214 protein-coding genes, 1 tRNA gene, 1 other RNA gene, 1 pseudogene, 2 riboswitches and 4 other annotated features (2 of these 223 running past the window's edge) are annotated in these 230686 nt (G+C 35.0%); of the genes and pseudogenes, 19 read left to right on the top strand and 198 right to left on the bottom strand.

Features of this window, described 5'->3' with window-relative positions:
- The 22 genes from yihA to BKP56_RS08685 all read right to left on the bottom strand — a co-directional run.
- Positions 1-537, bottom strand: partial view of a ribosome biogenesis GTP-binding protein YihA/YsxC gene (gene yihA, locus BKP56_RS08790; RefSeq protein WP_072694721.1) — the 5' portion only. 69 nt of this gene lie to the left of the window's left edge; only the first 537 of its 606 coding nucleotides appear in the window; the start codon lies at positions 535-537; its stop codon lies off the left edge, out of view.
- Positions 538-768: 231 nt separating this feature from the next.
- A complete protein-coding gene (gene clpX / locus BKP56_RS08785) occupies positions 769-2022 on the bottom strand; it encodes an ATP-dependent Clp protease ATP-binding subunit ClpX (RefSeq protein WP_072694720.1) in 1254 nt (417 codons plus the stop codon).
- 164 nt (positions 2023-2186) lie between these two features.
- Positions 2187-3500, bottom strand: a complete 1314-nt coding sequence (gene tig, locus BKP56_RS08780; protein ID WP_072694719.1) for a trigger factor — start codon at positions 3498-3500, stop codon at positions 2187-2189.
- 204 nt (positions 3501-3704) lie between these two features.
- Positions 3705-4652: a hypothetical protein gene (locus BKP56_RS08775; RefSeq protein ID WP_072694718.1), complete on the bottom strand. Its 948-nt coding sequence runs from the start codon at positions 4650-4652 to the stop codon at positions 3705-3707.
- 117 nt (positions 4653-4769) lie between these two features.
- A complete protein-coding gene (locus BKP56_RS08770) occupies positions 4770-5540 on the bottom strand; it encodes an acetyl-CoA carboxylase carboxyltransferase subunit alpha (RefSeq protein WP_442914832.1) in 771 nt (256 codons plus the stop codon).
- Between the two features lie 70 nt (positions 5541-5610).
- Positions 5611-6471, bottom strand: coding sequence for an acetyl-CoA carboxylase, carboxyltransferase subunit beta (gene accD / locus BKP56_RS08765; protein ID WP_072694716.1), 861 nt, complete (start codon positions 6469-6471; stop codon positions 5611-5613).
- 3 nt (positions 6472-6474) lie between these two features.
- Positions 6475-7848 (bottom strand): acetyl-CoA carboxylase biotin carboxylase subunit, encoded by a 1374-nt coding sequence (locus tag BKP56_RS08760; protein ID WP_072694715.1) that lies wholly within the window; start codon positions 7846-7848, stop codon positions 6475-6477.
- Positions 7849-7925: 77 nt separating this feature from the next.
- Positions 7926-8348 (bottom strand): 3-hydroxyacyl-ACP dehydratase FabZ, encoded by a 423-nt coding sequence (gene fabZ, locus BKP56_RS08755; RefSeq protein ID WP_198034034.1) that lies wholly within the window; start codon positions 8346-8348, stop codon positions 7926-7928.
- Between the two features lie 64 nt (positions 8349-8412).
- Positions 8413-8904 carry an acetyl-CoA carboxylase biotin carboxyl carrier protein gene (accB, locus tag BKP56_RS08750; protein WP_072694713.1) on the bottom strand — a complete coding sequence of 164 codons (492 nt, stop codon included), beginning with the start codon at positions 8902-8904 and terminating at the stop codon, positions 8413-8415.
- 3 nt (positions 8905-8907) lie between these two features.
- Complete coding sequence (gene fabF, locus BKP56_RS08745) at positions 8908-10149, bottom strand: beta-ketoacyl-ACP synthase II (protein ID WP_072694712.1); 1242 nt, start codon at positions 10147-10149, stop codon at positions 8908-8910.
- A gap of 15 nt (positions 10150-10164) precedes the next feature.
- The gene (gene fabG, locus BKP56_RS08740) at positions 10165-10902 is read right to left on the bottom strand and encodes a 3-oxoacyl-[acyl-carrier-protein] reductase (RefSeq protein ID WP_072694711.1); all 738 of its coding nucleotides are present in this window, start codon (positions 10900-10902) and stop codon (positions 10165-10167) included.
- Between the two features lie 18 nt (positions 10903-10920).
- Positions 10921-11856 (bottom strand): ACP S-malonyltransferase, encoded by a 936-nt coding sequence (gene fabD / locus BKP56_RS08735; protein WP_072694710.1) that lies wholly within the window; start codon positions 11854-11856, stop codon positions 10921-10923.
- 173 nt (positions 11857-12029) lie between these two features.
- The gene (gene fabK, locus BKP56_RS08730; RefSeq protein ID WP_072694709.1) at positions 12030-12980 is read right to left on the bottom strand and encodes an enoyl-[acyl-carrier-protein] reductase FabK; all 951 of its coding nucleotides are present in this window, start codon (positions 12978-12980) and stop codon (positions 12030-12032) included.
- 28 nt (positions 12981-13008) lie between these two features.
- Positions 13009-13236: an acyl carrier protein gene (locus BKP56_RS08725; RefSeq protein WP_072694708.1), complete on the bottom strand. Its 228-nt coding sequence runs from the start codon at positions 13234-13236 to the stop codon at positions 13009-13011.
- A gap of 21 nt (positions 13237-13257) precedes the next feature.
- Positions 13258-14244, bottom strand: a complete 987-nt coding sequence (locus tag BKP56_RS08720) for a beta-ketoacyl-ACP synthase III (RefSeq protein ID WP_072694707.1) — start codon at positions 14242-14244, stop codon at positions 13258-13260.
- Positions 14241-14636, bottom strand: a complete 396-nt coding sequence (locus BKP56_RS08715) for a MarR family winged helix-turn-helix transcriptional regulator (RefSeq protein ID WP_425434156.1) — start codon at positions 14634-14636, stop codon at positions 14241-14243. The genes BKP56_RS08720 and BKP56_RS08715 overlap by 4 nt, the downstream gene beginning before the upstream one ends.
- A gap of 349 nt (positions 14637-14985) precedes the next feature.
- Complete coding sequence (locus tag BKP56_RS08710; RefSeq protein ID WP_072694705.1) at positions 14986-15351, bottom strand: DUF2187 family protein; 366 nt, start codon at positions 15349-15351, stop codon at positions 14986-14988.
- Between the two features lie 125 nt (positions 15352-15476).
- Positions 15477-16094 (bottom strand): alpha/beta hydrolase, encoded by a 618-nt coding sequence (locus tag BKP56_RS08705; protein ID WP_232226869.1) that lies wholly within the window; start codon positions 16092-16094, stop codon positions 15477-15479.
- Between the two features lie 16 nt (positions 16095-16110).
- Entirely contained in the window at positions 16111-16551 is a 441-nt protein-coding gene (locus BKP56_RS08700) for a MarR family winged helix-turn-helix transcriptional regulator (RefSeq protein ID WP_072694704.1), read from the bottom strand.
- 115 nt (positions 16552-16666) lie between these two features.
- On the bottom strand, positions 16667-17251 hold the full coding sequence (locus BKP56_RS08695; protein ID WP_072694703.1) for an NADPH-dependent FMN reductase: 585 nt from the start codon (positions 17249-17251) through the stop codon (positions 16667-16669).
- Positions 17252-17335: 84 nt separating this feature from the next.
- Positions 17336-17908 (bottom strand): CDP-alcohol phosphatidyltransferase family protein, encoded by a 573-nt coding sequence (locus tag BKP56_RS08690; RefSeq protein ID WP_072694702.1) that lies wholly within the window; start codon positions 17906-17908, stop codon positions 17336-17338.
- Positions 17909-18081: 173 nt separating this feature from the next.
- Positions 18082-18570: a hypothetical protein gene (locus BKP56_RS08685; RefSeq protein WP_072694701.1), complete on the bottom strand. Its 489-nt coding sequence runs from the start codon at positions 18568-18570 to the stop codon at positions 18082-18084.
- A 206-nt stretch (positions 18571-18776) separates the two neighbouring features.
- Here BKP56_RS08685 and BKP56_RS08680 point away from each other — a divergent pair, with 206 nt between their 5' ends.
- Positions 18777-20174 carry an ISLre2 family transposase gene (locus tag BKP56_RS08680; RefSeq protein ID WP_072694700.1) on the top strand — a complete coding sequence of 466 codons (1398 nt, stop codon included), beginning with the start codon at positions 18777-18779 and terminating at the stop codon, positions 20172-20174.
- A gap of 189 nt (positions 20175-20363) precedes the next feature.
- Positions 20364-20437 (top strand) — tRNA-Arg (locus tag BKP56_RS08675).
- A gap of 235 nt (positions 20438-20672) precedes the next feature.
- Here BKP56_RS08675 and glnA (BKP56_RS08670) read toward each other — a convergent pair.
- From glnA (BKP56_RS08670) to BKP56_RS08530, 29 genes are all read right to left on the bottom strand, one after another.
- Positions 20673-22022 (bottom strand): type I glutamate--ammonia ligase, encoded by a 1350-nt coding sequence (glnA, locus tag BKP56_RS08670; protein WP_232226962.1) that lies wholly within the window; start codon positions 22020-22022, stop codon positions 20673-20675.
- Positions 22023-22331: 309 nt separating this feature from the next.
- Complete coding sequence (gene glnA, locus BKP56_RS08665) at positions 22332-23672, bottom strand: type I glutamate--ammonia ligase (protein WP_072694698.1); 1341 nt, start codon at positions 23670-23672, stop codon at positions 22332-22334.
- A gap of 113 nt (positions 23673-23785) precedes the next feature.
- Positions 23786-24943, bottom strand: a complete 1158-nt coding sequence (locus BKP56_RS08660; protein ID WP_232226868.1) for an NAD(P)-dependent malic enzyme — start codon at positions 24941-24943, stop codon at positions 23786-23788.
- A 142-nt stretch (positions 24944-25085) separates the two neighbouring features.
- Entirely contained in the window at positions 25086-25361 is a 276-nt protein-coding gene (locus tag BKP56_RS08655) for an HU family DNA-binding protein (protein WP_072694697.1), read from the bottom strand.
- 321 nt (positions 25362-25682) lie between these two features.
- Positions 25683-26996, bottom strand: coding sequence for a ribosome biogenesis GTPase Der (gene der / locus BKP56_RS08650; RefSeq protein WP_072694696.1), 1314 nt, complete (start codon positions 26994-26996; stop codon positions 25683-25685).
- 140 nt (positions 26997-27136) lie between these two features.
- A complete protein-coding gene (gene rpsA, locus BKP56_RS08645) occupies positions 27137-28528 on the bottom strand; it encodes a 30S ribosomal protein S1 (RefSeq protein WP_232226867.1) in 1392 nt (463 codons plus the stop codon).
- A gap of 88 nt (positions 28529-28616) precedes the next feature.
- On the bottom strand, positions 28617-29306 hold the full coding sequence (gene cmk / locus BKP56_RS08640; RefSeq protein WP_072694695.1) for a (d)CMP kinase: 690 nt from the start codon (positions 29304-29306) through the stop codon (positions 28617-28619).
- A 38-nt stretch (positions 29307-29344) separates the two neighbouring features.
- Positions 29345-30028 (bottom strand): LysM peptidoglycan-binding domain-containing protein, encoded by a 684-nt coding sequence (locus tag BKP56_RS08635; protein WP_072694694.1) that lies wholly within the window; start codon positions 30026-30028, stop codon positions 29345-29347.
- Between the two features lie 36 nt (positions 30029-30064).
- The gene (locus tag BKP56_RS08630) at positions 30065-31531 is read right to left on the bottom strand and encodes a RecQ family ATP-dependent DNA helicase (protein WP_072694693.1); all 1467 of its coding nucleotides are present in this window, start codon (positions 31529-31531) and stop codon (positions 30065-30067) included.
- Positions 31512-32585 (bottom strand): helix-turn-helix domain-containing protein, encoded by a 1074-nt coding sequence (locus BKP56_RS08625; protein WP_072694692.1) that lies wholly within the window; start codon positions 32583-32585, stop codon positions 31512-31514. The genes BKP56_RS08630 and BKP56_RS08625 overlap by 20 nt, the downstream gene beginning before the upstream one ends.
- Before the next feature lie 98 nt (positions 32586-32683).
- Positions 32684-33301, bottom strand: a complete 618-nt coding sequence (locus BKP56_RS08620) for an ECF transporter S component (RefSeq protein WP_072694691.1) — start codon at positions 33299-33301, stop codon at positions 32684-32686.
- 184 nt (positions 33302-33485) lie between these two features.
- Positions 33486-33608, bottom strand: a riboswitch (FMN riboswitch).
- A 63-nt stretch (positions 33609-33671) separates the two neighbouring features.
- Positions 33672-35498, bottom strand: coding sequence for a sensor histidine kinase (locus BKP56_RS08615; protein ID WP_072694690.1), 1827 nt, complete (start codon positions 35496-35498; stop codon positions 33672-33674).
- A gap of 9 nt (positions 35499-35507) precedes the next feature.
- A complete protein-coding gene (locus BKP56_RS08610) occupies positions 35508-36266 on the bottom strand; it encodes a response regulator transcription factor (protein ID WP_335628748.1) in 759 nt (252 codons plus the stop codon).
- Positions 36267-36427: 161 nt separating this feature from the next.
- Positions 36428-37150, bottom strand: a complete 723-nt coding sequence (locus BKP56_RS08605) for a pseudouridine synthase (RefSeq protein ID WP_072694689.1) — start codon at positions 37148-37150, stop codon at positions 36428-36430.
- A gap of 73 nt (positions 37151-37223) precedes the next feature.
- Positions 37224-37787, bottom strand: a complete 564-nt coding sequence (gene scpB, locus BKP56_RS08600) for an SMC-Scp complex subunit ScpB (RefSeq protein WP_072694688.1) — start codon at positions 37785-37787, stop codon at positions 37224-37226.
- A 34-nt stretch (positions 37788-37821) separates the two neighbouring features.
- On the bottom strand, positions 37822-38565 hold the full coding sequence (locus BKP56_RS08595) for a segregation and condensation protein A (protein WP_072694687.1): 744 nt from the start codon (positions 38563-38565) through the stop codon (positions 37822-37824).
- Positions 38566-38596: 31 nt separating this feature from the next.
- Complete coding sequence (locus tag BKP56_RS08590; RefSeq protein WP_072694686.1) at positions 38597-38953, bottom strand: GNAT family N-acetyltransferase; 357 nt, start codon at positions 38951-38953, stop codon at positions 38597-38599.
- A 22-nt stretch (positions 38954-38975) separates the two neighbouring features.
- A complete protein-coding gene (gene lysA / locus BKP56_RS08585) occupies positions 38976-40316 on the bottom strand; it encodes a diaminopimelate decarboxylase (RefSeq protein ID WP_072694685.1) in 1341 nt (446 codons plus the stop codon).
- 236 nt (positions 40317-40552) lie between these two features.
- Positions 40553-41374, bottom strand: a complete 822-nt coding sequence (locus BKP56_RS08580; RefSeq protein ID WP_072694684.1) for a purine-nucleoside phosphorylase — start codon at positions 41372-41374, stop codon at positions 40553-40555.
- Between the two features lie 34 nt (positions 41375-41408).
- On the bottom strand, positions 41409-42578 hold the full coding sequence (gene deoB, locus BKP56_RS08575) for a phosphopentomutase (protein ID WP_072694683.1): 1170 nt from the start codon (positions 42576-42578) through the stop codon (positions 41409-41411).
- Positions 42579-42634: 56 nt separating this feature from the next.
- Positions 42635-43543 (bottom strand): site-specific tyrosine recombinase XerD, encoded by a 909-nt coding sequence (xerD, locus tag BKP56_RS08570; RefSeq protein ID WP_072694682.1) that lies wholly within the window; start codon positions 43541-43543, stop codon positions 42635-42637.
- Between the two features lie 6 nt (positions 43544-43549).
- Positions 43550-44014 carry a Fur family transcriptional regulator gene (locus BKP56_RS08565; RefSeq protein ID WP_072694681.1) on the bottom strand — a complete coding sequence of 155 codons (465 nt, stop codon included), beginning with the start codon at positions 44012-44014 and terminating at the stop codon, positions 43550-43552.
- 107 nt (positions 44015-44121) lie between these two features.
- Entirely contained in the window at positions 44122-44994 is an 873-nt protein-coding gene (locus BKP56_RS08560; RefSeq protein WP_072694680.1) for a CvfB family protein, read from the bottom strand.
- A 198-nt stretch (positions 44995-45192) separates the two neighbouring features.
- Positions 45193-46950, bottom strand: coding sequence for a pyruvate kinase (gene pyk / locus BKP56_RS08555; RefSeq protein ID WP_072694679.1), 1758 nt, complete (start codon positions 46948-46950; stop codon positions 45193-45195).
- Positions 46951-47051: 101 nt separating this feature from the next.
- On the bottom strand, positions 47052-48014 hold the full coding sequence (gene pfkA, locus BKP56_RS08550; RefSeq protein ID WP_072694678.1) for a 6-phosphofructokinase: 963 nt from the start codon (positions 48012-48014) through the stop codon (positions 47052-47054).
- Positions 48015-48254: 240 nt separating this feature from the next.
- Positions 48255-51566, bottom strand: coding sequence for a DNA polymerase III subunit alpha (gene dnaE / locus BKP56_RS08545; protein WP_232226866.1), 3312 nt, complete (start codon positions 51564-51566; stop codon positions 48255-48257).
- Between the two features lie 25 nt (positions 51567-51591).
- The gene (gene clpB / locus BKP56_RS08540; protein ID WP_072694677.1) at positions 51592-54213 is read right to left on the bottom strand and encodes an ATP-dependent chaperone ClpB; all 2622 of its coding nucleotides are present in this window, start codon (positions 54211-54213) and stop codon (positions 51592-51594) included.
- Between the two features lie 85 nt (positions 54214-54298).
- Positions 54299-54637 carry a metal-sulfur cluster assembly factor gene (locus BKP56_RS08535; protein ID WP_072694676.1) on the bottom strand — a complete coding sequence of 113 codons (339 nt, stop codon included), beginning with the start codon at positions 54635-54637 and terminating at the stop codon, positions 54299-54301.
- A gap of 66 nt (positions 54638-54703) precedes the next feature.
- Complete coding sequence (locus BKP56_RS08530) at positions 54704-55468, bottom strand: dienelactone hydrolase family protein (RefSeq protein WP_072694675.1); 765 nt, start codon at positions 55466-55468, stop codon at positions 54704-54706.
- A gap of 138 nt (positions 55469-55606) precedes the next feature.
- Between BKP56_RS08530 and BKP56_RS08525 the strand changes: the two genes are divergently transcribed.
- Entirely contained in the window at positions 55607-56419 is an 813-nt protein-coding gene (locus BKP56_RS08525) for a Cof-type HAD-IIB family hydrolase (protein ID WP_072694674.1), read from the top strand.
- Between the two features lie 63 nt (positions 56420-56482).
- Here BKP56_RS08525 and BKP56_RS08520 read toward each other — a convergent pair whose 3' ends face one another.
- The 13 genes from BKP56_RS08520 to BKP56_RS08460 form a co-directional block, all read right to left on the bottom strand.
- Positions 56483-57973, bottom strand: coding sequence for a phytoene desaturase family protein (locus BKP56_RS08520; protein WP_072694673.1), 1491 nt, complete (start codon positions 57971-57973; stop codon positions 56483-56485).
- A complete protein-coding gene (locus BKP56_RS08515) occupies positions 57970-58665 on the bottom strand; it encodes an ABC transporter ATP-binding protein (RefSeq protein WP_072694672.1) in 696 nt (231 codons plus the stop codon). The genes BKP56_RS08520 and BKP56_RS08515 overlap by 4 nt, the downstream gene beginning before the upstream one ends.
- Before the next feature lie 9 nt (positions 58666-58674).
- On the bottom strand, positions 58675-59763 hold the full coding sequence (locus BKP56_RS08510) for an ABC transporter permease (protein ID WP_072694671.1): 1089 nt from the start codon (positions 59761-59763) through the stop codon (positions 58675-58677).
- A 208-nt stretch (positions 59764-59971) separates the two neighbouring features.
- Positions 59972-61834 (bottom strand): oligopeptide ABC transporter substrate-binding protein, encoded by a 1863-nt coding sequence (locus tag BKP56_RS08505; RefSeq protein WP_072694670.1) that lies wholly within the window; start codon positions 61832-61834, stop codon positions 59972-59974.
- An 18-nt stretch (positions 61835-61852) separates the two neighbouring features.
- Positions 61853-62800: an ABC transporter permease gene (locus BKP56_RS08500; RefSeq protein WP_177206273.1), complete on the bottom strand. Its 948-nt coding sequence runs from the start codon at positions 62798-62800 to the stop codon at positions 61853-61855.
- Between the two features lie 32 nt (positions 62801-62832).
- Entirely contained in the window at positions 62833-63792 is a 960-nt protein-coding gene (locus BKP56_RS08495; protein ID WP_072694669.1) for an ABC transporter permease, read from the bottom strand.
- Between the two features lie 3 nt (positions 63793-63795).
- The gene (locus BKP56_RS08490) at positions 63796-64779 is read right to left on the bottom strand and encodes an ATP-binding cassette domain-containing protein (protein WP_072694668.1); all 984 of its coding nucleotides are present in this window, start codon (positions 64777-64779) and stop codon (positions 63796-63798) included.
- Positions 64780-64781: 2 nt separating this feature from the next.
- Positions 64782-65783 (bottom strand): ABC transporter ATP-binding protein, encoded by a 1002-nt coding sequence (locus tag BKP56_RS08485; protein WP_072694667.1) that lies wholly within the window; start codon positions 65781-65783, stop codon positions 64782-64784.
- A 234-nt stretch (positions 65784-66017) separates the two neighbouring features.
- Complete coding sequence (gene acpP / locus BKP56_RS08480; protein ID WP_072694666.1) at positions 66018-66257, bottom strand: acyl carrier protein; 240 nt, start codon at positions 66255-66257, stop codon at positions 66018-66020.
- A 198-nt stretch (positions 66258-66455) separates the two neighbouring features.
- Positions 66456-67472 (bottom strand): phosphate acyltransferase PlsX, encoded by a 1017-nt coding sequence (gene plsX / locus BKP56_RS08475; protein ID WP_072694665.1) that lies wholly within the window; start codon positions 67470-67472, stop codon positions 66456-66458.
- A 31-nt stretch (positions 67473-67503) separates the two neighbouring features.
- Positions 67504-69558: an ATP-dependent DNA helicase RecG gene (gene recG / locus BKP56_RS08470; protein ID WP_072694664.1), complete on the bottom strand. Its 2055-nt coding sequence runs from the start codon at positions 69556-69558 to the stop codon at positions 67504-67506.
- Positions 69559-69676: 118 nt separating this feature from the next.
- Positions 69677-71320: a DAK2 domain-containing protein gene (locus tag BKP56_RS08465; protein WP_072694663.1), complete on the bottom strand. Its 1644-nt coding sequence runs from the start codon at positions 71318-71320 to the stop codon at positions 69677-69679.
- Between the two features lie 53 nt (positions 71321-71373).
- Complete coding sequence (locus BKP56_RS08460; RefSeq protein WP_072694662.1) at positions 71374-71727, bottom strand: Asp23/Gls24 family envelope stress response protein; 354 nt, start codon at positions 71725-71727, stop codon at positions 71374-71376.
- Between the two features lie 298 nt (positions 71728-72025).
- On the opposite strand from BKP56_RS08460, the gene rpmB reads away from it, so the two are divergent.
- Positions 72026-72214, top strand: coding sequence for a 50S ribosomal protein L28 (gene rpmB / locus BKP56_RS08455; RefSeq protein ID WP_072694661.1), 189 nt, complete (start codon positions 72026-72028; stop codon positions 72212-72214).
- Between the two features lie 121 nt (positions 72215-72335).
- Here the strand turns inward: rpmB and BKP56_RS08450 are convergent, their stop codons facing one another.
- The 8 genes from BKP56_RS08450 to fmt all read right to left on the bottom strand — a co-directional run bounded on the left by BKP56_RS08450 (position 72336) and on the right by fmt (position 80212).
- Positions 72336-72701 carry a hypothetical protein gene (locus BKP56_RS08450; RefSeq protein WP_072694660.1) on the bottom strand — a complete coding sequence of 122 codons (366 nt, stop codon included), beginning with the start codon at positions 72699-72701 and terminating at the stop codon, positions 72336-72338.
- Positions 72702-72796: 95 nt separating this feature from the next.
- Positions 72797-73444, bottom strand: a complete 648-nt coding sequence (locus BKP56_RS08445; RefSeq protein WP_072694659.1) for a thiamine diphosphokinase — start codon at positions 73442-73444, stop codon at positions 72797-72799.
- Between the two features lies 1 nt (position 73445).
- Positions 73446-74096, bottom strand: a complete 651-nt coding sequence (gene rpe, locus BKP56_RS08440; protein WP_072694658.1) for a ribulose-phosphate 3-epimerase — start codon at positions 74094-74096, stop codon at positions 73446-73448.
- On the bottom strand, positions 74096-75010 hold the full coding sequence (gene rsgA / locus BKP56_RS08435) for a ribosome small subunit-dependent GTPase A (RefSeq protein ID WP_072694657.1): 915 nt from the start codon (positions 75008-75010) through the stop codon (positions 74096-74098). The genes rpe and rsgA overlap by 1 nt, the downstream gene beginning before the upstream one ends.
- A gap of 28 nt (positions 75011-75038) precedes the next feature.
- Complete coding sequence (pknB, locus tag BKP56_RS08430; RefSeq protein WP_072694656.1) at positions 75039-77018, bottom strand: Stk1 family PASTA domain-containing Ser/Thr kinase; 1980 nt, start codon at positions 77016-77018, stop codon at positions 75039-75041.
- Positions 77005-77727: a Stp1/IreP family PP2C-type Ser/Thr phosphatase gene (locus BKP56_RS08425; RefSeq protein WP_072694655.1), complete on the bottom strand. Its 723-nt coding sequence runs from the start codon at positions 77725-77727 to the stop codon at positions 77005-77007. Before BKP56_RS08425 ends, pknB begins: the two co-directional genes overlap by 14 nt.
- 192 nt (positions 77728-77919) lie before the next feature.
- Positions 77920-79233: a 16S rRNA (cytosine(967)-C(5))-methyltransferase RsmB gene (rsmB, locus tag BKP56_RS08420; protein ID WP_156849271.1), complete on the bottom strand. Its 1314-nt coding sequence runs from the start codon at positions 79231-79233 to the stop codon at positions 77920-77922.
- Positions 79234-79264: 31 nt separating this feature from the next.
- A complete protein-coding gene (fmt, locus tag BKP56_RS08415; RefSeq protein ID WP_072694653.1) occupies positions 79265-80212 on the bottom strand; it encodes a methionyl-tRNA formyltransferase in 948 nt (315 codons plus the stop codon).
- A 352-nt stretch (positions 80213-80564) separates the two neighbouring features.
- On the opposite strand from fmt, the gene BKP56_RS08410 reads away from it, so the two are divergent.
- The gene (locus tag BKP56_RS08410; protein ID WP_072694652.1) at positions 80565-81818 is read left to right on the top strand and encodes an IS110 family transposase; all 1254 of its coding nucleotides are present in this window, start codon (positions 80565-80567) and stop codon (positions 81816-81818) included.
- A 157-nt stretch (positions 81819-81975) separates the two neighbouring features.
- Here BKP56_RS08410 and priA read toward each other — a convergent pair whose 3' ends face one another.
- The 15 genes and pseudogenes from priA to BKP56_RS08335 all read right to left on the bottom strand — a co-directional run bounded on the left by priA (position 81976) and on the right by BKP56_RS08335 (position 98058).
- Positions 81976-84393 carry a primosomal protein N' gene (priA, locus tag BKP56_RS08405; protein WP_072694651.1) on the bottom strand — a complete coding sequence of 806 codons (2418 nt, stop codon included), beginning with the start codon at positions 84391-84393 and terminating at the stop codon, positions 81976-81978.
- Positions 84394-84406: 13 nt separating this feature from the next.
- Complete coding sequence (coaBC, locus tag BKP56_RS08400) at positions 84407-85642, bottom strand: bifunctional phosphopantothenoylcysteine decarboxylase/phosphopantothenate--cysteine ligase CoaBC (protein ID WP_335628726.1); 1236 nt, start codon at positions 85640-85642, stop codon at positions 84407-84409.
- A 162-nt stretch (positions 85643-85804) separates the two neighbouring features.
- Positions 85805-86017, bottom strand: coding sequence for a DNA-directed RNA polymerase subunit omega (gene rpoZ / locus BKP56_RS08395; RefSeq protein ID WP_072694649.1), 213 nt, complete (start codon positions 86015-86017; stop codon positions 85805-85807).
- 1 nt (position 86018) lies between these two features.
- Positions 86019-86636, bottom strand: coding sequence for a guanylate kinase (gene gmk / locus BKP56_RS08390; RefSeq protein ID WP_072694648.1), 618 nt, complete (start codon positions 86634-86636; stop codon positions 86019-86021).
- A gap of 79 nt (positions 86637-86715) precedes the next feature.
- Positions 86716-88086 carry a patatin-like phospholipase family protein gene (locus BKP56_RS08385; protein ID WP_072694647.1) on the bottom strand — a complete coding sequence of 457 codons (1371 nt, stop codon included), beginning with the start codon at positions 88084-88086 and terminating at the stop codon, positions 86716-86718.
- A gap of 144 nt (positions 88087-88230) precedes the next feature.
- Positions 88231-88860: a V-type ATP synthase subunit D gene (locus BKP56_RS08380; RefSeq protein ID WP_072694646.1), complete on the bottom strand. Its 630-nt coding sequence runs from the start codon at positions 88858-88860 to the stop codon at positions 88231-88233.
- A 5-nt stretch (positions 88861-88865) separates the two neighbouring features.
- Complete coding sequence (locus BKP56_RS08375) at positions 88866-90242, bottom strand: V-type ATP synthase subunit B (RefSeq protein WP_072694645.1); 1377 nt, start codon at positions 90240-90242, stop codon at positions 88866-88868.
- The gene (locus tag BKP56_RS08370; protein WP_072694644.1) at positions 90235-92019 is read right to left on the bottom strand and encodes a V-type ATP synthase subunit A; all 1785 of its coding nucleotides are present in this window, start codon (positions 92017-92019) and stop codon (positions 90235-90237) included. Before BKP56_RS08370 ends, BKP56_RS08375 begins: the two co-directional genes overlap by 8 nt.
- A 12-nt stretch (positions 92020-92031) precedes the next feature.
- Positions 92032-92343 carry a V-type ATP synthase subunit F gene (locus BKP56_RS08365; RefSeq protein WP_072694643.1) on the bottom strand — a complete coding sequence of 104 codons (312 nt, stop codon included), beginning with the start codon at positions 92341-92343 and terminating at the stop codon, positions 92032-92034.
- Positions 92336-93337 (bottom strand): V-type ATP synthase subunit C, encoded by a 1002-nt coding sequence (locus BKP56_RS08360; protein ID WP_072694642.1) that lies wholly within the window; start codon positions 93335-93337, stop codon positions 92336-92338. Before BKP56_RS08360 ends, BKP56_RS08365 begins: the two co-directional genes overlap by 8 nt.
- Positions 93338-93350: 13 nt before the next feature.
- Positions 93351-93932 (bottom strand): V-type ATP synthase subunit E family protein, encoded by a 582-nt coding sequence (locus BKP56_RS08355; protein WP_072694641.1) that lies wholly within the window; start codon positions 93930-93932, stop codon positions 93351-93353.
- Positions 93933-94028: 96 nt separating this feature from the next.
- Positions 94029-94502, bottom strand: coding sequence for a V-type ATP synthase subunit K (locus BKP56_RS08350; protein WP_072694640.1), 474 nt, complete (start codon positions 94500-94502; stop codon positions 94029-94031).
- A 23-nt stretch (positions 94503-94525) separates the two neighbouring features.
- On the bottom strand, positions 94526-96481 hold the full coding sequence (locus BKP56_RS08345; RefSeq protein WP_072694639.1) for a V-type ATP synthase subunit I: 1956 nt from the start codon (positions 96479-96481) through the stop codon (positions 94526-94528).
- Positions 96468-96794: a hypothetical protein gene (locus BKP56_RS08340; RefSeq protein WP_072694638.1), complete on the bottom strand. Its 327-nt coding sequence runs from the start codon at positions 96792-96794 to the stop codon at positions 96468-96470. Before BKP56_RS08340 ends, BKP56_RS08345 begins: the two co-directional genes overlap by 14 nt.
- Positions 96795-96834: 40 nt before the next feature.
- Positions 96835-96881, bottom strand: a sequence feature (sodium ion sensor (DUF1646 type); this cis-regulatory element may regulate processes involved in with the transportation of sodium ions).
- A 310-nt stretch (positions 96882-97191) separates the two neighbouring features.
- Positions 97192-98058, bottom strand: a pseudogene (locus tag BKP56_RS08335) (DegV family protein).
- A 346-nt stretch (positions 98059-98404) separates the two neighbouring features.
- On the opposite strand from BKP56_RS08335, the gene BKP56_RS08330 reads away from it, so the two are divergent.
- Positions 98405-98737: a hypothetical protein gene (locus tag BKP56_RS08330; protein ID WP_072694637.1), complete on the top strand. Its 333-nt coding sequence runs from the start codon at positions 98405-98407 to the stop codon at positions 98735-98737.
- Between the two features lie 56 nt (positions 98738-98793).
- Here the strand turns inward: BKP56_RS08330 and cls are convergent, their stop codons facing one another.
- The 3 genes from cls to BKP56_RS08315 all read right to left on the bottom strand — a co-directional run bounded on the left by cls (position 98794) and on the right by BKP56_RS08315 (position 102948).
- Positions 98794-100248 carry a cardiolipin synthase gene (cls, locus tag BKP56_RS08325; protein WP_072694636.1) on the bottom strand — a complete coding sequence of 485 codons (1455 nt, stop codon included), beginning with the start codon at positions 100246-100248 and terminating at the stop codon, positions 98794-98796.
- 228 nt (positions 100249-100476) lie between these two features.
- On the bottom strand, positions 100477-101046 hold the full coding sequence (gene thiT / locus BKP56_RS08320; protein WP_072694635.1) for an energy-coupled thiamine transporter ThiT: 570 nt from the start codon (positions 101044-101046) through the stop codon (positions 100477-100479).
- A gap of 87 nt (positions 101047-101133) precedes the next feature.
- A riboswitch (TPP riboswitch) is annotated at positions 101134-101240 on the bottom strand.
- 28 nt (positions 101241-101268) lie between these two features.
- A complete protein-coding gene (locus BKP56_RS08315; protein WP_072694634.1) occupies positions 101269-102948 on the bottom strand; it encodes a ribonuclease J in 1680 nt (559 codons plus the stop codon).
- A gap of 206 nt (positions 102949-103154) precedes the next feature.
- Between BKP56_RS08315 and BKP56_RS08310 the strand changes: the two genes are divergently transcribed.
- A complete protein-coding gene (locus tag BKP56_RS08310) occupies positions 103155-104159 on the top strand; it encodes a biotin--[acetyl-CoA-carboxylase] ligase (RefSeq protein WP_072694633.1) in 1005 nt (334 codons plus the stop codon).
- A 62-nt stretch (positions 104160-104221) separates the two neighbouring features.
- On the opposite strand, the gene pnp is transcribed toward BKP56_RS08310, so the two are convergent.
- From pnp to pdhA, 27 genes are all read right to left on the bottom strand, one after another.
- Positions 104222-106351, bottom strand: coding sequence for a polyribonucleotide nucleotidyltransferase (gene pnp / locus BKP56_RS08305; RefSeq protein WP_072694632.1), 2130 nt, complete (start codon positions 106349-106351; stop codon positions 104222-104224).
- A 562-nt stretch (positions 106352-106913) separates the two neighbouring features.
- The gene (rpsO, locus tag BKP56_RS08300; RefSeq protein ID WP_072694631.1) at positions 106914-107183 is read right to left on the bottom strand and encodes a 30S ribosomal protein S15; all 270 of its coding nucleotides are present in this window, start codon (positions 107181-107183) and stop codon (positions 106914-106916) included.
- A gap of 168 nt (positions 107184-107351) precedes the next feature.
- Positions 107352-107978 carry an orotate phosphoribosyltransferase gene (gene pyrE / locus BKP56_RS08295; protein ID WP_072694630.1) on the bottom strand — a complete coding sequence of 209 codons (627 nt, stop codon included), beginning with the start codon at positions 107976-107978 and terminating at the stop codon, positions 107352-107354.
- Position 107979: 1 nt separating this feature from the next.
- Positions 107980-108690, bottom strand: coding sequence for an orotidine-5'-phosphate decarboxylase (gene pyrF / locus BKP56_RS08290; RefSeq protein WP_072694629.1), 711 nt, complete (start codon positions 108688-108690; stop codon positions 107980-107982).
- Positions 108683-109609, bottom strand: coding sequence for a dihydroorotate dehydrogenase (locus BKP56_RS08285; RefSeq protein ID WP_072694628.1), 927 nt, complete (start codon positions 109607-109609; stop codon positions 108683-108685). Before BKP56_RS08285 ends, pyrF begins: the two co-directional genes overlap by 8 nt.
- 27 nt (positions 109610-109636) lie before the next feature.
- On the bottom strand, positions 109637-112819 hold the full coding sequence (gene carB / locus BKP56_RS08280) for a carbamoyl-phosphate synthase large subunit (protein ID WP_072694627.1): 3183 nt from the start codon (positions 112817-112819) through the stop codon (positions 109637-109639).
- Complete coding sequence (locus BKP56_RS08275; RefSeq protein ID WP_072694626.1) at positions 112812-113903, bottom strand: carbamoyl phosphate synthase small subunit; 1092 nt, start codon at positions 113901-113903, stop codon at positions 112812-112814. The genes carB and BKP56_RS08275 overlap by 8 nt, the downstream gene beginning before the upstream one ends.
- Entirely contained in the window at positions 113904-115181 is a 1278-nt protein-coding gene (locus tag BKP56_RS08270) for a dihydroorotase (protein WP_072694625.1), read from the bottom strand. It abuts the gene before it with no gap.
- Between the two features lie 17 nt (positions 115182-115198).
- A complete protein-coding gene (locus BKP56_RS08265; protein WP_072694624.1) occupies positions 115199-116113 on the bottom strand; it encodes an aspartate carbamoyltransferase catalytic subunit in 915 nt (304 codons plus the stop codon).
- Between the two features lie 210 nt (positions 116114-116323).
- Positions 116324-116869, bottom strand: coding sequence for a bifunctional pyr operon transcriptional regulator/uracil phosphoribosyltransferase PyrR (pyrR, locus tag BKP56_RS08260; protein WP_072694623.1), 546 nt, complete (start codon positions 116867-116869; stop codon positions 116324-116326).
- Positions 116870-117192: 323 nt separating this feature from the next.
- A complete protein-coding gene (uvrB, locus tag BKP56_RS08255) occupies positions 117193-119178 on the bottom strand; it encodes an excinuclease ABC subunit UvrB (protein ID WP_072694622.1) in 1986 nt (661 codons plus the stop codon).
- A 125-nt stretch (positions 119179-119303) separates the two neighbouring features.
- Positions 119304-119555, bottom strand: coding sequence for a 30S ribosomal protein S20 (rpsT, locus tag BKP56_RS08250; RefSeq protein ID WP_072694621.1), 252 nt, complete (start codon positions 119553-119555; stop codon positions 119304-119306).
- 167 nt (positions 119556-119722) lie between these two features.
- The gene (gene holA / locus BKP56_RS08245) at positions 119723-120772 is read right to left on the bottom strand and encodes a DNA polymerase III subunit delta (protein WP_072694620.1); all 1050 of its coding nucleotides are present in this window, start codon (positions 120770-120772) and stop codon (positions 119723-119725) included.
- 19 nt (positions 120773-120791) lie between these two features.
- Positions 120792-123161 (bottom strand): DNA internalization-related competence protein ComEC/Rec2, encoded by a 2370-nt coding sequence (locus BKP56_RS08240; RefSeq protein WP_072694619.1) that lies wholly within the window; start codon positions 123159-123161, stop codon positions 120792-120794.
- 8 nt (positions 123162-123169) lie between these two features.
- The gene (locus BKP56_RS08235) at positions 123170-123667 is read right to left on the bottom strand and encodes a ComE operon protein 2 (RefSeq protein WP_072694618.1); all 498 of its coding nucleotides are present in this window, start codon (positions 123665-123667) and stop codon (positions 123170-123172) included.
- Between the two features lie 92 nt (positions 123668-123759).
- On the bottom strand, positions 123760-124419 hold the full coding sequence (locus tag BKP56_RS08230; RefSeq protein WP_072694617.1) for a helix-hairpin-helix domain-containing protein: 660 nt from the start codon (positions 124417-124419) through the stop codon (positions 123760-123762).
- 129 nt (positions 124420-124548) lie between these two features.
- Positions 124549-125637 (bottom strand): SepM family pheromone-processing serine protease, encoded by a 1089-nt coding sequence (locus tag BKP56_RS08225; RefSeq protein ID WP_232226865.1) that lies wholly within the window; start codon positions 125635-125637, stop codon positions 124549-124551.
- 16 nt (positions 125638-125653) lie between these two features.
- Complete coding sequence (gene coaD / locus BKP56_RS08220; RefSeq protein WP_072694616.1) at positions 125654-126145, bottom strand: pantetheine-phosphate adenylyltransferase; 492 nt, start codon at positions 126143-126145, stop codon at positions 125654-125656.
- Positions 126142-126702, bottom strand: a complete 561-nt coding sequence (rsmD, locus tag BKP56_RS08215) for a 16S rRNA (guanine(966)-N(2))-methyltransferase RsmD (protein WP_072694615.1) — start codon at positions 126700-126702, stop codon at positions 126142-126144. The genes coaD and rsmD overlap by 4 nt, the downstream gene beginning before the upstream one ends.
- Before the next feature lie 8 nt (positions 126703-126710).
- Positions 126711-127046, bottom strand: coding sequence for a YlbG family protein (locus BKP56_RS08210; protein ID WP_072694614.1), 336 nt, complete (start codon positions 127044-127046; stop codon positions 126711-126713).
- Between the two features lie 92 nt (positions 127047-127138).
- Positions 127139-127408, bottom strand: coding sequence for a DUF1507 family protein (locus tag BKP56_RS08205; RefSeq protein WP_072694613.1), 270 nt, complete (start codon positions 127406-127408; stop codon positions 127139-127141).
- Positions 127409-127581: 173 nt separating this feature from the next.
- Positions 127582-129411, bottom strand: coding sequence for a translational GTPase TypA (gene typA / locus BKP56_RS08200; RefSeq protein ID WP_072694612.1), 1830 nt, complete (start codon positions 129409-129411; stop codon positions 127582-127584).
- A gap of 247 nt (positions 129412-129658) precedes the next feature.
- The gene (locus tag BKP56_RS08195) at positions 129659-130438 is read right to left on the bottom strand and encodes an inositol monophosphatase family protein (protein WP_072694611.1); all 780 of its coding nucleotides are present in this window, start codon (positions 130436-130438) and stop codon (positions 129659-129661) included.
- A 145-nt stretch (positions 130439-130583) separates the two neighbouring features.
- Entirely contained in the window at positions 130584-131990 is a 1407-nt protein-coding gene (lpdA, locus tag BKP56_RS08190) for a dihydrolipoyl dehydrogenase (RefSeq protein ID WP_072694610.1), read from the bottom strand.
- A gap of 12 nt (positions 131991-132002) precedes the next feature.
- A complete protein-coding gene (locus BKP56_RS08185) occupies positions 132003-133646 on the bottom strand; it encodes a 2-oxo acid dehydrogenase subunit E2 (protein WP_072694609.1) in 1644 nt (547 codons plus the stop codon).
- 175 nt (positions 133647-133821) lie between these two features.
- Positions 133822-134799, bottom strand: a complete 978-nt coding sequence (locus BKP56_RS08180; RefSeq protein ID WP_072694608.1) for an alpha-ketoacid dehydrogenase subunit beta — start codon at positions 134797-134799, stop codon at positions 133822-133824.
- A gap of 2 nt (positions 134800-134801) precedes the next feature.
- Positions 134802-135908: a pyruvate dehydrogenase (acetyl-transferring) E1 component subunit alpha gene (gene pdhA / locus BKP56_RS08175; RefSeq protein WP_072694607.1), complete on the bottom strand. Its 1107-nt coding sequence runs from the start codon at positions 135906-135908 to the stop codon at positions 134802-134804.
- A 491-nt stretch (positions 135909-136399) separates the two neighbouring features.
- On the opposite strand from pdhA, the gene def reads away from it, so the two are divergent.
- A complete protein-coding gene (def, locus tag BKP56_RS08170; RefSeq protein ID WP_072694606.1) occupies positions 136400-136966 on the top strand; it encodes a peptide deformylase in 567 nt (188 codons plus the stop codon).
- 76 nt (positions 136967-137042) lie between these two features.
- On the opposite strand, the gene BKP56_RS08165 is transcribed toward def, so the two are convergent.
- The 3 genes from BKP56_RS08165 to BKP56_RS08155 all read right to left on the bottom strand — a co-directional run bounded on the left by BKP56_RS08165 (position 137043) and on the right by BKP56_RS08155 (position 139808).
- On the bottom strand, positions 137043-138386 hold the full coding sequence (locus BKP56_RS08165) for a DUF1576 domain-containing protein (RefSeq protein WP_083540521.1): 1344 nt from the start codon (positions 138384-138386) through the stop codon (positions 137043-137045).
- Positions 138387-138735: 349 nt separating this feature from the next.
- Positions 138736-138876, bottom strand: a complete 141-nt coding sequence (locus tag BKP56_RS13905) for a hypothetical protein (protein WP_198033936.1) — start codon at positions 138874-138876, stop codon at positions 138736-138738.
- Between the two features lie 152 nt (positions 138877-139028).
- Positions 139029-139808, bottom strand: a complete 780-nt coding sequence (locus BKP56_RS08155; protein WP_072694604.1) for a Cof-type HAD-IIB family hydrolase — start codon at positions 139806-139808, stop codon at positions 139029-139031.
- 421 nt (positions 139809-140229) lie between these two features.
- Between BKP56_RS08155 and rnjA the strand changes: the two genes are divergently transcribed.
- The gene (gene rnjA, locus BKP56_RS08150; RefSeq protein WP_072694603.1) at positions 140230-141900 is read left to right on the top strand and encodes a ribonuclease J1; all 1671 of its coding nucleotides are present in this window, start codon (positions 140230-140232) and stop codon (positions 141898-141900) included.
- 1244 nt (positions 141901-143144) lie between these two features.
- Here the strand turns inward: rnjA and BKP56_RS08140 are convergent.
- The 13 genes from BKP56_RS08140 to BKP56_RS08075 form a co-directional block, all read right to left on the bottom strand.
- Complete coding sequence (locus BKP56_RS08140) at positions 143145-143564, bottom strand: hypothetical protein (protein ID WP_072694601.1); 420 nt, start codon at positions 143562-143564, stop codon at positions 143145-143147.
- A 402-nt stretch (positions 143565-143966) separates the two neighbouring features.
- Complete coding sequence (locus BKP56_RS08130) at positions 143967-147338, bottom strand: RHS repeat-associated core domain-containing protein (RefSeq protein WP_072694599.1); 3372 nt, start codon at positions 147336-147338, stop codon at positions 143967-143969.
- Positions 147339-147745: 407 nt separating this feature from the next.
- A complete protein-coding gene (locus BKP56_RS08125) occupies positions 147746-148378 on the bottom strand; it encodes a response regulator transcription factor (protein ID WP_072694598.1) in 633 nt (210 codons plus the stop codon).
- Complete coding sequence (locus BKP56_RS08120) at positions 148375-149244, bottom strand: sensor histidine kinase (RefSeq protein ID WP_232226864.1); 870 nt, start codon at positions 149242-149244, stop codon at positions 148375-148377. The genes BKP56_RS08125 and BKP56_RS08120 overlap by 4 nt, the downstream gene beginning before the upstream one ends.
- A gap of 185 nt (positions 149245-149429) precedes the next feature.
- Positions 149430-150167, bottom strand: coding sequence for a cell wall-active antibiotics response protein LiaF (gene liaF, locus BKP56_RS08115; protein WP_072694596.1), 738 nt, complete (start codon positions 150165-150167; stop codon positions 149430-149432).
- A gap of 162 nt (positions 150168-150329) precedes the next feature.
- Complete coding sequence (greA, locus tag BKP56_RS08110; protein ID WP_072694595.1) at positions 150330-150803, bottom strand: transcription elongation factor GreA; 474 nt, start codon at positions 150801-150803, stop codon at positions 150330-150332.
- 180 nt (positions 150804-150983) lie between these two features.
- Positions 150984-151622: a uridine kinase gene (gene udk / locus BKP56_RS08105; protein ID WP_072694594.1), complete on the bottom strand. Its 639-nt coding sequence runs from the start codon at positions 151620-151622 to the stop codon at positions 150984-150986.
- Between the two features lie 90 nt (positions 151623-151712).
- Positions 151713-152795 carry an endolytic transglycosylase MltG gene (gene mltG / locus BKP56_RS08100; RefSeq protein ID WP_072694593.1) on the bottom strand — a complete coding sequence of 361 codons (1083 nt, stop codon included), beginning with the start codon at positions 152793-152795 and terminating at the stop codon, positions 151713-151715.
- A 226-nt stretch (positions 152796-153021) separates the two neighbouring features.
- Complete coding sequence (locus BKP56_RS08095) at positions 153022-153327, bottom strand: DUF1292 domain-containing protein (protein ID WP_072694592.1); 306 nt, start codon at positions 153325-153327, stop codon at positions 153022-153024.
- Between the two features lie 11 nt (positions 153328-153338).
- Entirely contained in the window at positions 153339-153767 is a 429-nt protein-coding gene (gene ruvX / locus BKP56_RS08090) for a Holliday junction resolvase RuvX (protein WP_072694591.1), read from the bottom strand.
- Between the two features lie 4 nt (positions 153768-153771).
- Positions 153772-154029 (bottom strand): IreB family regulatory phosphoprotein, encoded by a 258-nt coding sequence (locus BKP56_RS08085; protein ID WP_072694590.1) that lies wholly within the window; start codon positions 154027-154029, stop codon positions 153772-153774.
- 221 nt (positions 154030-154250) lie between these two features.
- Positions 154251-156896, bottom strand: coding sequence for an alanine--tRNA ligase (gene alaS, locus BKP56_RS08080; RefSeq protein WP_072694589.1), 2646 nt, complete (start codon positions 156894-156896; stop codon positions 154251-154253).
- A 344-nt stretch (positions 156897-157240) separates the two neighbouring features.
- Positions 157241-158122 carry a YitT family protein gene (locus BKP56_RS08075; protein ID WP_072694588.1) on the bottom strand — a complete coding sequence of 294 codons (882 nt, stop codon included), beginning with the start codon at positions 158120-158122 and terminating at the stop codon, positions 157241-157243.
- Positions 158123-158296: 174 nt separating this feature from the next.
- On the opposite strand from BKP56_RS08075, the gene BKP56_RS08070 reads away from it, so the two are divergent.
- The gene (locus tag BKP56_RS08070) at positions 158297-159205 is read left to right on the top strand and encodes a diacylglycerol/lipid kinase family protein (protein WP_072694587.1); all 909 of its coding nucleotides are present in this window, start codon (positions 158297-158299) and stop codon (positions 159203-159205) included.
- Positions 159206-159260: 55 nt separating this feature from the next.
- On the opposite strand, the gene recD2 is transcribed toward BKP56_RS08070, so the two are convergent.
- The 5 genes from recD2 to gshAB form a co-directional block, all read right to left on the bottom strand.
- Positions 159261-161723: an SF1B family DNA helicase RecD2 gene (gene recD2, locus BKP56_RS08065; protein WP_072694586.1), complete on the bottom strand. Its 2463-nt coding sequence runs from the start codon at positions 161721-161723 to the stop codon at positions 159261-159263.
- Positions 161724-161867: 144 nt separating this feature from the next.
- Entirely contained in the window at positions 161868-162992 is a 1125-nt protein-coding gene (mnmA, locus tag BKP56_RS08060) for a tRNA 2-thiouridine(34) synthase MnmA (RefSeq protein WP_072694585.1), read from the bottom strand.
- 146 nt (positions 162993-163138) lie between these two features.
- The gene (locus tag BKP56_RS08055; protein ID WP_072694584.1) at positions 163139-163480 is read right to left on the bottom strand and encodes a hypothetical protein; all 342 of its coding nucleotides are present in this window, start codon (positions 163478-163480) and stop codon (positions 163139-163141) included.
- A gap of 43 nt (positions 163481-163523) precedes the next feature.
- The gene (locus BKP56_RS08050) at positions 163524-164672 is read right to left on the bottom strand and encodes a cysteine desulfurase family protein (protein ID WP_072694583.1); all 1149 of its coding nucleotides are present in this window, start codon (positions 164670-164672) and stop codon (positions 163524-163526) included.
- 37 nt (positions 164673-164709) lie between these two features.
- Positions 164710-166989: a bifunctional glutamate--cysteine ligase GshA/glutathione synthetase GshB gene (gene gshAB, locus BKP56_RS08045; protein ID WP_072694582.1), complete on the bottom strand. Its 2280-nt coding sequence runs from the start codon at positions 166987-166989 to the stop codon at positions 164710-164712.
- Between the two features lie 187 nt (positions 166990-167176).
- On the opposite strand from gshAB, the gene BKP56_RS08040 reads away from it, so the two are divergent.
- From BKP56_RS08040 to BKP56_RS08030, 3 genes are all read left to right on the top strand, one after another.
- Positions 167177-168439, top strand: a complete 1263-nt coding sequence (locus BKP56_RS08040) for a replication-associated recombination protein A (RefSeq protein ID WP_072694581.1) — start codon at positions 167177-167179, stop codon at positions 168437-168439.
- A 99-nt stretch (positions 168440-168538) separates the two neighbouring features.
- Positions 168539-168729, top strand: a non-coding RNA gene (gene ssrS / locus BKP56_RS08035) — 6S RNA.
- A 139-nt stretch (positions 168730-168868) separates the two neighbouring features.
- Positions 168869-169330 (top strand): universal stress protein, encoded by a 462-nt coding sequence (locus tag BKP56_RS08030; protein WP_072694580.1) that lies wholly within the window; start codon positions 168869-168871, stop codon positions 169328-169330.
- Between the two features lie 54 nt (positions 169331-169384).
- Here the strand turns inward: BKP56_RS08030 and BKP56_RS08025 are convergent, their stop codons facing one another.
- From BKP56_RS08025 to BKP56_RS07940, 18 genes are all read right to left on the bottom strand, one after another.
- A complete protein-coding gene (locus BKP56_RS08025; RefSeq protein ID WP_072694579.1) occupies positions 169385-170572 on the bottom strand; it encodes an acetate/propionate family kinase in 1188 nt (395 codons plus the stop codon).
- A gap of 21 nt (positions 170573-170593) precedes the next feature.
- Positions 170594-171613 (bottom strand): class I SAM-dependent methyltransferase, encoded by a 1020-nt coding sequence (locus tag BKP56_RS08020; RefSeq protein ID WP_072694578.1) that lies wholly within the window; start codon positions 171611-171613, stop codon positions 170594-170596.
- 316 nt (positions 171614-171929) lie between these two features.
- Positions 171930-172205, bottom strand: coding sequence for a 50S ribosomal protein L27 (gene rpmA / locus BKP56_RS08015; protein ID WP_269466211.1), 276 nt, complete (start codon positions 172203-172205; stop codon positions 171930-171932).
- Positions 172206-172213: 8 nt separating this feature from the next.
- On the bottom strand, positions 172214-172573 hold the full coding sequence (locus BKP56_RS08010; RefSeq protein WP_072694576.1) for a ribosomal-processing cysteine protease Prp: 360 nt from the start codon (positions 172571-172573) through the stop codon (positions 172214-172216).
- A 17-nt stretch (positions 172574-172590) separates the two neighbouring features.
- Positions 172591-172902 carry a 50S ribosomal protein L21 gene (rplU, locus tag BKP56_RS08005; protein WP_072694575.1) on the bottom strand — a complete coding sequence of 104 codons (312 nt, stop codon included), beginning with the start codon at positions 172900-172902 and terminating at the stop codon, positions 172591-172593.
- Positions 172903-172947: 45 nt separating this feature from the next.
- Positions 172948-173023, bottom strand: a sequence feature (ribosomal protein L21 leader region).
- Between the two features lie 55 nt (positions 173024-173078).
- Positions 173079-173867, bottom strand: a complete 789-nt coding sequence (minD, locus tag BKP56_RS08000) for a septum site-determining protein MinD (protein WP_072694574.1) — start codon at positions 173865-173867, stop codon at positions 173079-173081.
- Entirely contained in the window at positions 173860-174549 is a 690-nt protein-coding gene (locus BKP56_RS07995; protein ID WP_072694573.1) for a septum site-determining protein MinC, read from the bottom strand. The genes minD and BKP56_RS07995 overlap by 8 nt, the downstream gene beginning before the upstream one ends.
- Positions 174550-174621: 72 nt before the next feature.
- On the bottom strand, positions 174622-175161 hold the full coding sequence (gene mreD / locus BKP56_RS07990; RefSeq protein WP_072694572.1) for a rod shape-determining protein MreD: 540 nt from the start codon (positions 175159-175161) through the stop codon (positions 174622-174624).
- Entirely contained in the window at positions 175161-176012 is an 852-nt protein-coding gene (gene mreC, locus BKP56_RS07985) for a rod shape-determining protein MreC (RefSeq protein ID WP_072694571.1), read from the bottom strand. The genes mreD and mreC overlap by 1 nt, the downstream gene beginning before the upstream one ends.
- Before the next feature lie 170 nt (positions 176013-176182).
- A complete protein-coding gene (locus BKP56_RS07980) occupies positions 176183-177193 on the bottom strand; it encodes a rod shape-determining protein (RefSeq protein ID WP_072694570.1) in 1011 nt (336 codons plus the stop codon).
- Between the two features lie 340 nt (positions 177194-177533).
- Entirely contained in the window at positions 177534-177734 is a 201-nt protein-coding gene (locus BKP56_RS07975; protein WP_034302391.1) for a cold-shock protein, read from the bottom strand.
- Positions 177735-178001: 267 nt separating this feature from the next.
- Positions 178002-178691: a RadC family protein gene (radC, locus tag BKP56_RS07970; protein WP_072694569.1), complete on the bottom strand. Its 690-nt coding sequence runs from the start codon at positions 178689-178691 to the stop codon at positions 178002-178004.
- Between the two features lie 94 nt (positions 178692-178785).
- The gene (locus BKP56_RS07965) at positions 178786-179439 is read right to left on the bottom strand and encodes an HAD family hydrolase (protein ID WP_072694568.1); all 654 of its coding nucleotides are present in this window, start codon (positions 179437-179439) and stop codon (positions 178786-178788) included.
- Between the two features lies 1 nt (position 179440).
- Positions 179441-182092: a valine--tRNA ligase gene (locus tag BKP56_RS07960; RefSeq protein WP_072694567.1), complete on the bottom strand. Its 2652-nt coding sequence runs from the start codon at positions 182090-182092 to the stop codon at positions 179441-179443.
- A gap of 338 nt (positions 182093-182430) precedes the next feature.
- Positions 182431-182666: a binding site (T-box leader), on the bottom strand.
- 47 nt (positions 182667-182713) lie between these two features.
- Positions 182714-183217, bottom strand: a complete 504-nt coding sequence (gene tpx, locus BKP56_RS07955; RefSeq protein WP_072694566.1) for a thiol peroxidase — start codon at positions 183215-183217, stop codon at positions 182714-182716.
- 69 nt (positions 183218-183286) lie between these two features.
- Positions 183287-184501: a tRNA uracil 4-sulfurtransferase ThiI gene (thiI, locus tag BKP56_RS07950; protein WP_072694565.1), complete on the bottom strand. Its 1215-nt coding sequence runs from the start codon at positions 184499-184501 to the stop codon at positions 183287-183289.
- Positions 184502-184515: 14 nt separating this feature from the next.
- Positions 184516-185646 (bottom strand): cysteine desulfurase family protein, encoded by a 1131-nt coding sequence (locus BKP56_RS07945; protein WP_072694564.1) that lies wholly within the window; start codon positions 185644-185646, stop codon positions 184516-184518.
- A 155-nt stretch (positions 185647-185801) separates the two neighbouring features.
- A complete protein-coding gene (locus BKP56_RS07940) occupies positions 185802-187514 on the bottom strand; it encodes a septation ring formation regulator EzrA (protein ID WP_072694563.1) in 1713 nt (570 codons plus the stop codon).
- Between the two features lie 193 nt (positions 187515-187707).
- Between BKP56_RS07940 and BKP56_RS07935 the strand changes: the two genes are divergently transcribed.
- The gene (locus tag BKP56_RS07935; protein WP_072694562.1) at positions 187708-188169 is read left to right on the top strand and encodes a GAF domain-containing protein; all 462 of its coding nucleotides are present in this window, start codon (positions 187708-187710) and stop codon (positions 188167-188169) included.
- 492 nt (positions 188170-188661) lie between these two features.
- Here BKP56_RS07935 and BKP56_RS07930 read toward each other — a convergent pair whose 3' ends face one another.
- The 3 genes from BKP56_RS07930 to rpsD form a co-directional block, all read right to left on the bottom strand.
- On the bottom strand, positions 188662-189243 hold the full coding sequence (locus tag BKP56_RS07930) for a class I SAM-dependent methyltransferase (RefSeq protein WP_072694561.1): 582 nt from the start codon (positions 189241-189243) through the stop codon (positions 188662-188664).
- A 13-nt stretch (positions 189244-189256) separates the two neighbouring features.
- Positions 189257-189787 (bottom strand): HD domain-containing protein, encoded by a 531-nt coding sequence (locus tag BKP56_RS07925; protein ID WP_232226863.1) that lies wholly within the window; start codon positions 189785-189787, stop codon positions 189257-189259.
- 288 nt (positions 189788-190075) lie between these two features.
- A complete protein-coding gene (gene rpsD, locus BKP56_RS07920) occupies positions 190076-190681 on the bottom strand; it encodes a 30S ribosomal protein S4 (RefSeq protein ID WP_072694560.1) in 606 nt (201 codons plus the stop codon).
- Between the two features lie 318 nt (positions 190682-190999).
- Between rpsD and BKP56_RS07915 the strand changes: the two genes are divergently transcribed.
- Complete coding sequence (locus tag BKP56_RS07915) at positions 191000-192385, top strand: ISNCY family transposase (protein WP_072694024.1); 1386 nt, start codon at positions 191000-191002, stop codon at positions 192383-192385.
- Positions 192386-192576: 191 nt separating this feature from the next.
- Here BKP56_RS07915 and BKP56_RS07910 read toward each other — a convergent pair whose 3' ends face one another.
- The 7 genes from BKP56_RS07910 to BKP56_RS07880 all read right to left on the bottom strand — a co-directional run bounded on the left by BKP56_RS07910 (position 192577) and on the right by BKP56_RS07880 (position 197236).
- The gene (locus tag BKP56_RS07910) at positions 192577-193704 is read right to left on the bottom strand and encodes a baeRF6 domain-containing protein (RefSeq protein ID WP_156849236.1); all 1128 of its coding nucleotides are present in this window, start codon (positions 193702-193704) and stop codon (positions 192577-192579) included.
- Positions 193705-193855: 151 nt separating this feature from the next.
- Positions 193856-194410 (bottom strand): GNAT family N-acetyltransferase, encoded by a 555-nt coding sequence (locus BKP56_RS07905; RefSeq protein ID WP_072694558.1) that lies wholly within the window; start codon positions 194408-194410, stop codon positions 193856-193858.
- 18 nt (positions 194411-194428) lie between these two features.
- Positions 194429-195070, bottom strand: a complete 642-nt coding sequence (locus BKP56_RS07900) for a YktB family protein (RefSeq protein WP_072694557.1) — start codon at positions 195068-195070, stop codon at positions 194429-194431.
- Between the two features lie 70 nt (positions 195071-195140).
- Positions 195141-195458, bottom strand: a complete 318-nt coding sequence (locus BKP56_RS07895) for an ABC transporter substrate-binding protein (RefSeq protein ID WP_072694556.1) — start codon at positions 195456-195458, stop codon at positions 195141-195143.
- Positions 195459-195709: 251 nt separating this feature from the next.
- Positions 195710-196399, bottom strand: coding sequence for a 5'-methylthioadenosine/adenosylhomocysteine nucleosidase (locus tag BKP56_RS07890; RefSeq protein ID WP_072694555.1), 690 nt, complete (start codon positions 196397-196399; stop codon positions 195710-195712).
- 20 nt (positions 196400-196419) lie between these two features.
- Positions 196420-196668 carry a hypothetical protein gene (locus tag BKP56_RS07885; RefSeq protein WP_072694554.1) on the bottom strand — a complete coding sequence of 83 codons (249 nt, stop codon included), beginning with the start codon at positions 196666-196668 and terminating at the stop codon, positions 196420-196422.
- Positions 196669-196681: 13 nt separating this feature from the next.
- Positions 196682-197236, bottom strand: coding sequence for an NUDIX hydrolase (locus tag BKP56_RS07880; protein WP_072694553.1), 555 nt, complete (start codon positions 197234-197236; stop codon positions 196682-196684).
- Between the two features lie 218 nt (positions 197237-197454).
- On the opposite strand from BKP56_RS07880, the gene BKP56_RS07875 reads away from it, so the two are divergent.
- From BKP56_RS07875 to BKP56_RS07865, 3 genes are all read left to right on the top strand, one after another.
- The gene (locus BKP56_RS07875) at positions 197455-198156 is read left to right on the top strand and encodes a 5-bromo-4-chloroindolyl phosphate hydrolysis family protein (protein ID WP_072694552.1); all 702 of its coding nucleotides are present in this window, start codon (positions 197455-197457) and stop codon (positions 198154-198156) included.
- A gap of 89 nt (positions 198157-198245) precedes the next feature.
- Positions 198246-199433, top strand: coding sequence for a toxic anion resistance protein (locus BKP56_RS07870; protein WP_198034033.1), 1188 nt, complete (start codon positions 198246-198248; stop codon positions 199431-199433).
- A gap of 122 nt (positions 199434-199555) precedes the next feature.
- Positions 199556-199801, top strand: coding sequence for a GlsB/YeaQ/YmgE family stress response membrane protein (locus BKP56_RS07865; RefSeq protein WP_072694550.1), 246 nt, complete (start codon positions 199556-199558; stop codon positions 199799-199801).
- A gap of 76 nt (positions 199802-199877) precedes the next feature.
- Here BKP56_RS07865 and BKP56_RS07860 read toward each other — a convergent pair whose 3' ends face one another.
- The 30 genes from BKP56_RS07860 to BKP56_RS07710 form a co-directional block, all read right to left on the bottom strand.
- Entirely contained in the window at positions 199878-200078 is a 201-nt protein-coding gene (locus tag BKP56_RS07860) for a cold-shock protein (RefSeq protein ID WP_072694549.1), read from the bottom strand.
- A 256-nt stretch (positions 200079-200334) separates the two neighbouring features.
- Positions 200335-203112, bottom strand: coding sequence for an isoleucine--tRNA ligase (ileS, locus tag BKP56_RS07855; protein WP_072694548.1), 2778 nt, complete (start codon positions 203110-203112; stop codon positions 200335-200337).
- 49 nt (positions 203113-203161) lie between these two features.
- Positions 203162-203418: a binding site (T-box leader), on the bottom strand.
- A 10-nt stretch (positions 203419-203428) separates the two neighbouring features.
- Positions 203429-204085: a DivIVA domain-containing protein gene (locus BKP56_RS07850; protein WP_072694547.1), complete on the bottom strand. Its 657-nt coding sequence runs from the start codon at positions 204083-204085 to the stop codon at positions 203429-203431.
- An 87-nt stretch (positions 204086-204172) separates the two neighbouring features.
- Positions 204173-204958 (bottom strand): YlmH family RNA-binding protein, encoded by a 786-nt coding sequence (locus BKP56_RS07845; RefSeq protein WP_072694546.1) that lies wholly within the window; start codon positions 204956-204958, stop codon positions 204173-204175.
- Between the two features lie 8 nt (positions 204959-204966).
- Positions 204967-205185, bottom strand: coding sequence for a YggT family protein (locus BKP56_RS07840; protein ID WP_232226960.1), 219 nt, complete (start codon positions 205183-205185; stop codon positions 204967-204969).
- Between the two features lie 108 nt (positions 205186-205293).
- The gene (locus BKP56_RS07835; RefSeq protein WP_072694544.1) at positions 205294-205776 is read right to left on the bottom strand and encodes a cell division protein SepF; all 483 of its coding nucleotides are present in this window, start codon (positions 205774-205776) and stop codon (positions 205294-205296) included.
- A gap of 31 nt (positions 205777-205807) precedes the next feature.
- Complete coding sequence (ftsZ, locus tag BKP56_RS07830; RefSeq protein ID WP_072694543.1) at positions 205808-207037, bottom strand: cell division protein FtsZ; 1230 nt, start codon at positions 207035-207037, stop codon at positions 205808-205810.
- Positions 207038-207061: 24 nt separating this feature from the next.
- Entirely contained in the window at positions 207062-208381 is a 1320-nt protein-coding gene (gene ftsA / locus BKP56_RS07825) for a cell division protein FtsA (protein ID WP_072694542.1), read from the bottom strand.
- A 255-nt stretch (positions 208382-208636) separates the two neighbouring features.
- Positions 208637-209479: a cell division protein FtsQ/DivIB gene (locus BKP56_RS07820; RefSeq protein WP_083540517.1), complete on the bottom strand. Its 843-nt coding sequence runs from the start codon at positions 209477-209479 to the stop codon at positions 208637-208639.
- 25 nt (positions 209480-209504) lie between these two features.
- Positions 209505-210623 (bottom strand): undecaprenyldiphospho-muramoylpentapeptide beta-N-acetylglucosaminyltransferase, encoded by a 1119-nt coding sequence (murG, locus tag BKP56_RS07815; RefSeq protein ID WP_072694541.1) that lies wholly within the window; start codon positions 210621-210623, stop codon positions 209505-209507.
- 26 nt (positions 210624-210649) lie between these two features.
- A complete protein-coding gene (gene murD, locus BKP56_RS07810; protein WP_072694540.1) occupies positions 210650-212035 on the bottom strand; it encodes a UDP-N-acetylmuramoyl-L-alanine--D-glutamate ligase in 1386 nt (461 codons plus the stop codon).
- Positions 212036-212130: 95 nt separating this feature from the next.
- Complete coding sequence (gene mraY / locus BKP56_RS07805) at positions 212131-213099, bottom strand: phospho-N-acetylmuramoyl-pentapeptide-transferase (protein WP_072694539.1); 969 nt, start codon at positions 213097-213099, stop codon at positions 212131-212133.
- A 32-nt stretch (positions 213100-213131) separates the two neighbouring features.
- Complete coding sequence (locus BKP56_RS07800) at positions 213132-215330, bottom strand: penicillin-binding transpeptidase domain-containing protein (RefSeq protein ID WP_072694538.1); 2199 nt, start codon at positions 215328-215330, stop codon at positions 213132-213134.
- Positions 215327-215710 carry a cell division protein FtsL gene (ftsL, locus tag BKP56_RS07795; RefSeq protein ID WP_072694537.1) on the bottom strand — a complete coding sequence of 128 codons (384 nt, stop codon included), beginning with the start codon at positions 215708-215710 and terminating at the stop codon, positions 215327-215329. The genes BKP56_RS07800 and ftsL overlap by 4 nt, the downstream gene beginning before the upstream one ends.
- A 25-nt stretch (positions 215711-215735) precedes the next feature.
- Entirely contained in the window at positions 215736-216680 is a 945-nt protein-coding gene (rsmH, locus tag BKP56_RS07790) for a 16S rRNA (cytosine(1402)-N(4))-methyltransferase RsmH (protein ID WP_072694536.1), read from the bottom strand.
- Between the two features lie 43 nt (positions 216681-216723).
- A complete protein-coding gene (gene mraZ, locus BKP56_RS07785; RefSeq protein ID WP_072694535.1) occupies positions 216724-217155 on the bottom strand; it encodes a division/cell wall cluster transcriptional repressor MraZ in 432 nt (143 codons plus the stop codon).
- A 247-nt stretch (positions 217156-217402) separates the two neighbouring features.
- The gene (tnpC, locus tag BKP56_RS07780) at positions 217403-218953 is read right to left on the bottom strand and encodes an IS66 family transposase (protein ID WP_083540463.1); all 1551 of its coding nucleotides are present in this window, start codon (positions 218951-218953) and stop codon (positions 217403-217405) included.
- Positions 218954-219052: 99 nt separating this feature from the next.
- Positions 219053-219412 carry an IS66 family insertion sequence element accessory protein TnpB gene (gene tnpB, locus BKP56_RS07775; RefSeq protein WP_072693819.1) on the bottom strand — a complete coding sequence of 120 codons (360 nt, stop codon included), beginning with the start codon at positions 219410-219412 and terminating at the stop codon, positions 219053-219055.
- A gap of 409 nt (positions 219413-219821) precedes the next feature.
- On the bottom strand, positions 219822-220184 hold the full coding sequence (locus tag BKP56_RS07765) for a DUF3397 family protein (protein ID WP_072694534.1): 363 nt from the start codon (positions 220182-220184) through the stop codon (positions 219822-219824).
- Positions 220185-220328: 144 nt separating this feature from the next.
- The gene (gene rpmF, locus BKP56_RS07760) at positions 220329-220499 is read right to left on the bottom strand and encodes a 50S ribosomal protein L32 (RefSeq protein ID WP_072694533.1); all 171 of its coding nucleotides are present in this window, start codon (positions 220497-220499) and stop codon (positions 220329-220331) included.
- A 99-nt stretch (positions 220500-220598) separates the two neighbouring features.
- Entirely contained in the window at positions 220599-221162 is a 564-nt protein-coding gene (locus BKP56_RS07755) for a DUF177 domain-containing protein (protein ID WP_083540515.1), read from the bottom strand.
- A 143-nt stretch (positions 221163-221305) separates the two neighbouring features.
- Entirely contained in the window at positions 221306-222574 is a 1269-nt protein-coding gene (locus BKP56_RS07750) for a nucleotidyltransferase (RefSeq protein ID WP_232226862.1), read from the bottom strand.
- Positions 222519-223253 (bottom strand): class I SAM-dependent DNA methyltransferase, encoded by a 735-nt coding sequence (locus BKP56_RS07745; protein WP_072694531.1) that lies wholly within the window; start codon positions 223251-223253, stop codon positions 222519-222521. The genes BKP56_RS07750 and BKP56_RS07745 overlap by 56 nt, the downstream gene beginning before the upstream one ends.
- Positions 223238-223600: a ribosome silencing factor gene (rsfS, locus tag BKP56_RS07740; RefSeq protein WP_072694530.1), complete on the bottom strand. Its 363-nt coding sequence runs from the start codon at positions 223598-223600 to the stop codon at positions 223238-223240. The genes BKP56_RS07745 and rsfS overlap by 16 nt, the downstream gene beginning before the upstream one ends.
- Positions 223601-223610: 10 nt before the next feature.
- A complete protein-coding gene (yqeK, locus tag BKP56_RS07735) occupies positions 223611-224213 on the bottom strand; it encodes a bis(5'-nucleosyl)-tetraphosphatase (symmetrical) YqeK (protein ID WP_072696080.1) in 603 nt (200 codons plus the stop codon).
- Entirely contained in the window at positions 224203-224844 is a 642-nt protein-coding gene (locus tag BKP56_RS07730; protein ID WP_072694529.1) for a nicotinate-nucleotide adenylyltransferase, read from the bottom strand. The genes yqeK and BKP56_RS07730 overlap by 11 nt, the downstream gene beginning before the upstream one ends.
- A 52-nt stretch (positions 224845-224896) precedes the next feature.
- Positions 224897-225214 carry a ribosome assembly RNA-binding protein YhbY gene (yhbY, locus tag BKP56_RS07725; RefSeq protein ID WP_072694528.1) on the bottom strand — a complete coding sequence of 106 codons (318 nt, stop codon included), beginning with the start codon at positions 225212-225214 and terminating at the stop codon, positions 224897-224899.
- A gap of 38 nt (positions 225215-225252) precedes the next feature.
- Entirely contained in the window at positions 225253-226383 is a 1131-nt protein-coding gene (yqeH, locus tag BKP56_RS07720) for a ribosome biogenesis GTPase YqeH (protein WP_072694527.1), read from the bottom strand.
- Entirely contained in the window at positions 226364-226906 is a 543-nt protein-coding gene (locus BKP56_RS07715; RefSeq protein WP_072694526.1) for a YqeG family HAD IIIA-type phosphatase, read from the bottom strand. Before BKP56_RS07715 ends, yqeH begins: the two co-directional genes overlap by 20 nt.
- A 160-nt stretch (positions 226907-227066) precedes the next feature.
- Positions 227067-227318, bottom strand: coding sequence for a YkuJ family protein (locus BKP56_RS07710; RefSeq protein ID WP_072694525.1), 252 nt, complete (start codon positions 227316-227318; stop codon positions 227067-227069).
- A gap of 190 nt (positions 227319-227508) precedes the next feature.
- Here BKP56_RS07710 and BKP56_RS07705 point away from each other — a divergent pair, with 190 nt between their 5' ends.
- A complete protein-coding gene (locus tag BKP56_RS07705) occupies positions 227509-228699 on the top strand; it encodes a pyridoxal phosphate-dependent aminotransferase (protein ID WP_072694524.1) in 1191 nt (396 codons plus the stop codon).
- Between the two features lie 52 nt (positions 228700-228751).
- Here BKP56_RS07705 and BKP56_RS07700 read toward each other — a convergent pair whose 3' ends face one another.
- Together BKP56_RS07700 and ptsP are read right to left on the bottom strand one after the other, a co-directional pair.
- The gene (locus tag BKP56_RS07700; protein WP_072694523.1) at positions 228752-229618 is read right to left on the bottom strand and encodes an NAD(P)-dependent oxidoreductase; all 867 of its coding nucleotides are present in this window, start codon (positions 229616-229618) and stop codon (positions 228752-228754) included.
- A 126-nt stretch (positions 229619-229744) separates the two neighbouring features.
- Positions 229745-230686, bottom strand: partial view of a phosphoenolpyruvate--protein phosphotransferase gene (gene ptsP / locus BKP56_RS07695; protein WP_072694522.1) — the 3' portion only. It continues 783 nt past the right edge of the window; only the last 942 of its 1725 coding nucleotides appear in the window; its start codon lies off the right edge, out of view; the stop codon is at positions 229745-229747.

The following is a 230686-nucleotide window of genomic DNA, read 5'->3' as shown; positions in this document are numbered from 1 at the left end:
AGCAGAAAAAACAACAACTTTATCTCCTGTTGCTAGTTCAAGTGTCTGAATGACTTGGTTGATGTGTTTATTACGCTTAGATTTCTTTATTTTATCAGCTTTTGTTGCCACAACTAATACTGGAAGATTATAATACTTTAAAAAATCATACATCTGAACATCAAGATCAGTCGGATGATGTCTTAGATCTACCAATAGAATACTTAAAGAAAGTTCTTCCCGACTGGAAAAATAGATGTTCATCATCTTTCCCCATTTTTCTTGTTCAGCGTTTGATACTTTAGCATATCCGTATCCTGGTACATCGACAAAAAATAACTCATTTTCGATATTAAAATAATTCAATGTCCTAGTTTTGCCTGGTTTTCCAGAAGTTCTTGCAAGTTTCTTTCTATTTACCATTGTATTGATAAAGGAAGATTTACCGACATTAGAACGTCCAGCTAAGGCAACCTCTGGTAGTCCATCATTAGGGTACTGTTTTGGAGAAACTGCACTGATCGTAATTTCTGCATAATGAATTTTATTGATATCCATATTATTTTCTCCTAACGTTAAATTTACATACTATAAATATAATCCTGTATAAGTATATCATAATTTGGATGATTTAAAAGAATTTCTTTATTTTTTATGACGTACAGCTTCCAAACTTTACAATTATATGACAAAAGATAGAGTTCAGAAAACACATAAAACTTTTTATTTATACAAAAACAGTATCTCTCATGATAGAGAGATACTGTTTTTCCAGTCTATATTATTAAATCAGCTGATCAATTCCCCATCATTATTATAATAAATTGGACCGCCTGATCCTTCAACAGCATCTTCAGTAATGATGACTTTCTTAATATCTTCACGACTAGGAACTTCAAACATGATTTCCATCATTATACTTTCAATAATAGATCGAAGTCCACGTGCACCAGTGTCACGTTCGATTGCTTTTTTGCCAATCCCTCTTAATGCTTCTTCTTCAAATTCAAGTTCTACGTTATCAATCTGTAGAAGTTTTTTATATTGTTTGACGAGAGCACTCTTAGGTTTTGTAAGAATTTGAACTAAATCATCTTCAGTTAATTTTTCTAAAACAGCAGTTATTGGTAAGCGACCAATAAATTCTGGAATTAATCCATATTTTAATAGATCTTCAGGAATAATCTGCTGCATCATACTTGCACTTTCAGCAAAACCTTTACGCGTATTAGAAGCTCCAAAACCAATGACCTTATCACCAAGGCGATTTTTAACCATTGTTTCGATACCATCAAAAGCTCCACCAACAATAAACAATATATTAGTTGTATCAATTTGAATCAATTCCTGATGAGGATGCTTGCGCCCGCCTTGTGGGGGAACACTAGCAGTAGTTCCTTCAAGGATCTTGAGTAATGCTTGCTGGACTCCTTCACCACTAACGTCTCTAGTGATAGATACATTTTCTGATTTTCTAGCAATTTTATCAATCTCATCAACATAAATAATACCATGCTGAGCACGTTCAACATCATAATCAGCAGATTGAAGAAGTTTAAGTAGAATATTTTCAACATCTTCTCCTACATAGCCTGCTTCAGTTAAATTAGTTGCATCAGCAATTGCAAATGGCACATTCAATATTCTAGCTAAAGTCTGAGCTAGATACGTCTTACCAGAACCAGTCGGCCCAATTAAACAGATATTACTTTTCTGCAATTCAACATCATCTTCCTGGTTAGACAGATTATTCACACGTTTATAGTGATTATATACCGCTACAGATAATGCTTTTTTGGCTGCATCTTGTCCAATAATATATTCATTCAATATGGAACGAATTTCTTGAGGTTTTGGAACTTCAGTATCCTCTGCGTAAACTTGCTTATTAAATTCTTCATCCATAATTTCTTTACATAAATCTATACATTCATTACAAATATAAACTCCTGGACCTGCGACAATTTTTTTTACTTGATCTTGTGATTTACCACAAAATGAACAAGAGATATTGCCTGATTGCTCTTCATCATTGTCAAACATAGGCAGGTTCACCTCAATTCCTAAAATCTTTTAACATTTCATATAGTAACATAGAACATTTGTGCTTGCCAATAGGTTGGCTCTAGCAGCTAAACATTTACAAAAAACGGGAATGCTATTACAGCATCCCCCTTTTTCATTTATAACATTTCAATCCATTAAAATTATTCTGCTGCATCTTCTGAATCAGCTGGTTCTAATGTTTCTTTAGCAGTTGATGTAATCACGTCAATTGCTTTTTTAAGAGAAATATCTTTCACTAATAAGTCTGGAGAGAGTACGCTGCGTACTTGTTCTTCAGGCATATTGTATTGAGCTGCTAAATCTTTGATTTCTTTCTCGATATCTTCATCATCAGCTGCTAGGTTTTCTGCTTCAACGATTGCTTCTAACACAAGGTTAGTACGAACGTTGAATTCTGCTTCGCCTTCAAATTGTTTATGAAGATCTGATTCAGAAGAATTTGTCATTTGATAATACATTTCTGGTGAAATACCTTGTTGTTGAAGGTTATTCAAGAACATATCCATTTGACGGTGAACTTCGTCATGTGCCATTTCATGAGGAATCTCTTCAATCTTAGCATTCATTACTGCTTTACGGATAGCTTCGTCATCACGAGCATCATTAGCAGAGTTTTCACGACCTTCTTCAAGGTTTTTACGGATCTTAGCTTTTAATTCATCTAACGTTTCAACATCTTCATCTGCATCTTTAGCAAATTCATCATCAAGTTCTGGGAGTTCTTTTGACTTAACTTCGTGAACTTTAACATTAAACACTGCTTCTTTTCCAGCAAGATCTTCAGCTTGATACTCTTCTGGGAAAGTAACTGTTACTTCTTTTTCTTCTCCAGCTTTAACACCGATTAATTGCTCTTCAAATCCAGGAATGAAAGAATTAGAGCCTAGCTCAAGAGAATGATTTTCACCTTTTCCACCTTCGAATGCTACACCATCATTGAATCCTTCGAAATCGATAACAACTGTATCGCCTTCTTCTGCTGCATCTTCTTTAACTGTTAATTCAGCTAAATTTTCACGACGTGTTTCAAGATTTTTTTCTACAGCTTCATCAGTAACTTCACGGTCTTGCTTTGTTACTTCAAGTCCTTTATATTCTCCAAGCTCAACTTCTGGTTTTAAAGTAACTTCTGCTATTAATTTCCAGTCTTGTCCTTTTTCAACAGACTCAATGTCAATATTTGGTTGAGCTACAGGTTCAATTCCAGCTTCTTCCACTGCTTTAGAATAAGCTTCAGGAAGTAAGTCATTTAACGTATCTTCATATAATGCTGCTTCACCATACATTTGGTTAAACATTTTACGAGGTACTCTACCTTTACGGAAACCTGGCACATTAAGTGTTTTTTGAACTTTTTTAAATGTTGTATCTAGTCCCTGTTTAACTGTTTCTTGATCGATCGAAAAAGTCAATCGACCAGAAGTAGCTCCTGTTTTTTCAAAATTAGTTGTCATAATTATTTACCCTCCGAATTTCTTTTTTATCTGTAATAAGTGAAGAACGACTGCTAAACAAATACAATCAGTTCCAGTTGAATCTCGTAATACATTTATCTTATTAAATAAGAGTGCATACGGGCATTAAAATCACTTAGCACGTTGCGCATACTATCTTATCATACAATAGTTATATGAAAAAGTAAACAATAACTATATAAGTTAGCCCTCCATTTTACTTATTTTTTTTATCCATTCCATCATCTTTTTTTCCCTAGCAGAAAACCTTGAATCAAATTCAAGATTTTCTGTCTCAAACGAATAAAGATGTATATATAGTTTTACCCATTCAACGGGATTTTCTATAATCTGTTTAGCAAAAGGATAAATTTTCAATAAATGGAAATTAAGTTCCGGTTTAATTGACATCAACATACTAGGATTTTTTTCTAATTGCATATTCAGTTGTTCATTTACTTGGACTACAATAGATTCTTCATTAAAAGAATCCAATTTAGAAGGGTTTATAATTTTTGTAATTCCTAAAGTTTCAAATTCGAATTCAACATCTGCATTAATGTCAACCAAATTTTGTAAATAAAAAGATTTAGCTAGTGGATCAACAAAAGGGTTGCTCATAAGAAAAGGAATTACGTTAATTAATTCATCTGGAGTTAACAGACTTACTTCATCAACAATTTTTAATTGTTCTTCTCTACTTAAATCAGCTAGAGCAAATAATTTCTTTTTCAGCTCATTTTTTGCTTGATGACGTTCCTTCTCATCTATTAATATCTCTTCTTCTAAAAGTTTTTTCATCTGTGATAATTCATCGATTGATAACTGATCGCCACCAGTTAATCGAGTCAAATAAGTTTCAGCTTGGACAAATCGTTTATTTTTGATGAGCAAAAACAAATATAGTGATACATATTCCGTTTTCATTATATTTTTACCTTTGATATTTTCAACAATTTCTAAAGCTTCGCTGTATCTCTCTAATTGTACTAAAACAGATACATAAAGCGTACTGATATTGGGTTCTTGTTTAATATCATAAGCTAATTCTATATAGTGCAATGCTTTAATCGGCTCATTAAGATTTAAATATTGTTCTGCCTTTTTAAGATACATTGAATAATTATTTGGAAATTCTATTTTTTCTCCCATTATCCCCCTTCTTTCTTATACTATTATAAGTACAAAGAATAAATCGTCAAATTCTGATTGGAATAGTATGGGAAAAAATTAAAAACCGATATGAGAAAAACTCAAATCGGTTTATCGTTAAAACTTCCTGAATCTTTCATACCTTTTTTGAATTAAATGATCTTTTGACTGGGACATTAACTGCTCAATCTCATTTATCATATCTTCCTTTAATGAATTGAGTAATTGAGAGTAATTAATTTTTTTCCCCTCTTTTTCTTCGTAGATAATGCGATCAATAACGCCTAATTTCAACAAATCATATGACGTCAGTTTCATAATTTCTGCTGCTTCTGCAGCTCGTTTGGAATCTTTCCAGAGTATCGAAGCAAATCCTTCTGGCGAAAGAATAGAATAAATAGCAAATTCCATCATCCATACTTTATTGCCTGCAGCAAGAGCGAGGGCTCCACCGCTCCCTCCTTCGCCAATTATAATGGAAAGAATCGGGACCGAGAGATTACTCATTTCAAGCAGATTTTTAGCTAATGCTTCTCCTTGACCACGTTCTTCAGCCTCTACACCACAGTATGCGCCCGAAGTGTTTACAAAAGTAATGATCGGTCGATTGAATTTTTCAGCTTGCTTCATCAATCGTAAAGATTTCCGATATCCTTCTGGATGTGGTGATCCAAAGTTTCTTTTTAAATTTTCTTCTAAATCATGCCCTTTTTGGTTACCGATAATCGTTACAGGTTGACCATTTAGCATACCGATACCGCCAACGACTGCAGCATCATCTTTATATGAACGATCTCCATGAAGCTCAATAAAGTCATCAAAGATTACTTCAATTAATTCCGTTGTTGTGATGCGGTCTGTTTGTCTAGCAATTGAAACGATGTCCATTGCTTCCGCCATTTGACCACCTCTTTTTCTATTATTATTTATTATCTCCATACTAGATTTCTGATTATCTTTAAAAATTAGAATTAGAGACTACATGCATCAGCAAAAGCTTGTTAATGACTTGCTTTAATTCTGTACGCGGTACAATTTTATCAATAAACCCATGTTCCATAACTTTTTCAGCAGATTGAAAATCATCCGGTACTGATTCTTTAATGGTTTGTTCAATTACTCTCCTACCAGCAAATCCAATCAACGCACCTGGTTCAGCAAGAATAACATCTCCTTGCATAGCAAAGCTGGCAGTAACACCACCAGTTGTTGGATCTGTCAAAATGGTTAGATAAAATAAACCTTTGTCAGAGTGTTTTTTAACTGCTGCACTTGTTTTTGCCATCTGCATTAAGGACAAAATTCCCTCCTGCATTCGAGCTCCTCCCGAGGCAGTAAATAAAACAACAGGCAAACCTTTATCAGCAGCTTTTTCGAATAAACGCGTAACTTTTTCGCCAACAGCTTGTCCCATGCTACCCATTATAAAGTTAGAATCCATAATTCCAATCGCTAGATCAACTCCATTTAGTTTAGCACTCCCAGTTAATACAGCTTCTCTTAACCCAGAATTTATTTGAGCTTTTTTTAGCTTTTCATCGTAACCCGGAAAGTTTAAAGGATCTAATGAAACAATATCCTCATCCCACTCTTGAAATGTCCCTTCATCGATTGTTAAATGCAGCCTTTCTTGGGCGCTGATTCTAAAAGCATATTGACAATTTGGACAAATTCTTTCATTCCCTAAATCTTTAGAATAAATTGATTGTTTACAGTTTGGGCATTTGACAAACATACCGTCTGGTACAAAAGGAGCTCGTTCTGAATCATTTGTGACCTTCTGTAAAGAAATATAAGGACGCTTTTTAAATAGTCGCAACGATTACTCCTCCTCTAAACGATTTTGCCATTTTGGTATGAATGTATTCTCCAAATACTCAGTATCATATTTTCCATTAATAAATTCTTCATCATCTAGCAAGTCTAATTGGAAAGCTAGATTTGTCTGAATACCCTCCACAACCATCTCTTTAAGTGCACGTTTCATTTTCGCTATTGCAATCTCTCTAGTATTTCCATGAGTTATTACTTTAGCAATCATCGCATCATAATATGGAGGAATCTCTCCACCAGCAAACAATGCTGTATCTACTCTTAAACCATTTCCTCCAGAAGGAAGATTCAAATATTTTATAACTCCTGGTGAAGGAGCAAAATTGAAAGCAGGGTTTTCTGCATTAATACGACATTCGATCGAATGGCCTTTTAATTGCAATGAATCTTGATCAAGCGAAAGAGGTTCATTGTTTGCAATTTTGATTTGCTCTTGAACAATATCAAAATCTGAAATCATTTCAGTGATTGGATGCTCTACCTGGATTCTAGTATTCATTTCCATGAAATAAAATTCCCCGCTTGCATCAAGTAAAAACTCAACAGTTCCAGCATTCTTGTATCCAACATACTCTGCTGCTCTTACAGCAGCAGCTCCAATATGTTTTCTTTGATCTTCTGATAATATGTGAGAAGGGGCTTCTTCAAGAATTTTTTGATGGTTTCGCTGCATAGAGCAGTCTCGTTCACCTAAATGAATAACATTGCCGAAATGGTCCCCTAATAATTGAATTTCAATATGCTTAGCAGGTGAAATGATTTTCTCCATATACATACGGTCATCTCCAAATGCTGCTTTTGCTTCGGATTTTGCAGAATTAAAGGCCTGCAATAATTGATCGGATGAGTTTACCACCCGCATTCCTTTACCGCCACCACCAGCTACCGCTTTAACGATAACTGGAAACCCGATTGCTTCAGCTGTTTCAAGCACTTCTTCATCACTTTCTAAAAAACCGTCGCTACCAGGCACAATAGGAACATTAGCTTTACGCATCATTTCTCTAGCGTTCGCTTTATTTCCCATCTGGTCAATAGTCTCTTTGTCGGGTCCGATGAATACAATATTCACTTCTTTACACATTGCGGCAAACGTACTATTTTCAGAAAGGAATCCAAATCCTGGATGAATCGCTTGTGCTCCAGTGATGACTGCTGCGCTTAATATGTTCTGCATATTCAAATAAGAGTCGCTAGCTTTTGATGGTCCAATGCAGACCGCTTCATCAGCTAGTTGCATGTGCAAAGCATCTTCATCCGCTTCAGAATAAACAGCAACCGTTTGAATACCCATCTCTTGGCAAGCACGAATGATCCGTACTGCTATCTCTCCTCGATTGGCTACTAATATTTTTTGAAACATGTTATTACCTTCCTTAAATCAGATTGTATGACTATTTTGAATAGATCATAACGTATACTTTTAAAAGTTAAAGTACATTAACGGCCGATAATAAATGTCATTTCTACTTCACAAACTTTTTTACCATCAACATATGCAACGCCTTTACCAATTCCAGCGTACTCTTTCAATTTAACGATATTTACTTTAAGTTCTAAAACATCACCAGGGACAACTTTTTTTCTGAATTTAACTTTATTCAGTCCGCCTAAGTAAGCTGTCTGACCTTTAAATTGATCCATTTTCAGCAATGGAATTGATCCAGCTTGTGCTAAACTTTCTACAATTAATACACCTGGCATTACCGGTTCTCCTGGAAAATGTCCTTGGAAGAATTCTTCATTGATTGTTACATTTTTAATAGCTGTAACATGTTCTCCTGGAATCATTTCAGTTACTTTATCAATAAAGTAGATTGGGTAACGATTGGGAATCAATTCTTGGATTTCTTGAATATTCATAGTAGTCATTTTAATTGCTCCTTAAATTAAAAATATTTTTTATTTATAGTTGTTTAACACAACTTTATTCTGTATCAGTGATTTGAACCAGCGGTTGTCCGAATTCTATTGGCTGACCATCTTCAACCACCACTTTATGGACAGTTCCACTTACATCACTTTTTATTTCGTTCATAACTTTCATTGCTTCAATGATCACTAAAGGTTGACCTTTTTCGATTTTATCTCCAGCTTTTACAAAAGGAGGCTTGTCTGGTGAAGAAGCAAGATATGAAGTTCCAACGATTGGAGCAGTAATCTCATGAACATTCTCCAATGTTTCTGTTTCCTCGGCTTGCTTACCATTTTCTGAAACAACGACACTACGTTCAATCGAAGATGTACTTTCGACTCTCTGAGGTTCAATTGCTTGTCTGGCTGCTTCAGGTTGTGTTGGTACTGGAGCTAAATCATTCTTGCTCATTTTTATAGAAACTAGATCGTTGTTCAGTTCAAATACTTTTAAGCTTGAAGCATCAATTTTTTCTATTAATTCTTTTATCTGGTCAAAATTCATTACTTATGCATCCTCCCATTTTTTGAACAGGGTGACTGCATTGTGCCCTCCGAAACCTAATGAGTTATTCATAGCATACTGAATCCCTTTTTCTCTTGCTTCATTAGGAATGTAATCTAAATCACATTTTTCATCTGGAGTTTCTAACCCAATTGTTGGAGGCAAAATACCTTCTTGTAAAGCTTTGATACACGCTACTGCTTCAATTGCACCTGCTCCACCAAGTAAGTGTCCAGTACTACCTTTTGTACTTGAGATAGCAACTGAGTGAGCACCTTCTTCTCCAAGCGCTCTCTTGATCGCAGCTGTCTCAGATGAATCATTTGCTGGTGTTGCAGTACCATGAGCATTGATATAGCCAACTTGGTTCGGTTCAATACTTGCTTCAGCCATTGCTTGAATCATCGCGTTAGCAGCGCCTTCACCATCTGGAGTAGGTGCTGTCATGTGGTAGCTGTCTCCAGTCGCCCCATATCCAACGATTTCTGCATAGATTTTAGCACCACGTTCTTGAGCACTTTCAAGACTTTCAAGTAAAATTACCGCTCCACCTTCACCCATTACAAATCCTTGACGGTTTTTGTCAAATGGAGTTGAGGCTTTATCTGGATCTTCACTGTTTGATAATGCTGTTAATGCAGCAAATCCTGACATTCCAATCTCATTAATACTCGCTTCTGATCCACCCGCTAGCATATAGTCAGCATATCCATGTTTGATGTTTCTGTATGCTTCACCTATTGAATTATTACCTGAAGCACAAGCAGTAACGATAGACAAGTTCGGTCCTTTAGCACCTGTAGCGATAGAGATATTTCCCGCTACCATGTTTCCAATTGCCATTGGTACAAAGAAAGGTGCTACACGATCTAATCCTTTTTCATGCATTTTTATGATTTGACTTTGCATAGCGTTTAATCCGCCAATACCTGATCCTACCATTACACCTAAACGAGTTGCGTCGATTTCATCCGCATCAAGTTTAGCATCTTCCATTGCTTCAAGAGCAGCAGCGACGCCATACTGAGAGAAAACGTCCATTCTTTTTGCTAGTTTACGGTCCATACGTTCTTTAGCTACGAAATCTTTAACTTCTCCAGCTACATGAACATTAATAGGTGTTCCATCAAATTTCGTCAATTGTCCAATGCCATTTTTCCCTGTTTTTAGTCCATTCCAAAAATCTTCTACGTTATTTCCAAGAGGAGTGACTGCTCCTAATCCTGTTATTACGACTCTACGCATTTTTATTCCTCCTAATTATCCATTCATGACCATACCACCGTCGACATTAATAACCTGTCCAGTGATATACTTTTGATTGCTTAAAAATAATGCTGCTTCTGCTACTTCTTCTGGTTGACCTAAACGTTTTAATGGAATCTGAGTTAAAATGGTCTCTTTAACTTTATCACTCAAAACATCTGTCATATCAGAGTCAACGAATCCAGGTGCAATTGCATTAACAGTGATCCCTCTAGGGGCTAATTCTCTAGCAACTGATTTAGTAAATCCGATTATCCCTGCTTTACTAGCAGCATAGTTTGCTTGACCAGCGTTACCCACTTGACCGACAACACTAGCAAGATTAATGATACAACCGCTCTTTTGCTTCAACATATATTTTGAAGCAACTTTCGTTGTATAGAATGTACCTTTCAAGTTAATATCGATCGTTTGGTCAAATTCTTCTTCAGTCATTCTAAGCAAAAGATTATCTCTTGTAATTCCTGCATTATTAATTAATACATCCACACTACCAAATTTATCTTTAGTCTCTTTAATTAAACGACTAGCAAAATCTGGATCGCTTATGTCTCCTATACAAGTGAAAATTTCTCCGCCAAAATGGCTCAATTCTGATAACTGTTCTTCTGAAATTTCTTTACGTCCATTTAATACAACATTATGGCCCGCATTTGCAAATGCATAGGCAATTGCTCTACCAATCCCTCTAGAGCTGCCTGTAACAATAACAGTTTTTATACTTTCTACCACATTTTCACCTCTAATATTTTAGTTGTTAAACGCAACCTTATCGATTGCCTTATGCAACTGCTTAATATTCTCAACATTCATGACAGTTACACTACGATCAATTTTTTTAACGAATGTCTTTAATGTCTTACCCGGTCCAAGTTCTATAAAAGTATCTGCTCCATCTGTTATCATTTGCTGAATCATCTGCTCAAATCTAACAGGAGACATAACTTGCTTAACTAATGTTGGTGCAACTTGTTCTTTAGTCTCATAAACAGCTGCTGTAGTATTACTATAAACTGGATAAGTAAAATCATTTATATTAACTGATTTTAGCTCTTCTCCCAGTTTATCAGCTGCTGGTTCAAGTAACTTAGTATGGAAAGGTCCACTTACATTTAGTGGAATAACCTTTTTAGCTTCTGCTTTTTCTAATTCAGTGATTGCGGCTGATACGCCTTCTTGTACACCTGCAATAACGATTTGGCCAGGCATATTATAATTAGCAATCTGTACAAAATGTTTTTCACTGATCTCGTCACATATTTTTTCAACGACTTCAGATTTCAACCCCATGACTGCAGCCATAGCGCCTACACCCTTGGGAACAGCTTGATCCATATACGTTCCACGTTTATGAACAAGCTTTACTGCATCTTCAAATGTAAAAACCTCTGAGGAAACCAGTGCGGTATATTCTCCTAAACTAAGCCCCGCTACCATATCCGGTTTAATTCCAGCATCTTTCATTAAATGTTCTATAGCATGACTGAGCGTTAATATTGCCGGCTGAGTTAATGGTGTCCAGTTCAGCTTTTCATCATCATTGAATGTTAAAGCAGCTAAATCAATATCCAAGGCTCTGCTCGCTTGATCAAAAATTTTCCTGACACTTTCATGCTCTTCATACAATTCTTTTCCCATTCCATTATATTGAGCGCCTTGCCCGCTAAACAAGAATGCTGTAGACATATTAAATATCCTTTCTTTACTTAACTCTTTTAAAAGATCAATCAAGGGAATGAAACAAGTTTATTAGGTGATTAAGAATCATATATATTGCTTACTAGCTTGCTTCAATCCCCAATTTCAATCTTATTATAATAATCTGCATACTTTGAATATCAAAGTATCACTGAAAAAAATTAGAATACAACAGGATTTGAAGTTAGTTCTTTGTATTCACTCATTAATTCTTCAACAATTTCCTTACAGCTTTGTTCTTTTTTCACTAGTCCTGCACTCTGTCCGGACATAAATGAGCCAGTATCTTTGTCTCCATCGACAACTGCTCGTTTCAGAGCCCCTTTTCCCAATGCTTCTAAGCGAGAGAAATCCGGGTTTTCATCACTTGTGATTTCTTTTTCTACTTTTAAGTACTCATTTGTTAATTTATTTCTTAAGACACGAACTGGATGACCGGTAATCATCCCCGTTACTACAGTATCAATATCTCGGGCTTTAATGACTCTCTTTTTAAAGTTATCATGAGCAATACTTTCTATAGCTACAACGAATCTGGTCCCAAGTTGAACTGCTGAAGCTCCCAGCATGATCGCAGCTGCCATTCCTCTTCCGTCAGCAATACCACCTGCTGCAATAACAGGAATATTCACTGCGTCAACCACTTGAGGAACTAGTGTCATCGTTGTTGATTTACCTATATGTCCACCAGCTTCCATTCCTTCACAGATAATTGCATCTGCCCCGTCTTTTTCCATACGTTTGGCTAAAGCAACTGAAGCGACAACAGGAATCACTACGATACCAGCTTCTTTAAATTTTTTCATGTATCTTCCTGGACTACCGGCACCAGTTGAAATTACACTAACCTTTTCTTCACAGACTACGTTAACAACTTCATCAACATATGGTGATAGTAAAAGGACATTTACCCCAAAAGGCTTATCAGTCATTTCTTTTGTTTCGCGGATCAATTTGCGTACATATTCTCCCGGCTCATGCCCAGCTCCAATCATACCCAATCCGCCAGCATTTGAAACTCCAGCAGCTAAGCTAGGAGTTCCAACCCATGACATTGCTCCTTGAATAATAGGATATTGAATCCCAATTTTCTCCATAAGTGCTTGATCCATATAGGAGCTCCCTTCCAATAAAATTTAATTAAGCTAGTTGTTCATTGACATACTTAACGATGTCTCCAACAGTGTTTAAACCTTCTTCAGTTTCAATTTTAATATCAAATTCATCTTCAATATCGTTGATGATTTGGAATAAGTCTAAGCTGTCTGCTTCTAATTCTTCACGGAAGTTAGTTTCCATTTGTACTTCTTCTGTTTCTTTATCTAATTGGTCCACAATAATTTCTTGAATTTTTTCGAAAGTTGACATTTTTGGTTCCTCCAAATTTTTTTATAGTTTTATTAATAATGATCCCCATGTTAAGCCGCCGCCAAAGCCAGTCAAAACTATGGTTTGATTACTGTTGAGCTGAATATCACCATGTTCAATTAATTCATCCAATAGTATTGGAATGCTAGCCGCTGATGTGTTTCCATATTGATCAATATTTTGAGGAAACTTCTCAATAGGCTGCTTCAACTTTTTAGATACTGCTTTGATTAATCTTGCATTAGCTTGATGTAATAAAAAGTAATCGATTTCTTCAAGTTGCAGCTGATTAGCTTCGACAACTTCAATGATACTTTTAGGAACAGACCTAATAACAAAATCAAATATATCTCTACCGTTCATTTGTAAGTGTGGATTTGCCTTATTGCCTGAAGTAAGCAAATTGTTGACCGCAACTTCTCCAGAAGTTAATGAACTACCCCTTGAACCGTCTGCATGTAAATTTTCACCTATAAAACTGTGTGTGTTTTCATTTTTTTCAAGTAAAACACATCCAGCTCCATCTCCGAATAATACAGCAGTTGAACGGTCTTTCCAGTCCACTACTTTAGACATAACTTCTCCACCGATAACAAGTGCATATTGATAAGGACTGACAGATAGCATTTTTTCTGCAACAGAGCAAGCATAGACAAATCCTGAACAAGCAGCATTAATATCAAATGCCATTGCATTTTTTGCATGGATATTTGACTGAACGGTGCAAGCAACAGACGGTGAATGAGCATCTGGTGACATTGTTGCTACAATAAGCAAACCAATCTCTTCAGCTTTTACCTTAACCTTACCCAATGCTTTCAATGCAGCTTCAGTACATAGATCAGAAGTATTTTCTGTCGTACTGATATGTCTTTGTTTAATTCCCGTACGTGACGTAATCCATTCATCGGAAGTATCTAACCATTCTGTTAAATCATCATTCGTAAGAATTTTTTCAGGAATATATTTTCCCACTGAATGGATCCTAACTTTTACTCGATTACTCACTCTGGTAACTGCTCCTTTGTACGCTCTAAAAAGTCATGAAGATTTCTTAGACCTATCATTAGTATTTCTGACTGTTCTTTATCCATTTCTGCAATTGTTTCTTTAACCATATCTCTATGAAACTTATCATGTAAACGATATAGCAACCGACCATTCGGAGTTAAAGCAAGTTTAACCACACGCCTATCTGAATCTGTACGTATTCTTTCTACATAACCTTTACGTACAAGATTATTTACTGAAACAGTTAGCGTTCCTACGGTAACACCTAACTTTTTAGCCACTTCGCTAGTCGTATGCTGATGATACATTCCTACCGCTTCGATCGTATGCATTTCTTTTATTGAAACATCTTTAAAACGACTAGACTGCAGAGTTTTTTCTTCGATCATCAATACGTCGTTAAAGATCGTAACCAAGTAACTATTGATTTCGTTAACTAATGGATCCACATCAACTCCCCCATTTCTATTACTTCGTCAATATAGTTTGATTATCAAAGTATTTGACTATCAAAATATTATCTTACATTTCTTTTCCTGTCAAGAATAAATTTCAATTCATAGTATTATTCCAATTAAATAGTATTTAAAAGCTTTGACAACAATCATATTGCTTATTTTTATTGGCACATATTTTCAATTATTATAAAAATAAAAGACTGCCTTTAAGTAATTACCCTAAAGAGAAATTTTATTCTCTCATTTCGAGGTATCTACTTAAGACAGTCTATTTTAATACTTATTCAACTTCTTCTGTTTCGTCATTAACTTGTTTTTTAAATCCTTCAATATCCTTAAAATTAACGACCGTTTTTTCTTCCATCAAGTCATGCATTCTTTCTGCTGACTGATCCCAGTTAATCTTAACAATCGCACTATTTGTAAGCAATTTTTCGATAATACCTTCCATCGGCTCATCTCTAAAAAAGAAAATGATTTCATCTCCGATATCCGGTCTTAAATCTTCCTTGATCGTCTCTATAATTTCGACAGCTTCTTTATAAGGCAAATCCAGTAAATTAGCAATTCGGGAGTTGCTGGCACCTTTTCGAAGTTCTGTTTCCACTAAAACTTGAACTTCCTCGGTAATTTTTTCTTTAGCCATAAAAATCTCCTTAGTCTTAAATTTCAGATCTTTATTAAATGTTTCTAATCTATTATATCACAAATTAGCTATAAAATCGATAAGTCAATGTGACTATCTATAGAAATTTAAGATTAATATACTATTTATAGATTTTCGTACCACATAGAGGCTGCATTCAATTCATTTTGAGACAAGCTATGTCCATTATTTCCCCAATACGTTGTTATACTCGCTCCAGCTTCAATAAAAATTTGCTCCAATTCTTTTGTTTCTTCCGGCAAACAAAGTGGATCGTTTTCTCCTGCTCCAATAAACAAACGCTGATTTGATAAATCAGGAAGCTCTGTATTTCTGGTAGGAACCATCGGATGTAAAAGCATTCCTTGGTATAAAACATCATTGTAGTGGAAAAGCAAACTAGATGCTATGTTTGCACCATTCGAGTATCCTAAAACGACAAGCTGTTTCGTTTTAAACCCATAATGTGCTGCTGCTGCATTTAAAAATTCAAATAATTTATCTGTTTCTTTTTTCAAGCTTACTTCGTCTAAAATGCCCATCGCTTTTCTTTCAAAAAAGCGATTCATCCCATTTTCATTAATGTTTCCTCTCAGACTTAAAATACCCGCTTGTGGATCAATCATTTTTGCTAACTGGATCATGTCATGCTCATCTCCTCCAGTTCCGTGCAATAATAAAAAGACAGTGGTGTTTCCCATTAAAGGTTCATTATAAACATGGATAAATGATTCAAGTGACAATATAAGCGTCCTCTCTTTATTTAATTAGTTTAGCTGATTCATATCCAACTTCTTTCAATAATGTTCGTAATTTATTTAAATCATCATCAGAAAGATTCTTAAATATTTTTTCAATTGTTTGGGCATGCTTAGGAAAAATATCTTCCATTTTAAGATAACCTTCTGCAGTCAGTTCTGCAAAAGTAACTCTTCTATCTTTAACATCTGCAATTCTTTGAACCAGTCCTTTTTCTTCTAAACGATCAATTACATAAGTTATACTGCTTGAAGCTAGTAATATTTTTTTCCCAATCATTTGAATCGGTTGCTTTCCTTTATTATATAGATATTCCATCACTGTAAATTCGGTAGCATTCAACCCATAAGAAATCATATCTTCTTTTACAACTCTTTCTACACTAGAGGCCGCTCTCAAAATTGTTGTTAATGCTTTTAATGAGTCTTCATTTCTTGTCATAATTTCACCTACTTATTTATCTTTAATAATATACGAATTCGTACTAAAAAACAATAGGTAACAAAGCTAATATAGACTATTAGCTTTGTTACAGTTCCTATTTATAGTTAACTTTCTAACTGTTCGCGGATTTCTTATTGCGTACTTCTATCATTGCTTCAGTCCAAGGTATCAATTGATCAATCATTATCTCAACAGCCTCTTTTTGAGCACTAGAAGGATTAAGATTCGGGTAATCAAAATCATAAAAAATGGATAGTGCTGGGTTTGTTCTAACATGTGCAACTTGAAACTCTGACAACACTGATCTTAGCTGTTCAGCTGAACGAACCCCACCAGAAGAACCATAGCTTACGATTCCTGCTGCCTTATCATTTAATTCATGATATAAAAAGTCTAAAGCATTTTTCAAAGCACTTGGTATACCATGATTATATTCTGGTGCAATAAAGATATAGCCATCTTGATCCGTCATTTTTTGAGACCATGGAAGTTGTTTCTCTTTTTCAATTAATTCATCTGTATATGCAGGAGAAGTTGGTTCAGCAAAAACAGGTAAATTAAACTGTTTGATATCTATAATTTCATATTCTACATCATCATTATCTTGTCTGTTTATCGCTAGTTTTTTAACCCATTCTGCAACATCTAGATTGACACGATTCTCTCTAATTGAACCAGTAATAATCCCAATTTTCATTCTGTTTCCTCCTTCTTTAAGTTATTTTAATTATAACACTCAAAAAAACAGAATTAAAAAAAGTTAGCCCTTCTTTATTCGACTTTAGTTTAGAACATTCGAATCATTGTACATTTCTATAAATACTTTCATATACCTGATGAAAGCAAATATTTGAAAAAGAGCAGTAATAATTATAAGAGACCAAAGGAATCCCCGACTAATCTCCGGTAATAAAACCAGTATAAACATACATAGATAAAAGACAATTGTACCAATTTTCCCGAACCATTTAGCTCCATCTACCATTTTTCCTTTTTTTAGCAATATATAACTAAAAATAAACATACTAGTCTCTTTTACGATAAATATACCTAGTAAGTACCCCATAACAGGCCATTTAACAAGCAGTACCGATGCAACTGCCAACTGTGTTAATTTATCGGCAATAGGATCAAATATTTTCCCTAAATTTGTAATTTGATTAAATTTCCGCGCGATAATACCATCCATCGCATCAGTAAGCCCCGAAACAAATAATATACCTGCAGCAATCAAGTAACCATTTATGTCTGTCGCTATAAGATATGAATAGATAAACAGAGGAATTAATAGTATTCTGAAATATGATAATATATTTGGTACTTTAAACCATTCATTACGATATATATTTTTCATTATCGCCTCACCTTTACTTTACAAATAAAAAAGAGGAGCCTAGAATGTTTCCTCCTTTTCTGCGATACTTCTTTCATTTTTTAAAAAAAGCACATGCTAATTGTCTATTTTTATACTTATTAAAAGTTTGTTTCTTTTAACTAACTTTAGTATATTCCATTAAAGTACTAGATTCAATTTGTTTCTGGATTTTCACTATGGTTATCAGGATTAAAATTATCTTCATGTGTCTGATCATCTGTACCAGGGTCTTTAAAATCGACGCCAAATCCCGGCGCTGACAGATGATCATCTAATGAACTTTCAAAATCCCCTTTTTCTTTTTCGTCTTCTCTAGAAGGAGTTTTTTGATCATTTAATTTTTGCTTAGTGATATGCTTTGGCATCTCTTGAAGCATAACATATCCCCCTCTTTTTAACTTATCCATAAATAGTTCTGTATCTTTTTCAGATAATTTATACTTTTCAGCAATATCATTATCTCTAAGTTCTAATTTACTCACACCATCGACCTGCAAATTGATTAGCGCAGCTATCGAATCTCTTTGTTCTTCTTTGGTAACTATAGTAAGTTTATTTTCAGGAATATGCTTTTCTTTTGTCGCTTGTTCAATATTAGATGTTACCTCTTCTTCTAATTGAAACATTGACAGCAACTTCATACTATTGTCCTCCTTGTATCATTTTCAATAAGCTTATGATATCAAAGTAAATCATTCCCACCAAACAAGAAGCCTTGTTTTGATTTATATTTTTAATCTATGTGTAAAGTTTATGTAGGAAGCAGAAAAATATAGGGTAGACAAAAAGAAAGAAGACCCTTAATCTAGAATTTGCAGAAACTAGAGAGAAAGAGGTCTTCTTTACGATGAAAATTATAGCACAAATGATGGAAATATTGGAAGAATCAGCGACATTTTTAGAGGCAGAAATCTTATTTGAGGAGCTTTTCAGGCAAAAAGCTGAGGAATGCTTTCAAGAATGCATGGAGCGCTTAGACAAAAAGTGTATTCAATCGTACAAAGATCAAGGGTACGAGATGGATAGTGTAAGAAAGCGCACGATGCAATTTACCTTTGGGACGGTTGAGTTTTCACGTAGACGTGTGCGTAAAAAAGGAGAAAAAAGTCTTATCCCGCTGGATAAGTTTTTACAGTTGTCTCCTCGTTCAAGAAATTCTCCATTGGTAGAAATGAAGGCAGCGCAAATGGCTTCAGATGGCGTTTATCGTAAAGCTGCCGATGCGATTAACTTATTAACCAACTTTTCTTTAAGTCATTCAGCTATTCACTCCATTACCCAACGTGTCGGTCAAAAAGTTCAAGAGTGGACAGAGCAGAAACCCTCGTCTAATGTAACAATGATGAAAGAAAAGAGAAAAGTACCTGTTCTGTTTATTGAAGGGGATGGTCTGCTTTTGACTAGGCGTAAAGGAAAAGAACGTGCGGAGCTTCATCGTGTACAGATTCATGAAGGTGTGGCGAAAAAAGGAAAACGCCCTGTTTTAGTGAATTCCATGATGTTTGAAAGTGCAGAATCAAGCCAGAAGGCTTTTAAACGAGCGAGTGGGTGGATTGAAGCGACCTATGATCTTCGGAATACAGTCATCATTTCAAATAGTGATGGAGGTAGTGGCTACGAGAAGGACAAATTTGATTTGATTATTGGGAAATGCGCACGACACGAACACTTCCGAGATGCTTATCATGTGAATCAAAAAATCAAACAGCGGTTGTCTTTCGATAAGGAAATGTCTTACCAGATGATTTCAGCCGTTAGAGAATGGGATTATACCAAGGTTTGTACAGTGATTTCTCAAGCGAATGATCGCATTCAAGACGATTACCGTAGAGCTGAATATGAGCTTGAACTGACAAAATTACTCAGCTACTTGGATCGAAATTGGGACAGTTTGAAGGGACTTCACTTACGTTATCTTCCTCTTCGAAAAGGAACCGGGGTTTGCGAGAGTAACCACCGTCCTTATAGTTATCGCATGAAACGACAAGGTCGTGGATTCGGACAGAAAGGTGCAGGTAACCTAGCAGCTATTATTTCTGCACGTAAGAATGGGTTGTTTTTGCAAGCATTAACCGAAATGATTCCTGCCTTTAAACAGGAATTTATACCTGAGTTCAAAGGAATACTCCGTACATTACTAAAGAAACCCAAAACTAGAAAATCAGTCGGTGTGATTGAAGGCAGGATTGGAAAGCGCTGTGCGTCGTCTCACGCTCTTGGACAATTGGCTAAAGTACTAAAATAAAGTGATTTTAAGGCTGTTTACTGAGGGAGAAAGGCTCGCAGAGCCCATCTCCCTCAGTAAACAGCGAAAAACAATAAAAGGAAAAAGCGATTCTAGAGATTTCCTACAACAACTTGACACACACATTTTTAATAGAAGTATTGACTTTTCCTGGAGAACCTTATATAATATGTTCTGTTGCTGTTAATTGTTCTGATAGCTCAGCTGGATAGAGCATTCGCCTTCTAAGCGAACGGTCGGGGGTTCGAATCCCTCTCAGAACGTAATTAAGGTTTCATAATATGTTTTCAAGCCCGCAAAATGTTTTTTTAATATTCAAAGTATTTGTTAACTTTGAATATTATTGACTTTTATATAATTTTGCGATTTTTTTACAATAAGACTCAAGAACCACTTCTTTAAATAGAGGTGGTTCTTTTTTGCATCTTCTTAATTATAGAACCTACCAAAAAAGGATGCTATTCAGCATCCTTTCTCCCATCAGAGTATTAGTCTAGATTAATATAAGTGTAGATATTGTTCTTTTTCCCATTGGCTTACTGTCGCTTTATATTGATCCCATTCCAGTGTTTTTGTTGCTACAAAATTCTTAAAGATATGTTCGCCAAGTGCTTCGATGATTGTATCATCTTTTTTCAAGCTCTCTACTGCTTCTAACAAGTTCCCTGGTAAGGAATTGATACCTAGTGAATCCAGTTCAGCAGCATCCATTTCATAAATATTATCAGTTGTTGGTTCAGTTGCTTTTAAATCCCGTTTAATACCATCTAATCCAGCTTTTAACATAACAGCTAATGCTAGATAAGGATTTGTCATAGGATCAACTGAGCGTACCTCTAAACGAGTTGACATGCCTCTAGATTCTGGCACTCGGATCATTGGTGTTCTGTTTCTTCCTGACCATGCGATATAAACAGGTGCTTCATATCCAGGTACTAGTCGTTTGTATGAGTTAACAGTTGGGTTTGTAATTGCTGTAAATGCAGGTGCGTGATCCATAAGACCAGCTAAGAATTTATAAGCTGTTTCACTTAATTGTAAAGGTCCCTTTTCGTCAAAGAATGCATTGCCGTTTTCGTTGAATAAAGACATATTACAATGCATACCTGAACCATTGATACCAAAGATCGGTTTAGCCATGAATGTAGCGTGCAACCCATATTTTCTAGCTACTGTTTTAACAATTAGTTTGAACGTTTGAATGTTATCACAAGCTTCTACAGCATTGGCGTATTTCCAGTCAATTTCATGTTGTCCAGGTGCTACTTCGTGATGACTTGCTTCGATTTCAAATCCTAAGTCTTCTAGCTCAAGAACAATATCGCGACGGCAATTTTCTGCTAAGTCGTTAGGTGCAAGGTCAAAGTACCCACCATTATCATTTAAGTTTTCAGTTACTTCGTCATTTTCATTCAATTTGAATAAGAAGAATTCTGGTTCAGGTCCTAGGTTGAAATCAGTAAATCCTAATTCTTCTGCTTCTTTTAAAACACGTTTAAGATTTGTACGAGGATCTCCAGTAAATGGAGTTCCATCAGGATTCACGATATCACAAATCAAGCGAGCCACTTTTCCCTTTTTAGAAGAATCTGTTTCCCATGAGAAAACTAACCAAGTGTTGAAATCAGGTTTTAGATACATATCAGATTCTTGAATACGTACAAATCCTTCAATAGATGATCCATCAAACATCATTTCTCCATCTAGTACTTTATCTAATTGCGTGATAGGTACTTCAACGTTTTTAATAATTCCCAGAATATCTGTAAACATTAGTCGTAAAAATCGTACATTTTTTTCCTTCACTTGCTCTTTTATGTATTCTTTAGTGATTGCTGTCAATTTTATTTCCTCCTAGAATTTTCATACTGTTTTTTTAATTAATATTTCTTGCTTAATACTTATGAAGAATAGCATTGATGTTTTTATGAATCAACAGTTACTGAATATCTAAAAGTGTTTTGCTTATTTACTTTTATTAGTTAGGTAAAATTAATATTTAGGCTATATATATTAAGTAAAAACGAACTATACCACTTTTTTGAATATAAAAAAAGAGCTAGTTTGTAGAATCAGAAGTGATTATTTTAAAAGTAACCACTTTTTCTAATTCTCTAAACTACTCTTTTAATTTGTTACTAAAATATTCCTTTCTTACTAGTACGTTTCAAAGTATCTAGTTGTTTCCCATTCTGAAACGGATAAAGAATACTCAAACCAATCTTGCTCTTTGGCAGAAACAAATCTTTCATAAATATGTTCTCCAAGAGCATCTTTGATTGTTTCATCTTGTTTCAAATATTGGACAGCTTCATAAAGACTTCTTGGGAGTGATTCAATATTATTTGCACTGCGTTCAATTTGATCCATATTATAAATATTCTGATTCACAGGATTCGGCGCCGTTTTAGCTTCGCTAATCCCCTTCATACCTGCTTTTATTAGTACAGAGAGCGCTAAATAAGGATTAGCACTAGGATCAACACTTCGTAATTCTACCCTTGTAGACATACCTCTTGAAGCTGGTACACGAACTAGCGGTGTACGGTTTGTTCCAGACCAGGCTACATATACTGGAGCTTCAAATCCAGGAGTCAATCGTTTGTATGAGTTTATGGTCGGGTTACAGATAGCCGTATAGGCTTGGGCATGATCCAATATTCCCGCAATAAACTGATAGGCTGAACGACTCAACTGCTGATCATCGTTTGCATCATAAAAAGCATTTCCTTCTTCGGTAAAAAGAGACATATTGAAATGCATTCCAGACCCATTAATGTCAGCGGCTGGCTTAGGCATGAAAGTCGCGTGTAATCCATGCTTACGAGCTACTGTCTTAACTATCAGCTTAAATGTCTGAATATTGTCACAGGCTTCTACTGCATCCGCATATTTCCAATCAATTTCATGCTGGCCTGGCGCTACCTCGTGATGACTTGCTTCGATCTCAAAACCTAGTGCTTCTAATTCTAAAACAATATCTCTACGGCAGTTTTCAGCAAGATCAGTAGGTGCTAAATCGAAATAGCCACCATTGTCATTTAATGTTTTACTTGGTTTCCCATTTTCATCTAATTTGAATAAAAAGAATTCTGGTTCAGGACCTAAGTTGAACTCTGTAAATCCAGCTGTTCTCATTTCTTCCAGTACACGTCTTAAGTTACTTCTTGGATCACCGGCAAATGGGGTTCCATCCGGATTATAAACATCACAGATAAATCGAGCGATACGTCCATTCACACTATCTAATTCCCAAGGAAAAATAAGCCATGTATCTAAGTCAGGATGAAGTTTCATATCACTTTGATCAATATCTACAAAGCCATCTATTGAAGACCCGTCAAAGGCAATTTCATTCTCCATCACTTTTTCTAATTGACTTACCGGAACTTCCACATTTTTGATGATTCCATCAATATCTGTAAACATCAGACGAAGAAAGCGAACCTCTTTTTCTTTAGCTTGATTTAATATTTCCTCTTTCGTTAAGGAGGACATTGTTCAACACACTTCCCTTTCGGTTTCTATATTTTAATCATCTATTAGGGTAAAGGTCATATAGGATTGTGTCAACAAATACGCTTATTCTCTAATCCAATTAACAGATTCAACTATTTTACAGCTTCCTTTACGCTTCTAGCAACAATTTCAGCAACTGAAGGGTTAAATACATCAGGAATAATGTTTTCTGTTGTCAATTCTTCTACCGGTATGACACTGGCAATTCCTTTAGCTGCAGCGAGCTGCATATCATCTGTAATATTTTTAGCTCGTGCATCCAAAGCACCTCTAAATATTCCAGGAAAAGCAAGTACATTATTGATCTGGTTCGGAAAATCGCTTCTTCCAGTTCCAACTATGAATGCTCCTCCTTCCTTAGCTTCTTTAGGATTGATTTCAGGTTCAGGATTTGCCATAGCAAAAATAATTGGTCGTTCATTCATAGTACTAATCCATCCTTTTTTTAGGACATTCGGCGCCGAAACACCTATAAAGATATCTGCAGATTCGACTGCTTTCTCTAAGTTTCCTTTTATTAATTTCTGATTTGTCTGTTCAGCTATCTCTTTATGTCGTTCAGCTAACGCTCTATCATCTTTAGAAATAATTCCCGCTTGATCAACTAATAATAAATTTTCAGCACCAGCTAGTATTAGTTTTTTAGTGATGGCTATTCCAGCTGCTCCTGCTCCATTTACAACAATTTTTACTTCATTGATCTTTTTCTCGGTCAGCTTCAAAGCATTATATATAGCCGCAAGAACAACTATGGCTGTTCCATGTTGATCATCATGAAAAACAGGAATGTCTAGAATGCTTTTTAATCTACTTTCGATTTCAAAACACCTTGGAGCACTAATGTCTTCTAGATTTATACCTCCAAAAGATGGAGAGATCGCTTTAACATGAGAGATAAACTCATCTACATCTTGTGTATCCAGAGAAATCGGGACAGCATCAACATCTGCAAATCTTTTAAATAAGGCTGCTTTTCCTTCCATAACTGGTATTGCTGCTTCAGGACCAATATTCCCCAACCCAAGGACAGCTGAACCATCAGTAATTACTGCCACCATGTTTCTTTTAGATGTATATGTATAAACGTCTTCTTTGTTGTCAGCGATAGCTGAACTGACTGCCGCTACTCCTGGAGTATAAGCTATAGCCAGATCTTTCATAGAATCTATTTTGACCTTAGAGCTAATTTCAATCTTGCCACCTAATTTTTCACTTATAGCAAGTGCTTCTTTTTTTATATCCATTATCATTTCTCCTATCTTATAGATAAAGTAATCCTTCTGAGCTCAGTATACGACAATAGAGAGATGAATTAAATAAAGTATAAAAAATAAAAGAGCCCTGTCCCATTTACGGAACAGCGACTCTAAAAAGTATATACTTTTCGACGTACTATTTCACTGCATCTTTAAGTGCTTTACCCGCTTTGAATGCAGGTACTTTGCTTGCAGGAATTTGGATTTCTTCCCCAGTTTGAGGATTGCGTCCTTTACGTGCAGCGCGATCACGAACTTCAAAGTTACCAAAGCCAATTACTTGAACTTTTTCTCCGTTAGCTAGTGAATCTTTAATTGTTTCGAAAACTGCTTCAACTGCAGCAGTTGCATCCTTTTTAGAAAGGTCAGTTGCTGTTGATACTTTTTCGATTAATTCTGCTTTATTAGCCATCGTACATTTTCACCTCCTCATAAGAAGATCAATGCAAGTTATTTTTGAGTAACTTACGATCTTTCAAAACATCCCTTTTTCATTAAATGAATGCATTGGGTGAAATAGTCTTCTTACGACATTTCAATTAAAAAGATACCATAGAAACGTTGATACTGCAATGATTTTGTTAAAAAGAATGTTTAATTTATTTTCCAAAAACAAGGGTTTTTGACTTGACTTATAAGAAATTGTCCTATTTGCTTTAATATCGATTCTTTATTAATTTATCTACAAACCAGCATAACAGATGAAAACTTGTTAAAACGCTTCTATCGAGTCCTACGTGCGTCTTCTTGCAATAATATGGATAGGCGTTCCTTCAAAATTAAAGGTTGATCTAAATCGGTTCTCCAAAAATCTTTTATAAGAAAAATGTAATAACTCTGGATCATTTACGAAAATTATAAAGGTTGGAGGACTGACACTAACTTGAGTGGTATAAAATATCTTAAGCCTTTTACCCTTATCTGTTGGTGTAGGGTTTGTGGCTACTGCATCCATCACTACATCATTTAAAATAGAAGATTGAATACGAATATTTTGGTTATTATGCACTTGTTCTATAATATCTGGTAATTTATCTAAACGTTTTTTTGTAGTTGCAGATACAAATACAATCGGAGCATAACTTAAATATCTAAATTCTTCTCTTACTTCAAGTTCAAAATCTCTCAAAGTATTCGTTTCTTTTTCAATAGTATCCCATTTATTAACAACAATGATAATCCCTTTGCCCGCTTCATGAGCGTAACCAAATACTTTCTTATCTTGCTCTCTTATGCCTTCTTCTGCATTGATAACACATAAGACAACATTGGATCTTTCAATTGCTCTTAAAGCTCTCAAAACACTGTATTTTTCAGTATTTTCATATACTTTACCCTTTTTCCTGATCCCGGCTGTATCTATGATTGCAAACTCTCGTCCATCATCGGTAACAAAACGTGTATCTACAGCTTCACGTGTTGTTCCTTCGATATCTGAAACAATCACACGGTCTTCTCCAACGATAGCATTTACAATACTAGATTTTCCTACGTTTGGTCTACCAATTACACTAAATCGAATGGTATCTTCATCATAGTCAACTTCTAAATCAGCTGGAAAATTAGCGATTACTGCGTCTAATAAATCCCCTAGACCTAACCCATGGGATCCAGATATCGGATAAGGATCTCCTAGACCTAGTGAATAAAATTCATAGCTATATGCTCTTGATTCTGGATTATCTGCTTTATTAACAGCAAGCACGACAGGCTTGCCAGAGCGATATAGCATAGGAGCTACTACTTCATCAGCATCCGTAACACCCTCACGTATACTAGTAAGCATAATAATTACATCTGCTTCATCAATAGCGATCTGGGCTTGATTTCTGATCTGCTGATTCAATGGTTCATCTTCCATTGTTATTCCACCCGTATCGATAAGTGAGAATTCTTTTCCTAACCATTCTGCTTCAGCATAAATTCTGTCACGTGTTACTCCTGAAACGTCTTCTACAATGGAAATTCTCTCACCTACAATTCGATTGAAAATAGTCGATTTCCCAACATTGGGACGACCTACAATTGCTACTACTGGTTTAGTCATGTACGTTCACCTTCTTTCTTATTTTTCAAATATTTAAATCTAGATTTTCAAAAACATACACCCAACCTTCTAAAAACGGAATCCCGCAATTAAAAGTTTGGGTGCTCTCATTTTAATCCATTAAAGATAAGTGTATCTCTTTATTCTTCGTCATCATTGTTCATAAAACTAGATAACTGATCACCAATTTGATCACCTAACGTGAAAGAACCATCTTCGTCTTCGTCTCTAAGTGAAGGTTGTTTAATTTCTGCTTTAGGTGCAGATTTTTTAGATGTTTCTTTTGGTTGAGGTTCTGGAGCATCTTCTAAAGCTTTGATACTTAGAGATATTCTTTCTTCTGCTGGGCTGACACTTAGAACTTTAACATCAATTTCTTCATCTTTAGCAACAACTTCATGTGGTGTTTCTACATGTTTGTGTGCCATTTCAGAGATGTGTACTAACCCTTCTACTCCAGGTTTCACTTCTACAAACGCACCAAAGTCTGTAACACGTTTAACTTTCCCTTTTACTACAGACCCTACATGAATCTCTTCTTCCAGGTTATCCCAAGGTCCAGGTAAGTTATCTTTGATAGAAAGTGAGATACGTTCTTGTTCTTTATCTACACTTAACACTTTAACCTCGACTTCGTCACCTGTAGAAAGTTTTTCTTTAGGATGTCCTATACGTTCATGTGATATTTCAGAGATATGAACTAATCCATCCACGCCACCAACATTAACAAAAGCACCAAAGTTTGTTAATCTAACAACAGTTCCTTTGACAGTAGAACCTACTTCAAGAGATTCAAGAGCAGCTTCTCTTTCTTTTGACTGTTCTGCTTCAAGCAGAACTTTTCTTGAAAGAATCAACTGACGCTCATTGGGATCAATTTCAAGTATTTTAAAAGTATAAGTGTTACCTTCAAACTGATTCAGATCACTGATATACTGAACGTCCATCTGAGAAGCAGGAACGAATCCTCTAACGCCAGCATCTACTGTTAATCCGCCTTTTACAACTCGTGTAACAGGTGCATCAATCGTTTCTCCGTTATCAAAGATTTTTTGAAGATCTTCCCATACTTTTCTCTGATCAACGCGTTTTTTAGAAAGTACAAAGCTACCCTGTTCTTTATCTTTAACATCACGTAATACTACTACATCAATAACGTCTCCAACTTTAACAATTTCAGATGGATGATCAAATCGTTCAGTAGATAATTCACGTGGAGGAATAATACCCTCTTGTCCGCCTCCTAAACCTACAATAACTTGTTTGTCATTGTCGATTACAAGAACCTCACCTTGAACTAAATCTCCTGGAGCGATATCTACGACATCTCTTAATACGTCTGACATAGATTCCGCATCAGAGTCAGAATCTATTGCAGGCTGAACTTGCGCATTTTCGTTTTCAGCCTTTACATCTTCAGGATCTGTATTAGCAGGAGTATTAACCACTACTTGGTTTTCTGCTACTTCTTGAGCTTCCTGTTCTGTTGTATTGTTTTCTACTTCTTCGTTCATATTTTCTTTGTCTGTCATCTTATATGTGCCTCCCAATGCCAATATTTCTACTCATCTAATTGTACATAAAATCAGATTATTTTTCCACTAAAACATTTCAAGCTCACTATTTACGCAAGTTTGGATACTTTTCAAAAATAATTTCTTTAATTTTTTTAACGACTTCATCAATCGATAATGCTGTTGTATCTATTTCAATTGCATCGTCAGCTTTTTTTAATGGAGATACTTTTCGTGTCGAATCTTTATAATCTCTATCGGTGATTTCTTGTTTTAATTTTGTTAAGTCAGACTCAATACCTTTTTGTTTGTTTTCTTTATGTCTTCGCTCAGCTCTTTCATCCACACTCGCAACTAAAAAGATTTTTACGCTAGCATCGGGTAAGACTACTGTTCCAATATCTCGACCATCCATTATAACATTTTGTTTCAAAGCGATTTTACGTTGCCTTTCTACTAATACTTCCCGTACCAACGGATGAGCTGCTACAATAGATACCGCGTTTGTTACATCATTTTGCCTAATCTTATCTGTTACGTCTATTTTATTGCAAAAAACTGATTGCCCCTCTACAGTTCTTTCAAATTCAATTGAAACGCTATTCAACGCATTTACAATTGCCTTCTGATCTGTAAGGTCAATACGCTCTTTTATCACAACATAAGTGATTGTCCGGTACATTGCTCCACTATCTACATAAATCAAGTTTAGCTGATCCGCGATTCTTTTTGCTACAGTACTTTTACCCGATGATGCCGGACCATCTATCGCAACTGTCAATTGTTTATCTTCCAATCATTTCACACTTTCATAAATTAATTATGACCCATAAATTATTCTACGATCAACTCTTGGCCTATATATACTGATTCATCACTCAGACCATTCAGCTGCATTAATTCTTCTGTAGTCATACCATGATTCAATGCAATTCGGTACATATTATCACCGGCTTTTACTACATAAGTTTCAGTACTAGGTGCAGGAGTCTGGCTCGCTTCACTAGAAGCTGAATTGTTATTAGTATCTGTACTTGAAGATTCATTAGCATTATTTGAACTGCTATCGCTGTCAGATGAAGCAGAATCTGAAGGTTGATCAGTTTCGGTAACAGTTTCTGTTTCCTCTGTCTGCTGTTCCGGTTCAGATTGTTCTTTCTCAGTGGTATCATCTGATGTTTCTTCCGTATTTTCAGGTTCGTCAACTGGTTCTTCTTCAACTGATTCTTCTTCTTCCACATTCTCATCAGTATCTGTATTTTCAGTTGTTTCTTCAACAGTAGGTGCTTCAGGGGCATTATAATTAGCTTCACGATTACTATACCAAGCATATGTACCCAGTGTTACGACAATAACTAAAACTAAAAAGATAACCGTTACAGTCAATATTGGAGAGATACTTTTCTCACGTTCTCTTTTAGCTTTTCGAGACATGGTTTGTTCTTCATCATAGTCAACCTCTTCATCAAAACGTTTTGACCACAGTTCCTCCATCGACTCGCGATCTTTCTTACTCATCGTACTTCCTCCTTAAATTCTATCATTATTATTGTATCATATTTTTCTGGTTTTAATAGATTCATCGTCTATTTTGTACAATTCTTTTAGTCTCTTTCTCCAATTCATGTCCACCTTATTCCTTACTATTGAACCCTCTTCATATTTATAAAAACACTCTTCTAAACTTGGATTACAAGAGCTGCAACATTTATCTGGCTTAACATCTATGACTTCATCAAAGTATTTTAATATAAAATTTCTTTTACATCCTTTATGCTTAATATATTGCATCATGAAGTCTAATTGTTCACTTTTCAATCGTTCTCTTATTTCAACCTGCCTCACAGCAATGCTAAGTGGAATTCCAGATTCCTGATAATATTGAGCAATTTGCACTCTTGGATCTTCTTGATTAGATTTTATCTTATGATAGTTTTTGTATACGTAACTAAGCAGCGATTTATCTGGTAAAGCATCTTCTTGGAGTCTCTTTTGAATAAATTGATCTCCATATTCAAAAAGTAAAATTGCGATCCCATCTTTACCATCTCTACTACACCTACCTATTTCCTGAAGGTACATTTCCGGATTTGATGGGACATGATAGTGAATAATAAATCGAACATCTGATTTATCAATGCCCATCCCAAATGCACTTGTAGCACAAATAATCTGTACAGAATTCTCAATGAATTGCTGTTGTATTTTAATTTTGTCGTCTGTAAGTATATCTGAATGATAACTTTCAACTGACAGTCCAAGTTCACTTCTTAACTCTTGAGCAAGTTCATCTGCCAATTTTTTGCTTGAAAAATAAATAATACCTGGTTTTTGTAAATTCCTTACAAATTCTTTTAATTTTTCTTTTTTATTCCCTTCACATATTTCTACTTTTAACTTTATCGCATCTCTATTAACAGAATAGATAACTTCTTTTGTTTGCTCTTCATCCATTTTCAAAGAATCTTTGATTTCATCTCTCACTCTATTAGTTGCAGTAGCAGTCAGAGCCATTGTTACTGGATTATTCAACTTTTCTTTCACTTCTCCTATTTTAAGATAATCCGGTCGGAAATCCATTCCCCATTGGGATATACAATGTGCTTCGTCAACAACAAAAAGTGCTATTTTCACCTTTATTAATCTATTAATTACAAAATCATACTGGATCATTTCTGGAGAAATAAAAAGAAATTTTAACTTATTTAAATTATTAAAAATTCTTTTCTTTTCGTTACTTGAAGATAAACTATTTAACGCTGCCACTTGTCGTTCGCCAGACTTTTTAAGCCTTTCGACCTGATCTTGCATCAAAGATAATAAAGGAGAGACAATTAATACTAATCCCTCTTTTAGATAGCCAGGCAGTTGATAACAAATTGATTTTCCACTTCCGGTCGGAAGCATAACCAGCGTATCAAACTTCTGGAGTGCAGCCTCTATCGCTTCTATTTGACCTGGTCTAAATTCTTTGAAACCGAATTTTTCATTTAGAGTTTGTTCAATTACTGATAGATTCATTTCTAATCCTCTCAATCTCCACTAGACGGTACCACATGAATTGTATATTACTATTTTCTTGTTTTGCTTTCTGAAAACTAAAATAAGGATTTGTTTCAAAAGATTGATGAAGTTGTATATAGATTTTTTCTGGAATAAATGGCCTGAAATTAAAAGATTGTTTTACCAGAGTTATTTCTAAAATATGTTCCTGAATAGTACTTAGTTTTAAATTTCGTTTAAAGGCAATATCTGCAAGATTATTCCCCTTTCTAATGTAACTTGCTGTTAAATAAGTACTTCTTGATAAACCATAATAATAATTCTTTTTAGTCTGATGTAAAAATGATTTTAACAGTGTGTACTCTGATTTTTCTATTAAATCTATTAACTGTTCAACAGCTTGGTTTAATAGAATATATAATTCAACCGTATCTAAAGAAAAACTTTCAGCTAATTGTCGATTAGTTTTTCCAACTAGTTCATGACCAGTTAATTTCCATACTAGAATCAATGCCTCTTCCTCAGTAAGGTTTTCTAACACCAAACTTAATTCATTTGACCAGCATTTACTTAGATTATGTAAAGATTCATCTAAAGTTGCCAGCCATTCTTTTACAGCTGTCTGATGAATAGGATCTTTTATAGTAGGCCTATATTGTTTATTATTATAGATCGCTTCAGAAAAAATTTGAGATACTAATTGGAATTGATAAAAAAAAGGCGTACGAATCGTTGCGTTCTCTAATGATACAATTTTAGCAGGATAATCCTTATCTGAAAAGTACTTTTCAAGCGCTAATGATCCGTTATCTGATAAAATATAGCCATTATTTTCATTTATATCAAGCCATTTCAATTTAATAAGCTCATTAAGGTACTGATCAAGTTTGTCTTTAGTTAATGTCTTGAATAAACCAAACGGAGTATATAATTTTTCTCTTTCAACTTTAAATAACATTGAAGGGGTTCTTCTTCCATGAAAAATATGAATCAATTGCGCTGAACTTAAAGGAGAATCTTTATTAAACAAAGATAAAATAAAATAAGTGATATATTCATGATTTGAATTCATTAGCTACTCCTTTCACTCCATTAGAATACAGGTTCATTAGTTTTTTTTCAATAAAAAAAGGACGACCCTAATGATCGTCCCTTGTCAAAATAGTAAAATTAAATTAATTTATCATTATTTAAAACAGCAGTCCTTGAGTGATTTTTATATAATCTTTTTCTGGATTTTTCCAACCATGGATATAGTTTTTGGAAAGCTACAAAAAAGATGACGGAAACAATCGTGCCTTTTATTAAATTGAATGGAACAATTGCTAAAAGTAGATACTCAGATAAAGGTCCTACCTCAAATCCCATTACAGCCATGTAGGCCGGTACTAAGAAAAACCAGTTCAATAGTGCCATCACAATACTTAATGTAATAGTACCCAATGTTGATGCAACAATTTTTTCTTTCAACTTCAATCCGAATTTAGTAATAATTAAATAAATCGGAAGAGTAAACGAAAGTGAGGCAACGAATTGCGCTGTATCACCAATTGGTAGTCCCGCTTCTCCGCCTTTTTGAACAAAAGATAATAAAGAGCGGATAAACGCAATAATGACACCACCTGCTGGACCATACACATACATACCAAAAAGGATAGGTAAATCACTGAAATCTATTTTTAAAAATGATGAAGCAGGGAGTATAGGAAATGCAAACATAGAAATAATCCATGCTAGTGAAGCTAATATAGCAATCCCTACAGTTTTATGTGTTTTGATATTTGACATTGAAAATCCTCCTAGAAGGATTCATCACTCTGGGAATGAACTTATTGATTCTTTGTCTATTCATCGTTCTTTGTCATGAAATGAGATTGAACCTGTTTTGTACTCTAGAAATACAAAAGCTCTGTTCAATTCCACTTCAGGAAAATGAACAGAGCTAAATAGACATGTTTAATCAGTCAAAAAGCTCCATCTTCTTTATACCAGACTATACTGTCGGTACTGGAATCACACCAGTTCAGCAAAATAAAAATTTCGCTCGTGGACTTTACCACCGGTCGGGATTTACGCCCTGCCCCTGAAGATGAATCATATTTTTATACTATCAAGTAGTACAATACTATTATACAAAATATTTAATAAATGTCAAGTTCTAGTCATTATTTAGTTGATCAAGATTTTCTTCTTGATCAATCGGTAAATGGATAATGAAAGTAGACCCACTGCCTAAATTAGATTCAACGCTTAATCGTCCACCATGTGCTTCTACAATACTTTGAACCACTGATAAACCAATTCCTGTTCCAGAAGCATTGTCCGAATAATTTTTACGGGATTTATCTGCTTTAAAGAAGCGGTCAAAAATGTAAGGAATATCTTCTTTGGGAATGCCTGTGCCGGTATCTCTAACTTGCATGATAATCTCCTCTAAATTACTGTCTTCAAAAAGACTTAGAGTAACTTTTTTAGATTCTTTTTCAGTCATGCCAGTATGTCTAATAGCATTATTAATTAAATTGACAAAAACCTGATCCATTTTATCCTTATCGATCGGCAGTACAATATCATCTTCTGGAAGGTCAAGTTCCAAATTCACACTTACTTCTGAGGCCATTTTTTTAAATCGAGCAATTAATGTATTTAGATAATGATTCAAATTGATTGGATCTTTCTCAATCTCAATAAACCCGGCTTCCATTCTTGATAGATCCAGCATTTCATTAACCATTCTATTCATTCGCTGTGACTCATCGCTAATAATCTGAGCCATTTCTTTTTTCTCATCGATTGTTTCTGCTATATCATCTATGATAGCTTCGCTATATCCTTGAACCATTACAAGTGGTGTACGCAATTCATGAGAAATGTTACTGATAAAGTCAACTCTCATTTTGTCTAATCTATGCTCATGAGTCAAATCTTTAGTAGAAACTAATATACCTCGTATATCCAGGGTGTCCTCTTCGATCAAGGGCATAATGGTTACTTCATAATAAAACTCGACCATCTCGATATGAAATTGAGAATATTTCTTAGTTTCCACCGCTTCTTTCAAGTTGTTCTCAATATCTACATAGTTATCTTTTTCAGAAAAATTCCCTTTTTCTACTTGATAATGTGTCAGAAACAGATCTCCAGCAGGGTTTGATAAAATTAATGTCTGGTCAGAATCATAGTAAAGAATTCCTGTATCTATACTTGTCATAATATGAGAGAGCAATTCCTTTTCTTGTCTTACTACAGTTCGATTCGTTTCCAACGAGTGCCCCATCTTATTCATCGCCATAGCAAGTTCTGATAAATCATCCCGGCCTGATACTGGTAATTGATGACTAAAATCATCTCGTGCATAATCAAATGCAATATTAGTCATCGCATTAATAGGTTCTGATAAATTTCGGCGAAGGTATAAATAATAAATATAACTCAAAAAAATATTAAACAATATAAGTACAATTATGGCGATCGATACCATTTTTTCAATATTTGAAATAAAAGATAGATCTACATAAGCATATAGCGCATAGTTCTCGCCATTAAAATTAATATGTTCAATATGAAAAATATAAGGTATTTTACTCTGATGTCCTGGAGACAAGTCAGATCGTATATGAATTTCATCACTTGCTTTTAAATCAGTTCTAAGATCGGGATTATCCATTATTTTCTGGTAAACACTTTCAGAAAATTCTACATCCCATTCCCCTTGATCATCAGTGTACTGATCTTCTGTACGAAGAGCAAAATTTATTTTTGAATGGATAACATTAGCTTCTTTCAGGTAATTGAAAATAAATGCGGGATCGCTGTCTGATAATCCTCCTACATTAAGAATAAATGTTTCATAATCATTTAGGTAATTATCTTTGACCTGTTCTGAATAAAAGTGAGTGTAGAACAAAGAAGTGGCAACTAGGGATAAAAGAATCAGTCCAGAAGTAGTCAGCCAAATTCTAATCGCAACGATATTTAGCTTCATACTCTAGACCTACTCCTCTTCCTCATGAGGGTAAGAATTCAATTTATAGCCAAGCCCCCATACAGTTTCTATCATTTTAGCTGCAGTCTTTGATTCTTTTTTCAATTTCTCACGCAGCCTTTTCACATGTGTATCTACTGTACGTAAATCTCCGAAGAATTCATACTTCCAGACTTCTCTAAGCAACTGTTCCCTGCCGAAAATCTGATCAGGAGAAGACATTAAATAATGAAGTAAATCATACTCTTTTGGAGTAAGATTCACAGTTTTTCCATCAGCTGTGACTCTTCTAGAATCGTTATCAATTTCTAGATGAGGCAGCGTGAGTGTATCTGATACACTTGCTGCTTTACTTGGATTTCCTCCGCTAGCCTGACTTCTTTTTAAAATTGCAGAAACTCTCAAAACAATTTCGCGAGGACTGAATGGCTTAACGATATAGTCATCAGCTCCTACTTCAAACCCTTGGATACGGTTTAGTTCTTCACCTTTAGCTGTCAGCATCATAATCGGTGTTTCTTTCTCTTTTCGTAATTCCTCAGCTACTTCTATTCCATCCATTTCAGGCATCATAAGGTCTAAAAGAATCAAGTCATAATCATTTTCTAATGCTAGTTTTAAAGCTATTTCACCATTTTCAGCTTCATCAATTTCATAATGAGCTTTTTCAAGGTACATTTTAAGCAATCTACGTATTCGATTTTCATCATCTACAACCAAGAGTCTTTTTGGTTGTTCTACATTTTCCTGCATTATTTCATCCGTCACGATTCGACACTCCTTAGAACGTGATACTATTGAATAAATTCAAGTATAGTTATTTTCTTTCCTGTTGCTGCTTAACTTCAATTATAACTAAGATGAAAAGAATGTGCCACTAATTCAATTCGACAAATTCTATACCCTCTATATAAACAAGTTGCGAACTTCTATTCATCTTCTACTAATTGATATAGTTTATTGATTTCAAACTGTTTCAGTTCTCTAAAAACCCCAGACTGCATACCTTCTACTGATAAAAATCCATATTGGGTTCTAGTTAATTTTTCAACAGGATGATTGATAGCTTTCATCATTTTTTTTACTTGATGGTTCTTACCTTCATGAATAATCAATTCTACTGTTGAATAATCTTTCTTTCGGTCATAGTTAATGATTCTTGCTTTTGCTGGAACAGATTTAACTTTATCGAAAACTACTCCTTTTTCAAGCTGCCTTATATCCTCTCTTGTTACTCGTCCTTTAACTTTAGCAAGATATGTTTTTTCTACAGAATATTTAGGGTGCATTAATTTATTAGCAAGCTCTCCGTCATTAGTCAAGAGTAAAACACCTGTAGTATCATAGTCTAACCTACCTACTGGATAGATTCTTTCTTCTACTTCATGTAACAAATCAACTACAGTTTCTCTATTCTTTGGATCACTGGCTGTTGACACTACTCCTCTTGGTTTATTCAACAAAAAGTAAACTAATTTTTCTTTCTGGATTGGCACACTATCGACTTCTATTGAATCTGATTTTTTCACTTGAAAACCTAATTCAGTAATCACTTTTCCATTAACCTTAACTCGGCCTGCTTCTATCATACTTTCTGACTTTCTTCTTGAAGCAATTCCTGCATGAGCCATGACTTTTTGTAAACGATCCATCTGACCCCTCCTTTAATCTATTTTATGTAACTTAATGAATTCGCAGAATTTTTAGTTTTAAAAACGTTTATTTTCAATCTAATGATTGTTGAAAGTTTTCAAAAAATAGTGAGGTTTCTTCAACCTCGTCCTCTATCGTAAGTTCAGGTAATTCTGATAAGCCATTTAACCCAAAATAATCTAAAAAATAGTCTGTTGTTCCATATAAAACTGGTCTGCCAGGTGCTTCTAAGCGTCCGACTTCTTTAATAAGGTCCCTCAATTTCAACTTTTGCAGAGCAGTTGCTAACTGTACTCCTCTAATTTCCTCTATTTCCATTCTGGTTATAGGTTGTTTATATGCAATAATAGCCAACGTCTCTAATAATGCCTTGCTTAACTTTTGCATTAAAGGAGACTGAGCATAACCGCTAACGATAGTTGAATACATTTCTTTAGTTACAATTTTGTATTTATTTGCTGTTTCAATGATCGTAAGTGCGCTAGAGTTTCTAGTATTATATTCATTGAGCAATTTATCCAGTGAAACAAGTACATGATCAGTCGTAGCGTTTGTCAATTTAGCCATTTCCTTCAAAGACAACCCCTCATCTCCTGCAACAAATAGTAAAGATTCATATACAGCTAATTCATTCATTCAATCTCCTCCTTTTTTTTTGACTTAAAAATCTTTACGTTAAAAAGGCTAGTTTAATATCTGAAAAAGTTTTATCTTGTTTGAAATCAACTTTATTTTCTTTAATCAATTCTAACAGTGCTAGAAAAGTTACCACAACTTCCTTACTTGAATAATATTCAAAAAGATGTTGGAACGTTATTGAAGCGTCAGGACTATTCCTTATCTTTGATTCTATCCATTTCATTTTATCATTAACGGTAACTTCTTCTGGTTCTATTATAGTAGCCTCTGGTTCTTTTAATTCATTTCTTCTAATTAACGATTGAAATGCATCTATTAAATCCAATAAGTCAATCTCGCCTTTTTTCAAAGGGATATGTTCTTGATACTTAGAGACATCTGTTGGCTCTTTTGTGAAAAATTCTGCCCTTTCGGACTGTTTATGATCCAATTGTGATGCAGCATTTTTAAACTTCCTGTACTCTAGCAGCATTTCCATTAATTCTTCTCTTGGATCCTCTTCCTCTATAGTGAATTCTTTCTCTTCATCCCATCCATCGTTTCTGGGAACCAGCATTTGACTTTTGATGGACATTAGTGTTGCTGCCATTACTAAATAATCACCAGCAACATCAAGCTGCAGGATTTGCATCGCATGAAGATAGTCCATATATTGAGTTGTGATTTTTGCTATCGGAATATCATAAATATCTATTTCATATTTGTTAATCAAATGAAGCAGAAGATCTAACGGTCCTTCAAAGACTTCCAAATTTACTTGCCAATGTTCTGTCATAGTGTTTTCCTCTTAAGCTCTACTTTATCTGCTAACTTTCAGTGTGCCACTTAGCAATCAGTGGGCCCGTTTCTATTGTTCCTACTAACTGCCTAGGAGCATATTTAGCCGCTAATACATCTAAAAGACGATGAGCAAGTCCTTCTTCTCGGAAAGATGGATTTATCGAGATATGTCTAACTAAAATAAACTCTTCTTCAACTTCAATTCCCAGCACCCCAACAAAATCGTTCGTTTCTTGGCTTTTCCACAAAAATAACTGGCGATTGTCTTCTTGGGCATACCAAGTCAATTCTTTCATTAATCGATTTGTTTCTTTCAAATCTGGTACATAAGATAATAGACCCATTGTAATTTTCTGATAGTCAGCTTTGTATTCTACAAGCATCCATTTCCCTCCATATTTTAACTCAAATTGAATCAGCGATAGGATTTTCTAACCTCATAAAGTCGTCATACGATTCTCTTTTAATCGCTAAAAAATCTTGTCTATTTTCAACGAAGACAACAGCCGGACGGGGCAATCTATTATAATTGCTCGCCATAGAATATCCATACGCTCCAGTACTCAATACTGCAAGATAGTCTCCTTGTTCGACTTCAGGCAAAGCTAAATCCCAAATCAGCATATCTCCGCTTTCACATGCTTTACCGGCTATGGAAACGGTTGTATCATATTGGGCATAGACTTTGTTAGCTAAAACACCAGTATATTCTGCTTCATAAAGTGCCGGTCTAATATTATCCGCCATACCTCCATCTACTGAAATATAACGTCTAATTTCCGGTATATTTTTTTCTGTTCCGATAGTATAAAGTGTTGTCCCAGCTTCTCCAACAATACTTCGCCCTGGTTCTACCCATATTTCCGGCAACTCTAAATGTAGATCTGCTGAATTTTTTTCGACACTTTCAACAATACTTAACGCATAGTCTTTAATCGAAAGAGGTTCATCTGCTTTTGTATATCTTATACCAAAACCACCCCCGACATTTAGAACTTTCAAATCAAAGTCAGTTTGTTCTTTCCACTGTTTAGCATGCTGCATTAACCTTTCTATAACAGCCTTATAACCATCAGTCTCAAAAATCTGAGAACCTATATGTGCATGAAGTCCGATTACATTGATATAAGCACAATCCAAAGCTGTTTTTATAGCTTTTTCAGCTTGTCCAGAAGCTAGATCAAAACCAAATTTAGAATCTTCTTGTCCTGTAGTAATATACTCATGTGTATGGGCTTCAATGCCAGGGGTGATTCGAATTAGAACATTAATATTTTTCTGATGCAAAGTTGTCAATTGATTGATCATATCTAATTCAGTAAAGTTATCAATAACTATACATCCTATATTATAGTTTAATGCTTCTACTAATTCCTGATGGGACTTATTATTCCCATGAAAATGAATCTTTGCCGCTGGAAAACCAGCTTTAATTGCCAGATGAAGCTCTCCTCCTGAAACCACATCCAGCGAGACTCCTTCTTTTGCCAGAATCTGATATAAGGCTAAGGACGAAAAAGCTTTACTAGCATAAGCAACCTGAGTAGGTTTACTATAAATAGAAAAAGCCTTTTTAAACTCAGATAAACGAGACTTAATCAAATTCATATCGTAAACATATAAAGGAGTTGAATATTTCTCTGCTAAATAGACAGTATCTACTCCTCCAATTTCAAGATGATTTTTTTCATTTATTTTCATAGTTCCCGGAAAATATGGAATATTCTGATTTTCAGATTGGCTCATTTGTCACTACCTACATTTCTTTAGTCATAGTCTTGAATAAATGATAGCATTAGCTATCCAATTGTTTTTAATTACCTGTAAATGAATTTATTACTCATGACAATAATACAGATATCTATTGTAAAAATCAAATTGCCTTGATGTTTCTATATTTAATATACTTTCTGAAAAAAAGATAAAGATGAAAAGTGTTCATCTTTATCTTTTTACATTATTAAATTTTAGCGAATACTCGATTAGACTTTTGAAACAAAGTCTTTAACTAAAGATTTGAATGACTCTTTTACTCTTGTAGTTACTTCAACTACTTCAGCATGATCAAGGTTGCTTTGCATTCCTGCAGCATAATTCGTGATACAAGAGATTCCGGCAACTCTTAATCCAGCATGATTGGCTACTATAACTTCAGGAACTGTAGACATCCCTACAGCATCTCCACCTAGTGTGCGGATCATCTGAATTTCTGCTGGCGTTTCATAAGTAGGACCTGTCAATCCAAAGTAAACCCCTTCTTTAATAGCTAAATCACTTTCTTTAGCACATTCTTTGATCAATTTCTGGTATTCATTATCATAAGCTGCCGTCATATCAGTGAATCTTGGTCCTAGAGTAGATTCATTTTTTCCTATTAATGGATTTGCCCCAGTGAAGTTAATATGGTCTGTAATAATCATAAGATCTCCTGGATTAAAGGAAATATTGACTCCGCCAGCAGCATTTGTTACGACTAATGTTTCTACACCTAAAGCTTTCATGACTCTAACAGGGAAAGTAACCGCCTGAAGTGAATATCCTTCATAAAAATGGAATCTTCCTTGCATTGCTAAAACCATTTTCCCACCTAGTTCTCCGTAAACAAGTTGGCCTGCATGACCTTCCACTGTGGAAACTGGAAATCCGGGAATTTCTTCATAAGGAATTGCAATTTGATTTGCCGCTTCGTCAGCCAGTTCTCCAAGACCTGATCCTAAAATCAGACCAACAGTTGGCTTATCAATTCCTTTACTCTTAAGATAAACAGCAGCTTTTCCAATACTATCTAAATACTCTCTATTCATATCTATATTCTCCTTTAATTGATACTTTATACCATTACTTTAAATCTGATAAGATACTTGTACCAAATCCGGTACTTTTAACATTAAAATTATCTGCGATTGTAGCACTGATATCGGCAAAGTATCCTTGTGGTAAAGCTCCATTGCTTTTCATACTAGGTGAATAAAACAATACTGGTACAAATTCTCTTGTATGATCGGTACCAGGATGAGTTGGATCATTTCCGTGGTCTGCTGTTATGATCAATAAGTCATCTTCTTCAAGCATACTTAGTATCTCCGGAATTCTTGCATCGAATTCTTCTAAAGCTTTAGCATATCCATTAACATCTCTTCGGTGACCATATAGTGCATCAAAATCTACAAGGTTAGTAAAGCTCAATCCATTAAAATTTTTTTTCATGACTTCAAGCAGCTGATCTACTCCATCCATGTTAGATTTCGTACGAACCATTTCAGTGATTCCTTGGCTATTAAAGATATCATCAATTTTCCCAACCGCTATGACATCTTTTCCGTCTTCTTTAAGAGAATCTAAGACTGTATGTCCAAAAGGGCTAAGAGCATAGTCATGTCGATTACTTGTTCTAGTGAAATTCCCTGGCTCTCCAATATAAGGTCGTGCGATGATTCGACCAATCATATACGGATCATCTTTTGTTATTTCTCTTACGTATTCACAAATCTCATATAATTCTTCTAGAGGAATTATATCTTCATGTGCTGCAATCTGAAGAACAGGATCAGCAGACGTATAAACGATTAAATCACCTGTTTTCATCTGATGTTCGCCATATTCATCAATGATAGCTGTCCCAGAAGCTGGTTTATTCGCAACAATTTTTCTCCCTGTATGCTTTTCAATTTGCTGAATCAGTTCTTCAGGAAACCCATTTGGAAATACTCTGAAAGGTGTTTTTATATGAAGACCCATTAGTTCCCAATGACCAGTCATTGTGTCTTTACCGACTGATTTTTCTTCCAGCTTAGTATGGTATCCAATACTCGTAGGAGTTGCTTCAACACCTTTAATCTTATCAATATTTCCTAATCCTAAAGTTTTGAGATTAGGCAGATCCAATTCAGTATTTTCAGCAATGTGACCTAATGTGTGGGCACCCTCATCGTTAAATTCCTTTGCATCTGGCGCTTCTCCGATACCTACTGAATCCATAACGATTAAATGAATACGTTCATAACTCATGTTAATTCCTCCAATGATAATTTTTGTTTTTAGCTGATTAATTAAATGAAAATATGTTACGCTCTAGGATGATAAGTATCATAAACTTCCTTTAAGCGGTGTTTAGTAATGTGTGTGTATATCTGTGTAGTTGAGATATCTGAATGTCCTAATAGTTCCTGTACTACTCTAAGATCCGCTCCATTCTCTAACAAATGAGTAGCGAAGGAGTGTCTTAAAGTATGTGGGGTAACATTTTGCTTTATACCTGCTTGTTGGACCATCTTTTTAATTTTCTTCCAGACACCTTGCCTGCTGAGTTGTGTTCCTCTTAAATTCAAAAAAACAAAAGGAGAAGTCTGTGCTGATTTCATTTCTAATTTCGGTCTGCTATACTCTAAGTAATATTCTACCCATCTGATTCCTTGTTCCCCGATCGGCAAGATTCTTTCTTTGTCTCCTTTACCAATCGTTTGAATCAACTTCATTGAAAGATGTAGTTCCTCTAGCTTCAAATTTACTAACTCTGAAATTCTTATTCCCGTAGCGTACATAACCTCCAATATTGCCCGATCTCTTATCCCAATCTTATTAGATGTATCAGGTATTGATAATAAGATATCAATTTGATTTGTAGAGATTACTTTTGGAAGCGTCTGAGCTTTTTTAGGTGTCTCAATATAGAGCATAGGATCTTCTTTAGATAAATTCTCCTGTTTTAAAAACTGATGAAATCTTCTTAAGCTTGATATCATTCGAATAAGAGAATTATCAGACTTGAGTCCGTTTTTCTGATTTTCCAAAAAATTCAAAATAATATATCGATTAATTTCATCCCATGAATTAATTTTTTCTTGATCCAAATAGGTAATATACTGATTCAGGTCTCGTTGATAACTTTCAATAGAATTTTTAGATAGTCCTCTTTCGATCTTTAAAAAAATCAGATATTCTTCTAATGCTTCTTTTTTTAATTCTACTGACACAGTACATTACCCCTTGTTTTGATCATCAGCCTCTTCAATACATTTCTTGCACAGACCATGAAAAGTCAGTCGGTGATCTTTTATTTTAAAGTGATAGCTTTTTTCTACTTCTTTTTCCACATCTATAAGCATATCTTTTTCAACTTCATCAATTTTCCCGCAATTCAAACACAACAGATAATGATGCTGATGCTGACGATCATTATCATTTACATCATACCGAGAAATGCCATCTTGAAAGGCAATTTTATTTATAATGTTTAATTCACTTAACAATTCGAGAGTGCGATAAACAGTTGCTAATCCTATACCTGAATTTTCACTTTTAACTTTCAAATATATTTCTTCTGCACTTAAGTGTTCATTATCAAGTAAAACCCTTAAAATATCTTCTCTTTGAGAGGTTAACTTATAACCTGCTTTATAAATTTTCTGTTTAACTTTTTGGATAGTAGTATCTGTTTTTTCCATAGCTGTCCCCTTAGAATAAAAACGATTATAATCTATTTTCAAAACGTCCAATTAATTATAATCAGTATAATCTAGAAAAGCTTAAGATACAACCTTCCGCTATAAAACTAAGCATTATCTGTTTGACTTTCTTTTATTAACTTAGTTCCTGTAGCATCTTGTTCAATCAGGTTCTGTTTCAGTAACCGACCTAGCGCACGCTTGAACTGTCCTTTACTGATGCCAAAATGATTTTTGATGGATTGTGGATCACTTTTATCATTATACTCAAACTTCTGATCTGGAGATCGTCTTAATACTTCAAGTAACATTGCTGCATCATCATCTAATACTTCATGAGCTCTTGGCATCATCGATACATAATATACGCCATCTTCTCTCAACCCTATTATACGTCCATTGACTAACTCACCCAATCTTGGTTCTCTTTCCCGTTCTGATGGATGAATAAAGCCAACATAATTATCTTCCGTATAAAAATAGGTTCCACTTTTTTTCATTCTAAATGTATGTCCACTTACATTCAGATTATGCGATTCTTTTAATCCAGGCTTAGAAACCGCATAAAAATCTTCTTCTTCAGCTAGTTTACCCCACATACGATCTTTTTCATCAACCACTACAGTAACATATAGTCTATCACCTTTTTTCGGCCACAAATGTCCTTCATTTGGAAGATCATCTAATGAAATAACCAAGTCTTTATTTTTCCAGTTTACATTTACAAAAACACCCAAACTACGTTTAACATCTATAACATCTCCCCAACCAAAATTTCCAACTCTGACTTCAGGAATTTCCAAAGAAAATAATTGATTGCCCTCTTTGTCAGTATAGGCAAAGCCTTCGATCGTTTGTCCTAATGTTAAATCGATTGAATTTTCTGATACTACTTGGTAAGTTATTCCATTATTTTGAACAAATGTCACTTTATTATTCTTATCCGTCACCATACCCGTTATTACTTTACCCGTATTCATTTATTCTCACTCCTTTTTTTATAGTAATTATGAACTTTAAAAGAAAAACGATGAGATATAATCTTAGAGAAAGTTATTGTTACTATCTCAGATAAATCATGACTATCTGAAATTCAACTTATTCCAAGATTTATATTATCTCATCGTCAAATTCATTACTACAAAACTTAACCCACTCAAATTATGGTTTAAGTTAAATTAAATTGCTGTAGTTGCTCCACGGTAAATAATACCTCGACGAGCATCTACTGTAATTAATTCGTCTTGTACGATTAGTTCAGTTGCGTTTTCTGCTGACACAACTACTGGAATACCCATTGCTATTCCAATCACTGCAGCATGGGAAGTTAATCCACCTTGCTCTACGACAATAGCAGCAGATTTTTCAATTGCTGGCAAATAATCCTTGTCTGTATTTTGAACAACTAAAATGCCACCTTCAACCGCTTTATCATTTGCTTCATCGGCTGAAGAAGCTACAATTGCTTTACCAATAACAGATTCTGAACCAACGCCTTGTCCACTGACTAATTTAGAACCGATTAATTGAATTTTCATTACATTAGTTGTTCCACGTTCTCCGACAGGAACTCCAGCAGTAATAATAATCAAGTCGCCTTCTTTAGCATAGCCTTTTTCCATAGTAGTTTGAGTTGCTAAATTAAACATGTCATCTGTTGATGTAGGTTTTTCAGCGATTGTTGGAATAACGCCCCATTGAAGAGATAATCCACGTGCTGTCTCTTCTGAGAAAGTTACTGCTAGAATATCAGCTTTTGGACGGAATTTAGAAATCATACGAGCAGTATGTCCAGATTCAGTTGCTGCTACTATTGTATTGATTTTCAAGTTACGAGCAGTATGTCCAACTGCTTGTCCAATCGCTTCAGTCATATCTCCCTGATCATAAGATTTAAGTGCATATGCATCTTGTCCTACTAAAGCAGCTTCAGTGCGCATCGCTATATTATACATTGTTTGAACAGCTTCTACAGGATAGTCTCCGGCAGCTGTTTCTCCTGATAACATAATTGCATCAGTTCCATCAAAAATTGCATTTGCAACATCGGAAGCTTCTGCACGTGTTGGACGCGGATTAACTTGCATCGAATCTAACATCTGAGTAGCTGTAATAACTGGTTTTCCAGCGGCATTACATATACGAATCATTTGTTTTTGAACAATTGGTACTTCTTCAGCTGGAATTTCCACCCCTAAATCTCCACGAGCAACCATTAAACCATCAGCTATTTTAATGATTTCCTCAAGGTTATCTACACCTTCTTGGTTTTCAATTTTAGGAATAATTTGTACGTGAGTTTTTCCAGCTTTTTCTAAAACTTCTGTAATTTCAAGAACATCAGATGGACGACGTACAAAAGAAGCAGCAATATAATCTATATTATTTTCTAATCCAAAATTAATATCATTTCTGTCTTTTTCAGTCAAACCAGGAAGATTTACAGAAACACCAGGTACGTTAACCCCTTTTTTATTTTTAAGGTCACCAGTATTAAGTGCTGTAGTAATAATTTCCCCTTTATCATGATCGATATCTGTCACTTGCAAGTTGATTAAACCATCGTCTAGTAAAATACTTGATCCGGGATTTACATCATTAATCAAATCTGCATAAGTCACTGAAAATTTCTCAGTAGTTCCTTCAACTTCAGTCATTGAGATACGAATGGTGCTACCTTTTACGATTTCAATTTTACCGTCTACCATGTTATGTGTTCTGATTTCAGGACCTTTAGTATCTAACATGATCGCAATTAGTTTATTTGTTTTTTCGGCTGCTTCGCGAATGTTTTTAATACGTTGTAAGTGTTCAGCATGATCTCCATGTGAAAAGTTCAAACGTGCAACGTTCATTCCAGCTTCCATTAATTTCGTTAAGGTTTCTACCGATTCACTTGCAGGTCCGATGGTACAAACAATTTTTGTCTTTTTCATAAAAAATAACTCCCACTTTCGTTTATGTTTTTAGATAGTATAAAGAACTTTCCTGTTCACCTTATCAAGTTAAGATTCAGCTTTAAAAATAAAAGATATTCTTAACTTGATATTTCTTTATTAAGTTTGTACAAATCTAAATTCGGCTTGTGCTTCATATTATCTAATGTATCTACAATATCATGCGCTACGATTTTTTCATTTCGAAGTCCCAAACATAATCCACCCTTATCAGCTTTAAGATACTCTACAGCCCCTGCACCAAACTGACTTGCTAACACACGATCTCTTGCTGTAGGAGATCCTCCACGTTGTACGTGACCAAGAACAGTTACACGGACGTGGAAATTATCGATTGCATCTAATTTTTCTGCAAACTCTTTTCCATCCATTACACCTTCAGCTAGCACAATAATCGTATGTTTTTTACCTTTTTCTCTACCTTCACGAATATTATCTGCTACTCCAGTGATATCAAATCCTTTTTCTGGAATAATAATCTGTTCAGCACCGCTTGCTACACCTGCCCATAAAGCAATATCTCCAGCATCTCTACCCATAACTTCAATAACAAATGTTCTGACATGAGAAGTAGCTGTGTCTCTAATTCTATCTAATGCATCTAGCACTGTATTAATTGCTGTATCAAATCCGATAGTATAATCTGTTCCAGGAATATCATTATCAATCGTTCCAGGAAGACCAATACATGGATAGCCGCGCTTAGTTAAAGCATATGCTCCACGGTAAGAACCATCTCCACCGACAACTACTAAACCTTCAATACCGAAACGGTTCAATTGCTCGATTCCTTTCAACTGCCCCTCTTCAGTTGCGAATTGAGGATATCTTGCTGAATATAAGAAAGTTCCCCCTCTTTGAATGATATCTCCTACGTCTCTACGAGTCAATTTTCGAATGTCTCCAGCTACTAAGCCTGCAAATCCATAATTGATTCCATAAACTTCCATACCTTCATATAACGCTTTTCTTACTACAGCACGAACAGCAGCGTTCATACCCGGAGAATCTCCACCACTTGTTAGAACTCCAATACGTTTCATATCAATCTTTCACCTCTAATACATATTTTAAAAACTATAATATTATGACTATAATATACTTCTGATGAATCAATTGCCTCAGAAAAGTTTTGAAAGCTCACAAGTGAACACATTACATCCACTTATAATTGCCAAAACCTATCCTTGCATATTCATCTAGTTTCCATACAAATATTATTCTATCACTTTTTACTATTTATGTCTCTTAAAAATGGTAACTAACTCAGTTTTTCTAACATTTTATTGCAAAACAACCTGTTTTTCACCTAAAATCTCCTTTAATTCTTCTACTAGTTCTTTAGAGCCGTCAATAGAGTAGGCTTTTTTTAACAAATGCTTTTGATCTGTGCTTGCATCAAAGATAACAACGGAGACTTCCCCGGGATGCTGTCGAAGAATAGACTGAACATTTTGGAACACTTCTTCATTATCTTTAATCGATTCAAATTTCAGATATAATATTTCTTTTTGCTTTATCTCTTTTAATTCTTTTGTATTCTCAATTTTTCTTACTAAGATTTTAACTCCTTTTTGATCACTTTCTACTTTACCTTCAACCAAAACAGCATCACCTTTAGAAAGATATTTTATATACTTTCGATGTTGTTCTGGAAAAAGGGTTAAAGAGCATGACCCAGTTTGATCCGTCAATTCGACAAAGGACATTGGTTCTCCTTTTTTGGTCTGAATAGTTTTAATTCCTTTAATTGTACCAATAAACTTCATCGTTCGATTTGTTTTTGCATCTGCTATAAAATCAGCCTTAAACGCTTCTCTGTATTTATTATATTGTTCACTGGGATGGTTAGATAGATAAAATCCTGTTACTTCATATTCCTGATCCAATTTTTCTTCAATAGAAAGATCCTCAACCAATTCTATTTTGGGTGCTAATGATTCAAAAAGTTCCATATTGCCATTACTCATATTGACACTATTTATTATTCCCTCAAGCGAATGTAGAATTGTTCCTCGATTATGAATCAATCGATCAAAAGCTCCAGCAAAAACGAGGGGTTTTATATAAATTTCTTTACGCCATTTATTCTCTAACTTCCCAATAAAATCAATAATATCTTTATATGGTCCAACTTCTTTTCTGATTTTATAAATAGAATAAACTAAATCTCTTCTTAGACCTTTAATAACATCCAATCCAAACAGAATCGTTCCATTATACAAAGAAAAGGTATAATTACTCATATTAATATCTGGTCCAATCATTTCAACGCCACGCTTTTTAGCCTCTATTACATACTCTTGGAGCTTGGTTTTATTGTTAGAAGAAGCTTTCATTAGTGCTGCATAGAAGGCAGCTGGATAGTGTACCTTAAAGTACGCCAACTGATAAGCTACCATTGAATATGCTACTGCATGAGATCGATTGAATCCATAATTTGCAAATTGTTCTATATAATGATAAACATTTTTTGCTGTTTCTTCTGTATATCCTTTTTGTGTAGCTCCCCTTATAAACTGTTTGCGACCTGTATCAATCTCATTTCGGATTTTCTTTGAGATTGCCCGGCGCAGCATATCAGCTTCAGCTAAAGAATAACCGGCTAATTTAGAAGCTACTTTCATAACTTGTTCCTGATAGACCATAATGCCATACGTAACATCTAAAATCTCTTCAAGATCATCATGCGGGTACACAATAGGTTCATTCCCTTTTTTTCTGGCAATAAAGGTATCAATCTGTTCCATTGGACCTGGTCTATACAATGCATTAACTGCTACAACATCCTCTATATCTGTAGGCCCCAGTTTGCGCAGGACTCGTTTAATACCAGGCGATTCGAATTGAAAAACACCATTAGTGTCCCCATTTCTGAAAAGTTGAAGTGTTTCATAATCATTTAACGGTATATTCGAAAGAGAAAGTGACCGATTTGTCTGAGTACTAGCAAACTGAATACAATCAGATAATATAGTTAAATTCTTCAGTCCAAGAAAATCCATTTTCAGCAATCCCACTTTTTCTACATATGACATAGTAAATTGTGTTAGAGAAAGCTCTCCACTTCCTAATTGTAGCGGGACAGAATGTATTAATGGTTCATCAGATATAACTACCCCTGCAGCGTGAGTGGAAACATGCCTTGGCAATCCTTCCAGTTTTTTTGCTGTTTCATAAATTTTTTGGTTCTGATCTGATTCTTTTATCAGACTTTGTAGTTTAGAAGACTCTTTAAATGCTTTTGTCAATGTCATACCAAGACTTGTCGGAATTGCATCTGACCATCTTTTTAAATCCTTAGTCGTCAATCCGAAAACTCTTCCTGAATCTCTGACAGCCATTTTAGCTGCGAAGGTTCCAAAAGTAGCGATTTGTGCTACATGTTGGTTTCCATACTTCTTATTAACATAAGCTAGAATTTGTTCTCTTTTACTGTCTGGAAAATCTAAATCAATATCAGGCATTGAAAATCGTTCTTCATTCAAAAACCTTTCAAATAACAGACCGTATTTTATAGGATCTACATCCGTAATATCTAGAACGTAAGAGACTAAAGATCCAACAGCTGAACCTCTTCCCGATCCAGTAATTATTTTCTGACTATGAGCATACCTCATCAGATCCCAGACAATTAAAAAATAATCAGAAAAGCCCATTTTTGAGATAATTGCTAATTCTTTTTCAAGTCGATTTTTATATTCTAAAGTAACCTCACCGATTTTCTTACCTACTGCTTGTCGGCAGAGTTCGGATAAATATTCATCTGTTTTTCTACCTTTAGGAATCGGAAATTTAGGTAAGACTGGTTTTCCTAGCGTTATATTAATTGATATTTTTTCGGCAATCTGGTCAGCTGTTTCAGCTAATTTTATCAATCCCGCGTTTTCATATTGCTTTGTTCTCTCCCTAGCGCTTAAAAGACTCTTTTCTTGTTCCAGATCTTTATTAATGTCTATCATTTCATTTGCTCCAATGGTTCTTAAAACATCTGTCGCAAAAGCATCTTCTCTATCTAAATATTCAACTGCATCAAAGGCCACAAGCTCAATGTTAGTGTGTTTAGAAAGTTCAATTAACTGCTCTTGAATACTTGAAAGTGGTGTTTGAAATGCATAACCTAAATATAATTCTTCAAAAACTTCACTATATTTATACAGTATTTTTTCAGCATTTTCAAAGTCACCTGCTAATAAAAGTTGTTCTACTTCGCCTTTGGCTCCAGGAGTGATTGCAATAAGCTGACTGCATTCGTTTTTTAAGAAATCCAAAGCAATTTCTTTTTCTTCCGTCATCACTTTAGATGATAGTTTTATCAGTTCTTTAAAGCCTTTTTCATTTTTCGCCAATAATACAATGCGGGCTTCTTTAATTTCCTCATTTAGTGCCTCGATATCTAGTGTTAATCCTAAAATAGGATTCAGACCAGCTTTTAAAGATTTTTCATAAAACTCAATTGCTCCATAAAGAACATTGTGATCAGTAAGAGCAATCGATTTGTAGCCACGTTCTTTGGCTGCTTTAACAAGTTTGTCGATAGTGATTGTACTTTTTAACAAAGTATAAGTACTCATAATCTGAAGTTGTGTCTGCACTGATGCTCTCCTTCCTTCTTTCCAACTAAAAAGGCAAATATCCAGTATCTGTTGTTTTGAAAGTCAAATGATCATCTTTTACGTCGACTTCGATCGTTTGTCCTTTTTTGATAGTATTGCCAATTATCATTTTAGCGATCGGAGTTTCAATCTCATTAGTTAGATATCGCTTAATTGGGCGAGCTCCAAATGCTGGATCATAAGCTTTCTCAGCTATCCAGCTCTTAGCTGCTTCAGTCAGAGAGAGTGCATATGAATTTGCAGTTAATCTGATCTCTAGATCCCCAACTAATTTATCGACAATTTTTATCATGCTTTGTTTAGTAATCGGTGAGAACAAAACAATATCGTCTAATCGATTTAAAAATTCTGGTCTAAAGGAGTCAAATAATAACTCTTTTACTTTTGCTTCCGTTTTAGAATTGATTTCACCTTCTGAAGATGTCTCTTGTAATAGTAACTCAGAGCCAATATTGCTTGTTAAAATCAGGACTGTATTTTTAAAATCTATCAACTGTCCTTTCGAATCTGTCAATCGTCCTTCGTCTAGTACTTGCAGAAGAATATTAAAAATATCGGAATGTGCTTTTTCGATTTCATCAAGTAAAATGATCGTGTAGGGATTATTACGAACAGCTTCTGTCAATTGCCCGCCTTCATCGTATCCAACATATCCTGGTGGCGAACCAATCAATCGGGATACACTATGCTTTTCCATATATTCACTCATATCTAACCGAATCATCTGATCTTGTGTATCAAAAAGGTTTTGAGCTAATGTTCTAGCTAATTCAGTCTTCCCTACACCAGTCGGTCCTAAGAATAAGAATGATCCTAGTGGACGGTTTGGATCCTGTATACCTGCTCTGGCACGAAGAATAGCATCTGTTACAGCATCAACAGCTTTATCTTGACCGATAACTTGTTTTTTCATAGATTCATTTAAATTAAGCAGTTTTTCTCTTTCGGATTCAACTAATTTATTTACAGGAATACCTGTTATTCGAGCAACAACTTCGGCCATTTCATCTTCAGTAACGGTTTCTTGAACCAGCTTATCCTCCGAAGCTCTATTTGTTTGATGTATTTGCTCAAGCTCTACTAGTTCCTTTTCAAGTAACGGAACAGTACCATGCTTCAATTTAGCTGCTTCCTCTAAGTTATACTCTGATTCTGCTTCTTCAAGTTTGCGTTTTGCTTGATCAATTTCAGCTTTTTTATCCTGAATATCTTGCATTGATATTTTTTCTTTATTCCATCTCAGTGACATAATTTCTACTTCTTCACGAATTGAAGCAAGTTCGTGCTGGATGGTAGCTAATCGATCTTTACTTTTTTCATCTGTTTCTTCTTTTAATGCTTGTTCTTCAATCTCCAGCTGCATTTTTCTGCGCGTTAGAAGATCTAATTCATTAGGCATTGAATTCATCTCTACTCTTATTGTTGCACATGCCTCATCTACTAGGTCAATAGCCTTATCTGGCAAAAATCGATCTGTCATATATCGACTAGACAGTTGTACTGCTGCAACCAATGCATTGTCTTGGATATTCACTCCATGATGAATTTCAAACCTTTCTTTCAAACCTCTTAAAATGCTGATAGCTTCGTCAATGGACGGCTCATTTACTATTACCTTCTGAAATCTTCTTTCTAGCGCTTTGTCTTTTTCCATATAGTTCCGATATTCATTAATAGTCGTTGCGCCGATGCAATGGAGTTCACCTCTAGCAAGCATGGGCTTAAGTAAATTTCCGGCATCCATACTACCTTCAGTTTTACCAGCACCTACAATTGTATGAATTTCATCTATAAATAACAAAATATTCCCTTCACTATTTTTAATTTCTTTCAGTACTGCTTTTAAGCGTTCTTCAAATTCACCTCTATATTTAGCACCTGCAATCAGTGCACCCATATCTAGCGAAAAAATTTTTTTGTTTTTCAAATTTTCTGGTACATCATTTCTAACGATTCTTTGAGCTAATCCTTCGATTATGGCCGTTTTACCAACGCCAGGTTCACCAATTAAAATGGGATTGTTTTTCGTTTTACGAGAAAGGATTCTAATAACATCTCTTATCTCATCATCTCTACCAATGATAGGATCTTGATTTCCTTCCTTAACTTGTTTAACCAAATCAATAGCATATAATTCCAACGATTGATAAGTAGATTCCTGGCTAGCGCTCTTCACTGATTCTCCACCTCTCCATTCAGATACTACTTCTCGCAATTTTGCTTCAGACATTCCCAGCTTTTGCAAATACTTTTTAAGTGGATGATTTGGCTGTTTCATTAAAGAAATCAATACAACATCTACTGAAATATATAAATCTTCAAAGTCAGAGGCAATCTTTTCTGCATCTTGTAGTAACTGGAATAATTCACGTGACATTTGTGTCCCATATTGAATAGACGTTCCTTGAACTACTGGTATCTTATCAATTTCATTTTCGACATTCTTCAAAAACAAATTAAGATCTATACCCGTCTGTTCGTATAGTTTATATGCCAAATGATCTGGCTGCAAAAAAATTCTCCATAAATGAGGAATATCTATTGATTGATGAAATCGAACTTTAGCAATATCCTGAGCTTCAGAAATTGCTTCCTGCATTGCAATCGTGTATTCTGTCATAATAATCTCCTTTTAACACATAGACACTTGCACTTTATCTAATAAAAAAGAATCGAGTAAGTAAATACAAACTCAACCCTTTCCAGAATTTTTAACGAATACCTAGAGCAATTCGAGCATAGCGGCTCATTCTTGATGTATCCCACGCTGGATACCAGACAAGCTTAACATCTGTTTCAGTAATCTCCGGTACAAATTTCATGGCATTTAAAATATCTTCTGTAATGACATCCGCCAGAGGACATCCCATAGTAGTCAATGTAATCTTTACTTCACAGTATCCCCCATTAAATACATTTACTTCATATACAAGACCAAGATTTACGATGTCAATTCCTAGTTCCGGATCAATCACTTGTTCCAAATTTTCCATTATTCGGTTTTTAATATCTTCAATTTCCTCTTCAGACCAAACTTTTTTTTCTGACATAGTTTTTCCTCCTTAGGTGAACGGCTTCATAATTATCATAGCAAATACCTGAAAGTTTTCTAAAAACTATTTTTCAAAGCTTTCTTTAAAAAATTCAGCCATAGATACTGCGATTTCATATGGTACTTTATGTCCATGACCCGAACCAATTGTAAATGAAATGTTTTTTGCATACGGTTCATCTTTGATTTGCTCAATGAATTGCTTAGTCTGTTCAAAAGGAACCAGCTCGTCTTTTGTACCATGCCAGAAATAAACTGGCTTTCCAGCAATTTTTTCCGGCTGTTCACTCAAAGAAATTGCATTCAACTGATGTTTGATTTTTTCCGTTAATAATCCATCCGTGTTTTCATACCCGTCTGTCCATTTAGAACTGAGTAACCATTTAGAGAAGTGAAATGGAGAAGTATTTCCCATAAGTATAGCTGCAGAATGGATCCAGTCAAACTGTGTCAGCATAGCACTTGTTGTAATTCCTCCCATAGAAAGACCACTAATTCCAAATTTCTCAGCATCAGATAAATTCTTTGAAACATATTCGTCTCTGATCATATTGACTTCATTCAGATTATGCGTCACAACTTCCCAGAATACAGTGTTATCTTGAGTCGACTGTGCAGCCTGGCTTCTTTCACCATGCATATATGCTTCCGGTAGTATCGCTCTTATTCCCCTTTTAGCTAATTCATATCCTTGAACTAAAACTGATTCTTTATGACTAGTCCATCCATGATAAAAAATAACGGTCGGTAACTTTTCTTCTTTCAGTTCTTCTTTTACGACTTCAAGTAATGGAACTTCTCCGATTGTTTTCTGAATGATCTGAAACATCCTGCTCACTCCTATGACGTATACTTTTTATTTACAGTTTGTTATACTTAGATAAATATCCTTATTTATTTTATCACATATGACATCTTTTTTATATTAGCGAAGCTAATATTTAAATGTTTAAAAGGAGCTTTTTTAATGAATCAAAAACTGATTGCACTTGATTTAGACGGTACAACTTTAAATAACACCCAACAAATCACTTTAGAAACTCAAGAAGTGCTAAACAAACTTCGTAAAGAAGGTCACATTGTTTCCATTGTCACCGGTCGTCCATACAGAAATAGTTATTACTATTACAATCAATTAAAAATGGATACACCAATCGTCAACTTTAATGGTGCTTGGTGTCATAATCCGTCAGACAAAAGCTGGGAGCATGGATACCATAAAACATTGGGTAAAGATCTTGCTATTTCTATGCTGGCCTTGAAAGATGATCCCGAAGTTCAACTTATCGCAGCGGAATCTAGAGATGGTATTTATGTACATGGTGATTTTATCCCTTATCCAGATTACTTTCCTGAGGGGATTGAAGTCAGTAGACAATTAACTTCTGAAACCTTACTTGTTGATCCTACTTCTGTAGAAGTTTTTACAAATACACAATTAAATCAACCGATCATTGAAGAAAGAATTATTGAAAATTATGGAAATGCAGTTGAAGTCAGAACTTGGGGTGGTCTATCTCCTTGTCTAGAAGTCGTCGCTGCCGGGGTACAAAAAGCAATGGGTGTTGAAAGAATTGCATCTTATTATAATATCAAACAAAAAGATATTATTGCTTTCGGCGATGAAGAAAATGATTATGAAATGATTCAATATGCTGGAGAAGGCATCGTAATGAAAAACGGAAATGAGCGATTAAAAGCTATTGCTAATGATTTGACCGCAGTCACTAACCATGAAAATGGTTTAGCAGAATATCTAACACGATACTTTAAATTATAAAAGAAAATCCTGAAAAGACTAAGCGTCGTTTCAGGATTTTCTTTTATTTATTTGTATCGTCTATCATTGATCATCTAGCAATAACTCTTCTACAGCAATTTTTGCAGAAGTTAAAACGATGGGTACCCCGGCACCAGGGTGTGTACTACTTCCAGTAAAATACAGATTCTCACAATTCTTAGCTTTCGCCTGTGGTCTAAAGTGATTACTCTGAGTCAACGTTGGCTGCAGTCCGAAACAAGCTCCGTTGTAAGCGTTAAATTTATCACGCCAATCAATTGGAGTCATATAGGATTCAGACACTACTTCTTCTTCAATATTTTCAAACCCTTTAATATTTTTTAATTTCATAAAGACACGGTCTCTATAATATTGAATCGTTTCTTCATTCCATTCATACTTAGAAGTAGACAGATCAGACACAGGGATCAAAATATATAGACCTTCCTTACCTTCGGGAGCAAGCTTTGGATCCATTTTAGAACCCATATAAACATAAAAAGAAGGATCAGTCAGTACATCTCCTGAAAAGATATCTTCAAGATTTTCGTCTAAATCTTTTGCAAATACAAAATTATGCATATTTTTTACTTGACTATATTTCTTATCCATACCTAAATACATAATGAAACAAGAACAAGAATACTTCATTTGATCAACTTTTTTATCCGTATATTTCCCTTTAGATTTTACATCTTTAACAAGATTTTTGATTGCATATGGAAAATCAGCGTTACACATCACAAAATCTGACAAAATAGTTTCATCATCGATTTTAATGCCCTTAGCATCCTGATTTTCAATGAGGATCTCATCAACCGGTGAGTTATAATTTACTTTTCCACCTAGTTCTAGAAATAACTTTTCCATTCCACTAGCCATCGTATGCATTCCACCTTCGATAAACCAGATACCATATAGATATTCAATCATAGGTATTATGGTATAAAGAGAAGGTCCGTTGTTAGGCGAAACACCAATGTACAAAGTCTGGAAACTTAGTATCTGCTGTAGTCTTTTATCTTTGATATACTTTCCAATAGAATGGTTTGCGCTATCAAATGTTTTTAATTTCAAAGCCTGATAAATCATTTTAGGATTATAAAAATCTGATGCATTTCGAAATGGTCTTTGAATAAAATGATTTTTTGCAACAATAAAACGTTCATAAATATCCTTTAGATAGGATAAAAATCCTGCCATATCCTTATCACTGATATTTTCCATTTCTTCTGTAATTTTAGTCAAATCGGAAGAAACACTAATTTCTTCATCACCAAAGAAAGCAGAATACATCGGATCGACTCTCTGCATCGGTATGTAATCATCAGGATTTTTTCCTGCTAATTCAAAAATTTCTTTATAAATACTAGGCATCATTACAAGACTGGGACCCATATCAAATGTGTACCCATCTTTTTTCAACTGATTCATTTTGCCACCAGGAACAGCTTCTTTTTCGTATAATGTTACATCATAACCAGCATGCTGCAAGCGAATCGCACTTGCTAAACCTGCTACACCAGCTCCGATTACACTAACAGTTTTTTTCATATTGATCCTACTTTATCATTCATTGATTGCTTTTCAAGAATACCATCTTCCATTACATAAACGGAATCACAATATTTTGTTAGTCGTTCATCGTGCGTAACCATAATTGTAGCTTTATTCTTATCTTTTGTTTCTCTAGCTAAAATCTTAACTACTTCAATTGCTCGGGATGTATCTAAACTTGCAGTTGGTTCGTCCGCTAAAATAACAGCCGGATCATGGTAAAGCGCTCTTGCAATAGCTGCTCTCTGTCTTTCTCCTCCAGATAATTCCCCTGGATATTTATCAGCAAGGTCATAAATATCCAATTCTTGAAGCAAATCCTGTATTCTTTTTTTGTCGATTTTAGATTTTTCAACTTTATTGACTAACTTCAACTGTTCTTGGACCGTTAAAAAAGGTACTAGATTGGAAGCTTGCAAGATAAATCCAATATCTTTAAACCTGCGTTGCGCTCGTTTCTTTTCTTTCAACTCGCTAAATTTATTATCATTAATAAAAACATTTCCTTCACTTGGTTGTTGCAGTCCACCGATAATTGTAAGAAATGTACTTTTCCCAGAACCACTTGGACCAATTACTGCGACAAATTCACCAGGATCTACTGAAAAATCTGTTGATTTTAATGCTTCGATTGTCTTGCTACCATCTTTAAACCTTTTACTGACTTGTTTTAATTCAATTGACTTCATCTATTTCACCTACTCTATCGCTTCTAGTGGATCGATTTTCGCTACAGTTCTAACAGAAAAAATGGCACCTAATAAGGCAAATATAATTAATGCTGCACTTGTTGCCACCAAGAAAAGATAATTATTCTGATAAGGTACGGCTGCCGGCAAGAATGCTCCTGTTAATATCGTTAATCCAAATCCTGCCATTACTCCTATTACAGCTAATAAAAATGTTTGAGCCAAAACTGATTTGGCAATATAACTCGTAGAGATTCCTTGAGCTTTCATCACACCCAGCATTGAAGTTTTCTGCAAGGTCAATACATAAATAAATATTCCAACCACCAACGCGGCTATAACAACTAAAAATCCAATCATCAACCCAAATGTCAACACTTGTGCATTATAACCTGGTAGACTACTTATAAAATCATTGATGGGGTAAGCTTCCAATTCATCGTTGTCGATATTAAGACTTTCAACGGATTGACTACCTCTAACGACTATTGCATTGACAGGGAAATCTTCAATACTTTCATCAGAATCAAAGCGTATCTGCTGATATGTCTCTAAATCAGCATACAATACAGGGGCTACACTAAACCTGGCATTATCCGTGAATCCACTGACTTCAACTGTTCGATCTTGCCCAGATAATTGGAGTACATCTCCTATCTCAATTCCCTCTTCTTCTTTCAATGTTATATCTGCAACAACTTCATTTTCTGCTGAAAACAACTCGCCCTCTATAATATTTGGTGTTAAGAACTCAGTGGGATCAATACCAAATAAACTAACATCAATATTGACGTCGCTATCTTCAGATCCTTCTGGTCGTACAATATTTGAGGCGACGCCTATTCTAGCTGTTTCGTCAGCTGAAATGTTACTTTGTTCACTAGGATCAATCATTGACATATTTAAATTCTGATTTGATTCGGATGTAAGCACTATACTGTCTGCATCCCATTTATCAATAGCCATTCTATATTCCTGAGAAAGACCATAAGCTAGACCCGTTAAAAATGAAACTAAGTATGAAACCAGTAAAACAATTCCAATAATCAATGCAAATCGAGTTTTAGAAAATTTAATTTCTTTCCATGCTAAAAACATATTTTAATTCCTTTCGCTGCATTATGTAGTTCGCTAAGATAACAATCGTTCGCGTACTTTCTATTAATAATATCATATTTTTTATTATAAATGTTAATAAAGAGAATTACTATAATATTAATATTATTCAAAATTTAAATAATGTAAACCCCCCACCTGATCATAACGATCTGATGGGGGGTTACTTTATCTTTAGTGTCAATATAAATTATTCAGTTACACGTTCTTCAGAAGTCAAATACCAAGTGTGATATCCAGTTTCAGCACCGGCTGTCTCTGGGTCTACTCCTACAGTAATGTCAAAAGCTCCTACACGATCATTAACTGGGAATACTTCTGTACGGAATAAAGTTGGAATAATTGGTAATTCTTCCATGAAGTATTCTTGCCATTCGTTAAATACTTCTGCACGCCATTCAGTATCAAACCCTTCGCTACTTAGCATTTGTTCCATATATTCATTATTTTCTTCTGTTACCCAACGAGTATAGTTGAATGGTGCAGTTTCCCCATAAAGACCTTCGGGAGTAGGATCAGTACCAGTACCCCATGCTCCTTGATAAACATCGATTGCCGGATCATCTGCTTCAACACGGTCATAGAAAGAGTTGAACTCATGTAGACGTCCTTCAAGTAATTGAACGTTTAGGCCAATACGTGCCCAAGATTGGATATAGTACTCAGCAATAGGTTCAGCTACATCTCCTCCAGACATTGAAGCAAAGTTGATTACTAACTCTTCGCCTTCAGGTGTTGTACGGAAGTCTTCACCTTCAGCCCATTCATAACCCGCTTCATCTAGAATACGATTTGCTTCATCTTCATCATATGGATAACCAACAACATCTTCATTATAGTAATCGGAAAAGTTAGGGATAATTGGAGAATTTGCACGACGACGTAATCCTTGGTAGAAGCGTTCTCCTACTGCGTCATTGTCGATTGCATAAGCCATAGCTTGACGTAAGTTTTTATCCGCCATTTTTGCATCTGGATTATAAACATTCTTAGCTGGTTCAGTAATGTTCCCTTCGTCATCTTCTTGCGCTTCTTGCCATTCGCCTAACTTGAAACCAATATAAGTATATGAGTTTTCATCTCGCCCTACAATGGAGTATCCTGGTAAGTCAGCAAAAGTATCGTATTGATCTGTTGGCATATCGATAAATAAATCAAACTGAGCATTTTCCATTGCGGCAACTGCAGTTGCTGTAGGTACAGTTTGCAATTCAATTCCATCTAAAATTGGAGTCCCACGCCAGTAATCATCAAAACGTGAATAAGAAACAGATTCACCTGGAACAATATTATCCACTTTAAAGGGACCATATCCAAGCGGTTTTTCACGAACTTCTGGAGCAGATTCAAGATCAGCTACCGGGATATCTCCTAAGTAGTGACGTGGCTCTGCATATGTCCATACTCCACCACCAGCTTGAAGCATTTGAACACCGACTGATTTGTATTGGATAGTTAATGTCATCTCATCATCTGATAAAGTCATACCACTAATTGAGTCAGCTTCACCATTTTTGTATTCTTCCATCCCTACAATGTTTTGCAAATCTGCTGTATAACGAACTCCAGTATATTCTGGATCACCAATAATTTCATGAGCAAATAATACGTCATCAGCAGTTAGTGGTTCTCCATCATGCCATTTAATACCATCTTTCACTGTTATTGTAACAGTGTTTGCTTCTTGATCTAATTCAAGAGTAGCTGCACCCGAATCATCAATTTGATAGTTTTCATCAGATCCTACTAATTCTCCCATTGTATAGGCCATTACTTGTGCATCGGGATTTCCATCATATAGCTCCCAGTTAAAAATACCTGTAAATGGAGAGTCTGATACGTAACCAATATTCATTGTTCCGCCTTCAATTGCTTCTCCTTCATTTTCGACACGTGTTTCAAAAGTTAATGGACCTTCTGAACCACTCTCAGATCCACCATTGTCTGACGAACCGTTGTCAGAATCTGCATTATCTGATCCCCCACATGCAGCAAGTACAAATGCAACAGCTGCTGAACTTGCTAATAAACTATACTTTTTCTTGTTTGACATGTTTTTCTCCCCTTTTCTTTACCCTAGTCTTTGTTTTGCGTCTGCCGAGCGTTGTAATGCACGACCGACATAGTTTATACACAACACCAACACTAATATAAGTGTTGACGCTGGTAACCAAACCCATGCTTTATTTTCCAGAATATCTGGATTAGTTGCTGCTGAAACTAGCGTTCCTAAACTTGGCACGTTAGAAGGTAGTCCAAATCCAAGGAATGATAACCCAGTTTCCAGCCCTATATTAGCCGCAAAGTTCAATGTCAAGTTAACAATAATCAATGAACTGATATTCGGCATCATTTCGCGAAGTATAATCAATATTGTCGGTGTTCCCATTGTTTTGGAAGCACTGATGAAATCAAGCCTTCCTACTGTTAATGCCCGCCCGCGAATAAAGCGAGCTTGTCCTACCCAGTAAAAGGCACTCATAATCAAAATAAAAGAAACAACGTTATAATTTGGAACAATCGTTACAAAAATGATGATGATCATTAGTTGAGGCAAGATCATAATAAAATCAATTATCCGCATAATTATATTGTCTATTACGCCCGCATAATAAGCTGCCATAATCCCCACTACAACACCTAATAGACTAGTGATTACAGTAACAGATAATCCAATAAGTAAAGAATTTCTAGCTCCAATAATCAACTGACCAAAAATATCGCGGCCAGCAGAATCTGTACCTAATATATACTGAGTTCCTTCGTAAAGTGGATCAGTACTCATAGAGAACGGCGGTAAATAGGAATCAAATAAACTTACAGTAGTAACTGTGTCTTGATCTAAAATAAAAGATAGGATAAACACAGTCACAAGTATAACAGTCATTAATATAAGTGATCCGAGTGCAAGTTTATCTTTAGCAAATTCTTTAATGATGACTTTAAACCCCATAGGCGGAGTAGAAGCAGACATGTCATCTGACATGATTACAGCTTCTGAATCTTGGTTAGATGCCATTAAATGAACTCATTCCTTTCTAAAGTTATTATTTAATCAATACGTATTCGAGGGTCTACAGCCATTAAAATAAGATCTGATAATAAAGTCCCAATCAAACCAAGGATTCCATAGAAAAGTACTAATACGAAAATCACACTATAATCTCGTGTATTGATTGACTCTAGGAATAAATTCCCCATACCACTATAGTTAAATATTCTCTCAATAAAGATTGAACCTGTTAATAAATTAACGATAGTGTATCCAAAACCTGAAGCTATTGGTAAAGATGCATTACGAAAGATATGTTTTGAATAAACTTTTTCGATTGGTACACCTTTTGAGCGAGCTGTTTTAACATAATCAGACACTTTTGCATCAATAATCTCAGTACGTAGATATTGAATAATACTTACTGTACCTAGCACGGCAGTTGTAATGGAAGGAAGGATCAAGTGATATAATCGGCTCCAGAACTGTTCCCAGAAAGTATTGGCTTGGATATCGATTGATCCTCTTGAAGGGAACCATCCTAAATTAAATCCAAAAATGTAAACCATAAGCAAAGCTAGTACAAATGTAGGTACCGCAAAACTGACAAAGTTATAAATAATAACTGATTTATCTAAAATCGAATCATTATATCGACCAGATAGTATTCCTAACGGAAGACCAATCATATAAGTCAATATAGTAGATAAAAGTGATAATCTTACAGTATTTCCCAGTCTTTCTCCTATTACATTCAATACACTAGTTTTGTAATTGAAACTTCTTCCAAAATCACCTTGAAGTGCGTTTCCAACCCAGCGTACATATTTAACAGGTAGAGGATCATTTAAGCCATATCGTTCACGCAATACATCCAGTTGTGCAGGGTCAACATTAGGATCAATCATTCCGGTAAACGGATCTCCAGGCATAAATTCTGCAATGATGAAGATTAAAATACTTAATATGATAATTTGGGGAATCATTAAAAGCAATCTTCTAAATATTGTCTTCCACATGAATTAAACTTCCCCCTTTGTGTTAATTGACTCATTTTGAAGTGAGCTATTAGGTTTAGTTGCTACAAAATGAGCATCTTTATAAGGCAACAAGTCGTAAACTCTTCCGTCTTGATCATAGTATTCTGCTTCTTGAGCATCATATTCAGCTTCAACTCGCTGACGTTCAATTTTATTTGACTCACGAGTTGTAGGATCCATATCGGGAATTGCTGATAATAGACGTTTTGTATAAATATGCTGTGGATTATTATAAATTTCTTTTTTAGGTCCTTTTTCCACAAAGCGACCTCTATGCATGATAGCAATATCATCAGACATATGTTGAACGACGCCCAAATCATGAGAGATAAATAAGTAACTTAATCCATATTCTTTTTGTATTCTTCGCATAAAGTTCAATACTTGAGCTTGAACCGATAAGTCTAATGCGGAAGTTGGTTCATCAGCAATAATCAATTTAGGATCACTTGCAACTGCTCTAGCCACACCAATACGTTGACGTTGTCCCCCGGAGAACTCGTGGGGATATTTATACATCGCTTCGGCATTCATTCCAACGATATCTAATAGTTCAGCTACTCTACGCTTGATTTCTGCAGGAGTATAGTCAAAATAGTTACGCATTGGTTCAGCCATAACATCAATAATCCTTTTCTTCGGATTCATTGATGAGGTAGAATCCTGAAAAATCATTTGTACATCTTTATTATAATTTGCATATTTTTTATTACGACTACGTGCCTTATTAGTCACGTTTTCGCCTTCATATAAAATTTTACCAGCAGAAGCTTTTTCTAGCCCGATAATGGTTTTTCCAATTGTGGTCTTCCCTGAGCCGGACTCTCCTACTAAGCCATAGGTTTTTCCAGATTCTATCGTCAAGTTTACACCATCAACAGCTCGAACATAATCTTGAACTGTGTTTAAAATACCACCGCGAATAGGGTAGTGAACTTTCAGTTCTTGTACTTCCAAAAATCCCATCGTTATTTTTCCTCCCCTTCAAAGTGGAAATGTTTCCAGCTATTTCCTCTTACTTTATGGTTAGGAGCGATTTCGGTTAACTCTGGGTTTTCATCAAATGCTTCATCAGGTATCCAAGGAATTCTTGGTCTGAAGCGATCACCTTTGCGGGGTAACTTCTGTAATGATGGCACCGTACCGTGGATAACGTGTAATTCTTCGCCTTCTTCAAGTTCGTGAGGAATTGAGTTTAACAATGAACGTGTATAAGGATGCTTAGGATCTCTGAACAAAACATCTACAGGCGCTTCTTCAACAATCTGGCCAGCATACATTACAGCCACTCGATCAGCAGTTTCTGCTACAACTCCTAAATCATGTGTAATCAGAATAATTCCAGATCCTGTTTCATCTTGGATATCAATCATCAAATCAAGGATTTGAGCTTGAATTGTAACATCTAATGCAGTGGTTGGTTCATCTGCAATGATAATTGGCGGTTTATTAGCCAATGCAATCGCAATAACGACTCTCTGTCTCATCCCACCAGATAATTCATGAGGATATGCTTTCATGATTTGTTCCGGTCTCGGAATTCCAACTTGATTCAATAGTTCAAGAACTCTTTCTTTAATTTGTTTCTCATTCATATCTGAGTGATAGACTAAAGCTTCAGCGATTTGTCTATAAATCGTCATCAAAGGATTAAGAGAGCCTAAGGGATCTTGAAAAATCATTCCAATATCATTTCCTCTAATACGATTGTATAACTTTTCGTTTAAGTCAATCAGATTTAAATCTTTATAGATAATTTCTCCACTTACTTGAGTATTTTTAGGATCATGTAGTCCCATGATGGAAGTGGCTAATGTTGATTTACCACAACCGGATTCTCCGACAATTGCTAAAATTTCATTTTTCTTAAGTGTTAACGAAACTCCATCAACAGCGTTATGATATTCTTCGCCAAAGCGAAATCCGGTTTTTAAATTATTAATTTCCAACAAGTTGCGTTCGACGGCCACTGTCTAACCTCCTATGTTTTTCTCCTTAAGAATTAAATGAGAATAACATTAAACATTTTGTGTTTTTTTAACCAAATACTTAATAATATAAATCGAATTATACACGTTATAACTTTTAATATCAACACCGTAATTATTATTTTATAACAAAAAATTAATTTTTTGAATTAATCATTCATTATATCTTAATAAAACCAACAAATAGCATACAGTATTCAGATCTAGGATAGTATTTTACTGATTGTTATTGATATAATCTACAGCTTTACCTACAGTAGTAATATTTTCAGCGTCTTCATCGGATATTTCATTGCCGAAAGTATCTTCAAGTTCCATTACTAACTCAACAATATCAAGAGAATCTGCTCCTAAATCTTCTTTAAAAGTTGTATCTCTATTTATTTTATCTTCATCAACGCCTAATCTTTCCACAATAATGCCTCTAACTTTTTCAAAAATTTCTTGTTCATTCATTTTATAATCCTCCATTTAAGTGTATTGAGTATAATATAACTATTCTTGTTATAAGCCCATTTTTCTCATTTTTTGTTATTCATATAAGTTATTGTAGCGTATTCTTTTGTCTATTTCCATAACTAATCAAAAGTAATATAATATTACCTGTTGATTTATCAGACATTTATATTCCATTTTCTAATAATATTCAGAAATTTACTCTTTTTCTTCGATATTTTCTCCTTCATAATACTTAACCAGATCTTCTACAACATGTGAAGACAGCATTTCTCTAATTTGTTTTAGTGTCTGATAAACCGGCTCTGAAGTTGCTGATCCATGTGTTTTGACTACCGGAGCTTTTAAACCTAATAAAACAGCTCCTCCGTGCTTAGAATAATCTAATACATCTTTTAGATTGGATAAACTATCTTTAAGCAATAGTCCTCCCATTTTAGCTTTTAGACCGTTATTCATAATAGATTCTTTGATGAGTTTTACCATAGACAGTGCAGTTCCTTCAATTGTTTTCAATACAGCATTTCCGGTAAAACCATCCGTTACTACAACATCTGCTATTCCATTCAGTAATTCTCTGGCTTCAACATTCCCTATAAAGTTGACTGCATCATTTTCTTTTAACAGTTTATAAGCTTCTTTTGTTACCTCGTTTCCTTTATTTTCTTCTGTACCGTTATTTAATAATCCAACACGAGGATTATCTATCCCTCTAACAAACTTGGCATAATAAGTCCCAAGGGTTGCATACTGATTAATATTATTTGGTTTGCTGTCCGCATTTGCCCCAACATCCAGCAAATTAAAAGCATCTTGTTTGTCTGCCATAACAGGCATAGTAGCTAGTAATCCTGGTCTATCAATCCCTTTGACTCTTCCAATTATCAAAGTTCCAGAGGCCAATAGAGCTCCTGTATTTCCAGCTGAAAATAAAGCATCATTTTCTTGTTCTTTAACTGATCTTGCAGCCATGACCATAGAAGCTTGTTTTTTTCGTCTAATGGAACGTACTGGATCATCTTCGCTTTCTATTTTTTCATCTGTATGAACTATTTCAATGTTTTCCAATTCTTCATTGATATATTTTTGGATCATGTGCTGCTTACCATACAAGACAATTGTAATATCTTTAAACTCTTTTGCTGCTCTTATGCTGCCTTCCACAATTGCTTGGGGAGCATTATCTCCACCCATAGCGTCTACTGCTATTCTCATTCTTCTTCCTCCTGAAATCATATTTTATAGATCAATCTAAAAATGAATGTCTGGCTTGTTCGTCAATTCCTACTTTTGTTCTTATTAAAGCATATTCTTCTGATTCAAAAAAATCAGTAGTCGCTAAAATTTGTGCAGCTTCATTTCGAGCACTTTCTAAAATTTGAAAATCTTCCACTATATCAGCAACTTTAAAATCCGGAAGACCGGACTGTTTCTTTCCAAATATTTCTCCAGGACCTCTCATTTCAAGATCCTTTTCACTCAATTCAAATCCATCATTAGTCTGTGTTAGTATTTCCATGCGTTGAGCTCCTGTTTCACCCTTTGGATCAGCGATAAGAACACAATATGATTCTTTTTTTCCTCTTCCAACTCGTCCTCTTAACTGATGGAGTTGAGCTAGTCCAAATCGATCGGCATCATGAATAATCATTAAAGTTGCATTTGGCACATTAACGCCTACTTCAATTACTGTAGTAGAGACCAGAACTTGTAGTTCGTTATGTTTGAATTGTTCCATTATGGACTCTTTTTCCATATTTGACATTTTACCATGTAATAATCCAACTTTGTATTGAGGTTCAAACTTAGCAGCATAAGTTCTAAATAGATCAGTAGCATTCTGTAAATCCATCAACTCAGATTCTTCTATCAACGGACTGATGACATAAACTTGAGAGCCATTAGACAGTTCTCGTTTAATAAAAGGAAGCATCTGAGTAAACTGTTTAGGTCTTATCCAGTGAGTTGCTACCGGTTCTCTTCCTGGGGGCAACTCATCTATAATAGAAACATCCATTTCACCGAACGCGCTAATTGCTAATGTTCTTGGAATAGGAGTTGCTGTCATGAATAAAACATCAGGATGAGATCCTTTTTCTCTCAGCGTCTTTCTTTGGTTTACTCCAAATCGATGCTGTTCATCTGTTATAACGAGTCCCAATTTATTGAACTCTACATCTTCTTGTATCAAGGCGTGTGTTCCAATTAAAGCATGAATCTCACCATTTGCTAATTGTTCGAGTATTTCTCTTCTTTTAGCAACTTTAGTTGACCCTGTCAGCAATTCCACTTTCAAACCCTGTGATCTGAACATTTCTGAAAGACTTTCCATATGTTGAGTAGCCAATATCTCAGTTGGTGCCATCAATGTAGACTGAAGACCGGCCGTCCATGCTGCGAATATGGCTGAGGCTGCTACCACTGTTTTACCACTCCCAACATCTCCTTGGAGTAAACGATACATTTGAATAGGTAGCTTTAAATCCTTACAGATTTCATTAACCACCTTTTTTTGGGATTTAGTTAATTCATAGGGAAGAGACTTAAAAAAGGCTCTCAACAAATCAACATCATAGTTCACAGGATTTCCACGGTCTACCATTTTGTGCTGCTTCCTTAGCCACTGCATCTGAAGTTGATAGATAAAAAACTCAAGAAAAATAATGGCTGTTCTAGCTTGTTCCATATCATTCTCTTTATTTGGGAAATGCATCATTCTTATAGACTCTTTATGTGTAACTAAATTATATTTTTCTCTTATAACAGCAGGAACCATCTCAGGAATAAGCTCATTGTATCCATCCCAACACTGTTTGATCAGCTTTATTAATGTAGCTTGCTTTATATGTTTTGAAGTATGGTATACTGGCTCCTGATTTTCTTCTTTGTCACTCAATGCACTACTCAATATTTTTATCCCGCTTAGTTGCATCTTAAGCGCATCCCATTTCCCAAAGATAACTGCTTCTTCTCCAGCATGTAACTGATTTTTCAAATAAGGCTGGTTGAAGAAAGTAACTGGTACAATGACATGTTCTACATTCATTCTAAATGCTAAACGATTCTTCCCTCTTCCGAAGTGATTCACAACTGGATCAGATATCAATGGTCCTCTTAACACAACTTTTTCTTTATCTTCAATTTCTTCGATTGATTTTACCGTTAAATCTTCATATCTGAATGGAAAGTAGGTTAATAGATCGTAAACTGTTTCAATCCCAAGTTCTTTTAAAGCTATAACTCTTTTGGGTCCAACTCCTGAAAGAATGGTAATTGGGTCAAAAATATTCTTTCCAGTCATGCCGAGCTTCCTCCTTTCCATATTAAAATGAATAATCAGAAAGGAATAGATAAAACAACAAAGATTTCTTCGTTATTTCATCTATTCCCCCTTTTAGATAAAAATTAATTCAATTATATTATTCCACAGAGACAAGGTACGGATAGACTGGTTGACCACCTTCATGTATTTCAACTTCAATGTCATCATATTTTTCTTCTATCGCTTTTCCAATTTCTTCAGCACCTGATTTTGATCCATCTTCACCATAAAGAAGTGTAAGAATTTCACTATCTTCATCAATCATTTGATCAATCATATCTAAGGTTACTTTTTTGATATCACTATCAGAAACCTTAATATCTCCATCAATGATTCCCATAAAATCATCTTTTTTAATTGATATACCGTTAATTTCAGTGTCTCTGACCGCAAAAGTAACTTGCCCAGAAGTTACTGCTTCTATTTCGGCAGTCATACTTTCTTTATTAGTATTCAAATCATGAGCAGCATTGAATCCTAACATAGAAGTTAGTCCTTGTTGGATTGTTTTAGTTTCAACAACTACTGTATCCGCTTTAGACACTTTTGCCGCTTGTTCTGCTGCCATAAATATATTTTTATTATTTGGAAGAAGTATATAGTGTTTAGCCGGAATTTTTTCCATAGCTTTAACAATATCTTCTGTACTAGGGTTCATTGTCTGTCCGCCTTGAAGAACATAATCAACACCTAAGCTTTCAAATAACTGTTTAATTCCTTCTCCAGCCGCTACAGCAATCACAGCGATCTCTTTTGTTTCAGTTTTTTTATCTGCTGATAAAGCCGAATGTTGCTCTCGCATGTTATCAACTTTGATTTTCATTAAAGAACCAAATTTCTGACCATAATTCATAACTTCACCTGGACGTTCTGTATGAACGTGAACTTTGATCACTTCATCATCAGCAACTACTAATAAAGAATCACCTAATTTGTCCAGGTAATTTCTAAACTCTTCATAGTCAAATGTATCTTCAACCGTTTCGCCTTCACCAATACGTACCATGATTTCAGTACAATATCCGTAAGTAATGTCTTCCGTATGTACATGTTCATGTACTCCTCCACGGTGATGTTCTGCACGTACTAATTCATCAAGTTCCGGTGCTTCTTCAACAGGCGCTTCTCCTGTAAGAGACGACAAAAAACCTTCATATACGTATACTAAGCCTTGACCACCACTATCTACAACTCCAACTTCTTTAAGAACTGGTAACAGATCAGGCGTTTTTTTCAAGGATTTTTTGGCTGCTGCTAAAATCGTTTCCATGACTTCTATAACATCGTTTGTTTCTTTTGCCTTTTTCGTACCCGCTTTAGCAGATTCTCTTGCAACCGTTAGAATCGTTCCTTCAACAGGCTTCATTACAGCATTGTAAGCAGAATCTACTCCGCTTTTAAAGGCAGCAGCAAATTGCTCGGCATCTACAGATTCTTGTTCTTTAACAGACTTGCCGAATCCGCGAAATAATTGAGATAATATTACTCCCGAATTACCTCTGGCACCCATCAATAATCCTTTAGCTAAAGCTTGAGCAATTTCTCCCAGATGATTGCTATCTGTCTCTTTTACTGCTTTTGCTCCACTAGTAAAAGACAGATTCATATTAGTACCTGTGTCTCCATCTGGAACTGGAAACACGTTCAGTGAGTTTACATATTCAGTATTTTCGTCTAATCGCATGCGACCAGCCGAAATCATACCCTTGAATTCTTCAGATGTTAAATTTAATACTTCCACTTTAATGAGTTCCTCCCTTGCCACAAACAGACTGCGGCTTTGGTATAATAATATTACACGCGTACGCCTTGTACAAATACATTGACAGATTTAGCTTTCAAGCCTAAATTTGCTTCTAGCTGGTACATGACTCGTTCTTGAACATTTTTAGATACTTCTGAAATTTTAGTACCATAGCTCACGATGATATAGACATCGATTATGATTTCTTCGTCTTCTTGTCTGACAACGATTCCTCGAGAATAATTATCTCGGTTCAAAATCTCAATCAGTCCATCACGTACTTGTTTCCGACTTGCCATTCCTACTATCCCGAAATTCTCTGTTGCCGCTCCGCCAACTACAGTAGCAATTACCTCATTAGAGATTTCAACATTACCGAATTCATTTTTAAGATTTACTGTCATTAATGGATTTCCCCTCTCTATTCAAATTCTCATGATTTCAACTTATCTTTTGATTAATTTTCATGATTAACATATTACATACTCAAACATATTTTAGCATATCGTGTTTTATAATGAAAGACAATACCTATTTTGTAAGTTTACAGTCCACTTTAACTATCAATATGACTGTCAAGGTTCATTACTTGAAAGATTGCAAATATTTTCTTGCGTGTTTATCTTGTATGTGGTATCTTATATAAGTATGAGTTAGCTTCTTTTAACGTAGAAGCTATTGCGTAAAGGAGGAGAGTTAATTATGGCTAAAGAATGTTTTGTAACTGGACGTAAAGCTAGAAGCGGAAATAACCGCTCACACGCTAACAATAAATCTAAACGTCGTTTTGCTGCGAACTTGCAAAAAGTACGTATTATGGTTGATGGACAACCTAAAAAAGTATGGGTATCTGCACGTGCTTTAAAATCAGGTAAAGTGGAACGCGTATAATATAAAAATTTCATAGAGCCTACAAATGTCTTTCATAAGCATTTGTAGGCTTTTTGTTATCTTGTTTTTTTCAGAACAAATCCAAAAGAAGAGCCCACCTGTTTGAGTGAGCTCTGATTTGCTATTTTGATAGAGACTCCAATTTTGAGATCAGTTTCCTTTGATACTCTTTAATTCCTATCACACGGGGCTTAATAATTAATTTAATCGTTTTATTCTTAGTTATGATACTGACTCTTCTTATATTTCGACCTGTTACTTTTATACTTTTGATATTCTTTAAAGAGATTACTTCCACTGATTTTTCATCCAACTTAATATCTAGTTGCGATAAGGTCAAGTTATTTCTATCAACAACAACTATATAATATTTAGGAAGAGGCAAGAAAAATTTTTTATCTTCTTCTACATAACCAGAAACAGCTTGAAAATTTCCATATTTCTCTTTGGCTTCTTCAAGGGCAGATTTGGTAATGGCGATTTTCATTTATTTAGACTCCTTTTATACTATTCTTTAGCTCGACTATATTCCATACATGTACACTTATAATATGAAATATCAGGTACCTTTGGTTTTTTCACCTAATCTTTGCTTTGGATAAAGGCTGCTAATCCACTATCAAACGAAAATCTTCCCTCTTCCATAACAAATTCATTGCTAATCAACGCGATAGGATAATCAAAATTTTTGTTATCTAAAGTGTACTTAAACCCCTTGTCTAATGTTAAGTTGCTTAAAGGAGTCATTCCGATGAAAGAGCAGTATTTTTTATCCGGCTCTTTGAAGAGCAAATAGCTTCCAGGTAGATAAAATTTAAGTGTGTTTGTTTGGTTTATAAATATTAACCTAGTTACGATTGATTTGAATCTTGGCTGCATTACAATCATTAATATACTCATTAAATGATCAAGTCTTCCTCCAGACCACCCATATAAAATAATTTGCTCAGTATCAAAAAACTGCATAGCATATACTAAACTTAATTCTGCATCTGTATCGTCTTTTTCAGGTTCAAAACTGATTACTTTTTTAGAATTTTTTTCTATTATCAGTTTTTCTGCATCTGTTATAGAATCAAAATCCCCTAAAGATAAATCGATATAGTACCCATTTTCAGCAAGCAGCAAAGCCCCTTTATCTACTCCAATATAATAATCCTGTTCTTTCAATGGAGGCATGGTATGTTGTCGACTGTCCGGACTTCCTAACATGATATGCAAACTATTCATTTTAATTCACCGCATGCTTCAAGTTAGTAATTTGTTCATGAGGATTTTCTGATCCATATATATATGATCCAGCAACAAAAACTTCAGCCCCTGCTTCTTTACAGATTTTTGCTGTTTCAGGTACAATTCCACCATCTACTTCAATAATATACTCATAATGATGTTTTTGTATTAATTGGTATAATTCACTGATTTTTGCAACAGTTTCGTTTAGAAAACTTTGTCCACCAAACCCTGGGTTAACCGTCATAACTAATACCAGATCTACCATGTGCAGCACAGGTTTGATCATCTCGATTGATGTTCCGGGATTAATTACAATTCCTGCTTTTACTCCATTTTTACGAATAAGCTGCAGTGCTCCATGAATATGATTTGTACTTTCAAAATGTATAGAGATGTAGTCCGCCCCTGCTTTAGCGAAGTCTTCAATAAAATTTTCAGGATTTTCAATCATGAGATGGCAGTCTAGCGGCAATGAGGTATGTGGTCTGATTGCCTCTACAACATTATACCCAAAAGTTAAATTAGGAACGAAATGACCATCCATAACATCTATGTGAATCCAGTCTGCTCCTCCTTGTTCCACTAATGAGACTTGTTCTTTTAGTCTTGCAAAATCAGCACTTAATATTGACGGAGCTATTTTCATTAAGATTCTCCTTTTTTTCTATAACGTGGTTTTCTTTTTTTGATTTCTTCTAAAAATAATTGATAATTATTGTATCTATATTCCGGTATTTCACCTTCCAATACAGCTTTTTTCACTGCGCATCCCGGTTCATTCAAATGAAGACATCCGCTAAATCTACAGTCAGATCTTAAACTCCACATTTCCGGAAAGTATTCAGACAGTGATTCCTGCTCTATTTCATCAAAGGCTAATAGGCTAAAACCGGGAGTATCAGCAATTAAACTATCCAGTAAAGGAACTAATTCGACATGCCTGGTTGTATGTTTGCCTCTACCTAATGATTGAGACGTTTCTCCGGTTTTCAGTTCAAGTTCAGGGTTCAATACATTTAACAAGGTAGATTTACCAGCACCGGACTGTCCCATGAATACAATCAGATTATTTTTGAATTGTTCGCTGAATAGGGTTTCTAGCTGTTCCTTTTTATCCTTATCAGTCTTTTCTATGAGAATCATTTGATAACCGATCGCATTATAATCCTTTTGATATTTTTTGATTTCCATTGATTCGTCAGTGCTTAAAAGATCCATTTTAGTAATGAATATGACCGGTTTGATATGTTTAGACTCTAACATTACTAGAAATCTATCTAATAATTGATTAGAAAATTTGGGATCCGCTGCAGACATAATAATGATTCCTATATCAACATTCGCTACTTGAGGTCTGACAAGTTCATTTTTTCTTTCTAGAAGATTTTGTATGACTCCTTCTTCTTTACTTCCACTTTCAAATTCTACATAATCTCCTACTAGAGGAGTAATTTTCTGTTTCCGGAAGACACCTCTTGCTCTGGTCTGATAAATCATATTAGAGTCATCTGTTACGTAATAAAATCCACTTAGTGCTTTAGTTATCTGACCCTTTTGCAACTATCTCCATCCTTTCTAACATTTGGTATTATTCAGTGAGGCTGGATTCTTCTAAGATTACTTCTCCATCTCTTTCAACTCTGTAGCTTGCTGACTCTCCTTCTTCAACAACAAAAGTAAGAATTTCAGGAGTATCTTCTGTAATTTCATATTCTTTATACACAGAATCCAAATTATTTTCTGCATCTCCTATAAATATCTGTATCAGATTCGGTACTGGCTCTTGCCCTTCTCCATCAGGGTTACTTTCATCATTTTCTGAAGATTCAGGTGCTGCATAAGGAATGATAATCCCTTCATCAAATGTATTCAACTCAACTTCTTCAGGTCCTGTTGAAAAAACAACTGAAATTCTACTGCCAGCATATACCGTCGTTCCCGGTTCTGGAGATTGACTGCTTACTTGACCAGCGGGGACTTCTGCATTCGGTTCACTTGTACTAGAGACAGATAAGCCGATATCATTTGCATAATCTGTTACTCCTGCTTCAGAATATCCGCTAAGATCTCTTAATGTAAATCCTTCCTGTCCAGTACTTACAGTAAAGGTGATTGTAGTTTCATCAGGAACAACTTCTTCTCCTGCTTCAATATCTTGGGATATAATATTTCCTGCTGCTATTGTATCACTACTCTGTTCTTCACTCTCAACAGTAAAGCCCAGTGTCGTTAATTCAGCTCGAATATCTTCGTAAACTTCATTTTCATAATTTTCAATTTCAAAAGGCTCACTTCCGCTACTGATAAAAAGATCAACAGACGCTTCTTCTCTTAATGTTGAACCAGGTGATGGATCGGATCGGATAACTAAACCTTCTTCAACTTCTTCGTCGTTTTCTTCAGTCACTTCTCCCAGCACAAGATTAAGGCTGGACAATTCTTCTTCAGCTTCATCTTGAGTTAACCCTTCAAGATCTGGTACTTCAACTTCTTTTGGTCTGTTAAACAAAAGAAGTCCACCCACAAACAGAATAAGTAAGAATATTCCCAGAAGTACCCACAACCATCTTCTTTTTTTCTTTTTTGGTTTTGATTTATCCTTTTTATTTTTAGTTTGATCCCCTGCTTCGCCCGATTCTTCTGGCTTATCTTTAGAATATAGGGAACCAGATGTTACTGCAATTGGCTCTATTACTCTTGTTTCTTCCTTAGTAGTATCTATCGGAACAAACTTTGCTTCTCCTGCTCGTTCAGGTGACAAAGCCGTTTTTAGGTCTTCTTCCATTTCTGCTATTGTTTGGTATCGTTGACTTGATTCCTTAGCGGTAGCTTTTAAAACAACATTTTCAAGTGGTTGAGGAATACGATTATCAATATTTCTAATGGACGGCAACTCCTGTTGAAAATGTTTTAAAGCAATTGAGACTGCTGACTCTCCATCAAAAGGCACATCTCCCGTTAGCAATTCATAAAGTAATATCCCAAGTGAATAAATGTCAGATTGTTTCGTAGCCATACTGCCTCTTGCTTGTTCAGGAGACAAATAATGGACAGAACCTAACAGAGAATTTGTTTGGGTTATAGAATTTTGAGAAAGAGCGACTGCAATACCAAAATCCGTAATCTTAACATTATCATGAGCATCAATCAGTATATTTTGAGGCTTGATATCTCTATGAATAATATGATGTTGATGAGCGTAACCAACTGCTGCAAGGATTTGCTTCATAATTTCAATGGACTTTTTGTATGGGATCGGATGATAATCATGAATATACTGTTTCAAGTCTGTTCCTTCTACATATTCCATAACGATATACGGATTCTCGTTTTCTCCAACATCATAGATGTTTACAATATTTGGATGAACGAGTTCTGTAGTAGCGAGCGCTTCTCTTTTAAAACGTCTAATACTATTTTCATCATTATGGAAATTATAGGCCATTAATTTTACAGCAACATTTCGTTCCAATATTAAATCTCGTGCTAAATAAACTTTTGCCATTCCGCCTGAACCAATACATTTTATAATTTTATATCTTCCATTGATTCTCTCACCTGTTTCCATTTGAAGACCCGCCTTCCCCAGTCTTACTTTCTAGATCAATATTTTTTAACGAATCGTATTCAATCAAACAGACTGTTACATTATCTGATGCTCCTTGGCTAAGTGCTCTTTTTACCAATCGCTCTACTTTATCCAGATCATTAAGATTTTGAGACAAAAGTTTCTGAATTTCAGTATCACTTAATGCATTCGTCAATCCATCAGAACACAAGAGTAAATTCTGTATTTTTACATTAGACAAATAAAAGAAATCAATAGATACATTTGTTTCTATACCTAGAGATCTAGTTAAAGTATTTCTTTTTTCATGAATCAATGCTTCTTCTTCTGTTATCTGACCATTTAATTTTAATTCATTTGCAAATGAATGATCTTCAGTTATTTTATTTAAAGTTGATGCTTCAAAAACATAAGCTCGGCTATCTCCTACATTAGCAATCAAAGTCGCATCATCAAAAATAACGGCCGCTACTAAAGTTGTTCCCATTCCCTTCAAATCTTGAAAAACTGTTGCAGCATCATAAATTCGTTTATTTTCTTTGTTGATATGTTCTCTAAGCCACTGCTCTACTGAATTTATATTCTGATCTTTAAATTCAGACTTTCTCCAACTATTTCCTAACTGCAGTACTGCCATTTCACTTGCAATATCTCCAGCATTATGACCTCCCATTCCGTCACAAAGAATGGCTAAAACCTGATTACTCAAATTTGTAAAAGTAGCAACATAATCTTGATTTGTCTCCCGTTTACCAATATGAGATTTAATGGTAGCTTTCAGTTTTCCTCACTCCTGATATACAAATAATCATACACTCTTATTGTTCAATTTCTATGTACCTGTCTTAATGACAGGCGCTATAATTAATAGTATGTCTTATTTTTTCTTGATGTACAAGTATCATTTTGCTTTTGTCAATGAACAGATAAAGAATCCGTCTGTGCCATATTGATGTGGATAAAGTCTTAACATATCATCTTCATCTAAATTAATGTACTTATTTTCTAGATAAACAGGTTCAATAGTATACGCTGGATGATCACGTAAAAAGGTTTCGATTACTTCTTCATTTTCTTCATGAGTAATTGTACAAGTACTATAAATCAAGCGACCACCTTTTTTCAGAAGAGGTGCTAAGCTAACCAAAATATCTAATTGGATTTTTTTTAGTGATATTAAATCCTCAGGTGTTTTAGAGTAACGAATTTCAGGTTTTCTTCTCATTAATCCTAGTCCAGAACAAGGAGCGTCTATTAATATTTTATCGAATGTTTCGTCAGACACTAATTCTTTTATCTTCCTAGCATCAATATTCTGCGTTTTTACGACTGCATCCACATGTTGTCTTTTCGCATTCTGCTCGATTAGTCTGATTTTGTGTGCATGCAGATCTAAAGCTAAAACTTCTCCATTCTGCCTCTGATCGAGATAAGTGGCAATATGAGTTGTCTTTCCACCTGGGGCAGCACAAGCATCCAAGACTTTATCGCCAGGTTCAATTTTAAGTGCTGGAGCTACAAGCATTGAACTTTCATCTTGGATAGTAATCATTCCAGTTTTAAAAAGGCTGGATCTAGCGGGCAATCCGCTTTTACTAACCAGACCATAAGGAGAAACTCTACTTTTCTCTACACTATATCCTTCATCCATTAGCTGTTCTATAGCCTTATCAACAGAGATCTGCTTTGAATTAACTCTTAAGCTGACTTTCGATTTTTCAAGTAAAGATTGTGCGTAATTCTCTGTCTCTTCTATACCTATATTTTTTATACTCTGGTCAATGATCCAATCAGGCAGACTATACATCGTTCCTAACCTAACAACCGGATCTTTTATTTTAGAATAGTCTGGTATTCCATTACGCAGTACATTTCTCAATACTCCATTGGTCAATCCTGCTATTCCTTTGTGGCCTCTAACTTTTGCAATATTCACCGCTTCGTTCAAGACAGCGTGGTCTGGTACTCTTTCTAGATAGTACAATTGGTAGACTGATAAACGTAAAAGCTGTAGTACCCAATTCTGTAATTTCTTCTTATTATCTAAATAAGGCTCAAGTATATAATCTAATGTGCGCTTTCTTTGGATAACACCATAGACAAGCTCTGTTAATAAATTGCTATCTTCTTTTGACAATGCTTCCTTTTCAATTGTCTGATTTAAAACGATATTACTGAAAGCACCTTTTGAATTCACTTTTTCAAGTATCATCATCGCTAAATAACGACTACTTTTTCTAATGGATTTATTCTCCAAATCGTGTTCCTTTCTTTAAATGACTGCCCGCTCCAGTCAGATAATTTATACTTTTCATGCGTTGTTTTCCAGATGGTTGAATTTCATATAAAGCTAACAGTGTTTGTTCTCCGCAAGCTACGACAATTGCATCTTTTCTGATTTCTTCAATTTCTCCCGGTTGTTGTGTCGCCTTTTGTTCGACAGGTTCAACAGACCAGATTTTAAATCGCTTGCCTTCAAGAATTGTATGAGAACCCGGGAAAGGTCTTAATCCTCTTACCATATTATCAATTTCAACAGCTGTTTTTGTCCAATCTATCTTTTCTTGTTCTGCATGAATCATTGGAGCATAAGTTACTTCTTCAGTATTTTGAGGTATAGATTCATTTGATTGATCAAATATAGAAGGAAGTGTATCAATTAGACAATCTTTTCCTAATAAACTAAGCTTTTCAAACATTGTACCGACATCATCTTGTTTGGTGATTGGTATAGAATATTGCGCAATAATATTTCCGGCATCCATCTCTTTTTCCATATACATAATTGTAATACCTGTTTTCTTATCCCCATTGATGATTGCTGAATGGATTGGAGCTGCCCCACGGTATTTAGGAAGCAAAGATGCATGAACATTGATTGCTCTAAAGGGTGGTGCTTGTAGTAGTTTTGTTGGAACATACTGGCCATATGCTGCTGTGACAATAAGGTCAGGTTTTAAAGCTAAAAGCTGTTCCATCTCTTCTGAACCTGATAGTTTTTCGGGTTGCCAAACTGGTAATTTTAATTCTATAGCTGCTTGTTTGACTGGGGGCGGAGTTACAATTTTTTTACGTCCAACTTTACGATCTGGCTGAGTTACAACGGCAACAACTTCTGCTTGTTCAAATGCTGCAAGTGCTTCTAATATTGGTACTGAAAATTTTGGGGTTCCCATAAAAATTATTTTATACACATTACTTCTCCTCGTATTATAAGTTTATAGTTAAAAATTTAAGTTAATTTTGCTTGGATATTCTGGGATAATCCCTAATAATGGACCCATGGAATAGGTCCACCGGGAATCTGCTTTTTCTCCTTGTAGACAATCTACATTTTAAAGTCTGTATCCCAACAAATCGCTGTACTTTAAACGCATAAGCTGTACGTGACTGACTTTGACGACTAGCGTCGTAGCGCTAGAGGTGTGGCTGTCAAAAGTCTTTCTATACTGTACTCATTCGCGAGGTTGAGGCATACGATTTGTTTTTAGGGGTATCCCAGAGTATCTAAGCATATTCCAAATTCAAAGAAAGGAGGTCCTCTCCATGAAATTGTTTATTGGTTTAGATGTGAGCTCTACTAATTTAGACGCGTGCTTTCTAACAAGTGAATCCACTATTTTATTAGAGACTTCTGTCTCAAATGATCTAACAGGTGCCTGTGAAATCAGAGAGCTTACGCTTGATTATATCAAGCAGTTTGCGTTTACCCGTGTTGTCATTGGTATGGAAGCTACAGGACAATATAGTTCTCTGCCTGCTTTATTTTTTCATGAAGATGAGGCATTACGTTCTCATGGCGTAGAAACAACCGTTGAAAACCCACGTAATATCCACCGTTTCATGAAGGTTTTTACAGAAGATAAAAACGATCGACTTGATGCTTTTCATATCGCTGATTATTTACGACTTGAACGCTTCAATACCTCTCCAATCAAGGAAGAGCAATATATCGCTCTTCAATCTTTGACTCGTACACGTTTTAACCTTATCCAAGATATGACACGTACGAAACAACATTTCTTAAATATCTTATACATGAAATGTAATGTTTTACAGCGTGAATTAAAGTCGGACAACGGCTCAACTTCTGTTTTTAGTGCTACAATCATTGAGCTTTTTACAACGGATTACACGCTTGATGAAATTGGTTATATGCCTCTAGAACAGTTAATAGGTATTTTACAAGAAAAAGGGCGTGGGCGTTTCAGAGAACCTAAAAACCTGGCTGAACGGCTTCAAAAGGCCGTCAGAAGCTCTTACCGTTTAAGCAAGACGGTTCAGGACTCGATTGACAGCGTATTAGCCTCTCAAGTTCGTATTATCAGGACTTACCAGGAAGAAATAAAGGCCTTAGATAAAGCAGTAGTAGATATTCTAGAAGTCATTCCAGAGTCAAAGAGTTTACTCAGCATTCCTGGAATCGGCCCTGTATACACCGCCGGTATACTCGCTGAAGTTGGTCAAATTGGTCGATTTGCCTCTCAAGCTAAGTTAGCTAAATACGCTGGTTTATATTGGCCGAAAAATCAGTCTGGTCATTTTGAAAAAGAATCAACGCCACTCTCTAAACAAGGGAATCGATACCTACGATATTACTTAATTGAAGCCACCAATTCAGTAAAACGTCGTCTCCCTGAGTATTCTGAGTACTATGAGAAAAAATTCCAGGAAGTACCAAAACATCAACACAAACGAGCCCTCGCCTTGACCGCTAGAAAATTTGTGCGTTTGGTGGATAAATTACTACGAGACCACCAACTCTATACGCCCCCAAGGAGGTCGATAGAGCATTCTTAAAAATGAATGTCGCAAATCTTTTGGCACCTCTCTATAAGGAACTGAAGTTCCCTATATATAGTAGGTTTATTTGCCATACTCTTTTTCCTGAAAAGCTGCCCTCGCTATTAATCTCTTTATCTTGACTTATTACCATAAGACTTTTAGAAATCTTAGATTATATAAAGTTCATTGGTTGTGAATCAATGGAAATGAATAATCCTTTCGCTTGATCTTTTTGAGTATTGGCTAACAATTCATGCAATCGATTCGATAAAGCTTCTTCTTTTTTATACTTGATAATTACTTGAAAGTGATAACGATTATGAGTTCTTGCAATTGATTTTGGCGTGGGTCCTAAAATAATTGCTTTATCGCTTAAAGCAGGCTGTATGAAATGAATAAATTCACCGATTTTTTTGGCTGCGGTCATCTCATTCTCATGACTGACAGAGATTCGAACTAAAAAATAATAGGGACTGTAATCACTTAAATGCCGTAAATGCATTTCTTTTTTATAAAAAGAATTATAATCATGATTTTTTGCATATTGAATGGCATAATGCTCAGGATTAAATGACTGAACATACACTTTTCCGATTTTTTCAGCTCTACCAGCACGTCCGCTCACTTGCGTTAGCAATTGAAATGTTCTTTCTGCAGATCTGAAATCCGGTAGTCCTAGTGATGTATCCGCATTGATCACACCGACTAAAGTAACATCTGGAAAATCTAGCCCTTTTGCAATCATTTGAGTTCCTAACAAAATATCAGCTTTTTTATCTCCAAAATCTTTCAGAAGACGTTCATGGGCTCCTTTACGCCTTGTCGTATCAACATCCATGCGGATAATTCTTGCCTCTGGAAACAATCCTTGCAGCTCTTCTTGTACTTTTTGGGTCCCAGTACCAAAATATCTTATATTTTTACTATGACATTTGGGGCAAATTGTTGGAATATTTTCTTCATGTCCACAATAATGACATTTCATTGTTTTAGTATCCATATGCAAAGTCTGAGAAATATCACAATTTGGACATCCTAACACAAACCCACAATCTCTACACATGACAAAAGAAGAATATCCTCTTCTATTCAACATTAAGACAGACTGTTCCTTTTTTTTTAAACGATCCTGGATCGCAGCTTGCAGACTTAAAGAAAAATTACTGCGATTCCCTTTTTTAGCTTCTTCTCTCATATCGATAACTGAAACTTCAGGCAAAGCTTTTTTATTAGCTCTCTCTTTTAATTCCAGTAAAGTATAGACTCCTTTGCTGGCACGAGCACTAGATTCTAAAGAAGGTGTAGCACTTCCTAAGATAACGGGACAGTGATGATATGCGCCTCTCCATATCGCAATATCTCGAGCATGATATTTTGGGTTTTCCTCTTGTTTATAGCTTGTCTCATGTTCTTCATCAATAATGATCAATCCGATTTTTTTTAAAGGAGCAAATACACTAGATCTTGCACCTACAACAACTGATGCTTCCCCATTATTGATTTTTCTCCATTCATCATATTTTTCCCCTTCAGATAATCCACTGTGTAAAACAGCAACTTTTTCTCCAAACCGACTTTTAAAACGATAAACCATCTGAGGCGTTAACGCAATTTCCGGTACTAGCATCAATGCTCCCAGATTTTCATCAAGTACTTTAGAGATAGTTTGTAGATAAACTTCTGTCTTCCCACTACCAGTGATTCCTTTTAACAAAAAAACATCATGTACATTTTCATCCATTTTATTTGAAATTTTATTATAAGCTATTTGCTGATCCGGATTGAGTTTTAGAGCAGTTGTTGCCTTAATTTGCGTATTTTCATACGGATCGCGATAGATTTCAATATCTTTTAGCTGGCACCATCCCTTATTTTCAGCTACATTGATAGTAGCTAAAGTGATACCATATTCTTCGTTCAACCATTTGACATCAAGCCATTCTCCAGAATCTATTGACTGTAAGACATTAATCAAAGCAATTTGACGTTTAGCATTCGCTCTTAATCCTTCTCTAATTTCTTCCAATTGTTCAAAACTAAGTGCTGAAGTAACTCTTTTTATTGTTTTTTTTGTACGCTTGTCTTTTACCTCATAATTGACTTCGACTTTCCCTTGTGCTTTAAGTTCTAACATTAACTTCACAAGGTCGCGATCGATAACTTCTTCCCAAGGTAACTCCTGTTTCCCTTTGAACACTTCAAAAAATGTCTCTTCTTCTAAGTCATCTATTATAGTAATTTTCTTTTCATATTTCGCTCTTAAAACTGCCGGCAGCATCGTTTGGTAACAACTGATTCGAAAACTATATGTCTCCTTAGCCATATATTCCCCGAGGTCAATCAACTCCGTATTTAAAACAGGCATTAAGTCCATTAATTGATCAATTTTTTTTAATTCACCTTTGTAATCTGATGCTGCAAATCGATTTGTAACAAAACCTTGTACTAATCTAGAACCATTTCCAAAAGGAACTACGACACGCATGCCTGACACTAATCGTTGTTCAAATTCTTGAGGAATTTCATAGTGAAATGGTTTATTTGTTTGTAGTACTGGAACATCTACAATTACTTCTGCTATATGAGGCATGAATGTCCTCCTTTCATCCTAATTGTTCAATTACCAATTCAATTATGCGTTCAGCAATTCTAGATTTATCAGATAGTGAAATCAATACCGGGTCATCTTGTTTTGAATAAATAATTACTTCGTTCTCATTAGAATTAAATCCTCTATCTCTTCTGCTTACATCATTTGCTATAATAAAATCTACATTTTTATCTTTTAATTTTTTCAATGCGTATTCTTCTATATTATCTGTCTCAGCTGCAAAACCTACTAATAACTGATGTGTTTTCTTTTGACCCATTTCTTTCAAAATATCTTTTGTCTTCTTTAATTCAATTGATAACTCATCTTTTTTCTTCATTTTATGATTTTCTTGTTTCACTGGTGTGTAATCCGAAACTGCTGCTGCCATAATTAGTACATTTGAATTTTCAAAATTTGCATCAACTGCTTCATACATTTCTTGAGCAGATTCTACTTTTATTTGCTTGATTTGACTGTGGACTGCTAATTCACTTGCTGTAATCAGAATAACTTCTGCTCCTTTTTTCATTGCTGCTTCTGCTATAGCATGTCCCATTTTTCCTGATGAATCATTTGATATATATCTGACTGGATCGATTCTTTCTTTCGTACCCCCAGCTGTAACAAGTATTTTTTTACCTTGCAGAGGAAGGCTATCGCTTTGATTTATTATAAGTCCTTCTATTTCATCAAGAATAGCTGCACTATCAGGAAAACGTCCCTTACCGCTATAACCTTCCGCTAAAAAACCGGTAGCAGGCTCCATAATATATACCCCACGGTCTTTAAGTATCTGTATATTGGTTTGAGTCGCTGGATGTTCATACATATGTTCATTCATTGCAGGAACAATAAAAACAGGTGTTGTTGTCGCTAAAAGTGCTGATGTCACAAAATTATCCGCAATTCCATTCGCCAATTTAGCTAATGTGTTTGCAGTCGCTGGTGCAACTATAGAAAAATCAGCCCAATCTGCAAAATGAATATGTTGTACGAATTTTGGATCATTTTCAGAAAATGTGTCAACATGTACAGTTTCTTTACTCAAAACTTGAAAAGTCAATGGAGAAACAAATCTAGTCGCAGAAGGCGTCATTGCAACTTTTACTTCTGCGCCTGCTTTAATCAGTTCTCTCATCAGGCTGACAGATTTATAAGAGGCAATACCTCCAGTTACGTAAAAAGCTATTTTCATTTGATTGAACATGTTTATCCCTCGATTCATTACTTTCTTGTATTTTACCAAGAAAATCGGCTTCTGTCTTTAACTCGTTAAATTTCATTGTTAATAATCGAAATTAAAGAATTCATTTCATAAAAAAACCTCTGCTAATTACTTTTGCTAAAGGAGTGTAGACTTAAGCAATCAATAATTACCTGCAGAGGTTTATTTTAAATTGTACTCAATTTATTTCTGGATACTGTCAGGATCTAACACAATATCTCCAGATTCGATTTCTTCTAATGCTTTTCCAACATTTTTAGTCGATACGTATTCATCTAATAATTCAACATTTTTACTATGTTGCATTTCTTTAGCTCGTTTAGCCGCTAAAATAACTAATGAATATTTTGAATCTATTTTGTCCAATAATTTATCTTGTGAAGGGTATAATAACATATTACTCCATCTCCTCTATAATTTCTGCAAATTCTTTCAAGTTACGTGTAACTTTCAAGTGTTCACTCTCAATGATATTTCTTATTTTTCTCGCTGCATTATTAACCGTATCATTTTCTACTACGTAATCATAGTATTGAATCAGCTTTAATTCTTCTACGGCTTTTGTCATACGTTTTTCAATCATTTCGTGAGTGTCTGTTCCACGATTAACAATACGAGAGTTTAGTTCTTCTAAATCAGGCGGAGACAAGAAAACAAAAATTCCTTCAGGCATTTTTTCTCTTACTTTTAATGCACCTTGAACTTCAATCTCTAAAAATACATCTCGTCCTTCATCTAGAGTTTTATTAACGTACTCTAAAGGAGTCCCATAATAATTACCAACATATTCAGCATATTCGAGCAGACCATCTTCTCGAATTAAATGCTCAAACTGTTCTTTTGTGCGAAAATAATAATCCACACCATCAACTTCGCCTTCTCGTTGTTTTCTTGTAGTCATAGAAACAGAGTAATCAAAATCGTTATTATAATTATCAAAAATGGCTTTTCTAACTGTTCCTTTCCCTACACCTGAAGGCCCAGATAAAACAATCAGTAATCCTCGCTCAGTCATTATTACTTCCTTCCCAAAACAATTCTTTCGGTTGAAACCTTATCCTCAATTTTAACACATAATCGGGTTGTTTGGGGAATTATTTAAAGTTATTCTCAAATTTTTTCTTTAAATATAAAATATACAAAGCTAAAACAAAAGGAAATGGTCTGATCAATATAATTGTTTTGAATAATTTATCTGTTAATTCTCCTTTGGACTGTTCTAAAGTATTCAATATAAAAAGTGTCATATGTCGATTCGAAACAAATGGAATCTTTTCTTTAAATCTTTCCACCCATTCTCTTCCACTTAAATGAAATTCAGGTACTAAATCTCCATATAAATTAAAGGTTTCTTCTTCTTGTAGCCTATTTACCCTTTCAAGTATTTCCAGCTGAAAACTTTCAACTGTGTAGATTTTTTCTGGTAATAATCGAAAAATTTTACCTGCAAGCTCCATGATTGCTAAAGGCAGTGTATCTTTACTGACTTGCTTATTCCACTTTCCTGACAACTCTTTAATTAAAGTCAATTGATAATCTTCCTCAAAAAATGGATCTATCATACTCTCGGTACTATCTGATGCTAATAGTTCGTTTAAAGCGAGATAAAAGGAACAATATTCCTTTCTTAAAAGATCTTTTTCAAAAGTATACCAGTATCCTTGGAATCGTTCTGCTAACTTCATCGTTTCCAGATATCCTAACTGTATATTTAGCGATGTTCTTTTTTTATGGAAAAATAAGTAATCACCTAAAGACCATTCTGTTCTGATCCATAGAGTTGGTATACTTTTAATATGGCGATTAACTCTTAAAAAGCCTGGGCCTTCCATATCGACTATAATCAGTTTGTCAGGATCTTTTTTCAATACCATTTCATAAGGAATATGGTTTAAATAACCTCCATCCATATACGGTATTCCTTCAATATAAATTTTTTCCATTGCAGGATAAAGCGAGGCACTAGCAAGTAAATACTTGTTTAACATATTCTTGGGAATATCTTTTAAATAAAAAAATTCAATTTTATTTTTAACACCATTTGTTACTGACAAACCAAAATCAATCTTAGACTTTCTAATTGCTTTTTCATTTGGGATATAATAATTAATCAATCTATACAACGGTTCTGAGCTGAAACCTCTTTTTCTGATAGCTTTTATGAGGAAACCACCCAGTGTTCGCTGATAATCTTTAAAACTATTGATACTTAATGGAAAATCATAATCAAGTACCTTTCTCCCTTCAATATCACGCCACATTTTTTCAGCATCTGAAACATTTCCTTGCAGCATTAAAGCACCATTTAATGCACCAACTGATGTTCCAACGACAATATCCGGCTTATAACCAAGCTCATCTAAGGCTTTCCATACACCAATTTCAAACGCTCCTCTAGCTCCACCTCCACCAAGAACTAATGCCTTTTTTTCCCCCTCTTTTATATCAAAAAATTCTTTAGACACTCTCACTACCTCCCTAGCAGTATCCGTCTACAATAAGGGATTTGTATATATAGTACCGACATTCTTATATAACTATAAATAAATTTATTCAATAAGTATTATAAAAAAGGTATCGATAAATAATATCGATACCTTTTTTTGGAATTATCCCATATCTTTTACTTTCATCAATCGAGTAATAGAAGCACGTTCTGCCTCATCAAGTTTCATTTGAATAAAGTAAATGGTTTCTTCTAGTTGTGGAATCGTCATGAATTCCAGTGCGTTTACACGACGTCTAGTTTTTTCGATTTCATCTGCCATTAACTGACAAGTTTTTTCAATTTCTGCTAATTGAAGCATGTCTGGCATTACTTCAATCAAATATTGAAATGTCAAATCTAATTCACCATTTGAATTTAAATATCCGTAACTTAAGTCTTCAAGGTCATCGGCATTCTCATTATATTGAAAATGCATTTGCGGCACGCGAACACTCATAATATTTTTCTGATCGATATTTAAATTGACGCTTTGGCTTGGAACAGCCATCAGTTCTTCAATAAAGTTTTCGTGAAGAAGTGATTTGGCCATTGCGAAAGACTGCATTGCTTTTTCTAATTTATCTTCCACTTCGATACGCAATTCGTTATTTTGACGAATCAACGTAATGAAACGTCTCATCAGTTCATCTTGCTTATCTTTGAGGAGTTTATGTCCTCTGGAAGCTAACGAAAGACGATCTTTCAGGTTAGATAGTTCCATTCGAGTGGGGTTGACATTTAATTTAGCCATTTACCTCACTCTCCTTTTGGTAAATATTTGTCCAGCATATCATCTTTGATACGTTTTAGTTCAGCACGCGGTAAGACTTTCAGCAAGTCCCAACCTAAATCAAGTGTTTCTTGAATCGAACGATTCGTATAGTTTCCTTGATTTACATACTCTTTTTCAAATTTATTTGTAAATTCAACGTACTTACGGTCACTTTTAGATAGTGCAGCTTCACCAAGTACTGCAGATAATTCTTTCGCTTCTTTACCTTGAGCATAAGCTGAGAAAATCTGGTTCATTGTAGCAGCGTGATCTTCACGTGTCTTACCTTCACCCGTTCCTTTATCTTTCAGACGAGATAGTGAAGGAAGTACATCAATTGGTGGTTGATATCCTTGATTATATAGATCACGAGAAAGAATAATTTGTCCTTCCGTAATATATCCAGTCAAATCAGGAATCGGATGCGTAATATCTTCTTCCGGCATAGTCAAGATAGGAATCTGAGTAACAGATCCTTTAGATCCTTCAAGACGACCAGCACGCTCATATAAGGTTGCCAAGTTTGTATAAAGATATCCAGGATATCCACGACGCCCTGGAACCTCACGTCTAGCTGCAGAGATTTCACGCAGGGCTTCAGCATAGTTAGTCATGTCGGTCATGATAACTAACACATGCATGTCTTTTTCAAATGCTAAATATTCAGCAGCCGTCAAAGCCATACGTGGTGTTGCAATACGTTCGATCGCTGGATCATCCGCTAAGTTTACGAATAAGACTGAACGGTCGATTGCTCCGGTCTTCTTGAAATCTTCCATGAAGAATTCAGCTTCTTCGAATGTGATCCCAATAGCAGCAAATACAACGGCAAACTTGTCATCAGCATTTGTAACTTTTGCTTGTCTTGCGATTTGAGCTGCTAATTCTTTATGCGGCAAACCAGAAGCTGAAAACACTGGAAGTTTTTGACCACGAACTAAAGTGTTCAAATGATCAATTGTTGAGATTCCTGTCTGGATAAATTCATCTGGATAGTTACGAGCGATAGGATTGATCGCAATACCATTGATATCTAAGCTTTTTTCAGGGATCAAGTCAGGTCCACCATCATTAACACGACCCATTCCATCAAAAGTACGTCCGATCATATCCTCAGATACATCTAATGATAATGGCTTACCAAGAAAACGTACTTTTGTATCTTTCAAGTTGATTCCTGTTGATCCTTCAAATAACTGGACAACAGCATTATCTCCATTGATTTCAAGTACTTGACCACGTCTTCTTGTACCATCTTGAAGTTCGATATCAACAAGTTCATCGTATTTAACACCTTCAACTCCTGTAACGGTCATCAAAGGTCCTACTATTTCGGAAACTGTTTTATACTCTTTAAGCATCTGACTCTACACCACCTTTTTCAATAACTTGTTGAATTGTTTCTTCTGTTTGCTTACGAATATCAGCAAAACGGGAAAGTTCTTCTTCAGGAATAAATTTAGAACGTCCGATTTTTTCTCGGATTTCATCGGTACCATCATTGATTTCATCATAATACGCGCCTAAGTCCATAGCACGAAGAGCTTTATCTTGGAAATCAAGAATCGTTTCAATCATTTCATATTGTTTTTCCCTAGAAGTATACGTATCCACATCATCAAACGCATTTTGTTGCAGGAAGTCTTCACGAATCATACGAGCGATGATCAGTTTCAATCTATCACGTTCCGAAAGGGACTCTACTCCAACTAAACGGACAATTTCTTGAAGTTCAGATTCATCTTGAAGTAATGATTTAACTCTAGTAACTTTTTCATCCCAGTCAACATTTAATTTCTTGCCTACGAAGGCATTCATTTCATTGGAATATAGTGAGTATGAACTTAACCAGTTAATTGAAGGAAAGTGACGTCTTTGTGCAAGTGATGAATCAAGTCCCCAATAAACTTTTGCTACACGCAATGTATTTTGTGTAACCGGCTCTGAAGTGTCTCCGCCTGGAGGTGAAACCGCTCCGATAGCAGTAATACTTCCTTCGCGACCAGTAGATCCTAAAGAAATTACCTTTCCAGCTCTTTCGTAATACTCAGCTAGCCTACTGCCTAAATAAGCTGGGTAACCTTCATCCCCTGGCATTTCCTCTAATCGTCCAGACATTTCACGTAATGCTTCTGCCCATCGAGAAGTTGAATCTGCCATGATTGCTACAGAGTATCCCATATCTCGGAAATATTCAGCAATTGTGATACCAGTATAAATTGAAGCTTCACGAGCCGCTACGGGCATGTTAGAAGTATTTGCAATCAATACTGTTCTTTCCATAATAGATTTACCTGTATTTGGATCAATCAATTCTGGGAACTCGTTAATAACGTCAGTCATCTCATTACCACGTTCTCCACAACCAACATATACAACTAAATCTACATCGGCCCATTTTGCAATCTGATGCTGCACAACTGTTTTACCCGCACCAAATGGACCTGGAACTGCAGCAGCTCCACCTTTTGCTACTGGGAACAGTGTATCAATTACCCGCTGACCAGTAATCAAAGGTTCAACTGGATTTAGTTTACGACTGATTGGACGACTACGTCTAACCGGCCATTTTTGGATCATTGTAAATTCTTTTTCACCTTCTGGAGTATCAATAACGTACAAAGTATCTGTAAGCTTAAAAGTTCCGCTAGAGATAGATTTAACTGTTCCGCTAACACCGTTAGGTACCATGATTCTGTGTTCTAATACACTAGTCTCTTGAACAGTTCCTAAAATGTCTCCACCAATAACTTCCGCTCCAACTTCAACAGTTGCAGTAAAATCCCATTCTTTATCTCTATTAAGTGGCTTAATCTCCATACCACGTTCTAGAAAGTTACTATTTGTTTTATCCATAAACTCATCTAATGGACGTTGAATTCCATCAAACATTTGTGCAATCATCCCTGGCGCTAATTCCACAGATAAAGGTTCTCCTGTAGTTTCAACTTTTTCACCAGGACCAACCATTGAAGTTTCTTCATATACCTGAATAGATGCAATATCTCCACGCATCTCGATGATTTCACCAATCAATCCTAATTCGCCAACTCGGCAAATATCTTGTATATTAGCTGACTCCATACCTCTAGCAGTAACCAAAGGTCCTGAAACACTAACAATTGTTCCGTTACTCAAATTCGTACCCTCCTATAGAATATTTTGACCCACAGCTTTTTCGACATTTTCTTGGACACGTTTCTTCCCAATGCCGCGTGAACCAGCATGATTCGGGATCAAAATGACGGCAGGTGTCATCTTCGCATCATATCTTCTAATAGTGTCTGGAATCAATTCTGCCAATTGTTCAGTCAAATAGACAACACCATAATTTTTTTCTGCGAGTTTGTCAATGATTCGTCTAGCCTCTTTTGCTTCTGTAGCAAAATGCACATCAAAACCGAGCATTCGAAATGCCAAAACTGACTCTCTATCTCCAACAACACCAATATTGTTAGGCATAATTCAATCGCATCCTTTCTCTGATTCCATCGGCAGAAACGCCGTTTTCCTTACCAGAAAGAATAAGTCGCAGGTTTTTGACTTCTGTTTCTTTTGCGTAAATGTAAGCAACGATTGGTAATGGACCAAAAGCTTCTAATTTTGCATTTTGCATTATTTTCATATAAGCATTATCTGTTTCAAAATCAATTTTCACTGGTGAAATTTCATTTGTTGCAGAATCTACAGAAGCTTCGATGATAGATCTGTACTTCGTATTCATTAGAGAACTTGCAGCTGAACTAAGATCCTTAGTAGCGATCTCTAATAATTTCCCTTTAGGTATAGATCCAGAGCTAGACAAAATGGTTAATAAGAAATTACGCGTTCTATTTTGTCTCATTGCACGTATCAATGTAGATAGATTTTGAAAATCAATGAACGTCTCTACCATTTCCGGGATTTTCGGTTCATTTGTTTCATCAGCAAGAATGCGCATATGAGTGAAATAACGACGATCTAAAATAATATCTACTGCCTGGGCATTCTGATATTGATCGTAGTCTTCTTGTACTTCGTGTATGCTATCTAGATAAGGCTGAGGCAAAATATCAGAATCACCTGTTCTCACTGCTTGTCTCAATTCAGATATGTCATATCGACCAATAGGAATGAATAAGTGATCTAGTTCCTGATCAGTAAACTCTTCTTTGAAAAGAACTTTAAGATTATGATAAGCATAACGCAGTCCGAACAACTCAATTAGAGCTTTGTTCGGACTTATGTTGAATAATTCATCAAAAGTCTGATGTAATTCATTCATCAGCATAGTGTCATAGTTCTTATCTTCTTTTATCCGATCAACATCATTTCTATACGGAGTTTCACGTAATACATTCACAGCATCCTCAAAAGAATCAGCTGCAAGCATACGATCATAATGTCCCCGATTCAGGAGGTTATTTTCATACACACGAATGAGTACATTACTTGAACCATAAGCGGTATCTTTCAAAATTTTCTCCTCCTTAAACAAATAATTCTTTTGTTATGATTGGAATCAATTCTGACTTAGCATCATCAATCAACGCATCAAACAAGAAATTGTATTCAATTCCATCTTTTTGAACTAGCACTCCTGCTTCATCATTTACAGTTTCATTAGATAGTGTAGCTTGTAAATCAGACCCAGTGTTTTCATTAATCCACTCTTGATCTACAAGATTTACAGTTTTTTCTCCACTGACAAGAGTCACTTTGTTTTCATTTTTGAATTGAGATAATACGCCTGCTAAGAAAACTTTATAATCAGCTTCGCTGATCTGATTCATTTCATCTTTAACATCTTTAATCACTCTAGAAAGAATGTCTTGCTTAGCCGCTAAAACATTATTTCTTTTTTGAATCTCTAAAGTATTTTTTCGAATTGTATAATTTTGTTGAGCTGCTTCATCGATTGCCAGCTTACGTGCAATTTTATCTTGCTCTTCTTTAACACGAGCTGCTTGGATTTCATCTTCAGCATCTTTACGTGCTTCTTCAACACGTTGACGAATAGCTGCTTTTTCTTTTTCAACAACTCTTTCTGTCAAAAGTTTTAAATCTGCCATGCTAACTAAACCTCCTTAGTAGTTCTTCTTTTCATAATAAATATAGACCTAATGAAAAGATCTATATTCGAATTAAGAAGCGATTCTATTATATAATTATAAGATAATCATTACTAAGGAAATAACGAAACCTAAAATTGCATAAGTTTCAACCATTGCTGAGTAGATAATCCCTTTTGTTGTGTGTTCAGGTTTTTGTGCCAAGATTTGCATAGCTGCTGAAGATACACGTCCTTGGTTACCACCAGAAGAAAGACAAGTGAAAGCAACTGGAAGTCCAGCTACAAACAAATACCAACCATCAGAAACCGCTAGATCCGGAGTGATTTGTAAGAAAATTAAAAATCCAATAACAAAACCATAAAGACCTTGTGTTGCTGGAAGCATTTGTAGTACAAGTGCTCGACCAAATGATTCTGGTTGTTCTTTAGTTAATGCTGCTGCTGCCTCACCTGCAATTGATACCCCGCGTGATGATCCGATTCCTGAAAAGATAACAGCCATTGCAATACCTAATCCGGCAAAAATTTGACCCATGTTATCTCCTAAAAGTGTTTGTAAAAATTCCATTATATTATTCCTCCATTTTTTAATTAATTCTTTTGTTTCAACCAAATATGTTTCTCAAGTGTTTTCAATGGTGTCAACGGCTTACCGCCGCCCTCAAAAAATTTACCAAAGAACTCAACGTATTGCAGTCTTGATGAGTGAACATAAGCACTCAAGAATGATAGTGCAACGTTCATTGCTTGTAACGCAATAATTAGTAGAACACCGATCGTAAATCTGAATAAGGGTGGTAGATAACCTACTATAAGATTAAACGCCATAGCAATATTTGCACTTGCTACACCAAGAGCCATTAGTCGGGTATAACTTACAATATCACCGACATAACCAGTGACTCCGTACAAGTTATAAAGTCCCAATCCAAATCCTAGTGCTTTATTTTTACTTGAAATCGTAGAAACAACTACAATTCCAACTACATTAATTAAAGCTAGACCGATACCGATTTGAGAAACTAAAGGAATCCCGAAGACGATTGATCCTAAAACATAAATTGCAAGTCCTATCAGCATCATTGCCCAAGCATATCCATCTACATAACTGGACGCTCTTTGTCCCTGGCGACCTTTAATGATTCCATTCATAATTAGTCCGAAAATCAACTGAATCACACCGATAATTACAGAGATAACCATAACTACTATGACGTCATCTTGTAATGAAAGCACATGGAACGGCAAGGATATTCCAAAGAAGCTACCGAAAAACAGTCCGAATGCCATTGTCGGATAAGATAAAATATGAAGGAACTTCATAAATCTACGAGTAGATCCTTCAATACCGGAAAGTTTCAAAGCTACAAATGTTCCAATTCCTAATAGTAAACCATACCCTAAATCTGCTCCAATCATTCCAAAGAATATCAAGAAAAACGGAAACATCAATGGTGTCGGATCAACTTCATTATATTTTGGCAAACTGAACATCTCGGTAATCAGTTCAAAAGGTCTAATCACGCTGTTATTATGCAAAACTATTGGTACTTGATCGAATTCTTCCATCTTGACATCATCTGTCATAACTACTACAGCATCTTCACCTAAGTCAGTATTAATAATGTGTTTTAAAGAATCAAGTTTCTCTTCTTCAATCCAGCCACTTGCTATAAATAAGTGCTTACTATTCAATACTAGATCTTTGGCTACTTCTCTTTGGCCAAGATTATAATAATATTCTTCAGCAAACTGTAAATCTCTTGCTACTGAACGCCATTCTTTCATTTCTTTTTTTAAAGCTGCTTCTTTTTCGATAAGTGCCTTTTGGCTATTCAAGTTTGCATATAAAGCATCTTCAGGTAAAAGTTCGAAAGGATACTTCAATTCTCTGAAACTTAATTCCGCTGTAAGTTTATTGAATTGCTCTTCCTGTTCTTTAGCAAGAATAATCATGTAGGCAATCTCATCACTTCTACTAAAGATTTCTTCATAGTACGCAGTAGATAACCCATCTAACCCTTCAATCAATCTAGGTGAATGTTCATTATCTACCGTTCCTACATGGACATTTAGAAGTTTTAAACCTTTAACTTCTGATGGTAGAAATTTCAATTCGCGCCATTTTCTTAAGAACGTTTCTTCTTCTTGTAGTGCTTTTTTACGTTCTTCGATATGGTTGATTTCTTTTTCTTTAGCTTGTACCTGATTAATCAAACCTTCGATATCAGTATTTTTGACATGATTCTCTAACTCTTCTAACGAGAGTACTTCTCTCTTAGTTTTCAGTTTTTCAATCATACCAGGTTCAGGAATAAATTGGCTTACGTAAGATAACGCATGTTCAATATCTTGAAGCTCAGATTTATAATCTAAAGTTTCATTATAAGAATCAGCAACTTCGAATTGTTCTAATATATCTTCTTCTAAAACATCGGAAAGTGAAATGACTTCAATACTTTGCATCTCTTGAATAGATCGCAACAGCGTTTCTTTATTCTGTTGCTCAGCCATCAAAGTCAATTTTTTCATTTTAGCGATTGCCATATCGACGCACTACCTCCTCTGCTATTCGATTGGCTAGAGCTTGTTTGTTCTCTTGATAAGCCTGTTCGAACCGCTCTGCTTCTCTATCAGCGGATTCATCCATTTCAGCTTGGTCTTTATCTAGCTTAGTAGAAAAGATCTGTTGTTGCTCGGATTCGTATTCTGACAATTCAGCTTCAAGTTTAGATTGGATAGACTCTATTTCTTTTGCTGTTTCTAATTTAATTTGTTTTATTTCATCGTCAGCATCTCTCCGCAATTGAGAAGCGCGTTCTTCAGCCTCTTTAACATAATTAATTGCTTCACGGTTCATATCGTGCCTCCTTCCGCCAAAAAGGACGTGACTAACAAGCATCTTCTCACCCCAGAAGATATTTACCTTGAAAGCTCACGCCCAACCGCATTATTATTTATTTCAACCACGTGGTCTATATTACCATACGTTTTCTTTTATTGTCAATTCTGTTCCCTCACTCTTTAATGAGGATAAACAATAGACAACTCAAGGTTGTGAGCACTTGCAACTTCACTTTCTTTACATTATGAATCTATAATCAGACAATTTCTGTATCTACTTTATTTTCTTAACATCATTTTCAAAAAAGTGCTGATTTAGGGCTAATTGAGCACTAAATTTCTTTTAATAATTCAGTTTGTTTTCATTAAAATTGTTCATTGTGAATAAATAAGTGCCTAATTCTAATAAATGATTATTTCTCTTTTCCAAAGCTAAAAACTGCTAAAGAACCAAACCCGGTATGTGAAGCTACTGTAGGACCATAAGACGTAATAACTACTTGTTTAAACTTCTGTCTGCTTTCAAGTAATTCTTTTACATACTCAGCATCTTCCAATACACCAACGTGACCAATGAAAATTGTCTGACTTTCAGGCTCAATGATGCCTTCAAGAGTTTTATCTACTAAGAAATGTAAAGATTTTTTCCTTCCTCTAACTTTTGAAAAAGGTACTTATTTCCCTTCGCTTGTCATGACAATAATTGGTTTGATACTTAGTATAGAACCAACAGTTGCTGCTGTGGCTGAGATTCGCCCACCGCGTTGAAGGTGTTTAATATCATCAACAGTGACCCATGAATGAACAGAGTTTTTGACCTCTTCTATCCACTCTACTACATCACTTAAAGACATTCCTTCCCTTTTTCTCTTGGCAGCTTCATAAACTAACAACCCTTGCCCTAAAGATGCTGCCTTAGTATCTACAATCGAAATTTCTACTGTACCGTATTCTTCTTTCAGGATATTAATTGCTTGCACTGCATTATTGTAAGATCCACTCAATTCTGAAGAAAAAGCTAAATAAATAACAGGCTTATCCTTCTCAATATATTGCTTGAACTTTTCAATATAAGTATGCACATTAACTTGAGAAGTAGAAGCAATTGCTCCATCTTTCAACCTTTTAAAGAATTGATCTTTATTGAACGTCAACCCCATATCATCGATTAGCTCTTCGTTTTCTATAGAAATAACAAAATTAAACACTTCTATATTGTACTCTTTCATTATATCTAAAGGAAGATCGCAACAAGAGTCTGTGATGATCTGATATTCCATATTCTCAACTCCTTTCTATGAAATCTACCATTATTATACTGATACAGTATCAAAATAGGAAGGGATTGCCCCTTTATTTCTCTCTTAAATATCTGAAAAAAAAGTTATGCAGTAAAAGTATAAAATATTTTATAAGTTATGATTGTTCATCATAACAATAAAAACGAACTTGAATCAGAAAAGAAAAATAAAGAATATATTGATTGTCTTTTTATCTTATCGTATCTATTTTAGATTTATTAATAGGTGCCAAAAATAGTATCTCTATATTTTTTAAAATTATTGTTGACATACTGAATGTTTGTTCGGTATAATTAATATAAACAAATGTTCGGGAGATGAAAGTATGGAGAAATTTGCAATAGAAAAAAGTACAATCATGTCTTACTTTAAAGAAAATTATTCAAATTACATCAAGGGCAGCCCTTTTACACTTCAAAAACAAATGCCTTTGATGCAGTTGAGACATTTTATCAAACAAGCTGTCCACAAACAAAACTCAATTACTATTCAACTGAATCCTACTTTTCAACAAACTACTGTTTCAGAATGCACAGGAATCGCAAATTTTTCTCCTTATTCCAGCCAGCTAATTCTAACCAGCCGGGATAACAAGACGATTCATTTAATTAATATTGAACAAATCAGACATATTCGTTTAAACTCTAACCTTAAATAATTAAAAACGCCAGTTCCGCAGATTCTTGCAGATTTGGCGTTTTTTTATTTATTAGCTTATAATATAGGAGAAAATAATCGACTGAATTGCTGTTTGAATAATTCCCATTTTGAATAGTTTTTTATAATATCTTCAGTAAGTAAGTAAGATACTTCTATGTCCTTTTTAAAAATTTCAACTTGTTGCTTCGCTAGTATTCTATCATACATAAAAGTATTCACTTCAAAGTTCAACTTAAAACTCCTAATGTCAAAATTTGCAGTTCCAACTGACAATATTTCTCCATCGATCACAATTGTTTTAGCATGAATAAACCCGGCATCATAAATGTATACCTCAACCCCATTATTAACCATTTCCTCTGCATAACTCAGAGTTGCACGATATATAAAAGGATGATCAGGTTTATTAGGGATCATAAGCTTAACGTCAATCCCTGACAAACTTGCAATTTTTAACGTCTCCATTAGAGCTTCATCTGGAATAAAGTATGGAGTTTGAATATAAACAGAGTGTTTTGCCATACTTATCATTTTAAGAAATCCTTTTTTAATAGCATGAACTTCATTATCTGGACCACTAGAGACAATCTGAAGATCTGTTGTACCTACAAATGAGGAAACTGGGAAATAGCTCTCTTTATAACGAACCGTCTGATTCTTGACAGAAGCATTCCAATCCATCAAAAACCTTGTCTGAAGAGGCAGTACTCCATTCCCTTTTATTCTAAGATGCGTATCCCTCCAATAACCCATCTTTTCATAAAGTCCTAAATAGTCATCTCCAACATTAAAACCGCCTGTATAACCAATTTTCCCATCTATAACTACAATTTTGCGGTGATTGCGGTAGTTTAATCTGAAATTCAAGATATGCAACCTTGCTCCAAAGAAAGGTTCAACTTGTCCTCCAAGAGATTTCAGATGATCAAAAAAATGTGCGCCCACTACTCTAGCGCCAATCGGATCATAGAGAACCTTTACTTCTACCCCATTTTCAGCACGCTCTTCTAATGCGTTCAACAAACGAGTTCCGATTCCATCAGCTTTAAAAATATAATAGGTTACATGTATATGATGTTTAGCTTTATTAATATCTTTAATCAATTTATCAAATTTTTCTTTTCCATCAGTTATGATATCTACTTTGTTCCCTTTAGTTAAAATTGATTCATTACTTTCCAGAAAAAGAGAGACTAATTCTAATGTAGTATCCAAATGTTCGGTTTCTAGTAAAGCAAGATTTTCTGTTTCAATCAATTGCTTTTGAGCTTCAACAAGCTGATTCATTCCAATTCTTTTCTGAGAACGAATATCGAAAATATTTTCTTTAGAAATTTTTCTTCCTAAAAATAAATAGATGATGAATCCAACTCCTGGTAACATTGTAATAACCAGCAGCCATGCCCATATAGCTGCAATATCCCGTTCTCTTTCTCTAAATACGGTAAATAACGCTAACCCAGAATTAATAAAAATAAAAAGCCAAAAAACTATTCTAATAATCTCCATCTCTATCTCCTTATTACTTTCGTCTCAAAACGACGCACAACTTGTTGTAAAATCAATTATTTTTGAGTTTCTCATCTAGTGTACACTATAGCTAGTTTACTCGTCCACTTATATTTTCAGTTCTTTTCATATTCCATATTCTTAATATAATGACTATGTAAAATATTTTGAAAAATGATAAAACAGCCTCTATTATTTAGAGACTGTTTTATCATTTTTTTGTTTTTTTTACTTCTTAATTTTCGGAACAAACATCGACGGTGCTCGGTTAAATAATAAAATTAGTACTACTACTGTGACAGCAATAGTGGAAAGCATGCTGGCCCCATTAAACAATAAAGAAAATGTTATAGGATCCAATCCCCATACTGCATAATCTCCAAAAAAGAATACTCCCGCTACAAAATGCCAGAACCAGCGAGCTAATGAACCAATAAACGTTGTTATGATAAGATATTTTTTAGCTGTTTGTGTTGATTGATCTTTTATACTTTGAATAATTTTTTTACTATAATATCCAGCAAATCCAACAGATGTAAATGCGATCGTATACTCAATAATAAATTGATATATATTCAATATATAAGCTGTTCCAGCTACTACATGTAAGATTCCCCATAAAAACCCAGCAAATAACCCAGGTAATGTTCCTCTTCTAACAGCAAAAAATGTTAATGGAATAGTTCCTAGAGATATACTGAATGACGAACCGATCCCTACTGGAATCAATGACAAAATCATTGCTATAGCTGCAAACAGTGTCCCTTCTAAATAAACTCTTAACTTTTCGTTCTGCATAAAAAAATTCCTCCTATAGTGTCTATATATACTAGAGGAGGAGTCAATTGAGTTAATCACAGCAAAAAAGTATACTCTATACTTATATACCGAATTTAGGTACTCTCCCTACGCACGTACGAACGTACAGGTTCAAAGGGTCTAGACTTATAGTCTACTCTCAGCCAATTCAATCGGCTCCCCTAGTACAATATAGTTAATTATGAAGACTCAATCAATCACTTAACTGAATCGACGGTTTTGGTTCACTTCCATTATAACAGGTAAAATGATCGGACGTCTACGAGTTTTTTTAAATAAGTGATTTCCTAATTCTTCTCGAATATCTTGTTTGATAGATCCCCAATCAAAATCATTATGTTCCAAATTTTTACGAACAACTTGTTTTACAATATCATTCGATTCATTGATCAGATCTTGACTCTCTTTGACAAATACAAATCCTCTTGTCACAATGTGTGGACCCGAAACAACCGTCCTTTTCTTTCTATCAATTGTTACGACAGCTACAAAGATTCCGTCTTCTGAAAGTAATCTACGATCTCTCAGCACAATATTTCCAATATCACCGATTCCGATTCCATCAATTAAAGTATTGTCAGCAGAGACTTGTCCAGTCTGGTTCATTTTACCATTTTGATAGTTCAAAACATCACCATTGCTTAAAATGAAAATATTTGAATTCGATATGCCAGTTTCATTAGCAAGATCTGCATGTGCTGCTAGCATACGATATTCTCCTTGAATCGGAATAAAGTACTCTGGTCTAAGCAGATTAATCATAAGTTGCAAATCATTTGGTGTAGCATGACCGGAAGCTTTCATATTATCAGATATATGTTTTACAGTTGCTCCTGCCCGGTATATTAGGTTTTCTGTTTCAGCAACTGTTACTTCCATTGAAATAGAAGGACTCGTTGCAATAAAGATAAGATCTCCAGATTTAATATTTACTTGACCATGATTTCCAGTAGCCATACGATTTAAAGTTTTGATTGGTTCTCCAGAAGCTCCTGTTTCAAGGACTAAAATTTGTTCATCATCATACTGGTCTATTTTATCCACAGGCACAATCAGATTTTCATCTGGTAGATTCAACTTGTCAAGTTTGATAGCTGTTTCAATGATTGCTTCTAAATTACGACCAGTTATAAATACTTTTCTGCCTGAGTCTTGAGCTGCATTTAATATTTGTTGAATACGTAAGATATTACTTGCTACTGCTGCTACAATAATACGGCTGCTTGTATCTTGAAAAATATCCAATACTTCTTCTTGAACTTTCTTTTCAGAAACGTTTTCTGATGTACTTTCTGCTTCATTTGAATCACTTAATAGAGCAAGCACACCTTCTTTGCCAATCTCAGAAATCTGAGAAAAGTCTGTACGATAGCTGTCACTTGCACTTTGGTCAAATTTAAAGTTTCCAGTATAAACAATGTTTCCTTCATCTGTTTTAACAGATATACCCATTGAATCTGGAATGGTGTGAGTTGTTCTAAAAAACTTCACCAAATTTCCATGAAAATCTATCTCAGTGTGCTCATCAATAACATGATAATCATCAAATTTTGTACCAAGATTGGTCTCTTTAACCATAAGTTTTGCCAAGGCAATCGTCAATTCTGATCCGAATACAGGTGCATTAAATGTATTTAAAAAATATGGTAATGCGCCTATTGCATCTTCATGACCGTGAGATAAGAAAACTCCAGCTATACGATCTTTATTTTCAAGCAAATAGCTAAAGTCTGGAATAACTGCATCAATTCCATATAAATCATCTTCTGGATACATTAATCCACAATCTAGAACAAACAAGTCCTCTCCTGATTCTACTACATATAAATTCTTTCCGTTTTCTCTTACTCCTCCAAAAGGAATAATCTTAATATTACTCAAATTTTTCACCTCTAAAAGTTGATTTACGTATAATTCAATTTATTTTTATTATTCTTGCAATAATTCATAATACATCCGTTCAATCTACACTACTTTAAGTATAGCATAGAAATTCAGTATTTCCTACTGGTAGAAAGTCGACTTTTGTTCTTTAGAACTGTATACTAATTAATTGATGGAACTGATTTTAAGAAAGGTGTGCTACTGTGAATGTAATCGAAATGAAAACACTACTATTAGATCATCTAAATAAAGTGTATCCTCAAAGCGAAACAATCCAAATTCTGATGTCGCTTATTTCTTCAGATCAGGACATCCTAATTCAATTAGTAACAGAGTTATTACTAGAAGATAAAATGCCTTTAGTACGAATGCAGCAAGAAATTAGACTGCTCTATCCTATTTTGTCTATACCCGCAGTGCAATCAGGGTTAAAAACTCATTCATTAGGAAAACCGACACTTTTATTTCAAACAATTTCTTCTACAAATGATTATTTAAAAAATAATCTAAACTCTTTAGACAACGGAACTCTTATCTTGGCACATAAACAAAGTTTTGCCAGAGGTCGCTTAGGTAGAACTTGGTCTTCTCCTGCTGGAAACACGATTTCTATGAGTCTTTTACTGAAACCCGAAAAAAACAATTTTAACTACTCGCTATTAACTCAATTAGCTGCGGCAGCTTTAATTAAAGCATTAACTTTTCATAATACCATTGCTGAAATCAAGTGGCCAAATGACATAGTTGTGAATCGTAAAAAGGTGGCTGGTATATTAACGGAAACTGAATATTCCGGCAACACACTTGAAGGGATTATTCTCGGCATCGGAATTAATACCAATTTGGATGAATCTGATATTCCACTTGATATAAGAGAGAAAGCGACTTCGTTAAAATCAGTTATAGGTCCTGTTGATCCAAATTCGCTTGTTTCGAGATTTTTAAACGAATTCGAACGACTTTTTGATGGTTGGATTACCACCTGGGATACGAAGCCATTTTTAGAAATCTGTCGTAACCATTCTGCATTAATTGGAGGCGAATACTGGATTGAAGAAAATAGAGGTATAAAATCTTCAAAAAGAAAAGCTAAAATTGAAACGATCAATGACACAGGTTTTCTTGTTGTAACTTATCTTGATACTTTCGAAAAAGCAACTTTAACTTCAACAAATTATTCGATTCGTGCAGATAATACCTACATTTGATCACCATTTACAATTATAAATAAAGAGCAACCCCGATTCGGGATTGCTCTTTATTTGAATGATCATTTAGAATCATTGTCTGATTCTGACTTGGCTGCTTCTAAGACAGCTTTTCTAGATAAGTTAACTCGGCCCATTTTATCGACCTCAGTAACTTTAACTTTTAATACATCACCAACAGAAATAACATCTTCTACATTTTTGATATATTTATCAGAGAGTTCAGATACATGCACTAAACCATCTTTTCCTTTAATGATTTCAACAAATGCGCCAAATTTTTCAATTCGTTTGACAGTTCCGTTGTAAATTTTTCCAACTTCTACTTCTTCAGTCAATTCTTCAATAATTTCAATTGCACGTTTTATACCATTAGCATCTTGACCATAAATTGAAACGTTTCCTTCTTCATCGATATCAATCTTTACACCAGTTTCAGCAATTATTCCATTGATAGTGTCTCCACCTTTACCAATAACAACTTTAATCTGTTCAGGTTTAATTCTGATTGATTCGATTTTAGGAGCATATTCACTTAATTCTGTACGAGGATTAGAGATTGCAGCTTCCAGATTGTCAAGAATCTCTAAACGAGCTTTCTTTGCAGAAGTTAATGCTTCTTCTAAAATTTCTTTAGTGATTCCTTCAATCTTAATATCCATCTGCAGAGCAGTAATACCTTCTCTTGTGCCGGCAACTTTAAAGTCCATATCTCCAAGGTGGTCTTCTAGCCCTTGAATATCAGTAAGAACTGTGTAATCGTCCCCTTCCATGACTAATCCCATTGCAATACCGCCAACTGGGGCTTTAATCGGTACGCCTGCATCCATCAATGCTAATGTTCCAGCACAGATACTCGCTTGTGATGAAGAACCGTTAGATTCAAGTACTTCTGCTACAAGACGAATTGTATAAGGGAAATCTTCCTCGCTTGGAATAACTTGGGCTAAAGCTCTTTCACCCAATGCACCGTGACCAATTTCGCGACGGCCTGGACCTCTTACAGGACCAGTACTTCCAACTGAAAATTGCGGGAAGTTATAGTGATGAATGAATCGTTTTCTGTCTTCGCTACCTAGACCGTCAATAATCTGATATTCATTTAAAGGTGCTAATGTAGCAACTGACAATGCTTGTGTCTGTCCACGAGTAAACAAACCTGAACCATGGACTCTTGGCAAAATTGAAACTTCTGACTCAAGTGATCTTATCTCATCGACTTTACGTCCATCAGGTCTGACGTTTTCTTGAGTGATCAAACGACGTACTTCATCTTTTTCCATATCAGAAGCGATTGCTTTGACATCTTTCATTATGCTTTCTTTATCTTCATGATCTTCAAGTTTTTCTGCATAAGTGTTGATAATTTCTTCTTTTACAGCTTCTGTTTGTTCTGCGCGTTCTTGTTTGTCGAAAATTTGGATAGCGGCTTTCATTTTATCATTAAATACAGTTTTAATTTCCTGTTTCAGTTCTTGATCAGGAACTGAAAGAATAATTTCCATTTTATCTTGTCCAATTTCTTCAACAATCTTTTCTTGAAAAGCTACTAATTCTTTAATCGCTTCATGACCGAAAAGTAAAGCTTCAAGCATATCTTCTTCTGATACTTGTTCTGCTCCACTTTCAACCATATTGATTGCATGTTTTGTACCTGCCACAGTAAGATGAATATCTGAAACAAGGTTTTGTTCCACTGTTGGATTGATAATCAATTCTCCATTGACACGACCTACATTGACGCCGGCAATTGGTCCGTTGAACGGGATATTTGAAATGCTCAAAGCCAAAGAAGAGCCTAGCATTGCTGTCATTTCCGGAGAATTATCAGGATCTACAGACATAACTGTATTCGTAATCTGTACTTCATTACGAAATCCTTCAGCAAACATTGGACGAAGAGGCCTATCAATCAGGCGTGCCGTTAATGTTGCATTCTCTGAAGGTCTTCCTTCTCTTTTGATGAATCCTCCAGGAATTTTACCTACCGAGTACATTTTTTCTTCGTAACTGACCATTAGTGGGAAAAAGTCACGATCACTTGCATGGCTACTTGCTACTGCTGCAGTTAATACCACCGTGTCTTCATATCTTAGTAAAGCAGCTCCATTGGCTTGTTTAGCCATCTGACCGATTTCAGCCGTTAATGTTCTGCCTCCAATTTCCGTTGTGAATATTTTTTTCTCTGACATCATTTTCTCCTTTAAGTGTGATTTTAACAGGAAGTCCGTTCTACTAAACAAATGTCATTTTTTAATTTTTATAAAAAATCACATTTGCATAGTAGAGAATTGAATCTTCCTGCAGATTTACTTTTGTATTTAAGCGATGACTACGCTTGACCTAGTACAACTAGCACGATAAGCCTTCTTCCCTTTGGTTAGAGGCATAAAGGATTTGTAACTTACTGCGTTCGACCAACTCCGTCAACTCGCTTCGCTTCGAACGGTTTAAGTTCGGTTACTACGCTCCGCTTTCGCTACGCCTACTACTATGCCCGTTATCTCGCTTCGCTTCGAACGGTCCAAGTTCGGTTACTACGCTCCGCTTTCGCTGCGCCTACTACTATGCCCGTAATCTCGCTTCGCTTCGAACGGTCATAGCAAAGAAAGCGAGATTCAAAAGAATCCCGCTTTTTATTATACATAAAATCCAGCATATAAATCCAGATTTGCTATTTAGATTTATTCAGGCTTTTGTACCAGACCCGCAATCCATCTAAGTAATAACTAAGCGGTTTATATAGCCTTTATATTAACGACGTAAACCTAGTCGTTGGATTAATTCACGGTAACGAGTAATATCTTTATTGCGAAGATATGCTAACAAGTTACGACGGTGACCAATTTTTTTCATTAGTCCACGCATAGAATGAAAATCTTTTTTGTGTACTCGTGCATGTTCATTCAATTCATTAATATCAGCTGTTAAAACAGCGATTTGAACTTCTGGAGAACCTGTATCTCCTTCATGACGAGCATATTCAGCCATAATTCTTGTTTTTTCTTCTTTACTTACTGCCATTTTACTACACCTCTTCCTCATTTTTTGAATCCGATTACTGAGACAACGCTGGTGAAACATCTATCCAAGTAATGGTCTGTGTCTATCAAGTAGAAGTCCACAATAAAAGTAGACTTTATCTAATAGCACTTTACAAATAATACAGTACATCTCTATAAAAATCAAGTATCAGCGCCAACTTTTCGGATCGTTTTTCCACTCGTTTAAACGATTTATATCCTCGTTTTTTATCACTCCGGCTTGTAGAGCAACTTCGACAAGATCCGTATAGTTCGTAATTGTTTTAAGATCTACTTGTAGTTCATTAAATGCATAAAAACTAATCGGCAACTCATAAGTAAATATTGCGGCAACGCCTAATACGTGAGCACCTTCTTTTTCCGCTTCTTGCAATGCATTGATGACACTGCTTCCGGTGGATATCAGGTCTTCAATAATGACCATTTTTGCTCCAGGTTCAAATATACCTTCAATTTGTTTCCCTTTACCATGCTGTTTTGCCGAACTTCTAATATATACCATGGGAAGATTCATTTCTTGTGCAATCCAAGCTGCATGGGGAATACCAGCAGTAGCTGTACCAGCAATCACTTGTACTTGAGGATAATATTCTTTTATAAGTTTTACAAATGCTTTAATCACTTTACTTCTAACTTCAGGAAAACTCATTGTAATACGATTATCGCAATAAATAGGACTTTTCAGTCCGCTTGTCCAAGTGAATGGGTCATTAGGTTGTACAGACACTGCGCCTATATTCAGTAATTCTCTAGAAATTTCAATTGATTCACTCATTTCATTCTCCATTCCATTGTTTTAAGATTTTTAAATACATATTAACCGGATCTTTTGATTGAGTTATGGTACGACCCACAACAATCTGAGAGGCTCCTAGTTTTCGAGCTTCAATTGGTGTAGCAATTCTTTTCTGATCATTATTTTTATCTTGTTTCAAACGAATACCTGGAGTAACACGTAAAAAAGATTCACCAAGCTTTTTCTTTACTTTTTCTGCTTCTAACGCTGAGCACACAATACCATCCATTCCAGATTCACTTGCCAATCTAGCATAGTTCAATACACTTTCCTCGATTGAACTATTTATCTTTTGTTCCTGTTTAATCATTTCTTCTGTAGTACTAGTCAGTTGGGTAACAGCTATAAGAGTAGGTGTTTTTCTACCCTTTTGAGTACCTGATATTAGACCGTCTTTGGCTGACTCCATCATTTTTCTACCACCAGCTGCATGTAAATTAATCATATCTACACCCATTCCGGCAATTCCTGCCATAGCTTTTTTAACCGTAGTAGGAATATCATGCAATTTAATATCTAAGAATATATCATGTCCATTATTTTTTAAAGTATATAAAATTTGTGGTCCATGTTGATAAAACAATTCCATACCGACTTTTAAATTTAACTTTTTATTTGGAAAATAATTTAAAAATGCCATAACTTCTTCTAATGTAGAAAAGTCTAGAGCAATAATCGGTTCTTTATCCATTCTTTCTCGCCTCTTTCACTTCTGCGATAAGACTTTCAATTGAGTCAATTTCCAATTCATTCAATCGGGCTGGCAGTTCTTCTATAATTTGATTCATGACAAGCGGATTTTTATATGTTGCAGTACCGATAGCCACTGCGGATGCGCCAGCTAGAAACATTTGAATAACGTCATCTGTTGACTGAATCCCGCCCATTCCAATAATTGGTAGATCCACTGCTTGAGAAACTTGATAGACCATACGCACAGCTATCGGAAAGATACTTTCTCCAGATAATCCACCAGTCATATTTCCTAATACTGGTTTTCTAGTCTTAACATCAAAATTCATACTCAACACCGTATTAATGAGGCTGATTCCGTCAGCACCACCAGCTTCAGCTGCTTTTGCAATTGAAACAATATCTGTAACGTTAGGAGTTAGTTTGACATATATTGGCACTTTTGCTATTTTTTTTACTTTTTCAGTAATTAATCTAACCATTTCAGGATCAGTCCCAAAAGTAAGACCACCTTCCTTGACATTAGGACAGGAAACATTAATTTCCAAAGCAGAAATGACATCAGACTGATTCAACTTCTTAGTCACTGTAACGAATTCTTCTACAGTTTCTCCAGCAACACTTGCTATGATCGGTGTCTGATAGTGTGTTAACTTAGATAGTTTCTCAGTCAGAACTTTGTCGACTCCAGGATTTTTCAGTCCAACAGCATTGAGTACACCATTTTTTAGTGAAAAGAATTTAGGATCTTCATTTCCAACTCTGGCTCTTTCAGTAGTCGATTTTAATACAATAGCACCCAATTTGTTATAATCATATAAATCATGGTACATATCACCAAAACCGAAAGTTCCGCTTGCTGGCATAACTGGATTTTCCATTTTCAGACCAGGTAAATTTACCGATAATTGTTTCATTTCATTTCCTCCGTTTGTTATTTGATTTTATAATGTGATCGTTGAAAATGATTTTGATTCTAGAACACTCAAAATCGCCGATACCGTATCTAATGATGTCATCAACGGAATCCCTTTTTCAACCGAAGCTTTCCGAATGTAAAAACCGTCATTGATAGCTTCAACATTTTTACCCATCGTATTGATAACTAAATCGACCTGATTCATCTGTATAAGATCCATAACATTTTTTTCTTCACTAAATGAATGATTTGCAAGTGTTGACTGAACATTTATATCTTCTTCTTTTAAAGCTTTTGCAGTGCCCGATGTTGCGATCAGTGAATATCCGATTTCATTGAATCGTTTAGCTAGTTCAATTCCTTCTGCTTTGTCCTCATCTGTCAGCGTAAGCAGAACTTTTCCATGGTCTGGTAAATGCATATTGCTGGCTTCAAATGCTTTATAAAGTGCTTTTTCTAATGTACGATCACTACCCATGACTTCTCCAGTTGATTTCATTTCCGGACCAAGCGTAGCATCTACTTTATGAAGTTTAGAAAAACTGAATACTGGTGCTTTGACATGGACTGTTTCTGGAACCTTGTGAAGTCCGCTTTCATACCCCTGCTCTTTCAATGATTGTCCTAAAATAATTTTTGTAGCTACCTGAGCCATCGAGATATTTGTTACTTTACTTAAGAACGGGACAGTCCTGCTGGCCCTTGGATTGACCTCAATAACGTAGACCACTTCTTCATGAATTACAAACTGGATATTCATGAGCCCAATACAGTATAAGCCTACGCTTAATTTTTTTGTATAATCTACAATTGTATTTATTATTTGAGCGGATAAGTTTTGAGGCGGATAGACAGCCATCGAATCACCAGAATGAACTCCTGATCGTTCAATATGTTCCATGATTCCAGGTATCAATACAGATTCACCATCACAGATTGCATCCACTTCAACTTCTTTACCAACAAGATAACGGTCAATTAAAACAGGATGTTCTGCTGAAAGTTTAACTGCACTATTCATATAAACTGTTAAATCTTTAGCATTATCTACAATCTGCATACCTCGTCCACCCAGAACATAACTTGGTCTTACTAGCACTGGATAGCCTATTGATTCAGCGATACTTAAGGCTTCCTTCTCTGTATGTGCTGTATTGCCCTTAGGCTGAGGGATTGAGAGTTCTTGTAAAGCTTTCTCAAAAAGATTTCTGTTTTCTGCTCTGTCGAGATCCTTTACTGTCGTTCCTAAGATTTTCACGCCCAGTTTTTCCAATGGCTCTGCTAAATTGATTGCAGTCTGACCACCGAACTGTACGATAACACCGAGAGGATTTTCAAGTTTGATGACGTTCATAACGTCTTCGACAGTCAACGGTTCAAAATACAACTTATCTGAAATAGAGAAATCGGTTGAGACTGTTTCGGGGTTATTGTTCATAATGATTGCTTCATACCCTAATTGCTGAATTGCTTTGACTGAATGGACGGTAGCATAATCAAATTCTACCCCTTGTCCGATTCTGATTGGTCCTGATCCTAAGACAAGGATAGATTCCTTTTCAGTTACAATACTTTCTTGTTCTTCTTCATAGGTGCTATAAAAATAGGGCGTTGCAGAATCAAATTCTGCTGCACAGGTATCTACGGTTTTATAGACAGGAGTGATCTCTTTTTCTTCTCTATACTGCGAAACCTTTTGCCCATCAGTTGCCCAAAGTTTTGCGATAATCTGATCTGAGAATCCATATTGTTTAGCATAACGTAACTGATCTTCATCGAAAGCTGATGCCTGCAGCATCTGTTCTATTTCTACTATATGCAATAATTTGTCCAAGAAGAATAAATCAATCTTGGTCAATTGTGCTAGTTCTTCAATTGGATATTTCCTTCGTATGGCTTCGGTTAAATAAAATAGTCTATCGTCTTCTGCTTTAACGATTTTATCGATCAGTACATCATCACTGACTTCTTTACATTCTTCCAATTCAATATGATCGATGCCAATTTCGAGTGAACGCACAGCTTTCATCAGACTCTCTTCAATCGTTCGCCCAATAGCCATGACTTCTCCTGTAGCTTTCATTTGAGTAGTCAGTCTTCTGTCTCCTGTCTCGAATTTGTCAAACGGCCATCTGGGAATCTTAGCGACAACGTAGTCTAAAGTGGGTTCAAACTGTGCATAGGTTGTTTCTGTGACCGGATTCTTCATTTCATCCAGTGTTAGTCCGACTGCTATTTTAGCAGCTAGTTTCGCAATCGGATAACCGGTTGCTTTGCTCGCTAATGCAGAGGAACGACTTACTCTCGGATTAACTTCAATAATATAGTAGTTAAAACTATGGGGATCTAAAGCAAGTTGAACGTTACAGCCTCCTTCGATCTCAAGTGCGCGAATGATTTTCAATGAGGCATCTCTGAGCATTTGATACTCTTTGTCCGTTAAGGTCTGACTAGGTGCTAGCACGATTGAATCCCCGGTATGTATACCGACAGGGTCAAAATTTTCCATATTACATACGACCATTGCATTGTCATTACGATCGCGCATCACTTCGTATTCTATTTCTTTATAACCAGCGATACTTCTTTCGATCAGACACTGATGTACTGGAGATAACTTCAAACCGTTTGCAACGATTTCTCTTAATTCTTCTTCGTTGTCGCATAATCCCCCACCAGTACCACCCATAGTAAACGCCGGACGAACGATAAGAGGATAACCAATATCATTTGCGAATGAAACAGCTTCATCAATTGTATGAACAATTTCACTGTCAGGTACTGGTTCATTCAGTTCACGCATTAAAGATCTGAATAAATCTCTATCTTCTGCCTTATTGATTGCAGATAACTTAGTTCCTAGTAATTCAATGTTCAACTCTTCTAATATGCCGCTGTTATCCAACTCTATCGCCATATTCAAACCCATTTGACCACCTAAAGTGGGTAAGATGGCATCTGGATTTTCTTTTCTCAAAATTTTAGAAACGAATTCCAGCGTTAAAGGTTCAAGATAAACTTTATCTGCTACTTCTCTATCCGTCATAATCGTTGCAGGGTTAGAATTGACTAGCAGAACTTCATAACCTTCTTCTTTAAGCGCTAAACATGCCTGCGTTCCTGCGTAGTCAAATTCTGCTGCTTGCCCAATAATAATTGGACCTGATCCTATTACTAATATTTTTTTAATATCTTTTCTTTTAGGCATAATCGTTCCCTACTTTCCATGAATCCATTAATTCAGTAAATTGATCAAACAAGTCAGCGGCATCATGGGGACCTGGTGCGGCATCTGGGTGATACTGCACACTGAATACCGGATAATGACGATGTCTTAATCCTTCAACTGTATGATCATTGATTTCTATATGCGTTACTCTAAGTTGCTCAGTATCTATAGAATCGGCTGCTACTGCATATCCGTGATTCTGGGAAGTAAATGCAATTTTACCTGTAGCAATTTCTTTCACAGGATGATTAAATCCTCTATGTCCAAAATTCATTTTATAGGTCTTAGCTCCATTCGCCAGCGCAATCAGCTGATGTCCTAAGCAAATGCCGAATATAGGAACTTTTCGTTGTAGATTTTGAATCATTTTCAGTACTTGAGGCAAATTAGTTGGATCTCCTGGTCCATTTGTCAACATAACCCCATCTGGATTCAGATTAAGGATTGTTTCCACTTTTGTATTATATGGAAGAACCGTCACATGACAGTCTCTTTTATTCAATTCATGTAATATGCTATGTTTAAGTCCAAAGTCGATTACCACTACTTTACGACCATTCTGCGGACTGACATAAGGTCTTGTTGTTGAAACTTGTGCAACTTGATCCGATCTAAGTGTGGTTTTTCTAAGTCTCTCAAGGTTCTCTTCTATCAAATCTGTATCATTTGTCAGCATAGCTTTCATAGCGCCATGTTCTCTAATAACTTTAGTGAGCCTTCTGGTGTCTACCCCCGTTAAACCGGGTATATCTTTTTCTTTTAAAAATTCATCTAAATTCATTCGGCTGCGCCAGTTAGAAGGAATTCTTGCATATTCCTTTACAATGACAGCTTTAGTTGTCGGAAAAATTGATTCATAATCATCACGATTGATACCAGCATTTCCTACAAGCGGAAAGGTAAACGTCAAAATTTGACCGTTGTATGACTGATCTGTAATGGATTCCTGATACCCCGTCATACCAGTATTAAATACGACTTCTCCGATTGTTTCTTTTTCCGATCCAAATCCATATCCTTTAAACACATTTCCATCTTCTAAAATCAATATTCTTTTCTGCACTTAATTTTCCTCCTGATAGACGACTTGACCATCTACTATTGTGAAGTAGGTATCTCCATAAACTTTCCATCCGATAAAAGGTGTATTAGAAGACTTAGAGTGCAACATTTCTTTTGAAATTTCTTTTTCATTTTGTAAATCAAAACATGCCAGATCAGCAGGTGCCCCAATTTCGAGCCTACCAGTTTTCATGTTGAAGATTTCAGCTGGTTTGAGCGTTAACCATTTCACTAACTGATCTAAAGTTACTTTTCCCGGTATAACTAAGTTAGTGTAGAGTAATGAAAAAGCTGTCTCGCTTCCGATTATTCCAAAAGGTGAACCAATCATTGATCCTTGTTTTTCTTCATCACTATGTGGGGCATGGTCAGTCGCAATCATATCGATTGTCCCGTCTAGTAGTCCTTCCAGTAAAGCTTCCTGATCTGCCCTGCTTCTTAAAGGAGGATTCATTTTAAACAAGCTATTATCAGAAAGGATATCTTCTTCTGACAGTAATAAATGATGCGGTGTAACTTCTGCTGTAACCTTGATCCCCGCTTTTTTAGCATCTCTGATTATTCTCACACTTTCTTTAGCGGAAACGTGGCAGATATGATAATGCACGCCAGTAGCTTCTGCCAGCAGAACATCTCTTGCAATCTGAGTGGATTCTGTCAATTGAGACATGCCTGGCAAATTAAGTTCTTTATTCCTTTTGCCTTCGTGCATGACTCCATTATCAAACAGTAACGAGTCATCTTCTGTGTGTGCAACAATCGAAATATTATTTTGAGCTGCTTCCTTCATAGCTAGATACATGGTCGCTGCTGTCTGCACTCCAACACCGTCATTTGTGAATGCAAAAGCCCCTGCATTAATCAATGCTTTTTGATCCGTTAATCGATCACTTGTCAGCAGTTCTGTAATCGGAGCATACTGTTTAACTTTTACCTTTGCGTTTTTTGAAATCAAGCTTTTTATATTCTGCATTTTTTCTACACTGTCTGGAGCTGGATTGACATTGGGCATTGCGCAAATTGTAGTAAATCCACCTCTTGCAGCTGCTGCAGTTCCGGTTTCAATCGTTTCTTTATATTCAAATCCAGGCTCTCTTAAATGAACATGTACATCAATCAGACCAGGTGTAACCAATTTCCCTTTTACATCTATAACATCTTCAACTGAAACGCTCAAATCCGTTCCTATTGCTGTGATTTTTTTGTTTGTTATCAAAATATCTTTTAGTAAAGTTTCATTATCTCCAGTTAGTCTTGCATTTTTTATTAAAAATTCCATCTATTTCCTCCTATGGATCAATTTAAAATAGAATCAATTATAGCCATTCTGGCGTAAACACCATTTTCCATTTGTGTAAATATTCTTGACCTTCTGCTTTCTACTAGTTCAGAAGCTATTTCTACACCTCTATTTACTGGAGCGGGATGCATGATAATAGACTTCTCTTTCATCATTTGTTCTCGCTCAAAAGTTAATCCATACTGTTTGAGATATTCTTTTTTTGAAAAACCATTTTTTTCTCCATTATGTCTTTCATGCTGTACTCTGAGCAACATCATAACGTCTACTTTACCGACTAGTTCATCCATATTTTCATAAGTGCCGTAGTTTTCAAACGAAGATTCCATCCACTCTTTTGGGCCCGTATAATAGATCTCAGCACCTAATCTATTTAAAATCTGCACATTACTTTTAGCCACTCTAGAATGCGAAAGATCTCCCGCAACTGCAATCTTCAAATTCTTAAATGCACCAAATTCTTCGTATATTGTCATTAAATCTAATAATGACTGACTGGGGTGCTGATTTGTTCCGTCGCCGGCATTTATAATCGAACTCGATAGATTCGGACTACCAATCAGTTCTTTGTAAAAATCTTCTTGGTTGTGTCTAATCACAATCAGGTTTACTCCAATCGATTGAAGTGTCATTACAGTGTCATATAAACTTTCTCCTTTTTGAATACTGCTAGTAGCCGGTTGAAAATCCATTACTTGCATACCAAGTTTTCTTTCTGCCATCTCAAAGCTTTTGTGAGTTCTGGTACTATCTTCAAAAAAACAATTGATTGCATAACGCTCAGAAAGCTTATTGCAGTTTTTCCCGTTTTTGTACTGCAGTGCTTTTTCGATCAGACGATAGATTTCTTTATTATTTAAATTATTTAGTGTAGTGAAATGTCTGACTAACTGTTGAGTAACATTTTTCAAGTCAATATCCTCCTTATACTATTATGGTTTTTATAAAAAAGACCTCATGTCAGAGAGACATCAGGTCTAAGGAGTATGTAAACAAACGTTGTAGTATGAGCGAATCTAATAATCAAATAGAAAATATTTAATTAACGACCCTTTCATATTATCAAGTTGTTTCCTTAGTGACCTTCAGTGTCTCTCTGGACAACATTTAAAGTTCACATTTTATTTAGTTGGTTTCAGGATAGTTACAGTATCTTTTCCATCAACTTCTGTTAACGATACTTGAATTGATTCTTCTTTAGAAGTTGGAATGTTTTTGCCTACAAAATCAGCTCTGATCGGAAGCTCTCTATGCCCACGATCGATCAGGACGGCTAAATAGATTTTTTTAGGCCTTCCATTGTCTATAACAGCATCTAAAGCAGCTCTAATCGTTCTTCCCGTATAAAGAACATCATCTATAATCACTACTTTTTTGCCTTCAACCATTGTTACAATGGTTGGAGTCAGATTTGAACTATGATGATCGGTCTTTTGGTCATCTCTGTAGTTAGAAATATCTAATTCAGTAACATCTACTGTCTCACCTTCCAATTGTTCAATTCTTTCTGCGATTCTCTGAGCGAGATAAACCCCTCTTGTTTTAATACCAACTAACACTAAGTCTTTGATTCCTTTATTCTTTTCAATAATTTCATAAGTAATTCTAGTTAAAGCACGTTTTATCGCGACTTCGTTAATGACTTCGATTTCCTCATTCTTTTTCATAAATATTCCCCCAAAATCTTTTAATCTTTAATTCTAAAGTTAATTTATCCAGCTGAATTAAAGGACCTATAAATATACAAAAAGCCCTCTTATCCATGCAAGAATAAGAGAGCTTCCTAAAATATTCATTAGGGTTAGGGGTGTTTTGAAATACATTTTCCCACTAATAATTTCCTGGAGTCTACTGACTATAATATATAAATCAGTTCTATTCCAAGAAATTTCTGCTCCTTATTAGCCTCACTGGACTACTTGTTAAAGGATGTCTATTAACTTTAAATATACTCTACAGTTCTATTATTAAAAAGTCAATACAGATTATATTATTTAGAAAATTTAGTTTTAATTTCCATCACAACATCACGTAGCTGGGCAGCTCTTTCAAAATCAAGTTCTTTAGCTGCTTGCTTCATTTCAAGTTCCATTGTTTCAATCAATTGTCTACGTTCTTCTCTAGATAATTTCTTCACAGTATCTTCTGATAATTCTTCTCCATCTTCTACAACTGTAGAGATCTGAATAAGATCTCTTACTTCTTTCTTGATCGTCATAGGTGTAATTCCATGTACTTTGTTGTACTCTTCCTGAATTTCACGTCTACGTTCCGTTTCCTCGATAGCATTATTCATTGAGTCCGTACGCCTATCGGCGTACATAATCACTCGACCATTTTCATTACGTGCAGCACGGCCCATTGTTTGAATCAAAGAACGTGTACTTCTTAGAAACCCTTCTTTATCTGCATCTAATATGGCAACCAATGAAACTTCCGGAACATCTAAACCTTCACGAAGTAAGTTGATGCCAATTAAAACATCAAACTTTCCGACCCGAAGATCCCTAATTATTTGGGTTCTTTCCAAAGTTTTAATATCACTATGAAGATATTGAACCTTTATTCCGACTTCTTTGAGATAATCAGTCAGATCTTCTGACATCTTTTTAGTTAAGGTTGTAATAAACACTCGTTCATTTCTTTCGACTCTTAAATTGACTTCCTCAATCAAATCATCAATCTGGCCTTTAATGGGGCGTACCTCGATAATAGGGTCTAATAATCCTGTAGGTCTAATGATTTGTTGTACCACTTGTGAAGCTCGTTCCATTTCATAATCTGCTGGTGTTGCAGAGATATAAGTGATCTGGGGTACTCTTTCTTCAAACTCTTCAAGTCTTAATGGTCTGTTATCCAATGCACTAGGTAGTCTAAATCCATGATCTACCAGTTGCTGTTTTCTTGCGCGGTCTCCATTATACATTCCCCGTATCTGAGGCATAGTGATATGAGATTCGTCTACGATGAATAGTGAATCATCTGGAAAAAAGTCTAAAAGAGTATAAGGAGCTTCTCCAGGTTTTCTACCATCCATATGCCTAGAATAATTCTCAATACCAGAGCAGTATCCCATTTCCATCAGCATTTCAATATCATAATTCGTTCTCTGATCCAGTCTTTGTTCTTCAAGTAATTTATTATCTTCTTTTAGTTCATTTAATCGGCTATTCAACTCTGTTTTTATTGACTCAATTGCTGATCTGGTTTGCTCATCGTTAGAAACAAAGTGAGTAGCCGGAAAAACTGCAACATGTGAAAGATCAGCTTTCACTTCTCCAGTTAAAACATCAACTTCTCTAATTCGGTCGATCTCATCTCCAAAAAACTCTACTCGGATTGCTTCACTTTCTCTTGACGCCAAAAAGATTTCGACAATGTCTCCTCTTGCTCGAAATCTTCCCCTTTGAAAATCTATATCATTTCTTTCAAATTGCATGTCTACTAATCTTCTTAATACTGCATCTCTACTAATTTCCATCCCTGCTCTTAAAGATAAAACATGATCTCTATAGTCCTCAGGATTAACAAGTCCATAAATGCAGGAAACGGAAGCGACTACAATAACGTCTCTTCTTTCAAGTAATGAGCTAGTAGCAGAGTGACGTAATTTATCAATTTCATCATTGATTGAGGCATCTTTTTCAATAAATGTATCAGTTGAAGGAACATATGCTTCTGGCTGATAGTAATCATAGTAACTAACAAAGTATTCTACAGCATTTTCAGGAAAAAATTCTTTAAATTCAGAATACAATTGTCCAGCTAGAGTTTTATTGTGTGCAATAACTAACGTTGGCTTATTTACTTCTTGAATAACATTAGACATTGTAAAAGTTTTTCCGGTCCCGGTAGCGCCTAAAAGAACTTGTTCCTTTTGCCCTTCTTTGATTCCTCTTACAAGGTTCTTGATGGCTTCTGGTTGGTCTCCACTTGGCTGGTACACTGAATTCAATTGAAATTTATTTTCAGACATTGACGTGCTCCTTTCAAAAACTAAACATACATTCGTATATTATCATACCATAAAAGTGCAAAAAAAAGCTCTTCCTTTTGACTTTAGTCAAAAAGGAAGAACTCTTTTTTTATTCTATAAATCCATTATCCTAATTTGCTAGATAAACGTGATTTGTCGCGAGCAGCTTTATTTTTGTGAATCAAGCCTTTTGATGCTGCTTGATCGATAGCTTTAGCAGCTACTTTGTATAATTCAGCTGAATTATCTTGTCCGTTTTCAACGGCAGTTAAATATCTTTTCTTAGCACTACGCATAGCAGATACTTGCCCAACGTTATTTGCATTTTTTTTAACATCTTGACGTTGACGTTTGATAGCCTGTACCATATTTGGCATTTTGAAAACACTCCTTTGTATGAATTTCTTTAAATCCAGTAAACTCATTATAAATAAGTTTTAAAGTACTTATTCTGTGAATTTTTACCTTCTCTATTCAGTTGATTTTCAACATTCTCCATTGTACATGATTACTAAAACATTTGCAATATTACAATCATGAAAGTTTAAGAGTTCTTTTGTAATTTGGGATTCTGATCAGTAAATTTTAATATAAAAAGTTCAACTTGCATTTCAGGATTTACCTGACCGGATTTTATTAGAAAATCAGCATCAATTAATTGGTGGTGTGCTTTTGATAATATTCCTTGTTCAAACATTCTTTCTTTCTGTAATGCAAGCTTGACTCTAAATGGATGAACTTTTAAAATTTTGGCAATATCTGCTTGCTGATAACCTTTTTTCTTTAATATTTTCACTTGTAATAGTAATCGAAATTGTCCTATCATTAAGGCTATTATCTTGATTGGATCTTCTTTCTGTGTTAAAAGATCCTGGTATAGTTCAATAGACTGTTGTGCTTTTTTGTTCAAAACTAAATCATTCAATTCAAAAATATTCTGTTCGAGTGTTTTAGGAACTAACTGCCGAACAGTTGATAACTTAATGTTTCTATCTTCTTGATGAAAAATCATTAGTTTCTCTAATTCTTTCATACTTTTGGATAAATTTCGATCAGTTAAAATCAGTAATTCATCAAGCGCTGCAGGCTCAATAGAGAACTGTTTGATTTTACAACTCTCTTGAACAAATGATTTAATATCTGTTTCATTTACTGGATCCACATTCAGTATCTCAGCCTGTTTTAGAAGTGCTTTAGTCATTTTTTTTCTTTTGTCTAGCTTTTCGTAAGGAGCAAAAAATACTAATATTGTAAATTCCGAAGGATTCAATAAATACTGTTCCAAGTAATCAATATCATGATCAGGACCGTTGGATAATGTTTTTCCTGTCAAAAAATAAGGATTCTGGATAAGAATAAGTCTTTGACTGCCAAAAAATGGAAAAGTTTCTGCTTCTTGAAGTGCTGCATCGATTGTACTTTCTTTCATATCAAATTGACCAAAATTAAAGTCTGATACATCTTCTCCAAGAACTGAATCCATTAAAGCAACTTTTACTTTCTCGCTCAGATATTGTTCTGTACCTACAACCAAATAAATTAAAGAATGTTTTCCTTGTTTTATTTTTTTTAGTTGTTTATCTAATTCACTCATGTAGAACTCCTAACTAATTTCAATTTTCTTTATCTTTAATTTTAGTGATCATATCTTCCAGTATATTATTTGTAAAAGGAACAGGAGTATATTGGTACGATACTGCACCTTGTTGATCCGTACGATAAATTTTTATATTTTTTTCTTTTAATCGTTCTATTATTTTTTGGTTAGGATGTCCATATAAATTGTTTTTACCGCTCGATATCCATCCAATTTCAGGAGTCAATTGTTCGAGAAAAGCTACTTGTGTAGAACTTTTACTTCCATGATGCCCTATTTTTAATACATCCGTTTTCAATTGTGGATAATGCTCCATAAGTATATCTTCTCCAGCTGATTCTAGATCACCAGTAAACAGCCATTTTTTATTACCAATTATCCCATATAATACTAAGGACTCATTATTTTTGCTTTTTTTTAATCCAGGTTCAGGTGGATTAAAGGGATACAAAATATACATATTAGGACCTGCTTTATTCGTTTTAGAATAATCAACAGATTCTATATTAATATTTTCCCTAACAAATAAAGGCCACAATTTTTTTAAAGCTAGATCAAAAAACGTTTCTTTTGAGGCAACAATTTCATTTATCTCTATTTCACTAATAATATCTTCTAGTGCTCCTACATGATCTGTATCAGCATGTGTAAGAATCATTTGATCTAATTCTTTAATACCAAAGGCCTTTAAAGATGGAACAACAACATCGCTGCCAATCGAATATGGTGACTCTGGTTCTTCCCACTCTTCAATTTCCTTCCACTGAGAAAGCCCCCCTGTATCTATGAGATAATTTCCTTTTCCCCATGGCTCTTTAATCAGGAAAGCATCACCTTGTCCAATATCAAGCATCACTACTTTTCCTGTTGGAGAATATTTTTCAGACAGCAATCCTATAAAAATGAATGCAGTCCCAATTATAAATATACTGAATAATCTAAGGTTCTTATAAGTGTCTAAGTATAAAAACACCAGCAGTATCCCACAACAAATCAGTATCATACCTATAACAGAAAGTCTTCCAGTAACAAAAGTAAAAGGATATAAAGAACTGATTTTTTCTACTAGATCTTCAAGTAATAATATAATTTTATCCGAAAATATCACCGATAACTTAATATGAAATAACCCATATAGCATCATTTTGAGGACAAAAATAAAAACCAGTAATGGTAAAAGAAACAATGAAAATAAAGGGATAAATATTAAATTCAATATAATAACAATCCATGAAAATTCATAAAAATGATAACTTAAGACAGGGATACTCGCAAGTGATATCAAAAAACTTAAACATATCGATGTTTTGATTCGAGATAAGTTTTTAATCCAATTTTGTTTACTTAGTATAATCATAACACAGCTTAGTAGATAGCTGAGCTGAAATCCAACAGCATAAATTTGATACGGATTAATCAACAAAGCTAATATAATGGTAAGTGACCAATTATCTAAAGAAATTGTTTTTCTTTTAAGTAGCCTGTGCCCTAAAGAAAACATCGCCTGAATAATAGCTCGGAAGACACTTACTTTGAATCCTGCAAAAATTCCATACACAGGCAGAATGAAAAATAGAACTATGGCTGTAGTCTCTTTTGTCACTCCTGCTCTCAATAAACATCTTTCAATCATTACAATCAGAAACTGAATATGTAATCCAGAAATACTCAGCAAATGTATAATCCCTAAAGCTCGATAATTTTCTAAATTTGAATCAGAAAGCTCTCTCTTATCGGAAAATAGTAAAGCTTTTAGATAGCTACCTGTCACTCCTCCTATCCCTTTATCAATCTGATTGAAAAGCTCTGCTCTCAAGTGATCGATCTTATAACTTAAAGAGATTTCTTTAATTCCTTTTTGACTTTCTATTTTTTCAGCATTTAATTTCCAGAATATCTCTTCATGCATCAAGAAATCTTTATAACTGAATTGCCGGAAATTAACAGCATCTTCAGGTTTTTCTAATACTCCATGTATCTTTAAAACTCTTGATACCCCATTCTCTTCAAAATAATCTTTTTCTTCTTCTGAAGAAAGTTTATAGGTAATGATTACTTCTTCATTATCATCTTTTCTATTAATTACTGATCCTGTAAAACGTAAAAACTGTCCATCTATTTCTACTGTTGTTGGCTTAACAACAACAGTAAAATTTTCCCGAGTTTCTATTATTGTCGATTCTAATCTATGTGGCCTGACTAAAGTTACCGTTATTAAAAAGAGACCTGTCATCAAAGAGACGATTATGATAGGTTTGTTTCGGGTAGTGAATATTCTAAAAAGAAGCACACCAGTCAATAAAATTGTTAATAGCGAAAATCCTTCTAAAACTACTATAACACTCGCTAGAGATAATAGAGCTGGGAAAAGGTAATACCCTTTCAAATCTAGTTTTAACTATCTCTAATATCGGATGTTAGGTCTGCTTTATAATAATCTCCTATATTTTGAAATAAATCTTCAGGAACTGCCACCTGTTCTACTTTAATATTCGCTTGTTCTAAGAGTTTTAAAGCATAAGAATGATTATGGTAGTTTTTCAAAAAAAATATTTTTCGTATACCTGATTGAATAATGGTTTTTGTACATTGAAGACAAGGAAAATGCGTGATATAAATATCTGCTCCTTCAGTCTTCACTCCAAATTTTGCACATTGAAGTAAAGCATTCATCTCAGCATGCACTGTTCGTGCGCAGTGACCATCAATCAAATAGCATCCGTGTTCGCTACAGTGTACATCTCCACTTACAGATCCGTTATATCCGCCAGATATCACCCGCTTTTCTCTAACGATCGTAGCCCCTACTGATAATCTAGTACACGTACTCCTCATGGCCAGCAGCATACTTTGTGACATGAAATATTGATCCCATGGAATTCTATCTGTCATTTTTATTATTTCCTTTCAAATAAACAAATAATTTTATGAATAATTGTGTTTATAGTATACAAGAGTGTCAATCATGAATCAATTGCTCCTTTTTATTCCACCATAATGCTATCTTTAATATTTTCGAATATCTTATCTCCGATACCAGATACATTTTTAAGTTCTTCTAGTGATTTGAATAACCCGTTTTCTTCTCTATAGTCTACAATTGCTTGTGCTTTAGCCTCTCCAATACCGTTTAGTTCAACCAACTCCTTTTGCTCCGCTTGATTGATATTGATTTTTTCGCTATCCCCTTGTAATATTGGAATATTTATTTGATTTTCTTCTATAACTTCCTCTCCTTGAACCGGTATGTAGACCATCATCTGATCGGTTAGTAACAGTGCTTGGTTAATTGTTCGATCATCTGCATTCTCAGTGAATCCTCCTGCTTGTTCAACAGCATCAATCAGTCGATCTCCAGATTCAAGTTCATACACTCCAGGATGAACGATAGCTCCTTTTAATTCGATTATTAATTTACTTTCTGCTATTTCTTGATTTTCTTGCTGATTTTCATCTTCTGTATTCATATCTATCGCTTTTTCATTTTCAGTTACAAATTGTTCTATTGCATCGTCATTGGATTCAATTTTTTCTGGTACTTGTATAAATAAATATGATATTAATATTAAAATCAGTAAAGTTGAAATACTAAAATAGGTTGTCAATATTATATGCCCTTTTATCCATTCTATAACTTCTAACATGTACCCTCTCCTTTTGAGCAATCCTCCTATTATTATATATACTAGTCATTTGTTTAAGTTTCTGATTTTTTTATACAAAAAAGCCAGTAAAAGGATAGTTAATCCTTTACTGGCTTTAATTTCTTGATATTACGCTGCTAAGGCATCCACTTTCTGTTCTGGGTCAAAACGTGAACTGACAGGGCTCAATTGTTCCAGATATTTTATTGCATCATTAAATGTTTTAACAGGTACAATTTCCATATCTGTATCAATATCTTCCGCCGCTTCAACTGCAATTTCGTAATTTGATTTATAATCTGGATATTCCTCTTTCAAATCTGAATCTATTTCTTCATCTGGTGCAAAAAAGATTGTAGCACCTTCTTCATCTGCTGCTACAACTTTTTTGTCAATACCACCGATTGGTCCAATAGTTCCATCCTCAGAAATCGTTCCCGTACCTGCAATTATATGTCCCGCTCTTAAATTTGTGTCTGTGACCATAGAATAAACTTGCAGTGAATACATCAATCCGGCAGAAGGTCCTCCAATTTCTCCAGAATGTATTACAACTTCTGGATCCGTTTCAACGCTAGATTGGTCTACAAGGGAAATACCTATTCCTGGCTCTCCAGTCTCTTCAAGTTCAATCAAGTCTCCTTTAGAAACATATTCAATGCCATCACGTTCATATTTTATTGATACAGTCTGTCCAACTTCCAAATTTTTAATATAATCCATAAACTCTTCTGTATTCTCAAATTTGAGATCATCTACTTCAGTGATTATATCTCCCATCTGTAATTTTCCAGCAAAACTCGAGTTTTCCGTAACACTCATTACATAGACACCTTTATATTCTAAGTCATAAGGTAGCCCTGCTGCATCAAATGCAGCTACTATAGCTGAATGAATTGAGCTTTCCATATAATAGCTCTGTAAAGTGTTATACTCTTCATAGTCCTCTATATCCCCGAATAACTCTGTCTCAGATACGACATCATTATAAGGAAGAAATTGAAATAAGTAAGTAAAGGGAGTTGCTTGAAGGATTTCAACAGTAGTCATCATAAACTTTCCTGGTTCACTAGAGTACTCTCCTTCAACCTCAATCATTGGATCTAGATCTTCTGCGCTACCAGGACGCTCAATATAATAAGGAATCGGTCTTAAAAACAAAAAATAAAATACTACGAAAAGGAGTAGACCTTTAATCCAAAATGAGATTTTTTTCAATCGTTTTACCTACTTTCTATTTTGCATAAATATTTTTCATTTTATTAAGTATATCTGCGGGAACTAATCCCTCAGCATTACCTCCAAATTTAACTACTTCTTTTATCAGAGAAGAGCTAATAAAACGGTACTTTTCATCGGCTATTAGAAAAACCGTATCAATTTCAGGAGCCTGGACTTTATTCATTGCTGCAATATCCATCTCATATTCCATATCTTTTACTGAACGAATACCGCGTATCATTGCAGTTGCCTTAAGTTCTTTTACTAAATCAACAGTTAATCCACCCTGATGCTTAATCACTTTGATATTGCTCTTTTCAGTCTTATTTATGACTTGAGTAATCATATCAACTTTATCATCAACATCAAACAAGGACTTTTTTGATATATTATCACTTACGGTTATAATAACCTCGTCGAATAGCTCGGCTCCTCGCAATGTAATGTTTAGATGCCCAAAAGTAAAAGGGTCGAAACTTCCGGCATATACTGCTTTCTTTTTCACTGGTTTCCTCCTGTTTGGTATACAGTTATTTTCGTTGTGCCATAAATTTTCTGCTTCACCATTTTAACATTGAACAAATGGCTAGGTAATTCTACTGCCTTATCTGTTTCACACATAATTACTGCATTTGAACGGAGTAATGACCGCTTGTGCAATATTTCAATAATCGAAATGATTTCTTGTGTTGCATATGGGGGATCCAGCAGTACTAAATCAAATTTTTTACCTTGAGATTCCAATTCTACTATAGCTTGATGATCTTTCTTTTTCAAAACTGTGAATTTTTCTGGTTCTTTTGTCATTTCAACATTCTCATTTATAACCTTAATGGCTTTATAGTTCATATCTACTAAAACTGCTTCATCCATCCCTCTGGAAACTGCTTCAATTCCAAGCGATCCACTTCCTGAATATAAATCTAATGCACTCCCACCATCAAAGTAAGGACCCAAGATGTGGAAAACTGATTCTTTGATTTTATCTGTAGTTGGTCTAGTTTTATTTCCTGGAACAGCTTTCAATGGTCTGCCACCATATTCACCTGATATTACTCGCATAATTTACCTCAGTTCCAGTTGGAAGAAAGCTGATTGAATATTGATATCTCTTTGCTTTCTTCTTCTTTTTTTCTTTGCTTAGCCAAAACTTTTACCTCATCAAGTATACCCTCATATGTTTTAGGAAGATCACACTGATAACATTCTTCGACCTTGCGAACAAAATGCTGTTTTGCCAAACTAGCTTGTACAGAATCTTTATCTTTTTTATCTACATAAACAATTGCGTAATTCATTTTTTTTGAAATATAATGAACTAATCCATATCTTTTAAGTTTATTTATATATTTAGTTGTATAAACCCAAACGACTATTCCAGTTCTTTCGTGTTCAGACGTCAACATTTCTAATCTCTCCTCAAATCATATCATTTCACTTATTATAACAAAAAAATCCACTCAGCATGAGAGGATTTTTAATGAATACAATCTAATCGCTAATTCATTTCTTCGAAAGCATCATTCATAAGATCATTGAGATGTTTTTCTAATTCACTCAACATGAGATGACCTTCTTCTTCTTTAATCATTTTCATTGTAACCGCAAATTCTATTTTTTTTGAAAAACCAAACATTTGTGTATCAATAACTTCTTCAAAAGCAGGACATGTAACACAGAGGTGCTTTTGGCTTTCGATCAATCGCGATATTTTATTAGCATCTTCAAGTAAGACATCTTTTGCTATTATATTTTGTAAGTCATTCACCAATTAGCCCCCTCTATTTACTTTAGTAATTGTATTATATCATAAAAGCGTTGTTAGACAACCCATCTCATCAGTATACTTACCTATGATCGGATTACTTTAAAAATATCTATAAAAAAATAACAGATTTAAAGGGTGGCCACCCTTTGATCTGCTATTTTTATAATATAAATTTATTTAGATTTTTTACCAGCTTTTTCACGTAAGTTTTTATCTAGAATTTTTTTACGTAAGCGAATTGATTCTGGGGTTACTTCACAATACTCATCTTCAGCTAAGAATTCTAGAGATTCTTCAAGAGTAAGGATACGCGGCCGTTTGATAACGTTTGTTTGATCCTTATTTGCTGAACGAACATTCGTTTTTTGTTTTTCTTTAGTTAAGTTTACAGACAAATCGTTATCACGATTATGTTGTCCAACGATCATACCAGCATAAACTTCTGTACCAGGTTCTACAAAGATAACACCACGATCTTCTAAGTTCATGATACCATAAGTTGTAGCTGTACCATTTTCCATAGAAACAAGAGCACCATTACGACGTTCTCCTGCTCCACCAGCAATCATAGGCAGATATTGATCAAAGGTGTGGTTCAAAATACCATAACCACGGGTCATTGATAAAAATTCATTTGTAAATCCAATCAATCCACGGGCTGGTGCCAAGAAGATTAATCGAACTTGTCCATTTCCAGTATGAATCATATCTTGCATTTCTGCTTTACGTTGACCTAAGTTTTCAATAACAGATCCCATATATTCTTCAGGAGTATCAATTTGAACACGTTCAAAAGGTTCATGTTTTTTACCATTAATTTCTCTTATAATAACTTCTGGTCGAGATACTTGTAATTCATAACCTTCACGACGTAAGTTTTCAATCAAGATTGATAAATGTAACTCACCACGACCTGAGACGATCCATGCATCTGGAGAATCAGTTGGATCTACACGTAAAGATACATCAGTCTGTAATTCCATATTCAATCTTTCATTCAATTTACTTGAAGTAACCCATTTACCTTCACGACCAGCAAATGGAGAGTTATTGACCAAGAAAGTCATTTGTAATGTTGGTTCATCAATACGTAATATAGGTAGTGGATCTACGTGATCCACAGGGGTTACTGTTTCCCCAACGAAGATATCTTCAAACCCAGATACAGCAATCAAATCACCAGCTTGAGCTGATTGAATCTCATCACGTTTCAATCCGAAGAATCCAAATAATTTAGTTACTCGGAAGTTTTTAGTTGAACCATCGAGTTTACTTAAAGTAACATTGTCTCCCACTTTGATTGTCCCACGGAATACGCGACCGATCCCTATACGTCCTACATAATCATTATAGTCTAATAAAGAAACTTGGAATTGTAATGGTTCATCGCTATTATCTACTGGAGCAGGAATTTCTTTGATGATTGTTTCAAATACCGGGTCCATTGTATCGTGCTGCTCTTCAGGATCATCGGAGTAGCTACTTGTTCCATTCAATGCTGATGCATAAAGTACAGGGAATTCTAATTGTTCTTCATCTGCATCTAGTTCAATCAATAAGTCTAACACTTCGTCCAGAACTTCTTTAGGACGTGCAGTGGGCTTATCAATTTTATTCACTACAACGATTGGACGCAATTTTTGTTCTAATGCCTTTTTTAGTACAAAACGTGTTTGAGGCATTGTACCTTCATATGCATCGACAACTAAGATTACGCCATCAACCATTTTCATAATACGCTCAACTTCTCCACCAAAGTCAGCATGTCCAGGGGTATCCAAAATATTAATATGGGTATCTTTGTATTTTACAGCTGTGTTTTTAGCAAGAATTGTAATGCCACGTTCTTTTTCAAGATCATTTGAATCCATCGCACGCTCATCCAGTTTATTATGAGCATCTAAGGTATCAGACTGCTTCAAAAGTTCATCAACCAGTGTTGTTTTACCATGGTCAACGTGAGCAATAATTGCAATATTACGAATGTCATTTCTAATTTTCATTTAATCGTTCACTCCTTAATTACTACGGTGATAACTTCTCTATTTATGCTACAGTTTTGAATCATCCAACTATTGGATTTGCAAAGAATCTTTTTATAGTTCATTCATTAAGATAGATTTTTCACACAAAAAAACACCTATTCTTGGTGTGACTTCGACGCAAGAATAAATGCTTAAGTCATTGGACCTGTTTGTTCCACTTCTTATTATAACAGTAATTTTCAGAAAAACACAATCTTTTTTCAAACTATTTTGAATTAGCTGTCACAATTTCGTCGAAGGCTTTTACTGTTGAGAAAATAGTTTTATTTCTATTTAACAAATCAACTTCTGATCCATCAAATTGTGATACTTTAAATCCTACTTCCTCTATCATTACCTTGCCAGGTGCAATATCCCATGGACTTAATTTGGAAGCCATGTAAGCAATCACGTTCCCTTTAAGTAACTCAATAATTTCTAAACCTGCAGAACCTAGCATACGTACTCCCATTGACTTACCAGCAATTTTTCTATATTCAGCAAACTGATCCTGGGTCATGAGTTGACTGTTAGTAGCCACTAAACCTGCGGAAAGAGATTTGTTTTCAGGTGATTTCACTGGTTGACCGTTGCAATAGACACCCATACCTTTGATTGCATGATACAATTTGTCTTTGCAGACATCGTAAATATAGCCTTGAACCCCAACGCCATCTTCATACACTCCTACCATAACAGCAAAGTTTTCTTGTTGCAAAACATAATTAAGCGTACCGTCAATTGGATCAACAAACCAAACTGTACCCTTTAAATCTTTCAGATCATCTCCAAACCCCTCTTCTCCACAAATACGATCTTCTGGAAATTCGGCTCTAATTTTATTTGTCAATTCTTCTTCAATTTCTTTATCCATATTTGTTACTAGATCATTACGAGCAGACTTTTCTTCTACTTTCAGACTTTCTTCTTTTGCTAGTTCAATAGATTCAGCAGCTTCTTTAATCCACTGCTTAATCAGCTTATCACGTTTCTGTACTGTAGACATACTATTTTATCCCCTTTTGTTTTGATTACTTTAATTGTATAAGATATCGAAATAGGTTTCAAAGTATATGTCATTACTTCAATATGTATAAAGAAAAATCGAGTGAGGATTATATCCAACACTCGATTTACTCTTAAAAACTTAATTACATATGAATAGGCATGCCTAAAGCAGCCTCAGCAGCATCCATTACTGTCTCACCTAGTGAAGGGTGACCATGGATTGTCAAAGCGATATCTTCAGCATTCATGCCGCTTTCAACCGCTAATCCAAGTTCAGCAATTACATCTGATGCGTTGATTCCAGCTACTTGAGCTCCGACGATTACATTGTCTTCTTTAGTAGTAATTAGACGGACAAAGCCTTCTGCTGCATCAAGTGATAATGCACGACCATTTCCAGCAAGAGGGAATTTAGACGCTTTAACCTGCATTCCTTTATCTTTAGCTTCTGATTCCGTTAATCCAACAGAAGCGATTTCTGGATCAGTGAAGGCAACAGCTGGCAGCGCACGGTAATCCACTGCAACTTTTTTCCCAGATATTGCTTCAGCAGCAATTTTGGCTTCATAACTAGCTTTATGTGCTAGCGCTGCTCCAGGAACAACATCACCAATAGCAAAAACACTCTTGATGTTTGTACGTCCTTGATTGTCAACTTCAATCAAACCACGATCAGAAACATTAACCCCAACTTGTTCTAAACCAAGTTCATCAGTATTTGGACGACGACCTACAGTGACCAATACATAATCAACATCAATAGATTCTTCTTTTCCGTTAACTTCATATTTAACTGTTACGCCATTATCGGTAGTTATAGCTTCTTTAGCCATAGCCTTCGTTACAATATTAACGCCATGTTTCTTAAAGTTCTTCTCAACTAATTTAACCATATCTTTGTCAAATCCGTTAAGAATTGCTGGAAGTCCTTCAAGAATTGTAATTTCAGCACCTAAGTTAGCATAAACTCCAGCTAATTCAGATCCAATATATCCTCCACCAACGATGACCATTTTCTTAGGTACTTCCGTTAATGCTAACGCACCAGTTGAGTCTAGTACACGTTCGCTGAATTTGAATCCAGGAATTTCAACAGGACGACTACCAGTTGCAATGATAGCATTGTTGAAAGAATAAGTCTGAGCACTATCTTCTCCCATAACACGTAAAGTATGCTCATCATTAAAGAAAGCTTCTCCTCTAAGAATTTCAACTTTATTCTTTTTAAGCAACATTTCAATTCCGCCAGTTAAGCGGTCTACAACTTGTGTTTGTTTCCATTCTTGAGTTTTTGCAAAGTCAAGCGTTACATTTTCAGTTGTGATACCAAATGCTTTTGAATCTAATGATTCTTGATATTTGTGTCCAGCAGAAATCAATGCTTTAGAAGGAATACATCCAACGTTCAAACATGTTCCACCAATTAATTCTCTCTCAACAATGGCAACTTTTTGTCCCATTTGAGCGGCACGGATAGCAGCAACGTAGCCACCAGGTCCAGAGCCGATTACAACTGTGTCTAATTCAATTGCGAAATCTCCTACAACCATTTAAACTTCACCTTAGCCTTCCATTAATAATAAATCTGGGTCTGCCAATAATTTTTTCAATTCGTTCATTGCTGCTTGTCCTGTAGCACCATCAATAATACGGTGGTCAAATACAAGTGACAATGGAAGCATTGGAGCTGCAACGATTTCACCTTCAGCGTTAACGATTGGTTTCTTGAATGAACGTCCAACTCCTAAAATAGCCACTTCTGGATGGTTAATGATTGGTGTAAAGAATTGACCATTCACTGAACCGATATTAGAAATTGAGATTGATCCGTCAGCCATATCGCTTCCTTTAAGTTTTCCATCATGAGCTTTAGCTGCTAAATCATTGATTTCGTCAGCAATATCAAATACTGACTTAGTATTTGCATCTTGAACAACTGGAACATATAGTCCTTGTTCAGTATCTGCAGCAATACCAATGTTAAAGTAGTTTTTGTAAACAACTTCATCAGTAGTATCATCAATTGATGCATTAAGTGCTGGGTATTTTTTCATAACTGAAATCAGAGCTTTAACAACGTAAGGTAAGAAAGTTAATTTAGTTCCTCTTTCAGCAGCAATTGCTTTGAATTTAGTACGGTGTTCAATAACTTTTGTAAAGTCAACTTCATCAAACAATGCTACTGAAGGAATTGTTAATGTACTATTAACCATTGCTTTAGCGATTGCTTTACGAGTTGTAGTCATTTTCTCACGAGTTTCCTGATCTGAACGACCAGATTTAAACGGTTTAGCGTCAGCTGAAACAGTTTTAGCTGTTCCTGATGATGCAGTTGTTTTAGCACTTGATTGTGTTGCTTCTTCTTTAGTTGATGAAGTTTTTTCAGATACAGTAGCCCCACCGCCAGATACAAAGTTATCGATATCTTCACGAGTAGTACGTCCGCCTTTACCTGTAGCTTCTACAGCACTAATATCAACGTCTTTTTCACGAGCATATTGACGAACAGAAGGCATAGCAAGTACACGTTTATCAGGGTTTGAAGTTTTGACGACTTCTCCTGAAGTTGCGCCTTCAGAACCAGCTGGATCATTTTTCTTAGTTCCTGCTGCTGCATCTGATGAAGTTTCTTGAGTATCTTCAGATACGTGTCCTTCTGCAGCGATTTCTACAATTGGATCTCCTACAGCTGCTACTGTTCCTGGTTCAACTAAGAATTTTTGAATTGTTCCGTCAACAGGTGCTGCTAATTCTTCTACTGATTTATCATTTTGGATTTCAGCAATTGAATCGCCTTCTTCTACTGTGTCTCCTTCAGAAACTAACCAGCTGACGATTTCACCTTCTGCCATTCCTTCCCCTACATCGGGTAACTTGAATGTGAATGTTCCAGTTGAAGAACCTTTTGCTTCAGATTTTTGTTCTGTAGAAGCTGGAACTTCTGCATCACTTTCTTCGGATTCATGTCCCTCAGCATCGATTTCTACAATTGGATCGCCTACAGCTGCTACTGTTCCTGGCTCAACTAAGAATTTCTTGATTGTTCCGTCAACAGGTGCTGCTAATTCTTCTACTGATTTATCATTTTGGATTTCAGCTATTGAATCGCCTTCTTCTACTGTGTCTCCTTCAGAAACTAACCAGCTGACGATTTCACCTTCTGCCATTCCTTCCCCTACATCAGGGAGTTTAAATGTAAAAGCCATGTTTGCGCTCTTCCCTTCTTAATTAATGATTTTTAGTCATTTAAAGTTTAAGATTTACTGCGTATATAACAATAGGAAGAAAAACCAATACAGACAAATTGAATTCTGAACCAATTTTTCTCCTTTGTTGATTGATTATTAACTTATTCTAGTTAAATGAAAGATTTTATTAAATTTAAAAATTAATCGCTTTGTTAATAGCTTCAGTGATATCATCTGCACTTGGTAACCAAGTGTTTTCAGCTTGACCAAATGGATAAACAGTATCAGGTGCAGAAACAAATCCGATTGGTGCTTCAAGAGAAAGAACTGAACGTTGTGAAACTTCAGAAATCACAGTGTTCCCCACGCCGGCTTGACGTTGAGCTTCTTGTACCATAACCATACGACCTGTTTTTTCAACAGATGCTACAACTGTTTCATAATCGATTGGTGAAACTGTACGTAAATCAACAACTTCTACAGAAACGCCGTCTTTTTCTAAGTTTTCAGCTGCTTTTAATGCTTCACGAACCATATATCCGTAAGCGACAACTGTTACATCAGTACCTTCTTTAGCTACTGCTGCTTTACCAATTGGAACAGTGTATTGTTCTTCAGGAACTTCATCACGGAATGAACGGTAAAGTTTCATGTGCTCTAAGAAAACAACAGGATCGTTATCACGAATAGCTGAAGTCAATAATCCTTTTGCATCATATGGGTTTGAAGGAATAACTACTTTCAATCCAGGAGCTTGAGCCATCAAACCTTCTAAGCTGTCCGCATGCATCTCAGGAGTGTGGACTCCACCACCGAATGGAGAACGAACAACTACTGGCATGTTCATTTTTCCACCCATACGATAGCGAGTACGTGAGATTTGTCCCACGATTGAATCCATTACTTCAAATACAAATCCAAAGAATTGGATTTCGGCAACTGGACGGAATCCTTGTACAGCTAAACCGAATGCCATACCACCGATACCTGATTCAGCAAGCGGAGTATCATTAACTCTATCTTCACCATGTGTATCATAAAGACCTTGAGTCGCACGGAAAACTCCTCCGTTTTTACCAACATCTTCTCCGAATATCAAGACTTTTTCATCACGAGCTAATTCTTGATCTAAAGCTTCAGTGATTGCTTGAATCATTGTTAGATTCGCCATGCTTATTTACTCTCCTTTGCTTGGTATTTCTCAATTTGTTCTTTAATGTTTTGACCTGGTGCGTCATACATACTTTCTAAGAATTTAGAGATTTTCATTTTTGGTGCTTGGTCTGCTTCTTTAGCAGCTTGTTTGATTTCTTCTTTAGTTTGTGTAATCAATTCTTCTTCACGTTCTGTAGACCAAAGTCCTTTTTCAGTTAAGAAGTTACGGAAACGAATTAATGGATCACGTTGTTCCCAGTAATCGAAAGATTCTTGTTCACGATAACGAGTTGGGTCATCTCCAGAAGTTGAGTGAGGACCGAAACGAGAAGTGATTGTTTCAATTAGTACCGGACCATTTCCAGCTGCTGCCCACTCACGAGCTTGTTTAGATACAGCGTAAACCGCCAATGGATCCATACCATCAACTTGGATACCAGGAATACCGGCTGCTGCAGCTTTTTGTGCTAATGCTTTAGCTGCTGATTGTTTTTCACGAGGTGTTGAAATTGCATAACCATTATTTTGAATATAGAAAACAATAGGCGCTTTGTAACGTCCAGCAAAGTTCATACCTTCATAAACATCACCTTGTGAAGATCCACCATCACCAGTATAGGTAAATGTTACTTGATCTTCTTTTCCAGCTAATTTTTGCCCTACTGCGTTACCCATTGCTTGAATGTATTGCGCACCAATAATGATTTGAGGTGGAATTGCATTCAAATCTTCCGGATAATTGTTTCCTTCTACATGTCCACGTGACCACAAGAAAGCTTGTGATACAGGCAAACCATGTTGGATTAACTGAGGTACATCACGATAACCAGGGTATAACCAATCTGTTTTTTTGAACGCGAAGTGACTTGCTAATTGAGAAGCTTCTTGTCCCATTGTAGGTGCATAGAATCCTAACCGTCCTTGACGAGCTAATGCCATAGAGCGATCATGTAACACACGTGACCACACCATTCTTTCCATTAATTCTACTAACTCTTCATCTGATAAATCAGGCATAATGTCTTCATTTACGACTTTACCGTCTTTATCAAGAATCTGAACCATAGGAAACGAAGCTTCAATTGAACCTAGTAGTGCTTCGTAATCAACTGGTTGCTTTGCCATAGACTACCCATTCCTCTCTTATAATTAAAAGTTTTATTTTATTTGAAACAGCATTGAATTACTGTATCAATTTTCTCGATTCCTTCTTAAATTTACCATGCATCCACTGACTTTGCAAGCAATATCATATAACATAATGCTTATAAACATTGATGCATCAATGAAATCGAACACTTTGTGATTGTGCGAACTATCCAAGTGTTTCATTACTTTCCCAATAAAAAACTCTTCATATTAAAATAAATAGTGATACAGACTTTAAAACTGTTATATAATATCATTGTTTTTTATTAATGTGTTTTTCTGATTTTCACAAAGACTGATTATGTGATTGGATTCACTAAACGATTGAAATAATTTTATTTTATTCCTTACGCGCTTATCTAATTATTTAAATCAAGTAATTGCTACGTGCATTATCGCTTGAAAACTGCTAAAATAGTTAGGATAGGTCATACTCTCATCAGATTAACTAATAAGGAGTGTTTGCTTTGATTACTATGGATGATATTATCCGTGAAGGACATCCTACTTTAAGAAAAATAGCAAAAGACGTAAAATTACCATTAACTCAAGAACTAGTACAGTTAGCGGAAGATATGTTACAGTTTTTGAAAAATAGTCAAGATCCAGAAATTGCAGAGAAATTCGAATTACGCGGAGGTGTCGGCATTGCTGCTCCTCAAGTGAATGTTTCCAGCCGCTTATTAGCTGTACATGTACCTTCCAGTGATGAAGAATCGGATGAGCCTGAATTTAGTGGCGTGCTGATCAATCCCAAAATCATCAGCCATTCCGTTCAACAGACTTGTTTACCTGATGGTGAAGGCTGTTTATCTGTTGACCGCGAGGTTCCTGGAATAGTACCACGTCATAAGAGAATTACGGTAGAGTATTATGATATAGATGGTATAAAGCATAAAGAGCGATTAAGAGGCTATCCTGCTATAGTCGTTCAACACGAGATTGATCATTTAAACGGGATCATGTTCTATGATCGTATAGATCCTGAAAACCCTCTTGCTCTGCCTGATGGTATAGATATTCTGGGAGCATAGTAAATAAAAAGCTGAGATAATTTCGTTTTAACCTGTATAGAAGAAACGAGTCTTTTTATAGGTTAAAACGCTACTCTCAGCTTTTTTCTTTTTCTAATTCTATTTCTTCAGCCGGATCCACTGGTTCTCTTAACTCACGTCTTTGTGCTCTGTGGTAGTGAACTGCTTCAAGAAGCGGGATCATCAGAGCAGCTACAAACCCGCCTGCAAACCCATTATTATATAAGTTGATACCTCCGTGAAGATAACTAGTGTTACTGACAACTGTCAGATGCAACCCGCCTGCTACCATCCCCATGAAATAACCGTATCTTCCGGCAATAGGTGCTACGGTTGTCCCAAATAATCCAGCAATAATCACAGAAGTTGCACTCATATCATATGAATTGATATACCCAATCAATATTACACCCAATAATATAGGCAATACATTTTTTAAATGTTTTCCAAATGCCCCAAACCCAACCACTGTTAATATGCCTCCAACTGTAGGGCCATTGAGTTCTCCGCCCAGTACTAGAACGAAAGTAGTTGCTACTAATCCTAACAGAGCCATATTGATTAATGTTAAACTAAAACCTGTCTTTTCCAGAAAATCAGTCGAGAGCTGACCAGAATGTTTAGTGATTGAACCATATCCTTTAAAAGACCAGTTGTTCTGATATAGTCCATAAACTAATAACGAAACAAATAGAAGAATGAAGAAGATAGCTAATGGTACATTATACCCTCTAGAAAGAAGAGAAACTGGCTCAATCTCTACTCCAGTCGCCCTTAAGATTGATGTGAAGATTGTACCGACTACCCCACTTGAAAATCCGATATTATACAGACTGAACCCTTTGGTAAACCCCACAAAATGATGAGCTAGAGGAGGAAGAATAAAACCAGCTATAAAACCGGCAATATTACCTAATAAAACTCCCATAATGACAGGCATTCCAATATTGAATGTGATCTCATTAACTAAAGGTCCTAAAGCAGTACCAAACAAGGCCGCTAAAAGGGATTTTTTAGCTGATACTTTAGTTACCCATGCATAAGAAAAAGCACCTAAAACGATCGGCATAGAATTATATAGGTTTTTCCCAAAGAATGAAAAGGCTGCTACAGTAAAAAAAGCCGCAATCAAAGGACCGTTTATTCTAGCTTTTGTCATTTTAATTAACACAAGTGAATGCAGCATCAATATACCAGAGTTGAAGAATGTAGCGCCTACATTGGTCAGTGCAAAATAATCAGTTGTTAAATTAGATGGCGAAGTTAAAATTTTGAATTGACCGTTTACAATTTCCTCAAAGGAATTAAAGTAAAAAGCAACGATCATAAATAAAAATGTAAAACCAAGTAAAAAACTAAGTAATGCTTTTTGAGAAATATGTTGATACGGCAAAATAACCCTGTCCTTGTTTATATCCATAATCATCTCCATTTCTTAATTACAGTGAACTAGATAATATGTACTAAATAAGTTTGCTATCAGAAAGTGATTTTATAAATTATAACTAATACTTTGGATTGTTTCAACCTTATATTCATATTAGATAATCTCACTATACGTGATATAATAGGGCTCACTTTTATATAAACTGTTCAATTCGGAGTTCTTCGATTCAGTTCAGATCATTTTCTTTAGACATCAACTTTTCTTTAATAAAAACTACTTGTTCAATTATATGCCCAGTATTTCCTTCTCCAGTATAGACAGTCCAAATAAATTCTCATTTAATTCAGACTACTTTCCTCACCTTCAACAGCTGCATACCTTTTTAATCTACAACATATACTTCAAGGTAATAATCATAAACGTAATACGTTAGATCCATTAAACGATAAAAATTAATGTCCTTTTGAGTAAGAGATGTTGCTTCCCTTAATTCTGTGTATGCAGCATCCGTTCCTTTTTTCAATTTCCCCGCCAACTAAATGATCAAGACCTTTATATAGTTTTTTCAACCTTTTACATATCAAAAGCTTATTCATGGAACAACTATAAATCATTAGAATATTAGAGCCTTGAATTTTGGTAAGCCTTTAATAGCTAACTGTTTTTGGTTCATGATCAAATCAAGTCAAGTTTCTTCAATGCTTTATATATACCATCGTTATTGTTTGAGTCTGTTACCATATCCGCAACTTCTTTAACGATTGTTTCGGCATTCCCCATCGCAACTCCAACCCCTACATTTCCGATCATTTCGTAATCATTCATGCCATCTCCAAAAGCGATGATATCTTCTTTTTTAAATCCTTTATCCGTTGATAACTTAAAGATCGTTTCGAACTTTGAACCATTGGCTGGCAGAACATCCATACCTTTCTCATACCATCTAACAAACCTGAACTCAGGAAATTGACCATCTTCATACAAATGTCTTTCTTCTTCAGTATAAAATATCAGTAATTGTGTTAAATCATTATATTTATAAAAATCAGTCTCATGATCCGGTACGTCAAAGCCAACATGTTTCATTCCCGATTCAACCGCATGATCAATCTTGTGACTTCTCCTTTTTAAATCTTTAGCAGTTTCATAAATCAACTGGTGTCCATTTGCATCAGCTACTTGAATTAACCGATCAATCGATACTTTGTCCAATGGATTTGAATAAACCATCTCATGGTGAAAAAATCCAGCTGCTCCATTACAGACTATATAATTGGGCAAATTCAGCTCGTCAATCAGTTCTTTTGCCATAACAGCGTTTCTACCTGTTGCAATCGCTACTTCATGACCATTTTTCTGCAAACGGTCAATAGCTTCTCTAGTGCTGCTTAAAATAGTTTTTTCATCTGTTAACAATGTTCCATCAATATCAAAGTAAATCATTTTTTTATTCATACGGATCTCCTCATTTAATTTATACATCATCATTATACACGAATTTAGTATACCGTGTGTAATCCATTACACACAATTTACCTTAGCTTAATATTATAGAATTACAGTATATTGGTACTTCTTATATTCCAGTTCCATTCATGAATGTCCTTTTTGTGTAATTTGCTTCTTCTATACTTATTTGAGTTAGTATGGTAGAATCAATATAGCTGTTGGTAAAGTTATACCAACTTATCGGACGGATATAAAAAATGAAAATCAAGTTTGAGCCATGTCATGATTGACTTTACATCTATAGTGGCTTTTTTCATAATATATAAAATACAACCTGAATATGTTTTTTATATAGAGGTTTGCTTTTTTTATGCAAACTCCAACATCATAAAATCTGAATGAAAACAATTTTAAAAGGAGATTTATAATGAAACCGAATATTAAAAATAACGAAGCAGCCATCTTTGCATTAGGTGGGCTGAATGAGATCGGAAAAAATACGTACGGAGTACAATTTCAAGACGAGATCATTTTAATCGATGCAGGAATCAAATTTCCTGAAGATGATTTGTTAGGAATCGACTATGTTATTCCTGATTATTCTTACATTATTGAAAATAAAGATAAGATCCAAGGGCTTTTCATTACGCATGGTCACGAAGATCACGTTGGCGGAATTCCTTATTTACTAAAACAATTAAATATTCCTGTTTATGCCGGTAAGCTTGCCTTAGCTCTTATCCGCAACAAACTGAATGAACATCAATTACTACGTTCGGCTGAATTAAACGAAATCAACGAAGATACAGTTGTGAAATTTAGAAAGACATCCGTTTCATTTTTCCGTACCACTCACAGTGTTCCAGAGTCATACGGAATTGTTGTTAAAACTCCTAATGGAAATATCGTTCAGACCGGAGACTTCAAGTTTGACTTTACTCCTGTAGGTGAACCTGCAAACCTGCATAAGATGGCTAAAATTGGTGAAGAAGGTGTACTAGCTCTACTATCTGACAGTACCAACGCTGAAGTCCCTAACTTCACAAAATCAGAACAAGTGGTTGGGGATTCCATCCAAAACTTATTGAAGAAAATTGATGGTAGAATTATTTTCGCAACATTCGCTTCTAATATTTCCAGAGTACAACAAGTGGTTAAAGCAGCGAATGCTACAGGACGTAAGATTGCTGTTTTTGGTCGCAGCATGGTTACTTCCCTTGAAACTGGTCAAGAACTTGGCTATATTGTGGCTGAAGAAGGAACCTTTATCCATCCTAATGAACTGAAAAGATATAAAGATAATGAAGTTCTAATATTGTGTACTGGTTCTCAAGGAGAGCCCATGGCAGCCTTAAGTCGGGTCGCAAACGGTACTCATCGTCAAATCTCAATTCAACCTGGTGATTCAGTGGTCTTCTCAAGTTCGCCGATTCCTGGAAACACCGTCAGTGTTAACCGGGTAATTAACCAGTTATTAGAAGCAGGCGCAAATGTCATTCACGGAAAAGTCAATAATATTCATACTTCTGGTCATGGTGGACAAGAAGAACAAAAATTGATGCTCCGCTTGATGAAACCTAAATTTTTTGTTCCAATTCATGGAGAACACCGTATGCAGAGGATTCATGCAAATCTCGCTATAAAAACCGGTGTCCCTGAAGAAAACTGTTTTATTTTAGATAATGGTGAGATTGTAGCTTTTACAGAAGATTCTGCTAGACGTGCGGGAGAATTCTCTGCTCAAGATGTTTATATTGATGGTAGTGGAATTGGAGATATTGGAAACGTAGTCCTTAAAGATCGTAAGTTACTTTCAGATAATGGTCTGGTTGTCGTAGTTGCTACAATCGATACAGATAAGCGTTCAATACTAGCTGGTCCTGATATCATTTCTAGAGGATTCATTTATATGCGTGAGTCAGAACAATTGATTCAGGGAGCTCAAAAAGTTGCTTTCGAAAGTATCCAGCGTTCATTTGAATATAAACAACTGAATGAATATAAAATGCGCAATGACTTGATTGATGATATCAAGCAATTCCTATTTGCTGAAACAGAACGTAAGCCAATAATCTTACCAGTAATCTTAACGAAATAAGTCAAATTAAAATACCGTCAAATCAAAGGTTATAAATCTTTGATTTGACGGTATTCTATTGTTAACTAACTTTGTATCAACCTATCCCATTTCTTAGGTATTCAATTTTAGATTATATCTACAAACCCATTTCATTTTCAGCATTATTGCTACTCTAACAATCAGTAAAACTATGTACCTATAATAGAATAGAAATCCAACTACATAACTTTTTTAGACATTTTAAAAATTCAAATTTTTTCCTGATACAACATAACCATTTTAAGCAATCAGCTGTTTAAGTTATTTTCGGATGTACCCTAGAAAAACCAAAAATAAGAAACAAGCTGCTATAAATAACGATCTAAGGATAACTTTCCTCATCGTAAGTGGATCATACATACCACCGTTAAAGTAATCATATTTTTATTTATAAACAACGTAAATCTCAACGGCTCGTAATGCGGAAAGTAAAAGAAAAGAAAAAATGTAAAATAAAATGTAATAAACTAAAAATTGAATCCAAATCGGAAATGGGCTTACTAGATTATAAAAAAATTCTAATATATTTTCCATATTCACCCTCACTTATCGCTTGATGTCTCTAAATAACTCTTATCTGTAGAATCCTTTTCGTCTTTTTGGTATACATTTTGTACTATCGTGTTTAGTATAGTTCCAAGGGTTGCTCTAAACGAATTATTCCTAACAAGTCTTATTGCTTCTGCTTTCATTGTGACGATAGAATAAGCTTGAATGAGTGGTAAGTTCGCAGCTTTTGCAACCACGGACCTAGCATACCATGTACTAAAGAACCTCACAGTGTCTTGATCTAAATCTCCTGTACCGCCTATTCCTCCTGCAATTACTCCTGAAGCAGCACTCGCAGATATTGGAACCCATTTCCCATCTGGATAAGCTTACTTTGACGCTCCAAAATATTTTATTCTAGAATAACGAAATAGTTAAATTATTAAACCAATTTAACCTAATTTTAAATACCCTATAATAACCAAAAATAAGAAACAAGCTGCTATAAATAACGATCTAAGAATTACTTTCTTCATCGTAAGCGGATCATTCACAACATTAAAATAATGCTCTTTTGATTTGAAAATCAGATAAATTCCTATTGTTCGTAATATAAAGAGAAGAAAGAAACTGAAAATATAAAAAATAATATAATAAAATAAAAAGTGAATCCAAATTGGAAAGGGACTAACTAGACTATAAATAAATTCTAAAATTGTTATCATTTACTTTCCTCACTTACTATTTGATGTCTCTAAATAATCTTTTTCCATAAAAAGATTTTTCACGTATTGATATAGATTGGAACCTAATGTACTTACGGTGGTTCCAGAAGCTGCCAACAACGAATTATTCCTAACAAGTCTTATTGCTTCTGCTTTCATTGTAACGATAGAATAAGCTTGAATGAGTGGTAAGTTCGCAGCTGTTGCAACCTCGGACCTAGCGTACCATGTACCAAAGAATCTCACAGTGTCTTGATCTAAAACTCCTGCACCGCCTATACCTCCTGCAATTGCACCTACACCACCACTAAATGCTAGCTCATCCCATTCAACAGATTCATTATTGACGTATTGTGTACCAGTATAATTTGCCATATTCAATGCACTGTTTGCTGAGATAGCTCCTACTAATCCTATTCCTACTAGCAATTGCTCCTGAAGCTGCTCACGTAGGTACTGGAACGCCTTCTACCATCTGTATAAGTGTACCTAATGCTCCCAAATTTTTTATTTTGGAACAACGAAATCGTTAAAATATAAAGTTAATTTAAGCTAATTTTGTAAATAACCCATAATAACTAAAATTAATAAACCAATTGCCGTAAATAAAGATCTTAAAATTACTTTCTTCATTGTTAATGGATCGTTCATAACATTAAAATAATCATCCTTTGATTTAAAAACAAGATAAATTTCGACGGCTCTTAACGCGCAAAAGTAAATAAAGGAAAAAATATAAAACAAAATAAAATAAAATAAAAATTGAATCCAAATTGGAAAAGAACTTACTAGACCATAAAAAAAATCTAAGTTTATTATCATTTACTGTCCTCATTTATTATTTGATGTCTCTAAATAACTTTTTTCTGTAGAGGGATTTCTCGCATCTTGAAGTTTATTTGAGCTCACTATGCTAAATATATTCGCACCAGTCGCTCTTAATGAATTATTCACAACTATGCTTGTTGCTTTTGATTTCATTGTCACATAAGAATATGCTTGAACAAGCGGCAAATTTGTTACTCTTGCCACTTCGGATCTAGCATACCATGTGTTAAAGAATCTAACAGTGTCTTTATCTAAAGCACCTGCACCGCCTAATCCTCCAGCAATCCCACCTATCACTCCGCTAGTTGCTAGTTCATCCCATTCAAAAGATTCATTATTTACATATTGTGTACCAGTATAATTTGTCATATTCAATGCACTGTTCGCTGTAATCGCCCCTACTAATCCTATTCCAGTACCAGCAATTGCTCCTGAAGCAGCTCCAGTCGCTGTATTAACAGCAACTTCTCCCCAGCTGACATTATCCCATCCCTCAGTCATTACTTGATCAATTAGATTTGCACTGCCGCCTATCAATCCACCAATTGCTCCTCCGGCAAGTACTGTAACGTATTCTCCATCTGGATCAACGTACATAGTAGGATTTGCATTAGCATAAGCATACCTGTTTAAAGTTGGACTATGTCGTATATCTCCTACGAATACATCCGCATTTATAAATCGCATAAGATCAGGTGAGTAATATCTAGAGCGCATATAATATAGACCTGTATCATCCGTCATTACTCCATCTTTAGCATTAAAAAGGAATCCGGTACTAATGGTATCTGATGTATTACTTACTTTGCCATAAGGATCATAAGAATATCTCTCTATCACCGCTCCTCTTTCGTCAGTAACTGCCGTAGTACTTCCTCTATAATCATAATGATATACATGATAATCTTGAGTAGAAGTCTCTGTTCCAATAAGACCATTCCCATAAATATAGTACGTACCATTTCCTTCAGAATCTGTTTCTATTAATAGTTGGCTTAGTTCGTCACCTATACTACTATAAACATATTGTATGCTACCTTGTTCTGATTGAGAAGAAATACGATTGTTTTCAGCATCATAACTATAGTTCGTATCATTCGATTGTATCAATCTATTTCTAGAGTCAAAAGAAAAAGTGATGTTTTCATTTTCTAGCCATCCACTCAATAAATTCCCATCTTTATCATAAGTGTAATTTTCCTGACTGTTATAATTCAAAAGCTTGTTTTGATCATCATATAACATGGATTTTTGATTAGTCATAAAATTACTTCCTACAATATTACTTGCTTGATCGTACTTATAGGTATATATATCATTTAAGTCTGCATCACTGTTATTATCTTTTCTTTCAACCACTCTACCTAATTCATCATAGCGATAGTTATAAGTCAAATTATTTACTTTTGAAGTTTCCTTAATGATTTGACCATTAGCATCGTACTCATATAAGTAGTGATTAATCACTTGACCTTGTGCACTCTTATCTATAACTTCGGTTACGAAACCTGCGCCGTTGTATACCTCCGTTAGTTGACTACCATCAGGACGAATTGTACCAATCAAGTTCCCATTGTTGTCGTACGTGTAAGAAGTAACTCGATTGTTCCAATCTGTAACCTTAACAAGCAAGTTCAGTTCATTATATTCATAGTGTACAGAATGACCATTAGGATAAATCAATGTTACTAGATTTCCTAAAGAATCATAGGCATATTTTATAGAATTGCCCTTAGCATCTACATATTTTGTTACTCTATTTAGACTGTCAAACTCTCTTGTAATTGTTCCTGATTCATCGGATATCTTTACTACATTTCCATTATTATCGTATTCAATCGAAGTGGTGCCTTCTGTGTCAGTGTAGGTTTTAATCCTATCAGCCGCATCATACTGATAACTTCTACTTTGTCCACGAGCGTTTGTAACTGAAGCTATTAAGTCAGAGGAGTTATATTCATATTGTATTGTTCCATTTGAAGGTGTCGTCTCAGTTAATAGTCGCTCAGCAGCGTCGTAAGTATAACTTGTTAACTTTCCTTTAGGTCCAGTAACTTGTATAGGCTTTCCATCTAAATTATATTGATAACTGCTTGTAGAACCAAAAGAATCAGTAGCCATTGTTAATTCATTCGTATTACTATAACTTAAATTAGTTTTATTTCCTAAAGGTTTAATAAACTCCGTAAGGTTATCTCTAGAATCGTATTGGTTAGTTAAAGTATTTCCTAGAGCATCTTTTACAGTGACAGCAAGATTAGTAGAATCATATGAGTTTTCACTGATTACATTATCCATAGGATCAATAGCTTTAATTAAATTCCCGTTACTATCATATTTATTTTTTATAGAATTGCCTAATCCATCTGTTATTTCAATCAAATTGCCTTTTTTATCATAACTATATGCAGTGGTGACATTTTTAGCATTTGTAATTGCAATTAACTTATTTACATTGTCATACACATATTTTGTTTCATGACCAAGAGCATCAATCTCACTAATTTTGTTATTATTATTATCATATTTAAATTTTGTTATATTATCATTAGGATCTTTTTTTTCTGTCAAATTTCCGTATATATCATAAACAGATTGAGTAGTATTCCCTAAAGGATCTGTAACACTTATTAACTTCCCATCTAAACTGTATTCATATACCGTTTGATTTCCAAGCGAGTCTATCGTCTTTTGAGTATGCCAATTCGCATCATAAAAGTAAGTTATTAGTTCTCCAGAAGCATTCAGTTCTGTTTTAAGTTTGCCATTGGGATAATAAGAATATTCTATTTGCCCTCCACCTGGATTTTCTATCAATACTACATTATCTATTTCATCATAAGTATAGGAAGTTTTTTGATTTTCTCCATCTACTTCACTTAGCAATCTGCCCGCCGGATCATACAGATTTGTTTTAAGGATTCCCATATCATCTTTTATTTCTACCAATCTATCTTCAGCATCGTAAGAATAGGATGTACTATTTTCTTTGGGATTAACTTCTTTTATCATTTTACCGTTGCCATTATACATGTATGAAGTAACATTTTGGTTAGCATCGGCCTCTGTGAGTATATTTCCGTTACTATCATATGAAAATAATAATTGATTTCCTAACTCATCTGTTTCAGATATTTTATTTCCAATTTGATCATATTCATAATGAGATTCATATCCATTTTCATTAATGATTGAGGTTACTCTTCCAACCGTATCATATTGATAGTTAATTAAACCACCATTACTATTTGTTTCTGATTTTAACGAACCATTCTCATAAGCATATTTAGAAACTTTACTTCCTTCTATCCTTTCAATAATTTGTTTATGTTCATTATATTTTATTGATGATTTCGTTTGTGAAATTCTTATCATGATTCTATAATAGTGGTTTTACGATATTTATTCAAGATTTTTTAAAGAAAGCGTATAAAATTTGATCCAAATGAGGTGAAAACAGATTATAATCCCTCTCTACTTATTAAATATTCTTTTTAAATTCATAGCTATATATTGTCATACAAAAAAAACCAGAAGTTAGAATGTTTACTCTAACTTCTGGGGCTCGCACCTTTTTTAAAAGTACTGCTTACACTTTTTAGAAGTTCCGGCGTTTCTTTCTCGTCTAATTCTAAAATATCATTATTACTGATTTTTTTCTATACATTCTCTTATTGCTTCAGAATGTGTTGTACTTATCTTAATAAAAAGCCTTCTTTGTGATCAGGCATAACCTCTTCTTCTATCTCTTTTTCATTATTAATCTGGTAATATTTATTTTTTCACTCTACTAAATCATGTCTAAATGCGTAAATAGCCGCTTGTGTTCGATCTTCTACTTGTAGTTTAGATAAAATATTAGATACGTGAGTTTTTACTGTTTTTAAAGTAATGAAAAGTGAATCAGCAATTTCCTGATTGGAATACCCTTGTGAAATCAATTGTAATACTTCTTTTTCTCGATTAGTTAAGTCATCATGCAAAACAACTTTTTGTTTCGTAGTTTCCCGATCCAAAATTTTTTCTGTAACTTCAGTTTCAAAGTATGGATCTCCATTATATGTAGAACGAATGGCTTCAGCAATTTCGCCCGCTGAAGATGTTTTTAAAAGGTATCCTGAAGCTCCTGCTTCCATAGCCGGGAAGACTTTTTCATCATCGATAAAACTAGTTAAAATGATAATTTTTGCTTCTGGCCATTCTTTTAAAATTTTTTGGGTTGACTCAATACCATCCATTACTTCCATCACCAGATCCATTAATATAATATCCGGTTTTTCTTTTAGTGCAATTTCAAATCCTTGCTGACCATCTTCTGCTTCTCCAATGACAGTAATATCTTCTTGTATAGAAAAATAAGAAGATAATCCTAATCGAACCATTTGATGATCATCTACTAGCAATAGTCGAATCATTTTTTTCCTCCTGCTATAATTGGTATGCTAATTTCAATACTCGTACCTTTATTGGGAAACGAGATAATTTTTACATTCCCGCCAATTCCATTGATTCTTTCACGTATATTTTCAAGACCATAGCTTCCAGATTTTTTAGAATTCATATCAAAACCTACACCATCATCTATCATTCTGAGTTGAACTGTTTCATGAACTTTTTTAAGATATACTTCCAGTTCTTCTGCTTTTGCATGTCTCAACACATTGGAAAGTAATTCCTGAACGATTCTAAACAAATGATCTTCTATTCCATCGGGTAAACTAACGTTTTCAATTTCAAAACGAATGTCCGTACTGATTTTTGTACAAAGTTCTTTTAATAATTGTTCAATTCCTTGCTTTAATGTTTTACCGTCCAATTTGACAGGTCTTAAGTGCAGAAGAAGTGCCCGCATTTCCGTTTGTGAATCATTAATGATTTTTTCAATTAAATCCAACTGTGTTTTAAACTTTTCATCCAATTGATCAGATTGCTGATTAACGGCACTCAGCATCATAGAGGCTGCAAATAACTGCTGACTTACAGAGTCATGTAACTCTCTAGCAATTCTATGTCGTTCCTGCTCAAGAATTTCAATTTTTGTTTCATTACTCATCTGAGTAGAACGTTGACTAGCGCTGATTGCTTCCTCTGCCATACGCATTAACTTCTCGTGAAGATTTATGAATTGGCGGTCTATTTCTTTATTCACTTGTAATGGGGTATCTAATGAGTACATATCTAAAAATATAGAAGCAGAATAATGTCCTTTTGACATCATTTTAAGACCTTCTTCTACTTTTTTCAATTTCTTTCTTTCAAATGATTTCATATATGTCAGCATAATAATTGTTAAAAAAACAGAAAAGAAAATTAAGTAAAAAATTAGTGGAAATCCCGAGAATCTATACTCAAAAATCATATAAAACCAATTTTCATCTGTAAAGGTAAAGCAGATGAATAAAGTAAATACAAAGATCAATAAGAAAAATAAGAAAAAATATTTAGAAAATTCAGTGGCATTTTTTCTCATAAAAATACCACCTCTACTTCGCCTACTAATACGTTCAGCACGACTTTGATTTTTCTTGAACTCAAATGATAAGAAGGAGATTGCCATTTTAGTGTTTCATTTTTCAAGTCCAGTTCATCATGAGCCACTTTGACTTTACCAAGCAATAATGATATATCTAATGAAACTCCAACTTCGTCAGGAATAAGTATCTTAGTTTCACCGATCCCTTTTCTTATCAAGACGATATTTTCCTGTTTAGGTAGAATGGTATTACCTAGGTCAATAACTGTATCGCCAATTATTTTAGTAAAGTTTATATCATCCCATTCATAAATATCATAGCCAATCGAATCATCACCAAACCATTTTTTTCTAGACATTTGCACAGTTTCTTCTTCGTGTTCTTTAAACTGTACAGCTACATATTCCTTTTCTCGCCATTTAGTCTGCTTTTTTGTAAGAGGATCTTTGACAGTCTTAAACATTCGGTGATCTTCTCCGACTTTGAAAATCAATAAGACAATCAAAATGACCCATGCTGCGCTAGTAAACAGAATAGAAAGGAAGAATAATATAAGCCCCAGCCAAAAAAGATTACCTTGCTTCTCATGAGATTTAAAAATTCTATCAGAAAAAAACATTAATAGGATGCTCCCTATTAATAAAATGAGAATCAGCGGATCTGTTACAAGATCATAAAGTAACCAAATCCCAAGCAAACCCATGATTATCTTAAATATTGGACGATTCATTTTACATGCTCCTAGCTATTCTATAGTAATTATAGTATAGCGAATATATCTGATAATAGCATTACTTGAAAGCAAAAATCAGTCTAAAGTATGATTTTTGAAATAAATAAAAAAAGATCAAAAGACAGCATAAACTATCTTTTGATCAGGCTCTTTCTTATTTTAAAATACTTTTGTAATTTCAACTTCCATTGAACCACCAGGAGTTTCAATAGATACTTTTTCTCCAACTTTTTTTCCTAAAAGTGCTTGAGCTATTGGAGATTCATTTGAAATCTTACCAGAAAAAGGATCTGCTTCAGCTTTTCCTACGATTGTATATTCTTCATCAATACCATCTGGTAATTCTTTAAATGTTACTGAACGACCAAGTGAGACTTCATCTGCTTTTGCTTTAGAATTATCAATAATTTCAGCATTTTGCAGCATGTTTTCTACAGTGCTGATACGCCCTTCAATAAATGCTTGTTCATCTTTTGCAGATTCATATTCAGAATTCTCAGATAAATCCCCGAATCCTCGAGCAATTTTAATTCGTTCTACAACTTCTTTTCTTTTTACTGATTTCAATTCGTTTAATTCGTTCTCCAATTTTTCTTTACCTTCTAAAGTCATTGGATATACTTTTTCTGTCATCAAATGCTTCACCTCATATATTAAAATAATATTCAAACAAAAAATCTTGTATCTGAGCGTAACCTTTTATTGTAGCTTTCGATTCAAACTCTGAGTTTGTAATCTCAATGGAAACAAGATACCACGAACTTAACATCTTGTAAAGCGTTTTGTTAGTATATTTTAAACATAGATTGTTTATTATAGAGATCGTTTTTTAAAGATTGTATCAATTTTTGTGGTCATCAAGTCTATCGCTACCTGATTCCTGCCACCTTCTGGAATAATAATGTCCGCGTACTTTTTGGTAGGTTCAATAAATTGTGTATGCATCGGTTTAACAACTCCCAAGTATTGCTCAATAACATGATCTAATGTACGAGCACGCTCTTCAATATCTCTTTTAATCCGACGAATTATTCTAATGTCATCATCTGTATCGACATATACTTTAATATCCATCATTTCACGGAGCCTCGGATCTTCTAAAATAAGTATTCCCTCTAAAATAATGACTTCTTTAGGTTCTTGAACAATAACTTCATTGCTTCGAGTATGTTTTGTATAATCATATACAGGCTTTTCGATCGTTTCATAATTGAGCAGCTTATATAAATGCTTAATCAGTAAATCTGTATCGAAAGCAAACGGGTGATCATAATTCGTATTTAATCGTTCTTCAAAGTCTAAATGGTCCTGGTTTTTATAATAAGAGTCTTGTTCCAACATCATAATAGATCTCCCAGGGAAATGATTATAAATCGCCTGACTAACACTTGTTTTCCCGCTACCTGACCCTCCCGTAACGCCTATTACAATTGGTTTTGTCTTCTTTTCCATGTCAATTTTCCTTTCAGTTGAACGCCCATTGATCACTAAAGGGGCGTTTTGTTCTTAATAAAAGCACTGAGCCGAATAGACTCAATGCTTTTAATTTAATTCAGCTTTTAATTCTAAATGCTGTTCGTATGTTTCCGAAAAATAGACTTTTTGTGTAGATAATTCAGCTATAAAGTACATATAATCTGTTTCAGCAGGATAGACACTCGCATAAATAGAATCTTCAGACGAACTATTTACCGGTCCTGGTCCAAGTCCTGTATGCTTATAAAGATTATATGGAGAATCAACTTCTAAATCATCATAAGTAATCTGCTCTTTGTGTTCCCCCAAAGCATATATTACACTGATGTCTGTTTGAAGCGGCATACCGACTGCTAGTCTATTATAGAAAACTCCAGAAATGAGCTTTCTATCTTCAGCTGTAACGCCTTCTTTTTCAATATAAGCAGCCATCGTTAAAATGTCATGGACTGATGACTCTTGCGTTTCAATCTCAGCATAATACGCTTGCATCGTTTGGTCCATTCTCGAAAGCATTTGTGTGACAAGATCTTCTAAGGTAGTATCTTCGTAAATTTCATACGTAGCCGGATATAAATATCCTTCTAGAGTATATAAAGTTTCTTCTCGTACTTGATAAGCATTATCCAGCAGCTTTGGAAATTCATCACGTTTCTCTTGAAGAAATTCTTCACTTTGTACAAGCTCAAAAAATTCATCTTGCGAATAATCAGTTTCATCCTCAATCACATTAGCAATTTGGTCTAACGTATATCCTTCGGGGATTGTTAAACTCCCGGTGGATTCTTCTGTGATCGGTGAGCCACCTTCCTTTAGACTCTGAACAATTTCATCTACTGATAATGAAGGAGAAAAAATATAATGTCCAGCTTGAAAGCCTTCTTCGCCATTGAATCTTAGATGATAGTTGAACACAAATGCACTATTAATGACGCCTTTTTCTTCTAGAATACGTGCAATATCTGTACGGGAAGAGCCTATTGGGATTTCAACTGGTATTTCTTCTGTACTATTAGGGTCTAAAGGTTCTAAAGATGAGGTGTAGTAGTGATAGCCAGAAAAACCTAGAATGATAATCAAGGTGATCAAAATAGCTACAATACTCAGCACTATTTTACGTACAGTATGCTTTGATTCCTGGTCAGGCATATTTGATCCATTCCTTTTTTAAAGTGTTTATATCCTTTTCATTATACACAATCCACTCTAAATATTAAAGAAAAAATTTGTTATACCGCTGTAAAATCATTTTCATTGCAAAAGGTTCAATCAATTTGATTTCTTTATAACTTAAATATCTATCTCAATACAAAATAAAATAGTCATTAGAAATCTGAATTAGCATTTCGGATGACTATTTTATATACAAATCAGTTTATTGTTCTTCTTCCTCTTCAATAAATGTATTTAAAACTTCTTCAATCATTTCCCATTCTTCGTCTGAATCAATTGCACTTAATGTGCCTTCTAATCCACCATCATTTTCAGTATATGAAAAAGCAGAAAGTTCTACTTCTTCTCCTTCGCTTGTTCCAGCAGGATATACAAGAACATATGATTTTTCAAAGTCGTCTGAATCAAAGGTAAAAAGAATTTCATATAGTTCTTCGTTACCTTCTTCATCGATTATTGTAATATGTTCATGATCATGATTATGTTCGTGTTCGTGTTCGTGTGACATTTTATCATCTCCTAATTATTATTCGATTGGCGATCTAAGTAACCTTGTAAAATCATTACAGCAGCTAACTTGTCAATGACCATTTTCCTTTTTTTTCTTGATGTATTACCTTCTTCAATTAACATACGATTGGCTTGCATTGTAGTCAACCGCTCATCTTGATACTCTACTGGAAGATGAAAGGTCTCTTCTAAAAGGTTACCATAACGATACGATGCTTCTGCCCTTGGACCTATCGTACTATCCATATTCTTAGGTAATCCCACAATGAATTTTTCTATTTCGTAAGTTTTTACAAGATCCGACATTCTTTCAATTCCAAACTCTTCTTTTTCTTCATTTATTTTAATGATTTCTATTCCTTGTGCAGTCCATCCAAAGGGATCGCTGACAGCGACTCCCACAGTCCTAGATCCTACATCTAATCCCATTATACGCATTTAATTAGTTGTCACTTTCTAGATACTTCGTCATCAATTCTTCCAAAATCTCATCTCTTTCATGCCTTTTGATTAGATTTCTAGCATCGTTATGTCTAGGGATATAAGCTGGATCTCCAGACAACAGATAACCTACGATTTGATTGATAGGGTTGTATCCTTTTTCTTCAAGTGCTTTATAAACAATTCGTAATGTATCTTTCACATTATGTTCGTCGTTATTATTCACGCTAAATCGTACTGTATGATCATTTGAAGTCATAAATTCCCCTCCGTACTTCATAAGCATAATTTGACTGATGATTGTTTTTAGAGATAAAGCTTATGTGTTGTTATTTTACAAGAAAATAACCCAAAGTACAATGACCAATAAACCGATTTATCCAAACAATCAGCAATCATTTACTAGATTCTTACTTTCTAAACTTCTGTTCTGCTTAGAAAGCAAGAATTCTTATAATAAGCAATAACTAATTTTCAATTTCAGCTATTTACTTTGATCCAGTTACTTACGGTATCCAATGCTTGAGACAGTCCTTCAGGATTTTTCCCTCCTGCTTGTGCCATATCCGGACGGCCACCACCACCGCCACCCACTAACGGTGCGATTGACTTGATTAAATCTCCAGCTTTAAGACCTTTATTGACTGCATTATTGCTCATTGAAACAATTAAATTTACTTTATCCTGTTTTTTCAAACCTAATACTAAGATATCAGAATAGTTTTCTTGTTTCCATTTATCAGCTAATTGTCGCAACTGGTTCATATCTTTCACTTGAACTTCTTGAGCGATATAAGTGATACCTTCTACGTTATCTATCTGAGAGAACACATCATCAGCTTGAACATTTGCCAGTTTAGAGCTAAGAGACTCATTCTCTTGTTTCAGATCTTTAAATTCTTGTTGCAGCTGTCCTAATTTATTCGGTAATTCTTCTACAGACTGAGCTTTTAGTTGATCACTGACATGCTGTAAAACAGATAGTTGATTTTCGATCCATTTGTAATAACCTTCGCTTGTTCTAGCAATAATTCTTCTAGTTCCAGCTCCAATACCTGATTCAGAAATAATCTTGAATAATCCTATATCAGATGTGTTGGATACATGAGTACCTCCACAAAATTCTTTCGAATATTCTCCAATCATTACGACTCGAACTTCGTCTCCATATTTTTCACCAAACAAAGCCGTTGCTCCTAATTTTTTTGCTTCTTCGATTGAAGTAACTACAGTGGTGACTGGAATAGAATCGAAAATTCTCTGATTTACAATTGTTTCCATTTGTTTAAGTTCATTGTCAGTTACTTGACCAAAATGCGTAAAGTCAAACCTTAACTGATCAGGTGTCACTAGTGAACCGGCTTGATTAGCATGATTCCCTAAGACATCTTTTAAAGCTTGATGAAGTAAATGGGTCGCTGTGTGATTTCTCTCAATCAAATTACGACGTCGACGATCAACCTCTAAAGTATAAACCTCACCTTTTTTCAATAAAGCAAGTACTTCTACTTCATGTAAAGGTTGTCCTGCGGGTGCTGCTTTGACATTTGTAACAGTCGCTACAACTTCGCCTAGTTTATTTTTAATAGCACCAGTATCTCCGATCTGCCCGCCTTTTTCAGCGTAGAATGGCGTTATATCAAATACTAAGCGAACTTTTTCACCTTTTTCAACTGATTCTTTAAACTCATCATCAGCTATTATTGTTTCTAATGTTCCTTCAGTTTTAATATTACCATATCCAATAAATTCACTATCATCTTTCAATTTTGATAATAAATCGCTTTGCACAGACATTGAGCCTTCTTCATTACGAGCTGATCGAGCGCGTTCTCTTTGTTTTTTCATCTCACTTTCAAAGCCTTCTAGATCAACTGTAAGATTTTGTTCTTCTGCAACTTCTTCAGTCAATTCAATTGGAAATCCAAAAGTATCATATAATTGGAAAGCGGCTTCTCCACTGAGAACAGTTTCGCTTGCTTTTTTCATTTGTTCTGTTATTTCATTTAAACGACTAAGTCCTTCTGCCAGTGTTTCATGGAACCGTTCTTCTTCGTTTAAGATCACTTTAGTTATAAACGGCGTTTTTTCAAGAATTTCAGGATAATGTTCCTTCATTATTTCTCCAACTACTGGAACAAGTTTAGTTAAAAACGGCTTCTCAATTCCTAATTTACGACCATGCATAATCGCACGACGCAGCAAACGACGCAGTACATATCCTCGACCTTCATTTGATGGCAACGCTCCATCTCCAATCGCGAACGATATTGCACGCACATGGTCTGCTATAACTTTAAAACTCGTTTGTTTTTCAGAACCTTTATCATAGGTAATTCCAGAAATTTCTTCTACTTTATTGATAATTGGCATGAACAAATCAGTTTCAAAATTCGTTGGTACATTTTGGATGACTGAAAGCATACGTTCAAGCCCCATGCCCGTATCAATATTTTTATTAGGTAATGGATCATAAGTATCATCGGGTTTATGATTGAATTGAGAAAATACTAAATTCCATATTTCAAGCCATCTTTCATTTTCTCCTCCAGGATAATTTTCAGGATCGTCTTCAGACAGGTCGTTGAACGCAGGTCCGCGATCATAAAAGATTTCTGAATTTGGACCACATGGACCTTCTCCGATATCCCAGAAGTTTCCTTCCTCTTCTACGATATGATCTTCATCTAGTCCGACTTTTTCATGCCAGATTTTATACGCTTCTTTGTCTTCCGGATAAACTGTAACATATAACTTATCTGGATCCATTGCTATCCATTTTTCATCCGTTAGAAATTCCCATGCCCATAAAATGGCTTCTTCTTTAAAATAATCTCCAATAGAAAAATTACCAAGCATTTCAAATAAGGTATGATGTCTAGCTGTCTTACCCACATTTTCAATATCATTTGTTCTAATACTTTTTTGAGAACTAGCTAACCTTGGATTGCTTGGTTTAACTGATCCATCAAAATACTTTTTCATTGTTGCCACACCTGAATTAACCCACAACAGTGAAGGATCATCTATTGGGACAAGTGAAGTACTTTTTTCAACTTTATGATTCTTTTCTGCAAAAAAATCAAGATATAACTGTCTAAGTTCAGAACTGTTTAACTGCTTCATATAATATTTCCTTTCTTCTTTCATTTATATATTTTTCAACAAAAAAACTGAATAATCCCATTGCTCACAAGGACGTCTGTACGCGGTACCACCTTGATTGCAATGACACTATCCAGTCTGTCATTACCTCTTAAGTCTTGTTAACGCCAAGAAACGGTATGATTTCTCATACAAGTAAAATTAGGGAGCGAATGACGTGCACTACTGATCCCATTTCACCTTTGCAAGGATCTCTCTAAAATAGCTGAATTCGTCATATATCCTAAAGTTCGAATAAAATGAGTATAGCTTAGTTTAAAAGCATAGTCAACCCATTATTTTGTCAATAAATCAATGGATTTAACTTAAAAGTTCGAATCTTCCGTGCTGAATTGTTTGTGTAAAGAGAAACCACGTCCTAACACTTCACTAGCACTCATTGCTACTACAAAAGCATCCGGATCAACCTCAAGTACCGTTTCTTTCAGGAGAGTAAATTCTCTTTCCTGGATGACAACCATTAACATATCTTTTTCAGTATTCCCATATCCACCACGTACACCTAAGTTTGTTACGCCTCTTTCAAGAGTGTGCAAAACCTCACGCTTAATTTCTTCAGGGCTATCTGAAATGATAAATATGTTTTTGTTCCGATTAAATCCTAATTGAACCAAATCAATTGTTCGAGAAATCAAAAATAAAGAAATCAATGAGTACATTACAGTTTCGGGATCAAATACAACCAGAGCTAAGAAAATAACAAAACCATCTACTAAAACTGTACTAATTCCAAGCTGTAAATGCGCAAATTGATATAATATTTGAACAATTATACTCGTTCCGCCCGTTGATGCTTTAGCTCGAAATACAATTCCTAATCCTAATCCTGTAAAAACACCTCCAAAAACAGCTGCTAAAAATGGATCATGCGTCAAAGGAGCTAGATCACCTAAAAACATTAGATAAAAGGGTAATAACAAACTTCCTAAAATCGTTTTATAACCTGCAGCTTTTCCTAATAGGACAAAACATAAAATTAATAATGGAATATTTACAGAATATTGAAAGATTGCAGGGTCAAAGTTATATAGATTATTGGCTATAATCGACAAGCCAGATACCCCACCAGAAACAATATCGTTCGGCAGCAAAAATACTTGGAAAGCCACTGCTGTGATTAAACAGCCGATAACAATATAAACGTAATCAACTGCATCTAATGTAAAACGCTTTGCTAATTTAAACATTTATTTCCTCCTTCAATAACCTTTGTTCGAGTCATTCTATCATTACGCTAAGCCCTTTAACAACCATGATTGCGTATTCATGAGTAAATTATCATCCATAACCGATTAATAGATACTTTTTTATATATAATAATTATCGTATACTAATATTAATTTACGAATTGGAGAATCCCTATGACCTTACCAATACATCTAGTATTTATTATAAATGAGCACTCAAGAAATGGTAAATTTTTTTCAAAAAAATTACCTGATATCATGAAATCCTATTCCTTGACTTATGAAGTACTTAAGACATCAAAGGATGATTCTTTTAAAAAATCTGCTATTGCTTTACTAAATTCCTTAAACGACTCATCAAGGTTAATTGTAGCTGGAGGAGACGGAACTTTGAATGCAGTCATAACTGTACTTGAGTCTTTGAATTTAAGTACAACATTAGGCTACGTTCCTACTGGTTCTGGAAATGACTTTGCTCGCTCACATCAACTATCATTTGATTACAGACAAGCAATAGAACAAATTGTTCATCAAGAAGAAGCCACAATATTAGATACTCTGGTTATTAGCCAAGATGATTTAACTCTGAATGCCATTAACAGTTTTGGTATCGGACTAGATGGTATGGTTAATTATTCACTAGAAAATTCTAAAAATAAAAAAAGGCTTGGTAATTTTTCGTATTTTGCTACTATCCTTTCCGCATATTTTTCGCAAAAAAGTTTTGATGTAACAATCAAACAAAATAATCAGATAATGTACTTCCCGGAGGTTCTGCTAATCGTATGTGTAAATCATAAGTTTTTTGGTGGAGGAATCCCTATCCACCCTCAAGCAGTTCCAACTGACGAACTAGTCAATATTATTATTGCTGAAAAAGTTTCATTTTTTGAATTGATTACTCTTTTATTAAAAGTTCTAATCAATCAAAGTCACCTTTCTCATAAAAAGCTGCATTCTTTCAATGGACCTGCTTGTACAATCATACTTGATTCGCACCAGTACGGTCAAACTGACGGAGAATGGATAAAGGTTCATGGAAACTATAAAATCCAAACAAAAAAAAGAGCATTTTGGATTTAAATCATATTAAAAGCATAAAGTGACCAATTTTATCAAAAATTGGTCATTTTATGCTTTATAACGTATAAGGTGATAAGCCTGACATTCCAACTAGAGGATCTACTACATTATTTTCAATCATAAGCGGCGTCAAAATTTTAGTTTGCACAGTTTCAGTGTCTGAATCATTTATTTTATACTCTTCTGGTTCATCAGGTATTTCTTCTTCCACTTCTTCGATAAGGCCTGTTAACTTACTGTCTGTTTTTTGTTCAGTGAGTAATCTTTGTTTAAGAGTCGTTTTCCTCAACATACTTGTTGACTGTAGACTTTGCCTATATGCATCTTCTTCACCACAGAGTATCAAAAACTGACTAGCTCTAGTAACCGCTGTATATAATAAATCTTTCTTTAACATTCTTCTATAGCCGTTAACCATAGGTAAGATTACCATATCATACTCACTTCCTTGAGCCTTATGGATCGAACAACAATAGGCTAAAGTCAATTTGTTCCATTCATTGCGCAAGTATGTTACTTCATTACCTTCAAAATCAATAACCAGATTGTCGGTCTTTGTTTCAGATTCCTTAGATGGAATAATTCCGGTAATAATACCCATATCCCCGTTAAAAACATTTCTTTCTGGATCATTGACTAGTTGAAGTACTTTGTCTCCAATTCTATAAACATTGTCTATAAATTTAACTTCTTTTTTTTCATTATGTTCATTGGGATTAAACAAGTTCTGCAAATGCTTATTTAATACATTGATTCCTGCCGGCCCTTTATACATGGGGGCTAACACTTGGACTTCTTGTGCTGTATATCCTTTAGAAATCGCTTTGGTCACGACTTGAGTAATTACATCTAAAACTTTAGATGTTGTACACGGAAAAAAGCTACGATCTTTTTTCTTATCTTTAAAATCATCTGGTAACTGATTCTCTTTTATTTTATGAGCTAATGGTATAATCGAAGAATCATTTCCTTGGCGATAAATATCTTTTAGTTCACTTTTTGGAATAACTTCACTTTCCAGAAAATCTCTCAAGACTTGTCCGGGTCCAACAGAAGGAAGCTGATCTTTGTCTCCAACCAAAATGACTTGCATATCATTAGGAATAGACTTGAAGAGCTGATACGCAAGCCAGGTATCTACCATTGACATCTCATCAACCACCAAAAGCTTCCCTTTTAAGTTTCGATCTGAATCATCAAGGCTTTCTTCATCATCCATCGCAGTTAATCCTAATAGGCGATGGATCGTAGAAGCAGGTAGTCCTGTTGTTTCTTTCATTCTTTTAGCTGCTCTTCCTGTTGGGGCTGCTAAAAGAATAGGAAATGCCTCATCTTTGTAATCAGAAGGATCTAATGAAAGATCATTTAATTCAGCAAATAGATTAACAATCCCATTCAATACTGTCGTTTTCCCTGTGCCCGGTCCACCTGTCAGTAAGAACACTGGAGAATGTAATGCTCTGTCAATCGCCGATTTTTGAGAATCTCCATATTCGATTCCCATCGCTTTTTCTAAATGACTCAGTTTCTTTTCGATTTTTTTTGAAGAAATTTCAATTTTATCTGAATAACTAAGTAATCGTTCGACTGCTGTAGAAATTCCCCACTCAGAAGCAAACAGTGAGGGGATATAAAAACGGTCTTCATCTTGGATAATCTCTTGCTGTCGAACTAATTCAATTACATTATCCGCTACTGATTCCGGTTCAATAATAAAGGGTCTACTTTCTTCCAGCACCTTTATACTTCTGGTGAGTAGCGGCTTACTTAAAGTAAACGTATCTCCCTCGCTAATGGTCAGTTCCTGAATTGAATAAAGAATGCTTGCTTGTATTCTTTTTGGGGAATCAGGTTTTATACCAATTTCATCAGCTATAATATCCGCACGGTTAAACCCTATCCCTTCAATTTCTTTAATTAATTGATAAGGATTCTCTTGAATGATCGATAATGTCTTGCCTTCAAATTTCTGATAAACTTTATAGGCTAACTGATTGCCTAATCCGAACTTGTTCAAGGCTAGAATTACTCGCTGCATCCCCTGTTCTTTTTCGAGAACATCCATTATCATCTGTTTCTTTGTCTGATTTAACCCAGCTACTTTATCTAAATGATTCGGATCATCTAGTATCAAATCCAATACCCCTTCGCCCAGAGTACTGACAATGCTTTCAGCAGTTTTCTTACCGATACCTTTGAATCGGCTGCTGGATAAGTAAGAAACTACCGCCTGAGCGCTGGAAGGCTGTTTTTTTGCATAACGATCTGCTAGAAACTGTAAACCGTATTTGGGATGATCAGTCAATTTACCATAAAATTGATAAGTTTCTCCTTCGGTTATCTGCCCGAAATTTCCTGTGATCACAATTTGTGTTCCATCGTAAGTAGTATTAGTTTCTGACAAATCAACTAGCATGACTTTATAGAAATTAGAAGGATTAGAAAAATAGATCGCTGACACTTCTCCAACTATATACTTCTCTTGGTTTTCTTCTAATTGAAGTGTTTCGTTTTCCATATTTTTCCGCCATCCTTTCGCTCTGTCTATTTTAACGAAGTCTACGTGGTTTTTCTAGTCTTTATATTTAAAATAAATTTAGAGTACCTATGTAAAAAAGAGACAAATGAACGATCATTCGTCTCTTTCTCTTGTTAGAGTTTATTAAACGTATTGTAGTTCTTTTTCTTTGCTGTAAGCAGCATCGATTGTTCCGCCGCCAATACATTCATCTCCATCATACAATACAATTGCTTGCCCTGGAGTGATTGCACGAGCCGGTTCATCGAATTCGATTTGTGCTGTATTACTTTCTTTATCTAAATGAACTGTAACACCCACATCGGTTTGTCTATATCTGAATTTGGCTGTACAGTGGAAAGTAGCTGGTTTTTCTGAATGATTTGTAAATGAAAAATCACTTGCATTTAAATGAGTTGCATATAATACAGGATTTTCATATCCTTGTCCTACATATAATTCATTTTTAGCAAGATCTTTCCCGATCACGAACCATGGTTCATTAGATGTACCATTACCACCGATTCCCAAGCCTTTTCTTTGACCGATCGTATAATACATAAGACCGTCATGCTGCCCCATTACTTCACCATCTAAAGTCAACATTTTACCTGGTTGAGCAGGCAGATAATTCATCAAGAATGTTTTAAAGTCTTTTTCGCCGATAAAACAAATTCCTGTCGAATCTTTTTTCTTAGCTGTCGCAAGATCTGCTTCTTCAGCGATTCTCCGCACTTCTTTTTTATCCATTTCTCCAAGCGGAAACAATACTTTTGATAATTGTTCTTGAGATAATTGATTTAAAAAGTAAGTTTGATCTTTATTATTATCAATCCCTCTAAGCATATGAGTAACTCCATTTTCATCTCGAGTTACGCGAGCATAATGACCTGTTGCAACATATTCTGCCCCTAGTTCCATTGCATAATCAAGGAAAGCTTTAAATTTGATTTCTTTATTACACATTACATCAGGATTTGGTGTTCTTCCTTTTTTGTATTCATCCAAGAAATAGGTAAATACTTTATCCCAATATTCTTTTTCAAAATTGATAGAATAATATGGAATACCAATTTTATTTGCCACTAACGCAACATCTTTATAATCTTCCGTTGCTGTACAAACGCCAAATTCATCCGTATCATCCCAGTTTTTCATGAAAACTCCAATTACATCATAACCTTGTTCTTTTAAAAGCAAGGCTGTTACTGAAGAATCCACTCCTCCGCTCATTCCGACAACGACTCTAGTTTTCGAGTTGTCAGTCATAAAATCACCATCATTTCAGTTTAGATTCTGAACTATACACGAATTGAAGGTTCGTAAGTTTCAGTCTGTTCCATTATACTTACTTAAAGAAAGAAATCAAGTTGTATTAAGGTCTTTTAATACAACTTGATCCCATTATAGTCTTTTTATGCTCTTTCTAAAACATTTTCTTCTAAAAATGTATTGAATATTCCTTCTACCATTATCCTTGCTTGTTCCTGATTCTCATCTTTATAAATATCAATCTTTTTCAGTCCATTGTTGGAAACCGTTACGATTTTCAATTCACTTAAATCTTTGGAAATTGTAATTTTCAGCTTTGGCGCTGCTTTATCAGTGACAAGCCTACTTAGTGTTCTTTCATAAGTAAAGGATCCATTTTTATTTTCTAAAAACCCATGATCCTTTAATGTATATCGTTTTGCTTCTGAGCTAACTTTATATTTATCTTTACTCCCTAACAATCCATCCATCGGCTTTGTAGCCATAATAAAATTCCTCCTTTTTTGGTTTCATTTCAATTTAAGCTAATTACTTTAAACGTTTAATAATGTTTGAAAGTTCAATAACAACATTTTCGATGTCTTCTTCAGTTGTACCCAGTCCTAAACTGATCCGAACTGTTTCGCTTATAGCTGGATGATCTACTCCAAACATTGCACTCAAGACATGACTAGGATCCACGTTACCAGCTGTACAAGCTGAACCTGTGGAAACTGCAATTCCTGCCAAGTCTAAATGAATCAACAATCTTTCTGCATCGATTCCCTTCAAATGTAAACTAACTATATGCGGCAGTGATGAGTCATAGGATCCATTAATTTCTAAGTCTACTCCTGCTTGCTTAAGGTTGTTAACAAGTTTTTCTTTAAGCTTACGATAATAGGCATTACGCTGTTTTTTATCTTTCATCATCAATTCAACAGCTTTTTGAAAGCCAATAATTGCGGGGATATTTTCTGTTCCAGCTCTTCTTTTTGTTTCTTGTTCTCCGCCTAGTATTAGGCTGGGTAACTTAATATTTTCTCTGCAATATAAAAAACCGATCCCTTTTGGTCCACCTATTTTATGAGCTGATACTGATAAAAGATCAATATTCATTTCGTCAACATCAATATCTTGAGATCCATAAGATTGTACAGCATCAGTATGAAAAACAACTGCGGGATTGCTGTTTTTTAATATAGAACCAATTTCTGCTATGGGCATAATAGATCCTACTTCATTATTTCCAGACATAATGGATACTAAGATCGTATCATTTCTTAAAGCTGCTTTTACTTGTTCTGCGCTAACAAATCCATCTTTATCTGCTGGCAAGTAAGTCACATCAAAACCCTTTGATTCAAGGTATTTCATAGGTTTTAATACCGCTTCATGCTCGATATTCGTTGTAATAATATGTTTTCCTAAAGATTCATATTTTTCTGCCGTTTTTAAAATGGCTGTATTATCACTTTCAGAACCACCACTGGTAATGATGATTTCATTTGATTTTGCGTGAATACTCCTTGCAAAAATAGCTCTTGCTTCATCCAAGTATCCTCTGCTTTTTCTTCCAAATTGATGGATACTAGAAGCATTTCCAAAAGTAGTCTGCATTGCTTCGCTCATAACTTCTATTACTTCTGGGTACATGGGACTTGTAGCTGCATAATCTAAATATATTGTACTTTCCATCTCTCCACATTCTTTCTATATTCTTCCTGGTTTCGATTTAATACAATTCTGGAAATAGCATTTCTAAAATGTCTCTGGTCAATCTTCTACCTTTTCCTTCGGTGACAAAAGCATGCATATGCATAGCAGGATTGAAATTTGATTCAATTACAGTATAACCTGGATCCTCTGGAGTACTTGGTTTAGTGTAATCAGGAATAATCAGATCGATTCCTGTAACTTTCACTCCCAGTGGTACTGCCATTCTTGATGCAAGTTCTTTATAACTTGAATGCATTTTATCTGTATAATCTATTGAGTCTCCACCAGTTGAAATGTTTGAATTCTCTCTAAGGTAAACGATTTCTCCTGATTCAGGTACACTGTCGAATGTATATCCTTGTTCTTTTAAAGTCAATGCTTCAACATTACCAAATTTTATCTTTTCAAGAGGCGCTCTATGGTTTGTTCCTCTAAGCGGATCCATATTTTTTTGTTCAATCAGCTCTCTAACCGTCTGTCTGCCGTCTCCTTTTACGTTTGCCGGAACTCTATGCAGCACAGCTTTCACTTTTCCATCTAATATGAAAAAGCGATATTCCGTTCCAGTTGCAAATTCTTCAACTAGTATGGCTGTATCTTCTTTGAAAGCAATTTCCAGTGCTTCTTTAAAATCTTCTTCTTGAGGAGAGTTCTTAAATATCGAAATACCTAATCCATAGTTTGTTGATTTTGGTTTTACCACGACTGAACGATTCTTAAACTTATAATACGCTGCTGTTGCTTCTTCTAAAGATTGGAACTCTTCACCATCTGGAACATTAAAACCTTTACTCTTTAATATTTTTTTCGTTACCGTCTTATTTTCCATGATCCAGTGAGAAATATAGGTATCTTTGGCGGTCATGTTAGCATTTTTTACATATTCTTCATGACTTTTATACTGCAATTTCAAGAATTGATCATTTTCATCCAATACTTCTACTGTTATTCCTTTTTGAAGAGCATCAAACAGGAGTAACTGTGAAGACATCTCCATTCCTTCAAATCCATTTAGTAAATACGGTTTTTCCTTTGCTTCTTGCTTATACTGAGTACCAAGTTTTCGTCCTACTTTTAAATACTGATCGACTGAATCAATCTGTTGGGTCAATCGGGCTGCTAGTGTTTGAGATGGATCTTCTAAGGCCGCAATAGCCTGGTCAATGACTTCAAAGTATTCAGATTCGACTTTTAATTCACTAGCTATTGCCTGCATCTCTTGTAAAAGTTCCATTCCTTCTTGATAATAAGCTGATTTAGCAAATGGATCTTCTGAAGCTGTCTGTTCGTTTTTTTCTGTACCTTCTTTGATTGCTTCTTTTGCTTTTGAATCTTCTATCCAAATCATTAAAATAGAAAACAGATGAATGAAGCGAGCTTGTTCATTTGTAATTCCAAGCTTACTATAAGGATTTAAATCGAACAGACGAAATTCAACGTATTCAATTCCCGTATGATTTAACTGATCAATTTTTTTAGCGTTTCCTCTCAAACGTGCAGCACCATAAAACTCTCGCTCTTCACTTAATGTACCTTCAGCTACTAATTGTTCAATATCATTGACGTAGTGTGCAACCTCATCATATCTTACAATCACATCAGTTGAATTATGATATCCCATCGAGCTATTTCGCACGCTTCTAACTGGTTTTGTTAATGGTATCTCTTCTTTTGCTTGTTCAAAAAAAGAGTGATGTGCAAATGGCGCAGCACCATATAAATAAGTCAATATCCATTGATATCTCAAAAAATTTCTTGTTAATTTTAAATGCAGTTCATTTTTCACTTCTTTAATTGAGTCATGTTCTCTCTGATGCTCAAATATGCTTTTAACAAATTGTTCTGAAAAAGAAAAATTATAATGTATCCCACTGATCAGCTGCTTTTTCTTTCCATATTTTTCGGCAAGTTTTTCTCTATACTCAACTTCCTTCTGATCACGAACTCTTATGATTGGAATCTGTTCTGTTTCCGGAAGACAAGCTGGCATACTGAATGGCCAGATATATTCATCCGATTCAACGGACCGCTGTACAACATCATTCAATGCATTTAGCCATTTAAATGTTTCTTTTAAAGATTGCTCGGGGGGAGTAACCAATTCTAATTGAGCTTCACTAAAATCTGTTTGAATATACGGATGATAAGAACGATCCCCTAACAATTCTGGATGGTCCGTTAGAGCAAGCTTTTGATTGTCGTCTACACGTATACCTTCTTTTTCAATTCCGAAGGTACCTTCTAAAACTAATTTTTCAAGTTTATTTGTCTTGATTATATCTTTAATATTCATCATTATTCAAACCTCATCTTTGCTTTCTTGGAGCTGATTCAACTTACATATTATCACAAAGTCTCTCATTGAGACAGTATAAGATTACAGATATCTCTATAACGACATGCAAACTTATGTTCAAATAAATAGAGATTCATTTAATACCGTGTTATACTAAAGATAAGATTAACAGAAAGGAGTCCTTGATTTGAGTCAACCCCTTGCATATCGAATGCGGCCAACTTCTATTGATACGCTTGTTGGTCAGGAACATCTTGTTGGTGAAGGAAAAATTATCTGGCGAATGGTTGAAGCTAAAAGATTATCTTCAATGATTCTTTATGGCCCCCCTGGGATCGGGAAAACTAGTATAGCTAGTGCAATCGCCGGGTCAACTAAGTACGCTTTTCGTATGCTTAATGCTGCGACAGATACAAAAAAGGACTTACAAATTGTAGCTGAAGAAGCTAAAATGAGCGGAACAGTTATCTTACTTTTAGATGAAGTTCATCGTTTAGATAAACCAAAGCAAGATTTTCTTTTACCGCATCTTGAAAATGGTCGAATCATCATGATTGGAGCAACTACTGAAAATCCTTATATATCGATTCATCCAGCAATCAGAAGCCGCTCCCAAATATTCGAATTGTATCCTTTAACAGAATCTCAAATACAATCGGCACTACTTCGTGCAATCGATGATACAGAAAAAGGATTAGGACACTTAAAACTAAAAGTTGAAGAGCAAGCTTTGAAACATTTATCCAGAGGTACAAACGGTGACTTGAGAAGTGCTTTAAATGCACTGGAATTAGCAGCTGAATCAACCAAGCCTATTGCAGATAAAATGATTCATATTACACTTCCAGTCATTGAAGAATGTTTACAGCGAAAAGTTCTAACGCATGATAAAGATGGTGATGCGCATTACGATGTAATCTCTGCTTTCCAGAAATCTATTCGAGGTAGTGACGTGCATGGAGCTCTTCATTACCTAGCTCGATTACTTGAAGCAGGCGAGTTACAGATTGTCTGCAGGCGTTTAATGGTGACCGCATATGAAGATATAGGTCTAGCGAATCCTGCCGGGTCAGCTCGAGCTGTAACAGCTGTACAAGCCGCTGAGAAGCTCGGTTTGCCCGAAGCTCGTATTCCGTTAGCAAACGCAGTAATTGAATTATCACTCTCGCAAAAGTCAAACTCAGCCATAATTGCCGTAGATAAAGCTTTAAGTGATGTGCGTAATGGTAAAAGTGGTCAAGTACCTAATCACCTTAAAGATTCTCACTATAAAGGTGCAAAAGATCTTGATCGTGGAGTTTCTTATAAGTATCCTCATAATTTTCCCGGGTCATGGGTCAGTCAACAGTATCTACCAGACACACTAAAATCTGAAACTTATTATTTACCGAATCCTTCTAGTAAATTCGAAGAAGCATTAGCAAAACAGTATGAGAAATTTAATCTTTAAATAAAAAAACGTTTGCTACTAGTAAATATTGTTTAAATAGTCTCATAAAGCTAAGTCTCCTAATTGACAAATTCTATCTACCATGCTATTATAAGGATAAGATTTCTGAGGTGTACGCGGTGTCGACTAACTGTGTTGACCGAACATTTTTATTTTTGAATCGGGATTCTAAAAGGAAAATTTATGACATGCCTTATCACTTGGACGTCAGATGTTTTTCTGGTGAAGCCCACCTGCTATTGTGCGGGTTCAACCAAATACGACAATCAACCGGCACCATCGGATTTCTTGTACTTAGATGTTCAAACCACCCTGCTTTCGTAGGGTGGTTTTCTATTTTTTTATTTATATTTATTCCTTATTAGTGTATATTACTAAAGAATTTCTAGTATAATAACAGTAAGAAAACTATTTAAAGGAGTGGAAATTATGTTACAAGAATACAAAAGAATTTTAGTCGCAGTAGATGGCTCCCAAGAAGCGGAGAAGGCTTTTCGAAAAGCTGTTGAAGTAGCTAAACGTAATAATGCATCACTTGTACTTGCTCATGTTATTGACACTCGTGCTTATCAGTCATTTTCTACATTTGATGGCTCGATCGCTGACAACGCCCGGGAAGAAGCAAAAAATATTTTAGAAGAATATAAGGAATACGCTAAAAAAGAAGGATTATCTGAAGTTGAAGTAGTCTTAGAGTTTGGGTCTCCGAAAGTTATCATAGCTAAACAGATACCTGAATCAGAAAATATTGATTTAATTATGTTGGGAGCTACCGGTTTAAATGCAGTCGAAAGAATATTTGTAGGTTCTGTTTCTGAATACGTCATCCGCCATGCAAGATGCGATGTCATGGTTGTTAGAACAGATTTAAAAAATGAAACAATTAAATAAATAAAAAAAACATTCTCCAAGATTCTGGAGAATGTTTTTTTACGTTCAAATAGCTTATTTAAGTTTTTCTACATCACGAGCAATCATTACTTCTTCATCAGTTGGAACTAATAATACTTTGACTTTAGAATCTTCTTTAGAGATAAAGCGTTCTTTTCCACGTACATTATTCTTCTCAGGATCAAGTTCCGCTCCCAAGAACGTTAGACCGTTTATAATATTTTCACGTGTTTCTACACCATTTTCGCCAATTCCAGCTGTGAAAACTATTGCATCCACACCATTCATAGTAGCTGCATATGAACCAATATATTTTCTTACGCGATCTTCAAAGATACGTAATGCTAAAGCTGCATCTTCATTGGTAGCTTCAGCGTCTTCTAAATCACGCATATCACTAGAAATTCCAGAAAGACCTTTCAGACCTGACTCATTGTTTAGAATATAAACCATATCATTTATATTTTCTATTCCTTCTTTTTCCATCAAGAATGGAAGTAAAGAAGCATCAATATCTCCAGATCGAGTCCCCATTGTTACACCTGCTAATGGTGTGAATCCCATTGAAGTGTCAATTGATTTTCCACCTTCAACAGCTGTAACAGATGCACCATTTCCTAAGTGACACGTAATGATTTTTAAATCTTCAATTGGTTTTCCCAACATATCAGCAGCTCTTTCAGCTACATATTTATGACTAGTCCCATGAGCACCATATTTACGTGCATTATATTTTGTATAATACTCTTTAGGGATGCTGTACATATAATTCACTTTAGGCATTGTCTGATGGAATGAAGTATCAAAGACAGCTACACTTGTGATGTCTGGCAAAATTTTACGGAATGCTTTTATTCCTGTTGCATTGGCAGGGTTGTGTAATGGTGCAAACTCAGATAAGTCTTCAATTTGCTTAATAACTTCATCATTGACTAGTGCTGAATCATCAAATATCTCTCCACCTGCAACTACGCGATGTCCTACTCCGGTAATCTCATCAAAACTTTCAATAATATTTAGTTCAGTAAGTTGTTTTAATAACATTTCAACTGCTAATTCATGATCATTAATATCCAGTACATCTTCATATTTTTTACCTTCACCATATTTGATTGTGAAAATCGAATCGTTTAATCCAATACGTTCTACGATACCAGAAGCTAGTACTTTTTCTTCAGGCATTTCAAATAATTTCCATTTCAAGCTAGAGCTTCCAGCATTTATTGCGATTGTTTTAGTCATCCAAGTCTCTCCTCTTTGTTTTTAAAATAATTCTTTAAACTGGGTTTGTTTCCATTGATTAATTTCTTTTAGAAATTCCTGCATTGCTGCAATATTTTTGAAATCCGGTGTGTTAGCTAATAAAACTTCTTTGGCTTGGGTTGTATTTTCACCTTTTTTTTGTACAATCAAGATTGATTTTCTTGATTGTTCTGTTTTGAATATTTCTTTTGGAAGAGTGATCATTCCTTGGAAATGACCAGCTTTTTGAATATAGGTTAATAATGACGTAGCCTCTTCAGTTTCAAAAATATTCGCTGGAACAAGATAAAATCCAAAACCGCCATCTTTAAGATACCTCATTCCTTGTTCAATCATTAAATGATGAGTGTAAGAATGTCCAGAATCAAATGATGTTTCATAGCCGCTGGCTTGTTCGTCAAGGGGATAATAGCCTACAGGCAAATCAGATACGATGCTATCTGCTGGATCAATCAGTAAATTGCTCAAGGCATCTTGATGAGTTAAGTTAACGGTCAAATTTTGTAAAGCAGCACTTACAGCTGCCAGCGATAATAATAAATCATCATTATCAATACCTGATAAATGAATTAATCTATTATCTTTTTTTAAAAAATAATAGATTGTATAAAGCAGGTTCCCTGTTCCTGCAGATAAATCTAATAAATGGTACGTTGTTGTTTTAGGGGGCGCAATGGTCTCAACTATGTATGCCATAAGTGAACCGATTGAATCAGGTGTCATTTGATGGTTTGGTTGTACATAGTCTTCTCGCATTCCTTTTAAAATAGAAAGTTGAATCCCTTGTCTTACTTCGCTAGGAGATATTTCAGAAAGGTCAAGCTGTTCATATATACTGTTCAGTTGAATTTGGGTTTCTCTTGAAGGTTTTCCTTCCATTACCCGAACAGTCTTGTTATCTAATAAATTTTCTCCTGTTTCAATCAGTGCTTCCAGGTAGGAAATTTGTAATTCCTCTTTTAAAACCTGAGAAGATTGATCAAGTGTTTGGTAGACAGTTTCAATTTGATCTGTCGACACCTTTTGCCCACCTTTCTATATCACTCTGCGTCTATATTCAAAAAATGACTGATTGTGTATTGGAATCGAGAAAATAATTTTTACACAATCTGCCTATTTTAAAAAAACACATCGTTTATAAGCTGAAATATTAATCTCTTTAACATACTTATTCTAACTGATTATTATGGTTTTCTCAAGGAATTTAGAAATTCAGAAACATGAAAAAAGAATCAAGACGGGTTTTATAAAAAATCCGCTTGATTCTTAAAATAATTTCTAATTGTTTTGTACCTAATTTGCTGATGAAGATAAAATAATCCTTTATCTTACCATCTTAGTTAGCAACTGGATAAACAGAAACTTGTTTTTTATTTTTACCTTTACGTTCGAAGCGAACAACACCATCAACTTTTGCAAATAAAGTGTCATCTCCGCCTTTTCCAACGTTTTCTCCAGGATAAATTTTAGTACCGCGTTGACGATATAAAATTGAACCACCTGAAACAACTTGGCCATCACCACGTTTAGCGCCTAAACGCTTAGATTGTGAATCACGTCCGTTAGTAGTAGATCCGCCACCTTTTTTATGAGCGAATAACTGTAGATTCATTTTCAACATTAGAATGCACCTCCATTATTATGATTTTTTTGTTTGATTTTTATATAATCAGGGGACTCTTCCTGTACACTTTTGAGTGATAACAATAAACTTTCCAATAAAATCTGTGCAGTATGTGACTGCTTTTCTGACTGACCATCTGGAAGTTTCATAGAGAGATATCCTCCCTCTTCTTCATCGATGATAATAGAAGGCGACAGTCCTGCTAATTCTATTATGCTATTTACTGTACCAATACTAAGCGCTGAAACTGCAGCACATACAATATCCTGTCCATAAGGTCCAGACTCTGCATGTCCCGAAATCTCAATAGAAATGATTTCATTATTCTTCAAACGGTTAAACTGCGCTTGAATCATGTAAATCCTTCTTCCACTTATTTAGTTTTGATCGAATTGATCATAACTTTAGTGTATGGTTGACGATGTCCTTGTTTAGAATGAGAGTCTTTTCTACGACGATACTTAAACGTAACTACTTTTTTAGCACGTCCTTGTTTTTCAATCGTAGCTTCTACTGAAGCTCCCTCAACTGTTGGAGTTCCAACTACTGCGTTGTCTCCTCCAACAAACAATACTTCTTCAAAAGTAATAGAATCTCCAGCTTCTCCGATTAATTTCTCAACGTAGACTGCTTTTCCTTCTTCTACTTTAATTTGTTTACCACCAGTTTTGATGATTGCATACATGTTTGTTGCACCTCCTTATTTAGTAAAGCATTTCTATATGCTTTCTATTGCACTTAGACTCGCCGTTATGAGTGACTTATTCAGTGCTTCAAAACTCAAAAACGAGCGGTTGTAGCTGTGGTGCCTCACAAATACAACATTAGTATTTTACCAGAACGAATGTGCAACGTCAATCATTATTTATTGAATAACTTTTGCCAGAAAGATTTTTTTTCTTCTTTCAGAGTCATTAACGGTACTGTTTCTCCAAGAATTCTTCTTGCTATGTTTCTATAACCTTGTGATGAAATATTATCCGGATCTAATGCGACTGGATTACCTTTATTAGATGAGCGAACCACTTCATCATCTTCAAAAACAATACCTAGTAGTTCTACGGATAAATGTCTAGTGATTTCATCAATATCCATGACTTCACCTTTTTGCATCATGCGTTTTCTAATTCTATTGATAACCAGTTTCGGTGAGCCGATCTTAGTCTGTTCAACTAAACCTATAATTCTATCTGCATCTCTGATGGCGGATATTTCAGGTGTTGTGATCAGAATTGCATCATCTGCTGCTGCAATCGAATTTTTAAATCCTTGCTCTATACCAGCTGGGCAATCTATCAGAACATAATCATAGTCTTTGCTTAATTCAGCAACCAGTTCAATCATCTGCTCTTCATTTATTACATTCTTGTCAGCGTTTTGAGCAGCTGGCAGCAAGAACAATTGATCATTAAATCTTTTATCTTTAATAATTGCCTGATGTAATTTTGCCCGACCTTCTATCACGTCTACGATGTCATAAATGATTCTATTTTCTAGTCCTAAGATAACATCCAAATTCCTTAAACCAATATCCATATCTACTAAACAGATTTTTTTCCCTTGCAGAGCCAATGCTGTTCCAATATTAGCGGTTGAGGTTGTTTTTCCTACTCCGCCTTTCCCTGAAGTTATGACGATGGCTTTACCCATTAATTAATCCTCCTGTAACATTTCCTAATTCCGGTCTCAAATTTTTAATATCACTTAGTGGTGATATTCTCAAAATATGTAAATCATCTAGATAAACAACCTCAACTGTGGAAGAGCCCTCGCTCACTTTTGTATCTGGCTGTTCAATCACATGAACATGATCTACTATTCGTACTTGGGCATCATAAGAGAAATTCGCTACGACTACTGAATCTTTTTTTCCTTTTGCTCCAGCATGTGCCGTTCCTCTTAAATCACCTAAAATGAAGATGCTTCCTGTTGCTTTAACAATACCACCAGGATGTACGCTGCCTACAAGCAGCAAGTCTCCTTCAGCTTCAATAATCTGACCACTACGGACTGTGCTGATCTGTAACTTGGTGCTGACTTCATTGTGCCACTTCAATGCACTGTCTATAGTTACTACTTCAGCTTCGATATTTTTTACTTTAAGATGAGATTTTTCTTCAATCAATGTGATTGTTGCATTTTTTTCTTTATCTGTAAATAATTTGTTTCCAGTTTTTATAGTCAATTCGAGAGGTTTATCCGCCGTTGCTTCCTTCTTTAATGGTTCAATCAACTTAGATATTTCATCTAAGACTGTTTGAAAAGCAGCAGCTTGATCTACCAATAACTGAAATCCATCTTTTGTCCCTTTTAACGTTACAATCTTTTGCAAGCTCTTCACCTCTTTGTTAAAGACTGGAATATGATTACTCTAATTAGAGTAATCAATTTACGATCGAATTTTTTATTTTTTAAAACTGATCTCATCTTTTTGAACAATACTTTGAGTTATTTTATCAATAGGATAACCGATTATCAATGTAGCCAGTCCATTAAATAAAAGAGTAGCTCCTAGTCTTTCAAGTAAAAATTCTTGAGTAGACATTGATGTAATATTAATTGCCCGGTATACACCAAAAACAAAGAATTCTAGAGTGGTTACAACTATAATACTCAAGAGTAAATAGATAATCAAATTAGGCTGGAAAAAATTTCTGAATTGCAGAAGTACATATACGATCACAGTAAAAATGGCCATATAAATCCCTAAGTATCCAGTATAATAGCTGTCATAAACAAATCCCATCAATAAAGAGAGAATTATAATGTGACGAAAACTCAAATAAAAAGTTAGTATCAACAATACTAATAAGGTTAAGTGCGGAATGATCATCCCGATATTAGTATCAAATAACCCTTTTAGTTGTGCAACAAATACGCCATCTAATATCAGAGCAATTAAAAGCATGAGTAGCGGGTAGAGGATTTTTTTCCATTGACTCATCACTCTTCCCCGCTTTCAGCTGAACGATCAATTACTGTTACATATCGAATATGTTCAAAATCAGTTGCTGGTTTTAGATATACTTGTTGCGCAAGTCCATGATCATCCATTGTAACTTCATCAACTGTTCCGATCACAAGAGATCTAGGAATTGAACCGCCTAATCCAGAAGTAATCACTTGTTCTCCCTCCGTAATTTCAGCAGTTGATGTAATTTGTGTCATGATCAATCTATTTGTATCAGTATCATATCCCGTAATTAATCCATTGATCACTTCTTCCGATAAAATTTCTGCCGAAACCTGATTAGAAGATCCCTCAAGGTTAGTTAATAAAACTACTTTAGAGCTAGTAGGATCAGTTTCGCTGATTCTACCAATCAAACCATTTCCAGACATAACAGACATTCCCTTTTCAAGACCGTCCTGTTCACCTCTGTCAATGATAACCTGATCAACCCAAGAATCTGGATTTCTTGAAATAACTGTACCAGAGATAGTTTGAAAATCGGTAAGTGAATCTTTCAACTCTAATTCTTCTTGCATTCTTTCATTTTCATCTCGTAAGACAGCTACTTCAGCTTGTGTTTCATAGATACTGTCAATTTCTTTTTTCAATCGTTGATTTTCTTCAAAAGTATCTTGTAATTTATTGATTGAACCAAATACGTCACTAACTGCATTGACAGGTTTAGAAAAAACTCTACCTGTTACAGCTGTGATATCATTTGTAAATTGCTGAATAAAAGTCACTGAACCAGACTGGCTAAGTGATAAAGACAACAAAGAAACAAAAAGAATCACACTAACTAAAAGGACAATCATTTTTTTATTTGTAAAAAACTGATTCAATAGTCACACCTCTAATATTATAGCTCTGGTTATTCTACCATAATTTAAAGCAAAATCGTAGTGTATTCTAACCGAATACTAAAGCTTTACATAGCCTCTGTAGCGTCTGTTATCAATAAATAAGCGGGAAAGATAACCTCCCCGCCTCTTTATATTATTGAATTTATTAATTATCTACTTTGTTTACGGTAAAGATCCAAATGATTTAATGCTTCTCCAGTACCAATGGCAACACAGTTTAATGGATCATTTGCTACAAAAACAGGAACTTCCGTTTGTTCAGCAATAACTTCACTTAAATGTTTCAGCATTGCTCCTCCACCTGTTAAAACAATTCCTCTATCGATAACATCGGCTGAGATTTCAGGAGATGTATCTTCCAATGTCCCTTTAACAGCTATAACAATACTATCAACAACTTCTTGAATAGCTTCAGCAATATCTACTGCTGAGATTTCTATCGTTTTTGGCAGACCCGTCAATAGATCACGGCCTCTAATATCTGTTGAGCCTAATTCGCGAGCTGCTTCTATTGAAGCACATCCTAATTCCATTTTTACGGATTCAGCTGTTCTATCACCAATTAATAAATTGTATTTATTCCGGATATAATGGATGATTGAAATATCCATTTGGTCTCCAGCCATTTTAATTGTACGGCTGCTGACAATACCACCCAAGGAAATTGTTGCTACATCAGTAGTACCTCCACCAATATCCACTACCATACTACCTGTAGGATCATTAACTGGCAGACCTGCACCAATTGCTGCTGCAAAAGGTTCTTCGATTAGAAAAGCTTCTTTAGCTCCAGCCATTTTTGTTGCATCAATGATTGCTCTTTTTTCAACTTCTGTACCGCCACCTGGTACACATACCACAACACTTGGTTTTGAAGCTCTTTTGCCGATTCCTTTACTAATAAAGTACTCCATCATAGCAATTGTTGTATCGTAGTCAGCTATGACACCGTCTTTCATAGGACGAATAGCAACGATACTGCCTGGAGTACGTCCAATCATTTTTTGAGCATCTAATCCGACTGCAACTACTTCACCAGTAGTATTGTCTTTTGCAACTACAGACGGTTCACCTAGTGCTATTCCTTTTCCTTCAACATATACATTTGTGTTAGCTGTGCCTAAATCTATTCCGATTCCTTTATTGTTAAACCAACGCACTTGTTCGTTCCCCTCTCAAAATAAAACATTAAGATCTTTGTTTAACAGTCAGTTATTTTAAATTGCAAAGATTCATTGCTTCATTGTACCTTTTTATCAAAAGTTTTTCACTATTAGTTTATGACTTTAATTCTTTTTTTATATATTTGACATTAAACTGATAGAAGATAATGAATTTGTTGTTTTATTCTAACATAGGATACATTGAGTAATCTATAAATATGTATAATGAATTAAAATTTCGAACCTTAATTATTTTAACATTATTAAATATATTTAATAACATTAAAAAACCGAGAGAACGAATATCGCTCTCTCGGCTGAAAATTTTTAAGTTTAATTAAGCTTTTTCTACGTTAGCAGCTTGAGGTCCGCGTGCGCCTTCTTCAATATCAAAAGTTACAGCTTGTCCTTCTTCTAATGATTTGAATCCTTCTTCGTTAATAGCTGAGAAATGTACGAATACATCGTCTGCGCCTTCACGTTCGATAAATCCAAAACCTTTTTCTGCGTTAAACCATTTTACTGTACCATTTTCCATATTACTTTTTCCTCCTCGTGCCATAAGCACATTCTATTTCACATTATTGCTATAGGTAACGAATCGGAATGTTCTTACACATTACTTTTTTCTTTCCCTAACAAAATGCTAAGTAAAGTATAGCATGGGCATTTAAATAAAGCAAGCATTTGGTTGAATCTTTTTCAAAAAAAATAAACTTTTTTTTGAAATTTATAAACTTTTCTCTAACGCTTTTTCACTATAATCAATTCTTTTTTTGCTAATTGATTTTATTATGGATGCTTGCTAAATAATACCGTATTCTTTCAAGCTTACATAACTATTTTCACCAATTATAAAATGATCCAGTAGATCTATACCGATCATTTCTCCCGCTTTTTTCATTCTTTTTGTAAAAGATAAATCTGCTTCAGAAGGTTCAGGATTACCTGAGGGATGATTATGGGCAATGATAATTCGAGCAGCTGCATATTTTACAGCACCCCTATAAATTTCTCTTGGATGTGCTACCGAACTGTTCAGACTTCCTTTAAAGACAACTTCTTTTTTTATTATCTCATTTTTAGTATTTAAATAAAGTGCCATAACATGTTCTTGTTGTAAGCCTCCAAGCTCTTCTTGAAGTAACGTACCTACAAATGAACTGGATGTAACTGTCCCTTCTTTTATCTGCGAAGCTCTTGCAACTCGGTTTCCAAACTCAATCGCCGCTATCATCTCAATTGCCTTTGCGTTTCCAATTCCATCAATACTTACTAATTCTTCTACTGTCACATGTCTCAACATAAACAAATTATCAAATTCGGATAAAACTTTCATACTCAATTGAAGAACATTTTTCTCTTTTGTTCCTGTTCTTAATAAGATAGCAAGTAATTCATGATTTGCTAATGCTTTCGCTCCATATTCTGTTAAACGCTCTCTTGGTCTGGATTGTTCAGGTACATCGGTAAATTTATGTGAAGTAACCTTCATACTGACTTTCCTCCTTTTCAAATAAAAAGAGGGAGCGTTACTCGCTCCCCCTCTTACTTATTAAACTTACAAACTAGTTTTCAAAATAATTAAATTAATTTTCAATGTAATCAACTACTTTGGTTAAGTCCGGTAATATATCTGTTGCTTTTTCTTTAGCTTCTTCATTCGGACTGATTAAGTCAGGAATCATAATAACCGGTATACCAGCAGCATGTGCGGCTCTTACACCATTTAACGAGTCTTCCAATACCAGTGCCTCAGAAGGATCTGCAGTAGTTTTACTTAATGCTTTTAAAAATATTTCTGGATCTGGCTTAGAGTCTCTAACTTCATCTCCACCAACTACTCCAGTAAAATACTTTGATAACCCAGCATTATTCACCAGTTTCTCTACCATATTTCTTTCCGAACTAGAAGCAACGATCATTTCTATATTTTTGCTTTTTAAATATTTTAGTAATTTTTCCAGACCCATTTTTTTTGGTAAAGCTTTTTCCAATAAAGCTTTTTCTATATCGACTTTACTTTGCTTAATAAAACGATCGGCAAGGTGTTCATCAGCTTGTTCCAAACGAATAGCTGCAAAGAAATCTTTATCACTCGCTCCAATGAATCGTTCATAAAAAGGATAATCAAAAGGCATTCCAATTGAGTCGGCTGTGGCTTGATTAGCACTATAATACATTGATTCAGTATCAAACATCAATCCGTCCATATCGAACAAGACTGCTTTTACCTTAGGCATATTATTCTCCTTTTAGCATTTTTAATTTTTCTAACTGATCAGAAACAGAGGAATATCTCTGATGGTACTCCTGCTCTTTATTCCGTTCTTCTTCAACTACTTTTGCTGGAGCATTTTGAACAAATTTCTGGTTAGATAGCTTTCCTTCAACTCGTTTAATTTCTTGAGCCCATTTTTCTAATTCTTTTTCTAAACGACTGATTTCTTCATCAAAATCAACCAATCCAGCTAATGGCAAGAATATTTCTGCTCCTGTTATTACAGAAGTTTTGACTTCATCCGGTACTATAATCTCTGTATCAATGGTCAAATTCTCCGGATTACAGAAGCGTTCAATGAAGCTACGATTATTTATTAGAATTTCTTTTTCTTGCTCAGATTTCGCTTTTACTAATATATCGATTTTTTTAGATAATGGACGATTAACTTCTGCCCTAATTGTTCTGACAGATCGAATTAAATCAATCAGCATATTCATATTATCAATTGCTTCCTGATCATTAAATGATTTCTCAGGAGTTGGATATTCAGCAGTGACTAGTGACTCTCCAACGTGTGGCATATTCTCCCAAATTTCTTCTGTAACAAAGGGCATAATTGGATGCAGCAATCGAAGAGTTTGATCAAGTACATGGATTAAGATACTTCTAGTTGATTTTTTTTCGTCTTCTGAACCATTAAATAAAATTTCTTTGCTCATCTCAATATACCAGTCACAATAATCATCCCAAATAAATTTGTAAAGAGCACGACCTGCTTCACCAAACTCGAATTTCTCAAATAATTCTGTAACTTGTGTAATCGTCTCATTCAATCGAGCTAAGATCCATTTATCTGCAATAGATTTTTTGCCATTTAGGTCAATGTCTTCGGTTGTGAAATCATCTAAATTCATGATTACATAACGACTTGCATTCCAGATCTTGTTGATGAAGTTCCAAGCCGCATCCATTTTTTCATAACTAAACCTTACATCTTGACCAGGTGCTGATCCATTAGACAAGAACCAGCGTAAAGCATCTGTTCCGTATTGATCGATAACTTCCATAGGATCTATACCATTACCAAGAGATTTACTCATTTTTCTTCCTTGTTCATCACGAATCAAACCATGGATCAATACGTGTTTAAATGGTCGCTCATTTGTAAATTCCAGACTTTGAAAAATCATACGACTTACCCAGAAGAATATAATATCATACCCTGTAACTAAAGTACTGGTTGGGAAATAACGCTTAAAGTCTTCTGCTTCAATATCTGGCCAACCCATTGTTGAAAAAGGCCACAAAGCTGAACTGAACCATGTATCTAAAACATCATCATCTTGTGTCCAGTTTTCAATGTCTTCGGGTTCATGTTCACCCACATACACTTCTCCAGTTTTTTTATGATACCAGGCGGGAATACGGTGTCCCCACCATAACTGTCTTGATATTACCCAGTCATGAACGTTATCCATCCAGTTATTAAAAGTTTTTTCAAATCGTTCAGGAACAAAGTTAACTTTGTTCTCTGTTTTCTGATTATTGATAGCTTGCTCAGCTAATGGCTCCATCTTAACGAACCATTGAGTAGAGAGCCTTGGTTCAACTACAACTCCTGTACGTTCAGAATGTCCAACGCTATGAATCATTTCCTCCACCTTGATCAGGTATCCCTGTTCTTTTAAGTCACTAACGATCCGTTTTCTAGCTTCAAAACGATCCAATCCTGCGTACTCTCCGGCAAGGTCATTCATTGAACCATCGTTATTCATGACATTGATACGTTCCAAGTCATGGCGGTTTCCTACTTCAAAGTCATTCGGATCATGCGCTGGGGTAATTTTAACGACTCCTGTACCAAATTCCATTTCTACATACTCGTCTGCGATGATTGGTAATTCTCTTCCTACTAAAGGAAGCGTCAGTGTTTTTCCAATCAGATGTTGATAACGATCATCTTCTGGATGGACAGCTACTGCTGTATCCCCTAACATTGTTTCAGGACGTGTAGTAGCAATTTCTAACGCACCAGATCCATCCGTTAATGGATATTTCATATGGTAAAATGCACCATTCACGTCTTTATGGTCTACTTCAATATCTGATAAGGCTGTTTGAGCTTTAGGATCCCAGTTTATAATATACTCACCGCGATAAATTAGACCTTTATTGTAAAGGTCTACAAATACTTTATTTACTGCCTTGTTTAATCCTTCATCCAAAGTAAATCTCTCACGGCTATAGTCTACAGATATACCTACTTTTGCCCATTGCTCTCTAATATTTTCAGCATATTCTTCTTTCCATTCCCAAACCTTTTCTAGAAATTTTTCTCTTCCCAAATCATGACGGGAAATTCCTTCTTGGGCAAGTTTTTCTTCTACTTTAGCTTGGGTTGCGATTCCGGCATGGTCCATTCCTGGTAACCATAATGCATCATACCCTTGCATTCGTTTTTGTCGGATAATGATGTCTTGTAAAGTTGTATCCCAAGCATGTCCAAGGTGTAATTTCCCTGTTACATTTGGTGGTGGAATCACAATAGAATAAGGTTCTGCTCTCTTGTCTTCACTTGGTTTAAATAAGTCTTGATCCAGCCACTTTTCATATCGTCCAGCTTCAACTTCTGCAGGCTGGTATTTCGTTGACATTTTTATTTCTTCTGTCATAAAAATCACTCCATTTCGTTTTTTTGGCTTTTATAGATTGGTTTAATGATGAATATCCGCTTTGCTATGTCTAGTACTCTACCTGTAAGCCTGTTTCGCTGTGCTCAAAGGCATAACGGATTCGTAACTCACGAATCCATCAACTCGCTTTGCTTCGAACGGACTTTCGAGTTGATACTACGCTCCACTTCGTTACGCCTAGTACTTTGCCCGTAACTCGCTTTGCTTCGAACGGACTTTCGAATCGATACTACGCTCCACTTCGTTACGCCTAGTACTTTGTCCGTAACTCGCTTTGCTTCGAACGGACAAAGCAAAAAGCATTCGTCCTATTATTACAATAGGACGAATGCTTACTCATTCGCGGTACCACCTAAATTGATTGAAGAAAATACTTCTTCAAACCACTTCATAAACGGGGGTAATGACCCGTTACCTCAAACAAAGCTACTGATACTATTCACTCTGTTAGCTCACAAGCTACTTTCTCAATCCAACTCATTAGGGATTTCCACCTTACACCCATTCTCTTAAATAAAATCAGAAAGATACTCCTCTTGCTCTCCGCCAAATATTTATTTATATTCTATCAGACTACCCTTTTAAAAGAAAGGATTTCTTTTATGTCATTTCTGCTTCTTCATGTCTAGCAGCTGCGATTGCTTCTTCATAGTTAGGGTCTTGGGACATTTCCTTGACGACTTCCCGATAAACGATTTGTCCTTCTCGATTCAAAACGAATACTGCTCGAGCAGTTTTATCCATTTCTTCTACATAAAGCCCATAATCTTTAGAAAATGAACGATCACTGTCATGTAATAAAACCATATCTATTTCTTTAGCAGAACACCAGTCTTTTTGTTCTTCTTTTGTATTTGTTGAAATAGATAAAATTCGTGTACTATTTAAAGTATGCGCCAGTTCATTAAATTTCGCCGTTTGTCTAGAACATGTACTTGTATTGATGTCAGGAAAAGTACTGATTAGTACAACTTCACCTTTATAATCTGACAAACTGATTGTTTTTTCGTTCAAATCATTTAAAGAAAAATCAGGAGCTTGTTCTCCTTTGGCAGGTACAGTTGAATTTGTTGTAAGTGGCTTACCTTTCATCATTACATCCATGTTAACAACCTCTCTCTTTCAGTTAGTATCTTCATTTTAACGTTAAGATAAGAAATTGTACAACAAAAACTACAACAGTTCTTCAAAAATTTGCTTTTGTTTAGACTCCAGATTGTTATTTGCTGATATCTCTTCAATATTAATGCCCTGAATCGCTCTTTCTATTAAACCATTGATATCCATTTTTTCCTCAATTTCAAGTACATGGACTAACTTAGGTTTGGTTCTTGGTTTTGGAGGCGTAAAAATTGTACAACAATCTTCGTAAGGTAAGATTGCCAATTCAAAGGTATTTATTTTTTGAGCAACTTCAATGATATCTGTTTTGTCCATAGAAATAAGCGGTCTTAAAATTGGAGTGTGTGTCACTTCATTTATTACCGACATACTTTCCATCGTCTGTGAAGCGACTTGTCCAAGTGATTCTCCATTAATAATAGCTAATCCAGACCGCTGTTCTCGTAATTGATCCGTAATACGCAACATCATTCTTCTGGTAATCGTCATAATATAACCTTGCGGAACGACTCTCTTAATAGTTTCTTGGATTTCAGTAAAGGGAACTTCTATAAAAGGAAGCGGACCGGAGAATTTGACCAGTTTTTCAGTTAGATCTTTTGCTTTTTGTAAAGCCTGCGGACTTGTATAAGGAGGACTGTGGAAATGGACGGCCTCTACTTGTATCCCTCTTCTCATAGCATAATAGCCTGCAACCGGCGAATCAATGCCTCCAGATAGCATTAACATCCCTTTGCCACTCGTTCCCGTTGGTAACCCTCCTGCTCCTTTAATTGAATCTATAGATAAAAAAATCCCATCAAGTCTAACTTCTACTCGAACATTAATGTCTGGCTTTTTCATTTTAACTTTAATTTCTGGAATAGAGTTCATGATATATTCGCCTAACATCTGGTTAACTTCATTTGTATCAAACATCCATTCATGGTCTGCTCTTTTTGTATTTATCTTAAATGTTCGAGCAGGTTCATAGTTAGATTTAACTAAAAACAATGCCGCTTCTTTAGCTTTTTCGATCGATTTTTCTACTTTTATTACTGGAGATATCGTTTGTATACCAAAAATCACTTTTAATTTATTTATAATTATATCTGCACTTTCATCATGTAATTCAATATGCATACGATCTCTATGAGATTTGATTTTCAAACCTCTATATTCATCAAGTGCATTTTTAACGTTTTTATCCAACTGCTTAATAAATTGTTTTTTATTCTTACCTTTTGTAGATAATTCTCCATATCTTACCATAACTTCTGTAATCATATATATCCTCTATTCTATTGTATAACTTTAAAAGATTGATAGATTTCATCAAATATTTTTATAAAACTTTTAAGTTCTGCCAATGTATTATCTTCAGACAAACTAACTCTAATTGCTGTTTCAGCTCTTTTTTTAGGAATACCCATAGCTAATAGTGTACTTGATTCTACCTTTTTTTTGCTAGAGCATGCGCTAGTTGTCGAAACGTAGACACCCCTTTTTTCGAGTGCATGTACAGTTACTTCTCCTTTAATACCCTTAATACCAAAGCAGAGTATGTGCGGGGCTCTCTGGTCAGGTGAAAATACTTCGATATTTTTTTTAGTATCTAAATACTTTTTCAATTCTAAAGTCAGCTCAGTTTGAGTTCCTGCTTGTTTTTCAGAAATTAGTTTTAAAGCTTTTGCCATTGCTACGATTCCCGGAACGTTTTCAGTCCCACTTCGTAATCCGGCTTCTTGTCCTCCTCCGCTTAGTAACGGAGCTAGTTTTCGACCTTTTTTTACATACACAAAACCTGTCCCTTTTGGACCATGGAATTTATGTCCTGAAAAAACAGCCATATCTACTCGGCTTTGTTCTCCTAACTTTAAATCGATTTTACCAACAGTTTGAACTGCATCAACGTGAAAATGAATTGAAGGATAATCTTTCAAGGCTTCACCGATCTGTTCAATAGGTTGTACACTACCTGTTTCATTATTGACTGCCATTACAGAAACCAGCACAGTATCCTCTCTTAAAGCATGTCTAAGCTTCTCAACTGAAATAATACCTCTCGAATCTACCGGGAGATACGTCACTTCCCATCCCATATTTTCTAGTTGTTTTACTGATTCCAATACTGCTGGATGCTCTATTTCTGAGGTGATTAAATGCTTACCAAAAGATATTTTTTCAATTGCTGTTCCTTTAACAACCCAATTGTCTCCTTCAGTTCCACCACTAGTAAAAAAAATCTCTTCAGGTTTAACATCAATTGTTTCAGCAATTAAATTTCTTGATTGTGTCAATAATCCCGTTGTCGTCTCTCCAAGTTCATGTAAACTCGATGGATTACCAAAATACATCGAATTTACTTTATTAAAAGTATCCAAAACAGACGAATCAATTTTTGTTGTGGCGCTATTATCTAAATAAATCATTTATACACTCTTTCTATTCTTTCAGTAATCTTTTTTACGTAGCATAATACCAAAAGATATGTTTTTTAGCAAATCAGCGAGAAGTTTCTACTCGCCAAAAGAGCTAGAATGTGAATTCAAATCACAACCTAGCTCTTTTAATTATACTTCTCAACTCAAGAGAAGTTTTTCTCTTTTCTATATTGTTTTTGAACTTCTTCAAAAGCTCCCGGCTCAATTGTTTCCAGTTTTTCTCGAACCATTTTTAATGAGGTTTTATAATCAAAGTCTTCTGAAAACAAACTGCGACTATATTTGATTGTCTCCATCACTTCACTGTGCTCATTTTTATATCGGTATAATCGCTGACTGACAAGTTCGCTCAGCATCGCTTGATCTACTAGTTCATCTGTATCCTGTGCTAACTGTTCCACATCATCTTCACACATCTCATGCAATTTGAAAACTTCTGTCATATCCAGTTTAGGTTTAGCCAAACTCTGACTTAACTGCTCTATATGGTCGGTAGTATAAAAGAAAAAATCGAGATACTCAGATGGTAACCCTGGAAGATGCCTGCTTTCAACATATCTTTTCATTTCACGCATCGCAATTTCCATTTCTTCTAAATCTTGTTTTATTTCTAATTCACTATTTCTATAATCACTCAAATGCTTACTGATCATAGTCGATTTTTCATTCATCTCTTGTAACTGATCAAACATTGAGTTTAACAATTGACTAGCTTGGGAAAATGGAACGCTCTCTTCAGCTAATTCTTCATTGATTTTCATATATAATTTTTCTTGTTCTGCGATTGTTTCTTGTACTTGAGTCGCTTCGCTCATTTCATCTCTATACAAAAGATAACTCTGAGATAGTCTATCTATTTCAATAAATAACTTACGGTTCTGTTCTTTAAGATAATGAAATATTTTACGTATTTGGTTAACCAATTCGTTGACTTCTGTTTTTGATTCTATTTCAACTTCTAACTTATCATAAATTTGTTCTATTTTTTCTTCGAGCTCTGCTAACAATTCTTCTGCTTTTTCTATTTCAAGCGAACCAATCAGACTATTGGTATTTTCTATTTTGACATGCGTTTGAGCCAGATCCTCTTTTATTGAATCATCAGGGAATACATACCCTTCCTGCTGCAAGGATCGATAGCCACTCTCCAGCTCTTCAATTTGTTCTAGTATTTCATTCTCGACTTTTTTGAGAATCCTAGGTACTTCAGTCATATAATTTTCCATTGCAGTAATGGTCTCTTCAAGTTGTTTTAATAAGAGATTTGCCTCTTCGTGATCTCCAGCAGCTGTCAAATGAGAGAAAGTTGAAAAATCTGTTTCCATTGTGCCTAATTTATCTTCAAGCGCATCAACGGCTCTTCCGAATGAAAAACTCTTAGCTAATAGGTCTTTACGAATCATGTGATATCTTTTCTTGATAGATTCTATTTTTTTGAGATTTGCCTCTTCACGTTGCATTAATTCATCTAAAGCTGTATTTAAACTATTTAAAGATTGTTGGATTTCAACAATTTTGCTTTCAGCCTCTTCTTCGTGCTGACGTGCTTTTTTGAAACGGTAACGATCCGTAGCTTGTTCAGCTTCAAATAACAAGCTTTCGATTGTCGGAAATTGCTTTGTTTCAATCTGATCCCATTGTTCTTTTAGTTCCTCAGCTGTTTCTCTCGATTGTCCAGTCATACTTCTATTATTGACAGCTTGTATTTTATCCAATGGGAACTGGTTCATTACTTCAGATTTTCTTGAATCCAGCTCATCTATTGATTTGTAATGATTTTTTCTGATGATATACATTGCTATGTAAAGTGCGACGATTAACAACATTAATATAACAACAACAATTTCTAACGTCATGAACTTTCCCTCCGACTAGGCTTTATATACATAAATTCCCTGCCTGCTTTTCTCTTCTTAACAGTATATCAAATATTAAGGAAATATGTTATACTTACAAGCAAATTCTCTAAAATAGGTTCAAGAAACCTATAGGAATTTGTAGAAAACTGATTTTCTATTTAAAATTTATATTTAATGGAAAGGTGATAAAATGAGCACAGTCAAACCTAAACATATGCTAAATAAACAGCTAGATGCTTTATTAGAAGGCGAAACAAACAGAATTGCCAATTTAAGTAACGCTTCTGCGTTATTATTCGAACAATTATCTGAAATCAATTGGGCAGGGTTCTATTTATGGGAAGATTCTGAAAACGAACTTGTACTTGGGCCTTTCCAAGGAAAAGTAGCTTGTGTTAGAATCGAAAACGGATCTGGTGTATGCGGGACTGCTTTTAAAGAACAAAAGACTTATCTTGTTAAAGATGTACATGAATTTCCTGGACATATTGCTTGTGATGCGGCAAGCGAATCTGAAATTGTTGTTCCTCTTACAAAAGATGGCATACAAATTGGTGTTTTAGATATAGATGCACCGATAAAAAATCGTTTTACAGAAGAAGATCAAGAAATAATAGAAGAATTTGCAAGTGTTTTACTGAAACACCTCTAAAATACGCAACAAAACCTACTGAACACCTGGAATGGTAGTATTCAGTAGGTTTTTATTCTTGTCTATGAAAAATCAAGTTGTTCTAATTCCAGTTCTTCATTTTTGGATAAAACAACTCATTCATTTTATGTAGATTATCCAGTGATAACCATTCTTAATAATCATGTTCGTCCGATAATTTTATATCTTGAAAATTATTTATCTTACCACTATAAATAATTCCAATAACTTGTTGATGGGTTTAATAATTAATGTAATTTAAGTATTTAAAATAATTTTGACTAGGTAGTTCTTTCTTGATCATAAACGAAGTATAATACATCGTTAAGCGAATTCTTCAATTAAAGGCCATTCGCTTATCCTTTTTAATAATGTCCTGATAACTTTTGTACTAATTTATTATAAGTACCTATGCTTTCCAAGTGTCTCTTAACTTTCAATCCTATTCAATCATTCTTATTTCTCACCATAGATTATTTTGTCGTTAATTTTTTATACTGTAGAACTAAATTTTACTTTCAACGATTTCTTGGCATCAATTACCAAACTTGGAAAAGTTACCGTTGAAGAATTCCTTGGATCTACTTTTACCGATCGGAAGATATTGCCATCTTCTTTATTCCAATTAATTTGATGAAATACTCCATTTTTATCATGGTACTCAAGCAGTTCACATTCAAATCCAGCTTCTGAAAACAGCTTACCTAAAGTCTCAAAATTATAGACCGTTTTATGTGAAGCTGCCGGATGATTAACTGGACCGGGACCACCTACTTGAACAACTTTTCGGTATTCTTTATTAGGAAAGTAACCATCTGGAACAGCACATCTAAAATATCCGCCAGGTTTTAAATACTTCCAACATAATTTTGCTGCCGTTACTCCTTCATCATAAGTAAAATGCTCCCAAACATGTTCTGCTAGCAACACATCAATTGTTTCAATTTTAAAGTTTTCATCCCATGATGCCTCTTCTAATACATTCAAATCCTGTTCTTGTGTGTGAATCCATCCTGGATTATTGTTATACTCTCCCGCTCCAATAACAACTCTTAATTTCTCCATGTTTCTCATTCCATTTCTCCTTTTAGTTATCCTGTAAAAAGTAATATCCTCCTTCTAACTGAGTCAGTAAATCTTCATATGTTTGCATTTGCTTCTCAATTCTTTTGCGCCACATGGCTTTTGCGGTTACTGTTGCAAACTCCTCTTCAACACCCAGAAGTTTTTCTCTGCTTTCTAATCGTTCCTTTAAGTAATTAATTTGTTCTTTTACTGTTTTATCATAAAATTTATGATAAGACAGACTTTCAAATGTTCGATAAATGTCGAATCGATCAAGGTTATCACTATCCGATATTGTTAGAGCATTGATTGATAATTCTCCTCTATCCATTCCTGGATTTCCATCTACATGACTAGCAATACCAAGTAAAATTTCTTCTTTCTGATTTTCAGTTAAGTTTAATTCATTTAAAAAATCTTCAGATATTTTTGCACTATTACGTCCATGATTTTCCCAGTCTTCTTTACTCTCAAATTCTATTGCATAACTAATATCATGTAACAATGCACCAATCACTACAACATCTTTGTCTAAATTTTCTTTTTCGGACAAATCCATAGCAATTTTTGAAACTCATAAGGTATGCTGATATCTATACTCTTTAGCATTTGGATTTTTCTTAAAATAAACACTATTATTATATGTATTCTGCAAAAATTTTAATGTTTTCTCTATGTTTTCCATTCTTTCTCTCCTAACACTTTCTCGTTATTTTTATAGTTTTTGTATTTCTATTGATCAGTTTATCATATAGATCTTTTTAATTAAATTATTAATAGTTTAATTTTAGAAAACAAAAAAGCCTGCACATTGCTGCAGGCTTTTTTGAACCAGTTAAAATTAACGGTTATAGTATTCAACGATGTATGAATCATCGATGTCCGCTGGCATTTCTTCACGTAATGGTAAACGTGTAAGTGAACCTTCCAGTTTTTCTTCATCGAAAGTGATGAAATCAGGACGACCGTATAATGATTCAACAGATTCTTTAATAATTGTTAAGTTTTTAGATTTCTCACGTACTCCAACAACTTCTCCAACTTGAACGCTGTAAGAAGGTATGTCAACGCGTTTTCCGTTAACAGTGATGTGTCCGTGGTTTACTAATTGACGTGCTTGACGACGAGTAGTTGCTAGACCTAAACGGTATACTACATTGTCTAAACGTTGTTCAAGTAAGATCATGAAGTTAACACCGTGTTTACCTTCACGAATTTTACCAGCTTTTACGAATAAGTTGAAGAATTGACGTTCATTTACTCCATACATATAACGTAACTTTTGTTTTTCTTTAAGTTGCATACCATATTCTGATAATTTAGTACGGCTAGTTGGTCCGTGTTGCCCTGGAGCATAAGGACGACGAGCTAATTCTTTACCTGTTCCTGAAAGTGAAATGCCTAAACGACGAGATTTCTTCCAAGAAGATCCTGTGAAACGTGCCATGATTGTATTCCTCCAATAATTTTTTTGGAGTAAAATAACGGGATAGAAATTCAGTATTACGTGCAGTTTCTATGAACTTTCGCCATTGCAGCCGCAGGTTACTCATTAACTTACCTTAAGAAACTGTTGACGCGGATACCATTTCTTGCTGCATTATTTTACACAAAGACTATTGTACCTCTTTATAAATATAAAGTCAATAACTAGATCAAACTAAAACCTCAAAGTATCGTTCGAACGTGATAATGTCCTAAGTAGGTCGAAGCATAAAATGTCCCAAAATGATAAAATAAAATCATGAAAAGGATAATACTAACGATGAATGAAGATAAGAAATATAAAGTAATAAAAGCTGTGGCAGAAAAAAGAAAGGAAAAAAAGAGAGCTTGTGTTGAACTTGGGCTCTCGATGAGGCAAGTTAACAGATTGATTCAAGACTATCAAGAAGGAGGAAAAGCTGTTTTTTCACACGGCAACAGAGGAAAAGCAGCTAGGCACGCCGTGCCAGAGGAAACAAAAAGACAAGTGATCGAGCTCTATCAAAGTTTTAAGATAAAGCCTAACGTGAAGCATTTTACTGAAATTTTGAAGGAGGATCATGCTATCTGTTACACCGATACGACCATTCGTCATATTTTATATCAAGCTGATATTCTATCACCTAAGGCTCAAAGAAAAACACGTAAGAAAATAAATGCTCGAATCAAAGCTAAATCAATGAAAGGTAAAAAAGAGTCTTATACCCCACTGGTTCCAAGAGCCGAAGATCAAATGGAGTTACCCGAAAAAAGTCACCCTAGCCGTCCTAGAAAGAAATATCAGGGGGAGCTTATTCAAATGGATGCCAGCTCCTATAACTGGTTTGGTAAAGAGGTGACACATCTCCATTTAGCTATTGATGACGCTTCTGGTAATATCGTCGGGGCTTATTTCGATATGCAAGAAACACTCAATGGCTATTATCATGTGCTCAATCAGATCCTAACGAAACAAGGCATCCCTTTAGCTTTTTTAACAGATAAACGAACGGTTTTCGAATACACATCAAAAGCCATGAAAGCGGTCGAAGAAGATACCTTTACCCAGTTTGGTTTTGCCTGTCATCAACTCGGTATTGAGATTAAAACCTCCTCTATTCCACAAGCTAAAGGCCGCGTAGAGCGCTTAAACGGGACTGTTCAATCACGACTTCCTGTAGATTTAGACTTAGCTGGAATACAATCTATGGAGGAAGCCAATCACTTTTTAACGAAATGGATTAGGACTTTCAATAAGAAGTTTGGCAATAAAACGAAGGAATCCATCTATGAAAACGCACCAACTAAATCAGAAATCAATTTATTATTAGCACGAGTAGCGAATAGAAAAGTGGATAGTGGGCATCATATTCGGTATCAAAACAACTACTACCTGCCTACGGAAGGCAGTGAAGAGCACTACTTCACGCGAAGATCAAAGGTGTTGGTTATCGAAGCGTTTAACGGAGATATCTATGTAAATATAGCTGAAAAAATATACACAACAAGGAGACTGAAAGAACATGACTACTACTCACAAGAGTTTGATCCGATTCCAGAGCAAAAAAAAGAAAGACGCCAGTATATTCCCCCACAATCTCACCCGTGGAAACTAGAATCTTTCAAAAGATATCTTCGCAGTGTCGGAAAAACACTCGAAGAGTACGAAGCTGAACAAACAGCTTAGGACTAATTTTAACAAATTCGGTCACATTAATGCAAGCTTTTGCGAAGTAAAAGCTTGCATTAATGTGAGCCTTGGTTTTAGGACATTTTAACTTTCGCTTGACATAACTAGATCAAACTAAAACCTCAAAGCAGTATCTAAATAGATATTGCTTTGAGGTTTTTAGAACGATTTATTGTTCAAAAAATTAATTAAAATCTTAGAGTTGCTGCGATACCGGTATCGGAAGGCATGCTTGACTTATCAAGAACATAGACTTTACCGTTAGTATTCAAAACATTCTGAACTAGCTGATTAACATAGGCATTAATTTCTGAGCCCTCTTTATACTGTCCATTTTCATCAATTGTGCCATGTACTTGATAATGATCTTCAATTAGAAGAGTATCAATTTTACCTTGCATACTAGCCATTGCTAAATCATTATACTGTGCTTCCAACCGAAACTCCGGTGTAGTTTCATTAAATTTTTCAACTAACGATTTGTAACGACGATCTATAATGTCCGTCACTACTTCACTAGCTTTATCTTGAATTTGTGCACTTGACAGTTGTGCTGTAGACCCTTCAACTTTCGTTTCATCTAAATGAGGATTTTTAGATATTTTTTCAAAATCAGAAATATTCTCAGGTAGCGCAAACAAGACAAGAGGCAATTCTGTTGGTTTTGTATAATTTTCATATACATATTTGTCTACTACACGAAAATAATTGTTCTGGTCAATTTGGACTTCATTACTTTTTTCGTTATGTCCATGGAACATACCTTGTCCGGCAGCTCCGTTATAATCAGCGGTGTTTAATTCCCCGCCCGTCAGTTCTTTACCTAAAGCTTTTTCTAAATCTGTCGGAGCATCTTCAGGTAATGGTATTTCCTGGAGTTGTGTTCCACGGCCATTAAATAAGGTAAATTTATCATGGTTCAGTCCTAATAAATGATAATAACTCACGTACTGAAAATTCGGTATCAACGGCAGCACATAAGCCTGGTTAGATACTACTACCTCATTGTCCACGGGTACGCTTAATCTATAAAAGTACGCATCTGTTTGTGTGACATAAAATACAACACTGTCAGATACTCTTCTCCAAAAATCTGAATCATTACGTAAACCTTTGATTTGTTCTAAGAAAGTGTCACATGTTTTTTCATCATAAACATCACAGATTTTTTCTTTCGCTTCTTTTAATAAGTTTTGAAACTGGATCTGATTAGCTTCTGTTTCAAACGCATTAGCTTGAGCGTTCAGCGAAATGGATAAATACACCTCGTCTGATTTCATGATTTCATCTGTAGGAAATGCAAATAATTCTTTCATATTTTCACCTTCCATATTCTATTTTCTTTGCTCTTATCGCTCGTAAACCTTTCAAAGATAAGATTAAAGAATACTATAAGTTCATCATATCTAATCTTTAAGAAATTGTCTAAAGATATGCAATAAGTACGCCAGAATAAAGACTAATTAATTAAGCACTTCTATTCATCGGACCTACTGATTTCAAAAAATCTGAATATAACATACCAAAAACCAGACTGTTGGTCCATTCACCTTTATTCCAGTAATCCGCTATAAAGTATCCTTCTTTTCTCATTCCTAATCTTTCGCATAGTTTTTTTGAGGGACTGTTTCTTGAGTCGATGTTCACTTGTATTCTATGAATATCTATCTCTTCAAATAATACGTGGATCAACTCTTGTAATGCTTCGGTTGCAAAACCATTTCCTGAAACCGCACGATTGAAACTGTACCCAAGTTCAACAGTATCTCGCATATCTGTATACCAAACATATAAGTCACCAATGACTTTATCTTGGGAAACAACGGCTAAGTTCAACATTTGATCTTGCTTTAATTGATTATTGCTGATTTTTACTTTGAACAAATTCTCAGCCGTTTCAGTAGTCCATGGATCATGGAGCAAATAGCGACAAGTTTCGTTATCTTTATAAATTGCAAAAGTATCGGCAAAGTCTTTTTCTTGAAAAGTTCTTAGAATTAATCTTTTTGTTTCGATAATCACTTTCTATCTCCTGACTTTTTATTTACCTGTCAAATTATTCTTCTCATACCGATCCAATAGCTGTTTGTAAAGAGGGATTAACTGAACAATTGTTTCAAATAAAAAAGCTTGCTGTTTTGACTGATCATCAAGTAAAGAACTATTATTAGGAATAATCCTTCCAATCAATACTTCTCCTTTTTTCACAGTGATCATTCTTTTTATAAGTCTAGTTCCACTTTCTTCGGTAAGAGGCTCTACATTAGATTTAGTATGATCTCCAGAAATAACAAAGTCGTCCTTCAACTTTATCCAATTTTCTTTATTTTCAAGTAGACTTTCTCCCATATCTTTCTCATACAGCGGTTGATCAATTATAGAAACAAAAATAAAGACATGCTCTTCATTAATGCCGATTTGAATATGAGGATATTTTTTATATCCTCTAGCGTTACCACCTATTGCGCTCCAAGTTGACTCTGGGGGATTTGTGGTTCTTCTCCTATGCTGAGCTATATGAAAATACATTTTATGTCCAGTTTTTTCTTCGATTATTCTAGTATAAGTTTCGCCTAGATCTTGAAATATAGGTTGTATACACTCACGAATAGCTTCCATTCTTTCTTCTAAATGATTTAATTGAAATATTTGAAAATCTTCTTTTTTGTAAGTTCTATGCACTGTTTTCCCTCCAATATTTCTTGTCTCTGTAGTATAAAAGAGCCCTTTAGATCATTATTAAGTGGTACTTTTATAACGATAAATCTACTTGATCATTAATTTCTTCAATCATCAATTGCATAGATTGTAAACCACCACCAGAAAGATACCATATTTCAGGATCTAAATAAATAATATTGTCATTTTGGTAGGCTTTTGTTTCCTGGATAACTGGATTTTTGCTAAGATCACTATCAGAATCATCGCCACCTATTGCGCGTGTTCTATCTACAACAAATAACAGGTCAGGATCTTCAGACAAGACATATTCATATGATATAGATTGTCCATGAATCGATGATTCGATACTAGAGTCAACCGGAGTAAAACCAAATTCTTCATAGATCATCCCGTATCTAGAATTTTCACCAAAAGCTGAAAGACTTCCTTCGTTTAGTATTGTCGTTAATGAAGAATAATTTACTAAAAGCTATATCTTCTACGCCCACTAATAAAGAAATCAGCAACTTAAGACTGAAAGTAAAACGGTAACAATGATCTCTACCCTGAATTAAACAGACTTAATTTCTATTACATAATCAATCATTCACAAACTTTTCTGCAAAAAAAAAGAAGGCTTGACCTGCCCTCTTCAAAATACTATAAATCTTTTAAAAAATTCAATACCATCTCAGCAGATTTTTTACCAGCTTGCTCTATAAATTCCTCGAAAGAAACAGATGCTTTTTCATCAGAAGTATCTGACAGTGCTCTTACTACAACAACAGGAACCCCAAATTGATAACAAGTTTGTGCTACAGCAGCTCCTTCCATTTCTGTAACTAAGGCTTCCGGGAAATTTCCTTTTATATCACTTATTTTATCTGAATTAGCTATAAATGAATCGCCTGTAACAATTAAACCCTTATTGATTAACCAATTCATCTTATCTGCTGCTTTTGAAACATTATCAATCAAATCACTATCTGCCTTATATCTGCTCGGCATCTGTGGAATCTGTCCAAAGTCATATCCAAATATCCTAGCATCTGCATCATTGTATGATAATTCGGTAGAGACTACTAAATCCCCAATTTTTAATTCTTTTCCAATACCACCTGCTGAACCTGTATTGATTACAACCTCAGCATTATATTTTTCAATCAATAAAGTTGTTGCAATTGCTGCATTCACTTTTCCAATCCCTGATTGAACTAAAACAACTTCAGCTTTATCGATGATTCCGTTATAGAAAGTCTGATTTGCAACAGTACTTACTGTCTTATCTTTTAATTTATCTACTAAAATATTTACTTCCTGTTCCATAGCAGCAATAATTCCAATTTTCAATGATCAAGACTCCTTTATGTTTATGGTCCATAAATTGTATAAATTAACACGATGACCAATAATAATACAACCACAATGATAGCTTGCGTTAATCTTTTCTCAACTCGTCTATATCGTTCCATTTCGTTGATTCGTTTTTTTGATGTTCTACCTTGCTTAGACAGTTGACGTTCCTTTTTCCTATTTTCTTTTTTCACCTGCTTTTGAAGCCGTGTTTTTTCCTTAGCTTCTTTTTGTTTCTGCTTTTTTAACTCTTTTCTAGATTGCATATACTCATACCTTCTATTTATGTTCCTGAATTTTTTTCGTTTTCCAATAAAATAATGCAAACACACTCTTAGAATCTCTTAAATGACCTTCTTCATAAGCTTTCCATGCTTCTTCATAAGTCAACGCTAATAGTTCTATTGTTTCATCCTCATCTTTTGGCAATGGATTCTCAACTTTTATGAGCTGTGCTGCTTCATAGATTTCCAAAAATTCATCTGTAAAACCGGGAGTACTATAGAAAGACGTTACAAAAGACCAATCTCGTGCCTGAAATCCAGTTTCTTCTTCTAATTCTCTTTTAGCTGTATTTAACCCATCTTCGTCTTCAGCATCTTTGATTCCTGCTGGAATTTCGATACTAACCTTTTCGATTGCTTTACGATACTGTTTAACTAACAATAGCTTCTGATCATCAGTAAAAGCTATGACAGATGCGGCACCACCATGTCTGACAATTTCTCTTTTAGATTGTTGCCCATTTGGAAGAAGTACATCTTCCACAATATATTTTGTTACTTTTCCATCATAAATGAGTTTACTTTTAATTGTCTTTTCTTCAAACTCCATATTCTCAACTCCTCTATATACTATAGATATCATACAATAGATTACTTCCTTTTTCATTAATGAATACTGATTAATAAAAGAACAATTGAATTCCATGATAATTCTACAGGACTCTTTTTAAAATTAAGCAATATCATCCTTAGGTCCTATGTCACTCTTTTCAGCATTTATGATAAAATAAATATACAAATCATAACGAATCTTTTGGAGGAGCCAATATGAATAAAAATCGTTTAGCAGATACGCTTATTTATCTTTTAACCTGTATTACAATAATATTTATTTTCATTATGCTCGTGGCTGTAGATTTCCCTATTATACCAGCAGCTTTATTTAGTGCAGCAGTAGGTGTCTTACTGCTTTATATTAGAGGTAGAAAACACCGTACTCAGGATGAAAAACATAGACTTCCTAAATTGTCAGCAGAAAAGCAAGCTTTTTATGAGTCAAAAGGATTAGGAAAAGAAGATATTCAATACTTTCGTCAAACTATGCAGAATGCGAAAACTCAAATCAAAAAAATCGAGACTAATTTACAAGCAACTGGTAAATTGAAAGCAATCGAAAACCGTAACAATACTATTCATTTAACAAAATCTTTATTCAGAGAAATTATCAAAGAACCAAACCGTTTGCATGAAGTAGATCAGTTTTTATACGTACATTTGCCTTCTTTAGCTGATCTTTCTGAAAAATATGTAGAAATCGACAATCATCAAGCTAAAAGCAAAGCAACCTATGATATGCTTGATAGATCTTCTCAGACTCTAGACAAAATGTGTCAGCAGATAGCCGAAGATTATGTCGAATTCAAGTCAGATGATATCGAAGACATGGAAGTTGAGGTTGAGCTTGCAAAAAGGTCACTAGACAAGGATAATGGTTTTAATCAAGAATCAATTCAAAATGACGAAGTGTAATTTATAATATGATTTCAAAAATAATTACAAATTTTCTCGAAAGGAAGTAAAGTTATATGGTTGAAAATGATACTGATAAGAATCTAGACATTACAAAGGTACAAGACAAAAAAACGAGTGAACTTGATGATCTGCTTGCAAATCCTTTTGGTGATACTATGAAAAATCCTCCAGCTCCACAGGCGGATACTGGCAATTCAATCACCGGAGACGAAAAAGATGATGCTAGAAAATTGATTGATACTTTATCAGAAGAACGTCAAAAACAAGCACGTCAGTTAGCAAATCAGATTGCAGTCACAGATATTGACGCAGTCTTAAATTATGGCTCAGGTGCACAACAAAAACTAGGTGATTTTTCTCACTCAGTTTTGAATCACGTACAAAATCAAGAAACTGGACATATTGGGGAAACATTGAATGATTTAATGTTCAAACTGAAAGACAGTAACCCTGATGATTTAAGAGCAAATGATTCAAATATCTTCAAAAAAATGTTTAAGAAAATTAATCGATCTATATATGAAACTACTGCTAAATATCAAAAAATTGGTGCTCAAATAGATAAAATTGCAGTTAAACTTGATAAAGAAAAAGATCTTTTGCTCAAAGATAACGAGATGCTTGAATCGCTATATGAGAAAAACTTTGAATATTTTGAGGCACTCAATATCTATATAGCTGCTGGTGAAGTTAAACTCGAAGAACTGCAAAACGAAATTATCCCGGAAGCAATGAAAACAGCTGAAAGCAGCACTAACCAAATGGATGTTCAACGTGTTAATGATCTTAATCAATTCCAGAATCGTTTAGAAAAAAGAGTGTATGATTTAAAAGTAGCCAGACAAATGACGATTCAACAAGCGCCACAGATTCGGCTAATTCAAAATACTAACCAAGCCCTATCTGAAAAGATCCAAACTTCTGTGAATACAGCTATTCCATTATGGAAGAATCAAATCGTAGTGGCTTTAACTTTATTACGTCAAAAAGAAGCCGTGACAGCTCAAAGACAAGTATCAGAAACGACAAATGATTTGTTGACAAAAAATTCTGAAATGTTAAAACAATCTTCTATCGAAACTGCCCGAGAAAATGAGCGTGGTATAATCGACATTGAAACTTTAGAAAAAACTCAAACAGATCTGGTTGAGACTTTAGAAGAGACCTTATCTATACAACAAGAAGGACGTACTAAGCGACAAGAAGCAGAACGTCAACTTGTTAGAATGGAAGATCGCTTGAGAGATCAACTACTTCGAATAACAGATAAATAGTCTAAAACTTCCCAAATAATTGGGAAGTTTTTTTATAAGTCAAAATATTTGAACAAAATATGACAATAGTATATAGTTACTTATAGAAACAAAATGAAGCAAAGAAAAAGGAGAGAATTTTTATGTTAGGTTTTATTTTAATGTTAATCATCGGTGGTATCGTTGGTGCAATTGGTGAAGCAATCATAGGTAAAGAAGTACCCGGTGGTATTATTGGTAATATTATTCTTGGACTAATTGGTTCAGCTTTAGGTGGATATTTATTAGGAGATTTAGGACCATCACTTGGTGGAATCGCAATTATTCCAGCAATTATTGGTGCAATTATTCTTGTATTCTTATATAGCTTAATTGCCAAAAAAGCATAATTAATAAATTTTAAAGAAGCTCTTTATGATCTGCCTCAGGCAGTCATAAAGAGCTTCTTTATTTGGATAGTTAAAACTAGACTTTATCGACATTAGAAGCTTGTGGGCCTCTGTCTCCTTCAACAATATCGAATTCAACTTCTTGTCCATCATCTAAGGATTTATATCCTTCGCTATTAATCGCGCTGAAGTGAACAAATACATCTTCACTACCTTCTACTTCAATGAATCCAAAACCTTTTTCTGCGTTAAACCATTTTACATTTCCTCTTGCCATCCTGCTTTTTCCTCCTAAGTAATTCTTGCAACAGATCGTTTATTGAGTGCACCTTACCATCAGTTAACTATACAGCACATCTATTACACTTAAAAGTATACAAAATATGATTATTTTTTGCAAGGGCTTTCTATATTTTTATGATAAATAATTAACTTTAAAATCTTTTGTATACCTTATCATTTGTTATTATTGTTCCTAATAAAACTTTCTTGATAATAAAAAGAGCTGACTTTGGGTCAGCTCTTTTTATTACTTATTTTAACAACTCTGGATAGTGCTGTTCACAAATATGGTGGCATCTTGTACATAACTTACCTACACCATCTACTTCAATCAAGTCTTTTGAAGTAATTCGGCATCTTTCACATACCTCTCCTTCCATATGTTCAACTTTAATCGATACAGTTTCAAAATCAAGAATAGACGTATCTCCTTCAGGCTTTTCTGAAAGATCTTTTACAGTAAAGTTGGATGCAATTAGAATTTGACGTAAGTCAGTATTCAGTGAATCAAGTAATGATCTTACTTCTTTAGTTGCATATAAAGTTGTATCAGCTTCAAAATCTTTACCGATTACTTTATTTTCACGAGCAACTTCATTAGCTTTCAGAATATGATCTCTTAAGCGCATAAATTTATCCCATTTTTCGACTAATTCTTCAGCATTACCGTATTGTTCCACTTCTGGCATTTCTGCTAATTGTACATAGTCTTCCTCTTCGTCTAGATAAGTCCAGATTTCTTCTGTCGTATGAGGAATAATTGGAGTTAACAGCTTAGCCAGCTTCACGGTTACTTGATAAAACACAGTCTGCATTGCGCGACGTGAATGAGCATCTGGCGCATCTATATACAAAACATCTTTAGAAAAGTTTACATAGAAATTAGACATATCTACAGTACAAAATTGATTGATTTCTTTATAAATATCTGAAAAATCATAATTATCGTAAGCATTTAAAACTTTCTCAACAGTTCGATTCAAACGGTTCATCATATATTGGTCAACTGTTCTTAACTCTTCATACGGTACTGTATGTTCAACAGGAGAAAAATCTTCTGTATTTTGAATTAAAAAACGGATTGTATTTCTAATTTTACGGTAAACTTCTGAAACTTGCTTTAAGATATCCATACTGACACGAACATCCGCTTGAGAATCTACACTAGAAACCCAGAGCCGAACTATATCAGCACCCATCTGTTTGATTACCTTATTGGGTAAAATAGTATTTCCAAGAGATTTACTCATCTTACGACCATCCCCGTCTAGAACCATACCTTGAGACAGAACAGACTTATAAGGAGTCGTATCATTAATTGCTACACTTGTAGTAAGACTTGAGTTAAACCAGCCACGGTACTGATCTGAGCCTTCCAGATACATATCAGCTGGAAATGTCAGGTTTTCTCTAGCTTTAAGGACTGCTTGATGAGAAGAACCAGAATCAAACCACACATCCATAATGTCTGTTTCCTTTGTAAATCGACCATTCGGGCTAGAAGGAGATTCAAATCCTTCAGGTAACAAGTCTTTTGCTTCTCGTTCGAACCAGACATTAGAACCAAATTCAGCAAATAGATTAGATACATGCTCAATAGTTTCTGGTGTAATAATTGCATCTCCATTTTCAGCATAAAAAATTGGTAGTGGAACACCCCAAGCACGCTGGCGAGAAATAACCCAATCCCCTCTATCTCTTACCATATTATAGATTCTTTGCATACCCCATGGTTGTAACCAGTTTACTTCCTGAATAGCTTTTAATATATCTTCTCTGAAATCTTTGATTGAAGCAAACCACTGCGGTGTTGCACGATAAATTACTGGCTTTTTAGTTCTCCAGTCATGAGGATAGCTATGTGTGAAAAAGCTCAATTTGAGTAAAGCATCTTTTTCTTTTAACCAGTCCGTAATAATTTTGTTGGCATCATCATAATATACACCTTCAAGTCCTGGAGCTTCATTCGTAAAACAACCTTTTTCATCAACAGGGGATAACACTTTCAATCCATATTGCTGAGCTGCTATGAAGTCTTCCTCACCATGTCCAGGAGCTGTATGAACCAATCCTGTACCACTCTCCAGCGTTACATGATCTCCCAAGATGACTAAAGAATCTCTATCATAAAAAGGATGCTTAGTCGTTACATGTTCTAAATCTGATCCTTTTACTTCCTTGATCAGTTCTACATCTTCCCATCCTAATATTTCAGCTACTTCTTCTGCCATTTTAGATGCAACAACGAATTTACGGCCATCCGCTTCTACTACTGCATAATCAAAATCTGCATTAACAGCTACTGCTAAGTTAGATGGCAGCGTCCAAGGTGTAGTTGTCCAGATGATCAATGAAGTATCATTATCTAAAATTTCTTTTCCATCATTAACTTTAAATGCTACATAGATATTGGGAGATTTAACATCTTTATATTCAATTTCTGCTTCAGCTAAAGAAGATTCACTTGAAGGAGACCAGTAAATGGGTTTTAGCCCTCTATAGATAAAACCTTTTTCTGCCATTTTTCCGAAGACTTTAATTTGTTCTGCTTCATAGTCTTTAGTTAAAGTGACGTACGGATTATCCCACTCACCTGCAACACCTAATCGCTTGAAGTCTTCACGTTGAGTATTTACTTGTTCCCAAGCATATGCCTCACAGAGTTTCCTATATTCAGCCACTGTCATTGATTTACGATTTACTCCAGAGTTCGTTAATGCCTGCTCAATAGGCAATCCATGTGTGTCCCATCCCGGTACATAAGGCGAACGAAATCCTGACATAGATTTGTAACGCACAATAATATCTTTAGATACCTTATTTAAAGCATGTCCCATATGGATATTTCCATTCGCAAAAGGAGGTCCATCATGCAATACAAATGACTTTTTATCTTTATTCAGCTCTTGTCTTCTTTCATATAGATTATGTGCTGTCCATTCTGCTTGACGATCAGGCTCTTTATTAGGCAGACCAGCACGCATAGGAAACTTAGTTTTCAATAAATTTAATGTATCTTTTACTTCCATCTTTTTACCCTCTTTACTTAATTTTTTATATAAAAAAAGACCTCATCCTTAAAAGGACGAAATCTTCGTGGTACCACCTTACTTCAAAAACATTAAGTGATAATAATACTGTTTATATTCCACAATATTATACATTTACTTTTGTTTTTCTCTTCTCTTTAACGCAGAGTTACGTCTTTAGCTACTACATAATTCACTAAAGAGCCACTGAATGATCATTTATGCAAAAAGCACTTACCAGCTTCACACCTCCGCTGGCTCTCTGAAAAGTATTTTGCTTCATGTTGTTTCAGTTATCGCTACTATTCACTTTAAATTAAATGTTAGGTAACTCAACTGCTGGTGTCATTCCTTCTTCATACTCAGAATTTTCAGCATTTTGTTCAGGTTCAACTGGTAAATCAGTTACTTCATCTTTCTGATCAAGCTCTGACTTCACTTCATTGATAGTATTTGTTACGGGCTTTTCAGAAGCAGGCGGCTGTAAAAGATCATCCCACTCTTCTTTTTTTACGAGTTCTAGTTGTGATTCAATCATAAGCTGAAGTCTCTGGCGAAAAATACGACTCTGCTTACGCAAAGCTTCCGTTTCTTCTTCGATTTTTCGTGCTTTTCCTACCGCTTCTTTCAGTAGTTGATCAGCATGGTTTTCAGCGTCTTGACGCACATTAGAAGCCTTGTTTTCTGCCTCTTTTGAAATCATTTCTGCTTCTTTTTCAGCATTTTCTTTCAAACGATCAGCAGCATCTTGGGCCACGATAATTGATTTATTAAGCGAATCTTGCATTTGATCATAACTTGCCAATTTTTCTTCAGCAAATTCTAATTTCTTTTCAGTTTCTTTTTTCTGTTTCAATAACAATTCATAATCTTTAATGATTTGATCAAGATAATCATTGACTTGGTCTTGATCATAACCTCTCATTTTTACAGAAAATTCTTTGTTATGTATATCCATTGGAGTTAATGCCATTGTCGAATCCCTCCGTGATTTTTTTAAGTTCTATTCAAATATGATTTGTATATTAGTATAATCAATATACTTTTTCAATACAAGTCCCTATTGGTTTCTATCGAGTACATCTAATTCCAGACGAATCTTTTCTTTACGAGTCTTTCCTTCAATAGATTTTAACTTTAATCGTCCAAATCCTCTAATTGATATAACATCAAAAATTCCTAATGTTGTATCAGGCCTGCTTGTTTCATTCCAATTCACTTTAACTTTATTGGAAGCGATAAGTTCTTTAGATTTTTGACGTGACAAATTAAAAGCACTTGCCAGCACTACATCAATTCTTAAAGAGGAAGCAATAATACTTCTGCTTTCCCACTTATCTTTAGGCAAGATAATGTCAGTGTACTTTCTTTCTTCCAAATGCACTTTTATTTTACCGATACTGTCGATCTGAGATAACAAAAAAGGCATCATAGGTTTGTCTATAAATACTTGCCAATTATCTCCATCAGTTATAATATCGCCTATATTTCCACGGTCAATACCCGCTCCTGTAAATGAGCCTAAAATATTTCCATGTGATAATGTTGCGAATTTCGTTGGATAGTTAATTTCACATATTGTGATAGCATAATCATTCTGTTCTGGTTCATAATATGAAGGTGCTAAAAAGATTTTTTTCCGTTCAGCATCTTCATATCCACCAAAACTATGCAAAGTAATTTCAGTATTTTGCCCAGCGACAGATTCCACGATAAATTGCTGCCTCGGATCTAAAAAAGGAGATAGATAAGGAGTATACTGTTCTTCTGCTTGACGAACCCAGTCTAAGACAGAATCAATAAAAAGTTGTTCGTCTTTTCTGAAATGCTGGTATACATTATCCATACTTTACCTCACAGTAAGCCTAACTGACTTAATAGATTTACTAAAATATTAAACACTGGTGCCAATCCCATTTTAATAAAGGAAAGAGCAAACAATGCGACTAACCCCGCTAAACTAATCATTCCAATAGGAGGAACAAATCTACGAAAGAACCCTACATACGGTTCACAAATTCTAGTCAATAATCGCCCAATACTTGATTGATAAGCTCCTGGAAGCCATGACATCAAAAAATATACAACTAATAAAAGTCGATAGATATCAATAAGGTTGATAAGAAAAGAATATAAATAACTTATAAATTGAAATAGCATGCTTGTATATCTCCGTTCCGGTTAAAAATCCTGTTTCTTCAAAGCTTGTAGCTCTGCTCCATCAAGTTCAACAGACTGAGGTGTACAAACAAAGATTTCTTCACCAATTCTTTCAATGTCACCCTTAATAGCATAAGTAGTTCCCATTAAAAAATCAATGACTTTTTTTGCTTGATCTTTTTCCATTCTTCTAAAATTCAAGATGACAGACTGATTGTTCAACAGAATATCTGCTACTCCTTGAACTTCTGAATACGTACGAGGTTCTAAAACATTTATACGCGGTTTTTTGATTGCTTGTTGTTGATTAATTGCTACAATATTTTGATTTGAACTAACTTTTCGCACGGATTGAGTTTTAGAAACTATCGGTTTATCCTTTTTGAGTGATTGTGCAGGTTTTTCTTTCACATTCTTACTAGCAGTCTTTTCAGAAGGAATGTCCATCTCTTCAGAATCGTCTTCTAGGAAGAAAAAGTTGTTAAAGCGATCTTTCATTCCCATTTATAAGTCTCCTTTCAAAGAGGCTTGATCCTTATCTTTTTTTTCTTCTTCTAAAAAATGGTGGTGTATCAACTTCATCATCTGAATTTTTCCCATCTGAAGAGTCCTCTCTAGAGAACAAATCCTTTTCTTTGGTATCTTGTTTAGTCTCGTTTAACTGATCTAGATCTTCATTGTGACGATCTCTTAGATTAGGTTCTTTACGAATATCCCAGTTTCCAAAAGGATCATTCTCAGTTTTATTAACAGTATTCGATGATGTTTTGGCTGTTTTATTTGCTGAAGGTCTTTTATTTTCCGCTTTTTCTCCATCAATACCTGTAGCAATAACAGTAACGACTACTTCGTCGCCTAAATCTTCATTGATTGATGTACCAAAAATAATATTGACTTCACTAGTTGCTGCAGCAGATACAATATCAGAAGCATCTTGGGCCTCAAACAGAGTCAAATCTGCTCCACCAGTAATGTTCAACAAGACAGATTCAGCACCGGCGACAGAAACTTCAAGCAGTGGTGATGAAATTGCTTTTTTAGTTGCTTCTGCAGTTCTATTTTCACCTGTAGCAGTACCAATACCCATCAATGCAGATCCTTGATTTTCCATAACTGTTTTCACATCTGCAAAATCCAAGTTGACATATCCAGGATTAGTAATAAGATCTGAAATTCCTTGAACCCCTTGACGTAAAACATTGTCAGCTTCTCTAAAAGCTTCCATCATCGGGGTTTTTTTATCGACAATTTCTAGTAAACGATTGTTTGAAATAGTTACTAGTGTATCAACATGCTCTCGCATAGATGCGATTCCTTCAGCAGCAAATCGTCCTTTTTTCGGTCCTTCAAATGTAAATGGACGAGTAATAACCCCAACTGTTAATGCGCCCTGTTCTTTAGCAATACGTGCCACAATTCCAGCTGCTCCCGTTCCAGTACCGCCTCCCATACCAGCAGTAACAAAAACCATATCCGCACCTTGTAATGCTTCTGCAATTGCTTCTTCACTTTCTTCTGCGGATTTCCTTCCTACTTCAGGGTTAGCGCCTGCTCCAAGTCCTCTAGTCAATTTGGGCCCAAGTTGGATTTTAGTTTCAGCACTCATCATGTCTAAAGCTTGAACATCCGTGTTGGCCACAATGAACTCTACTCCTTGCACGCCATCTTGAATCATTCTATTGACAGCGTTTCCTCCAGCACCTCCTACACCAATTACTTTTAATACTGCTCCCTGAGATGCGATTGAATCGAATTCTAATTCCATTCTTTTTCCTCCTGTGTACGATATTTAATCAAAAAATGTTGAGAAAAAGCTTTTAACTTTTTCTGTGAAAGATGGTCCTTTTTGCGTTTCTGCTGACTTCACGTAAGTTTCTTCTTGTTTTGAATTCTGATGATTTACTGATTTACTTGAACTATGAGATAATTCTTTCGAATTAGATCTAATATCTGATAAGCTTATTTGATTAATTAATTTTTGAATACCATCTAATTGTCCTTCATAATAGACCAGTGAAATTGCATTAGTGAAGGATGGGTATCTTACTCCCATAAAATCTGGTATGTACACATCAACTTGAACCTCAAATATATCTTCAGCAAGTTCTCTAATTCCAGGTATTGCTGCTGCCCCACCAGTAAGTTTAACTTTTCCTGGTAAAGATAATGCATCAATCTTATCCAGTTTATTTTTTAAAACTTCAAAAATCTGTTCCAATCTAGCTTCTATTATTTCGGAAATATATGACTCTTTAACTTTAATAGGATCTTGCTGACCTACTACATCTACATGAACAAACTGATCGTCGGCTACATGATTTGCAAAGGCATACCCAACATCTCTTTTCAGGTTTTCCGCATTTTGGATTGATGTATTCAACACCATCGATATGTCTTTTGTTACAAACTCTCCACCTTGTTGCTCTACATGAACAAATTTCAATTGATGATCATGTATAGCTGATGCAGTTGTTTGTCCTCCGCCAATATCAATTTGTATAGTACCGAATTGTCTTTCGTCTTCTGACAAAACCAATTGTGCCATTGCTTGAGGTTGGATAATCAAATCTTTAATACTATATCCTGATAGTTGAACACATTTTTTAATGTTATGAACAATTGATTTAGGAACTGCTAATACTGTACCATATACCTCTAGTCTTTCTCCAACCATTCCCCTAGGATCTTTAATCTCGTCAAATCCATCTACTAAAAATTCTTCAATCATTACTGAAATGACTTCTTTATCAGTGGGAACAGAATTCAAACATGTTTCCCGAATAACTTTTTCTACATCTTGATCATTAATCTCTTCATGAGATTGCTCCACTTGTATATATCCGTTACAAGGAATTATTTGTACACCTTGCGCGGGTATTCCTACAATAAGTTCTTCAATTTTAAGACCTGATTTTTCTTCGGCCTGTTTAACTGCCAAAGTTATCGCATTACTTGTTTCTTCAATATCAACAATCATGCCTTTGTTTAGTCCTTTAGATCTCTCACTACCGACTCCAATCACGTTCATTTGTCCATTTAATACTTCAGCTACTATAACTTTGATTGAAGTGGTTCCAATATCTAGACTTGCGTAAACACCATTTTCCATTATTGATTGAAACCTCCAGTCTACACTAGGTATTATTTTAGTATATTCAGGTCTAACCCTAGAATTATTTAGTTTTTTATGCATTAACGTATAGAAAAAATCCATACTAACTTTAATATGATTAACTTTATGTTAATTCTTATTTTACCATACATTACTATCGTTATAGAAGTTAGTTTATTGATTTCTCAATACAAAATATAACTTTTATGTAACAATCGATTGTATGTTTGGTATATAATCTAATGAATAACTTTATTCATTAGAAGTTTCATCTATCTCAACGCTGTTTTCTTCATCGTATTTCTGATCATCTTCAGTAGAAAATGGTAAAAAATAAGCACCAGCTTCTAAATCAAATAATCCATTTTCTCCTTCTACAGCTCTTACTAACTGCGGATAACGTTGCATCCGTTCCGCGAAACTCGGGATAGAAGCGAGTATTTCATTTCCGTTATTCATGTAAGCTTTGACAAGTAAGGGATTACGATCATTTTGGATCCATTCCATTTCAGAGATCATTGCTTTGACATTATCATCTAACTCATTATACTGATCTAACATTTGATTGAGCACTTTTCCATCAGAAAAACCAATAAATGTCGGTAAATTGCCACCAGTTGCAGTATATTCTTTTTTCAAAGTTGTGCCATCTTCTAGAATATTATAATAATTTTCACCATCAGTTAAGTAAGCTACTGTCTTAAGTTCACTAATTTCAAAGCGGAAATTATTCAATCCTTCTATATAGAGTTTAACATTTTTAACTTGTGGCAATTCACTTTTGATATTTTGAAAAATTGCTTTTCTTTCAAAATAAGTTCCCCACAGTGATTCGCCTGAATGAACTCCACTGCTGTCAATTACTTCTTGATCAAATACTTCATTGGTTCCAGAGACGGAGATTGTTCTAATTTGACTATAAGGACTTATAAAGTAGATAGAAGAAAACATCATAGTCAAAAAAAACAATACTAATACTGTCCATTTAATTTTAATCATTTGGCCTTTCTTGTTCTTTCCTGAAGGAGAGCCAATATTTTTTTTCGTATAAAGTTCTTTTATATTGGTAACCGAGTGATGATGGTTCTTTTTCATTTTACTCTCCTCCTTAACAAGTTAGTTAGGTGATTTGATTAATAATTTCGATCAGTTCATCAGAAGCTTTTTGTTTCCCTAGTTTTTTAGAATTGTCTGCCATTTCTTTTCTCTTGTCTTCATCCTTCATAAGTCTGTTGATTTCTTCTACAAAACTTTTTTCTGATAATTCAGATTCACGTATCATCAGTGCAGCACCATGATGAACTAAGCTTAAGGCATTTTTTGTCTGATGATCTTCTGTTACATTTGGACTTGGTATCAGAATGCTTGGTATCCCTAAAGAAGTTAACTCTGCCAAGGTAGTTGCTCCGCTTCGACCCACAACTATAGAAACGGCTGCAAATACTTCAGGCATTTTTTGTATATATGGAACAACACGAATGGATTCCGTATGCATAGATTCTCCGTATTTTTTCTCTAATTGACTTATAATATTTTGATGATGCACTTCTCCAGTCACATAAACTACTTGATAAGGCTGTTCAGATAATTTCTGATAACTATCAATAAATGTCTGATTAATTCGCTGTGCACCTCTGCTTCCACCAAATATCAGGACTGTTTCTTTATCAGGATTTAAATCAAACTGTTTTAAAATGGGTGTTTTTTTGATTCCTGCTACTTCTTGAGCTCTAGGGTTCCCTGTATAAATTACCTTTGCTTCATTTCCTTTAAATTGAGTAACTGCTTCTTCAAAGCAAACAGCTATTTTATCTACGAATCGAGCTAAGAATTTATTCGTAACTCCTGCCACACTATTTTGTTCATGTATAACCGTTGGTACCTTTGCTTTCGCGGCAGCATAACAGACAGGTGCACAAACATATCCGCCTGTCCCAATCACTACGTCTGGAGCAAACTGTTTAATGAATTTCTTTGATTGACTGATTCCTGAGAGGAATAGTCTTATCGTATTCAAATTATATAAAATACCCTCTAGATTTAATTTCCTCTTGAACCCTTCCACTTTGATTGTTTTAAATGGAACAGCGTTTTCAGGAACAATTTTACTTTCTAAACCTCTTTCCGTTCCAATATACAAAAATTCAGAATCAGGATATCGTTCTTCAATTCTTTTTTTCAGCGCCAAAGCTGGATAAATATGCCCACCTGTTCCGCCACCTGTCAATAATACTTTCATGTTTGGTCAAACACCGAATCGGTGCTTTATTCCTCCTCTTGTTTCGATTGGATAAATTGATCTATACTTTCCATATATGCATTTCCTCTGATCTCAAAACTTGGATACTGATCCCAACTTGCGCAAGCTGGTGAAAGTAAGATAATATCATTAGGTTCACTCATTTTATAAGCTTCTGGAACAGCTTGTTCAACGTTTACTACTTTGATTGTTTTGTTTATTCCAGCTTTCTTGGCCGTTTCAATAATCTTTTCTGCAGTTTCACCAAAAGCAAGTACAGCTTTAACATTTTTTTTCATTGCTGGTATTAGTTCATCAAATGATACCCCACGGTCTAAACCGCCTGCTAATAAAATAATTGGATTTTCAAATCCTTCTAGAGCATTGATTGTAGCTAAAGAATTAGTTGCTTTTGAATCGTTATAAAATTTACGCCCTTCGAATGTGCACACAAATTGTGTACGATGTTTGACACCTTTGAATTGCATTAAAGCTTTTTTGATAGCTTCATTAGACTTATTCATTAATTTCGCTACAGCTATTGCTGCTAAAGCATTCTCTAAATTATGTTTTCCAGGCAGGAGAATATCATTTACTTCAAGAACCTCTTCTTCATTGAAATATATTCTATCATTTTTCACATATATACCTTGTTCTACTTTTTTCTTACGTGAAAAAGGGATCAACTGGGCCTTGCTATGCTGAATAACCAGTTCTGACAACTCTTCTTGATCAGCATTGTATATTAAATAATCATTTTCTGTCTGATTATCCGTAATTTTCATTTTTGCTTTTACGTATTCTTCTCTAGTTCCGTGATAATCTAAATGAGCAGAATATAAATTAGTAATCACTGAAATGGCTGGTTTCAAATTAAGCGTACCCAGCAATTGAAAACTGGATAATTCCAGAACTGTTACATCAGATTCTGTTGCTTTCATCGCAACCTCACTAGCTGGTGTTCCAATGTTTCCAGCAGCGTAAGCTGTTCCAAGTACACGATCTGTATTCAATATTTCTGTAATCATTGTTGTGGTTGTAGTTTTACCATTTGTACCAGTTATACCGATCATTTTACTTTCATTAACTTCATATGCCAGTTCTACTTCTGTAATAATTGGGATACCTTTTTCTATGGCTTTTTTAACGATTGGGTTTGAGTACGGGATTCCAGGATTTTTGACGATCAATTCAAAATCTTCATCCATCAACTCTATTGGATGTCCCCCTGTAATTACTCTTAAACCTTCGTTAATAAGCTCTCTAGCTTCTGGGTTTTCATCAAGATTTTTATAATCATTGACAGTCACTAAAGCTTTTAACTTATGTAACAATTTAGCAGCACTTACGCCACTTAAAGCCAATCCTAATACGAGAATTTTTTTATTAGTATACTTGTCTATTTGCTTCATATTTATCCCTCATTTTCAAAATTGATATACAGATTGTATAGTGAATAGTTTAAAAACTGGAAGTAGATCACTCTACATCCAGCTTTTTCAGCTTATTATACCAAAATAAATAGTACGACTAAAGCCATAAGGAACCCTATTAACGAAAATATTCCCACTATTTTCCATTCACTCCATCCCACCATTTCGTAATGGTGATGGATGGGACTCATCTTGAAAATTCTTTTACCTCTCAGCTTGAATGAACTTACCTGCAGCATCACGCTTGCAGTCTCACAAACGAAGATGATTCCAATAAGAATTAAAGTCCATTCTTGATTCAACAGAATCGATATCCCTGCTAAACCTGCTCCAAGCGCTAATGAACCAACATCTCCCATAAAGACTTTTGCTGGCTTTTTGTTGAATATAAAGAAGCCAAGCAAACCCCCAAAAACTGATAAAGAGAAAACCATGATATCCCATTGATCTTGTATTCCAGCAATCACTCCATAAGCAAGATAGGCAATCATACCAGTACTTGCCATCAAACCATCAATTCCATCAGTTAGATTTGTAGCATTAGAAAATCCAACAAGCCAGAACAGCAAGAATAATCCATATCCCCATCCAAGATTAATTGAACCTAAAAATGGAATACTTAAAACTGTTGGATAGTTCAATAAATTAAGACCGATATAAAATACGACTCCACCTATAATTTGTCCAATTAATTTCTGTAGACTAGTTAAACCAAGATTTCGTTTCATAATAACTTTAATATAATCATCTAAAAATCCAATCAATCCATACAGAATTAAAATAAAAGTTAATAATAGTATTCCTGTTGTAAAGACATCAAGGAAATAACTTAAAATCAATACTGTTATAGTGACGGCAAAGATAAATGAAACTCCACCCATAGTGGGTGTGCCAGATTTACTTTCGTGCCATGTCGGTCCTTCTTCTCTGGTTACTTGACCTAATTGTTTTTTACTGAAGTACTGAATCACAAATGGCATAGAGATTACTGTAATAATAAAACTAACTAACACCGGAGTAACTATTCTTAATAATTCTAACATTCTTTATCCTATCTCCTTTAAAACTTTTAACTTTACTCTTCTTCACCCGATACAGGAGACAAAGATAGCTTAACTTTAGTGCCCGGTTCTATAAATGAATTGGGAGCAAGTTCTTGTTCTGAAACATATCCTTCTCCCTCAAATTCGAATTCGACTCCAGTCATTTCGGATACTTTCATCGCATCACTTCTAGACCATCCACTCATATCCGGCAATGTCATTGCTCCATTAGTTAATAAAATTGTTTTCTGACCATCATATAACGTTGAACCTTCTAACGGAAACTGTTGTACTATTTTATCTCCTGTTCCGATAATAGAAGTGCTCAAACTTTTGCTTTGAATCTCTGTTACAGCTTCGGATGTGTTACTATCAATCAAGTTAGGCATCATTTCATTTTGAACAATTTCTGTACTGTCCCCATCTTCTGCATCCATATATTCCAAAGCTCTTTTCATCACAGGATTAAATATTTTTTGCACAACTTCGCTACCTTGACTTGCTCCATTAAAATCAGGCTGCTGTACTGTCACGTATAAAATCACATCCGGATCATCCGCCGGTGCCATACCAACAACTGAATAAATGTAATTTCCTCCTCCACTATAATACTGCTTTGTATCTGGGTTATATAATTGAGCAGTACCGGTCTTAGCAGCAATTTCATATCCATCAATTTTATATCCTTTTGCCGTTCCATGTTCATTATTTACTGTCTCAGTTAAATACTGTAGTGTCTTTTGAGCAGTCTCTTTTGAAATTAAGCTCTCTGTATATTCCGGTTCAAATTGTGTCACTTCATTTGTAGTCTTATTTGTTATATGGTCTACCAGATAAGGTTTTACCATATTACCTTCATTTGCGATAGCTGAAAAAGCACGTAGCATTTGCACAGGAGTCACGCTTAGTCCTTGACCAAATGCTGTATTAACTTTCTCTAATGGCCATTCATATTTATTACTACCACTATACTCGTTAGGCAAATTCATCCCGACAGCTTCACCAAAACCATAATTGTCCAAATATTTTTTCCAGGTGTCATAGCCCATTTCTTCAACTTGATGAACAAAAGCAACGTTACTAGAACGAGCTAACCCTTCAAGATAAGTAATCGATCCCCATCCATCTGGGTTAAAGTCATGAACAGTCCCGCCTGCAACAGAAATTTCTCCAGACATATAATAACTATCAGGGTGAAAAGTACCTTCTTGAATAGAAGCAGCTAGTGTCATTACCTTCATTGTTGAACCAGGTTCAAATGCATATTCAACTAATAAGTTTTGCCATGACTGATCAATACCTTCTTTGGTAGTTGCATTAAAAGAAGGTCGTTGAGAAGTAGCTAGAATTTCACCAGTTTTTGCATTCATCAATGTAGCAGTCATATTTTCAGGGGTGTGTTCTTCATCTACTTCTTCCATTACATTTTCTAATAAAACTTGAAGTCTGCGATCTAAAGTTAAATATAGATCGCTACCATCCACAGCTTCTTCTCTAATTTCTTCCTCGCCTGGAACAACATACCCATAGGGATCTTTCTGATACTCAATTGTACCATTAGTTCCTTTAAGAATATCATCATAAGTCTGTTCTAGACCCATGATGCCTTTCAATTGCTGATAAGCTTCATCACTCTCATCATCACTTTGTACTTGTGCAAGTCCAATAGTATGAGAAGCAAAAGTTCCGTTTGGATAGAGTCTTGTTTTTTTATCTTGAAACGTAATTCCTGTGAGGTTTTCTTTTTCAAGTTCTTCCTGTATCTGACTAACTATATCATAGGATAAATTATTTCCAGCAGCACCAAATTCAACTTGAGAGGAATTTTTAGTCAGTTTTTCCAATACTTCTTCTTCACTCATAGAAATATATTTGGTTAGTACTTTTGCTACTTTTTCAGGTTCTTGTACATGTTGAGGACGAGTTGGACTAGACCATTCATCTGTTAGTATAGCTACTAGTTTATAAGAACTGGCATCCATTGCTATCGGATTTCCATTCTTGTCATATATTGTTCCTCTATTAGCTTGTAAAACCGTATTTCTAGTATAAAGATTATCTATATTCTGCAAAAGGTCTTCCCCATTGATTTCACCTTTGACCATAATCCATGAAAAGCGAAGAGCCACAAATCCAAACATTATAAAACATGCTAAATACAGGAAAACAGCAATAATTTTACGGTTACGAAATGGATTAGTAGCTCTTATTTTCTTAGTAATTTTTTTCATGGGGTTACATTCCTAATCTGATCTTCATTCATCTTCAGCCCATTGTTTTCAGCGATTTCATATACTCTGTCATAGCGAGAAAGTTCTTGTATATTCTGTTCTAAATTCTCGTTTACGGTTTGAATCTCTGCTGATTGATCTCTTAGATCTTGAGCTGCTCGATTCGTAGTTGATAATTGCATCGCCATTGTGATATTAGCAACTAATAGTCCAAATAACACAACTCCAAAGAAACTGATCACCCAAATTTCTAAACGAGTTATTCCTCTTTTTACCGTTTTCTTAGTATGTACTCTACCAGGCTGATACTCAGGTTGTTGAACTGGTTTTGGAATAGCTTGCATATTAATTTCTCTTGCTAAGTTGTCATTCATAGCCATAAAAATTCTCCTTTCATATTAAATTTTATACTTGTTTTTCAGCTACACGTAATTTAGCACTTCTTGCTCTATTATTAATACTTAATTCTTCTTGGCTTGGTAATATTGGTTTCCTGTTAATTAACTTTAAAGATGGTTTCTTAAAGTCTGGCATGACTGGCAGTCCTCTAGGAACGTCAGGCAGTTTTGAAAAATCTCTAAAAATCTGTTTAACAATTCTATCTTCTAATGAGTGAAAAGTAATCACACTTAACCGACCATTCGTATCTAACAATTCAACAGCTTGTTCTAATGATTCTTCTACAGCACTTAATTCATCGTTTACAGCTATTCTGATAGCTTGAAAAACACGCTTTGCTGGATGCCCACCTTTACGTCTTGCAGGGGCTGGAATAGCTTCTTTTATGATATCTACCAACTCTTGAGTCGTATCAATGGTTCGAACTTCTCTATGCGCTTCAATTTTTCTTGCAATCTGCTTAGAAAATTTTTCTTCACCATATCGAAAGAATATTCTTACAAGATCAGAATACGACCATTTATTAACAACATCATGCGCAGTTAATTCTTGATCCCTATTCATACGCATATCCAAGGCAGCATCTTGATGGTAACTGAACCCTCTCTCTGCGTTATCAAGCTGTGGAGACGATACTCCTAGATCGTATAAAATACCGTCAACTTTTGAAACATTCAAATCATTCAGTGATTTCTTTAAATTTCTAAAATTTGACTGAACAAAAGTAATCTTATTTTTTTCAACTTGATCTTTTAATATTTCCTTTGCATACCTTATCGCTGTATTATCTTGGTCAAAGGCATATAAATGGCCTTTGTCATTCAGCTGATCCAGTATAAGTGCTGAATGTCCACCCCCACCTAAAGTACAGTCTACATATACTCCATGCGGCTTAATATTTAGGCCATCTGTTGCTTCTTTCAATAAAACTGTCTCATGGTTGAATTCCACATTTTAGCCTCCTGTCTATTCAAGTTATCTTCAATATTATTAATTAAAATCCAAAATCAACCATTTCTTCTGCCATATCTTCAAATGAACCTTCAGCTTCTTTTGAAAATGCGTCCCATCTTTCTTCGCTCCATATTTCAAAACGTTCAGAAACACCTACGACATAACAAGCTTTATCTAGCTTGGCATGGTCTCTTAAAGTCTGAGGGATATTTATTCTACCTTGCTTATCCAACGTACATTCGGTTGCCGCAGAGTAGAAAAATCTTGTAAAAGCTCTTGATTCTTTTTTTGCTAAAGGAAGTTGTTTAAGTTTTTTTTCTAAAACTTCCCATTCTTTTTGTGGATAACCGAATAAACAACCGTCTAGTCCACGAGTGACAATGAAATATTGGCCTAAATCTTCTCGGAATTTAGCTGGTACAATCAAGCGACCTTTAGAGTCGATATTATGCTTATATTCTCCCAACAACATTTCACTGCCCCCTTTCCCCACATATATGGCATAGTCTACCACAATGCCCCACTTTCTACCACCCAATATTAGAAAAATACTCAAAAAATATGTAAAATATATAACTTAGCAAGAATAAAAATAACTTACGTTCCCTTTTTTCTATCTCTATAATTCAAAAGTAAGCGATGAATAGCTGAGTACCTACAAATAAAAATCGGACACCTCTATAATAAGAAATGTCCGAAGAGTATAATATACTGAATGTCTAGCGACATTCCATCTGCACCTTTGGATTCCATGGCAAATAAGCCTCCAAAGGTGTATTTTGTCGATTTGGAAGATAAGTTAAGAGGTAGTCCAGATATTTTCGTGGATGTAATCCGTTGGATTTGGCCGTCTCGACGAGACTCAAAATAGTCGCAACGGCATGAGCACCCTCAAAAGATTTTGAAAACAGCCAGTTCTTTCTGCCCATAACGAGTGACTTGATGCCACGTTCGGCTAGATTGTTGGATAGCACGAGACGGCCGTCCTTCAGAACGTTCATCATTCGCTCTTTCTGATTCAGCGCATAGTTGATCGCTGTGCCAAGTTTGCCATGCGCAGTTAGGGATTCACACCAGTCAAAAAACGCCTCAAGCTTTGGCTTCACTAGTTCTAAGCGCTGATCATACCGTTCGCTAACAGATAAGTCCTTGAGGGACTTATCCAACGCAAATAACTCGTTACACAGCGTGACTCCCTTATGAGCGACACTCTTACTGGAATAGTTCTTTGGACGGGCGTCATAGAACTTCCGTCTGATATGCGCCAGACAGGCAATCATCGTCATCCCTGGAAGATTGTTGTACCCGGAGAATCCATCACTATGTAGATAGCCAGTGTACTCCTCTAAGAAATCTCTAGGGACAGAGCCACTGCGTGATGGACCAAGCTTGTAGATATGTATGGCACGTTCGCTGTATTTGCCGGTACTGAATAACCACATATAGGACTTTTGTCGGTCTTTGTCATTCAGTACTTTGAATGTCGTTTCGTCGGCGTGTAGAACCTTCTGGTTCAACAGTTCTTGTCGCATTACAGCCACCAGTGCTTCGAAATAATACTGGGACGTTTTAATGTGCCAATTCGCAATGGTATGCCGAGGAATCGGATAGCCAAGTAGATTCCAATAAGCCTCTTGTCGGTAGGCTGGGACTTTTTGCTCGAACTTCTGATACATCGTTTCTGCTATCAGCGACGCAGAGGCGGCTGTATTATTTAAAGGAAGTCTTGGGATTTCAGATTTTGCAAACGGCGTCCGTGTCCCGCTTTTTTCGCAGTTCGCGCAGGCATATGTTTTTTGGAAATGTCTGTGGTTTTCAACTCTTGCCGGGATAAATTTCACTTCCTGACGGATGAGTTGTGTACTGATTTCTTTCATTGCTTCCTTACATGTTGGACACGTGCAAGATTCGATTTCATGAATGTGATCAACAGTAGGAAGAGAAGACAACTGCTTGTCTTTTAAACCTTTACGTTTTTTGCGACGGCTAACGGTTGTGACTATAACTTCTTCTTCGTCGCTTTGGTCACCAGTCTGCTCTGGTTCGCTAAAAAGGCGCTCATTGAAGAGATTGCCTTGATTGGGATCATCTTTCAACGTTTCCTTCTTTGGGCCGTACAATTTCTGAGTTAAGAATTCGATTTGTTCTTTCTGTAAGGAAAGCTCATCATCTTTTTGAGCGATAATGGTCTTCAGTTGTTTGTTTTCTTCTAACAGCTGATCTAACTTTTCAATAATCACTTCAAACTGTTTTTCGCTCTTGATAGACATGTCTGCTTCTCCTCACATAAATAGTACTTAAATTTTACACTAGTCAGAAAAAGAAAACGAGAGAGCCATTGATTTTTTCATCAATTTCTCTCTCATTTCTTAGGCTATACTTCCTTTAACCGCAGGTTTTATGGAGACTTTTTGATTAACAGATAATCCTTCAAGCAGCCAACGCAGCTGTTGCGCACTTAACTTTTGAATCTCGTTCTGGTTACGCGGCCAATTCAATTTCCCATTCTCTAAACGCTTGTATAAGAGAAGGAAGCCGTCGCCTTCCCAGTAAAGAGCTTTGAACCGATCCTTCTTTCCACCACAGAAGAGAAAGAGGGCCTCATGATAAACATCCATATCATATTCTTCTGTGATCGTCGCAGCTAATCCATCAATTTGACGGCGCATATCCGTCTTTCCACACACGATAAAAATATTCTCTACTTGAGTAAAATCAACGAGTTTCATTGAATGACATCTCCGCGAGGAGAACTCTCAATGTCGAGGGTTTGATCCCCTCGTAAATAAGTAGCTCTGTCTGACTATTTTTTAAATGTGCCACCATTTTCTGTGAATGGAACTTCGAAATGTGTCGGCGATCAGTTTTATCGTCATGTAGGGTTATCGGTATGATAGACTGTTTATTCTTTTCCAAATTAAAAACCTCCTGTGTACTTAAGATATCTCAAGTTTAACAGGAGGCCGCTAGGACTCACAGGTACCTAGCTATTCATCGCTTACATTCAAAATGAGAAAAAAGCTTGCCATCCCAACCAATAAAGGTATGTACGTTCCCATACAAATAGCCCTCATCCATTTCTAGATGAGGACTATTTGTTGTAACTTGATTACTAATATTTTTAATTATTGTATTAAATTACAAAAGCAATAAAACACCTAAAGAAATATACACTAATAATGCACAGATAAATACATATCTCCACCAGACTCTCAAAACTTTCAAAATTGTTAGCTTTTTATGTTTAAATGCAAAAATAGTAGATAAAATTAAACCAATAATTGAAATAACAAGAGTAAAATATGGAATAAAGCTTTTCCCTACAATTAGTACACTAAAGATATGGATAGAAAAAATTAAAACTGGTACTACAAAATCTACCCCTCTTACTTTAATTTCATATCTTTTAAATACTTTATTAACTAGTCTAGTAGGTATTAGCAATAAATAAGGACAGATATAAAACAAAACAAAGTATAAATCGATATTTACATTCTGCAAGTACTCACCTTCTTCCGTTTCTATTGGGTGTTTTACAAATACTTGGACTTAATTTACAGTCAAGGTATTTATACGTATGACTATTACCCTATTATACTAAAAAACCTCTATTATTTAAAATAGAGGTTTTTTAGTATAACTTTTTTATTTTGAAACGTCTTTCCCAGCGTAAAATCCACAAGATGGACATACGTGGTGGTTACGTTTTACTTCTCCACATTTAGGACAATCACTCATATTTGGAAGATCCAATTTGATGTGAGTACGACGTTTAGCTTTTCTAGCTGTAGATGTTCTTCTTTTAGGTACTGCCATGTTCCAACACACCTCCTTAAAGGGTTCTTAGATAATGATCATTATTAATCAAATAACTGATTATCTAAAACTTGTTTATGATATAATCCTTGTATAATATTATTCATTTTCTTCAGAAAAAAATCCTTTTAATGCTGCAAATCTAGGATCTTCTTCTTCTGACAAACGTTCTCTCACTCCAGTACCATATGCATCTTCTGATACGACTTTCCAGTCGCTACCACGAGGCATATCCCCGTTTTCAAGTTCTTCATTCGTGAAAACTTGAGTAGGAATTGCTGCTAAAACAGCATCTTCAAGTGGTTTATGCAAGTCCAACGTATCTGATTCGAGTTCAACAACGATTTCATCATTTCCGTACTTTTCAGCATCAACTACTGTTCCAGCAGCAAGATATGTCTCAGAAAATGGAATACGTAAATCAACTTTTACTGGCTCAAGAGAACGCGCAGACGGAAGAGTCAAACTAATTGACAAGTTTAAGTCAACTAAAAATTCATCTGTGTTTTCAACAACTAAAATCCCATCCATAAGTAACGGTTCTGCATCGATAATAGAAGTATTCCTATCTTTTAATGACTTCGTTAAGTCTACTTGACCAGATAATGGAAGAGGATCTCCGTTAAGTTTCTTTAATTCGTTCAAAGCCCATTTGATTTTCATATGTTATCACCTCTTAGTCTTATTATAAATGGTTTTATCTATATCAAACAACTTCTTTAAATTGAGCAGCCAATAATCACTCAAAAAATTGTGATATTAAAAATAAAGTCCCTTTCGACTTTAAGGCAACAAAAATAATTATACTAGTCACCAGTTGTAATGTCAATAATATTTAAAGGCTTTCGATTGAAATCCTGTTTTAATTTGACATTATCTAAAGCTAGTTGATAGACTTCTCCAGCTTTTATATCTAAGGACCAATTATCTTTTGTCAATTTATTGATCTTTGTCAACAAATTGACACTAGAAGATTTTTTTACTTCACTCAAATATTGTTGTCCCAATGGACTAAACCCTAATATTCGTGAAGTAGGCATTTGGTTTAAAGCAGCTAAATCACTATGCTTGATCTGCAACAATACATACACACATAAGCGTTGTAAACGAGTCCGTGTCATTCTTTTGTTTTTTACAGTCTGTATAAACCTCTCAAATGAATCAGCACTTTGAACAGCTTTTTTCAAGCGATATTCAAGCCCTTCTTCCATTTGATAGATTTGCTGCAGCTCTTTCAATGAAGAAGAAAGAATCTGATATTTCAGTAAACGCCAATAATTATTCCAATTAATTAACTGGCTTTGATTTAATAATTCCAAACTAGTTGCAGGCATAAATGCTTGAGAAGAATTTTGAACATTTAAAGGATTAAGCAATTGCTTCCTTATAGCTGTGGCGCTTGCAATTGTTGTGTTTTCTGACAAATTCACGTCATGATACTCTGCCTGTTTTCTTCCAATTACTTCAAAATGAAATCTATCACCATGATAATAATTTTCCTTTGCATATGCTAGACCTAGCTGATTATTTGGCTTTGATAAGTTAATTGGGAAAGAAGGAATAACAGCAGCAATAGCTTGTTCCATTCTTACGGCATATGGTTTTCCTTTTTCATTTTGTTTTTTAAACTGGTCATCAATGTCTTCTGAGTATTCAATCAGCAGTTTTGCAGCTTTTTTAAATGTCTCTCCATTGCCAGATTCAGCTCCAAAACTTAATGAGGCACATCCAAGACCTGCTAGAATTTCTATGGCTCCTTTAGCAAATAAATCTGCTGGCTGTACACTATATGATACTGGCAACTCTAATATCAGATCCGCTCCACCCGCCAGTGCCATTTTGGCTCTTTTCCATTTATCGACTATCGCAGGTTCTCCACGTTGTAGAAAATTACCGCTCATTACAACGATTATCACTTCCGCACCCGTTCTTTTTTTAGCTTCTTCGAGCTGATATAAGTGACCATTATGAAAAGGATTGTATTCCGCTATTATTCCGCACGCTTTCATAATTACTTCCTCACTTTTTAGCAGCAAAAAACCAGCGTCTGCTTTCATCGTTGACTTTTTGTCCAAAGTCAGCAGAGACTTCTATTTTTTTGAATCCTGCCTTTTTTAGTAACTCTATATACTTATCAAGTGAATGTGTCCATTCTTTGTGTATTTCTTCAAATCTTTCATAATGCCCATTTTCTTTTTCAACAAAAAATGTCAACTGGTGTTCAACAGAATATTCTTTATCTCCTGTGTAACTATCCCATAGAAAAACAATACCCTCAACTTCATCATGATAAGAAAACTGGTCAAATTCTTTTACCTGATAAGTAGAATGTACATCAAATAAAAACACACCATCTTGATTCAATTTTTCATAAACCTCAGAAAATATTTCTCCCTTTTCTTCCTCTGTTTCAATATAACACAAGGCATCACTATAGCAAATGACACCATCAAAATTTTCCAGTTCAGATAAATTCCGCATATCCATTTCAACTAGAGGAAATCTTACCCCCGCTTCCAATTGGCGGTCATAGGCAAGACTCAACATATCTGAAGAAAGATCCAGGGCAGTTATATCAAATCCAGCTTTAGTTAATTGCAAAGCTAATATTCCAGTACCACATCCAAGTTCGAGAATATGATTTTCTTTAGTCAGATACTGACTAGTATACTCTGCCCACTTTGGATATAGTGAGTCGTCCATTAATTCATCATATACTTTTGCAAACCAATTATATTTCACTGTTCGACCCATTTAGATACATCTACATAGTCTGCATCTGTCCATAAACGTTCTAACTGATAAAATTCTCTTTCTTCCTCATTGAATAAGTGGACGATAACTTCTCCTAAATCAATCAGAATCCATTTTCCGCCTTCTTTACCTTCTATTTTTCTAATCTCTATATTATTTTTTTCAGCTGCATCTTTTATAGCATTTGTTATTGCATCAATTTGTCTTTCGTTATTGCCATGAGTCACTACAAAATAATCTGCTAATAATGATACACCTTTCATATCTAAGGCCATAATTTCTTCAGCCTGTTTATCGTCTGCTGCTTTTATTACAACTTCTAAAATTTGTTCTGCTGTTTTTGTCATAAACTTCCTCCTACTTCTGCACTACCCATGCATTATATGTTTCAATTGCTCGCGGATAGATTTTAACATTTTTTTCTAGTAAATATTTCAATGTCTTGAGCGTTGCAAAAGCAATCGCCTCTTTTAAGCTGCTTTTTGCTAATGTTCTTGCTTCTGTTATTCCCTTAAAGTCTCGATTCGGTTCAATATAATCCGCTATATAAATGATTTGCTCGATCAGTCCCATATGGGGAGCACCAACCGTATGATGACGAACAGCATCTAAAATCTCAGTATCCGTTACTTCAAAACGATTACGGATCAGAATAGCTCCGACTGGCCCATGCCAGATATTATTTCCATACTGAAGCAACTCAAGATCCATATTTTCGCTGATAATAATATCGCGCATTTCTTCGTCTAATTGTTCTTTTGCATAATCATGTAACAAAGCAGCTATACTCACTTTTTCTCTATCCGCACCATATTGCTCTGCTAGTTCAAGAGCAGCTTGTTCTACCCCTTTTACATGAATAAATCTCTTAGGACTCATTACTTGGCTAACTGCTTCTAAAAGTTCTTTTCTAGAGCAATTAATATATTGTTGTGAATAAGTTATATTTTCAGATTTCATCATGATACAACCCTTCTGATTCTATATACTCAAGGACATTGTCAGGAAGTAAGAATTTTACTGAACATTGATCTGCAATTTTTTGTCTAATTGTACTTGAACTAATCTCAATATTGGGGACATCAATAAAAATCAGCGGAAAAGCTGTCTCCACTGAATAATCAGGACGATTGACAGCGACTATTTGCACTAAATGGACTAGCTCTTCAATTCTATGCCAAGATGGTAAATCTTCAACCATATCTGCTCCAATAATAAAATAATATTCAATATCAGGATTTTGCTCAGTCAATGCTTTGATCGTATCAAAGGTGAAGCTTTTTCCTCCACGATTAATTTCGGTAAAATCTAGTTCAAACTCTGGTTCTAGTTCAATTGCTTTTTCAACCATTTTGATCCGGTGCTTTGCATCGATGGTTGTTTTTCCTTCAGCATGTGGGGGAATTGCAGAGGGCAGAAAAAGAATTTTTTCTAATCCTAGCTGATCCCGCACTTGATCTGCAATAATCAAGTGTCCCAAATGAGGAGGATTGAAAGTACCTCCCAAGATACCTATTTTTTTTCTTTCCTCTATATGAATGTTTTCTACCTTGACTTCTGGTTCAATTATTGCGGACGTTTTTTTTACCAACTTTTTTCGCCTACCTTAATCGATTTGTTTCTTATATATTTCATGTTATATTTCAGTTACTCGAATGGGGTAACTTTGTTGAATAAATTTGATATTTTTCTTTTGTTGAAGGTTTAAAAAGCACAATTACCTTACCGATAATCTGTACCACATTGATATTAGAATTCTCTTCAATAAATATTTTCGCCTCTTTAGGTTCAACATCTGTATTTTGAAGTAATTGTACTTTCATTAATTCACGTTTCTCCAATGCTTCCACGAACTCATTAACCATTTCAGTTGTCAAACCATTTTTCCCAATTTGAAATAAGGGAGACATATCATTTGCTTGCGCTCTTAAATATCTTTTTTGTTTTCCGGTTAATTGCATTAAAAAGCTTCCTTTATATTCATATTTTTTAAAATCTACTATATCAAAGACTTTCTTAAGGAAATATCTGCCCCTCTAGGTGCCCAGCCAGCAACCGTAGTTCCAGCGTCTTCGATTGAAATCCAGCCTAAACCTGAAAAAACCAAATCTGAAGGTTCTTTCACATTAAATTCAAATCGTTTAAGCTCAGGAAATGTTTCTAAATTATCTTTATAAGGAGGTGTCAGAAGCTCTCCTCTTTGTTTAGCATAGAGCTCATCGGCTTTTTCCAGTTTAGTCCGATGAATATTTAATTCATTGGAAAGATAGCAGACAAACGATTGTTTCCCATTACCTCTAATATAATCAAACCTAGCTAATCCACCTAAGAAAAGTGTTTGTTCTACATTAAGCTGATAAACTTTAGGCTTGATTTCTTTTCTTGGAGTTACTTGCTTTAATTCTTTCGGAGTTAGATAATGAGCGATCTGAGAAGACTGAATGATACCTGGTGTATCAACAAGTACTCGTTCATCATCCAAAGGAATCTCTATCTTTCCAAGAGTTGTTCCAGGAAAATAAGAAGTTGTAATAATATCTTCCGCATTTGTTGCAAGTTTTATAATTTGATTGATTAATGTTGATTTCCCAACATTCGTTGTCCCTACTACATAAACATCTTGACCTTTTCTTTCTTTTTCGATCAAATTCATCAGTGCTTCTACTGAATCAGAACGCATCGCGCTTGTTAGAAATACTTCCTTAGGATGTACTCTTGCTTCGTGTGCTCTTTCAGTCAGCCACTGTCTCATTTTACCTTCTTTAAGTGATTTGGGTAATAAATCTATTTTATTTCCAACTAAAATTACGGGGTTTTTACCTGCAAATCGTTGGATACTCGAAATAAAACTACCATTAAAGTCAAATATATCTACTATATTTACGACTAGTGCCTGCTTATTGCTAATTTCATGCAACATGTTGAGGAAATCATCATCCGTTAACTCCACATCTTGAACTTCATTATAATGTCTTAAACGAAAACATCTTTTACAATATAAGTCTTCACTTTCATCTGCATTTTTCAAAACAGAAAATGGTAAAAAACCTGCTTTAGTATCATCGCTTGATTGCAGTGTTGCTCCGCACCCTATACATATCAATTCTGATTCATCTTTCAACTGGCTCATGTAGTGAATCCCTCCATTTCATATCAGGATTTTTTTTAATCAAATAATTCATAATTTTGAGTTCAATCATCCGATTGAATCGAGTGTTCCAAGCATCTGAATCCAGTATTGGTTTAACAAGTACACTTTTAATACCAGCATGATTAGCTCCTTTGATATCCGTGACAATCTGATCTCCCACCATCAATAATTCGTCTTTTGATAGATCAAATTTTTCTTGTGCTTGTCTAAAACCTTTCTGTAAAGGTTTCATGGCATTAGGAATAAATTCAAGCTCTAAAATAGTTGCTACCTTACTGACTCTTTTAGCTTTATTATTTGAAATGATGACAACATTAATTCCACTTGCTTTCATCAGTTCAATCCATTCTAAGGTTTCTTCAGTTGCCACAGGGTTATTCCAAGCTATCAATGTATTATCTAGATCTGTCAATACAGTTTTGATGTTGTTACGCTTTAATTGCTCAGGAGTGATTTGATAGATGGAATTAACCATCCATGTAGGTTTAAAACTATTTAGCATCCTCTTCTTCCTTTTCTTTATTCTTTTGACCTGCATAAGGCTTTAGGCCAATCGATTTATATAGTGAATCATTTTTTAAGAGAAGCTCTATACTACAATCCTTATTATAAAATTTCATAAAAATAGGAAGTACTCATAAGCACTTCCTATGTGCATGACTTTAGTCTTCAGTCGAACTTGCTGGTTGAACAAGTTCCAAGATCTCCACAGCGACATAGTCAATGTTATCAAATTCATAAGTTTGTCCACTTGTACGATCTTCTAATTCGTACATACGGGATGACTTATCATAACGCACAATACATTGTTCTTTACCGTCCTTTTCAAATCTTCTGACTTGGACTTCATCACTTTCATCTTCTCTCATCGCATCTAATCTTCTTATAATTGGTATAAGTTGGGATGGTTTCATCTGGTATTCCCCTTCCTGCTTCTCTTCTAACTTTCACTTTCTTATTTTACCAGATTTTAAGAAAAATTACAGTAACAGGGCTAGTTCTTTTTATCAGTGAAAACTTTAATGAAAAAATGTACAGCAAATACTACTTTTATTTTCATAATATGATAAAATGGTTCCTAATATGATTAGGGGAGGATTTATTATGGACACAACTGAACTACATAAACTATTCAATGCACAAACACAAGAAATTGAAATTTCTCTAATTCGACAGTTTGACGAACAGGTAGCTCCAATTGAAGGAATGATTCGTTTAACATTAGGCCAGCCAGATTTTCCGACACCGCAGCACGTTAAAGATGCTGGAATCGAAGCGATCAATAACAATTTTTCCTTTTATACAGGCATGGCAGGCGATATTAGATTGCGAGAAGCGTTAGCCAATTTCATACAAGTTAAATATAATGTTTCTTATGATCCAGAGACTGAAATTTTATCAACAGTTGGTGCTACCGAAGCATTGGCAACAACTTTACTCGGTATCTTGAACCCAGGGGATAAAGTTCTGATTCCGTCTCCCTTCTTTTCACTATACGAACCTTTAGTGTTGTTAGGACGTGGAGTTCCTATATATATTGATACAACTGAAAATGATTTTATTTTATCACCTGAAATGATTCAATCCGCAATGGATAAACATGGGGATAAAGTTAAGGCAATCATCTTGAATTATCCTACTAATCCAACAGGTGTCACTTGGAATAGAGAAGAAGTTAAAGCTATTGCTGATACCTTGAAAAAATATCCTAACATCTTCGCAATCAGTGATGAGATTTACAGTGAACTAGTTTATGAAGGATCGCATATTTCTTTAGGAGAGTATCTCTTTGATCAGACAATCGTCATCAATGGGCTGTCAAAATCACACGCTATGACGGGATGGCGTTTAGGATTTACTTTAGCACCAAAAACTATTACAGATCAAATAAAAAAAGTACATCAAAACCTTGTGACAAGTGCTTCAAGTATTACCCAGTTTGCTGGGATTGAAGCTTTGAAAAATGGAATGGATGACGCTGTTCCAATGCGCCTCGAATACCAGAAACGTCGTGATTTGATTTATGAGGTCATGAGCGACTTAGGATTTAAGATTGCTAAACCTAATGGAGCATTTTACATTTTTGCAAAAATTCCAGAAGGATATATCCAAGACAGCTTTAAGTTTTGTCTAGATTTAGCCAAAAAAGCAAAAATCGGATTTGTACCTGGTGTCGCTTTTGGTAAAGCCGGTGAAGGATATGTAAGGTTGAGTTATGCATCCAGTATGGCAGAGATTAAAGAAGCTATGGAACGCTTAGTAGCTTACATGAAAGAAAATGCACCAGAAATTTAGATTAAAAGCCAATCGACGTTGTAGTCGATTGGCTTTTTTTGTCTACCTAAAATTACTTTTCCCACCAAAGTTTAATTAAAGCCTGAGTACCATCATCACCATTACCATTATCTTTTAACTGGTCATACAGCTTCTTCGCGTTCTGAGTTGAAGGAAGGTTCAATCCAAGCTTATTCGCTTCATCTAACGCAATTCCCAGATCTTTGATAAAATGCTTCACAAAAAATCCTGCTGAATAATCTTCTTTCAAGATTCTTGGGCCGTAATTTTGTAGAGACCAATTGGCTGCACTTCCACCACCAACAGTTTTGAGAACTTTTTCCAAGTTTAATCCTGCTGCTTTTGCATAGACTAATAATTCAGTCAAACCTGTCATTGTTCCAGCAATCATAATCTGGTTCGCCATTTTTGTATGCTGTCCGCTACCGGCAGGGCCTTGCAATTCCAGCGTCCCTGAAAACGTCATAAATACAGGTTTCACTATTTCAAAAGCTTCTTCATCTCCACCCACCATTGTGGTTACAGTTCCATTTTTTGCTCCTAGGTCTCCACCTGATACAGGAGCATCCAAAGCAGAGACACCTTTTTCTTTAGCCGTTTTATATATTTTTTCGGCTAATGATGGCTGACTCGTTGTAAGATCAATCAAGATTGAACCCGATTGTACCCCACTAAAAATCCCATTATCACTGTAATATACTTCTTCTACGTCCTCTGGAAATCCGACCATTGTAAAAATCAGTTCACTCGTCTGAGCAATATCTTTTGGTGTATCTTTCCATATAGCTCCAAGCTCTACTAATTCATCTGTTTTACTTTTCGTTCTATTGTACAAATTGACTTCATATCCTGCAGATAATAGATGTTTTACAATTGATGCACCCATGACTCCTGTTCCGATAAACCCGATTTTTTTCATTTTAACTCTCCTCTTTTACTTTATTCTAATTATTATATCACTTTAATCTTTTATGTATAAAGCAGATTCACTATTCTTTAAAAAAAAAACACTTTAAGAGAGTCAACTCTCTTAAAGTGTAAATTATTATTTAGAAGTATATTCTTCTACTAATTTAACGACTTCTTCCGCTGTCGTGCATTCGTTAAGTGCTTTATCACTTAATTCTTTCATTTCAGCAGTATCAAGGTCAGTTAGTAAACTACGAGTTTTAAGAATACTTGTTGCACTCATAGAGAACTCATCAAGACCTAGACCGACTAGTAGAGGAACTGCAATTTGATCTCCAGCCATTTCTCCACACATACCTGCCCATTTACCTTCTTTATGTGCTGCATCTATTACGTTTTTGACCAAACGTAAAATAGAAGGATTATAAGGTTGATACAAGTAAGAAACGCGTTCATTCATGCGATCAGCTGCCATAGTATATTGAATTAAATCATTTGTTCCAATGCTGAAGAAATCAACTTCTTTAGCAAATTGATCAGCCAATACAGCTGCAGCTGGAATTTCGATCATGATACCTACCTGAATATCCTCTGCAACTTTTATGCCATCCTTAGCTAAGTTAGCTTTTTCTTCTTCTAAGATTGCTTTAGCATCTCTAAATTCAGGAAGAGTTGCAATCATTGGGAACATGATTCTCAAAGTTCCATGCACTGAAGCACGCAATAATGCGCGAATCTGAGTACGGAAAATCTCGTCTTGATCCAAACTAACTCGAATTGCACGATATCCTAAAAATGGATTCATTTCTTTAGGCAATTCTAAATAAGGAAGTTCTTTGTCGCCGCCAATATCCATCGTACGAACCACAACAGGTTTCCCATCCATACCTTCTAAAACTGCTTTATAAGCAGTGTATTGTTCATCTTCAGTAGGTAATTCTTTAGAATCCATATATAAGAATTCTGTACGGTACAATCCGATTGCTTCTCCACCATTATCAATTACTCCCGTTAAGTCTTTAGGAGTTCCGATATTAGCAGCCAGTTCAACGTGTTTCCCATCTTTAGTAACACTCTT

The sequence above is a fragment of the Marinilactibacillus sp. 15R genome, from assembly GCF_001895285.1.
Lineage (GTDB): Bacteria > Bacillota > Bacilli > Lactobacillales > Carnobacteriaceae_A > Marinilactibacillus > Marinilactibacillus piezotolerans.
Note: the sequence above shows the minus strand (reverse complement) of the source record. Positions and strands in the feature narration are given on the sequence as shown.

Bases quoted from the DNA above. Each gene is read 5' to 3' on its own strand.
- acpP (WP_072694666.1), bottom strand. From the start codon at position 66,257: ATGAATGAACAAGAAATTTTTGAAAAAGTTAGAGGCATTATTGTGGAA.
- der (WP_072694696.1), bottom strand. From the start codon at position 26,996: ATGACTAAACCAGTAGTAGCAATTGTAGGTCGTCCCAATGTTGGGAAA.
- rpsT (WP_072694621.1), bottom strand. From the start codon at position 119,555: ATGCCAAATATGGTACAGGCTATCAAACGTCAACGTCAAGATGTTAAA.
- BKP56_RS08210 (WP_072694614.1), bottom strand. From the start codon at position 127,046: ATGTTGACGTCTGAACACGAAAGAACTGGAATAGTCGTTTGGGTTTAT.
- pknB (WP_072694656.1), bottom strand. From the start codon at position 77,018: ATGGAAACAGGTGAGAGAATCAATGGAAGATATAAAATTATAAAATGT.
- BKP56_RS08760 (WP_072694715.1), bottom strand. From the start codon at position 7,848: ATGTTTCAAAAAATATTAGTAGCCAATCGAGGAGAGATAGCAGTACGG.
- BKP56_RS07755 (WP_083540515.1), bottom strand. From the start codon at position 221,162: ATGAAAATCAAATGGGCTTTGAACGAATTAAAGAAACTTAACGGAGAT.
- BKP56_RS08655 (WP_072694697.1), bottom strand. From the start codon at position 25,361: ATGGCTAATAAAGCAGAATTAATCGAAAAAGTATCAACAGCAACTGAC.
- BKP56_RS08365 (WP_072694643.1), bottom strand. From the start codon at position 92,343: ATGCCTAACAATATTGGTGTTGTTGGAGATAGAGAGTCAGTTTTGGCA.
- BKP56_RS07930 (WP_072694561.1), bottom strand. From the start codon at position 189,243: ATGAGAAACATGGAGAAATTAAGAGTTGTTATTGGAGCGGGAGAGTAT.
- mnmA (WP_072694585.1), bottom strand. From the start codon at position 162,992: ATGACTGACAACTCGAAAACTAGAGTCGTTGTCGGAATGAGCGGAGGA.
- gmk (WP_072694648.1), bottom strand. From the start codon at position 86,636: ATGACTGAGCGAGGATTACTGATTGTTTTATCTGGGCCTTCAGGTGTA.
- BKP56_RS08685 (WP_072694701.1), bottom strand. From the start codon at position 18,570: ATGAAGTTGCTGTCAATGTTTCAATTAGAAGAAGAGGTAACATCTAAT.
- BKP56_RS08635 (WP_072694694.1), bottom strand. From the start codon at position 30,028: ATGAGTAAGAAAGATCGCGAGTCGATGGAGGAACTGTGGTCAAAACGT.
- BKP56_RS08010 (WP_072694576.1), bottom strand. From the start codon at position 172,573: ATGATTCAAGCGCAGTTTAACCGTTTGAAGAATAATGAAATCATTTCT.
- BKP56_RS08180 (WP_072694608.1), bottom strand. From the start codon at position 134,799: ATGGCGAATCTAACAATGATTCAAGCAATCACTGAAGCTTTAGATCAA.
- BKP56_RS08460 (WP_072694662.1), bottom strand. From the start codon at position 71,727: ATGACAGTAAATCTTAAAAATGAATTCGGTAATGTTGAAATCTCTAAT.
- lysA (WP_072694685.1), bottom strand. From the start codon at position 40,316: ATGAGCCAATCTGAAAATCAGAATATTCCATATTTTCCGGGAACTATG.
- BKP56_RS08595 (WP_072694687.1), bottom strand. From the start codon at position 38,565: ATGACAGAACATTGGCAAGTAAATTTGGAAGTCTTTGAAGGACCGTTA.
- BKP56_RS08165 (WP_083540521.1), bottom strand. From the start codon at position 138,386: ATGGATATAAACAAGGACAGGGTTATTTTGCCGTATCAACATATTTCT.
- BKP56_RS08620 (WP_072694691.1), bottom strand. From the start codon at position 33,301: ATGTCAAATATCAAAACACATAAAACTGTAGGGATTGCTATATTAGCT.
- minD (WP_072694574.1), bottom strand. From the start codon at position 173,867: ATGGGTAAAGCCATCGTCATAACTTCAGGGAAAGGCGGAGTAGGAAAA.
- rpsD (WP_072694560.1), bottom strand. From the start codon at position 190,681: ATGGCACGTTTCACAGGATCTTCTTGGAAGAAATCTCGTCGTTTAGGC.
- BKP56_RS08330 (WP_072694637.1), top strand. From the start codon at position 98,405: ATGGAGAAATTTGCAATAGAAAAAAGTACAATCATGTCTTACTTTAAA.
- BKP56_RS08355 (WP_072694641.1), bottom strand. From the start codon at position 93,932: ATGGCAGATTTAAAACTTTTGACAGAAAGAGTTGTTGAAAAAGAAAAA.
- ftsL (WP_072694537.1), bottom strand. From the start codon at position 215,710: ATGGCTATGAATGACAACTTAGCAAGAGAAATTAATATGCAAGCTATT.
- rplU (WP_072694575.1), bottom strand. From the start codon at position 172,902: ATGTATGCAATCATCAAAACTGGTGGTAAACAAATTAAAGTAGAAGAA.
- fabD (WP_072694710.1), bottom strand. From the start codon at position 11,856: ATGTCTACAGCATTCTTGTTTAGCGGGCAAGGCGCTCAATATAATGGA.
- BKP56_RS07840 (WP_232226960.1), bottom strand. From the start codon at position 205,185: ATGTCATGGCTTCCAGGAGCTTATCAATCAAGTATTGGGCGATTATTG.
- BKP56_RS08410 (WP_072694652.1), top strand. From the start codon at position 80,565: ATGAAATTGTTTATTGGTTTAGATGTGAGCTCTACTAATTTAGACGCG.
- BKP56_RS08770 (WP_442914832.1), bottom strand. From the start codon at position 5,540: ATGGACATCGTTTCAATTGCTAGACAAACAGACCGCATCACAACAACG.
- mreD (WP_072694572.1), bottom strand. From the start codon at position 175,161: ATGAGTCAATGGAAAAAAATCCTCTACCCGCTACTCATGCTTTTAATT.
- gshAB (WP_072694582.1), bottom strand. From the start codon at position 166,989: ATGATGAATATTAAAGATATAATCAAGACAAATAAACTTGAAAAATTA.
- yqeH (WP_072694527.1), bottom strand. From the start codon at position 226,383: ATGAGCCAGTTGAAAGATGAATCAGAATTGATATGTATAGGGTGCGGA.
- tpx (WP_072694566.1), bottom strand. From the start codon at position 183,217: ATGGATGTAATGATGAAAGGTAAGCCACTTACAACAAATTCAACTGTA.
- pnp (WP_072694632.1), bottom strand. From the start codon at position 106,351: ATGTCAGAGAAAAAAATATTCACAACGGAAATTGGAGGCAGAACATTA.
- fabZ (WP_198034034.1), bottom strand. From the start codon at position 8,348: ATGAATATTCAAGAAATCCAAGAATTGATTCCCAATCGTTACCCAATC.
- rnjA (WP_072694603.1), top strand. From the start codon at position 140,230: ATGAAACCGAATATTAAAAATAACGAAGCAGCCATCTTTGCATTAGGT.
- BKP56_RS08520 (WP_072694673.1), bottom strand. From the start codon at position 57,973: ATGAAAAAAACTGTTAGTGTAATCGGAGCTGGTGTAGCAGGTTTAGCA.
- alaS (WP_072694589.1), bottom strand. From the start codon at position 156,896: ATGAAGCAGTTAAACAGTTCTGAACTTAGACAGTTATATCTTGATTTT.
- BKP56_RS07745 (WP_072694531.1), bottom strand. From the start codon at position 223,253: ATGGGTCGAACAGTGAAATATAATTGGTTTGCAAAAGTATATGATGAA.
- tnpC (WP_083540463.1), bottom strand. From the start codon at position 218,953: ATGTCTATCAAGAGCGAAAAACAGTTTGAAGTGATTATTGAAAAGTTA.
- BKP56_RS08445 (WP_072694659.1), bottom strand. From the start codon at position 73,444: ATGAATAGTTTGCATATCATGTTAGGAAGTCCGGACAGTCGACAACAT.
- BKP56_RS08375 (WP_072694645.1), bottom strand. From the start codon at position 90,242: ATGCTTAAAGAGTATAAAACAGTTTCCGAAATAGTAGGACCTTTGATG.
- tig (WP_072694719.1), bottom strand. From the start codon at position 3,500: ATGACAACTAATTTTGAAAAAACAGGAGCTACTTCTGGTCGATTGACT.
- lpdA (WP_072694610.1), bottom strand. From the start codon at position 131,990: ATGGTTGTAGGAGATTTCGCAATTGAATTAGACACAGTTGTAATCGGC.
- BKP56_RS08690 (WP_072694702.1), bottom strand. From the start codon at position 17,908: ATGAAAAATATATATCGTAATGAATGGTTTAAAGTACCAAATATATTA.
- BKP56_RS08505 (WP_072694670.1), bottom strand. From the start codon at position 61,834: ATGTCAAACAAGAAAAAGTATAGTTTATTAGCAAGTTCAGCAGCTGTT.
- rpe (WP_072694658.1), bottom strand. From the start codon at position 74,096: ATGAAAATAGCTCCGTCAATATTAAGTGCTGATTTTGCAAGACTAAAA.
- BKP56_RS08085 (WP_072694590.1), bottom strand. From the start codon at position 154,029: ATGACTTCAAATGATCATACAGTACGATTTAGCGTGAATAATAACGAC.
- BKP56_RS08130 (WP_072694599.1), bottom strand. From the start codon at position 147,338: ATGATAAGAATTTCACAAACGAAATCATCAATAAAATATAATGAACAT.
- typA (WP_072694612.1), bottom strand. From the start codon at position 129,411: ATGAAAATTAGAAATGACATTCGTAATATTGCAATTATTGCTCACGTT.
- BKP56_RS08055 (WP_072694584.1), bottom strand. From the start codon at position 163,480: ATGGCTACAAAGCCGATGGATGGATTGTTAGGGAGTAAAGATAAATAT.
- BKP56_RS07820 (WP_083540517.1), bottom strand. From the start codon at position 209,479: ATGAAAAAGAACCATCATCACTCGGTTACCAATATAAAAGAACTTTAT.
- BKP56_RS08695 (WP_072694703.1), bottom strand. From the start codon at position 17,251: ATGAAAATTGGGATTATTACTGGTTCAATTAGAGAGAATCGTGTCAAT.
- greA (WP_072694595.1), bottom strand. From the start codon at position 150,803: ATGACAGAAAAAGTATATCCAATGACTTTAGAAGGTAAAGAAAAATTG.
- BKP56_RS07875 (WP_072694552.1), top strand. From the start codon at position 197,455: ATGAATAAAAATCGTTTAGCAGATACGCTTATTTATCTTTTAACCTGT.
- rpmA (WP_269466211.1), bottom strand. From the start codon at position 172,205: ATGAATCTACAGTTATTCGCTCATAAAAAAGGTGGCGGATCTACTACT.
- pyk (WP_072694679.1), bottom strand. From the start codon at position 46,950: ATGAAAAAGACAAAAATTGTTTGTACCATCGGACCTGCAAGTGAATCG.
- BKP56_RS07935 (WP_072694562.1), top strand. From the start codon at position 187,708: ATGAGCACAGTCAAACCTAAACATATGCTAAATAAACAGCTAGATGCT.
- clpX (WP_072694720.1), bottom strand. From the start codon at position 2,022: ATGTTTGACAATGATGAAGAGCAATCAGGCAATATCTCTTGTTCATTT.
- mraZ (WP_072694535.1), bottom strand. From the start codon at position 217,155: ATGTTGTTGGGAGAATATAAGCATAATATCGACTCTAAAGGTCGCTTG.
- BKP56_RS08345 (WP_072694639.1), bottom strand. From the start codon at position 96,481: ATGGCAATCGCTAAAATGAAAAAATTGACTTTGATGGCTGAGCAACAG.
- rpoZ (WP_072694649.1), bottom strand. From the start codon at position 86,017: ATGTTATTATACCCTTCACAAGATAAATTATTGGACAAAATAGATTCA.
- BKP56_RS07910 (WP_156849236.1), bottom strand. From the start codon at position 193,704: ATGAAAGAATTATTTGCATTTCCTACAGATGAAATCATGAAATCAGAC.
- BKP56_RS07845 (WP_072694546.1), bottom strand. From the start codon at position 204,958: ATGGATAATGTATACCAGCATTTCAGAAAAGACGAACAACTTTTTATT.
- cls (WP_072694636.1), bottom strand. From the start codon at position 100,248: ATGGAGATTATTAGAATAGTTTTTTGGCTTTTTATTTTTATTAATTCT.
- BKP56_RS08230 (WP_072694617.1), bottom strand. From the start codon at position 124,419: ATGTTAGAAGTTATAGAATGGATAAAAGGGCATATAATATTGACAACC.
- glnA (WP_072694698.1), bottom strand. From the start codon at position 23,672: ATGTCCTCCTTAACGAAAGAGGAAATATTAAATCAAGCTAAAGAAAAA.
- pyrE (WP_072694630.1), bottom strand. From the start codon at position 107,978: ATGAGTGAATCAATTGAAATTTCTAGAGAATTACTGAATATAGGCGCA.
- BKP56_RS08095 (WP_072694592.1), bottom strand. From the start codon at position 153,327: ATGTCACACGAACACGAACACGAACATAATCATGATCATGAACATATT.
- yqeK (WP_072696080.1), bottom strand. From the start codon at position 224,213: ATGAAATCTGAAAATATAACTTATTCACAACAATATATTAATTGCTCT.
- BKP56_RS08590 (WP_072694686.1), bottom strand. From the start codon at position 38,953: ATGCTTGTAGAATACAAAGCTGACTATCAGAAAATTACAATGGGTCTA.
- BKP56_RS07960 (WP_072694567.1), bottom strand. From the start codon at position 182,092: ATGACAGAAGAAATAAAAATGTCAACGAAATACCAGCCTGCAGAAGTT.
- rpsO (WP_072694631.1), bottom strand. From the start codon at position 107,183: ATGGCAGTAAGTAAAGAAGAAAAAACAAGAATTATGGCTGAATATGCT.
- BKP56_RS08700 (WP_072694704.1), bottom strand. From the start codon at position 16,551: ATGACAAGAAATGAAGACTCATTAAAAGCATTAACAACAATTTTGAGA.
- ileS (WP_072694548.1), bottom strand. From the start codon at position 203,112: ATGGAAGTAAAAGATACATTAAATTTATTGAAAACTAAGTTTCCTATG.
- BKP56_RS07700 (WP_072694523.1), bottom strand. From the start codon at position 229,618: ATGAAAAAAATCGGGTTTATCGGAACAGGAGTCATGGGTGCATCAATT.
- BKP56_RS07800 (WP_072694538.1), bottom strand. From the start codon at position 215,330: ATGAAAAAAATTACTAAGAAAATAAGAGCTACTAATCCATTTCGTAAC.
- BKP56_RS08565 (WP_072694681.1), bottom strand. From the start codon at position 44,014: ATGGAAAAAACAGATACTACTATCCAAAAAGTTAAACAGAAAATTTAT.
- BKP56_RS07945 (WP_072694564.1), bottom strand. From the start codon at position 185,646: ATGATTTATTTAGATAATAGCGCCACAACAAAAATTGATTCGTCTGTT.
- BKP56_RS08500 (WP_177206273.1), bottom strand. From the start codon at position 62,800: ATGGCATCTAACCAAGATTCAGAAGCTGTAATCATGTCAGATGACATG.
- BKP56_RS08525 (WP_072694674.1), top strand. From the start codon at position 55,607: ATGAATCAAAAACTGATTGCACTTGATTTAGACGGTACAACTTTAAAT.
- BKP56_RS08125 (WP_072694598.1), bottom strand. From the start codon at position 148,378: ATGATTCGACTATTGCTAGTAGATGATCATCAAATGGTTCGATTAGGA.
- yhbY (WP_072694528.1), bottom strand. From the start codon at position 225,214: ATGCAATTAACCGGAAAACAAAAAAGATATTTAAGAGCGCAAGCAAAT.
- radC (WP_072694569.1), bottom strand. From the start codon at position 178,691: ATGAAGGTTACTTCACATAAATTTACCGATGTACCTGAACAATCCAGA.
- BKP56_RS08630 (WP_072694693.1), bottom strand. From the start codon at position 31,531: ATGAATCTATCAGTAATTGAACAAACTCTAAATGAAAAATTCGGTTTC.
- priA (WP_072694651.1), bottom strand. From the start codon at position 84,393: ATGCCTCATATAGCAGAAGTAATTGTAGATGTTCCAGTACTACAAACA.
- thiI (WP_072694565.1), bottom strand. From the start codon at position 184,501: ATGATTACAGAAGTTATGGTAAGATATGGAGAATTATCTACAAAAGGT.
- murD (WP_072694540.1), bottom strand. From the start codon at position 212,035: ATGAAGCAAATAGACAAGTATACTAATAAAAAAATTCTCGTATTAGGA.
- BKP56_RS08380 (WP_072694646.1), bottom strand. From the start codon at position 88,860: ATGGCTAAATTAAATGTCAACCCCACTCGAATGGAACTATCTAACCTG.
- rpsA (WP_232226867.1), bottom strand. From the start codon at position 28,528: ATGACAGACAAAGAAAATATGAACGAAGAAGTAGAAAACAATACAACA.
- BKP56_RS08075 (WP_072694588.1), bottom strand. From the start codon at position 158,122: ATGTTTAAATTAGCAAAGCGTTTTACATTAGATGCAGTTGATTACGTT.
- BKP56_RS07715 (WP_072694526.1), bottom strand. From the start codon at position 226,906: ATGCTAAATAGTTTTAAACCTACATGGATGGTTAATTCCATCTATCAA.
- BKP56_RS08515 (WP_072694672.1), bottom strand. From the start codon at position 58,665: ATGAAGTCAATTGAATTAAAACAAGTCAGTAAAAGGTTTAAAGATGGT.
- BKP56_RS08680 (WP_072694700.1), top strand. From the start codon at position 18,777: ATGAAAATTATAGCACAAATGATGGAAATATTGGAAGAATCAGCGACA.
- BKP56_RS08235 (WP_072694618.1), bottom strand. From the start codon at position 123,667: ATGACAGATAGAATTCCATGGGATCAATATTTCATGTCACAAAGTATG.
- pdhA (WP_072694607.1), bottom strand. From the start codon at position 135,908: ATGGCAAAGCAACCAGTTGATTACGAAGCACTACTAGGTTCAATTGAA.
- BKP56_RS08615 (WP_072694690.1), bottom strand. From the start codon at position 35,498: ATGAAGCTAAATATCGTTGCGATTAGAATTTGGCTGACTACTTCTGGA.
- recD2 (WP_072694586.1), bottom strand. From the start codon at position 161,723: ATGGAAAACGAAACACTTCAATTAGAAGAAAACCAAGAGAAGTATATA.
- rsmD (WP_072694615.1), bottom strand. From the start codon at position 126,702: ATGCGAGTAATATCAGGTGAATATGGTGGCAGACCATTGAAAGCTGTT.
- mraY (WP_072694539.1), bottom strand. From the start codon at position 213,099: ATGTTAGAATTATTAAGAATAGTTACTCCGGTGTTAGTTAGTTTTATT.
- BKP56_RS08580 (WP_072694684.1), bottom strand. From the start codon at position 41,374: ATGAATAGAGAGTATTTAGATAGTATTGGAAAAGCTGCTGTTTATCTT.
- BKP56_RS08530 (WP_072694675.1), bottom strand. From the start codon at position 55,468: ATGTTTCAGATCATTCAGAAAACAATCGGAGAAGTTCCATTACTTGAA.
- BKP56_RS08155 (WP_072694604.1), bottom strand. From the start codon at position 139,808: ATGAATAAAAAAATGATTTACTTTGATATTGATGGAACATTGTTAACA.
- rpmF (WP_072694533.1), bottom strand. From the start codon at position 220,499: ATGGCAGTACCTAAAAGAAGAACATCTACAGCTAGAAAAGCTAAACGT.
- BKP56_RS07850 (WP_072694547.1), bottom strand. From the start codon at position 204,085: ATGGCATTAACTCCAATGGATATACATAACAAAGAATTTTCTGTAAAA.
- rsmB (WP_156849271.1), bottom strand. From the start codon at position 79,233: ATGATGATACTTGAAAAAGTGAATTCAAAAGGTGCTTTCAGTAATATC.
- BKP56_RS08450 (WP_072694660.1), bottom strand. From the start codon at position 72,701: ATGAAAATCGCCATTACCAAATCTGCCCTTGAAGAAGCCAAAGAGAAA.
- pfkA (WP_072694678.1), bottom strand. From the start codon at position 48,014: ATGAAACGTATTGGAGTTCTAACAAGTGGTGGAGATTCTCCGGGTATG.
- BKP56_RS08725 (WP_072694708.1), bottom strand. From the start codon at position 13,236: ATGTCAACTTTCGAAAAAATTCAAGAAATTATTGTGGACCAATTAGAT.
- deoB (WP_072694683.1), bottom strand. From the start codon at position 42,578: ATGAGTTATGAACGTATTCATTTAATCGTTATGGATTCAGTAGGTATC.
- BKP56_RS08710 (WP_072694705.1), bottom strand. From the start codon at position 15,351: ATGGCTAAAGAAAAAATTACCGAGGAAGTTCAAGTTTTAGTGGAAACA.
- BKP56_RS08775 (WP_072694718.1), bottom strand. From the start codon at position 4,652: ATGGGAGAAAAAATAGAATTTCCAAATAATTATTCAATGTATCTTAAA.
- BKP56_RS08350 (WP_072694640.1), bottom strand. From the start codon at position 94,502: ATGGAATTTTTACAAACACTTTTAGGAGATAACATGGGTCAAATTTTT.
- BKP56_RS08025 (WP_072694579.1), bottom strand. From the start codon at position 170,572: ATGACTAAAACAATCGCAATAAATGCTGGAAGCTCTAGCTTGAAATGG.
- pyrR (WP_072694623.1), bottom strand. From the start codon at position 116,869: ATGAAAAAGAATGAGGAAATCGAAGTCATTAACGAAGTCGCGATAAAA.
- BKP56_RS08340 (WP_072694638.1), bottom strand. From the start codon at position 96,794: ATGAACCGTGAAGCAATTAATTATGTTAAAGAGGCTGAAGAACGCGCT.
- BKP56_RS08560 (WP_072694680.1), bottom strand. From the start codon at position 44,994: ATGAATACGGGTAAAGTAATAACGGGTATGGTGACGGATAAGAATAAT.
- BKP56_RS07860 (WP_072694549.1), bottom strand. From the start codon at position 200,078: ATGGCAAGAGGAAATGTAAAATGGTTTAACGCAGAAAAAGGTTTTGGA.
- BKP56_RS07865 (WP_072694550.1), top strand. From the start codon at position 199,556: ATGTTAGGTTTTATTTTAATGTTAATCATCGGTGGTATCGTTGGTGCA.
- BKP56_RS07965 (WP_072694568.1), bottom strand. From the start codon at position 179,439: ATGCCTAAGGTAAAAGCAGTCTTGTTCGATATGGACGGATTGATGTTT.
- mltG (WP_072694593.1), bottom strand. From the start codon at position 152,795: ATGCCTGACCAGGAATCAAAGCATACTGTACGTAAAATAGTGCTGAGT.
- recG (WP_072694664.1), bottom strand. From the start codon at position 69,558: ATGACTGGAAAGAATATTTTTGACCCAATTACCATTCTTTCAGGAGTT.
- BKP56_RS08495 (WP_072694669.1), bottom strand. From the start codon at position 63,792: ATGTGGAAGACAATATTTAGAAGATTGCTTTTAATGATTCCCCAAATT.
- BKP56_RS07710 (WP_072694525.1), bottom strand. From the start codon at position 227,318: ATGAAACCATCCCAACTTATACCAATTATAAGAAGATTAGATGCGATG.
- plsX (WP_072694665.1), bottom strand. From the start codon at position 67,472: ATGAGAATAGCAGTAGACGCTATGGGTGGAGATAATGCTCCCCAAGCA.
- fabF (WP_072694712.1), bottom strand. From the start codon at position 10,149: ATGCGTAGAGTCGTAATAACAGGATTAGGAGCAGTCACTCCTCTTGGA.
- uvrB (WP_072694622.1), bottom strand. From the start codon at position 119,178: ATGTCTGAAAATAAATTTCAATTGAATTCAGTGTACCAGCCAAGTGGA.
- BKP56_RS08185 (WP_072694609.1), bottom strand. From the start codon at position 133,646: ATGGCTTTTACATTTAAACTCCCTGATGTAGGGGAAGGAATGGCAGAA.
- murG (WP_072694541.1), bottom strand. From the start codon at position 210,623: ATGAAAGTATTATTGACAGGTGGCGGAACAGGTGGGCATATTTATCCA.
- BKP56_RS07975 (WP_034302391.1), bottom strand. From the start codon at position 177,734: ATGGAAAATGGTACAGTAAAATGGTTTAACGCAGAAAAAGGTTTTGGA.
- thiT (WP_072694635.1), bottom strand. From the start codon at position 101,046: ATGCAGAACGAAAAGTTAAGAGTTTATTTAGAAGGGACACTGTTTGCA.
- BKP56_RS08270 (WP_072694625.1), bottom strand. From the start codon at position 115,181: ATGGAATTTTTAATAAAAAATGCAAGACTAACTGGAGATAATGAAACT.
- BKP56_RS08605 (WP_072694689.1), bottom strand. From the start codon at position 37,150: ATGGATCGTTTACAAAAAGTCATGGCTCATGCAGGAATTGCTTCAAGA.
- BKP56_RS08660 (WP_232226868.1), bottom strand. From the start codon at position 24,943: ATGATAATGGATATAAAAAAAGAAGCACTTGCTATAAGTGAAAAATTA.
- BKP56_RS08715 (WP_425434156.1), bottom strand. From the start codon at position 14,636: ATGATCGAAGAAAAAACTCTGCAGTCTAGTCGTTTTAAAGATGTTTCA.
- fabK (WP_072694709.1), bottom strand. From the start codon at position 12,980: ATGGATCAAGCACTTATGGAGAAAATTGGGATTCAATATCCTATTATT.
- accB (WP_072694713.1), bottom strand. From the start codon at position 8,904: ATGAATTTTGACCAGATAAAAGAATTAATAGAAAAAATTGATGCTTCA.
- scpB (WP_072694688.1), bottom strand. From the start codon at position 37,787: ATGAATGAATTAGCTGTATATGAATCTTTACTATTTGTTGCAGGAGAT.
- rsfS (WP_072694530.1), bottom strand. From the start codon at position 223,600: ATGACAAAAACAGCAGAACAAATTTTAGAAGTTGTAATAAAAGCAGCA.
- BKP56_RS08030 (WP_072694580.1), top strand. From the start codon at position 168,869: ATGTTACAAGAATACAAAAGAATTTTAGTCGCAGTAGATGGCTCCCAA.
- tnpB (WP_072693819.1), bottom strand. From the start codon at position 219,412: ATGAAACTCGTTGATTTTACTCAAGTAGAGAATATTTTTATCGTGTGT.
- BKP56_RS08535 (WP_072694676.1), bottom strand. From the start codon at position 54,637: ATGTCAGAAAAAAAAGTTTGGTCTGAAGAGGAAATTGAAGATATTAAA.
- BKP56_RS08195 (WP_072694611.1), bottom strand. From the start codon at position 130,438: ATGTCTACAGTACAGAAACGTGATAAGCTGATTAAGCAGTGGATTAAA.
- BKP56_RS07835 (WP_072694544.1), bottom strand. From the start codon at position 205,776: ATGGGAATGAAAGATCGCTTTAACAACTTTTTCTTCCTAGAAGACGAT.
- BKP56_RS08510 (WP_072694671.1), bottom strand. From the start codon at position 59,763: ATGTTTTTAGCATGGAAAGAAATTAAATTTTCTAAAACTCGATTTGCA.
- BKP56_RS08490 (WP_072694668.1), bottom strand. From the start codon at position 64,779: ATGGGATTTTTGGAAGTACAAGAACTGAAAGTTCACTACCCTATTCGC.
- BKP56_RS08050 (WP_072694583.1), bottom strand. From the start codon at position 164,672: ATGGAAAGTACAATATATTTAGATTATGCAGCTACAAGTCCCATGTAC.
- BKP56_RS07895 (WP_072694556.1), bottom strand. From the start codon at position 195,458: ATGATCTATGAAGAATTTGGTTTTACTCCGGTTGACTCTAGTATCGAA.
- BKP56_RS07885 (WP_072694554.1), bottom strand. From the start codon at position 196,668: ATGCAATCTAGAAAAGAGTTAAAAAAGCAGAAACAAAAAGAAGCTAAG.
- BKP56_RS07880 (WP_072694553.1), bottom strand. From the start codon at position 197,236: ATGGAGTTTGAAGAAAAGACAATTAAAAGTAAACTCATTTATGATGGA.
- pyrF (WP_072694629.1), bottom strand. From the start codon at position 108,690: ATGGATAAAGAACCGATTATTGCTCTAGACTTTTCTACATTAGAAGAA.
- liaF (WP_072694596.1), bottom strand. From the start codon at position 150,167: ATGAATCGTCCAATATTTAAGATAATCATGGGTTTGCTTGGGATTTGG.
- BKP56_RS08285 (WP_072694628.1), bottom strand. From the start codon at position 109,609: ATGAAACAATTATCGGTAAATTTACCTGGTCTGAAAATGGAAAATCCA.
- ftsZ (WP_072694543.1), bottom strand. From the start codon at position 207,037: ATGGAATTAGAATTCGATTCAATCGCATCTCAGGGAGCAGTATTAAAA.
- BKP56_RS07705 (WP_072694524.1), top strand. From the start codon at position 227,509: ATGGACACAACTGAACTACATAAACTATTCAATGCACAAACACAAGAA.
- holA (WP_072694620.1), bottom strand. From the start codon at position 120,772: ATGAGTGAATTAGATAAACAACTAAAAAAAATAAAACAAGGAAAACAT.
- ftsA (WP_072694542.1), bottom strand. From the start codon at position 208,381: ATGGAAAATGGTGTTTACGCAAGTCTAGATATTGGAACCACTTCAATC.
- BKP56_RS08120 (WP_232226864.1), bottom strand. From the start codon at position 149,244: ATGCTGACATATATGAAATCATTTGAAAGAAAGAAATTGAAAAAAGTA.
- BKP56_RS08625 (WP_072694692.1), bottom strand. From the start codon at position 32,585: ATGAATTCAAATCATGAATATATCACTTATTTTATTTTATCTTTGTTT.
- rpmB (WP_072694661.1), top strand. From the start codon at position 72,026: ATGGCTAAAGAATGTTTTGTAACTGGACGTAAAGCTAGAAGCGGAAAT.
- carB (WP_072694627.1), bottom strand. From the start codon at position 112,819: ATGCCTAAAAGAAAAGATATTAAAAAAATATTAGTAATAGGATCAGGT.
- udk (WP_072694594.1), bottom strand. From the start codon at position 151,622: ATGGAAAAGAAGACAAAACCAATTGTAATAGGCGTTACGGGAGGGTCA.
- ruvX (WP_072694591.1), bottom strand. From the start codon at position 153,767: ATGCGTATAATGGGATTAGATGTAGGATCTAGGACTGTGGGAGTCGCT.
- BKP56_RS07940 (WP_072694563.1), bottom strand. From the start codon at position 187,514: ATGACGTTAGAAATTGTTGTTGTTATATTAATGTTGTTAATCGTCGCA.
- BKP56_RS07915 (WP_072694024.1), top strand. From the start codon at position 191,000: ATGAATGAAGATAAGAAATATAAAGTAATAAAAGCTGTGGCAGAAAAA.
- BKP56_RS08070 (WP_072694587.1), top strand. From the start codon at position 158,297: ATGACCTTACCAATACATCTAGTATTTATTATAAATGAGCACTCAAGA.